The organism is Mesorhizobium sp. ORS 3428 (genome assembly GCF_001854785.1).
Lineage (GTDB): Bacteria > Pseudomonadota > Alphaproteobacteria > Rhizobiales > Rhizobiaceae > Mesorhizobium.
Genome location: NZ_MDFL01000181.1, coordinates 57,672 through 245,981, shown reverse-complemented (window position 1 = coordinate 245,981; position 188,310 = coordinate 57,672). Strand labels below are relative to the sequence as shown.

At 63.9% G+C, this 188,310-nt stretch carries 165 protein-coding genes, 1 tRNA gene, 2 pseudogenes and 1 riboswitch (1 of these 169 cut by a window edge); of the genes and pseudogenes, 78 read left to right on the top strand and 90 right to left on the bottom strand.

The features are described from left to right. Nucleotides 1-287: 287 nt before the first annotated feature. Complete coding sequence (locus ORS3428_RS33610; protein ID WP_172833751.1) at nucleotides 288-662, top strand: hypothetical protein; 375 nt, start codon at nucleotides 288-290, stop codon at nucleotides 660-662. 777 nt (nucleotides 663-1,439) lie between these two features. On the opposite strand, the pseudogene ORS3428_RS32005 reads toward ORS3428_RS33610, so the two are convergent. The 3 genes and pseudogenes from ORS3428_RS32005 to ORS3428_RS30395 form a co-directional block, all read right to left on the bottom strand. Further along, nucleotides 1,440-1,784, bottom strand: a pseudogene (locus tag ORS3428_RS32005) (Zn-dependent hydrolase); the annotation flags it as partial. Further along, the gene (locus ORS3428_RS30400; RefSeq protein WP_071101943.1) at nucleotides 1,781-2,437 is read right to left on the bottom strand and encodes a TenA family protein; all 657 of its coding nucleotides are present in this window, start codon (nucleotides 2,435-2,437) and stop codon (nucleotides 1,781-1,783) included. The pseudogene ORS3428_RS32005 and the gene ORS3428_RS30400, both read right to left, overlap by 4 nt. A gap of 3 nt (nucleotides 2,438-2,440) precedes the next feature. Further along, the gene (locus ORS3428_RS30395; protein WP_071101973.1) at nucleotides 2,441-3,283 is read right to left on the bottom strand and encodes a BtpA/SgcQ family protein; all 843 of its coding nucleotides are present in this window, start codon (nucleotides 3,281-3,283) and stop codon (nucleotides 2,441-2,443) included. Between the two features lie 25 nt (nucleotides 3,284-3,308). Here ORS3428_RS30395 and ORS3428_RS30390 point away from each other — a divergent pair, with 25 nt between their 5' ends. After that, entirely contained in the window at nucleotides 3,309-4,208 is a 900-nt protein-coding gene (locus tag ORS3428_RS30390; RefSeq protein WP_071101942.1) for a ribokinase, read from the top strand. Nucleotides 4,209-4,210: 2 nt separating this feature from the next. Here the strand turns inward: ORS3428_RS30390 and ORS3428_RS30385 are convergent, their stop codons facing one another. From ORS3428_RS30385 to ORS3428_RS30340, 10 genes are all read right to left on the bottom strand, one after another. After that, nucleotides 4,211-4,984 carry a glutamine amidotransferase gene (locus ORS3428_RS30385; RefSeq protein WP_071101941.1) on the bottom strand — a complete coding sequence of 258 codons (774 nt, stop codon included), beginning with the start codon at nucleotides 4,982-4,984 and terminating at the stop codon, nucleotides 4,211-4,213. Between the two features lie 44 nt (nucleotides 4,985-5,028). Continuing rightward, the gene (locus tag ORS3428_RS30380; RefSeq protein WP_071101940.1) at nucleotides 5,029-6,099 is read right to left on the bottom strand and encodes a phosphotriesterase family protein; all 1,071 of its coding nucleotides are present in this window, start codon (nucleotides 6,097-6,099) and stop codon (nucleotides 5,029-5,031) included. Further along, nucleotides 6,096-7,109: an ABC transporter permease gene (locus ORS3428_RS30375; protein ID WP_071101939.1), complete on the bottom strand. Its 1,014-nt coding sequence runs from the start codon at nucleotides 7,107-7,109 to the stop codon at nucleotides 6,096-6,098. The genes ORS3428_RS30380 and ORS3428_RS30375 overlap by 4 nt, the downstream gene beginning before the upstream one ends. Then, nucleotides 7,106-7,918 carry an ATP-binding cassette domain-containing protein gene (locus ORS3428_RS30370; RefSeq protein ID WP_071101938.1) on the bottom strand — a complete coding sequence of 271 codons (813 nt, stop codon included), beginning with the start codon at nucleotides 7,916-7,918 and terminating at the stop codon, nucleotides 7,106-7,108. The genes ORS3428_RS30375 and ORS3428_RS30370 overlap by 4 nt, the downstream gene beginning before the upstream one ends. Beyond that, on the bottom strand, nucleotides 7,915-8,874 hold the full coding sequence (locus ORS3428_RS30365) for a substrate-binding domain-containing protein (protein WP_071101937.1): 960 nt from the start codon (nucleotides 8,872-8,874) through the stop codon (nucleotides 7,915-7,917). Before ORS3428_RS30365 ends, ORS3428_RS30370 begins: the two co-directional genes overlap by 4 nt. Nucleotides 8,875-8,912: 38 nt before the next feature. Next, nucleotides 8,913-9,935 (bottom strand): LacI family DNA-binding transcriptional regulator, encoded by a 1,023-nt coding sequence (locus tag ORS3428_RS30360; RefSeq protein WP_108723220.1) that lies wholly within the window; start codon nucleotides 9,933-9,935, stop codon nucleotides 8,913-8,915. Nucleotides 9,936-10,684: 749 nt separating this feature from the next. Beyond that, a complete protein-coding gene (locus ORS3428_RS30355) occupies nucleotides 10,685-10,888 on the bottom strand; it encodes a hypothetical protein (RefSeq protein WP_071101935.1) in 204 nt (67 codons plus the stop codon). A 1,204-nt stretch (nucleotides 10,889-12,092) separates the two neighbouring features. Then, entirely contained in the window at nucleotides 12,093-14,150 is a 2,058-nt protein-coding gene (locus ORS3428_RS30350) for an ABC transporter permease (RefSeq protein ID WP_172833750.1), read from the bottom strand. 41 nt (nucleotides 14,151-14,191) lie between these two features. After that, complete coding sequence (locus ORS3428_RS30345) at nucleotides 14,192-15,253, bottom strand: quaternary amine ABC transporter ATP-binding protein (RefSeq protein WP_071101933.1); 1,062 nt, start codon at nucleotides 15,251-15,253, stop codon at nucleotides 14,192-14,194. An 88-nt stretch (nucleotides 15,254-15,341) separates the two neighbouring features. Further along, entirely contained in the window at nucleotides 15,342-16,274 is a 933-nt protein-coding gene (locus tag ORS3428_RS30340) for an ABC transporter substrate-binding protein (protein WP_083355356.1), read from the bottom strand. 11 nt (nucleotides 16,275-16,285) lie between these two features. On the opposite strand from ORS3428_RS30340, the gene ORS3428_RS30335 reads away from it, so the two are divergent. The 7 genes from ORS3428_RS30335 (at nucleotide 16,286) to ORS3428_RS30305 (ending at nucleotide 23,498) form a co-directional block, all read left to right on the top strand. Further along, a complete protein-coding gene (locus tag ORS3428_RS30335; protein ID WP_244508147.1) occupies nucleotides 16,286-17,491 on the top strand; it encodes a GlxA family transcriptional regulator in 1,206 nt (401 codons plus the stop codon). A 93-nt stretch (nucleotides 17,492-17,584) separates the two neighbouring features. After that, on the top strand, nucleotides 17,585-18,724 hold the full coding sequence (locus tag ORS3428_RS30330) for an aromatic ring-hydroxylating oxygenase subunit alpha (RefSeq protein WP_071101970.1): 1,140 nt from the start codon (nucleotides 17,585-17,587) through the stop codon (nucleotides 18,722-18,724). A 73-nt stretch (nucleotides 18,725-18,797) separates the two neighbouring features. After that, a complete protein-coding gene (locus tag ORS3428_RS30325; RefSeq protein WP_071101932.1) occupies nucleotides 18,798-19,598 on the top strand; it encodes an SDR family NAD(P)-dependent oxidoreductase in 801 nt (266 codons plus the stop codon). A 2-nt stretch (nucleotides 19,599-19,600) separates the two neighbouring features. Beyond that, nucleotides 19,601-20,530 (top strand): 3-keto-5-aminohexanoate cleavage protein, encoded by a 930-nt coding sequence (locus ORS3428_RS30320; RefSeq protein ID WP_071101931.1) that lies wholly within the window; start codon nucleotides 19,601-19,603, stop codon nucleotides 20,528-20,530. A 13-nt stretch (nucleotides 20,531-20,543) separates the two neighbouring features. Continuing rightward, nucleotides 20,544-21,314 (top strand): SDR family NAD(P)-dependent oxidoreductase, encoded by a 771-nt coding sequence (locus ORS3428_RS30315; protein WP_244508146.1) that lies wholly within the window; start codon nucleotides 20,544-20,546, stop codon nucleotides 21,312-21,314. After that, a complete protein-coding gene (locus tag ORS3428_RS30310) occupies nucleotides 21,315-22,250 on the top strand; it encodes a 3-hydroxyacyl-CoA dehydrogenase NAD-binding domain-containing protein (protein WP_071101930.1) in 936 nt (311 codons plus the stop codon). Nucleotides 22,251-22,265: 15 nt separating this feature from the next. After that, nucleotides 22,266-23,498, top strand: a complete 1,233-nt coding sequence (locus tag ORS3428_RS30305; protein ID WP_071101929.1) for an NAD(P)/FAD-dependent oxidoreductase — start codon at nucleotides 22,266-22,268, stop codon at nucleotides 23,496-23,498. Between the two features lie 155 nt (nucleotides 23,499-23,653). Here the strand turns inward: ORS3428_RS30305 and ORS3428_RS30300 are convergent, their stop codons facing one another. The 6 genes from ORS3428_RS30300 to ORS3428_RS30275 form a co-directional block, all read right to left on the bottom strand. Then, entirely contained in the window at nucleotides 23,654-24,586 is a 933-nt protein-coding gene (locus tag ORS3428_RS30300; protein WP_083355355.1) for an ABC transporter substrate-binding protein, read from the bottom strand. 86 nt (nucleotides 24,587-24,672) lie between these two features. After that, the gene (locus ORS3428_RS30295; protein ID WP_071101928.1) at nucleotides 24,673-25,500 is read right to left on the bottom strand and encodes an SDR family NAD(P)-dependent oxidoreductase; all 828 of its coding nucleotides are present in this window, start codon (nucleotides 25,498-25,500) and stop codon (nucleotides 24,673-24,675) included. A gap of 18 nt (nucleotides 25,501-25,518) precedes the next feature. Beyond that, on the bottom strand, nucleotides 25,519-26,289 hold the full coding sequence (locus tag ORS3428_RS30290) for a glucose 1-dehydrogenase (protein ID WP_071101927.1): 771 nt from the start codon (nucleotides 26,287-26,289) through the stop codon (nucleotides 25,519-25,521). Between the two features lie 6 nt (nucleotides 26,290-26,295). Further along, entirely contained in the window at nucleotides 26,296-26,802 is a 507-nt protein-coding gene (locus ORS3428_RS30285) for an acetone carboxylase subunit gamma (RefSeq protein ID WP_071101926.1), read from the bottom strand. Between the two features lie 5 nt (nucleotides 26,803-26,807). Beyond that, entirely contained in the window at nucleotides 26,808-29,003 is a 2,196-nt protein-coding gene (locus ORS3428_RS30280; protein WP_071101967.1) for a hydantoinase B/oxoprolinase family protein, read from the bottom strand. Nucleotides 29,004-29,016: 13 nt separating this feature from the next. Then, nucleotides 29,017-31,158: a hydantoinase/oxoprolinase family protein gene (locus tag ORS3428_RS30275; RefSeq protein ID WP_071101925.1), complete on the bottom strand. Its 2,142-nt coding sequence runs from the start codon at nucleotides 31,156-31,158 to the stop codon at nucleotides 29,017-29,019. A gap of 110 nt (nucleotides 31,159-31,268) precedes the next feature. Here ORS3428_RS30275 and ORS3428_RS30270 point away from each other — a divergent pair, with 110 nt between their 5' ends. From ORS3428_RS30270 to ORS3428_RS30260, 3 genes are all read left to right on the top strand, one after another. Beyond that, complete coding sequence (locus ORS3428_RS30270; protein WP_071101924.1) at nucleotides 31,269-32,051, top strand: helix-turn-helix domain-containing protein; 783 nt, start codon at nucleotides 31,269-31,271, stop codon at nucleotides 32,049-32,051. Between the two features lie 270 nt (nucleotides 32,052-32,321). Further along, nucleotides 32,322-32,795: a hypothetical protein gene (locus tag ORS3428_RS30265; RefSeq protein WP_071101923.1), complete on the top strand. Its 474-nt coding sequence runs from the start codon at nucleotides 32,322-32,324 to the stop codon at nucleotides 32,793-32,795. A 233-nt stretch (nucleotides 32,796-33,028) separates the two neighbouring features. After that, on the top strand, nucleotides 33,029-34,927 hold the full coding sequence (locus ORS3428_RS30260; protein ID WP_244508145.1) for a sigma-54-dependent Fis family transcriptional regulator: 1,899 nt from the start codon (nucleotides 33,029-33,031) through the stop codon (nucleotides 34,925-34,927). Between the two features lie 81 nt (nucleotides 34,928-35,008). Here ORS3428_RS30260 and ORS3428_RS30255 read toward each other — a convergent pair whose 3' ends face one another. The 8 genes from ORS3428_RS30255 to ORS3428_RS30220 form a co-directional block, all read right to left on the bottom strand. After that, nucleotides 35,009-35,695 (bottom strand): aquaporin, encoded by a 687-nt coding sequence (locus ORS3428_RS30255; RefSeq protein WP_071101921.1) that lies wholly within the window; start codon nucleotides 35,693-35,695, stop codon nucleotides 35,009-35,011. A 111-nt stretch (nucleotides 35,696-35,806) separates the two neighbouring features. Next, entirely contained in the window at nucleotides 35,807-37,438 is a 1,632-nt protein-coding gene (locus ORS3428_RS30250) for a molecular chaperone GroEL (RefSeq protein WP_071101966.1), read from the bottom strand. Between the two features lie 58 nt (nucleotides 37,439-37,496). Further along, nucleotides 37,497-38,309, bottom strand: coding sequence for an iron-sulfur cluster assembly protein (locus ORS3428_RS30245; protein WP_071101920.1), 813 nt, complete (start codon nucleotides 38,307-38,309; stop codon nucleotides 37,497-37,499). Nucleotides 38,310-38,314: 5 nt separating this feature from the next. Beyond that, complete coding sequence (locus ORS3428_RS30240; protein WP_071101919.1) at nucleotides 38,315-39,337, bottom strand: amidohydrolase family protein; 1,023 nt, start codon at nucleotides 39,335-39,337, stop codon at nucleotides 38,315-38,317. A 72-nt stretch (nucleotides 39,338-39,409) separates the two neighbouring features. Then, on the bottom strand, nucleotides 39,410-39,778 hold the full coding sequence (locus ORS3428_RS30235; RefSeq protein WP_071101918.1) for an MmoB/DmpM family protein: 369 nt from the start codon (nucleotides 39,776-39,778) through the stop codon (nucleotides 39,410-39,412). Nucleotides 39,779-39,799: 21 nt separating this feature from the next. Continuing rightward, the gene (locus tag ORS3428_RS30230) at nucleotides 39,800-40,858 is read right to left on the bottom strand and encodes an aromatic/alkene monooxygenase hydroxylase subunit beta (protein ID WP_071101917.1); all 1,059 of its coding nucleotides are present in this window, start codon (nucleotides 40,856-40,858) and stop codon (nucleotides 39,800-39,802) included. A gap of 46 nt (nucleotides 40,859-40,904) precedes the next feature. After that, on the bottom strand, nucleotides 40,905-41,972 hold the full coding sequence (locus ORS3428_RS30225) for an NADH:ubiquinone reductase (Na(+)-transporting) subunit F (protein ID WP_071101916.1): 1,068 nt from the start codon (nucleotides 41,970-41,972) through the stop codon (nucleotides 40,905-40,907). 103 nt (nucleotides 41,973-42,075) lie between these two features. Then, nucleotides 42,076-43,749, bottom strand: a complete 1,674-nt coding sequence (locus ORS3428_RS30220; protein ID WP_201788350.1) for an aromatic/alkene/methane monooxygenase hydroxylase/oxygenase subunit alpha — start codon at nucleotides 43,747-43,749, stop codon at nucleotides 42,076-42,078. Nucleotides 43,750-44,306: 557 nt separating this feature from the next. Between ORS3428_RS30220 and ORS3428_RS30215 the strand changes: the two genes are divergently transcribed. After that, on the top strand, nucleotides 44,307-44,774 hold the full coding sequence (locus tag ORS3428_RS30215) for a hypothetical protein (protein ID WP_071101914.1): 468 nt from the start codon (nucleotides 44,307-44,309) through the stop codon (nucleotides 44,772-44,774). 8 nt (nucleotides 44,775-44,782) lie between these two features. Here the strand turns inward: ORS3428_RS30215 and ORS3428_RS30210 are convergent, their stop codons facing one another. Beyond that, entirely contained in the window at nucleotides 44,783-45,046 is a 264-nt protein-coding gene (locus ORS3428_RS30210) for a hypothetical protein (protein ID WP_071101913.1), read from the bottom strand. A gap of 44 nt (nucleotides 45,047-45,090) precedes the next feature. On the opposite strand from ORS3428_RS30210, the gene ORS3428_RS30205 reads away from it, so the two are divergent. From ORS3428_RS30205 to ORS3428_RS30195, 3 genes are read left to right on the top strand one after another with little or no spacing between them, the layout of a single operon-like run. Then, entirely contained in the window at nucleotides 45,091-45,405 is a 315-nt protein-coding gene (locus ORS3428_RS30205; RefSeq protein WP_071101912.1) for a hypothetical protein, read from the top strand. A 14-nt stretch (nucleotides 45,406-45,419) separates the two neighbouring features. Continuing rightward, nucleotides 45,420-46,550, top strand: coding sequence for a WD40 repeat domain-containing protein (locus tag ORS3428_RS30200; protein ID WP_071101911.1), 1,131 nt, complete (start codon nucleotides 45,420-45,422; stop codon nucleotides 46,548-46,550). After that, complete coding sequence (locus tag ORS3428_RS30195) at nucleotides 46,547-46,771, top strand: hypothetical protein (protein WP_244508144.1); 225 nt, start codon at nucleotides 46,547-46,549, stop codon at nucleotides 46,769-46,771. Before ORS3428_RS30200 ends, ORS3428_RS30195 begins: the two co-directional genes overlap by 4 nt. 47 nt (nucleotides 46,772-46,818) lie before the next feature. Here ORS3428_RS30195 and ORS3428_RS30190 read toward each other — a convergent pair whose 3' ends face one another. Both ORS3428_RS30190 and ORS3428_RS30185 read right to left on the bottom strand, forming a co-directional pair. Then, nucleotides 46,819-47,112 carry a ribbon-helix-helix domain-containing protein gene (locus ORS3428_RS30190; protein ID WP_071101910.1) on the bottom strand — a complete coding sequence of 98 codons (294 nt, stop codon included), beginning with the start codon at nucleotides 47,110-47,112 and terminating at the stop codon, nucleotides 46,819-46,821. Nucleotides 47,113-47,337: 225 nt separating this feature from the next. Then, nucleotides 47,338-48,390, bottom strand: a complete 1,053-nt coding sequence (locus ORS3428_RS30185) for an NAD(P)-dependent alcohol dehydrogenase (RefSeq protein WP_071101964.1) — start codon at nucleotides 48,388-48,390, stop codon at nucleotides 47,338-47,340. 226 nt (nucleotides 48,391-48,616) lie between these two features. On the opposite strand from ORS3428_RS30185, the gene ORS3428_RS30180 reads away from it, so the two are divergent. After that, nucleotides 48,617-50,473, top strand: a complete 1,857-nt coding sequence (locus tag ORS3428_RS30180; protein WP_071101909.1) for a sigma-54-dependent Fis family transcriptional regulator — start codon at nucleotides 48,617-48,619, stop codon at nucleotides 50,471-50,473. A gap of 278 nt (nucleotides 50,474-50,751) precedes the next feature. Then, a complete protein-coding gene (locus ORS3428_RS33435; protein ID WP_157896001.1) occupies nucleotides 50,752-50,889 on the top strand; it encodes a hypothetical protein in 138 nt (45 codons plus the stop codon). A 140-nt stretch (nucleotides 50,890-51,029) separates the two neighbouring features. Here ORS3428_RS33435 and ORS3428_RS30175 read toward each other — a convergent pair whose 3' ends face one another. Then, a complete protein-coding gene (locus tag ORS3428_RS30175) occupies nucleotides 51,030-52,406 on the bottom strand; it encodes an aspartate aminotransferase family protein (protein ID WP_071101908.1) in 1,377 nt (458 codons plus the stop codon). Nucleotides 52,407-52,684: 278 nt separating this feature from the next. Here ORS3428_RS30175 and ORS3428_RS30170 point away from each other — a divergent pair. Together ORS3428_RS30170 and ORS3428_RS30165 are read left to right on the top strand one after the other, a co-directional pair. After that, nucleotides 52,685-53,805, top strand: a pseudogene (locus ORS3428_RS30170) (NAD(P)/FAD-dependent oxidoreductase). A 271-nt stretch (nucleotides 53,806-54,076) separates the two neighbouring features. Next, complete coding sequence (locus ORS3428_RS30165; RefSeq protein WP_071101907.1) at nucleotides 54,077-54,517, top strand: hypothetical protein; 441 nt, start codon at nucleotides 54,077-54,079, stop codon at nucleotides 54,515-54,517. A gap of 49 nt (nucleotides 54,518-54,566) precedes the next feature. Here the strand turns inward: ORS3428_RS30165 and ORS3428_RS30160 are convergent, their stop codons facing one another. Both ORS3428_RS30160 and ORS3428_RS30155 read right to left on the bottom strand, forming a co-directional pair. Beyond that, nucleotides 54,567-55,709, bottom strand: a complete 1,143-nt coding sequence (locus tag ORS3428_RS30160; RefSeq protein WP_071101906.1) for an NAD(P)/FAD-dependent oxidoreductase — start codon at nucleotides 55,707-55,709, stop codon at nucleotides 54,567-54,569. 134 nt (nucleotides 55,710-55,843) lie between these two features. Continuing rightward, nucleotides 55,844-56,509 (bottom strand): peroxiredoxin, encoded by a 666-nt coding sequence (locus tag ORS3428_RS30155; RefSeq protein ID WP_071101963.1) that lies wholly within the window; start codon nucleotides 56,507-56,509, stop codon nucleotides 55,844-55,846. 133 nt (nucleotides 56,510-56,642) lie between these two features. Between ORS3428_RS30155 and ORS3428_RS30150 the strand changes: the two genes are divergently transcribed. The 3 genes from ORS3428_RS30150 to ORS3428_RS30140 all read left to right on the top strand — a co-directional run bounded on the left by ORS3428_RS30150 (nucleotide 56,643) and on the right by ORS3428_RS30140 (nucleotide 59,767). Continuing rightward, complete coding sequence (locus ORS3428_RS30150) at nucleotides 56,643-58,346, top strand: BTAD domain-containing putative transcriptional regulator (RefSeq protein ID WP_071101905.1); 1,704 nt, start codon at nucleotides 56,643-56,645, stop codon at nucleotides 58,344-58,346. Between the two features lie 89 nt (nucleotides 58,347-58,435). Next, nucleotides 58,436-58,921 (top strand): hypothetical protein, encoded by a 486-nt coding sequence (locus ORS3428_RS30145; protein ID WP_244508143.1) that lies wholly within the window; start codon nucleotides 58,436-58,438, stop codon nucleotides 58,919-58,921. 81 nt (nucleotides 58,922-59,002) lie between these two features. Further along, on the top strand, nucleotides 59,003-59,767 hold the full coding sequence (locus ORS3428_RS30140) for a pseudouridine synthase (protein ID WP_071101904.1): 765 nt from the start codon (nucleotides 59,003-59,005) through the stop codon (nucleotides 59,765-59,767). A 9-nt stretch (nucleotides 59,768-59,776) separates the two neighbouring features. Here ORS3428_RS30140 and ORS3428_RS30135 read toward each other — a convergent pair whose 3' ends face one another. Then, nucleotides 59,777-60,358: a histidine phosphatase family protein gene (locus ORS3428_RS30135; protein WP_071101903.1), complete on the bottom strand. Its 582-nt coding sequence runs from the start codon at nucleotides 60,356-60,358 to the stop codon at nucleotides 59,777-59,779. A gap of 177 nt (nucleotides 60,359-60,535) precedes the next feature. Continuing rightward, complete coding sequence (locus ORS3428_RS30130) at nucleotides 60,536-61,867, bottom strand: dicarboxylate/amino acid:cation symporter (protein WP_071101961.1); 1,332 nt, start codon at nucleotides 61,865-61,867, stop codon at nucleotides 60,536-60,538. Between the two features lie 235 nt (nucleotides 61,868-62,102). On the opposite strand from ORS3428_RS30130, the gene ORS3428_RS30125 reads away from it, so the two are divergent. The 3 genes from ORS3428_RS30125 (at nucleotide 62,103) to ORS3428_RS30115 (ending at nucleotide 65,819) form a co-directional block, all read left to right on the top strand. After that, nucleotides 62,103-63,968: a sensor histidine kinase gene (locus ORS3428_RS30125; RefSeq protein ID WP_108723226.1), complete on the top strand. Its 1,866-nt coding sequence runs from the start codon at nucleotides 62,103-62,105 to the stop codon at nucleotides 63,966-63,968. Continuing rightward, on the top strand, nucleotides 63,965-65,314 hold the full coding sequence (locus ORS3428_RS30120; RefSeq protein WP_071101901.1) for a sigma-54-dependent transcriptional regulator: 1,350 nt from the start codon (nucleotides 63,965-63,967) through the stop codon (nucleotides 65,312-65,314). Before ORS3428_RS30125 ends, ORS3428_RS30120 begins: the two co-directional genes overlap by 4 nt. Nucleotides 65,315-65,471: 157 nt before the next feature. Continuing rightward, nucleotides 65,472-65,819 carry a hypothetical protein gene (locus ORS3428_RS30115; protein WP_071101900.1) on the top strand — a complete coding sequence of 116 codons (348 nt, stop codon included), beginning with the start codon at nucleotides 65,472-65,474 and terminating at the stop codon, nucleotides 65,817-65,819. An 8-nt stretch (nucleotides 65,820-65,827) separates the two neighbouring features. On the opposite strand, the gene ggt is transcribed toward ORS3428_RS30115, so the two are convergent. Beyond that, entirely contained in the window at nucleotides 65,828-67,564 is a 1,737-nt protein-coding gene (gene ggt, locus ORS3428_RS30110; RefSeq protein WP_071101899.1) for a gamma-glutamyltransferase, read from the bottom strand. Between the two features lie 403 nt (nucleotides 67,565-67,967). Here ggt and ORS3428_RS30105 point away from each other — a divergent pair, with 403 nt between their 5' ends. Further along, nucleotides 67,968-68,696, top strand: a complete 729-nt coding sequence (locus ORS3428_RS30105) for a hydrolase (protein WP_071101898.1) — start codon at nucleotides 67,968-67,970, stop codon at nucleotides 68,694-68,696. Nucleotides 68,697-68,854: 158 nt separating this feature from the next. Here ORS3428_RS30105 and rhaI read toward each other — a convergent pair whose 3' ends face one another. Both rhaI and ORS3428_RS30095 read right to left on the bottom strand, forming a co-directional pair. Continuing rightward, nucleotides 68,855-70,147: an L-rhamnose catabolism isomerase gene (gene rhaI, locus ORS3428_RS30100; protein WP_071101897.1), complete on the bottom strand. Its 1,293-nt coding sequence runs from the start codon at nucleotides 70,145-70,147 to the stop codon at nucleotides 68,855-68,857. A 163-nt stretch (nucleotides 70,148-70,310) separates the two neighbouring features. Beyond that, nucleotides 70,311-72,413 (bottom strand): bifunctional rhamnulose-1-phosphate aldolase/short-chain dehydrogenase, encoded by a 2,103-nt coding sequence (locus ORS3428_RS30095; protein ID WP_071101896.1) that lies wholly within the window; start codon nucleotides 72,411-72,413, stop codon nucleotides 70,311-70,313. A gap of 188 nt (nucleotides 72,414-72,601) precedes the next feature. On the opposite strand from ORS3428_RS30095, the gene ORS3428_RS30090 reads away from it, so the two are divergent. From ORS3428_RS30090 to ORS3428_RS30060, 7 genes are all read left to right on the top strand, one after another. Continuing rightward, entirely contained in the window at nucleotides 72,602-73,411 is an 810-nt protein-coding gene (locus ORS3428_RS30090) for a DeoR/GlpR family DNA-binding transcription regulator (protein ID WP_071101960.1), read from the top strand. 55 nt (nucleotides 73,412-73,466) lie between these two features. Continuing rightward, nucleotides 73,467-74,462 (top strand): rhamnose ABC transporter substrate-binding protein, encoded by a 996-nt coding sequence (gene rhaS, locus ORS3428_RS30085; protein ID WP_071101895.1) that lies wholly within the window; start codon nucleotides 73,467-73,469, stop codon nucleotides 74,460-74,462. Between the two features lie 84 nt (nucleotides 74,463-74,546). Next, complete coding sequence (locus ORS3428_RS30080; protein WP_071101894.1) at nucleotides 74,547-76,106, top strand: sugar ABC transporter ATP-binding protein; 1,560 nt, start codon at nucleotides 74,547-74,549, stop codon at nucleotides 76,104-76,106. Continuing rightward, nucleotides 76,103-77,080, top strand: coding sequence for an ABC transporter permease (locus tag ORS3428_RS30075; protein WP_071101893.1), 978 nt, complete (start codon nucleotides 76,103-76,105; stop codon nucleotides 77,078-77,080). Before ORS3428_RS30080 ends, ORS3428_RS30075 begins: the two co-directional genes overlap by 4 nt. A 214-nt stretch (nucleotides 77,081-77,294) precedes the next feature. Then, nucleotides 77,295-78,296: an ABC transporter permease gene (locus tag ORS3428_RS30070; protein WP_071101892.1), complete on the top strand. Its 1,002-nt coding sequence runs from the start codon at nucleotides 77,295-77,297 to the stop codon at nucleotides 78,294-78,296. After that, nucleotides 78,296-78,610 carry an L-rhamnose mutarotase gene (rhaM, locus tag ORS3428_RS30065; protein ID WP_172833748.1) on the top strand — a complete coding sequence of 105 codons (315 nt, stop codon included), beginning with the start codon at nucleotides 78,296-78,298 and terminating at the stop codon, nucleotides 78,608-78,610. Before ORS3428_RS30070 ends, rhaM begins: the two co-directional genes overlap by 1 nt. Then, entirely contained in the window at nucleotides 78,607-79,971 is a 1,365-nt protein-coding gene (locus ORS3428_RS30060) for an FGGY-family carbohydrate kinase (protein ID WP_071101890.1), read from the top strand. The genes rhaM and ORS3428_RS30060 overlap by 4 nt, the downstream gene beginning before the upstream one ends. Nucleotides 79,972-80,239: 268 nt before the next feature. Here the strand turns inward: ORS3428_RS30060 and ORS3428_RS30055 are convergent, their stop codons facing one another. Next, entirely contained in the window at nucleotides 80,240-81,496 is a 1,257-nt protein-coding gene (locus tag ORS3428_RS30055; protein ID WP_071101889.1) for a D-amino acid dehydrogenase, read from the bottom strand. A 293-nt stretch (nucleotides 81,497-81,789) separates the two neighbouring features. Further along, the gene (galE, locus tag ORS3428_RS30050) at nucleotides 81,790-82,785 is read right to left on the bottom strand and encodes a UDP-glucose 4-epimerase GalE (RefSeq protein ID WP_071101888.1); all 996 of its coding nucleotides are present in this window, start codon (nucleotides 82,783-82,785) and stop codon (nucleotides 81,790-81,792) included. A gap of 280 nt (nucleotides 82,786-83,065) precedes the next feature. On the opposite strand from galE, the gene hemA reads away from it, so the two are divergent. Beyond that, nucleotides 83,066-84,343, top strand: a complete 1,278-nt coding sequence (hemA, locus tag ORS3428_RS30045; RefSeq protein ID WP_071101887.1) for a 5-aminolevulinate synthase — start codon at nucleotides 83,066-83,068, stop codon at nucleotides 84,341-84,343. A gap of 147 nt (nucleotides 84,344-84,490) precedes the next feature. On the opposite strand, the gene ORS3428_RS30040 is transcribed toward hemA, so the two are convergent. Together ORS3428_RS30040 and mscL are read right to left on the bottom strand one after the other, a co-directional pair. Further along, complete coding sequence (locus tag ORS3428_RS30040; protein WP_071101959.1) at nucleotides 84,491-85,657, bottom strand: pyridoxal phosphate-dependent aminotransferase; 1,167 nt, start codon at nucleotides 85,655-85,657, stop codon at nucleotides 84,491-84,493. 104 nt (nucleotides 85,658-85,761) lie between these two features. Beyond that, nucleotides 85,762-86,184 (bottom strand): large conductance mechanosensitive channel protein MscL, encoded by a 423-nt coding sequence (gene mscL / locus ORS3428_RS30035; protein WP_071101886.1) that lies wholly within the window; start codon nucleotides 86,182-86,184, stop codon nucleotides 85,762-85,764. Between the two features lie 242 nt (nucleotides 86,185-86,426). Between mscL and ORS3428_RS30030 the strand changes: the two genes are divergently transcribed. Further along, nucleotides 86,427-89,912 carry a PAS domain-containing hybrid sensor histidine kinase/response regulator gene (locus tag ORS3428_RS30030; RefSeq protein ID WP_071101958.1) on the top strand — a complete coding sequence of 1,162 codons (3,486 nt, stop codon included), beginning with the start codon at nucleotides 86,427-86,429 and terminating at the stop codon, nucleotides 89,910-89,912. Here ORS3428_RS30030 and ORS3428_RS30025 read toward each other — a convergent pair whose 3' ends face one another. Further along, on the bottom strand, nucleotides 89,913-90,572 hold the full coding sequence (locus tag ORS3428_RS30025) for a response regulator transcription factor (RefSeq protein WP_071101885.1): 660 nt from the start codon (nucleotides 90,570-90,572) through the stop codon (nucleotides 89,913-89,915). Nucleotides 90,573-90,905: 333 nt separating this feature from the next. Then, nucleotides 90,906-91,343, bottom strand: coding sequence for a hypothetical protein (locus ORS3428_RS30020; RefSeq protein WP_071101884.1), 438 nt, complete (start codon nucleotides 91,341-91,343; stop codon nucleotides 90,906-90,908). Between the two features lie 114 nt (nucleotides 91,344-91,457). Between ORS3428_RS30020 and ORS3428_RS30015 the strand changes: the two genes are divergently transcribed. After that, nucleotides 91,458-91,808, top strand: coding sequence for a DUF952 domain-containing protein (locus ORS3428_RS30015; RefSeq protein WP_071101883.1), 351 nt, complete (start codon nucleotides 91,458-91,460; stop codon nucleotides 91,806-91,808). After that, nucleotides 91,805-92,920, top strand: coding sequence for a quinone-dependent dihydroorotate dehydrogenase (locus ORS3428_RS30010; protein ID WP_071101882.1), 1,116 nt, complete (start codon nucleotides 91,805-91,807; stop codon nucleotides 92,918-92,920). Before ORS3428_RS30015 ends, ORS3428_RS30010 begins: the two co-directional genes overlap by 4 nt. A gap of 20 nt (nucleotides 92,921-92,940) precedes the next feature. Here the strand turns inward: ORS3428_RS30010 and ORS3428_RS34540 are convergent, their stop codons facing one another. Beyond that, nucleotides 92,941-93,465: an STM3941 family protein gene (locus tag ORS3428_RS34540; protein ID WP_443136892.1), complete on the bottom strand. Its 525-nt coding sequence runs from the start codon at nucleotides 93,463-93,465 to the stop codon at nucleotides 92,941-92,943. Between the two features lie 72 nt (nucleotides 93,466-93,537). Beyond that, nucleotides 93,538-94,875: an MATE family efflux transporter gene (locus ORS3428_RS30005; RefSeq protein ID WP_071101957.1), complete on the bottom strand. Its 1,338-nt coding sequence runs from the start codon at nucleotides 94,873-94,875 to the stop codon at nucleotides 93,538-93,540. Nucleotides 94,876-95,027: 152 nt separating this feature from the next. Here ORS3428_RS30005 and ORS3428_RS30000 point away from each other — a divergent pair, with 152 nt between their 5' ends. Then, on the top strand, nucleotides 95,028-95,930 hold the full coding sequence (locus tag ORS3428_RS30000; protein ID WP_071101881.1) for a histone deacetylase family protein: 903 nt from the start codon (nucleotides 95,028-95,030) through the stop codon (nucleotides 95,928-95,930). 59 nt (nucleotides 95,931-95,989) lie between these two features. Here the strand turns inward: ORS3428_RS30000 and ORS3428_RS29995 are convergent, their stop codons facing one another. After that, nucleotides 95,990-96,259, bottom strand: coding sequence for a DUF6460 domain-containing protein (locus ORS3428_RS29995; RefSeq protein ID WP_443136889.1), 270 nt, complete (start codon nucleotides 96,257-96,259; stop codon nucleotides 95,990-95,992). Nucleotides 96,260-96,396: 137 nt separating this feature from the next. Between ORS3428_RS29995 and ORS3428_RS29990 the strand changes: the two genes are divergently transcribed. Next, a tRNA-Gly gene (locus ORS3428_RS29990) sits at nucleotides 96,397-96,470 on the top strand. 91 nt (nucleotides 96,471-96,561) lie between these two features. Here ORS3428_RS29990 and ORS3428_RS29985 read toward each other — a convergent pair. Then, complete coding sequence (locus tag ORS3428_RS29985; RefSeq protein ID WP_071101880.1) at nucleotides 96,562-96,906, bottom strand: hypothetical protein; 345 nt, start codon at nucleotides 96,904-96,906, stop codon at nucleotides 96,562-96,564. Nucleotides 96,907-97,140: 234 nt separating this feature from the next. Beyond that, entirely contained in the window at nucleotides 97,141-98,130 is a 990-nt protein-coding gene (locus ORS3428_RS29980) for a LysR family transcriptional regulator (protein ID WP_071101879.1), read from the bottom strand. 296 nt (nucleotides 98,131-98,426) lie between these two features. Between ORS3428_RS29980 and chvE the strand changes: the two genes are divergently transcribed. The 5 genes from chvE (at nucleotide 98,427) to ORS3428_RS29955 (ending at nucleotide 104,106) form a co-directional block, all read left to right on the top strand. Then, complete coding sequence (chvE, locus tag ORS3428_RS29975; RefSeq protein ID WP_071101878.1) at nucleotides 98,427-99,494, top strand: multiple monosaccharide ABC transporter substrate-binding protein; 1,068 nt, start codon at nucleotides 98,427-98,429, stop codon at nucleotides 99,492-99,494. Between the two features lie 114 nt (nucleotides 99,495-99,608). Then, nucleotides 99,609-101,141, top strand: coding sequence for a multiple monosaccharide ABC transporter ATP-binding protein (gene mmsA / locus ORS3428_RS29970; protein WP_071101877.1), 1,533 nt, complete (start codon nucleotides 99,609-99,611; stop codon nucleotides 101,139-101,141). Continuing rightward, nucleotides 101,138-102,430: a multiple monosaccharide ABC transporter permease gene (mmsB, locus tag ORS3428_RS29965; RefSeq protein ID WP_071101876.1), complete on the top strand. Its 1,293-nt coding sequence runs from the start codon at nucleotides 101,138-101,140 to the stop codon at nucleotides 102,428-102,430. The genes mmsA and mmsB overlap by 4 nt, the downstream gene beginning before the upstream one ends. A 204-nt stretch (nucleotides 102,431-102,634) precedes the next feature. Continuing rightward, nucleotides 102,635-103,624 carry an AraD1 family protein gene (gene araD1, locus ORS3428_RS29960; protein WP_071101875.1) on the top strand — a complete coding sequence of 330 codons (990 nt, stop codon included), beginning with the start codon at nucleotides 102,635-102,637 and terminating at the stop codon, nucleotides 103,622-103,624. A gap of 44 nt (nucleotides 103,625-103,668) precedes the next feature. After that, the gene (locus ORS3428_RS29955; RefSeq protein ID WP_131802972.1) at nucleotides 103,669-104,106 is read left to right on the top strand and encodes a hypothetical protein; all 438 of its coding nucleotides are present in this window, start codon (nucleotides 103,669-103,671) and stop codon (nucleotides 104,104-104,106) included. A gap of 32 nt (nucleotides 104,107-104,138) precedes the next feature. On the opposite strand, the gene ORS3428_RS29950 is transcribed toward ORS3428_RS29955, so the two are convergent. Then, a complete protein-coding gene (locus ORS3428_RS29950; RefSeq protein ID WP_071101873.1) occupies nucleotides 104,139-105,233 on the bottom strand; it encodes a 2'-deoxycytidine 5'-triphosphate deaminase in 1,095 nt (364 codons plus the stop codon). A 143-nt stretch (nucleotides 105,234-105,376) separates the two neighbouring features. Continuing rightward, nucleotides 105,377-105,454: riboswitch (SAM riboswitch) on the top strand. Between the two features lie 74 nt (nucleotides 105,455-105,528). On the opposite strand from ORS3428_RS29950, the gene ORS3428_RS29945 reads away from it, so the two are divergent. Next, complete coding sequence (locus ORS3428_RS29945) at nucleotides 105,529-106,716, top strand: O-succinylhomoserine sulfhydrylase (RefSeq protein ID WP_071101872.1); 1,188 nt, start codon at nucleotides 105,529-105,531, stop codon at nucleotides 106,714-106,716. 102 nt (nucleotides 106,717-106,818) lie between these two features. Here ORS3428_RS29945 and ORS3428_RS29940 read toward each other — a convergent pair whose 3' ends face one another. Then, entirely contained in the window at nucleotides 106,819-107,964 is a 1,146-nt protein-coding gene (locus ORS3428_RS29940; protein ID WP_071101871.1) for a ceramide glucosyltransferase, read from the bottom strand. Nucleotides 107,965-108,181: 217 nt separating this feature from the next. Between ORS3428_RS29940 and apaG the strand changes: the two genes are divergently transcribed. Further along, on the top strand, nucleotides 108,182-108,574 hold the full coding sequence (gene apaG / locus ORS3428_RS29935) for a Co2+/Mg2+ efflux protein ApaG (RefSeq protein WP_071101870.1): 393 nt from the start codon (nucleotides 108,182-108,184) through the stop codon (nucleotides 108,572-108,574). Nucleotides 108,575-108,761: 187 nt separating this feature from the next. On the opposite strand, the gene ORS3428_RS29930 is transcribed toward apaG, so the two are convergent. From ORS3428_RS29930 to ORS3428_RS29920, 3 genes are all read right to left on the bottom strand, one after another. Beyond that, nucleotides 108,762-109,769: an Hsp33 family molecular chaperone gene (locus ORS3428_RS29930; protein WP_071101869.1), complete on the bottom strand. Its 1,008-nt coding sequence runs from the start codon at nucleotides 109,767-109,769 to the stop codon at nucleotides 108,762-108,764. 147 nt (nucleotides 109,770-109,916) lie between these two features. Further along, nucleotides 109,917-110,828: an ornithine carbamoyltransferase gene (argF, locus tag ORS3428_RS29925; RefSeq protein WP_071101868.1), complete on the bottom strand. Its 912-nt coding sequence runs from the start codon at nucleotides 110,826-110,828 to the stop codon at nucleotides 109,917-109,919. Nucleotides 110,829-110,844: 16 nt separating this feature from the next. Then, nucleotides 110,845-112,044, bottom strand: a complete 1,200-nt coding sequence (locus tag ORS3428_RS29920) for an aspartate aminotransferase family protein (protein ID WP_071101867.1) — start codon at nucleotides 112,042-112,044, stop codon at nucleotides 110,845-110,847. Between the two features lie 356 nt (nucleotides 112,045-112,400). Between ORS3428_RS29920 and ORS3428_RS29915 the strand changes: the two genes are divergently transcribed. Next, complete coding sequence (locus ORS3428_RS29915; RefSeq protein WP_071101866.1) at nucleotides 112,401-112,919, top strand: GcrA family cell cycle regulator; 519 nt, start codon at nucleotides 112,401-112,403, stop codon at nucleotides 112,917-112,919. Nucleotides 112,920-113,044: 125 nt separating this feature from the next. Here the strand turns inward: ORS3428_RS29915 and ORS3428_RS29910 are convergent, their stop codons facing one another. The 3 genes from ORS3428_RS29910 to ORS3428_RS29900 form a co-directional block, all read right to left on the bottom strand. Beyond that, nucleotides 113,045-114,055, bottom strand: a complete 1,011-nt coding sequence (locus ORS3428_RS29910) for a magnesium and cobalt transport protein CorA (RefSeq protein WP_071101865.1) — start codon at nucleotides 114,053-114,055, stop codon at nucleotides 113,045-113,047. An 88-nt stretch (nucleotides 114,056-114,143) separates the two neighbouring features. Beyond that, nucleotides 114,144-114,869 carry a phosphate signaling complex protein PhoU gene (phoU, locus tag ORS3428_RS29905; RefSeq protein ID WP_071101864.1) on the bottom strand — a complete coding sequence of 242 codons (726 nt, stop codon included), beginning with the start codon at nucleotides 114,867-114,869 and terminating at the stop codon, nucleotides 114,144-114,146. 108 nt (nucleotides 114,870-114,977) lie between these two features. Further along, entirely contained in the window at nucleotides 114,978-116,243 is a 1,266-nt protein-coding gene (locus ORS3428_RS29900; RefSeq protein WP_071101863.1) for an ATP-binding protein, read from the bottom strand. 191 nt (nucleotides 116,244-116,434) lie between these two features. Between ORS3428_RS29900 and ppk2 the strand changes: the two genes are divergently transcribed. Then, entirely contained in the window at nucleotides 116,435-117,340 is a 906-nt protein-coding gene (gene ppk2 / locus ORS3428_RS29895; RefSeq protein WP_071101862.1) for a polyphosphate kinase 2, read from the top strand. A gap of 102 nt (nucleotides 117,341-117,442) precedes the next feature. Here ppk2 and ORS3428_RS29890 read toward each other — a convergent pair whose 3' ends face one another. The 3 genes from ORS3428_RS29890 to ORS3428_RS29880 all read right to left on the bottom strand — a co-directional run bounded on the left by ORS3428_RS29890 (nucleotide 117,443) and on the right by ORS3428_RS29880 (nucleotide 119,844). Beyond that, nucleotides 117,443-118,189, bottom strand: a complete 747-nt coding sequence (locus ORS3428_RS29890) for an enoyl-CoA hydratase-related protein (RefSeq protein WP_108723224.1) — start codon at nucleotides 118,187-118,189, stop codon at nucleotides 117,443-117,445. Between the two features lie 11 nt (nucleotides 118,190-118,200). Further along, nucleotides 118,201-118,839 (bottom strand): acyl-homoserine-lactone synthase, encoded by a 639-nt coding sequence (locus tag ORS3428_RS29885; RefSeq protein ID WP_071101860.1) that lies wholly within the window; start codon nucleotides 118,837-118,839, stop codon nucleotides 118,201-118,203. Between the two features lie 273 nt (nucleotides 118,840-119,112). Next, nucleotides 119,113-119,844: a LuxR family transcriptional regulator gene (locus ORS3428_RS29880; protein ID WP_071101859.1), complete on the bottom strand. Its 732-nt coding sequence runs from the start codon at nucleotides 119,842-119,844 to the stop codon at nucleotides 119,113-119,115. Between the two features lie 248 nt (nucleotides 119,845-120,092). Here ORS3428_RS29880 and ORS3428_RS29875 point away from each other — a divergent pair, with 248 nt between their 5' ends. Continuing rightward, entirely contained in the window at nucleotides 120,093-120,944 is an 852-nt protein-coding gene (locus tag ORS3428_RS29875) for a transporter substrate-binding domain-containing protein (RefSeq protein ID WP_071101858.1), read from the top strand. 57 nt (nucleotides 120,945-121,001) lie between these two features. Here ORS3428_RS29875 and ORS3428_RS29870 read toward each other — a convergent pair whose 3' ends face one another. Continuing rightward, nucleotides 121,002-121,415 (bottom strand): tellurite resistance TerB family protein, encoded by a 414-nt coding sequence (locus ORS3428_RS29870; RefSeq protein ID WP_071101857.1) that lies wholly within the window; start codon nucleotides 121,413-121,415, stop codon nucleotides 121,002-121,004. 225 nt (nucleotides 121,416-121,640) lie between these two features. On the opposite strand from ORS3428_RS29870, the gene ORS3428_RS29865 reads away from it, so the two are divergent. Further along, nucleotides 121,641-123,290 carry a lysine--tRNA ligase gene (locus ORS3428_RS29865; protein ID WP_071101856.1) on the top strand — a complete coding sequence of 550 codons (1,650 nt, stop codon included), beginning with the start codon at nucleotides 121,641-121,643 and terminating at the stop codon, nucleotides 123,288-123,290. Here the strand turns inward: ORS3428_RS29865 and ORS3428_RS29860 are convergent. The 8 genes from ORS3428_RS29860 to ORS3428_RS29825 all read right to left on the bottom strand — a co-directional run bounded on the left by ORS3428_RS29860 (nucleotide 123,253) and on the right by ORS3428_RS29825 (nucleotide 133,271). After that, nucleotides 123,253-124,128 (bottom strand): thermonuclease family protein, encoded by an 876-nt coding sequence (locus ORS3428_RS29860; protein WP_443136891.1) that lies wholly within the window; start codon nucleotides 124,126-124,128, stop codon nucleotides 123,253-123,255. The two genes, ORS3428_RS29865 and ORS3428_RS29860, sit on opposite strands and share 38 nt — an antisense overlap. A 13-nt stretch (nucleotides 124,129-124,141) precedes the next feature. Further along, the gene (locus ORS3428_RS29855) at nucleotides 124,142-124,783 is read right to left on the bottom strand and encodes a S24 family peptidase (protein ID WP_071101854.1); all 642 of its coding nucleotides are present in this window, start codon (nucleotides 124,781-124,783) and stop codon (nucleotides 124,142-124,144) included. 119 nt (nucleotides 124,784-124,902) lie between these two features. Next, complete coding sequence (locus ORS3428_RS29850; protein ID WP_071101853.1) at nucleotides 124,903-125,817, bottom strand: sterol desaturase family protein; 915 nt, start codon at nucleotides 125,815-125,817, stop codon at nucleotides 124,903-124,905. 199 nt (nucleotides 125,818-126,016) lie between these two features. Next, a complete protein-coding gene (locus ORS3428_RS29845) occupies nucleotides 126,017-128,236 on the bottom strand; it encodes a 3-hydroxyacyl-CoA dehydrogenase NAD-binding domain-containing protein (RefSeq protein WP_071101852.1) in 2,220 nt (739 codons plus the stop codon). A 14-nt stretch (nucleotides 128,237-128,250) separates the two neighbouring features. Then, nucleotides 128,251-129,459, bottom strand: coding sequence for an acetyl-CoA C-acetyltransferase (locus ORS3428_RS29840; RefSeq protein ID WP_071101851.1), 1,209 nt, complete (start codon nucleotides 129,457-129,459; stop codon nucleotides 128,251-128,253). 33 nt (nucleotides 129,460-129,492) lie between these two features. Then, nucleotides 129,493-130,662 (bottom strand): acyl-CoA dehydrogenase family protein, encoded by a 1,170-nt coding sequence (locus ORS3428_RS29835; RefSeq protein ID WP_108723214.1) that lies wholly within the window; start codon nucleotides 130,660-130,662, stop codon nucleotides 129,493-129,495. 119 nt (nucleotides 130,663-130,781) lie between these two features. Further along, entirely contained in the window at nucleotides 130,782-132,578 is a 1,797-nt protein-coding gene (locus ORS3428_RS29830) for an acyl-CoA dehydrogenase (RefSeq protein ID WP_071101850.1), read from the bottom strand. A gap of 231 nt (nucleotides 132,579-132,809) precedes the next feature. Then, nucleotides 132,810-133,271 carry a MerR family transcriptional regulator gene (locus ORS3428_RS29825; protein WP_108723222.1) on the bottom strand — a complete coding sequence of 154 codons (462 nt, stop codon included), beginning with the start codon at nucleotides 133,269-133,271 and terminating at the stop codon, nucleotides 132,810-132,812. A gap of 457 nt (nucleotides 133,272-133,728) precedes the next feature. Here ORS3428_RS29825 and ORS3428_RS29820 point away from each other — a divergent pair, with 457 nt between their 5' ends. The 4 genes from ORS3428_RS29820 to ORS3428_RS29805 all read left to right on the top strand — a co-directional run bounded on the left by ORS3428_RS29820 (nucleotide 133,729) and on the right by ORS3428_RS29805 (nucleotide 141,177). Then, entirely contained in the window at nucleotides 133,729-137,832 is a 4,104-nt protein-coding gene (locus ORS3428_RS29820; protein WP_071101849.1) for a peptidoglycan-binding protein, read from the top strand. 203 nt (nucleotides 137,833-138,035) lie between these two features. Continuing rightward, nucleotides 138,036-138,959, top strand: coding sequence for a sulfite exporter TauE/SafE family protein (locus ORS3428_RS29815; RefSeq protein ID WP_071101848.1), 924 nt, complete (start codon nucleotides 138,036-138,038; stop codon nucleotides 138,957-138,959). Further along, nucleotides 138,959-139,756 carry a TIGR02186 family protein gene (locus ORS3428_RS29810; RefSeq protein WP_071101847.1) on the top strand — a complete coding sequence of 266 codons (798 nt, stop codon included), beginning with the start codon at nucleotides 138,959-138,961 and terminating at the stop codon, nucleotides 139,754-139,756. Before ORS3428_RS29815 ends, ORS3428_RS29810 begins: the two co-directional genes overlap by 1 nt. Before the next feature lie 164 nt (nucleotides 139,757-139,920). Further along, nucleotides 139,921-141,177 carry an Hsp70 family protein gene (locus tag ORS3428_RS29805; RefSeq protein WP_071101846.1) on the top strand — a complete coding sequence of 419 codons (1,257 nt, stop codon included), beginning with the start codon at nucleotides 139,921-139,923 and terminating at the stop codon, nucleotides 141,175-141,177. A gap of 332 nt (nucleotides 141,178-141,509) precedes the next feature. On the opposite strand, the gene ORS3428_RS29800 is transcribed toward ORS3428_RS29805, so the two are convergent. Beyond that, nucleotides 141,510-142,397: a LysR substrate-binding domain-containing protein gene (locus ORS3428_RS29800; protein ID WP_071101845.1), complete on the bottom strand. Its 888-nt coding sequence runs from the start codon at nucleotides 142,395-142,397 to the stop codon at nucleotides 141,510-141,512. A gap of 272 nt (nucleotides 142,398-142,669) precedes the next feature. Here ORS3428_RS29800 and ORS3428_RS29795 point away from each other — a divergent pair, with 272 nt between their 5' ends. The 3 genes from ORS3428_RS29795 to ORS3428_RS29785 are packed head-to-tail and all read left to right on the top strand — an operon-like array spanning nucleotide 142,670 to nucleotide 147,271. Then, complete coding sequence (locus tag ORS3428_RS29795; RefSeq protein WP_071101844.1) at nucleotides 142,670-145,600, top strand: molybdopterin oxidoreductase family protein; 2,931 nt, start codon at nucleotides 142,670-142,672, stop codon at nucleotides 145,598-145,600. Then, nucleotides 145,597-146,331, top strand: coding sequence for a 4Fe-4S dicluster domain-containing protein (locus ORS3428_RS29790; RefSeq protein WP_071101843.1), 735 nt, complete (start codon nucleotides 145,597-145,599; stop codon nucleotides 146,329-146,331). Before ORS3428_RS29795 ends, ORS3428_RS29790 begins: the two co-directional genes overlap by 4 nt. 4 nt (nucleotides 146,332-146,335) lie before the next feature. Next, on the top strand, nucleotides 146,336-147,271 hold the full coding sequence (locus ORS3428_RS29785; RefSeq protein ID WP_071101842.1) for a dimethyl sulfoxide reductase anchor subunit family protein: 936 nt from the start codon (nucleotides 146,336-146,338) through the stop codon (nucleotides 147,269-147,271). A gap of 7 nt (nucleotides 147,272-147,278) precedes the next feature. On the opposite strand, the gene pdeM is transcribed toward ORS3428_RS29785, so the two are convergent. The 5 genes from pdeM to ORS3428_RS29760 all read right to left on the bottom strand — a co-directional run bounded on the left by pdeM (nucleotide 147,279) and on the right by ORS3428_RS29760 (nucleotide 153,543). Continuing rightward, nucleotides 147,279-147,995, bottom strand: coding sequence for a ligase-associated DNA damage response endonuclease PdeM (gene pdeM / locus ORS3428_RS29780; RefSeq protein ID WP_071101841.1), 717 nt, complete (start codon nucleotides 147,993-147,995; stop codon nucleotides 147,279-147,281). 22 nt (nucleotides 147,996-148,017) lie between these two features. Then, on the bottom strand, nucleotides 148,018-150,552 hold the full coding sequence (locus ORS3428_RS29775; RefSeq protein WP_071101840.1) for a ligase-associated DNA damage response DEXH box helicase: 2,535 nt from the start codon (nucleotides 150,550-150,552) through the stop codon (nucleotides 148,018-148,020). A gap of 199 nt (nucleotides 150,553-150,751) precedes the next feature. Beyond that, the gene (locus ORS3428_RS29770; protein WP_071101839.1) at nucleotides 150,752-151,612 is read right to left on the bottom strand and encodes a C40 family peptidase; all 861 of its coding nucleotides are present in this window, start codon (nucleotides 151,610-151,612) and stop codon (nucleotides 150,752-150,754) included. Between the two features lie 88 nt (nucleotides 151,613-151,700). Continuing rightward, entirely contained in the window at nucleotides 151,701-152,051 is a 351-nt protein-coding gene (locus ORS3428_RS29765; protein WP_071101838.1) for a MarR family winged helix-turn-helix transcriptional regulator, read from the bottom strand. 127 nt (nucleotides 152,052-152,178) lie between these two features. Then, entirely contained in the window at nucleotides 152,179-153,543 is a 1,365-nt protein-coding gene (locus tag ORS3428_RS29760) for a leucyl aminopeptidase family protein (protein ID WP_071101837.1), read from the bottom strand. Between the two features lie 122 nt (nucleotides 153,544-153,665). Here ORS3428_RS29760 and ORS3428_RS29755 point away from each other — a divergent pair, with 122 nt between their 5' ends. Further along, the gene (locus ORS3428_RS29755) at nucleotides 153,666-154,493 is read left to right on the top strand and encodes a tetratricopeptide repeat protein (RefSeq protein ID WP_071101836.1); all 828 of its coding nucleotides are present in this window, start codon (nucleotides 153,666-153,668) and stop codon (nucleotides 154,491-154,493) included. 80 nt (nucleotides 154,494-154,573) lie between these two features. On the opposite strand, the gene ORS3428_RS29750 is transcribed toward ORS3428_RS29755, so the two are convergent. The 9 genes from ORS3428_RS29750 to ORS3428_RS29710 form a co-directional block, all read right to left on the bottom strand. After that, nucleotides 154,574-155,587 carry a type II secretion system F family protein gene (locus ORS3428_RS29750; RefSeq protein WP_071101835.1) on the bottom strand — a complete coding sequence of 338 codons (1,014 nt, stop codon included), beginning with the start codon at nucleotides 155,585-155,587 and terminating at the stop codon, nucleotides 154,574-154,576. A 13-nt stretch (nucleotides 155,588-155,600) separates the two neighbouring features. Further along, a complete protein-coding gene (locus tag ORS3428_RS29745) occupies nucleotides 155,601-156,614 on the bottom strand; it encodes a type II secretion system F family protein (RefSeq protein ID WP_071101834.1) in 1,014 nt (337 codons plus the stop codon). Between the two features lie 131 nt (nucleotides 156,615-156,745). Then, nucleotides 156,746-158,245, bottom strand: a complete 1,500-nt coding sequence (locus ORS3428_RS29740; protein WP_071101833.1) for a CpaF family protein — start codon at nucleotides 158,243-158,245, stop codon at nucleotides 156,746-156,748. A 30-nt stretch (nucleotides 158,246-158,275) separates the two neighbouring features. Next, nucleotides 158,276-159,559, bottom strand: coding sequence for an AAA family ATPase (locus ORS3428_RS29735; protein WP_443136890.1), 1,284 nt, complete (start codon nucleotides 159,557-159,559; stop codon nucleotides 158,276-158,278). A 23-nt stretch (nucleotides 159,560-159,582) separates the two neighbouring features. Further along, nucleotides 159,583-160,320 (bottom strand): CpaD family pilus assembly protein, encoded by a 738-nt coding sequence (locus tag ORS3428_RS29730; RefSeq protein WP_071101832.1) that lies wholly within the window; start codon nucleotides 160,318-160,320, stop codon nucleotides 159,583-159,585. A 14-nt stretch (nucleotides 160,321-160,334) separates the two neighbouring features. Further along, nucleotides 160,335-161,864: a type II and III secretion system protein family protein gene (locus ORS3428_RS29725; RefSeq protein WP_071101831.1), complete on the bottom strand. Its 1,530-nt coding sequence runs from the start codon at nucleotides 161,862-161,864 to the stop codon at nucleotides 160,335-160,337. After that, on the bottom strand, nucleotides 161,861-162,673 hold the full coding sequence (cpaB, locus tag ORS3428_RS29720; RefSeq protein ID WP_071101830.1) for a Flp pilus assembly protein CpaB: 813 nt from the start codon (nucleotides 162,671-162,673) through the stop codon (nucleotides 161,861-161,863). Before cpaB ends, ORS3428_RS29725 begins: the two co-directional genes overlap by 4 nt. 302 nt (nucleotides 162,674-162,975) lie before the next feature. Next, entirely contained in the window at nucleotides 162,976-163,494 is a 519-nt protein-coding gene (locus ORS3428_RS29715) for an A24 family peptidase (RefSeq protein ID WP_071101829.1), read from the bottom strand. Nucleotides 163,495-163,651: 157 nt separating this feature from the next. Beyond that, entirely contained in the window at nucleotides 163,652-163,828 is a 177-nt protein-coding gene (locus tag ORS3428_RS29710) for a Flp family type IVb pilin (protein WP_071101828.1), read from the bottom strand. 357 nt (nucleotides 163,829-164,185) lie between these two features. On the opposite strand from ORS3428_RS29710, the gene ORS3428_RS29705 reads away from it, so the two are divergent. From ORS3428_RS29705 to ORS3428_RS29695, 3 genes are all read left to right on the top strand, one after another. Next, entirely contained in the window at nucleotides 164,186-164,608 is a 423-nt protein-coding gene (locus ORS3428_RS29705; protein WP_071101827.1) for a pilus assembly protein N-terminal domain-containing protein, read from the top strand. A 138-nt stretch (nucleotides 164,609-164,746) separates the two neighbouring features. Beyond that, nucleotides 164,747-165,337, top strand: coding sequence for a TadE/TadG family type IV pilus assembly protein (locus ORS3428_RS29700; RefSeq protein ID WP_071101826.1), 591 nt, complete (start codon nucleotides 164,747-164,749; stop codon nucleotides 165,335-165,337). A 146-nt stretch (nucleotides 165,338-165,483) separates the two neighbouring features. Beyond that, entirely contained in the window at nucleotides 165,484-166,104 is a 621-nt protein-coding gene (locus ORS3428_RS29695; RefSeq protein ID WP_071101825.1) for a TadE/TadG family type IV pilus assembly protein, read from the top strand. A gap of 3 nt (nucleotides 166,105-166,107) precedes the next feature. Here ORS3428_RS29695 and ORS3428_RS29690 read toward each other — a convergent pair whose 3' ends face one another. Next, nucleotides 166,108-166,980, bottom strand: a complete 873-nt coding sequence (locus ORS3428_RS29690) for a phosphate/phosphite/phosphonate ABC transporter substrate-binding protein (protein ID WP_071101824.1) — start codon at nucleotides 166,978-166,980, stop codon at nucleotides 166,108-166,110. 198 nt (nucleotides 166,981-167,178) lie between these two features. Between ORS3428_RS29690 and ORS3428_RS29685 the strand changes: the two genes are divergently transcribed. From ORS3428_RS29685 to ORS3428_RS29635, 11 genes are all read left to right on the top strand, one after another. Next, nucleotides 167,179-168,426, top strand: coding sequence for a phosphopentomutase (locus ORS3428_RS29685; protein ID WP_071101823.1), 1,248 nt, complete (start codon nucleotides 167,179-167,181; stop codon nucleotides 168,424-168,426). Next, nucleotides 168,410-169,300 carry a bifunctional DNA-formamidopyrimidine glycosylase/DNA-(apurinic or apyrimidinic site) lyase gene (gene mutM, locus ORS3428_RS29680; protein WP_071101822.1) on the top strand — a complete coding sequence of 297 codons (891 nt, stop codon included), beginning with the start codon at nucleotides 168,410-168,412 and terminating at the stop codon, nucleotides 169,298-169,300. The genes ORS3428_RS29685 and mutM overlap by 17 nt, the downstream gene beginning before the upstream one ends. 41 nt (nucleotides 169,301-169,341) lie before the next feature. After that, nucleotides 169,342-170,115, top strand: coding sequence for an enoyl-CoA hydratase (locus ORS3428_RS29675; RefSeq protein ID WP_071101821.1), 774 nt, complete (start codon nucleotides 169,342-169,344; stop codon nucleotides 170,113-170,115). A gap of 151 nt (nucleotides 170,116-170,266) precedes the next feature. Continuing rightward, nucleotides 170,267-170,533, top strand: a complete 267-nt coding sequence (gene rpsT / locus ORS3428_RS29670; protein WP_071101820.1) for a 30S ribosomal protein S20 — start codon at nucleotides 170,267-170,269, stop codon at nucleotides 170,531-170,533. 910 nt (nucleotides 170,534-171,443) lie between these two features. Next, nucleotides 171,444-172,916 (top strand): chromosomal replication initiator protein DnaA, encoded by a 1,473-nt coding sequence (dnaA, locus tag ORS3428_RS29665; RefSeq protein WP_244508140.1) that lies wholly within the window; start codon nucleotides 171,444-171,446, stop codon nucleotides 172,914-172,916. A gap of 176 nt (nucleotides 172,917-173,092) precedes the next feature. Then, nucleotides 173,093-174,211, top strand: a complete 1,119-nt coding sequence (gene dnaN, locus ORS3428_RS29660) for a DNA polymerase III subunit beta (RefSeq protein ID WP_071101818.1) — start codon at nucleotides 173,093-173,095, stop codon at nucleotides 174,209-174,211. An 87-nt stretch (nucleotides 174,212-174,298) separates the two neighbouring features. Further along, nucleotides 174,299-175,459, top strand: coding sequence for a DNA replication/repair protein RecF (recF, locus tag ORS3428_RS29655; RefSeq protein ID WP_071101817.1), 1,161 nt, complete (start codon nucleotides 174,299-174,301; stop codon nucleotides 175,457-175,459). Nucleotides 175,460-175,596: 137 nt separating this feature from the next. Continuing rightward, a complete protein-coding gene (locus tag ORS3428_RS29650; protein ID WP_071101816.1) occupies nucleotides 175,597-176,352 on the top strand; it encodes a molybdopterin-synthase adenylyltransferase MoeB in 756 nt (251 codons plus the stop codon). A 3-nt stretch (nucleotides 176,353-176,355) separates the two neighbouring features. Continuing rightward, a complete protein-coding gene (locus tag ORS3428_RS29645; protein ID WP_071101815.1) occupies nucleotides 176,356-176,844 on the top strand; it encodes a GNAT family N-acetyltransferase in 489 nt (162 codons plus the stop codon). Beyond that, nucleotides 176,841-178,094, top strand: a complete 1,254-nt coding sequence (locus ORS3428_RS29640; RefSeq protein ID WP_083355354.1) for an aconitase X — start codon at nucleotides 176,841-176,843, stop codon at nucleotides 178,092-178,094. Before ORS3428_RS29645 ends, ORS3428_RS29640 begins: the two co-directional genes overlap by 4 nt. Continuing rightward, nucleotides 178,091-178,501 (top strand): aconitase X swivel domain-containing protein, encoded by a 411-nt coding sequence (locus ORS3428_RS29635; RefSeq protein WP_071101813.1) that lies wholly within the window; start codon nucleotides 178,091-178,093, stop codon nucleotides 178,499-178,501. Before ORS3428_RS29640 ends, ORS3428_RS29635 begins: the two co-directional genes overlap by 4 nt. A gap of 15 nt (nucleotides 178,502-178,516) precedes the next feature. Here the strand turns inward: ORS3428_RS29635 and ORS3428_RS29630 are convergent, their stop codons facing one another. After that, the gene (locus tag ORS3428_RS29630; RefSeq protein WP_071101812.1) at nucleotides 178,517-179,518 is read right to left on the bottom strand and encodes a 2-hydroxyacid dehydrogenase; all 1,002 of its coding nucleotides are present in this window, start codon (nucleotides 179,516-179,518) and stop codon (nucleotides 178,517-178,519) included. Between the two features lie 168 nt (nucleotides 179,519-179,686). On the opposite strand from ORS3428_RS29630, the gene ORS3428_RS29625 reads away from it, so the two are divergent. Next, on the top strand, nucleotides 179,687-180,244 hold the full coding sequence (locus tag ORS3428_RS29625) for an SH3 domain-containing protein (RefSeq protein ID WP_071101952.1): 558 nt from the start codon (nucleotides 179,687-179,689) through the stop codon (nucleotides 180,242-180,244). A 186-nt stretch (nucleotides 180,245-180,430) separates the two neighbouring features. Here the strand turns inward: ORS3428_RS29625 and ORS3428_RS29620 are convergent, their stop codons facing one another. Continuing rightward, entirely contained in the window at nucleotides 180,431-180,790 is a 360-nt protein-coding gene (locus tag ORS3428_RS29620; protein WP_071101811.1) for a DUF4260 domain-containing protein, read from the bottom strand. A 10-nt stretch (nucleotides 180,791-180,800) separates the two neighbouring features. After that, entirely contained in the window at nucleotides 180,801-181,232 is a 432-nt protein-coding gene (gene irrA, locus ORS3428_RS29615) for an iron response transcriptional regulator IrrA (RefSeq protein WP_071101810.1), read from the bottom strand. Nucleotides 181,233-181,477: 245 nt separating this feature from the next. On the opposite strand from irrA, the gene fabA reads away from it, so the two are divergent. The 4 genes from fabA (at nucleotide 181,478) to ORS3428_RS29595 (ending at nucleotide 185,820) form a co-directional block, all read left to right on the top strand. Further along, nucleotides 181,478-181,993, top strand: a complete 516-nt coding sequence (gene fabA, locus ORS3428_RS29610; RefSeq protein WP_071101809.1) for a 3-hydroxyacyl-[acyl-carrier-protein] dehydratase FabA — start codon at nucleotides 181,478-181,480, stop codon at nucleotides 181,991-181,993. A 126-nt stretch (nucleotides 181,994-182,119) separates the two neighbouring features. Beyond that, on the top strand, nucleotides 182,120-183,340 hold the full coding sequence (gene fabB, locus ORS3428_RS29605) for a beta-ketoacyl-ACP synthase I (RefSeq protein ID WP_071101808.1): 1,221 nt from the start codon (nucleotides 182,120-182,122) through the stop codon (nucleotides 183,338-183,340). Between the two features lie 12 nt (nucleotides 183,341-183,352). Continuing rightward, nucleotides 183,353-184,165, top strand: a complete 813-nt coding sequence (gene fabI, locus ORS3428_RS29600) for an enoyl-ACP reductase FabI (protein ID WP_071101807.1) — start codon at nucleotides 183,353-183,355, stop codon at nucleotides 184,163-184,165. Between the two features lie 101 nt (nucleotides 184,166-184,266). Continuing rightward, entirely contained in the window at nucleotides 184,267-185,820 is a 1,554-nt protein-coding gene (locus ORS3428_RS29595; RefSeq protein WP_071101806.1) for a putative bifunctional diguanylate cyclase/phosphodiesterase, read from the top strand. Between the two features lie 63 nt (nucleotides 185,821-185,883). Here ORS3428_RS29595 and ORS3428_RS29590 read toward each other — a convergent pair whose 3' ends face one another. Both ORS3428_RS29590 and pnp read right to left on the bottom strand, forming a co-directional pair. Beyond that, nucleotides 185,884-186,891 carry a class I SAM-dependent methyltransferase gene (locus ORS3428_RS29590; protein ID WP_071101805.1) on the bottom strand — a complete coding sequence of 336 codons (1,008 nt, stop codon included), beginning with the start codon at nucleotides 186,889-186,891 and terminating at the stop codon, nucleotides 185,884-185,886. Between the two features lie 171 nt (nucleotides 186,892-187,062). Then, a protein-coding gene (gene pnp, locus ORS3428_RS29585) for a polyribonucleotide nucleotidyltransferase (RefSeq protein WP_071101804.1) crosses the window boundary here: on the bottom strand, nucleotides 187,063-188,310 show its 3' portion. Its footprint extends 903 nt past the window's final position; 1,248 of the gene's 2,151 nt are visible here — the last part of the coding sequence; its start codon lies beyond the right edge, outside the window; the stop codon is at nucleotides 187,063-187,065.

The following is a 188,310-nucleotide window of genomic DNA, read 5'->3' as shown; positions in this document are numbered from 1 at the left end:
GGGCGTCGTCCTCGGATAAGATGCTCGACCGTTTCCGCATCTCGGCCGGCCAATGCTTCAGCTCTTCCAGAACCATCGGTGCCTTAGTCAACGAATAGGAGATGCTGGCGCCAGAGGAGAAATGAAATTGTCGCCCAAAAAACTGTTCGTCCATCGGTTTGAGAGCCACAACTGAGCTTTAGTGGTAATGCCCGCCGGCGTCGGTTGGCGAGCTTTTGAATCTCAGGCTAACCTATGATAACGGATGGTTAGTAGGGACGAGTTGACTGCAAGAAGAGGGGGAACGTTTGAGCCGCATTTTGGTAGCGGTGATCGCAGGAGTCTGCTTCACAATATCGACTGCTTCAGCCGAGCAGGGAGAGCAGCAAAACATCAATTACCTGGCACGTATGGCAGATGGCAAATTGCATCGGGCTGCAACAATTTCAGGTAACATCTACGGCGTATTGAAAAAGTGCCCGGCGCTGAGACCAAGCGAAAGTGGAAAAGCCATGATGGCTGTCTCAATCCTTTTGTACCACGGGCTAGATAAACACTTGGCGCCTGATCGGGCCAAGTTCGAGAGGGCTATTCGCGTGTTTGAAGGCGCTTACCGCAAGGCTGCTCTGAGTAAGGTTGATTGCCGGTCCGAGAAGGCCAAGGATCCAGACAGCTACCGGTAGATATCTGCCTTGGGCCAAATCATATCGCGGCCGGACGCTTTTCCGAAATGTTCGGTTTGATACAGCGTCTGATTAGGTGAGTGGGGAAAATGAAAGTCGGTCGCACTATTCGAGCGCTTGCTCCGACAATAGCACTCATCCTTAGTTCGCCTGTGTCACCGAACGCTGGCGCTAAATCCGCTGCGTACGAAGGCGGGTACATAATGGCGGCGTTTTTTTCATGTCCCGTTAGGGCCGTGTATTCCTCGATGAATAACTTTTTCAAGTACCAAGGCACCAAAGAGTATAACCGTGGCTACGCCGCCTTTATGGCCGCGTTAAAAGGCCCTCGACCCAGTAAACTCTGCTTCGATGCAGCGCGCGCGAGCGGTTTCTTCACCGTCCGCTAATACAGAATAATGCCGGGCTATCTGGTGCCTATCCACATGGGGGACCAATTCGGCTACTGGCAAGTCTGCGCTCGGCAACGCATAAGTTAGTCTCAGTCGTCCTACCAGATAACCGCTTTCCTATCGGATCGCAGCGGCAGCCGGTCCAGTCGGCTCGGCGTGGACTGCACGATCCGGGCCTTCAACTTCGCCGTTTCGCCGCCCTGACAATGTCAACGCGATCGGCAACCCGTTCGCAGAGACCGAGATCGTGGCGGATGGCTTCAGGTCTGCGGGCTGGCGCAAATACTGTGTCAGCAGCGTCAAGCACAGGACGCCACCGTCCACCCCAGACATTATAGGCGTGACGGAATTCACTTACCCCCCGGCAAGTATGAAAATGTTGCCTTTCGACGCTTGCATCTTCCAACGCCTCCAGCACCTCGAAGGCAGCGAGCGTGCCGAGCGCGCCGTCGAAGCGGCCGCCAGTCAGCTGGCTGTCGAGATGGCTGCCGATCAGGAAGGGCGGCCTTGAATTGTCCTTGCCTTCGCGCCGAATGAACAGATTGGCGATGGCGTCCTGACCAATGCCGAAACCTCGTGCCCGACCAAGCTCCGCCAGAAGGCCTCGGGCGCGCCGATCTTCCGGCGAAAGTGCCTGCCGGTTGCCGCCTCCCTTGGGCGTGGCGCCGATCCGGACGAAAGCGTCGAGGGGGCCGAGGAAGCGCTCTGCGTCTATCCGAGGCTCGCTCATGCTCCATCTCTGTGGGCGGCGTCGTGAAAGGCGATTTCGAGCGCCTGCACGCGACCGAAGACGCGGCTGAGCCGCGCGCGATCGGCCTCGTCGAGCCCGGCATCCGCTGCGTCCAACTGCTGCCTCAGCCATTCAGCCTGCCTCVCGAAGGTGTCGTCGGCGTGCATGGCTACCCATTCGTTGAGCAGCGGATCGGCGATGGCTGCAGCCGCGACGCRCTTCGACCACGTCCAGTACATCCATTCCGCCRCAAACATAGCAACGATGATGTCGGGGAATCCCCCCTTCTCCGCAATGTCCAGCATGCCGGCACAGAACGCCTCGACACGCGGCTCGGCCAGATTGAAGGCGGCAGGATCGATGGCGCGGGCCGTCAATGTCCGTTCGAAATAGCTGATCTGCTGGTTGGCCAGCTCGTCCAGCACACCGATCAGCCAGCGCTTCTGTTCGATGCTGCCGGCCTTGGCGGTGGCAAGCGCGAAGATGGAGATGGCCGTGTCCACGAAGGCGCCCTCATAGACAAGGTAGCGGTCGAACACGTCGTCCGGCAGATGGCCCGCCTCGATGTCGGTCGTGAAGCGATGGCGAACCATGGCTTCGAAGATGGCCGCGTTTTCGCGCAGGATGCGCTCCGACAGCGACTCGACAGCCATCCGTCAAGCTCCCAAAGCAGGCTCGGCAGCGGCGCGGAAGGCGCGCACGCGCTCGATGTCGACCGGGTTCCACCACACGCCGCCCGCCTTCAGCGATGAGGCRACGATGACGCCGCTGGTGCGCTTGAGGATCTCCACGACATTAGTCTTGTCGACGCCGGAGCCGACCAGCAGCGGCAGATGCGTGGCGGCGGCGATCTCCTCGATCTCCTCGATGGTCGCGGCGTTGCCGGTGCGCTGGCCGGTGGCGATGACGCCGTCGGCATCGAAGAAGGCGAGGTCTCGCGTCAGCTCGACGATGGAGCGATCGGCGACGATGGCATGGCTGCCGTGCTTGACGTGGCTGTCGGCAAAGACCTTGATGTGCTCGGCCCTTAGAGCCGAACGATAACGCATGGCCTCCGCCGCGCGGCCCTCAATGAAGCCCTCGTTGGCGACATAGGCGTTCGCCCACTGGTTGACGCGGATGAACTTCGCRCCGCCGGCCAGGGCGATGGCGAAGGCCGGCATCGGCGCATTGGCCAGCACATTGACGCCGAGCGGTACGCCGAGGGCGCGCGCGATGCGGTTTGTGACCACCGACATGAAGGCTGCCGTCTCATAGCCGATGTCCTCGGGCTTGGAAAATGGCACGTCGCCATGATTCTCGATGATCAGGCCATGCATCCCACCCTCGATGAGGGCTTCGGCGTCGCGCATGCAGGCATCGTAGATGGAGTTCATGTCGGCGCCGCGATAACGGGGGGCGCCGGGGAAGGCAGGGCAATGGATCATGCCGATCAGCGCCTTGTCGCGCCCGAATATTTCCCTTATGGCGCTGGCGGGATTGTCYGAGATTTGCTGCATCTTAGAGTCCTTCGGAAGAGTGTTCATGCACGCTTATGTCATAGGCAATGTGGCGGTGGACGAGATCATCCGGGTCGACCAGTGGCCCTTGGCCGGTGCCTCGATCTTCGGCAGCCACAGCTCCAGCGACCTCGGCGGCAAGGGCGCAAACCAAGCGGTGGTCATGGCCCGCTGCGGCCTTGGCACCACTCTCATCGCACCTGTGGGAGTGGACTTCCGTGCCCAGAGCATCGCCGAACGGCTCGCCGCCGAGCCGGTCGAACGCCTGCTCCCGCGACAGGAGGGCCGAAGCAGTGACTTCTCCATCATATTCACGACACCCGACGGGGAGAACGCCATCGTCACCACGACGGACGCTGCCGAGAACCTTCGGCCCGAGGACGCGCTGCCTGCCATCCGCGAGGCACGACCGGGCGACCTCGCAGTCTTCCAGGGCAATCTTAGCGGAGCGACCACCGAGGCGCTGCTCAGCGAAGGGCGCCGGCGCGGCATGGTCACGGCCTTCAATCCGTCGCCGCTCAGACCGTCCTTCCAAGATTTGTGGGCGCTGGTGGACATCGCCTTCCTCAATGCCGGCGAGGCTCTGGCGCTGACCGGCGCCTCGGGCGAAGCGGCCGCCGCCGTGCTGCATGCGCGAGGCGTTCGCGACGTGGTGCTGACGCTCGGCGCGGAGGGCGCCCTCCTCAGCGGCGGCGGTGCTCTGTTGCGGGTGGCAGCGGCACCAACCAAGGTCGTGGACACCACCRGAGCGGGCGACACGTTCATGGGCTCGGCTCTGGCCTCCGCGTTCCTGCGCGGCACCCGCCTTGACGAACTGGCGCTCATCCATGCGGCGCGCGCGAGCGCGCTCACGGTGTCGCGGAAAGGCACGTTGGGCGCCTTTCCGAGCATCGAGGAGATGAGCGCGATCCTGGCGCAACTGTGAGGTCAGCGCTCGGCCGTCAGCCAGCCGAGGATGTTCTTCCACAGCCTGCCGTAGCCCTCCCAGGCACAGAAGGCCGGCGACAGCCAGTGCGGACCGATGTCGGACGTCCAGGCCGCCGTACGGCCCTTGCCATGGCTGCCAACCACAAGTAGCGGGAAGCCACCCTGGTCCTGCGGCAGACGCGCGACCAGTTCGACGTTGACACCCGGGCGAAGTTCAACCTCGTTGACGCCAAGCAGGGGCGGCCAAGCCTGGCTGGTCAGCCCCGCCATCACCGGATGATCCTTGGCGACAATTTCCGCCACCGTGCCTTCGGGTATCTCGACGCGGTCGTCATAGGGCAGGCAGGTGACGGGCAGCGTGTCCTCCACCGGCGTGCGGCGCCAGCGGGCCTTTCCGTCGATGCCCTGGAAAGAGAAGTAGCCGCCGACCATAAGCAGGCCACCGCCCTTTTCCACCMAGGCCTTGAGCAGTTTCAGCCGGTTCGGCACGGTGCGCGAATGCAGCCACACCTCCGGCGGCAGAAGCAGTGAGTTCGCCCCGATGTCGGACAGGATGATGGTGTCGTAGACCTCGAGTCCCGCCATGTCGAAGGGCAGCTTCTCCACCGCTTCATGGGCCGGCATGTAGGTCAGTTCATACTCTGAGCCMTCGAGGGCCTTCACCAGCGGCTCGGCGCCGAGATGGAAGGTCACGGAACCGAACTGATCGAAACCCTTGTAGTGGGTGGCCGAACTTACCCAGCTTTCGCCGACGAGGAGAACCTTCTTTGTCATGTCGTCTTTCGCTTTCTGTCTTTGAGAAATTGGGCCTTCCAACATCAGGCCGTCGCGTCGAAGACCGAGCGCGGATTGTCATGCATGAGCCGCTTGAGCGCGGCCTCCGCCACGCCGTGTCGCCTCAGGCGCGGCAGGAAGTGCTTCGGCACGTAGGCATAGCCGTTGCCGCCATAATGGGTGAGCATCATCTTGAGGAACACGTCATGCGAAACGAGGACGCGGTCCAGATAGCCGGCATCGGTCAAGCGCACGATGCCGCGCGCCGCCTCGTCGTCGCTAGGGCACTGAACCTGCTGGTCGGCATAGAAGAAGTCCATGCCGACCATATCATATTCGATGAAGGCGCCGCGCGCGGCCAATGATGATTGATAGGCGAAATCGTCGTGCGACGGGTTCATGTGGCATAGCACCGTGTGGCGCAGGTCCRCTCCCTCCCCCTCAACGATGTCGAGCACCTTGTGGCCAAAGCGGAACCAGCCGGGCAGATGCACCATCAGCGGCAGCCCGGTCAGCCGCTGGGCGCGGGCGGCCCCACGCAGGGACTTCTCTTCGCTCTTTGTGAAGTCGGCGGAGACACCGATCTCGCCGATAAGCCCGATCCTGACGTCGGTGCCCTCAACGCCGTCCACCGCCTCGCGTACGATCTCGGCGGCGATGTCGTCCGCCGACATCGACGCTACCTTGGCCGGATGGGAGGATGCGAGATAGTAGCCGGCGCCCATGACGATGTTGAGCCCGCTCGCCGCCGAGATTCGGCGCAAGGCCCGCGGATCGCGGCCAATGCCCTGGCAAGTGGGTTCGACCAGCGTGYGCCCGCCGACGGAGGCGAACTGCTTCAGTTCCGTCACCGCCAGCGCCTCGTCGTCCARCGTGATGTTGTGGCGGTTGACGAAGGGGTCCTGCCGAAGCTCCGAAAGGATCTCCATGCACACGAAGCCACCAGCCAGATATTGCCGCTCGGGCTCCTTCGGCCTATGCCACCAGCACAGACAATCGTTCAGCACGTGCTCGTGCATGAGCGTCAGGCCGAGATCGGAGGCGGCGACCGGCCCGGCCACCGTCATCACCTTGCCTGAGCGGACATGTGCCTCGGAGAGCGGGGTCRCCGTCATTTCGCGTTGCCTCCCGCTTTCCCCGGCAGACGGAACTTGGCATTGAAGATGCGGGTGTTCAGCCAGATGGCGATCAGGATGATGGCGCCGGTGACGATCTGGGTGAAGAAGGGCGAGATGTGCATTAGGATGAGGCCGTTGCCTATCACGGCGATCGTTAGTGTGCCGAGCAGGGTACCGAGGATGGTGCCGCGCCCGCCCATCAGCGAAGTGCCGCCGAGGACAACAGCTGCGATCACTTGCAGTTCGAACCCGACAGCCGCGTTGGATGAGCCCGAGCCAAGACGAGCGGCGATGAGAAGGCCAGCGACGGCACAGGAAATGCCCGAGATCATGTAGACCGAGGCGATGACCCAGCGCGCTGGCATGCCGACGCGACGCGCGGCCTCCATATTGGAGCCGACGGCCACCACCTGCCGGCCATAGCGGGTCGAGCGGATCGTGACATAGCCGACAATGGCGACGACCACGGCGATGAGCGCCGGAATGGGGATACTGACGATTTCGCCGCGGCCCAGCATGAGGAAGCCCGGAGCGTTCTCAATCGGGATCGAATAGCCCTGGGTGAGGTAAAGTGYCAGTCCGCGCAGGATGGAAAGGCCGGCGAGCGTGACGATGAAGGCTGGCACGTCCTGATAGGYTACGAACCAGCCTTGGCCTAGCCCCGTCAGCACGCCGAGGGCCAGCATGGCCAGAACGGTGGCAGGCCATGGCAGGCCTGCAGCCATCAGGATGGCAGCCAGCGCATTGACCAATGCCACCTGCGAGCCGACTGACAGGTCAATGCCGGCTGTGATGATGACGAACGTCATCGCCACGGCGACGATCAGGATGGGGGCTGCCTGTCGCAAGATGTTCAGAATGTTGCCGATGGTGAAGAAGGTGTTCGTGCCAACGGTAAAGAAGGCGATGYACGCGAAGAAAAAGATCGCGATGGAGAGTATCTGAGCGTTTTCAGCCAGGAAGTCTGCCCATGGCGAGCCCTTCGCCCTTTCGGTGTAGAGGGTCATTGCTGTGCGCCTTCTCCGACGATGAGCTTGACGATGTCTTCGAGGTCGGTTTCCCCGATGCGGCGCTCGGCCACCTTGGTGCCTTCATACATGACGGCGATGCGGTCGCAGACGCGAAACAGGTCCTGAAGGCGATGGGTGATGAGGATGACCGAAACGCCGCGCGCCTTGACGCGATTGATCAGCGTCAGCACTGCTTCGACTTCCGCCACCGCGAGCGCCGAGGTGGGCTCGTCCATGATTAGCACCTTCGGATTGAACGCAGCAGCGCGGGCGATGGCGATGGCCTGCCGCTGGCCGCCAGACAGCTTCTCGACCTTGGCGGTGAGGCGGGGAATGCGGATCTCAAGAGCCTCCAGCATGTGGCGTGCACCTTCGAGCATGGCCTGGTGGTCGAGGAATGGCCCCTTGGTGCGCTCTCGCCCAAGGAAGAGATTGCCAATCACGTCGATATGATCGCACAGGGAAAGGTCCTGAAACACCATCTCGATGTTTCGGGCACGCGCGTCTGCCGGGCCGGAGAGTACCACCGGCCGACCTTCGATCGTGATGGTGCCGCCATCGGGAATGTAGGTGCCGGATATGATCTTGGTCAGCGTCGACTTGCCCGCGGCGTTGTCGCCGACGAGACCGAGACATTCACCCGGATAGATGTCGAGATCGACGCCGCGGAGCGCCTGGTGCGAGCCGAAGGTCTTGACGATGCCGCGCAGTGAAACGCGTGGCGTCGCGCCGTCGGCGTGCCCGCCGGCAGGCCGGGGGGAAGTCCCCCCGGCGGCGGCAGACATTACGGCCTGGTTTTCGGTCATTTGAAGACGGCCCGGTATGGCTCGACATTGTCCTTGGTGACGATGGTCACTGGCACTGCGACGTTCTTGTCCACACTGCCGCCCTTGGTGATGGTGTCGAGCGCTTTTACGGCGGCCTCTCCCATCCCGGCAGGATCCTGCTGCACGACGGCCGTGACGTAGCCCTTGTCGATGCCCGAGATCGCCTGCGCGGTCAGGTCCCAGCCGAAGATCTTGATCTGATCCTGCTTGCCCTGGCTCTCCACGGCAGCGATGGCTCCCAGCAGCGCCGGTTCGCCGGTGGCGTAGATGRCATTCATGTCGGGATTGCCGGTGATCAGATTTTCGGCGGCGGCAAGCGCGGTGTCTTGCACGTTCTGGCCGTCGACCACAGCTATCGTTTCGATGCCGTCCTTGCCCTTGATGGCATCCTGGAAGCCTTTCTGGCGCACATTCTGGATGTATGAGTTGAGGGCGCCGACGATGYCGATCTTGGCCTTGCCGCCCATATTGGCCTTAACATAGTCGAGGAAATGCGCACCCATGTCGGCACCGGCCTTGGCGTTGTCGACACCGATCTGCGCTTTCTGCGGACCCTTAGGCAGGATAGCGTCGATCGCCACCACCGGGATCTTGGCGTCCGCCGCCTGATTGACCGCCGCCATGATGCCGTTGACGTCGATGGCCACGACGATCAGCCCGTTTACCTTCTGTTGAATGTAGGTCTCGATGGCGCTGTTCTGGGCGGCAGCGTCGTTGTTGGCGTTGAAGATTACGAGCTTGGCGCCGGCGGCGTCCGCAGCCTTCTGTGCGCCTTGGTTGATCTGGTTAAAGAACAGGGCCTGCTGGTTGATCTGCACCAGAGCGTAGGTCTTCTGGTCTTGCGCGACGGCGGGCGAAACCGCGCCGGCAAAAATGCCAAGTGCGGTGAAGCCGAGGGCCGCGGCGAAGGTTCTGCGTGTTGTAGTCCAAGTCATTTCGTTTCTCCTCTGTGAAGTTTTCTTCCATTGCCGGCTTAACGTTTCGCGGGCGGGGCAACGGAATCCCGCACCACGATCTCGACTGGCATCAGTTCCTGCGGCGCCGGCGACGCGAGATCCTGCCAGTTCGTTTCGAGAAGCAACGCCAGCGACCGTCTGCCGATGTCCCGAACGGGCTGGCGCACGGCCGTAACTGACGGCGCGAACAGGTGGAAGGGCGYGACATCGTCGAACCCAACGATGGAGACCTGACCGGGAACCGAGACGCCCTCCGCCCGAAAGACCTCGATCATGCCGATGGTGATCTCGTCCGATGAGGCGARGATCGCGGTGCTCGGCATGCCCTCGGTGATGAAGCGGCGGGCGGCCTCACGTCCGAACTCGATCGTATAGTTCCCGCGATAGCTCGCCGGCACGATGTCCTCGCCCCAATGCTCGCGGAGCGCACGCCGCAGGCCGTCGAAGCGACGGCGGCCGCTGATCATCTCCTGCTGGCTGCCGACGAACAGCACTTCGCGATGCCCGTGCGCGGCGAGGTGGTGGCCGGCGAGGTACCCGCCCTGTTCGTTGTCGCAGAACAGTTTCGGCACATCCGCACCCGGCACGTCCTCGTCGGCGATGACGACCTTTCCGACCCTGTTGATGTGAGTAGCGAGCTGGCCGTCGTCGGCATGGTTGGTGACGAAGATCAGCCCGTCCACATGTTTGCGCTCGATCAGCTCCAGATAAGCCACCTCGCGGCCGGTACGATTGAGCGTGGCGAAGAGCGAGACTGCGAGGTTGCGGCTGTCGRCTTCCGCCTCGACCGCTGCAACCAAGGTGGCGAAGAACGGATTGGCGATGTCGGGAACGACCAGGYCGATCGTGTCCGAGCGGCCGCGGCTGAGGCGACGCGCATGCGGGTTGGGCCGATAGTTGAGGTCACGGATTGCGTCCTCGATGCGCTTGCGTGTCTCTTCGGGAAGAGAGAGCGAGCCGTTGAGCAGGCGCGAGACGGTCGCCACGGAAACGCCGGCCGCTCCGGCGACGTCCTTCAGGCTGGCGGCTTTGTCGCTCATGCCGTTCCCCATGCTGGCATCTTGTAAAGCGCTTTACTAAAGCGCTTTACTGTCCGTTAAGAGGCAAGCTTTGTCAAGCCTCGCGATTGATCCTTGAATAGCGGCCCCGGGCGCGTCCTACCCTAGGCCAATATCGGCAGCAGAATCGTCACGCACGTCTTGTCGCCCAATGCCGCCAGGGSGCAATGTTGGTGACCGCGAAGGTCTATATGCAACCCGAGCGACCAGGTCTGGTGCGTTCTCGACCAGACCCGTTTGTTTGAGATAGCGAAGCAGCGAACTCTTTATGCCCGACAAAGAAAGCTCCTTTGGATAAGGCGACGTCTCGTCCTGGCGACGTCGCGGAAAGCAGCCTAGCCGCAGCGTCACCTCGGCATTTGCTCCAGCGCTGCCATTATTGTCGGATCCCCTTCACGTTTCGTCTCAACTATCCTGCAAGATCATTAGATCCCCGACTGCCAGCAGGCGCGTGCCGTTGACGCAGAGCGAGTGGACCGTTCGACGATTATTCCTAACAGAGCGGCGCTAATTTCGTGCCCAACCTCCCCTTACGCATAACGGCGGCTAAGCCACCATCATCGGCTCGCTGGGAGTTCGGACAAAATAAGGTCATGGGACGATCCACCGGCTGATGACTCCGCGAAACCACGCGCCGGCCGTGGTCAGTCGGCGGAATTCATCCCGAGGATGGTGGCGGTGTTGGCGTCAGACTGAGGAGGATTAGCACCTAAGGGCCGATGTGCCCCTGGTTACCAGCCCAAGTGGACTATCTGCGAGAGATCGGCGATGTCGCCGTAGATCATCGAGCCTTTGACGAGAAAACACTTGCCACCCAGGACCTCGAACAGCGGGCTTGACGCCATRCAAACCGGCGGGACCTTACGGCCCTTGGCTTCGGCATAGCCGATGCTGATTGCGAGGATGGCGACGGTAATGAGTGTAGTCTTGCTCATGCCTAACCTCTGAAGCCAACTGGCTCTTGGGCCGCAAACCGGGTTACCGCCCGTTAAGTAGCATCGGTCCATGATGGGCTTCATCATCGATTGGATGACGACGGCTCATCTGTTTGCGGTAGGTGGAAAAACGGGTTCAAGGATCGGAGCCATCGGAATAGCCTGAGACACTCAGCTTTGGCGAAGTGCGGCGCCCACCACACTATCCGTCTAGGTTCGCACATGCTCTCGATCCAAGACCTCAACCGGCTAGCGCTTGCCGGCAGCAATGTCCGTTCGTCGTGACCGAGCTTGATCGCCTGTCGAGCGATATCGCGGTTATTGCCGACCTAATGGCCCAGCGTACCGATCATCGTCGCAAGGACTCGGTGCCGACACCGAGCATTCATGCTGCACGCCACACCCCATTGGCTGAGACACGATCATTGGCAGCCTAGAAGCAGTGTGTCGAAAGCTGGGTAATTTCACGAAATGCTAACGATGCAACTGCGACCGGTCGCCTGCCCCGGGTCGAGGCGGCAAGCAGTTTGCCCAAATTGTGTTACCTATTATAGCTTGCCTACAAAGGGCAGCGGCACGAGCCGGCGGGGGATAATAGCTGCGCTAAATGGGCGAGGCGTCCGGCGCGCGGCGGCCAATAGTCGATGATGTCACAGACCTAGCTTAGAAGATTCCCTCGGCAGACGAACGCAGTATAGCACCGTGTTGGCGGCACCCTTCCTCCGACTCGCCCCCCCGCTCGATGGAACTCGATCGAGAGGATTGTCAACGGGAAGCTCAGCAGCACCAGTAGCCTTCTGCGGTAACTTTCAAGTGCAATGCGATTGAGCATCCGGGGAACCGAACCAATCCACAGAAATATTTTGTTCGTATTTTGGTTGGCTAGAATTGCCACTGGGCATTGGTCAACTATCTCTAAACAAAGGTAGATTTCRCCGACTTGGATTCCGCCTCTGGCGCCATCTTTCTGTCAAGCCAACAAGATCATAAGCTAAGCCAAATCAGAGTGTCGCTCGACCGACCGAGTTACAGACGTGTGCGACAACGCTCTGTCGGCTGGTCCGCTCTATGGCTCGCAAAGATTCTCGCGACCGACAGTTCGTCCAGTGCGCTCCCGCTGACTTGCACGACCTGATGGTAGGCAGGAAGCCGGCGATCAGGAACGGCAGGCAGGCGCCGCTTATCGGCTCCACCGTGGCGGCTTTCAAGGTCCTATTGATGAAGCCAACCGAGTTCTGGTGCCCGCCTGGATCAGCCGATCGGCCAGGATGGCGAGGAAGGCGATCGACAGGCCGGCGATCAGGCCCATGCCGGCATCGGCCTTGCCCAGCGCGACATAGACCTGCTGGCCGAGGTCGCGGGTGCCGACCAATGCCGCGATCGCCAGCATCGACAGCGCCGCCATGATCGTCTGGTTGAGGCCGAGCATCACCACGGGCAACGCCAAAGGCAGCTTGGCCTGAAGCAGCGTCTGCAAGGGCGTCGCGCCCATCTGCTCGACCGCCTCGACCACATCGGCGCGTACATGCCTCAGCCCGTGCTCGACATAGCGGATCGGCGGCACGATGGCATAGAGCATGATGGCGATCAGCGCCGTGAACTCGCCGACCTTGAAGAACATCAGCGCCGGAATGAGGAAGACGAACTGCGGCATCGTCTGCAGCGCGTCVCAGATCGGCTTCAGGACGCGCGAGACGCGGTCGCTGTGTGCCGCCCATACCCCCAAGGCACCGCCGATCAACAGGCAAAGCAACACCGCCAGCGTGCAGAGATAAAGCGATTGCACCAGCGCCGCCCAGAGCCCGTTGACGAGGATCAGCGCGAAGCCGGCGAGCGCGAAGAGACCGAGCCGCAGACCCGCAACCTGACYGGCAAGCAGCGCGACGGCGAGGATGAAGATCGGCCAGGGCAGGTCGAGGAAGCCGGTGTAAAGGAGGAAACCGGCGGCAAGCACTGCCAGGGCCGGCCACCAGCCGAAGCCGCGCATCACCAGCCCGACCACCACCAGAACCAGGCCGAAATAGGCAGCAACCAGCGGCGGCGAGAATGCAAAGCCCCAGATGGCCGGTGTCGCGGCCCCGGAAATGCCGACGCGCATCGGCAGAAGCAGGCCATAGAGAACCGCGTTGCGGATGCCGTCGAAGAACCAGGCATAGTCGCGCACGAGTCCGAGCAGCCACTGGTTGACGGTGCCCATCTCCATGCGCAGCGCGGTGTCCGGCAGGAGCGTTGCATTCGGGACGGCAAAGCGGATGACCACGGCCAGTCCGAGCGCCAGCAGCAGCGATATCGCCAGCCGGCGCGGCGTCATCCATCGCATGGTGCGTGTCGGTCCGGTCTCGGGCTCGCGAGCAAAGCCGATGGTGAGGCGGTCGATGAGTATGGCAAGCAGCGCGATCACCAGGCCTGAAAGGATGCTCTGGCCGAACTCGGCCTTGCGCATCGAGGACAGGACCTCCCAGCCGATGTCCTCGAAGCCGCCGATGATGGCGGCGACGATGACCATCGACAGCGCCGCCATGGTGGTCTGGTTGAAGCCGACGAGAAGCTGCGGCAATGCCGTCGGCACCTCGACCTGCCAGAATTGCTGGCGGCGGGTRCAGCCGCTCATCAAGCCGGCCTCGCTGATCGCCGCCGGCACCCGTTCGAGGCCGAGCATGGTGTTGCGCACCATCGGCGGCGTCGCGTAGATCGCGCTGGCGATCAACCCGACCACCGGCCCGAAGCCGAACAGAAGCAAGAGCGGGATGAGATAGGCAAAGGCCGGCACCGTCTGCATGAGATCAAGCGCGCCGAGCAGCGCCGGGCGGAACCGCGGGCGGGCATGGCCGAGGACGCCAAGCAYGAAACCGAGCACGGTCGAGATCGGCACCGCCAGCAGCACGAGCGCCAGCGTGTTCATGCTCTGCGGCCAGTAGCCGGCAAGCAGGATGTAGGCCAGTGCAAGCAAAGCAAAGATCGCCAGCCGGCCGCCGCTCGACTTCATGGCAAGCGCCGCGACGCCAAGCATCACCGCCGGCCAGGGCAACCAGGCAAGCGCCAGCCGCGCGCCTCGCATCGGCGCGTCGAGCATCGCGGACAGCGCGCGGAACGCCGGTTGCATGAGGGCGACCACGGCGTTGGCCACGGCGTTGACATAGGCGGCGAGCGGCAGCGTCCACTGCTTCGGGAAATTCACCAGCCAGGGGAATTCCGTCTTCAGCAGCAGGCAAAGCGCCGTCAGCACGGCGAGGCCGAACCAGGGCAGGAGGGCCGGCTCCACTGCGAACCTCGATGAGGACCGTAATGTCGCGGCCGGCGCTGTCATGACCGTGTGCCTCTCGCCCGCTCGCGCTCCAGCACGGCAAGCACCGCGCCGGCGTCGAGCAGCATCGGCGGTCTGTCGCCGGCGCCGGGCACGGTGAAGGCGGTGATGCCGGAGGCGAGCTTCGGGATCAGCGCTTCGAGGCTGGTGTCGGCGGCGATGCTTTGCTCGGGCAGCGCCGCGCCGTTGGCGGGAGCGGCTAAATCGCCTGCCGTGATGACGCGCAGCAGCGGCATGTCCTCGGTGAACTGCGCGACATAGTCGTCGGCCGGATTGAGCACGATGTCGGCCGGGCGGCCGACCTGGACAATCTTGCCGGCGCGCATGATCGCCAGCCGGTCGGCCAAGCGGAAGGCCTCGGCAATGTCGTGGGTGATGAAGATGATGGTCTTCTTCAGCATGCGCTGGAGGCGCAGGAACTCGTCCTGCATCTGCCGGCGGATCAGGGGATCGAGCGCCGAAAACGGCTCGTCGAGGAACCAGAGTTCCGGGCCGACGGCAAGCGAGCGGGCAATGCCGACACGCTGCTGCTGGCCGCCGGAAAGCTGGTGCGGGAAGGAGGCCTCCCGGCCTTCGAGCCCGACGAGCGTGATCATCTCTCGCGCGCGGGCTTCGCGCTCCTTCGCCGGCCTGCCCTGGATCTTCAGCGGGAAGGCGACGTTGTCCAAAACGCTCAAGTGCGGCAGCAGGCCGAAATTCTGGAACACCATTCCCATCGCATGGCGGCGCAATTCGATGAGTTCCTTGCCGCTGGCCTGAAGCAGGTTCTTGCCATCGAGCAGGATTTCGCCGGCGCTCGGCTCGACCAGCCGCGACAGGCAGCGCACCAGCGTCGACTTGCCGGAGCCGGAGAGGCCCATGATGACGAAGATCTCGCCGGTCGCCACCTCGAAGCTGGCATCGACGACCGCGGGCAGATGTGCTTCCGCGCGCAGCCGCTCGGCAAGCTTATCGGGATCGATCACATAGCCGCGCGAGTCGAAATAGTAGCCCGGKTGTCGGCCATAGACCTTCCAGACATTGYGGCAGGCAAGCTTTATCGGACGTGCAGCGGCGTTCATCGGAATGCACCCATGCACCGCCAGCTCCCGCGCCTCGCGGGAGCCGGGCTTCCACTACCATCAGCCCTTGCCAGGCACATCGCCGATTTCATCCCTTGGCGGCGTCGAGCCAAGGTTTCCACACCGTCTCGTTCTTGTCGATCCATTCCTTGACGACGGCATCGAGGTCCTTGCCCTGCTTGTCGACGGCCAGCATCATCTTCTGCTGCTCGGTCGCGTCCATCTTGAAGGCCTTGAGGAAGGCATAGGCCGCCGGCCATTTGGCGCCGAAGCCCGACCAGACGATCTTGTCGACATCGGGCGGGGTGATGCAGTGCTCGTTGGTCTGCTCCTTGCAGGGCGGCATCTTGATCCAGCCGACCTCATTTTCGGCCAGCGCGTAATGCGGGCCCCAGAACATCATGATGAGCGGCGTCTTGGCCGCTTCCGAGGCTTCGAGCTCGGCGACCAGCGCGCCCTCCGAGCCCGCCGGCACGGCGGTGTAGGGCATGTTGTTGTCGGCAAGGATGGTTGCCGCGCGCGAACCCCAGTCGGCCGGATAGTCGAGGAAGCGGCCGTTGGGCGCGGTCTCGGGCGTCGACAATGCCTGGACGCACTCCGGCTTGCTGAGCGCCGTCCAGTCCGGCAGGCCGGGGCAGACCTTCTCCATGAATTTGGGATAGATCCAGCCTTCCTGGGTCTTCAAATCGAGCTTGCCGATGTCCTCGATCTGCTTGGCCGCCAGCACCTTCGGATAGATGTCGCCGACATTGTTGAGCCAGATCTCGACCGAGGCGCTGAGCGAGCCGTCGGCCAATCCTGAGAATTGCGGGAAGTTGCCGGCGGTGACGTATTCGACCTTGTAGCCGAGCTTCTGCAAAAGCTGGCCGGCGATGTGCGTGGAGACATGCGCGCCGGTCCATTCGAGCATGGCGAGCTTGATCGGCTCATCCTTGGCGCCGAGATCGGCACTTTGCCCGGCCGTCGTCGCGGCAAGCATCAGCGCGAGGCCGAGGCCGGCCCCTTTCAGTTTCTTTTTCATGTCGGTTCCCCTTGTTCTGGTTGATGGTTCCTTCTCTCATGCCGACCTCCTCCCATGAAGGCCGCGATCCATCCCCCGAGCAGACATTTGTCCGGTCTGCTGTGATCGAAGTGTTGCACAATGCGGACCGGCGACTTAACAAATCCGGACGTCAACTTTCGATCTTTGGACAAGTGGYCCCGAACAGCCAACCGATCAGAATCCTCATCGTGGTCACACCAAACTTCAATTTGGCGGCGACAACGACGTTCATCGACCCGTTTCGGGCGACGAACTATCTCGAAGGGCTGACCCGCTTTCGGTGGGTGGTCGCCTCCGCCCAAGGAGGCGCCTGCGCGGCCAGCAACGGGATGACGGTGCAAACGGAAAAACTGGCCTCCGTCGAAGAAGAGAACTTCGAAATCGTCCTGGTTTCCGCGAGTTGGACCCCTGAGACGTCAAGCACCCCGCACCTTCAGGCACTGCTCAGAAGATGGGCGCGCAGCGGCTCGATCATCGGCGGGCTCGACACAGGCGCGTTCATCCTGGCCGATGCCGGCCTGCTCAGCGGGCGACGCGCCACCGTGYATTACGAGCATATCGACGCGCTGAAGGAGCTGCACTCCGATATCGACGTTTCGGAGGACATCTTCGTCCATGACGGAAAGCGTTTCACCTGCAGCGGCGGCATCGCCTCGGCGGATGTCGCGCTGCATCTCATCCGGGCGAGCGTGGGAGACGCGCTGGCCAATGCCGCGGCCCGGTACATCTTTCATCCGACATTGAGGCCGGCGGGAAGCTCGCAGAACCCAGGCAACGCGGAACCGCTTGGGCGCAYGGCGCCCAAGACCGTCCGTCACGTCATCTCCATCATGGAGCAGCATCTCGAGCAGACGCTCACCATTCCTGAGCTTTGCCGCAAGGTGGATATTTCGCAAAGACAGCTCGACAGGCTTTTCAAACAATATGTCGGCAAGCCGCCGGCACTTTATTATCGTGACATCCGCCTGGATCGCGCGCGCGGCCTGGTGACCCAGACCGACATGCTGATGTCGGAAATAGCGATCGCCTCGGGCTTTTCGAGCCAGGTCCATTTCAGCCGGGCCTATCGCGAGCGTTTTGGCCTTTCGCCCCGCTCCGATCGCGTCGAGGGCCGCATCCCCTTCGAGTTCAGGGCTTGGCCGATGCACCGGAAAGCGCAAGACGACAGCGGCGGCAACACTGGCGAAAAGCGATAAACCAGCGGCGAACCGCGCACAGATTCTCGGCTTCGGCAGCAGCAAGCTTTGGYACCGTGCCCTGCCACGGTGCGCGAAACGAAAGGTGCTCCGATGACGCTGCTTCCTTCGAAAGACGAGTTCGCCGCCATCAAGGAGGGATACTCGCCGAACCCCTCGCGGTCCCTTTCGCTGAAAAGCGACGCCTACACCGATCCGCGTTGGTACCAGGTCGATCTCACGGCCATCATTGCCAAGACCTGGCAGTGGGTTTGCCACGTCGAAAAAGTCCGCAAGCCGGGCGATTACATCGCGGTGGAGATCGCGGGACGTCCGGTTGCCGTTGTCCGGGACCGCGAGGGCGTTTTGCACGCCTTCTACAATGTATGCAAGCACCGGGCCCACGCTCTCCTTTCAGGCGAAGGGAATTCGAACAAGATCATGTGCCCCTACCATGCGTGGACTTATCGGCTGGATGGCCAGCTGGTGCGCGCGCCCCACACTGAAACGCTKGAGAATTTCCAGACGAAAGACATCTGCCTCGATCGGGTCCAGGTCGAGGAGTTTTGCGGCTTCGTCTATGTCAACCTCGACCCCTCGGCGCCTTCGCTTGCCTCTCAGACAGGCGACCTCGCGACGGAGATCAAGCATTGGGCGCCCGACATCGATCAGCTGACCTTCGCGCATCGGCTGACCTACGACATCAAGTCGAACTGGAAGAACGTCGWCGACAACTTCCTCGAATGCTACCATTGCCCGACGGCRCACAAGGATTTTTGCACGCTTGTCGATATGAGCACCTACAAGGTGACGACCCAYGGCATCTATTCCAGCCACATGGCCGATGCCGGGAAATCCGCCAATTCGGCCTATGACGTATCCAACGCCACTGTCCGCACCCATGCCGTGTGGTGGCTGTGGCCGAATACTTGCCTGATGCGCTACCCGGGGCGGTCCTCCATGATCGTCCTCAACATCATACCGGCAGGGCCGGATCGGACCTTCGAGACCTACGACTTTTTCCTCGAAACCAAAGAGCCGGACGATACGGAACTGCAGACCATCAAATATCTCGACGAGGTCCTGCAGGCCGAGGACATCAGCATCGTCGAAAGCGTTCAAARGGGCATGAACACGCCGGCCTTCACTCAGGGGCGCATCGTCAACGATCCCGACGGCTCCGGCCAGTCGGAGCACGCCGTGCATCACTTCCACGGCCTCGTCCTCGATGCCTATGCGCGATGCGCGACGTGATTGGCGGGTCCCTTGATTGCATTGCGGCAGCTAGCCGGCGCTGTCGGTCGGACGACGCTTCAAAGGATTCCCCATGAGCGGAAAACTTAAGGACAAGGTGGCGCTGGTAACCGGTGGACGCGGCGGGATCGGGCGCGCCATCTGCGAGAGATTTCTTGCCGAAGGGGCAACGGTCTTCGCGGCCGATCTGAGCGATGCGGGCAGCGTGGGTTCCTCGCCGCAGGTCTCCGCGGCGTTCGTAGAACTGGACGTAACCTCGGAAGACCAGGTGAGGGCCGCGATGGTCAAGGTCGAGACCACGGCCGGCAAGCTGGACGTGCTGGTGAATGCGGCTGCAATCGAGATCGAAAAGACCATCGAGCACACCACGCTCGAGGAATGGAACCGTTGTTTCGCCGTCAACGTCACCGGCATGTTCCTGACCTGCAAATACGCCCTGCCGCTGATGCGCAAGGCCGCCGGCGGCGGCAACACCGCCTCGATCATCAACTTCGGCAGCTATGACGGCTTCATCGCCGATCCGGGCCTGGCCGCCTATTGCGCAAGCAAAGGCGCGGTGCATGCCTTGACGCGCGCCATGGCCTGCGACCATGGGCCCGAAGGCATCCGCGTCAACGCGATCTGCCCCGGCTATGTCGACACGCCGATGCTGCAGTCTTTCTTTGCCGGGGCAGGATCGGGTGGTGGCGGCGGCACCATCGACACGCTCCGCGACGCGGTGCGCAACGTCCACCCGATCCGCAACTACGGCACGCCCGCCGACGTCGCCAACCTGGTCAACTGGCTGGCCAGCGACGAAGCGCGCTACGCGAGCGGCCAGCTCTGGATTCTCGACGGCGGCCTTTCGGCCCAGGTTCAGCAGATGAGGCTTTGACCATGAGCAAACCCGTCATCATCACATGCGCGCCGACCGGCGGCATCCATACGCCGACAATGTCGGAACATCTGCCGATCACGCCGACCGAGATCGCCAAGGCCAGCATCGACGCCGCCGAAGCGGGCGCGGCGATCATCCATCTCCACGCCCGCAATCCCGAGACCGGCAAGCCTGACCCGCGACCGGAGCTGTTCCAGGACTTCCTGCCGCGCATCAAGCAATCCTGCAACGCGGTGCTGAACATCACCACCGGCGGCGGGCTCGGCATGACGCGGGAGGAGCGGCTTCGGGCGGCCAGCGCCGTCAGCCCCGAAATGGCTTCCATGAACWTGGGATCGATGAACTTCGGCATTTTCCCGATGCTCGACAAATATTCGAACTGGAAGCACGACTGGGAGCCGGAGTTCCTGGCGATGACCCGGGATTTCATTTTCCGCAACACTTTCGCCGACATCGAGTACTCGCTGCGGGAGCTCGGCGAGGCGCACGGAACGCGCTTCGAGTTCGAATGCTACGACCTGGGCCATCTCTATAATCTTGCCTGGGTCGTCGACCAGGGTTGGGTCAAGCCACCCTTCTTCGTCCAGATGGTGTTCGGCATCCTTGGCGGCGTCGGCGCAGACCTCGACAATCTGGTGCATATGCACACGATCGCCGAGAAGCTGTTCGGCGACGACCATGAATGGTCCGTGCTTGCAGCCGGCAGGCATYAGATCCCGTTCGCGACCCAGGCGGCGCTGCTCGGCGGCAATCTCAGGGTCGGCATGGAGGACAGTCTCTATATCGGCCCGGGACAGAAAGCCACGTCGAGCGCCGAGCAGGTCAGGAAGATCCGCACGATCGTCGAAAATCTCGGTCGCACCATTGCCACCCCGGACGAAGTGCGCAGGCGTCWGAACCTAAAGGGCGCCGGCAATGTTGCGTTTTGAGTGAGTGGATAGCGTGGTTTCCCAGGCGCACAATCTGCGGGGAAGAACGGCGATCGTCACCGGCGGCGGCCGCGGCATCGGACGCGCGATCGTCGACAGGCTCGTCGCCGATGGAGCCCGTGTCTTGACCTGCGGTCGAGGCAGCCGGCCGCACGATCTTCCCGCCGGGGTCGCCTGGGTTCAGGCCGACGTCAGCATTTCCGCAGACGCCAAATCAATCGTGAAGTCGGCCAGCGAAGCTTTCGGCGCGCCGACGATCCTCGTCAACAATGCGGGGATACAACTCACCAAAACGGTCGTTGAGACGACTGACGAAGACTGGGATCTCCTCGTCGGAACGAACTGCAAGGGCATGTTCAACATGTGCCGCGCGGTACTACCGATCATGGCGGAGCACGGCGGCAGCATCGTCAATATCGGCTCGATATCCGGCAACGTCTCCGATCCGAAAATGGCGATCTACAATGCATCGAAAGCTTTCGTGCACGGGCTGACGCGCTCGATCGCGGTCGACCATGGGCCGAAGGTTCGCTGCAACGCCATCTGCCCGGGCTGGATCATGACCGAAATGGCGTCGGACGGCTTCGACCTCGACCATGATCCCCCGCGCGCAAAAGCCGACGCCATCGCCAGGCACCCGATCGGCCGCCTCGGCGAGCCGAACGATATCRCCAATGCCGTCGCCTGGCTGGTCTCCGACCAAGCCGCCTTCGCGACGGGCCAATGTTTCGTTCTCGACGGCGGGCTCACCGCCGCCTCTCCCCTGCAACCAGGATTATTCTAGATGACGAACGTCAATCACACGGCGGTGCTCGGCGCGGGCGTTATCGGCGCGAGCTGGACGGCRCTGTTCCTCGCGTCCGGCTACAGCGTTTCGGTGTTCGATGTTTCCGATAAGGCCGAAGCGCAGGTGCGCAGCTATATCGAGCAGGCATGGTCGGTTCTGCAGGAGCTTGGCCTCGCCGAGAACGGCAATCCCGATCGCATGAGCTTCCATAAATCAGCGGCCGAAGCGGTCGACGGCGCAGAGTTCGTTCAGGAAAGCGTTCCGGAGCGCCTCAACATCAAGCACGAGCTCTTCGCCGCGATCGAGCCCGCACTGACGCCAGAGGCGATCGTGRCATCGTCGGCATCCGGACTAACGCTGAGTGAAATGCAGGGAGGATGGAAGGACCCGTCCCGATTCGTGCTCGGACACCCGTTCAATCCCCCTCACCTCATTCCGCTTGTCGAAGTCATGGGAAATGAGCGCACGGCAGACGGCGTGGTAGGGCTAGCCGAGCGCTTCTACGCCAGCGCCGGGAAGGTCACCATTCGCGTCAATCGCGAGGTGCCCGGCCACGTCGCCAACCGRCTCCAGGCGGCGGTGTGGCGCGAGGCGATCCATCTCGTGAAGACAGGCGTCGCAAGCRTCGAAGATGTTGACAAGGCGATGTGGGCCGGGCCGGGTCTCCGCTGGGCCGCGATGGGCCCGACGATGYTGTTCCACCTCGGCGCGGGTGAAGGCGGTCTCGCGGCGTTTTGCCAACGCTATACGGACAGCTTCAATCGTTGGTGGGACGATCTGGGCGTCCTCCATCTCGACCCGGAAACCTCGGGGAAGCTGGTTGAAGGCGTGAACGAGGAAGCACAAGGCAGGCCGGTGTCGGATCTGTCGGGCCAGCGCGACGCCTTGATCACCGCCACGCTGAAAGCGATTACACCGCTTCGGGCGCGCTAAGGTCACCAACCAGCAATGCAGAACGGTCAGGTGGAAAACGCTCCTGTCGTCATAGTCGGCGCCGGCCAGGCAGGATTCTCTGTCGCAGCCAAATTGCGCGACCTCGGGCACACTGCGCGGATCACCCTGGTTGGGGCAGAGCCGCACCCGCCCTATCAGCGTCCGCCGCTTTCCAAAGGCTACCTTCTGGGCGAGCTCACGGAGGAGCGTTTGTATCTGAGGCCTCCGGCATTTTATGAGCAAAAGGCCATCGAGCTTCGACTTGGAACAGAGGTCGAGACAATCGACCGAGACGGGCGCGAAGTAACGCTGAGCGACGGATCCACCCTGCCCTACGCGCACCTTGTCCTTGCAACCGGATCACGTCCCCGGCTCTTGCCTCCGGATCAAGGCGGCAACCTGGAGGGTGTTTATTATTTGCGGTCGATCGCCGACATCCGAAAGCTGGCGGACGAGTTCGTTGCAGGCCGGCGCGTTGTCATCATCGGCGGAGGATATATCGGGCTCGAAGCCGCGGCCGTCTCGGCGAAGCTGGGACTGAGCGTGACGCTGGTGGAGAGCGCTCCACGGATCCTGCAGCGTGTTGCGTCRGCCCACACTGCATCATTTTTCCGGGAGCTCCACCGTGGCCATGGAGTCGAGATTCTCGAAGGCGCCGGCTTGGCGCAATTGACGGGACGCAATGGCCGGGTGACCCATGCCGTTTTGACAGACGGCCGGAGTTTGCCGGCCGATTTCGTGATCGTCGGCATCGGCATCAAACCGAATGTCGAACTCGCCGAAATTGCGGGCCTCGATGTCGAGAACGGCATCAAGGTCGATTCCAGATGCCGGACGGTGGATCGCGCCATCCTTGCGGCCGGCGACTGCGCGTCGTTTCCCTGGAAGGGCAGGCACATTCGCCTCGAAAGCGTCGGCAACGCCGTCGATCAGGGCGAGGCGGCGGCACGGACGATCATGGGCCAGCCGCAGGAATACCATGCAGAGCCCTGGTTCTGGTCGGATCAGTTTGACTGCAAGCTGCAGATCGCTGGGTTGAGCGGCGATTACGATTGTGCCGTCACCCGACTGGTGTCCGACACCGCCCTTTCCGTGTGGTACTACAAGCAGGAGAAACTGCTGGCAGTTGATGCGATCAATCAACCCGCAGCCTATATGGTGGCCAAGCGCCTGATTGCCCAAGGAAAGTCACCGGACAAGGCAAAGGTCGGCGATGCCGGTTTCGAGCTCAAATCGCTGCTTGCATGATTTGCGGCAGCGACGTTTGCCGGCTCAATTTCTGCCGCACTAAACGGATTCCGGCGACGCGCTTTAGGTCTTTGTTTTGATGCGTGTCGCCCAAATCCGCTGCGCTCTTTTGGGCGACACGCAATGTAACGGCTCGAACTCGGCTTGCCGGTCGCCTATCCCTTGGCGGCTTCGAGCCAAGGTTTCCACACCGTCTCGTTCTTGTCGATCCATTCCTTGACGACGGCATCGAGGTCCTTGCCCTGCTTGTCGACGGCCAGCATCATCTTCTGCTGCTCGGTCGCGTCCATCTTGAAGGCCTTGAGGAAGGCATAGGCCGCCGGCCATTTGGCGCCGAAGCCCGACCAGACGATCTTGTCGACGTCGGGCGGGGTGATGCAGTGCTCGTTGGTCTGCTCCTTGCAGGGCGGCATCTTGATCCAGCCGACCTCATTTTCGGCCAGCGCGTAATGCGGGCCCCAGAACATCATGATGAGCGGCGTCTTGGCCGCTTCCGAAGCTTCGAGCTCGGCAACCAGCGCGCCCTCAGAGCCCGCCGGCACGGCGGTGTAGGGCATGTTGTTGTCGGCAAGGATGGTCGCCGCGCGCGAGCCCCAGTCGGCCGGATAGTCGAGGAAGCGGCCGTTGGGCGCGGTCTCGGGCGTCGACAATGCCTGGACGCATTCGGGCTTGCTGAGCGCCGTCCAGTCCGGCAGGCCGGGGCAGACCTTCTCCATGAATTTGGGGTAGATCCAGCCTTCCTGGGTCTTCAAATCGAGCTTGCCAATGTCCTCGATCTGCTTGGCCGCCAGCACCTTCGGATAGATGTCGCCGACATTGTTGAGCCAGATCTCGACCGAGGCGCTGAGCGAGCCGTCGGCCAATCCTGAAAATTGCGGGAAGTTGCCGGCGGTGACGTATTCGACCTTGTAGCCGAGCTTCTGCAAAAGCTGGCCGGCGATGTGCGTGGAGACATGCGCGCCGGTCCACTCGAGCATGGCGAGCTTGATCGGCTCGTCCTTGGCGCCGAGATCGGCACTTTGCCCGGYCGTCGTTGCGGCAAGCATCAGCGCGAGACCGAGGCCGGCCCCTTTCAGTTTCTTGTTCATGTCAGTTCCCCTGTCTGGTTGATGGTCCTTCTCTTTTTAAGCCGGCCTCCTCCCATGAAGGCCGCGATCCATCCCCCTGACCGACGCTACCACATTGCGCCGCCAGTGATCTGGATATTTTCCATGGTGATCCCCCTGGCGAGATCGGAGCAGAGGAAGACCGCGAGCGCGGCGATCTCCTCCGGCTGCATCATGCGCCCCTGAGGATTGCCTTTCCTGAATTCGTCCATCGCCTCCTCGACGCTGCGGCCCTTGCCCTCGCGCGCCACGACCTGCGCGACGTTGCGGCGCATCAGCTCCGTCTCGACCCAGGTCGGGCTGATCATCACACAAGTAACGCCGTGCGGCGCGCCTTCCAGAGCCACGCAGCGGGTCAGGCCGAGCAGGCCGGCCTTGGAGGCGCAATAGGCCGGATTGTCCTTCCAGCCGACCGAGGCAGCCGTCGAGCCGATATTGACGATGCGGCCCCAGCCGCGCTCGATCATGCCGGGCAGCACGGCGCRCGTCGTACGGAATGCACCGGTGAGATTGGTGTCGACGATCTTGTCCCACAGTTCGTCGGAATGGCCGCAGACGGGCTGCTCGGCGGTCGTGCCGGCGGCATTGACCAGGATGTCGGCGGGGCCGGTCGCAGCTTGGGCCTCGGTCACGAACCGATCGGTAAGAACGCTGTCGCGCACGTCGAGATGCGCGGCATGCACCTTGGTGCCGTGCGCGGCGAGGGCTGAGCGGACGCGCTCGACCTCTTCCGCGCCGGGATAGTAGGCGGCATCCGCCCTGCCCGCTTGCGGCGGCGCCACATAGGAGCCGACGGCGACATTGGCGCCGGCCTTGGCCAATGCGGTTGCAATGGCGAAGCCCATGCCGGAGAAGCCGCCGGTGACGATCGCGCTACGGCCGGTGAGATTGGTCATCGCGACAGGTCTCCACATTCACACGGCAAGATAACCTCCATCGACCACCATTTCGGAGCCGGTGACGAATTTGGATTCGTCCGAGGCGAGATAGAGAACCATGTAGGCGATGTCGCTGGGCTCGCCGAGGAAGCCGATCGGATGGCGCGACAGCGCCTTTGCCTTCTCCCGGTCGAGCGTGCCGAGATCGCGCAGATAGTTCTCCGTCTGCGGCGTCCAGATATAACCGGGATGGATGGAGTTGCAGCGGATGCCGTAGCGCTGTTCGGCGCAGTGCACGGCGACCGCCTTGGTCAGGGTGCGCACGCCGCCCTTGGAGGCGCAATAGGCGGCAAGCTCGGCCTCGCCGATGATGCCGTCGATGGAGGAAAGGTTAATGATCGATCCGCCGCCGGATTTCTTCATCAATTTGATGCCTTCCTGGCAGCCAAGGAAGACGCCGTCGAGGTTGACGGCCATGGTGCGCTGCCATTCGGCGAGCGTCGTGTCCTCGATGTTTTTGGYGATGGCGATGCCGGCATTGTTGACCAGCACGTCRAGACGCCCGAAACGCTTCTCGATCGCCGCCGCGACGGCGAGCCAATCCTCGGGCTTCGAGACGTCKTGGCGAAGGGCCAGCGCCTCGCCGCCCGCCCTGACGATCTCTTCCGCCGTTTTGCCGGCGAGCCTCTCGTCGATGTCGCTTACGACCAGCTTGGCGCCTTCCGAAGCCAGAAGAAGCGACGACGCCCGCCCGAGGCCGAGCCCGGCCCCGGTGACCAAAGCTACCTTGCCTGCGACGCGGCCCATCCGGCATCAGCCTCCCTTGCTTGACGGCTCCAGCGGCTTGCCCAACCAATCACGGTAAAAGCCTTCGAGGTCCGGTTCAAAGTCGTGCACGATCGGRTAACCGGGAGCCGCTGCCTCGACCTCGTGTAGGGTGYCGCATTGCGGGCAGATGAACTCGCGGATCTCCATCCATTCCGGATCCGGCAGGTCGCTGTTGGGATAGATCTCGCGGAGCAACTCCTCGCTGTYGCGCACGATGAGCGCGGCCTTCAGCTTCCAGTTCTTGCGGTAGTCGCCGAAGGAATGGCCGCATTCGCATTTCGTCACCCGCTCGTCACCGCTCTGGCAGATGAAGAGATGGTCGCCGACCGGCAGCAGGATCGGATCGCTGAAGCTGACGCGGTCCTGCAGCACCGAGACATATTTGAAGAAGCGGTCATCATCCTTGTAGGCGCTCATGATGCGGCGCGTCTGCAGCCAGGGCAGCGTGCCGGCAAACAGATCGGCGATGACTTCCTTGCTGTATGAGGTCATGGTTCCTACTCCACGCCGAAGGTCGATCTGGCGTCGACGTTCCAGAAGGCTGAAARGTCTTTTGCGAAGCGCGGCGAAAGCTTGATGGCGCTGGCGTACATCTTCTTCACCTCGGGCGCGAAATCAGCGGCCTTCACCCGCTCGCGTTCCTTGGCCATCCATTCCGAGACAGGCTTCGCCCGCGCCAGACGCCGCTCCCGCATCTCGGCGCGRTGGCGCTTGGTGGCCTCGATGTTGGCAACCGGGAAGCCGTCCTCGTCCTCGTCGAGCACGATGCCAAAGATGCCTTCGGCGGCCTCTTTGGTGAGGAACCCGTTCTCGACGTCCCAGGCGGTCTTGACCGGGTCGCGCTCCAGCACGTCGCCGTAACCGCCGCCACCATTGTAGGAGTGGGTGAAGACGTCGCCCGTCTTGTGCGGCGCGGTGATGTAGGGCCCTTCCAGCGTCACGTGCTCACCTTCCAGCCGGATCTCCAGCTCCGAGCGATACGGATTGGTGCCGGTGTGATGCGCCAGCGGCGCGCCTTTCTCGGCAAGCTCGAAGATGTTGGTGTCGCGGACCGCGCGGTGCTTCTGGCATGTCGGTGCCGGGTAGCCGCCGCACAGCCCGCCATTGTCGAAGACGCGCGAGGAGTGCTCGGAGGTGACCAGTCTCAGATGATCCGTCTTGTTGACCAGCCAGGTCGAAAGAAAGGCGCAGCCGCCGCGATATTTGCCGGCGCCGCCGGAATTGGGAACGATCGAGCGGCCGATATAGAGCATCGGCATGTTCTGCTCCCAGATCTCGATATTGCCCATGTCGGATTCCGGGTTCCAGCCGACATAGGCTGTGTCGAGCCCGTCCTTGATGGCCAGCGCGCCGGAGCCGGCGGCGGCGCATTCGAAATGCGCCATGCCGAAGGGCGTGCCGTATTGGCTCTCGCCGCCCATCTCGATCATCGGGCTGTTGACTTGGCCGACAAAGGCCTCCTCGACGAAGCCACGGGCGATGAAGGAACGCGAGAGCAGCCGTTGGAAGACGCCATAGGCGGGAAGTAGCAGCGCCCAGGAAGTGGCGGTCGCCACCATCTCGTTGTCGGGGTTGGTCCATGTGCCCTTGGGCAGCTTGAGCTCGGTCGCCATCCAGGCGCCGTCATTGACCAGGCCCTCGAAGTTCATGTGCTGGGTCAACGTCACGAACATGCCGCCATCCATGCCGGCCGGTGTGCAGTTCATCGAATGGTAGCCCCAGGGCTGGGTGCCTTCGAAATCYATGACGATCTTGCCGTCGGTGGTGATCTCCATCTCGATCGRCATGTTGTAGAGCCAGTCGGGATCGCCGAGCGGCTGGTAGCCGGGCTTGCCGGCTGTGACGTGGCCGTAGAAGGTGTGACCGCGATAGATGCCKGGCACGGTGAGCTGGCGGGTGCGCGCAAGCTGGGCGCGGCGGCCCTCCTCGATGAACTCCTTCGACACCTGCATCCAGTAGTCGAGGCCGATCTCGTCGATCAGCGCCTTGACGCTCTCGCGCATGTCGATGYAGGAGGCGACCTTGGCCTTCTCGTCCAGCACCCAGTAGATCGGCATTCTGAGATTGCGCTCRCAGCGGATGACATAATCACGCCTGAGCTCGTCGTTCTCGCCAACCTTCTCGGCGCAGACGAACAGGCCCTCGGTGAAACGCTCCTGCGCCAGCGCCACGTCGCCGCCGGGGGTGATGCCGCCGGCCTCCAGCTCATGGCAGACCGCGCCGGCCCAGCCGACGAGCTTGCCCGAATGGAAGATCGGCATCACGTCCATCACATCCGGGACCTGGACGGTGYCGATGAACGCGTCGTTGTTGGCGAAGATGTCGCCGTCGCGGATGCCGGGATTTTCCTCGTAGCCGTTGCGGATCATCCATTTGATGAAGCGGCTCATCGTATGCACATGCACCATGATGYCGTTGGAGAGCGCGATCGCGTCGCCCTCCGGCGTGTAGATGGYAACGACCATCTCACCGACCTCACGCACGCCGGGCGAAGCCGAGATGCGGCGGGCCATTTCCCGGGCGGACACGCAGTAGGCGCGCAGCTTGGTGTRCAGCGTCTCGAACTTCAGCGGATCCTGGTGGCGCAGCTCGAGCTCGGTAATGCCGTCATAGCAGYCGGTCTCATCCATCAGCCGTTCGGATTCGATCAGCCGCTCGCGGATGCGGAGCGCGGAGGCGGGTTTGTCCAGCATGGCGTTCGCCCTCTCAAGCATGGGAGTAGTGGAGCAGCGTCCATTCGTCGACGAAGACGCGGTCCTGCGGATGGACGACGAGGGTCGTCGCGGGATGTTCGATAATGGCCGGGCCGATCACTTCGTGGCCGGGTTGCAGAAGGTCCATCTCGTAGAGATTGGCCTTGTGCCAGCGGCCGCCGATATAGGCCTCGCGGACGCCCTTGTGAGCGGAAGCGGGATCGGACTTGCCGAGCGGCCGCTTGACCAGCATCGGCTTGACCTTGTCGGCGGTGGCGATCAGCCCGAGTTCGGTGATCGAGAAGCCGACCTCGCCGTAACGCGAGACGCGGTGATTGACCTTGGCGTAGACCGCCTCGAATTCGGCGATGACCTTTCGCATCTCGTCGGCGGAACGAACCGCCGACAGCGGCGCCATCACCTCGACGTCCTCGAGCTGGCCGGTGTAGCGCATCATCAGGAACGGCACGGTCTTGATCTTGGGGAGCGCATGGCCGTCGGCGACCATCTCGTCGACCGCGGCCCTGGTCAGGTCGTTCCAGACGGTGGTGACTTTGTCGCCGAATGCCCGCAGTTCGTCATCGCTTGCCCGCGCAGCGATATCGATCTGCGTCGACACCGAGTGCCGGCGCATGAAATCGGCGGTCGTGCAGCCGAAGGCCGAGAAGGCGGCGGCGAACTGGAAGGTGATGATGTCCTTGAAGCCGATGCCCCTGGAGCAACCGGCGAGGTGCAGTGGCCCGGAGCCGCCGTAGGACAGAAGCGTGAATTCCGACGGGTGGATTCCTTGTCCGGAGATGACGCGGCGCAGCGCGTTGTTGGCGTCGGCCTCCAGCATGTCGATCATGCCTTCGGCCGCCTCTTCGACGTCGACGCCGAGCACGCGGGCGCATTTTTCCTCGAAGGCTTTCCGCGCCTTGTCGACCTGCAGCACGACCTTGCCGCCAAGGAAGTAATGCGGGTTCAGCCTGCCGAGGATGGCATCGCAATCGGCGATGGTGGGTTCGGTGCCGCCCTTGGCGAAGCAGATCGGCCCGGGATCGGAGCCGGCGCTTTCCGGCCCGAGGGAGACCTTTTTCGTCAGCGGGTCGACTTTGAGGATCATGCCGGCGCCGGCGCCGATCGTGTCGAGATGCAGCGTCGGGACGTTCAGCTTGAAGCGGTCCATCAGCGGTTCGTTCTCGATCCGCGTCTGGCCGCGCGTGATGACGCCCATGTCGAAGGAGGTGCCGCCCATATCCGAGCAGATGAGCGAGTCGTTGCCGATCAGCTTGCCGACATAGGCCRCGCCCAGGATGCCGCCGATCGGCCCCGAGATCATCGTCTCGTGCAGGCGCGGATGATTGATCGAGGTGAGGCCACCGAAGGAGAGCAGCGTCTGCACGCCATATCTGAAGCCGTATTTCTTCGAGACCTCCTCGATGCCTTTGAGCTGCTTGCGACCGCGCGAGGTGGCATAGGCTTCGATCAGCACCGAGTTCAGCCGCGACTGCTCGCGGATGACCGGGCGCACCTCATGGCTGGTGTAGACCAGGATGTCGGCGACGGCGGCGGCGATCTCCTCGCGGCAGATCTCGGCGATGCGTTTCTCATGCGCCGGATTGACGTGGGAGAAGACGGTCATGATGCAGATCGCCTCGACCTTGTCGGCGATCAGCTTCTTGGCTGCGGCATGCACCTCATGCTCGTAGAGCGGCAGGACGATGTCGCCGAACTGGTCGATGCGCTCGGTGACGCCATGGGTGCGGCGGCGCGGCACCAGCGGGTCGGGGTGGTGATGCGTGACGRCATGCAGGCGGTCGGCATAGGAGTAATCCGCCCAGGCCTGCAGGCCGCGGCCCATCAGGATCATGTCCTCGAGGCCCTTGGTGGTGATCAGCCCGAGCTTGCGGCCGGTGCGCGACAACAGCGTGTTGAGCATGCCGGTGCCGGAATAGAGCACCACATTGACGCCCGAGAACAGGTCCTGAAGCGAAATACCCCAGGCCTCGGCCGCATCCTCGGCCGAAGCGAGGAAGCCCTCCGCCTCGTTCTTCGGCGTGGTCGCCGACTTGCCGATCTTGAAGTGGCCGTCCTGATCGACAAGGATCGTGTCGGTCATGGTGCCGCCGGCGTCGATGCCGATGACGATGGGGTTGGTGGTGATCTGGTCCACGGGTCGCCTTCCCTTGCCGAGAGTGGCCACAGGCTAGATTTGACGGGCAGCGGTGCGCCATATGCCTAAAGACACAATGACGGCAGGGCGCGGTTCGCCGAGAAAAGGGCATGCGCATGGGCAATATCTGGGGGCCGCTGGCCAAGGCGATCATCGCCACCGGCACGGACAGGCATGTCGATTGCCTGATCGACCTGATCGGCGCGGACATCGCGCATGACCTGGTGACGGTGACGCGCTATTCGGCGACCAGGACGCCGGAATTCGTCAAGCACCGGCGCTTCTCCGACGAGATGGTGAGACGCTATCTCGACAACTACTACGTCTTCGATCCCTTCTATGCCTCGTGGCGAAGCGAACGCCGCCTCGGCATCATGCCTTTGAAGAGTCTGGCCGACGAAGAGGCCCGGCGCGGGCAATACATAGCCGGCTTCCTGGCGCAGTCGGAGATCTGCGACGAGGTCGGGATCATGCTGGCCGACGGCGGYGACTGGTGCCTCGGGATCTTTCTCGACCGCTCGACCGTGTCGTTCAAGGACAGCGAGATCGCGCTGCTCAGCGAGCGGCTGCCGGTGTTCGAAGCCTTGCATGCGCTCGACATCAAGGCGCGCGGCAGCGATTTTTCGCGCACCTCAGCGCCCACGGGTCCAGGCGCGTCGCCGCAGCAGAAGCCGAGCATTCCCGCAGACCTCTGGCCCGAGCTTTCAATTCGCGAGCGTGAACTGGTGCAGCTAATCCTGGCCGGACACCCGACAGCCAACATCGCCGGACGGCTCGGCATCACCGTCGGCACAGTAAAAAACCATCGCCGCCGCATCTACGAGAAGCTCGACATCACCACCGAGCGTGAGCTGTTCCTGCAATTTTTCCAGCATCGCAGTCCGGCAACATAGCTTGCGTCAATCACGAGCTATGAGCCGCTGAGCCGCAATGAGGATACGCTCCAGGGCGGCGTCGCCGACGATGCGCTCGCTCTAGGGCATCTCCGCAGAAGCAGGCCGCGAGCGGTTCGGCGCCAGCCGTAGATGCGGCATAGGGCTACCACCAGTACCGGTGTCAGGTGTCGTATGTTAGTTTACTGGCACGAAAGGTGGTTCTGCGATACGGTTTAAAAAAGGGGTAGTTGCAGACGGCTTTTTGACCAGGTGACTCTGGGAGGAGTAATGGTCGAAATCATATCGAAGCGCGACGGCTCGCGGCGCGAGGACGCCGCGATGAAGCGTTTGATCGAGCAGAACCGCGCGACCATCACGCGCCTCGCCGACCATCTCAGCGGCGGAAGCTATTCGGCTGGCAAGGCGGCAAAGCCGAAGCCGGAGGCAAAGGGCCTCATCATCCATGCCGGCGGGAGCGCAAGGCCCGTCGCCGATGYTGCCCCCAAGATCCGCGTCAGCCTCAACGGTCGGGTTATCGCGGTGGACGAAAACTCCGGCCGGCAATTGCATCATATTGGCGACCTCAGGCGTCGAGACGGGAACGATGTGTTTGTCCTCGCAACCAAGGCCAACCAGTATTTCTCGCCGGTGGACGAGGACATCGCGGCGGCGTTGGCCGATCTCGACGGCGGCCGGATCGGACCGGATTATGGCGAAGAGCAGCTGGCCGCGGACATCGGCAACAGGCTTGGCATGAACTGAGGTGGGCGAGAGCGTGCGATGGTTAGATGAAGCGTAGCACCGGCCAGGACGAAAACTTGCTCATCACGCACCCCTCCCCTCGCCCGGGGCGTGCAGAAGCGCTTGTTTTGCCCAGCTATGATGAGCGGGCGACCATGCGTGCTTGGGAGACGTTGCTCGCCGGCGATGGCGACCGAGCCGGCAACCGTTTTCCGGTTCGTTCCCTAATCCACGACTCCTGGAGCCGCTGCGCCGTGAGCGGCATCAACGCCCAGCAGAGCGAAGCGCCGCTCGAAAACGGCAAGGACCACATAGAGCTGCTGTCTCGCGCCAACGGCGAGTTGCTCGCCGCCGCGCGGCGGTCCTTCTTCACCATCGGCCGTCTTCTCGACGGAACCGGCGCCATGCTCGTGCTGACCGACGGCGACGGCGTGCTGATCGACGCCATCGGCGACAAGCGCACGATCCATGACGGCATGGACATCCATCTCGCCATCGGCGGGAAATGGACGGAAGACGTCGTGGGCACCAACGGGATCGGCACCGCGCTGTGGGCTGGCGAGCCGGTCTTCGTGCACGCGGCGGAGCATTTTTGCGCAGGCATCAAATCTTGGACATGCGCCGGCGCGCCCATTCGCGATCCGATCGACGGAAACATCATCGGCGTGGTCGACCTTTCGGGCCATCCTGACATCTTCCGTCCGCACAACACGGTGCTCGTCGCGGCCGCCGCGCGCGAGATCGAGAAGGCGCTCGCCGAACAGCAGATGGAGGACCGCACGCGCCTGCTGGAGGCCTTCATCACTTCGGCCCCCAACTACCGCCGGCGCGACGGATTGATGATCGTCGACCGCCGCGGCCGCCCGATCTACTGCAACAACCTGCCTGAGGAAGCCGCTCGGGAGCTGCTGGTCGAGCCGACCGCGCAGAACCCGAACCCCAGGTTCCTGATCAAGCTGCCCGAACTCGGCTCAGGCATCGAACTGGGCGATACCCTGCCAGCATCGCTGCGGTCCTGCCATATCAGCGCGCTCGAGTTCGACGACGGTCTGCGCGGCGCGGCGCTCGTCTTCCCTGCGCAGGGGTCGACCACGATCATCTCGGACAGCCGCAGAACGCAGATCAAGCAGCTCGAAGCCGCATCGGCGCTGATCATCGGCGAGAGCGAGCCCCTGCTTGGYGCCGTCGACATCGCCTGCAGGGTCGCGGAATCGAAGGAGGTCACCTCGGTTCTGCTCGAAGGCGAGACCGGCGTCGGCAAAGAGTTGTTCGCAAGGCTCATTCATGTCGGCAGCCGCAGCTCGCCGAACAGCCCGTTCATCGCCGTGAACTGCGGCGCGATCACCAAGGAGCTGTTCGGCAGCGAATTGTTCGGCCATGTGGCGGGCGCCTTCACGGGTGCGAGCCGCGACGGAAAGCCCGGCGTGTTCGAGCTCGCCAGTGGCGGCGTGCTCAGCCTCGACGAGATCGGCGAAATGCCGCTCGAGATCCAGCCCTTCCTGCTCAGGGTGCTGGAAGAGCGCGTGGTCCATCGCATCGGCGACAGCCGTGCCCGGCCCGTCGACGTGCGCCTGGTTGCCTCGACCAATCGCGATCTGAAGCGCGAGGTGGAAGCCGGTCGATTCCGCCGCGATCTCTACTATCGCATCTCGACCGTTTCCATCCGCGTGCCGCCCTTGCGGGACCGCGGCAGCGACGTGCTGCTGCTTGCCGAGCACTTCAACCAAAAGATCTCGGCCCGGATGGGCTCCGCGCCCCTTGAATTCTCCACGGCGGTCATGGATGCGTTCGTGACCTACCAATGGCCCGGCAATGCGCGTGAGCTGAAGAATCTGGTGGAGCGGCTGCACGTGCTGTCCCGCGGCGCCGTCGTTGGCATCGGCGATCTGCCTGAGGAAATGCTGGGGGGCGGAACGGCAAAGGCCGAAATTCAACTGGCCGCGCCGGCGACGGCCGGCGTGCCCGGTGCGCCGCCTTGCGCCATCGACAGAGAGCCGGTGCGCAGCATCGAGGATGCCGAGCGCCAAGTCATCAAGGACGCGCTGGCGGCCGAGGGCGGCAATCTGAGCCGCGCGGCACTGCGCCTAGGGGTGTCGCGTCCGACGCTCTATCGCAAGCTCGATCAGTTCGGCATCCGGCGCGGCTTCATCTGAACTCACACCCTACACTGAAAATCAAAGGCCCCACGGCACAAAACCATGGGGCCAGAGTCATTTCTTGTCGGGCGCCTAGACTTAGGCCGGCTGCGCCGCGCCTTCCACGTCGATCGCCCGGTTGCGCTGCAGGAGGCCGGCCGCGGCCGCTCCAAGGCAGGGCGCCAGGATATAGAGCCACAGCTGGGAGAGAGCGGCACTGCCGGCGACTAGCGCCGGGCCGAGGGAACGGGCCGGATTGACCGACGATCCCGAAACCGCGATTCCGGCGAGGTGGATCGCCACCAGCGTCAACCCGATCGCAAGGCCGGCGAGCGGGCCGGTGCCGCCGGAGGCTGTGCTGTTGAGGATGACGGTCACGAACAGGAAGGTCRCCACCAGTTCGAACACGAAGGCCGAAGTCGCCGAATAGGTYGACCACCCGTTCTGCGCAAAGCCGTTCGCCGCGACATCGTAGCCGCCGGCCTTGCCGACGGCGATGAGGTAGAGCACCCCGGCCGAGACGATCGCGCCGGCGCATTGGGCGACGACGTAGCCGATAAAATCACCGGAACCGAGCCGGCCGGAGACGAGAAAGCCGAGGCTGACGGCAGGGTTGAGATGGGCGCCGGAAACCGGACCGACGGCGTAGGCCATCGCCACGACCGAGAGGCCGAAGGCAAAGGCGACGCCCACCAGCCCGACCTCCGAGCGCATGAAGAGAACGGTCGCGCAGCCGAAAAAGACCAGCGCGAAGGTACCGATGAATTCGCAGATGTATTTGTTCATGTCTGTCTCCGATGGTTGACGGTGAACCGGCGCGTCAGGCGGCGGGACAATCGCTCAAAAAAAAGGGGGTGAAGACCGAGGTGCGATGCGCCGCGGCCGGTCAATTCCGGGTCACTGACGCCCGAGCTTCTCCGCCCCACCGCCAAGCGCCGGCCCTTCGGTGGGATCCTCGTCTTCGGCCAGATCGCCGACCAGCGTTTCGGTGGTGAGGATGAGCTTGGCRACAGAGGCGGCGTTGCTGAGAGCCGTGCAGGTGACGCGCACCGGGTCGATGATGCCGGCCTCGTACATGTTCTGGAATTCGCCCTTGTCGGCATTGTAGCCGTAGCCGCCGTTGACGCCCGAGATCTTGGCGACCACGGCATCCGCGTCGCCTCCGGCATTGGTGACGATGCGCCACAACGGACGCGAGAGCACGGATTTGACCAGCCGCACGCCTTCGGCGACATCGCCCTCGGCCTTTGCCAGCACCGCGTCGAGCACCGGGGCTATCTGCGCAAGCGCTACCCCGCCACCGGCGACCACGCCCTCCTCCCAGGCTGCACGGACAGCCGAAAGCGAATCCTCGATGAGCTGGATCGTGCGCTTCTGTTCGACCGGCGTGACGCCGCCGGCATAGAGGACCGCCGTGCCGCCGGACAGTTTGGCCAGCCGTTCRCGCAGCTTGTCCTGCTCGACATTCGGCGGCGCGACCTCGTACTGGCGCTGCACCTGGGCGCGACGCGCGGCGATTGCCTCGGGCCTGCCGCCGCCGCGGATGATGGTGGTGTGGGTGGCGCTGGTGCGCACGCGCTCGGCCGAGCCGAGATCCTCCTCCTGGATCTCCTCGAGCCGCCCGCCAAGGTCGCGCGCGATCACGCGGCCACCGGTGAGGATCGCCAGGTCCTCCATCATGGCCTTGCGCCAATGGCCGTATTCCGGCGGATGCACCACGAGGTACTTGCCGGGTCCGTTCTTGCCGAGCAGCGTGACCACGACGTCCGGCGACATCTCCTCCGCAATGATCAGCAGCGGCCTGTTCTGCCTCTCGGCGATGGCCCTTGCGGCATCGAGCGCCTTCGGCTCCTTGATCTTGAGGTCGCTCATCAGGATCAAGGGCCGCTCCAGGACCACTTCCATCTTCTCCTGGTCGGTGACCATGTGGTGTGAGAGATAGCCGCGATCGAAGGACATGCCCTCGACCACGTCCAGCGTCGTGTCCCTGGTGACGCTGAAGTCGGTGGTGATGACGCCGTCGGYGCCGACCCGCTCATAGGCTTCGGCGACCAGCGAACCGAGCCTGGGGTCGGTCGCGGCGATGTTGGCGACGGCCGCCAGGTTGCCGTTGGACCGGGCTGGCTTTGCCGACGCCTTCAGCGCCTCGACCACCCTTGYCACCGCAAGGTCGATGCCCCTCACCAGATCAACGGCCTTGGCGCCGCGCTCGTTGGCTTGCACGCCGTTCTGGACCAGGGCGTTGGCAAGCACGATCGCCGTGGTCGTGCCGTCGCCGGCGACTTCGTTGGTCTRCATGGAGACTTCACGCACGACCTGCGCGCCCATGTTCTCGAACCTGTCGTGCAACTCGATCGAGGCGGCGATCGATACGCCGTCGCGCGTGACGATCGGAGTGCCGATCGGGCGGTCGATCATGGYGTTCATGCCCCGCGGCCCGAGCGTCGGCTCGACGGCAGCGGCAAGTTGGTGGACGCCCCGGGCAAGTRCTCGGCGGGCATGTGAGTTGTGGATCAATAATTTGGGCATGGCTCYTCCTTCCGCCATGGGGCGGCGCTTGTATGCGGCCTCCATTCGGAGGCTGTTTTCAGGTATGTGCCGGGCGGCTCGCGCAATCCCGGGGCGGCACGCGATCCAGGATGAAGTCGACCAGCGTCGGTTCGCCGTCCACCACGTCCAGTTCCTTGTACCGTGTGGTCTTCAGTCCACGGCACAGCGCGCCGTTGAACTCCATGTTGATGCGCACGCTTCTGAGTTCGGCGAGATAGGCGCCGAGCGCCACAGGCGGGATTGGCGACCCCTCCCAGGTGACGAAGACGGGCTCCGTCGGACGCCGCCCGGGCCACCGCAGCAGCAAGGCTTCGCGGTATCGCGGCTTMTGTTTGGCAGTCTCCTCGCCTTCGAGCCTTGCAATGTCGTAGGCAAGCAAGTCCATGCCGAGGATCTCGCGATCGGTCAGGCCATGCCGCCGCAATCCAAGAAGCATTGCCTCCTGGCGCCTCAGATAGGCCTTGCGGGCAAAGGTCTCGCGCAGGCCGGCAATGTCTTCGTCGCCGGCCAGTTCGCCAAAGATCTGGCCGAAGGTCTTCCCGGCTTCGACGCCGCTGTTGACCTCCTCGGCGAACATGTGGTCGTGCAGCCGGATCCGGTAGGCGGGCGACCACGACAGTGCTTCGAGCGCCTGGCGCATGCCGTCCAGCATCAGGAAGGCGAAGTTCGGCGAGCACCAGTAGGTCGGCAAGCGGAAGTCGACCGCCACTGATCCGTCGTCCAGGACCTCTGCCCGCTCGACGAAGCCCATCTCGGTCACCGGCTCGTCGAGTTCGGGATCGTTGACGCCTTCCAGGCTCCGCCAGAGCTCGCTCTGGCGGTCCCCTGGCAGGTCGGCCTRCACGCTCATCGCCGTCACTCCGCCGCGATCTGCAGCGGCGAGTTCCCGAGCGCCGCCTTCTTGGCCTGGACGTCGATGTTGTAGAGCCGTGCCGCGTTGAGGCCGAGGATCTTTTCCTTGATCTCGTCGGTCAGCTGAACGCCCCGCTCGGCCRCAATGTCCTCGGGAATCTGGTAGGCCCAGAACTTCTCGACGAGCCAGCGCGGCGTCCAGATGCCGTAGTCCGATCCGAACAGGAGCTTGTCCGGACCAAGCCAGTAGAGCAGTTCGGCGATCACCTCGCCGAAATAGCGCGGCCGGTTGTGGATGAAGGGGAGGGCAACGGCCAGTCCGCCATAAACGTTGGTTTCCTGCACGGCGACCCAGCAGAAGTCGTCGAGCCTGGGYAGGCCGCAGTGCTCGATGATCCAATTGAGGTTCTGGAAATCCGTGGCGRCATGGTCGACGTCATGGACGTCGAAGGAATCCTTGGCCAGCGGGATGATCGTCGGTCCCTTGTGGACATGGATGTTCTTGATGCCAAGCTTCTCGCAGAGCTCGAAACACCGGTAGGCCTCCGGATCGTTCAGCCGCCAGCCCTTGGAGGCCCCGTTCCATTCGGCCGTGTACATCTTCACGCCCTGAATGTCGTAGGTCTCCTTCATGTAGTGGATGTATTCGAGCGCCTTCTCGCCGTCGCGCGGATCGAAGGAGCCATTGACGATGAAGCGCTCGGGATAGCGTTTCGCCACTTCGGCGTTGCGCTCGATCGTATTGAAGCCGTTCTTGTAGAAATCCTTCAGGTAGGTCGACTGGATGATCGCCACGTCGTCCGGACCGTTGATGAAAAGGTCGCGATAGAGATCGTCGGCGCTGTATTTTTCAAACTTCTCCTTGGGCYAGTATTCCTCTTTCGGGCTGAGGAACGTGTGGTAGCCGTAGAAGCAGTCGATGAACTGCTTGCCGWGGATGTTGCGCTGGTTCTCGGGGCTGYCGTCCCAGAAATGGGTATGGCCGTCGACCACGAAGATTTCCTTGCCTGCCGGTGTGATGAACATGTTTCTGCTCCGCAAGTCGGATTGGTTGGTCGGCGCGCCGCAAGAGCGCGGCGCGCCCGTCTCGGGACGTGCTCAGATGAACTCAAAGACCTCGTCCATGTTGCCGAAGAGGATCACGGTGTTGTCGTCGACGCGGACCATGCGGCCGTAGTGGGTCGACGTGTTCACCTCGAAGATTTCGGCGGTCATCTCGCGGCCGAGATATTCGCTGATCTCGTCCATCTTGAAGATCAGCTTGCCGTGGCCGTCGATGCGGATGAGCGCCGGCTGATAGGTGATGGTGACGCCAGGCTTCTTGCTCATGAACTCGGCGATGGCGCGCGCCTCGACGGAGTCGTTCATGGTGACGCCRCACTGGTCCGAGATCGTCTGCTCGAAGGTGATGTCCTTCATCGACTTGAAGATGTTGTCGTGCGAGGCATCGCGGGCTGCTGTTGACATGTTGGTGTCTCCTGTTTGCGGTTAGCCGTTGAGGCCGAGTTCGCCGAGGATCCTGGCGATGCGCTCCTGGGACTGGGCCCGCACGTCATCRAAGGAAATCGGCTTGGAGTGTGGCGCCGACCAGATCGGCTGCAGGCCCTGCGCGGCCTTGTCGGCAAGCGCGCGATGCTTCTTCAGCCAGCCTTTGAAGAGCTTCTGGTTCGCCGCCGCGTGCTTCTCGTCATGCGCCAGCAGGTAGATGAGGTCGATCGTGTTCGCGAGGTTGCGTTCGTAGTCGGCCTCGGCCGCCGAGATCACCGCCGGCGTGATGAAGTCGTGATTGGCGGCCGCGACCTGCATCAGGAAGCCCGACCGGAACAGCTCGCCCACGAGCGGCTCGAAGACGATGTTGATGGCGAAATACTGCTCCAGATAGTCAGCGGTCCCCATGATCGTCTCGATCGCCTCACGGGTGCCCTGCCAGACGCCGTCCTCGAGCCAGGCCTTCTTGCCGAGCTCGTCGTTCCAGCTGGGGATGTCCATGCCGATCTCGGCGAGGTAGAGGGTTATGTCCTGCGCCAGCCGAAGCTTGTAGGAAGAGTTGGTCAGCGTGGCGTTGTTGATCATCTGGGTGTAGCCGTAGCGCTGCGCCTGCATCAGCGAGGTGCCAAGGCCGAATTCGGCGTGTTTCCAGGCGCCGAGATGCGTCTGGAGGATCTTGACCCAGACCTTGTCGAAGGCCTTCGGAGCAGCCGATTTGCGGCCGTTGGCAATGACGCTCTGCACCATCGTCTCGATCCTCGACTGGCGCTGGTAATGCGTGCGCTCCCACTCCTGGTCGGGCGCGCGGAAGGCATGCCAGTTCGAGCTCTGGGCGGCGGTATTGTCCTTCACGTAGGCGCCCTTGCCGTTGGCGAAGGAAATGATCCAGTCCTGGATCAGGTAGCGCTCCGGATCGGGCTGGACGTCGACGGTGACGTCCTCGTAGTGCGTCGCGCGTTGCCCTCTCGGGTCGAAGTAGCGGTACTTCCGGCTATCGGAGTYGGCGAAGATCGCGGCGCCCGCGGCTCCCGACCCTACTGAACTCGATATGGCTGGCATTTCTCTCTCCCTTGTTGCAGTTGCTGGTGAATCCGCCGCGGCGGTCTCAATGTCCCGGCGTGCCGGCGCCGGAAGACGTGGTGGTGAAGCGATCGAAGAAGATGCGCTCCGCCTCGAAGCCGTTCATGAACAGGACAGGCTGGAGCGCGTCGATCATGGGCKGCGGGCCGCAGGCGTAGACATCGCCCTGCCCGTCGATGGCGAGCTCCTTGAGCTTGGCGTCGACGCGCTCATGCACGAAGCCGCGTTCGCCCTGCCATGAGGCATCGCCGTTGACGTGCGACAGCACCGGAATGAAGCTGAGCTCGGGGTGCTGCCGTTCGATTTCCGCGATGCGGTCCAGGTAGAACAGGTCCTCCTGGGTGCGCGCGCCGTAGAAGAAATAGACCGGCCGTTTTTCGCCGCTGTTTAGGTGGTCGTTGAGGATCGACCAGACCGGCGACATGCCCGAGCCCGCGCCTACGAGGACGATAGGACCTTGGCGGTCCTCGCGTCGGAAGCAGGTTCCATAGGGTCCGACGACGGTAACCTCGGCTCCGGCTCGGATTCCTCCGGAGTCGAGTTCTCCGGAGAACTTTCCTTCGGGATATTTCTTGATGATGAAGGAGAGCTTTTGGGCTTCGTCCGGCGTATTTGCCATGGAGAACGAGCGCGTAATCGTCTCCCCTTTTTCCGTGGTGACCGTGATGTCGACATATTGCCCGGCCCAAAACTTGATCGGGGAGTTGAGCTCGATTTGGATGCCGCGAATGTCGTGCGTCAGCTTCTCGACATTGACGATCCGACCCTTGAAGGTCTTCACCGCGATCGACTTCGACAGCACCTCCTCGTCGTAGTTGAGGAGCTCGACCTCCATGTCGGAATAGGCGATCGACCGGCACAGAAGGATGTGCCCGGTTTCCTTTTCCATGTCGTTGAGCGCGAAGGTCGAATATTTCAGCATGTCGACCTCRCCCTCGCGCAGCACGCATTTGCAGGYCGAGCACTGGCCTTCCTTGCAGCCGTGCGGCAGCGCGATTCCCTGACGGAATGCCGCGTTCAGCACCGTCTCGCCGTTCTCGACCTCGAACTCGACCCCGACCGGCTCAAGACGCACTGTGTGAGCGCCGCTCATCGTTTCTCCTCCCAAAGCTCCGCCATTGCCCGCCCAGTGGGACGGGATCGGCCGTGTCCGCTTGGGATGGAGGCCCCAGCGGGCCTCCATCCGGCAATTGCGATTAGTTGCAGGGGTTGATGGTGAAGCCGGCGCGGTATTCGGCGAGGTGCTTCTCGCGGTCCGCGGGGCTCATCTCGCGCAGCAGCGTCAGCGGCGACTGGAGCGTGTGGCCGCGCACGTCGTCGAGCGTCCACATCTCCTTGTCGTCGAAGCGTAGGTGCGGCTGCGGCACCAGTGTCTTGCCGTCGGACCGGACGAAGTTCAGGTCCTTGATGGCGTCAGCCAGATCCCAGCCGTGGTAGAGCGTCTCCCACTCGCGCTTGCCGCTGAAGCGGCCCATCGCCGGCGTCGGACGGCCCTGGTACTCGTCGRCGAACGCCTCGACCACGGTCCAGCGATCGAGCTCGTGGGCGAAGGTGTAGAGCTTGCCGTCAATCTCGTCGGTGACGATGTCCTCGCGGATGAGGCAGGGCACAAGGCAGGACCAGCAGCGATGCGGGTAGACGTAGCCGACGGCCTCGTTGAACAGCAGCACCTTCTCGCCCTTGTGGCTGAGCTTGTCGTACCACTTCCAGAATTCGCCGAACTGGGCGTACCAGCCCGGATACTTGTGCTCGAACCATTCGAAGTCGGCGTCACGCTGCGCCTCGATGCGCCAGAAGTTCACCGGCCAGCCGACGGCGAAGAACTGCGCCACCTTGTGCACGTAGAACTTTTCGGTGAGGCGCTTCCAGGCGGTCTGGACGTCGTCGTGGTGAATCTTGATGCCGTACTTCTCCAACGGCAGCATGTAGGTCCGGTAGTAATCTTCGAAGATCCACCGGTGCCACATTTCCGCGTAGGACTCCTTGGACTTGTCGCGGTTGGTGGTRCCGTATTCGATGAAGGTGYYGATGGCGGCATCGACGATCRCGTGGTTCTGCCAAAAGGCGTAGCGCAGGTCGCGCTCGAGCAGCAGATGGTTTTCCGGCTCCTTCAGCGCGGCCATCAGCAGCGAGTGGCCGTTGCCGATGTGGCGGCTTTCGTCGGACTGCACCGACAGGAACACGGTCGGAAGCGCRTAGTCGCCGTTGCGGGCGGCTTCCGACGGCATGGCGACGAAGAGCGTGTTGGTGAAGGCAGTTTCGGCGACCACCGTCAGGTACATGCAGGCGGCCGTCATCGTGTCGCCGGTGATGAAGCCCTCACCGAACTGGCGGCCGATCGTCGTGGCGTAGCACTTGCCGAACGCCTCCTCGGTGATGTCGAACCCGGCCGGGTCGATGTAGTTCTCCATGTACCATTTCTTGAGGTTCATCTGGATGGTCGAGTGACGGAACTCGTCGACCATCTGCATTGTGAAGCCGGTGCGCAGGTCCTCGCCAGGGGCAAGGCGCGCCACCATCGCCATGGAACGCGCCGCCGAGATTTCCGGGAACGGGATGATCGCCAGGAACAGCTTCATCCACTCCACCCAGCGCGGCTCGACGTTGCGGAACATGTCGCCGCGCAGCGCCGCGTCGAGAGCGCCGTAGACGCGGTTGTCCTTCTCTTCCTGCATCGGGAAATAGGAGCGCAGCACCTGCTTCATCGGATCGCGCGGCGCCTTGGTGATCTTGTAGTCCGTCGGGAAGGTCATCGCCTCCTGGACGTAGGTCGGGTTCCAACCGAGGTCGGAAATCTTCTTGGTCGCCTCGCCCACGGAAATGCCGCGTTGCGAGGTGATTTTGTTGAGCGTCAAAGACGTCATAGCCATAAGCCTCCACCAGATTAGAGTCCCGGACCCCATGGCCCGGGCGGTCGCGGCACACACCGCCGCCAGTTGCAGATCGAGCGGTCAGGCGATGAGCGCGGTGAGGCGCCCGGCCAACCGTTCAAGTGGATCACGGCAAAGGTGTGCGATGAGACCTCCGGAATGCCTTGGCGCCACGCGCCGCCGCGACCCACACATGCGGTTTTCCGGTCTCCTCCTCCGCTCCTTCGTTCTTGTGRCACCGCGCCTCAGACGCGATGGGCTTCTTATGCAAACCTATCAAGCAAGGGGCGTGCCAATTTGAGGAAAGACCGAAGCATCTGATCACTCGCCGGCAAATCAACCTGTGTGCGCGCCTCAGATGTCGAGGGCGGACAGCCCGGGAACATACAACTGTAAAGAAACGTTACATTCGCAATTTACATTTGTAATATTTGGAAACTAATTCGCTTTTGCAAAATATTACTTAGCAATAGCAGCATAATCATTTATCGACAACTTGCAAAGCCGATCCTATCTTTTGATCGTACGCAAGCCGAAGCGCAGTCCACGGAACGACCATGCCCGGAAAGGAAGACCGCCCTCTACCGAGGYGCAAAGGAGAGGAGGACGTCACCTCCGATCTGGTTCGCCTGATGCCGCGAGATCTGGTGTTCACCATGCGCTTCCTCGGCGAGAGCCAGAACCTGCTGCAGCGGCACTTCCAGACCTTCATGGAAGCGGAGATGGCCRCCGCCGGCATGACGCAGGAAACGCACCCGATGATCCACGCCTTCATCGAGCGGCATGCACTGCTGATGCGCGATTTCGTCTTCTCGGGCGTTGCGCTCACCCGTCAGTTTCGCATCGAGGAGATCGAGCGCCTGATCGGCGACAGCACCTCCCTGCTGCGCGTCGACATCTGGGATCAGCTCAAGGGCCACATCGCGATGGCCGAGCGGCAGTTTCGCAGCCAGGTTCCGGGCCTGCCGCAGCTCCTGTCGAGCTGGGCGGCACCGGCGCCGGAGACACCGCGGGACGATCGTTGAGGACGCCGTCAATGCCGCGAAGCAGAGCCGCCCCATGCTCCGAGGATCGCCGACGGGTCTTCCCGCAACGCCTTGTGCGCGTCGGCCATGAGCGCGACCAGCACGTCTTTCGGCAGGGAATTCAAGGCGGCTTGCGCCGCGCGGACTGCCGTCGCTTCCGTCTCCCGCGCGGCCTCGGCGATCGCCAAGCAGCATGGATGCTGTTGGCCCAGCCGCTTTGCGGCGGCGGCGTGCAACGCTTCGAAGAACGTCCTGCCGGTGGTCTCGAACATCTCAGTTCTCCCTCGACGCCCTGGTTGCAGCAAGGAGGATCGCGATGACGGACGCATCACATGCGCGCACGGAACTGCTGGAGAGGCGCCTGTCGCTCGTAACGGCCTTGTCGGCGCTGAACGCGGAGGCCCTCAAATGGACCCAGTTCCTGGGAGCGATCGAAATGGACATCCTGCGCATGGAACTCGAGCTCGGCCGAGACGGTGCCTCCGAGCAACTGGTGCGAGACTTGCATGGCGCGGAAAGGAGCGCCGACGGGATCCGCAATGCGCTGTCGGACTGCGAGGAGCGCATCGCCGCCGTCGAACAGCAGGTGGACGAGGTCGACCGCCTGCTGGCCGAGGCCGGACGTGAATGAAGGGAGCAGGGAGCATGAACCAGCAGAATGTACGCAACCTGACATTGTTCGATCTTCTCGGCAGAAGCTGGGCGCTGCCATCCGCCGTCGAGGCCCTGCGGTTCAGTGCCGACAGCTCGGTGGCGGCCTTCGCCTGCGCGGACGGCACGATTGCTATCGCCTCGCTCTCCGACCCCGAGCCGCCGGAGTCGCGCGTCAGGGTGAGCGCCGATYTCGGCCAGACGACGATCCGGCCCCGCGAGAAGCCCCCGGCACCGCTCATCGTCACTGAGYGCCTCCGCGACGGCGCGCCCTTGATTGCAGCGTCCGGACAATCGGGTTTCCTCGCCGGAGCGTCGGACGGCAGGATCGTGCGCGTGACCRTGACCGGAGAGGTCAGCAACACGGACATCCGACTGGACGGCGCGGTCGTGGCCCTCGATYATGCCCGGGGGCAAGGCCTGACGGCAGTCAGCGACGGTGCGGACGTCCTTCTTGCGACCGTTTCGGGCGGCACCATCCGCTCGTTGCCGCGACACGGCGGCGGCACAGTCGCCGCGCTCGGCTTTTCTCCCTCCGGCCGGCAGCTTGCCGTGTGCCGCGGCAAAGAGATTTCGATCTGGACACTCGTGGGCGAACCCGCCCTGGCTCGAACGATCCGCCTCCCCCAGCCCCCTGCAGCGGTGCAGTGGAGTGCCGACAGCGAATGGATTGCCTGCCCCCTGGCATCCGGCGGCTTCGGCGTCGCCCGTCTGGCCGATGGGAGGGCGGGCACTGTCAGCGATTTCCCTGCCATGGTGCGCACCGTGTCCTGGAGCGAACGCGCCGATGCGCTGGTTGCCTCCGGCGCGTTCCGGATCGCCGCCTGGTCGATGAAGGTTCCGCCGCTCGACGGCGAGACCAGGGGCGCGCTCGTCACAGGACGTCCAGGACTGGTCATCGTCGAGGCGGTGGCAGGCCATCCGACCCGACCGCTTGCAGCCGCCGGCTTCGCCAACGGTCAGATCGTCGTCGCCCAGATCGGCGAACGCGACGAGCTTTTGGTCAAGCCCTCCGGCGGAACGGTCAGGGCCCTGGCTTGGTCGGCCGATGRCCGTCACCTGGCGGCGGGCACGGCGGACGGAGGCGCCAGCCTCATCACATTTCCCGCTCAGATGTTCAAATGACCGGCGGCAACGATAAGGAGGAAACGATGCAGACACAGCAGACACAGTTGACCCCGGAAGAACTGAGCAAGGACGCATTCTTTCAGCAACTTGCCAGGCTGTCGGAAGAGATGGTGGCCAAGCACGGCAAGGACTTCTCCATGGGCGCGCTCGTGCTCGCGGCCCGCTGGATCGCGGAAAACCGCATCGGCGGCGAAACGCGCGCAGGGAAGCCATCGTGACTGCGCCATGCCGCGGCGCCGCCGCGGCCGGCACACCCGTAGAGGCGTCACGCCGGCGGATGCCGGCGGATAGTCATCTCAGCGCGCTCGCCCTGGTAGATGAGGCAGACCGTGCGCAGGAGCGACGCGAAGTTCGCGACCCCGCCATGCAGGTCCACCGCCTCGTCGTAAAGCGAGGCGACGAGGCGCGATACCGACATGCCCTCGCCAGCCGCAACGGCGTCCAGTATTTCCCAGAACGCCGTTTCCAGCCTGATGCTGGTCGACTGTCCCGAGATGCGCAGCGACCGGCTGGTCTGCCTGAAGCGACGCGGATCCTGCCTGGCCAGGAGCTTGCACATGTCTCCTCCCGGTGTCCTTCTCCGAGCGGCGCGCATCTGGTTGCACGTCGCCCAGACGTTCTTTGCGCGGCTCCAGCTTTCATTGATGCCAGTGGACGGCATGACAGCCTCCTGATGCGCGGAAGCGGCACGAGGCAAGCACCGGCTGCCCCGCGACATGGCTCGGCCTTTCGGGCCTGGCCGGACGGCGATCGCACGACCAGTCCCGGGTCCGCATTCCCCTTGTCAGGGAATGAGCACCGCACGGCCGTGGATCTTGCCGTGGTGAAGGTCGTGGAGCGCCTTATTYGCGTCGGCGAGCCGGTATTCGACCGTCGTCAGGTCGACCAGGCCGCGATCGGCGAGCGCCATGAGTTCGACAAGCTCGGCCCAGGTGCCGACCAGATTGCCGATGATGTTCTTCTCGGTGATGACCATGTCAACGGTCGGAACCTTGATGTCCTCGCCGTAGCCGACGACATAGTAGCTGCCCATCGGTCGCGTCATGGCCAAGCCCCTGGCGGTCGTTCCCTTCTCGCCGACGAAGTCGATGACGGCCTCCGCACCCTGCCCGTCCGTCAGCGCCAGCACGGCCTCGACCTCGTTACCGTCCGCCTTGACCAGCTTGTCTGCGCCGATGCGCCCGGCGAGCGCCAGCGAGTCGTCCGACTTGTCCACGACGATCACGTCCGCCGCGCACATCGCCTTGAGGCACTGGATGCCGATGTGCCCCAGCCCGCCTGCTCCGATCACCACGCAGCTTTCGCCGGGCAGCAGGTGGCGGCTCGCCTTCTTGGCCGCGCGATAGGCCGTCAGGCCGGCATCCGCATAAGGCGCGACATCCTTCGGCGCGAGCGTCTTCGGCAGCGGCACGATGTTGCGCTCGGACGTGCAAAGATACTGGGCGTAGCCGCCGTTGCAGTCGAGCCCCGGAAACTTTCCCGGACCATGCATGTCGAAACCGCGGCGRCACGCGAGGCAGGTGCCGCCCGAGATTTTCGGATGGACGATGACCGGGTCCCCGACCTTGATGCCTTCGACTTCCTTGCCGATCGCCTCGACCCAACCGGCGTTCTCGTGGCCCATGATCAGCGGCAGCAGCGCGTCTCCGGTCGGATCCATGTGTGGGCGCCACACGCCCTCGATGATGTGCAGATCCGTCCGGCACACGCCGGCGCCACCGATGCGCACGATCACGTCCGTGGACTTGGTGATTTTCGGGTCCGGGACCTCCTGCTGGGAGACCCATTCGCTCCCGGTCAGGCTGTCGTCATATCTGGTGAGAACCTGGGCTTTCATGATTGTTTCCTCCGTGGGCCCCAGCGTTATGCAGGCCCTCGGCCACCAGAGCAGCAACCCTCGTGCCAGATTACAAATGGCAATGAAATCAGTTGGTTGGAATTCCGAATCCGGAGTGCGCCTGTCCACCGGCTGAACGGTTCCAGGCGCACGCCGTTCAGTTTCCCGCCAAGCCCAACTCGATGTCGCGGCGCGTCCTACGTGGGCGCGGCGCAGTGGAGGAATCATGCTGCCGCTGTCCGGAATTGACCGCGCTCGCCAGGCCCTCGAACGGGGAGACCGGCTGCCGGGCGGGACGCTGCCGGCAGCCATAGCCGAGAGCTGGCAGCGCTGCCGCGATCTCGGGCTCGACCCCCGCTCGGTCCCGAACGCAGAGGTGATCGCCTTTGCCGAGGTGACCCGCAAGCGCGAGCAGGTAGCGGCACTGCGGCGCCTGGCGCTTGCCGAGATGAAGCTGCTCCATTCCCAGATCGCCGGGTCGAACTTCATCATCGCGCTCGGCGATGCGGAAGGCGTGGTGCTGGACACGATCAGCGACCAGCATTTCGCCGAGAGCGCGGCGGGCCGATCCATCATTCCCGGAAGCCTGTGGAGCGAGGCCCGGCACGGAACCAATGCGCTCGGCCTGGCCGCCGCGGGCAAGCAGGCATCCGCCGTCTACGGGCGCGAGYACTACTTCGCCTGCCATGGCCATTTGAGCTGCATGGCAGCACCCATCCTCGATTCCAACGGGCGCATCCTCGGCCTTCTCGACGCATCCTGCTCCAATGAAGCCCGCCAGCAGCATACGCACGCATTGGTGCGCATGGCGGCAGCCCAGATCGAGAACGGCCTGATCTTCCAGGAACGCTCGCAATGCTTCATCCTGGCGTTTCACCCCCGCGCCGAATATTTGGACACGCTTTCGGCCGGCCTGGTGGCGGTTTCGCCCGACGGCGAGGTCGTTTCGCTCAACAGGCCTGGCACCTCGTTGCTTGCCGGTCTCCCGGCGGCGGCCGGCAGCCATTTTGACCAGTTGTTCGAGACGGGCTTCGAGGCGACCATCAGCGGCCTGCTGAACGGCGGCGTGACCTCCATCCGCGACCGGGCCGGCAGCGGCGTCTTCATGGTGTGTCGGCAGATAGCCCCGCGCGGCGCCAGACCACCGGTGCGCCGGTCCGGGGCTAACACTGCAACTCGAGACGACCACGCACCCGCTTTCGTGTGCGAGGACCGCGCCCTGAAGCGCGCCGTGGCCGAGATCGCCCGGGCTGCCGCATTGYGCATGCCGATCCATATCACCGGCGAGACGGGAACCGGTAAGGAATTGATGGCGCGGCACGTCCACTCGGTGAGTGGCAGGAAAGGCGAGTTCGTCGCCGTGAATTGCGGCGCGGTGCCGGAACAGCTTTTCATCGCGGAGATCTTCGGACATGAGCGCGGCGCCTATACCAACGCCCGGAACGAGGGCGCGCCCGGCCTCGCGCGTCTCGCCGACAGGGGCACGTTGTTYCTTGACGAGGTCGCCGACATCCCGCTGCCTGCCCAGACCGCTTTGCTGCGCTTCCTCGATTCGATGGAAGTCCGAGCGGTCGGCGGGCAGCACACACACAGGGTGGATGTRCAGATCGTGTCGGCCACGAACCGCGATCTTGGCGAAATGGTTGCGGCGCGAAGCTTCCGCGCCGACCTGCTCTACCGCCTCAACGCCTTCACGCTGCATCTGCCGCCGTTGGCGGCACGTTCCGATTTCGCGCTGATCGTGCAGCACCTGATGCGCAAGCTCGCGCCGGACGCGGCAATCACGGATGCGGCGATCGCGGTGCTGTCGCGCCGCAAGTGGCCCGGCAACATCCGAGAGCTCCAGGCGGYGCTGCAACGCGCGCTTGTCCGCAGCGTAGACTTCGTGGACGAAGGATCGTTCGAAGATTTCTCATACCCTGACGATCAGGACTGTTGCGCCGCCTGCCGCGGACACCCGCTCGATGAGAGCAGGTGCCGCGAAATTCGCCGCACCTATCGCGATGCGTTCGAAAATATTTCGGAAACCGCCCGCCGGCTCGGCCTTTCGCGGACGACCGTCTACAAGCATCTCGACCTGTGACCGGCGATTCCGGTGYTCGATCCCGGCCGSATGGTGCAGCGGCGGCGGTCAGCGGGGGCGCCGGCGCGGTCGCGGTCGTCGAGCATCTCCGACGTTTGCACCCCAAACTCCCACAGTATCAGATGCCCCGTTTTCCCTCGCGAAGGAAAACCCCAAGCGGATAGGCGCCGCGCGCGGGCTTAACATGCTTGGCAACGCGCTCGTATTATATTAGCACTTGCTTGTATTCTAGGCGCCGCAGGAGGATAATAGCGCTCGGAACTTTGAGGGAGGTTCCGATGCGTACAACCTTGTTTGTGGTCGCGCTGATTGCTGGTTTCATCTTGTGGGACCACTTTGCGAACGACAGCACCTTTACCGCCAATATCGAGCGCAGCTTCAGACAGGCGGCTGYGGATATGCCGGGTGGAGGATGAAGCGTTCGACGAAGCTTTGCGGGCTATGCCCTCGGAAACGCCGCCGTCGGCGCTGTGAAGCCTGCATCGAACCCGCAGGCGGTTCGCCGGTCCGAGAAATTTCGTCCTGTTTGGTCCGACGGCGCGCAGGTCGGTATGGTTCAGACCTGCGCCCGGACCTGCGGCAGCGCGGCGTCGAGCGATCGCTCAAAGGCATCGACGAGCGCGTCGATTTGGGCCTCGGTGATGATCAGCGGCGGGCAGAAGGCGATAGCGTCGCCCATGTTGCGCGAGATCACGCCGTTCTGCTGCAGCAGGCCGTTGACCAGGGCGCCGAGCGCAGCAGGCTTGCCCCAGGGCGCCTTGCCGGCCTTGTCGGCGACCAGTTCGACGGCGGCGATCAGGCCGACGCCGCGCACCTCGCCGACCAGCGGATGCGAGGCCAGCTTGAGCAGCCGGGCCTGCAAATGCGCACCGACCTTGCGCGCATTGTCGATGAGGTCGCGTTCCTCGATCAGCTTGATGTTCTCCAGCGCGACGGCCGCAGCGACCGGATGGCCGCCACCAGTGAAGCCATGGCCGAAAGTGCCGATGCGGTCGCTTTCGTCGGCAATCGGCTCGAACACATGATCGTTGATCAGCAGCGCCGAGATCGGCAGGTAGGACGACGAGATCTGCTTCGACAGCACCATGATGTCGGGCTTGATACCGAAGGTTTGCGAGCCGAACATCTCGCCGGTGCGGCCGAAGCCGCAGATCACCTCGTCGGCTACCAGCAGGATGCCGTATTTCGACAGCACTGCCTGGATCTTTTCCCAGTAGCCGGCTGGCGGCACGATGACGCCGCCGGCGCCCATGATCGGCTCGCCGACGAAGGCTGCGATGGTCTCCGGCCCCTCGGCGAGAATCAGCTTCTCGAGGTCGTCGGCGAGACGACTGGAGAACTGCTCCTCGCTTTCGCCGGGCGCGCCATYGCGCCAATGATGCGGGGTCGAGGTGTGCAGGATGTTGGCGATCGGCAGGTCGAAGGAGAGATGATTGTTAGGCAGGCCGGTGAGGCTCGCCGAAGCGATGGTGACGCCGTGGTAGCCGCGCTTGCGGCTGATGATCTTCTTGCGCGCCGGCTGGCCGAGCGCGTTCGACCGGTACCAGATCATCTTGATCGCCGTATCGTTGGCCTCGGAACCGGAATTGGTGAAATAGGCCTTGCTCWTCGGCACCGGCGCCATCTGCACCAGCTTCTCCGCCAGGTCGATCAGCGGCGAATGCGCCTTTGAGCCGAAGTCGTGATAGAAGGGCAGCTTCGACATCTGCCGCGTGGCCGCCTCGACCAGCCGCTTTTCCGAGAAGCMGACGGCGGCGCTCCACAGGCCCGCCATCGCCTCGATGTAGCGGTTGCCGGCGATATCCTCGACATAGACGCCGTCGCCCTTCTCGATCACCAGCGGACCCGTTTCCTGATGCTTGCGGGCATTGGTGTAGGCATGCAGGTGGTAGCGGATATCGCGGGCTTCAGGGGAATTCGGTCTGTTGTCCATGATGGCTCCTGTCTGCGGGCGCGCAAGCGAAGATTGCACCGTCTCGCTTGTTGAGAATCTTGGGCTRCGCCTTGCGTTCGGCCGTTTGATGCCTGATCGCGAAACCTGCTTGCAAGAGCCGCCGTGTCACGATCGATAGCGCCATGCGATCTGAACCTCTGCCGAGACCAAACCCAACACCCAGGCCGCGGCACATAAACGCCGACACTGATGAACACGGGCGATATGATCCTCGAAGAAACTGTGGCGCGCCGCTGGCGTAACCGAAYGGACAGGGCATGGAACAGGTCGATTGCGTAATTGCCGGCGCCGGCGTCATCGGTCTCGCGGTCGCGCGCAGCATGGCGGCCCAGGGCCTCGACACGCTCATCCTCGAAGCGGYGGACGCCATCGGCACTGAAACGAGTTCGCGCAATTCGGAAGTCATCCATGCCGGCATCTATTATCCCGAGGGCTCGCTCAAGGCGCAGCTCTGCGTTGCCGGGCGCGACATGCTTTACCGCTACTGCGCCGAGCGCTCGATCCCGCACCGCCGCTCGGGCAAGCTGATCGTCGCGACCGACGAAGCTCAGGAGCCGGTGCTCGCCACGATCCGCGCCAATGCCGCCGCCTGCGGCGTCGAAGATTTGCGCTTCCTCTCTACCGCCGAAGCGCAGGCGCTGGAACCGGCGCTGCATTGCACGAAGGCGCTGCTTTCGCCTTCCACCGGGATCATCGACAGCCATGCCTTGATGCTGACCTTGCTCGGCGATGCCGAGCAAAGCGGCGCGATGCTGTCGCTCAACACGCGCATCGTTTCAGGCCGTATCGAGGCCGGCAAAATCGTGCTCCAGACGACCGACACGGCAAGCGGCGAAGCTTTCGAGATCGCCACATCGCGGCTGGTCAACGCTGCCGGCCTCGGCGCGGTGGCATTGGCCGGCTCGCTCGACGGTTACGCCCGCCAGTTCCTGCCCACGCTCCGCTACGCAAAAGGCAATTACTTCTCGGTAGCAGGCCGCGCGCCCTTTTCGCGGCTCGTCTACCCCGTGCCTGAGCCGGGCGGGCTCGGCGTCCATCTGACGCTTGACCTTGGCGGAACTGCTCGTTTCGGGCCCGACGTCGAATGGACCGAAACGCTCGACTCCGCGTCGATCCGGCGCGCGGCGAACGCTTCTACGCTGCGATCCGCAAATATTGGCCGGAGCTGGCCGACGGCAGCCTGCAGCCGGCCTATAGCGGTATCCGGCCGAAACTCTCCGGCCCGGGCCAAGCCAACAGCGACTTCGTCATTCAGGATGCCTCAACCCACGGCATTGCTGGGCTCGTCAATCTGTTCGGCATCGAAAGCCCTGGGCTGACCTCCAGCCTGGCGATCGCCGAGCATGTAACGCGCATCCTTGCGCCGTGGGCCAAGTAAAGGACGCCGCAGCACGGCAAGCTTCGACATGGATGCGCGAGCTGATCGGCGCGCGCTGCTGGACGAGCGATCATCCGGCTGCGCGGCGGCTAGCCGAACTGGCCGGACCGCCGCCGGCATTTCGATCTCAAGCCGCATGCCGATGGGTCTGGCGACGGCGATCACGGGATTGTGAATTGCGTTTGCTCGCATCGGGCCGCTGGCGGATTTGCTTTGCTTGGTGATCCCCGATCGATAGGGCAAACTGCCTACTGGGCTGTCAGGAGGCGAAATGAGAGCACGCGCAGCGACGGTCGGAGACCTCGAGGATGTTTTCCGCGACCTGTCCAAGCGAATGTCGGACGAATACCTGGCGGCTGGCAAGGACAGCAAGACCGCCTACGACAATCTGATGATGAACCTGAAGGAAGGCCGCGCGCACGCGCTCGTCCAGGGCGACAAGGCGGTCGCCATCATCGCCTGGYATGAGCACAGCGACGCGGCCGACACGCTGTTTGCCRCACGGGAGGACTTCTTCAGCGCGGCGACCGTCCGCTTCTGCAAGCGCCACATCCGCCATATCCAGGYGCTCGCCGGCAACCTTCCGGTCCACTCGCGCAGCTGGCTGCATGGACCGGACGTCGCAAGATGGTTCCGGGTGATCGGCTATGTCGACCGGGGCCGGGAGAACGGTGCCACCCTGTTCGAGCTGCCGCCGGCTCGCGGCGCCTAAGGGCCATGCACGGTCCAAAGCCCTAGCCAGAACGCTTCTCAATCGCCGCTCACAGCCCGAACCAGCGCGAACGCCGGCTGGACCCGAATATCTCCTTGTCGGCGCGAAGCGCCAGCGAAGGCTCATAGTAGTTGCCAGTCGGCGCAGGGCCTGAAAAGAAATCGACCTCGACCTTGCCGATGCGGCCGCCGCCAAATTCGATGTAACAGGTGCCGAAGCCGTCATAGAGCGTGCCGCTGCCGGTCTGGCGCAGCTTTGCGATAAGCGCGGTGGCCACCGCCCGTGCTGCACCCTCGGCGAACACACCGGCCTTGGGCGTGCCGGTGTTGGCGCCGTCACCGACGGCGTAGACGTTCTCGTACTTCGTTTCGAGCGTGCGCGGGTTGACCGGGATCCAGCCATTCTCCGACATGCCGCTTTCCAGCACCACCGGCGGCACGCGGTGCTTGGGAACGCCTAGGAAAAGATCGAAGGGCATTTCCCTGCCATCGTCGAGCACGGCCACATTACGCGCGTTGTCGACGGAAGCGACGCGACGGCTCGGGATGAACTTGATGTCGCGCTCGGCGAAGGCCGCAAGCAGCGCCCGCGAGGTGTCGGGCGACGGCGGTACAGGACTGCCGAGCGGGAGCACCAGCGATATCTCGCAGGCCTCGCGCACGCCTTGCCTCACCAGATAGTCATGCAGCATCAGTACGCATTCGCTGGGCGCAGGCGGGCATTTGTAGGGCGCGCCGCAGACGCCGACCATCGCCCTGYCCTTCTTGAAGGCCGGCAGCACCTCGCGCAGTCGGTCCRCGCCCGCAACGGTATAGAACTCATTGGTTCCCGACAGCCCGGGCGTGGCGTCGAAATCATATTCGGCGCCAAGCGCCACGATCAGATAATCGGCATCGAATACACCGCCATCGGTGGTGACCCGGCGCTTCTCCGGATCGATCGCGGTGATGGTGCGCTTCAGCAGGCGCACGCCTGGCTTAGCGTAGCGGTTGTAGGGCAGGCGCACAGTCTCCAGAGCCTTCAGGCCGAACATCACGTCGAGTTTGGAAAAGCCGAAGACGAAGGYTTCGCTTCCGTCGATAAGCGTGACGTCGATGCTGTCGCCCATCGCCTCGGAAAGCAGCGTCGTCARTTCCAGGCCGCCGAAGCCTGCTCCCAAAACGACGATGCGCGGTTTTTCTGCAGTGCTCATCTCGGTTCCCCACGTCTTTGCGCCATGCCGAGGCGCCGATTGAATTTGCTCGTTTGCCTTTAACTGGCGGCGAGGACGCGTCTCTCCCGACCTCGCCGCCGATGCCCGCCACTCAAACCTCGACGCCTGGCCTGTCAGGTCAGGACAGGCTGCGGCACGACGCGGATATAGGGTTTCGGTTCCTTCCAGCCCTGCGGATAGAGCTGCTTTGCTTCATCGTTCGACACCGAACCCGCGATGATCACGTCGTCGCCGGGCTTCCAGTTGACCGGTGTCGCCAAGCGATGTTTCGCCGTCAGTTGCAGGGAGTCCACCACACGCAGCACCTCGTCGAAGTTGCGGCCCGTCGTCATCGGGTAGGATATGACAAGCTTGATCTTCTTGTCCGGGCCGATGACGTAGACATTGCGCACTGTCTGGTTGTCGGCGGCGRTGCGGCCGTCGGCGCTGTTACCGGCCGAAGCCGGCAGCATGTCGTAGAGTTGCGAGWTGGCGAGCGTCGGGTCGCCGATCATCGGGAAGTTCGGCGCCATGCCTTGAGTCTCGGCGATGTCCTTGGCCCAGTCGGCATGCTTCTCGACCGGGTCGACGGACAGGCCGATGACTTTCACACCGCGCTTGTCGAACTCGGGCTTGAGATGCGCCATGTAGCCGAGCTCGGTGGTGCATACGGGCGTGTAGTCCTTGGGATGCGAGAACAGGATGCCCCAGTCCTTGCCCAACCATTCGTGGAAGGAGATCGGGCCTGCCGTGGTGTCGGCAGTGAAGTCGGGGGCGATGTCTGCGATACGGAGTGACATGGTCATTTCCTTTTCCGGTTGGAATTCGATTGCGGGCGCACATTAGGAAATCTATGTTCCGCCAGCGTTCCCCGACGGCCACTGGCTGGTGACGGCTTCGGCGCCGGCGCCCCGTCTTCCGGATGGTGCTTCAATGCGCGTTTCGATCCATCTGCTCGGCCRCTTCAGCGTCAGCGTCGATGACCGGCCGATCCCTCCGGCCGAGTGGCGGCGCGACCGTGCTGCGGCACTGGTCAAGCTCCTGGCGCTGAACTCCGCGCATCGCATTCATCGCGAGCAGGTGATGGAGATTTTCTGGCCCGACGCCGATCCCGAGGCGGCCGGCGCCAGCCTGCGCAAAGCCGTCTATTTCGCGCGGCGCGCGCTCGGCGTCCACGAACTTATCGAGATCAGCAACGACATGGTCGCGCTTGCGCCCAATGCCGAGCTCGAGGTCGACGTTGAAAGCTTCGAAGCGGCCGCAAAGACGGCGCTGCGGGGCGGCGAAAAGGCTGCGTTCGAACGTGCTGCCGACCTCTATGGCGGCAGGCTTTTGCCGGACGATCTTTTCGTCGAATGGCTGGACGCCCCTCGCGCGCAATTGCAGCAGCGCTACAGTGACGTGCTGCGAGCGGGCGGGCTGTGGCAGCTGTTGATCACGCTCGACCCGGCCGACGAGCAGGCGCAATGCGCGTTGATGCAGGAGGYGCTCGATGCGGGCAACCGCGTCGACGCGAWCCGCCAGTTCAATCAGCTTCGCGACAACCTGCATGCCGAGCTCGGCGTCGGGCCAAGTRCCGCGACCATCGCTCTGTACGAGAAGGCGCTGGCGCTCTCAGGCGCCGACACCGTCAGCTCGACCGAGCGCATCCGCACCTCGCTCGCCTGGGGCCTGGTGCACCTGCAGAGCGGCGAATTCGACAAGGCGGGCGAGATCGCGCGTCAGACGCGTGACCTGGCCCTTGGGGCGGACCTGCCGCGCGAAGTCGGCGAGGCGAGCGCGCTGCTGGGGCTCGCCTCGATGATGCAGGCGCAATGGCCGCAATTGTTCCGGTCCGAATTCATCGAATGGGTCCGCGCCAAGCCGACCTTCGTGCAACATGTCTTCGACGGCCACCTCTGCCTGTCCGAGTTCTGTCTCTGCAGCGCGAAAGGCCATGCGGAGGTCGCCGGACTCGCCCGGGAACTGCTCACTGTCGCCGAAGAARCAGGATCGAGCGCCGGGCGCGGGCTCGCCTGCCTGCTTCTTGGAGAGGCGGCGCTGTTTTCGGGTGACCTCGATGAGGCCGAGCAATTCCTCACCGAAGCCGAGGGGCTGCTCCTGGAGGCGGATGCGGTGGCCGGTCGCGTGTTGGCAATCGAGCGGCTGGCCGAAATTGCGCTGGAGCGCGGCCAGAAATGGCGGGCCAGCCGGCTGATCAAACGCGGCCTCGCCGACGCCGAACGCTCGTGGCTCTCGCCTCACCTCATCATGCGCATGCAGGCACTGGCCGTGCGGGCGGCATCGACGCCGAAGATGGTGGCGGAAGAGATCCTCGCCGGCGACCGGCTGTTGACACCAGGCGCCTGCCAGCCCTGCTCGATGGGACTGCGCACGGCCTCGGCAATCGCGCTTGCCGAGGCGGGCGACTTGGAGCAGGTCGACCGCCGCCTGAGCGACGCGGAACGCATCGCCGGCATGTGGCAAGGCGGCCCTTGGGCGGCCGCCCTCTGGGAAGCGCGCGGCGTGCAGCGGCGGGCACAGAACAAAGAGGGGCGCGCGCTCGCCGCCTTCGAAGAGGYGGCAAGCCGCTACGAGGGACTCGGCCGGCCACGCGACCAGGCCCGATGCCTGGCGCGGATGGGAAGCCACTGCTGATCTTGCGCCAGAGGCCGATTGGCGGGATGGTATGGAAGGCAGCCGGGGGACGCTGGCACGCCGGATATGCATGGCTGCTGGAAATCGAGATGTTGCGCGCTTGCCTGGCACTTGTCGCTATCCTTGCACTGGCGCGACCGTCGGAGGCAGGCGAGCAAACGCYACATCTGCTCGACCACGCCGAGTTGGCCGCGGCGTATCTGCGTGAATCCGACCTTGTGACCGCCTATGCGACCGGAATGGCGCGCTACCGTCTTCAGCTTATGGCGCGCACCGGTACAGCCAATCTCGCCGTACCTCTCGAACCGGCGGCCTTGCGGCCGGAATTTCGCCAGCGGACATGGCGCTCGGCCGACGGCAGCCTTCTGCAGGGCTTCGCCGGCAAGGGCGGCTTCCGGCTGACTGCCGGGAACTGCCTTGCGCGCATCTGCCTTGCGAGCGAATGCAGCGAAGCCGRCTGGCCTATCTATGCCTGYAGSGACGGCCGCAAGCGCAAGATGTCGGTGAAGGACTTCGTGACGGCAACCTTCGACGGCATCTCTTACCGGCGGTTGAGCGCGGCGCCGGAACAGTGACCTCGCAGCGCTCAGGCCGCGATGCCCGCTCCTGCGGAGGCCGGCTTGCACGTTCCTCGCCAAGCATGGCATCTGCGCGGAATGACACGCAAGCTCATCCCGGCGCGACCAGGTGCCAAGCAACGCGCTCCCGTCCCCAAGGTCRGCCTTGCCCGAGCGCTGTCAAAACTCGGCCTCTGCTCGCGCAGGCAGGCCGAACTGCTCATCGCAGAGGGGCGCGTGCGGGTGACCGGCAAGGTGGCGCTCGACCCTTCGCTGCGCGTCGATCTCGACCGCGACCGCATCACCGTCGACGGCGCGCGCGTCGTCGCCGAGCGCAAGGTCTATCTGATGCTCAACAAGCTGCGCGGGCTGGTCACGACGCGAGACGATCCCGAAGGCCGCGGCACGGTCTATGACTGCCTTGTCGATCTCGACCTGCCTTTCGTTTCGCCGGTCGGTCGCCTCGACAAGGCGAGCGAAGGCCTGCTCCTGATGACCAACGACACCCGCTGGGCAAACAGCCTGCTCGATCCCGCCTCACATGTTACCAAGACCTATCATGTGCAGATCGGCTCCGCCCCCGATCAGGCGATGCTCGAGCGATTGCGCGAGGGCRTTGTCGTCGACGGCGAATTGCTGACGGCAAGCTCGATCGAGCTGCTGCGCAGCGGCGGACGCACGGCCTGGCTGGAGGTTATGCTCGACGAGGGCCGCAACCGCCAGATCCGCCGGCTGCTCGGCGCCTTCGACATCGAGGTGCTCAGGCTGGTGCGGGTGGCGATCGGCGCGCTGCAGCTCGGCGATCTCGCCAAGGGCAAGGCGCGTCACCTGACAGCCGAGGAATTGGCGATGTTTGCTGGGTGAGACCCGCAGCTATTTCTGATTCCACCTGCGAACGACCGACTCCGTCAAATCGTGCTCGTAGCCGAGGACGCTGAGGCTCGCGGTATCAAGCACGAAATGCGCGCCGCCCTGCGGCGGCAGGCCGACCCAGCGCGCGACAAGCACGCGCAGGAAATGCGAGCTTGAAAAGATCAGCACATTGCCGCCGACGGCGCGGGCGTCGGCGATGACGGCGTCGGCCCGGGTGCCGACATCAGCGGCTGTCTCGCCGTTCGGGCAGCCGTCACGAAACAATTGCCAGCCGGGGCGGGCGGCAAGGATCTCCTTTGTCGTCACGCCTTCATAGGCGCCATAGTCCCATTCCTGCAAGTCGGCCTTCTTCACCGCGCGCTCGCCGAAGCCGGCGAGCCGGCAGGTGTCGAAGGCGCGCTGCGACGGGCTCGACCACACCGCCTCGAAGGTCAGGCCCGTTAGGCGGTCGGCGACGCCGCGCGCGGCCTCTTCGCCCTTCGCGGTCAAAGGGATGTCGGTGCGGCCGGTGTGCCTGCCCGACGTGCTCCATTCCGTCTCGCCGTGACGGACCAGGTAGATTTCGGGAAACGCACTGCTCATTCGCCGGCCTCACGGTTTGAGTGGTTGCATCGGCCGGAGCCGGCCGTCGTCACCCTAAGAGGCGTTCCGCAAAAAGAACAGGCCGCAGCTTAAGCCGCGGCCTGTCCAGGCTCGGGAGGATGCCTGAGCGTTCTGCCTGGCGCAATTGCGGGCGGAAACCCTTTTCCTGGGATTGCCTTAGGCGGGCTGCAATCCCGACAGCGACAGATCCGCCTCTTCCGGCAACTGGCCTGCCATGGCGGCGGCGAATTGCTTCTGGTCGAGCTCGCCTTCCCAGCGCGCCACGACGATGGTCGCCACCGCATTGCCGACGAAATTGGTGAGCGCCCGGCATTCCGACATGAAGCGGTCGRCGCCGAGGATCAGCGCCATGCCGGCGACTGGGACGGAAGGCACGACCGAGAGCGTGGCGGCCAAGGTGATGAAGCCGGCGCCGGTGATGCCGGCGGCACCTTTGGAGCTCAGCATGGCGACGAGCAGCAGCAGGATCTGGTCGCCGAAGGTGAGCGGCGTGTCGGTCGCCTGGGCGATGAACAGCGCGGCCAGCGTCATATAGATGTTGGTGCCGTCGAGGTTGAAGGAATAGCCGGTCGGGATGACCAGGCCGACCACCGAGCGGTTGCAGCCGGCGCGCTCCATCTTGGCCATCAGGCCCGGAAGGGCAGCCTCGGACGACGAGGTGCCGAGCACCAGGAGCAGTTCTTCCTTGATGTAGCGGATCAGCGCCAGGATGGAGAAGCCGTTGTACCATGCGACGGCGCCCAGCACGACCAGCACGAACAGCAGCGACGTCAGGTAGAAAGTGCCGATCAGCATGGCGAGATTGGCGATCGTGCCGATACCGTATTTGCCGACGGTGAAGGCCATGGCGCCGAAGGCGCCGATGGGCGCCGCCTTCATCAGGATGGCGACGAGGCRGAAGATCGGCGCGCTCAGCGCCTGCAGGAAATCGACCACCGGGCGGCCACGCTCGCCGACAAGCGCCAGCGCCACGCCGAACAGCACCGAGAAGAACAGCACCTGCAGGATATCGCCCTGGGCAAAGGCGCCGGTGATGGTGTCGGGGATGATGTTCATCAGGAAGCCGACGATGGTCGTGTCATGCGCCTTCTCGGTGAAGGTCGAAACCTTCGAGGCGTCGAGCGTCGCCGGGTTGATGTGCATGCCGACGCCCGGCTGGACGACGTTCGACACGACGAGACCGACGATGAGCGCCAGCGTGGAGAAGACGAGGAAATAGATCATCGCCTTGCCGGCGACGCGGCCGACCTTGTGCAGATCGGAGACGCCGGCGATGCCGGTTGCCACGGTGAGGAAGATCACCGGCGCGATCACCATCTTGACCAGCTTGATGAAGGCATCGCCCAGCGGTTTCAGCGAGGCGCCGATGTCGGGATAGAAATGGCCGAGCAGGATGCCGGCGGCGATCGCCGCCAGAACCTGCACGTAGAGATGCCGGTAAAAGGGAATCTTGCCGCGCGGCTCCGCGGCAGCGATAGCTGTCTGCATCATGTCCTCCGTTCGGCCCCGATCGAGAAGCTCGACCTCCCCGGGGCAGTTGACTTGCACAGCCTCGCGGCTGCTGCAGATGCATCTGCAACGAGCGTGCCAGATTGCCCTTAGAAGGGTTCGGTGTTGATTTCGCTGGCTTTTTCGACTTTCCTGCTTGTTGTGCGGTCCGCCTTCGTGCGGCAATCCGCATAGGACGAATTGCGCTTTGTGCGAAATCATGCACAAATGCACCATGCTGCAACGCCCCGCCGCTGYCCTCTCCCCAACGCCCGAACTGCTCGCGAAACGGGCGCGGCGTGCCTGGCTGCTGTTTGCGGCGGTGGCACTGGTCATCGTTTTCGCAGCGCTCTATGGCGCCGGACTCTACGGGCGCTCGACCGAGATCGAGACACTTGCCGCGCAAGGGCGCACTGATGCCAATCTCAAGGTCGCGCTGCTGCGCGCGGTGCTGGAAAATCCGCGCGCGCTGCCGCTGCTCTTGTCCGAGGACCAGCAGGTGCATGACGCGCTCATCGAGCGCAGTCCCGGGTCGATCGATGTCTTGAACCGCAAGCTCGAAGGGCTGGTCTCCGGCACCAAGGCCTCTGTGCTCTACGTCACCGGCACCGACGGCTTGGCGATCGCTTCGAGCAACTGGCGCGAGCCGGTGAGCTTCGTCGGCAACGACTATGGTTTCCGCGCCTATTTCTCCGGCGCCATGCAGTCCGGCACTGCGGAATATTTCGCCCTCGGCAATACCAGCAAACGTCCGGGGCTCTACATTTCGCGCCGCGTCGGTACTGCGCAGGCACCACTGGGCGTGGTCGTGGTCAAGATGGAGTTCGACCAGCTCGAGGCCGATTGGCGCGAGGCGAGCCGCCCGGCCTATGTGAGCGACGAGCATGGCGTGGTGCTGGTGACCAGCGTGCCCTCCTGGCGCTTCATGACGACGGCACCGCTCGCTCAGCCGGTGCTGGCCGATATCCGCGCCAGCCAGCAGTTCGGCGACGCGCCGCTGGTGCCGTTGCCGATCACGAGGCCGCAGGCGCTCAGCGCCGACGTTGCGCTGGTCCATGCGATCACACCGGGCGGCAGCGATGCGGAATATCTGCGGCTGTCTACGGCTGTGCCCTCGACGCCGTGGCGGCTCGACTATCTCGTTCCTGCGGAAGCGCCGATTGCCTCGGCGCAGCGTGAAATGCGGCTCCTGGCGCTCGGCGTTGTCGTGCCGCTGATTGCGTTCGCCGCCTATCTCTTGTGGCGCCGGCAGTCCGGCCAGATGCGGATCGCCGCCGAGCAGGCGGCGCGCGCCGAGCTCGAGCGCCGCGTCGTCGAGCGCACGCAGGATCTCAGCCTGGCGCGCGACCGGCTGCAGGCCGAGATCGCCGATCACCGCAGCACCGAAGCCAGGCTGCAGGTCATGCAGCAGGAGCTGGTGCAGGCCAACCGCCTTGCGACCCTCGGCCAGGTCGCCGCCGGCGTCGCGCATGAGATCAACCAGCCGGTGGCGACGATCCGCGCCTACGCCGACAACGCCCGCGTTTTCCTCGAGCGCAAGCAGACGGCGCCGGCGGAGGAGAATCTCGGCGCGATTGCCGCGCTCACCGAGCGCATCGGAACCATCACCGAAGAATTGAAAGCCTTCGCCCGCAAAGGCCGAACCGCGGCCGAGCCGGTCGAATTGCGAAGCGTCATCGAGGGTGCTGTGGTGCTGCTCAGGAGCCGTTTCGCCGGCAGGCTTGAGGCGCTGGCAATCACGCTGCCGCCGCCGGCGCTCAAGGTGATGGGCAATCGGCTGCGGCTCGAGCAGGTGCTGATCAACCTGTTCCAGAACGCGCTGGAAGCACTGGAAGGCCGCGATGATGCGCGGGTCGAAGTGTCCGTCAAGGAAACCGCCGATTGGTTCGCGCTGATCGTTTCCGACAATGGGCCGGGAATCCCGCCGGCGATCCTGAAGTCGCTGTTCACGCCGTTCAACACCTCGAAGGAAAAGGGGCTCGGCCTCGGCCTCGTCATTTCGAAGGATATCGTCGCCGACTATGGCGGACGCATCGAGGTGACAAGCAGCGACCGAGGCGCCCGCTTCACCATCCATCTTGCGAAAGCTGACCCGACATGACGAACGGCAATTCGGTCATCCTGATCGATGACGACAGCGACCTGCTCAAGGCGACAAAACAGACGCTGGAGCTCGCCGGTTTTGCCGTGTCTGCCTTTTCCTCGGCAAGCGAGGCWCTTGCCGGCCTCGATGCCGACTTTACCGGCGTCGTGGTGTCGGATATCCGCATGCCCGAAATGGATGGCCTGCAGCTCTTTGATCGCGTGGTCGACCTCGATCCGGATATCCCCGTCATCCTGATCACCGGTCACGGCGACATCGCGATGGCGGTGAAGGCGATCAAGGACGGCGCCTATGATTTCATCACCAAGCCCTTCGCGGCTGATCGGCTGGCGCAAAGTGTATGGCGCGCGGCGGAGAAGCGGCGGCTGGTCATGGAGAACCGCGCCTTGCGCGCGGCGGCCGAGCTGGCGCAGGAGGGCCTGCCGCTGATCGGCCAGACGCCGGCGATGGAGCGGCTGCGGCGCATGCTGCGGCAGATCGCCGACACCGACGTCGACGTGCTGGTTACCGGCGAGACCGGATCCGRCAAGGAGGTCGTTGCGAACCTGCTGCACCGCTGGAGCCGTCGCGCCAAGGGCAATTTCGTCGCGCTGAATTGCGGGACCCTGCCGGAGACCGTGATCGAGAGCGAATTGTTCGGCCATGAGGCCGGCGCCTTCACCGGCGCACAGAAGAAGCGCATCGGACGCATCGAGCATTCGAGCGGCGGCACGCTCTTCCTCGACGAGATCGAAAGCATGCCGCMTTCGACGCAGGTGCAGATGCTTCGCGTGCTGGAGATGCGCGAGGTGACGCCGCTCGGCACCAACGAAATTCGGCCGGTCGACCTGCGCGTCGTCGCTGCCGCCAAGGTCGACCTCAGCGACCCTGCCCAGCGCGGCAATTTCCGCGAGGACCTCTACTACCGGCTCAATGTGGTGACGCTCTCTATTCCGCCGCTGCGCGAACGCCGGGACGACGTGCCACTGCTGTTCGGCTACTTTGCCGAGCGTGCGGCAGCCCGTTTCCACCGCCCGGTGCCCACCGCCCCGGCGGCGGTCCAGCGTCATCTGAGAGAACATGACTGGCCGGGCAATGTGCGCGAGCTCGCCCATTTCGCAGAGCGCTTCGTGCTCGGGCTGGAGGAGATCGATGAGGGCCGTTCGCCCCTGCCGGCCGATTCGGACGCCGCCATGCCGTTGCCGGAGCGGCTGGAGCGCTACGAGGCCGAAATCATCCGCGAGACACTTGGTCGCAACGACGGCGACGTCCGGCGCACGATCGAGGCGCTCGGCATTCCGCGCAAGACCTTCTACGACAAGCTGCAGCGGCATGGCATCGTGCGCAGCGATTTTTCCAGATAGATCAAGCCGGTGGAACCGYGCCGCAGCCTTGGCCGTTGAGGCTCGCCGGTAGACCGTGGCCCGTCGGCACCAGCCGGGGGTGAACCTATTGCTGCGATGGCGTTGCCGGTTGCGCTCGGCAAGCGTTGATGGTTTGTTGCCGCTCAGCGGAGAACGAATGATGYGCGAATCCCTCGATCAAGACGAATACGGCTCGGCCAGCCCCTTCGATCCGGACGATCTGCCCAATCTGAATGCGATAGGGCCGGCGATGGGCCGCGGCAGCGATTTCGAGAAATATGCCGTCGCCGTCATCATCGTGTTCGGCGCGTTGATTATCGGCGGCCTGATGGCTGCATCCATGAATTGGGGCCATCGCAACGGCTTCCTGTTCGCGCTTGGTGGCGCCACGGCCGCCTGGATTTCGGGCAATGCGCTGCTGCTCGACCGTCCGCGCATCTATGCGCTGTTCGTCGGCATAGCCGCCGTGATGCTGATCGCATCCACCATCACGCTGGTCACCTGACCCCAGGATCAGTATCCAAGCGCTTCCCCGGACGCCGCCCGGCTGTCGATGGCGCCGTTGTAGCGCGCGCCGCCGCCTTTTTCGATCTCCGCCAGGCTCTTGCCGCCGACCAGGATGCCGGCCGCCTGGCCCCAGGTCTGGTCGCCGAGATCGAGGTGGTACCCCATGCCGGCCAATAACCTCTCAGTGTCGGGCGAAAGCCCGAATGGCTCGACATAGACGCTATCCGGTAGCCATTGATGGTGGATACGCGGCGCGTCGATCGCCTCCTGGATGTTCATGCCATGGTCGATGACGTTGACGATCGCCTCCAGCGTGATGGTGATGATGCGAGAGCCGCCCGGGCTCCCGATGACCATGAACGGCTTGCCGTCCTTGGTCACGATCGTCGGGCTCATCGAGGATAAAGGCGTCTTCTTCGGCTGGATGGCGTTGGCCTCGCCCTGGACCAGCCCGTAGAGGTTCGGCACGCTGGGTTTCTGTGTGAAATCGTCCATCTCGTTGTTGAGCAGGATGCCGGTGCCGTCGGCGACGACACCGGCGCCGAAGGAGCCGTTCAGCGTGTAGGTGACCGCCACCGCATTGCCGTCATTGTCGATGATCGAATAGTGGGTCGTTTGCGTGCTCTCGCCGAAACCCTTCGGCATCAGATCCTTCGAGACGCCGGCGCGGAACGGATCGATCTTGCCGCGGATATCCTTGGCGTACCCCTTGTCGAGCAGCTTCGAAACCGGATTGTCGACGAAATCGGGATCGCCCAGCGCCGAGTTGCGGTCGACATAGGCATGGCGCATCGCCTCGACCATGACATGCACCGTCTCGGCCGAGCCGGCGCCGAGATAGGAAAGCGGGTATCCTTCAAGGATGTTCAGGATCTCGCAGATGATGAGGCCACCGGAGCTTGGCGGCGGCGACGAGATGATCTCGTAGCCGCGATAGGAACAGGTCACAGGTTTCAGCTCGCGCACCGCGTAATGCTCGAAATCGGCCTTGGCGAGGATGCCGCCCTTGGCGCCGCTCGCCTTGACGATGGCATCGGCAATGCCGCCTTTGTAGAAGGCGTCAGGCCCTTTCTCGGATATCGCCGATAGCGAGGCGGCGAGGTCCGGCTGAACCAGCCGCTCGCCGGCGGCATAAGGCTTGCCGCCGGGCTTCAGGAAGATGGCGGCCGCGGCCGGATCCTTCGCCAGCCGCGCTGCACCGCCCGCAAACGAGGCGGCATCGCCCTGGCTGAGGACGAAGCCGTCCTTGGCGTAGGCAATGGCCGGCGCCATCAGGTCCTGCCTCGAGAGCGTGCCGTATTTCTCACGCGCCGCCTCGAAACCGGCCACCGATCCCGGCACGCCGACTGCAAGATAGCCGTCGAGAYTGGCGCCCTTCACCGGATTGCCGTTCTTGTCGAGATACATGGTCTTGGTCGCCGCGAGCGGCGCGCGCTCGCGGAAATCGATGAAGGTCGAACGGCCGTCCTTGAGACGGATGGTCATGAATCCGCCGCCGCCGATATTGCCGGCGGTCGGATAGACGACGGCGAGCGCATAGCCGACGGCAACCGCCGCATCGACAGCGTTGCCGCCCTTCTTCAGCACCTCGACGCCGACTTCGGTAGCGAGATGCTGGGCGGTCACCACCATGCCGTGCTCGCCATTGGCGGGAGCAGGCGAGGCGGCGAAGACCGCCGATGGCGTGAAGGCAAAAGTGAGCGAAAGGCTGAGCGCAATCAGCGTCCGGCGGGTGAGATGCATGGCGGGTTCTCCGGGGGGACTAGGCACGTCTAGAAAACCTGCTTGGAGCGATCGAGTCTATGGCTTGTTAACACTATCGCTCTGCTGTCGCGGCGACGCAGCATTGAGCGGCAGGCCTGCGCTTTCATCCTGCCTTGCGGCAGCGGTGTCGATCGCGGGGAACCCTTCGGCAGCCATGGCGTTTGGGCCACGACAAGTTTCGTCGACGACCGCCACCATCGGACACGCGTCCCTGGCGGCGGGTTCCGGCGCAACATCAAAAGCGCCAGGGCAGTATGCTTGCCGCGGCCATTTGTACAGGAACTATGGGCGTCACGCGTGGACCGGTTTGGCTTGCGCGACCGACCAGCGCGCTGCAAGCAATCCTCCAGTGCGCGTATTCCTCTAAGCGTAGGAGATTCCAATGTCGAACGCACGGTCCGTCTCAAACACAAGACATGAGAAGAAAGGCGGCGCCGCTCGCTCGCTGCTTGCCGCTCAGGACTGCGCGCTGCTGCTGATCGACTTTCAGCCGACCTCGTTCTTCACGGTTCAATCGATCGACCGGCAGCTTCTGATCAGCAATGTGCTTGGTTTGGCAAAGACGGCAAAGCTCTTCGGCATCCCCACGATACTGACAACCGTCGCTGCCGCAAATTTCAGCGGGCCACAACTGCCGGAGCTTGAGCAGCTGTTTCCCAAGGTCGAGCCGATCGACCGGACCGGAAACAATCCCTGGGAGGATGATCGTGTGGTGTCGGCCGTTGCGACGACCGGGTGCCGAAAGCTCGTCATGGCAGGTCTCTGGACTGAGAATTGCGTGGTTCTGCCTGCCCTCTCCGCACGTGAGGATGGATACGAAGTGTATGTCGTCGCTGATGCCTGCGGCGGCGTAAGCACGATCGCACACGACATGGCGATCCAACGGATGATCCAGGCCGGTGTCGTGCCAATCACATGGCAGGCCATGATGCTTGAGTTGCAGCGCGACTGGGCGCGCCAAGAGACGGCTGGCCAGGTCCAGGAGATCGCAAAGCAGCACGGGGGTGCTCAGGGCCAGGCGGCGCTATACGTTCAGACTATGGTCGAAAATGCTGCCCGCGAAACCAGCCACGACGTGCGGGAAAAAGCGCGAGCCGGATCGCGGCGCTAGAGGGTCCGGCCAGGCGAAATCGCCTGGCTTAGCCGAAATGCTGCCGAACGACAGAGCGGGATGCCCGGAATGTGGATGCATCCACTTGCCATTGATTCACGCCGGAAACCCGCCGCCATGGCGGTTTTGGTTTGGCGATCTGCATGCGAGCCCGGATATCAAACAATCCCACCACCGCCGCCGGCGACCGCCGGCCGCTCGGCCGCGACCTTCGCCCGGTAGCCGGCCTCGCGATAGGCGGCGACGGGGTCGATGGCACCGCCGGTCCTGAACCGTGCCATGGCAAGGATCGGCTCGACATCGGTGCGGTAGGCCGCCTTCAGCGTCTGCGTCGCCATCAGCGCGTCGTTGGTCTCCTGGAAACCTTCGAGCGCCTTGCGGTCGACGAGCAGCGCCTGGGCATAGGCGCGCTGCACCTCGACCGCCGACAGCATCAGGCTTTCGATCGGATCGGTGACGTTGTGGCTCTGGTCGAGCATGTGGGCGGGGTTGAAGCCCTTGGCGCCCGTGAGCTCGGCGTCGACCAGCTCGTTGAAAACGAGGAACAGCYGGTAGGGATCGATCGAGCCGGTATCGAGGTCGTCGTCGCCATATTTGGAATCATTGAAGTGGAAGCCGCCGAGCTTGCCGAACTGGATCAGCCGCGAGACGATCATCTCRATGTTGACGTTGGGTGCGTGATGGCCGAGGTCGACCAGGCAGAAGGCCTTGTCGCCGAGCTCCTTGGCGATGATGTAGTTGGTGCCCCAGTCCTGCACCACCGTCGAATAGAAGGCCGGCTCGTACATCTTGTGCTCGGTGAACAGCCGCCAGTCGTCCGGCAGGCCGGCATAGATTTCGCGCATCGCATCGAGATAGCGCTCGAAGGCTTTTGCGAAATTGACCTGGCCGGGGAAGTTCGAGCCGTCGCCGATCCACACCGTCAGCGCCTTGGAGCCGAGCGCCTTGCCGATCTCGATGCATTCGAGATTGTGCTCGACCGCCTGCCGGCGCGTGCCGGCATCAGCATGCGACAGCGAGCCGAACTTATAGGAGAGCTTTTGGTCTGCGGCGTAGGAGAAAGTGTTGGAGTTCATGGCGTCGAAGCCGAGGCCGAAGCGGGACGCCGCCTGCTTCAGCCGGTTCGGATCGGCCTTGTCCCACGGGATGTGCAGCGAGACCGTCGGGGTCGCCTGGGTCAGTTGGCTGATGACGGCGCAGTCGTCGATCTTGTCGAAGATGTCGCGCGGCTCGCCGGGGCCGGGAAAGCGGGCAAAGCGCGTGCCGCCGGTGCCGACGCCCCAGGACGGGATCGCCACGCCGAATTTTTCGACCTTCTCGCGGATGGCGTCGATGGCGATGCCGCGCCGGTCGAGGCGTTCGCCGAGCGAGGCGTAGTCGCGCTCGAGATCGGATTTGCGGGCAGCGTTGTGGCTGGAGACGAGGTCGGCTGAGATGATCTGTTCGGACATTGTATCCTCCCCAATATTCGTCGGCGCCGCCCCTCATCCGCCTGCCGGCACCTTCTCCCCGTGAAGGACGGGGAGAAGGGAAGCGCTCCGGCGCTGGCGACCCCCTCTCCCCGTTCTTCACGGGGAGAGGGTAAGGGTGAGGGGCAGCGCCGCCGTCGATAGTTTACYGCGTAAAGCTCTGCGCGTTGCCGGCGTCGACGTTGACGATGTTGCCGGTCGACTTGGCCGACATGTCGGAGGCGAAGAAGTAGATCGCCTCGGCAATGTCCTCCGGGAAGACCGAGCGCTTTAGCATCGAGCGCGAACGGTAATGCTCCTCGAGGTCGTCTGTCGACATCTTGTAGGCTGCGGCGCGCTGCTCCTTCCATTCGCCGCTCCAGATCTTGGAGCCGCGCAGCACGGCATCCGGATTGACGACGTTGACCCTGATCTGCGCCTCCGCGCCCTCCAGCGCGAGGCAGCGCGCGAGATGGATCTCGGCCGCCTTGGCCGTGCAGTAGGCGGCGGCGTTGGGCGAAGCAGCGAGCCCGTTCTTGGAGGCGACGAAGACGACGTTGCCGCCGATCTTCTGGGCACGGAACAGGCGGAAGGCCTCGCGCGAGACGAGGAAATAGCCGGTGGACAGGATGTCCATGTTCTTGTTCCACAGTGCCAGCGTCGTGTCCTCGATAGGCGCCGAGGAGGCCAAGCCGGCATTGGAGATCAGGATGTCGATGCCGCCGAACTCGACCGAAGTTTCGGCGAAGCCTGAGGCGACCTGATCCTCGGACGTCACGTCGATCCGCACCGGACGGACGAAGTCCTTGCCGTAGGCCTTCGAAAGCTCCTCGTTGGTGCTGGCGAGCGCGGCCTCGTCGATATCGGCGAGCACCACGCAGGCGCCTTCGCGCAGCAGGCGGTGGGCGGTTGCGCGGCCGATGCCGCCGGCGCCGCCGGTGACCAGCGCGATCTGCCCGGCCAGCGCCTTCGGYCTCGGCAGGCGCTGGAGCTTGGCTTCCTCGAGTTGCCAATATTCGATGTCGAAGGCCTCCTGCGCCGGCAGGCCGACATAGGACGACACCGTCGAGGCGCCGCGCATCACGTTGATGGCGTTGACATAGAATTCGCCGGAGATGCGGGCGGTGGCCTTGTCGCCGGCGAAGGTGAACATGCCGACGCCCGGCATCAGATAGACAACGGGATTGGGATCGCGAATRGCCGGCGAGTCCGGATGCTTGCAATCGTCGTAGTAGGCCTGGTAGCCGACGCGGTATTCGGCGATGTCGTCGGCGAGGCGCGCAATGACGGCGTCGACATCCGGCTTTGCCGGATCGAACTCGATCACCAGCGGGCGGATCTTGGTGCGCAGGAAATGGTCAGGGCAGGAGGTGCCGAGCGCCGCCAGAGGGCGCAGGTCCCTGGAATTGACGAATTCGAGCACGGCCAGCTGGTCGTCGAAATGGCCGAGCTTGTGGCTCTTTTCGGATATGAGCCCGCGAATCCTCGGCATCAATTTGGCGGCGATGGCGCGGCGCGCCGGCGCGTCGAGCGACTTCACCACCTCGCCGCCGAAGATCGCCTTGCCCTCGGACTTGCGCTCGAACCAGTCGATTGCCTGGTTGATCACCGAGATCGTCGTCTCGTAGCATTCCTTCGGCGTGTCGCCCCAGGTGAACAGGCCGTGGCTTTCAAGCACGACACCCTTGGCCTCCGGATTCTCGAGGCAGAATTTCTCCAGCCACAGTCCGAGCTCGAAGCCCGGCCGCTTCCAGGGCAGCCAGCCGATGGCGTCGCCGAAGACCTCCTTGGTGATCGCTTTGGAGTCCTTCGCCGCGGCGATGGCGATGATGGCATCGGGATRCATGTGGTCGACGCAAGCCTTCGGCACGAAGGCATGCAGCGGCGTGTCGATCGAGGCCGCGCGCGGATTGAGGTTGAAGGTGCAGTGGGGCAGATAGCCCACCATCTCGTCCTCGTGCTCGACACCACGATAGAGGCCCTTCAGCGCGCGCAGCTTGTCCATATAGAGCGTGGCGAAGCCGTCGAGCTTGATCGAAGCGCTGTCGCCGCCAGAACCCTTGACCCACAGAACCTCGACATCCTCGCCGGTCAGCGGGTCCTTCTGCCAGACCTTGGACGAAGTATTGCCGCCGCCATAATTGGTCACGCGCTTGTCGGAACCGAGCGTGTTCGAGCGATAGACCAGCAGCTCGGGGCCGCTCATCCCTTCAGCTTTTGCATCGTCCCACAGATTGGCGAGGCGCGAGCCGGAGCGCTTGTCGAGCATAAGTATCCTCCCTTGGAGCGCTAACGGCGCGCTCCTCTGTTCTCGCCCGGAATGTCTACGCAAGCGGCCCACTTGTCAATCACAAACGATCAATATCGATCATATTGCATTGCACAATGAAATTATGTGATCGGAAATGATTGACACTGCGCGTTTTCTAGTGCCTGATGGCGCTGCAGGGAGGAACCATGCACGAAAAAGAACGCCACAGGATCATTCTGTCCGCCGTCCAGGAAAAGCCTGTGGTGACGGTGCAGGAAATGGTCGACCTCACGGACTCCTCCGAGGCGACGATCCGGCGCGACATAGCGGCGCTGCATGTGCAAAAGCGCCTGCGCCGCGTGCGCGGCGGCRCCGAGGCGATCTCCCCGCCGCAGGTCATCGGCCTTGCCGGCCGGCCCTTCTCGGTCAACGAGACGCTCAATGCTGCGCAGAAGCGGGCGATCGCTCGCGAGGCGGTGAACCTCTGCAAGGACGGCGAGCCGATCATCATCAATGGCGGCACCACCACCTTCCAGATGGTGCATTTCCTGACCGGGCGCCGGATGCCGATCTTCACCAATTCCTTCCCGATCGCCGAGCACCTGCTCAAGCACTCGAAGAACACGGTGATGCTGTCGGGTGGCACGATCTATCGCGAGCAGAACATCATCCTGTCGCCCTTCGACAATGACGTGACGCGCAATTTCTATGCACGGCGCATGTTCATGGGCGCGCAAGGCCTTGGGCCGCTGGGGCTGATGGAAGGCGATCCGCTGTTGATCCAGGCCGAACAGAAACTGATCGACCAGGCCGACGAGCTGGTGGTGCTGGTCGATTCCTCAAAATTCCGCATGCGTTCCAGCCTGATCCTGTGCGGGCTGTCGCGCATTGCCACCGTGATCACCGACGACRGCATCGAGGACCGCGAAGCCAAGATGCTCGAAACAGCGGGCGTGGCGCTGATCGTCGCCCGCAAACAGTCCAGCGACAAGGAAGAATCTTCACTGCAGGCCTGAGACGAACTCGCGCCCGCAGCGGCGATGGAATGCAACGCTCAAGGGAGGAAATTCGATGAGCTTTTTGAAGAAACTGCTGGTTACGGCGGCCTTTTCCGCCGCCATGTTCGTGAATGCCGCCTATGCCGAGAACGTCAAGATCGCGCTGGTGGTGAAGTCGCTCGGCAACGRCTTCTTCGACGCCGCCAACAAGGGTGCGGAGGAAGCGGCCAAGGAACTGGGCGATGTCGACGTCATCTACACCGGCCCGACCAAGGCAACCGCAGAGGCGCAGATCGAGGTGATCAACTCGCTCATCGCGCAGAAGGTCAACGCGATCGCCGTTTCGGCCAATGACGCCGACGCGCTGGTGCCGGTGCTAAAGAAGGCGATGGATCGCGGCATCACCGTGATCTCATGGGACTCCGGCGTCGCCAAGGAAGGCCGCCAGCTCCACCTCAATCCGTCCGACACCAACCTGATCGGCGAGACCATCATCAAGCTCGCCGCCGACTACCTGCCGCAAGGCGGCGAGGTCGCCATCCTGTCGGCCTCCTCGACGGCGACCAACCAGAACTCCTGGATCGAGGCGGCCAAGAAGGTGCTGCCGGAGAAGTTCCCGAAGATCAAGCTGGTTGYCACCGTCTACGGTGACGACGACTCTGCCAAGAGCACCGACGAAGCCAAGGGTCTGCTGAAGTCCTATCYGAACCTCAAGGCGATCATCGCGCCGACCACGGTGGGTGTTGTCGCGGCTGCGCAGGTGGTGACCGACGAAGGCCTGATCGGCAAGGTCAACGTCACCGGCCTGGCGCTGCCGTCGGAATTCAAGAAGTTCATCGACAACGGCGCCAGCCAGGCGGTCGCGCTGTGGAACCCGATCGACCTCGGCTACTCGGCGATCTACCTGGCTCACGACCTGGYGGTGAAGAAGGAAGAGGCCAAGCCCGGCGCGACGCTGTCGATCGGCCGCGTCGGCAAGGTCACGCTCGACGACACCAACTCGGCTGCGATGGCTCCGCCCTTCCAGTTCGACAAGACTAACATCGAGAAGTTCTCCAAGATCTATTGATCCTGGTCGACTCCACGCTCGTGCGGCGGGACACTTGTTCCGCCGCATATACAAACGGACCTTCTCTCAGGGCCTGACACGGATATGGACACGACAGCCCAGCGCAAAATAGAGACGGAGCGGCCCGAGCCTTCTGGCCTGTCGCAAAGCGCCGCTCCTCGCCTGACGCTCACAGGCATCTCCAAGAGTTTCCCGGGCGTGCGCGCTCTGCACAATGTTAGCCTGTCGCTCTATCCGGGACAGGTGACGGCTCTGATCGGCGAGAACGGCGCCGGCAAGTCGACCTTGGTCAAGATCATGACCGGCATCTACCAGCCCGATACCGGYGAAATCAGCATCGACGGCCAGGTCACGACGCTGCCCAGCGCGCATGCCGCCTTCGGCCACGGCATCACCGCCATCCATCAGGAAACCGTGCTGTTCGACGACCTGTCGGTTGCCGAAAACATCTTTCTCGGCCACGCGCCACGCACCCGCTTCGGCACCATCGACTGGCGCACCATGCGCCGRCATGCGCSCGAGGTGCTGGAGACGATGYGCGCCGGCCATATCGACGCCGACACGCGGCTGAGGGACCTCGGCATCGCCAACAAGCACCTCGTTGCCGTTGCTCGCGCGATGTCGATCGACGCGCGCATCGTCATCATGGACGAGCCGACGGCGGCGCTGTCGATGAAGGAGATCGAGGAGCTTTTCCTCTTGATCGAATTCCTGAAGAGCGAAGGCAAGGCGGTGCTCTTCATCAGCCACAAGTTCGACGAGATCTACCGCATCGCCGACCGCTACACCGTCTTCCGCGACGGCGAGATGGTGGGCGAAGGCCTGCTGAAGGACACCAGCCAGAACGAGATCGTGCGCATGATGGTCGGCCGCAACGTCGACCACATCTTTCCGCARCGCGAGCCGAAAATCGGGGCGCCGGTGCTTTCCGTCTCAGGCCTATCGCATCCGACCGAGTTCGACGACATCGGCTTCGAATTGCGCAAGGGCGAGATTCTCGGCTTCTACGGCCTGGTCGGTGCCGGCCGCAGCGAGGTGATGCAGGCGATCGCCGGTATCACCYGCACCAGCCGGGGCAAGATTTCGCTGGACGGCAAGGCGATCACGCCCAAATCGGCGGCGGATTCGATCGAGGCCGGTATCGTCTACGTGYCGGAAGAGCGCGGCAAGCAAGGCGTGGTGATCGGCCTGCCGATCTTCCAGAACGTCTCGCTGCCTTCGCTTGCGCGCACGTCGAAATCCGGCGTGCTCAAACTTGCGGAAGAGTTTTCACTCRCCCGCTCCTACACCGAACGGCTCGATCTGCGCGCCTCATCGCTCAGCCAGGATGTCGGCACGCTCTCCGGCGGCAATCAGCAGAAGGTGGTCATCGCCAAATGGCTGGCGACGATGCCGAAGGTCATCATCCTCGATGAGCCGACCAAGGGCATCGATATCGGTTCCAAGGCCGCCGTGCACGGCTTCATGGCGGAGCTGGTCGCGCAAGGGCTCTCGGTGATCATGGTGTCGTCGGAGCTRCCGGAAATCCTCGGCATGTCCGACCGCGTCGTGGTCATGCGCGAAGGCCGCATCGCTTCCGTCTACGACAACAAGGAGCTGGATGCCGAGACGCTGGTCAGGGCAGCAGCGGGGATCGCGGCATGAAGAACTTCCGCAAATACCGAGAGATCTGGCTGCTTGCCGGCATCGCCGTGCTGATCGGGCTGATCTCGACGCGCTTCCCGGGTTTTRCCGATCCGGCCAATCTTCGCCAGGTGTTCAATGACACATCGATCCTGATGATCCTGGCTCTTGGCCAGATGGTGGTGATCCTGACGCGCTCGATCGATCTGTCGATGGCCTCCAACCTCTGCTTCACCGGCATGGTGGTGGCGATGCTCAACGCCGCCCATCCGGCGATCCCGGTCCCGGTGCTGATCGTGATCGCCTTAGCCGTCGGGCTAGTGCTCGGCGCCATCAACGGCTTCCTGGTGTGRCGGCTGAACATCCCTTCGATCGTGGTGACGCTCGGCACCCTCACCATCTATCGCGGTGCCACCTTCGTCGTTTCCGGCGGCGCCTGGGTCAATGCCGACCAGATGAGTCCAGCCTTCATCAACTTCCAGCGCGCTGCCTTCCTCGGCCTGCCGGTGCTGTCGTGGATCGCGCTCCTGGTCATCGCGCTGTTCTTCCTGGCGATGACGCGCACGGCGATCGGCCGCTCGATCTACRCCATCGGCGTCAACCCGACTGCTTCGGTCTATGCCGGCATCGATGTCGGCCGCACCAAGTTCATCGTCTTTTGCATTTCCGGCATGATCGGCGGGCTCGCCGGATACTTGTGGATCTCGCGCTACGTGATCGCGTCGGTCGAGGTCGCCAACGGCTATGAGCTCAACATCATCGCCGCCTGCGTCATCGGCGGCATCTCGATCGCCGGCGGCATCGGCTCGGTCGGCGGCGCGGTGCTAGGCGCACTATTCCTCGGCATCATCTCCAACGCGCTGCCGGTCATCAACATCTCGCCCTTCTGGCAGATGGCGATCTCGGGCAGCGCGATCATCCTGGCGGTGGTGCTCAACGCGCGCGGCGAGCGCCGGCAAGGCCGCATCATCCTGAGAAAGGCGGAAGCGGCATGAGCCAGCACCTCACGAAAATGATCCGCTTGTCACCTGCTGCAACAAGCATGCCTGCAACATTGGCGCCGCCCCTCATCCGCCTGCCGGCACCTTCTCCCCGTATAGCGACGGGGAGGAGGGAGATGGCCGCAACGTTGGCGCCCCCATCTCGGCGTCCTTCACGGGGAGAGGGTAAGGGTGAGGGGCAGCGCCAAATTTTGGAAGGGGTCGCTCCATGACCGACACCCCTCACCCGCGCCACATTCCCGACCGGCTCGACAAGCCGCTGTCTACCGCGATCTTCTCGTGGGAGGCGCTGCTCGTCGTTATCGCGGTTCTCATCTTCGCGGTGAACAGCTTCGCCTCGCCCTACTTCCTCGATCCGTGGTCGCTGTCGGACCTGACCTTCAACTTCACCGAAAAAGGCCTGATCGCGCTGGCGATGGCGCTCTTGATCATCTCCGGCGAGATCGACCTGTCGGTCGCAGCGATCGTAGCGCTCGCCTCGACAATGATGGGAATGGCCGTGCAGGCTGGCGCGGGCACGCCGGTGCTGGCGCTGATCGGCATCGTTATCGGGCTCGGCTGCGGCGCGTTCAACGGGCTCTTGGTCACGAGGCTCGGCCTGCCTTCGATTGTCGTCACCATCGGCACGATGAGCCTGTTCCGCGGCATCGCCTTCATCATCCTCGGCGACCAGGCCTACAAGGGCTATCCGGAGAGCTTCGCCTTCTTCGGTCAAGGCTATGTCTGGTGGGTGGTGTCGTTCGAGCTGGCGCTTTTCCTCGTCGCGGCGGTGATCTACTGGTTCGTGCTCCACCGCACGAGCTTCGGCCGGCGGGTATTCRCCATCGGCAACAATCCGGTCGCCTGCCAGTTCTCGGGCGTGCGGGTCGACCGCATCAAGTTCATCCTGTTTTGCCTCACCGGGCTGATGTCGGGCATCGCCTCGGTGCTGATCACCTCGCGGCTCGGCTCGACCCGGCCGTCGATTGCGCAAGGCTACGAGCTCGAGGCGATCACCATGGTGGTGCTGGGCGGGGTCTCGATCCTCGGCGGCGCGGGTAGCATCTTGGGCGTCGTGCTTGCCGCCTTCATCATGGGGCTGGTGACATTCGGCCTCGGCCTGCTCAACGTGCCGGGTATCGTGATGTCGATCTTCATCGGCCTGCTGCTGATCATCGTCATAGCGCTGCCTATCGTTTGGCGGCGGCTGCGTGAAGGGCGCTTCGCCTGATGGAAAAATACGCCTTCAAGATGAAGCTCAATCCCGGCATGAAGGCCGAGTACAAGCGCCGTCATGACGAGATCTGGCCCTCGCTGGTCGTGCTGCTGAGAGAGGCCGGGGTTTCCGACTATTCGATCCACCTCGACGAGGAAACCAATATCCTGTTCGGGGTGCTGTGGCGGCGTGATGATCACCGCATGGATGATCTCCCCAAGCACCCGGTGATGCAGCGCTGGTGGGCGCATATGRCCGACGTCATGGAGACCAAAGCCGACAACGAGCCGGTGGCGGTGCCGCTGGAAACAATGTTCCACATGGCATGATTGGCTGCGTCGCTGTTATCGATATCGGCAAGACCAATGCCAAGGTTGCACTGGTCGACCTCGAGCGCATGGCCGAGGCGGGCCTGCGCCGCACGGCCAACGCCGTCGCCACGGACGGCCCCTACCCGCACCACGATGTYGAGCGGCTGTGGGGCTTCATCCYCGAAAGCCTCGTAGACCTCCACCGCGAACAGCGCATCGACGCGATCTCGATCACCACCCAYGGCGCGACGGCGGCGCTGATCGACGGCGAAGGCAGGCTTGCGCTGCCRGTGATCGACTATGAGTTCACTGGTGTTGACGAGCTGGCGCAGGACTATGACGCCATCCGGCCGCCCTTTGCCGAAACAGGCACGCCGCGCCTGCCGGCCGGCCTCAACATCGGYGCGCAACTGTTCTGGCAGCAGAGGCGATTTCCGGCGGAATTTACCGGTGCGGCCGCGATCCTGATGTATCCGCAATACTGGGCCATGCGGCTCACCGGCGTCGCCCTCAACGAGGTGACCTCGCTCGGCTGTCACACCGATCTTTGGAACCCGTGGCGGGCCGACTATTCATCGCTCGTCGACCAGATGGGTTGGCGCCGCCTGATGGCGCCGGTGCGGCCTGCCAGGGAACGGCTGGGGCCGATCCTGCCGGCGATCGCGCAACAGACAGGGCTCGACCCCGCGACCCCGGTCTTCTGCGGCCTGCACGACTCCAACGCGTCGCTGTTGCCGCATCTCTTGTCCGATCCGCCGCCTCTTTCCGTCATTTCGACCGGCACCTGGGTGGTGTCGATGGCCGTCGGCGGCAGCAAGGTCGAGCTCGACCCTGCGCGCGACTCGCTGGTCAATGTCAATGCGCTCGGCGATCCGGTGCCGTCGGCACGCTTCATGGGCGGGCGAGAGTTTTCGCTGCTGACTGAGGGCCAGCCCCAGGATTGGAGCGAAGAGGATGTTGYCGCGGTGCTTGCACGGAGGGTGTTCCTCCTGCCCTCCACTCAACAGGGCTCCGGCCCCTTCCCGAGTCGCGCCGCGCAGTGGGTCAATGCTGAGGGTTTTGGCTCGGGGCAGCGCTTCGCCGCCATCTCGTTCTATCTGGCGCTGATGACAGCGACCTGCCTCGATCTCATTGGCGGCGACGGTCCAACGACGGTTGAAGGTCCTTTCGCGCAAAACCAGCTTTTCATCCGCATGCTGGCGGCGGCGACAGGGCGGCCGGTCATTGCGTCGGAGACGTCGACCGGGACCAGCATCGGCGCGGCATTGCTGGCATCGGACGGCGTTACCGCCATGAGCAAGGGCGAGCGGACCGAGCCGCCGGCCGACCCGGCCTGGCGCGATTATGGAAGAGCGTGGCAGCAAGCCGTCGAGACGTAGTCAACGCGTGGTGTTTGCCACAGCCTGACAGGTCGGCGCCGCCCCTCATCCGCCTGCCGGCACCTTCTCCCCGTATAGTGACGGGGAGAAGGGGGCTGGCCTCAGCCTTGGTGTTCTATCCTGCGATGCTGGCGATTGGCGAAATCGACGAGGACGGAGTCTTTCTCCCCGTCACTATACGGGGAGAAATGCCCGGCAGGGCAATGAGGGGCAGCGCCAGCGCCGACAATTGGGTGCCCACGATGCGGTCGAGGCCGATAGTGCCTTGTCACCCCGCCGTTCCATAAAGCAACCCCTGCGGATCGATCTCCGGCTTGCGGCCGGCGACGAGGTCGGACAGGAATTTTCCAGAGCCGCAGGCCATGGTCCAGCCGAGATGGCCGTGGCCGGTGTCGAGATAGAGGTTGCGGTATTTCGCCTGGCCGAAGATAGGCACTGAATTCGGCATCATGGGCCTGAGGCCTGCCCACAGCAGCGCCTTCTTCTCGTCGAAGGCGCCTGGGAAAAGGTCCTTGCCGGTTTCGAGGATGGTTCTGAAATCGCCCGGCTTGAAGCTGCGGTCGAAGCCGGTGAATTCCGCCGTCGAGGACATACGCAGGCGGTTGCCCAACCTCGAATAGCCGATCAGCCGGTCCTCGTCGGCGCCGCCCATGGTCGGCCCCTTGCTCTCGTCCTCGAGGGGGACGGTCACGGTATAGCCTTTGACCGGGTAGACAGGCAGGTCGATGCCATAGCGACGTCCGAACAGGCCGCTTTCCGGCCCCATGGAGATGACGACGRCATCGCCCGTGACCGGACCGGCGGAGGTCACGACGGCGCGCACCCGGTCGCCCTCGATGTCGAGGCCCTGGATCGTCGTGYCGAACAGGAATTTGACGCCGAGCTTCTCGGCCGCATAGGCGGCGAGCTTGTCGACGAACTGCTTGGAATCGCCGGTCTGGTCGATCGGCGAATAGATGCCACCGGCGATCTTATCCTTCACGCCGGCGAGCCCGGGTTCCAGTTCGGCCAGCCGGTCGCGGCCGACGATCTCGATCGGCAGGCCGTGGTCGCCGAGATAGCGATAATTGTCGGTGCCGGTGTCAAAACTCTTCTGCGAGCGGAAGAAGTAGAGGATGCCCTTCTTGCGCTCGTCGTACTGGATGCCGGTCGCTTCCGAGAGAGCATTGATGCAGTCGCGCGAATAGAGCGCGAGCCTGAGCTTGACGTCGGTGTTGGCGCGAAGGCGCTTGACCGTGCATTCGCGCAGGAAGCGCAGGCTCCAGGCATAAAAGTAGGGGTCGAGACRCAGCCTCACCTTGATGCCGAGATCGTGGTTCCAAAGTGCGCGCAGGAAGGTCTTCAGCGCCGCCGGGGAGGCCCAGGCGGTGGCGTCGCCCGGCGAGACTAGGCCGGCATTCGACTGGCTGGTGCCGCGCGCCGCCGCCTCATGGCGCTCGATGACCGTCACCTCGTGGCCGTCGCTTGCCAGATAGTAGGCCGCCGCCGTGCCAACGACGCCGGCCCCGAGCACCAAAACCTTCATGCCACCCCTCAAGGATCATAGTGGCGGCACGCCTGTGCGCACCGCTGCGTTTCAGTAGCGCTTCTCAAAGCGTGAGACGAGCCTTTGTAGGGCGTGGCTTATGGTTTGTGCTGGCGAGGGCCAATTGCCGATGTTGGCGCCGCCGCTGGCCCCGATCCTGCAACGCCGGCGATTGGCGAAACCATCGATGAAGGCGTCTTTCTCCCCGTCACAATACGGGGAGAAATGCCCAGGCAGGGCAATGAGGGGCAGCGCAGACGTCCGAAAAGTACTAATCCAGCATGGAAGCGATGTCAGCTCCGCGCCGAGTTCTTGCCGGTGAGAATGCGTTCCCAGGCCAGCGCGTCGGCGACAATCTGGTCGAGATCGTCGCGCTGCGGCGTCCAGCCGAATTCCTTGCGGGCAAGGTCGGAATTCGCGACCACGGCGGCGRCATCGCCGGGACGACGGTCGCCCAWCCTGACCTCGAAATCACGGCCGAAGGCGCGGCGCACGCTCTCGATGACTTCGAGAACCGAATAGCCGTGGCTATAGCCGCAATTGGCGACGAGGCTCGTGCCGCCCTCGCRCAGCCGCTGCAGCGCCAGCCGGTGYGCCGCCGCGAGATCGCTGACATGGATGTAATCGCGGATGCAGGTGCCGTCCGGCGTCGGATAATCATTGCCGAAGACCTGCATGAACGGACGCTTGCCGAGCGCGGTCTCACAGGCGACCTTGATCAGATGCGTAGCGCCAGGCGTAGACTGGCCGGTGCGGCCCTTGGGATCGGCGCCGGCGACATTGAAATAGCGAAGCGCCGTGTAGCGGATATCGTGCGCGATGGCCGCATCGCGCAGCATCCATTCGCYCATCAGCTTGGAGAGGCCGTARGGTGWTTCCGGCGCCAGCCGCGCATCCTCGYGCACCGGCTCCAACCCGGCGCCGCCATAGACGGCAGCGGTGGAAGAGAAGATGAAATGCGGCACGCCCTCGCGCACGGCGGTTTCGATCAGCGTGCGCGTCTTGCAGGTGTTGTTCTCGTAATAACCGAGCGGATCGGCGACCGATTCCGGCACCACGATCGAGCCGGCGAAATGGATGATGGCGTCGACCTTGTTCTCGCGGATGATGCGCGCGACCAGCTCGCGGTCGGCGACGTCGCCGACGACCAGCCTCGCCTCGGGCGCAACCGCCCATTCGAAGCCGGTGGAAAGCCTGTCGAGCACGACGACGCCCTCGCCGRCATCCAAAAGCTCCCAGACCATGTGGCTGCCGATATAGCCGGCACCGCCTGTCACCAAAACCGTCATCGCTTACCTCGCTGATCAAGATTTATCGGAAACYGTCTCAACAGCCGCCGTGCTGGAAACCCCGCCGTAAGCCCATTAGCCTGCCTTTTAGTGTTAAGTCCGTAACAGTTCCTCCCGCCCGAGGCATCGTACCGAAACAAAATTGGTTCACACAGCGCAGGAATAGGCCATGATCGGCCGTCGTTAGGAACAGGCCCGGGGCGTGGCATTTTGACCGGTTGGGCGCGGTGGACGCGCAACAGGCCAGTGACTATGATCCGGCGCAAATTGGGAAGCCGACATGAATTACCAGCGGTTCTTCGAAGACGCGATCGATCAGCTCCATGCGGAGCGGCGCTACCGCGTTTTCGCCGACCTCGAGCGCATCGTGGGCAAGTTCCCGCGCGCCATCTGGCGATCCAACGGCCGCGCCCAGGAAATCACCGTCTGGTGCTCCAACGACTATCTCGGCATGGGCCAGAGYGCGGATGTCATCGCCGCCTTCCAGAACRCCGCGGGCAAGATGGGATCGGGCGCCGGCGGCACCCGCAATATCTCCGGCACCAGCAACCCGCTGGTCGAGCTCGAGCATGAGCTGGCCGACCTGCACGACAAGGAAGCGGCGCTCGTCTTCACCTCCGGCTTCGTCTCCAACGAGGCCTCGATCTCGACCATTGCAAGGCTTCTGCCCAACTGCCTGRTCATATCGGACGAGTTGAACCACGCCTCGATGATCGAGGGCGTGCGCCGCTCCGGTGCCGAGAAGAAGATCTTCCGCCACAACGACGTCGCGCATCTCGAAAGCCTGTTGCAGGCGGCCGGCCGCGAGCGCGCCAAGTTGATTGTCTTCGAAAGCGTCTATTCGATGGACGGCGACATCGCGCCGATCAAGCAGATCGTCGAGCTCGCCGAGCGCTACAACGCCATGACCTATATCGACGAGGTCCATGCCGTGGGCATGTACGGGCCGCGCGGCGGCGGCATCACCGAGCGCGAAGGTCTGGCCGACCGCATCGACGTCATCGAAGGCACGCTTGCCAAGGCCTTCGGCACGCTCGGCGGCTACATCAGCGGCACGAGCGCCGTCATCGACGCGGTGCGCTCCTATGCGCCGGGCTTCATCTTCACCACCGCGCTGCCGCCGGCGATCGCGGCGGCCGCCACCACCTCGATCAGGCATCTGAAACGCTCGCAGGTCGAGCGCGACGCGCAGCAGCGCCAGGCGGCGCGAACCAAGCAGGTGCTTGCCGCGGCCGGGCTGCCTGTGATGGAATCGGCCACCCATATCGTACCGGTGCTGGTCGGCGACCCCGAGCTCTGCAAGATGGCGAGCGACCGCCTGCTCGGCGTCCACGGCATCTACATCCAGCCGATCAACTATCCGACGGTGCCGCGCGGCACCGAGAGGCTGCGCATCACGCCGACGCCGTTCCATTCGGACGCGCTGATCGCCGAACTGCAGGACGCGCTGGTCGAGACCTGGGATGCGCTCGGCATCCCCTACGGCGCCRCCGGCCGCCCCGCCGTCGCCGAGAGCGACCGGATCGTCCCGCTGCTGGTGCCGAAGTCAGGCGGCTGAAGCCGTTTGAACCTCTACTCCGACGACCATCTGCCGCAGCTTTCTCCGCTTTCGGTGTTCACGGACCTGAATGTCCGCTGCGCTCCGGTTCTCGAAAGCCACGCCAGCTGACTCRTCGGAGCGGGTTTCAATCCGGCTTCAGGCGGTTCAGATCGTCTTCATCCATTTCGCCAGGCGATGCGCCGCTTCCTCGAGCTGATCGAGGCGGCGATGGAAGCATAGCCTGAGGAAGGCCTCGCCGCCGGGGCCGAAGGCGGTGCCCGGCGCCAGGCCGACATTGGCACGGTCGACGATCTCGAATGCCGCTGTGCGGGAATCGGTGATGCCGTCGACCGTGAAGAACAGATAGAACGCGCCCTGCGGCACGGCGAACCGCGCCCTACCGGTCTCGCCGAGGATGCCGCAGACGAGGTCGCGTGCCGCCCGCGCGCGCTCGACCTGCTCGGCGATGAAGCCGTCGCCCTCATCGAGGGCCGCGACCGCGCCGCGCTGCATGAACTGGGCGACGCCCGAGGTCGAGTACTGGATAAGGTTCTCGAACACCTGCTGCAGGGACGGATGCGTCTTGATCCAGCCGACGCGCCAGCCGGTCATCGCCCAGTTCTTGGAGAAGCTGTTGACGAACAGGATGCGGTCCTCATCGGCCATGATGTCGATGAAGGACGGCGCCCGGCCGTGGCCGTAATGGAAAAGCGAATAGATCTCGTCGGCGATGATCCAGATGTTGCGGGCGCGGGCGAGATCGAGGATCGCCTGAAGCGTTTCCCTGTCGGCGGTCCAGCCGGTCGGGTTGGACGGCGTGTTGATGAACAGCGCCTTCGTCCGCGGCGTGATAGCGGACGCGACCTTGTCGACATCGCAGGACCAGCCGTTGCCGGACCGGTCGAGCACCACCGRCACGGGCGTGGCGCCGGCGACACCGGCAGCGGCGGGGAAATTCGGCCAGGCCGGCGAGAGGTAGATCACCTCGTCGCCCTTGCCGGCGAGGGCGTCGATGGCGAGCTGGATGGCATGCATGCCGGAGCCGGTGACGATGAATTCCTGCTCGGCGAAGTGCCGGCCGAAATGCCTGCCATAGTAGCGGGCGAGCGCCTGCCTGAGCTCCGGAATGCCCTTCTGCCAGGTGTAGAAGGTCTCGCCATTGGCGAGCCCGCGGGCGGCGGCATCGCTGATGAAGGCGGGTGTCGGCAAATCCCCCTCGCCGGCCCAGAGCGGGATCAGGCCTTCGCGCAAGCGGCCGTGGTTGACGACGGCGACAATGCCGCTTTCGGGTGCGGCGCGGGCTTCAGTGCGCAAGGTCTCGATGACTTTCATGGCTGATCCATATTTGTCCTTGGATGCGCTCATACCAGATCGCGAAACGGAAAACCCCGGCCGCACGCGGCCGGGGTTTTGGTCCAGCGCGTTCGTTTGGCGCGTTACTTCCTGGCGAGCAGGTCGCGGATTTCGGTCAGCAGCTGCACGTCAGCCGGCGGAGCGGCGGGCGCGGCCGCCGGCTTTTCGCCCTCCAGCCGCTTGCGCAGATTGTTCACGGCCTTGACCATCAGGAAGATGATGAAGGCCAGGATCAGGAAGTTCAGCACGACCGTGATGAAGCTGCCATAGGCGAAAACGGCGCCCTCTTTCTTGGCATCGGCCAGCGTCGCCGAATGGACGTTGGACGAAAGCGCCAAGAAATAGTTGTTGAAGTCCAGCCCGCCGAAGATCGCGCCGACGATCGGCATGATGATGTCGTTGACCAGCGAATCGACGATCTTGCCGAAGGCAGCGCCAATGATGACGCCGACGGCCAAGTCCATCACATTGCCTTTGGAAATGAATTCCTGGAATTCTTTCAGCATTCGACCCTCCTTGCCATGACAGGTCGCACTGCCGCCTCCCTGCCCGCCGGCGCCGACCCGCAATCACAATAACAAAACCCTCCGGTTGCAAAACCGGAAAAAAGGCGAAGCCACCGCTTGGTGTTTGCGCGGCATTGCCAGGCACATCTGCGCCGAAAGCCGTGGTGGACTTGGGCTCCAAGCTGTGGTTGCGTCTAGCACTCAGCCGGATGGGAGAACCGGCCAGGGAGGAAATGCGAGCCGTGCAAGGCTGGTTCGTCGTCATCATCGCGATCGCCTATGTGACGCTGCTTTTCGCCATCGCCAGCGTCGGCGACCGGCGCTCCGTGGCGGCACGGCTCGGCCGGGCCCGGCCTTTCATCTACGCGCTTAGCCTCGCCATCTATTGCACCTCCTGGACCTTCTTCGGCTCGGTCGGCCTTTCCTCCGAGCGCGGCCTCGAATTCCTCGGCATCTACACCGGGCCGGTGCTGGTGTTCGTGTTCGGCTTCCCGCTGCTCAACCGCATCGTGCGATTGGCCAAGAGCGAGAAGATCACCTCGATCGCCGACTTCCTCGGCGCCCGCTACGGCAAGAGTTTTACCGTGGCGGCGATCGCGACATTGATCGCGACGATCGGCGCCGTGCCCTACATAGCGCTACAGCTCAAGGCCATCTCAGGCTCGGTCAGCCTGATGATCGAGCACTATACCGGCTCGCCGCCGTCCTTCGACCCGTTCGTCAGCGACATCTCGCTGGTGGTCGCGATGCTGCTTGCGCTGTTTGCGGTGCTGTTCGGCACCCGCCATGCCGACGCCACCGAGCACCAGGACGGGCTGGTTCTGGCAGTAGCGGTCGAGACCGTGGTCAAGCTCGCCGCTTTCCTCGCCATCGGCCTGATGGTGACCTTCCTGATCTTCGGCRGACCGGGCGACATGATGACAGCGCTCGCAGGCAACGACCATGTGCGCAACGCCATGGGCTACAGCACATCTTTGGCCACCTGGCTAGTGCTGACAACGCTAAGCGGCTTCGCCATCCTGCTGCTGCCGCGCCAGTTCTATGTCACCATCGTCGAAAACCGCAGCGAGGCCGAGCTACGCACCGCGACCTGGGTGTTCCCGCTCTACCTTGTGGCGATCAACCTCTTCGTACTGCCGATCGCCTTTGCCGGCCTGTCGCTGGTCGGCACAAGGACCAGCAGCGACCTCTACGTGCTGTCGCTGCCGCTGTTCAGCGGCCATGACGTGTTGGCGATGGCAGCCTTCATCGGCGGCCTATCGGCGGCGACCGCCATGGTCATCGTCGAAAGCGTGGCGCTGTCGATCATGATCTCCAACGACCTCGTCATCCCGCTGTTCGTGCGCCGGCTGCTCAAGACTACCTCTTCGCAAAACGAAGACTGGTCGACGCTGATCCTGAACGTCAGGCGGGCGTCAATCTTCATTATGCTGTTCATCGCATTCCTCTATTACCGCGAGAGCACCAACAGCGCGCGGCTGTCCTCGATCGGCCTGATGTCGTTTGCCGCGATCGCGCAATTCGCACCGGCGTTGATCGGCGGGCTGATCTGGCGCCGCGCCAATGGCCGGGGCGCCGCGCTCGGCATGGTCGCCGGCATCCTGGTGTGGGGCTACACGCTGCTGCTGCCTTCGCTCGCCGGTCCCGGCTCCGATATCGTCGCCCATGGCCTGTTCGGCTTCGAGGCGCTCCGGCCGCAGGCGCTGTTCGGCACCGTCGGCGAGCCGCTGAACCACGGCGTGCTGTGGAGCCTGTCGGTCAACGCATTGTTCTTCGTGCTGGGATCGCTCTCGCGCGCCTCCGTGCCGCTGGAGCGCATACAGGCGGCGATCTTCGTGCCGCGCGAGGCGGGTCCGATGCCTAGCCTGCGGCGGTTCAGAACTGCCGTCACCGTCAACGACCTCAAGGACACGATCTCCCGCTATCTCGGTGTCGAGCGCACCGAGCGTTCCTTCCAGTCCTTCGAGAAGAACGCGAACGTCTCCCTGCATGGCAAGGAACAGGCCAGCATGGACGTCATCCGCTTCTCGGAACAGCTGCTGGCAAGCGCCGTCGGCTCGTCCTCGGCGCGGCTAATCCTGTCGCTGCTCTTCCGCCGCAACGATCGCGACTCCAAGGATGCCTTCCGGCTCCTCGACGACGCCACCGAGGCGCTGCAGCACAATCGCGACCTGCTGCAGATCGCGCTCGACCAGATGGAGCAAGGCATCACCGTCTTCGATCGCGATTTCCGGCTGATCTGCTGGAACCGGCAGTACCGGTCGCTGTTCGACCTGCCGGACGAGATGGGCCAGGTCGGCGTGTCGCTCGACCAGAYCCTGCGCCACCTCGCCGAGCGCGGCGACATCCCTGCGGACCAGCGGATGACGATGCTTAACCGGCTGACGAGCTTCGTCAGCCCCTGGCAGATGGAGCTGAAGACCAGCGGCCGCATCCTGGAGCTACGCTCYAACCCGATGCCCGACGGCGGCATCGTCGCCACCTATGCCGACATTTCAGGCCGCGTCGAGCAGGACCTTGCGCTGAAGCGTGCCAATGAATCGCTGGAGCAGCGGGTCAGGAGCCGCACCRCCGAGCTCACCCGCGTCAACGAGGAGCTTGCGCAGGCGCAGATGCTGGCCGAGGAGGCCAACCTCAGCAAGACGCGCTTCCTTGCCGCCGCCGGCCATGACATCCTGCAGCCGCTCAACGCCGCCCGGCTGTATTGCTCCTCGCTGATCGAGAAGGCCGGCAAGGGGCCAGCCGGCAAGGCGGCGATCAACATCGAATCCTCGCTGGAATCGGTCGAGACCATCCTCGGCGCCGTGCTCGACATCTCGCGGCTCGATGCCGGCGCGTTGAAGCCCGAGGACACCGCCTTCAGCCTCGGCGGGCTGCTCAGCCAGATCGGCAACGATTTTCGGCCGCTCGCCGCCGAAAAGAAGCTCGCCCTCACGATCATGCCGTCGTCGCTCGGCGTCATGACGGATCRCAACCTGTTGCGGCGGTTGATCCAGAACCTCGTTTCCAACGCCATCAAATACACGCGCGAAGGCCGCATCCTGGTGGGTGTCAGACGGCGCGGTGAGCTGGGCGAAATCCAGGTCATCGATACCGGCATCGGCATTGCCGGCGACAAACTGAACACCGTCTTCCACGAATTCACCCGGCTGGACGAAGGCGCGCGCGAGGCCGAAGGCCTTGGCCTCGGCCTCTCGATCGTCGACCGTATTGCGCGGGTGCTCAGGCTCGAGATCCGCATCTTCTCCAATCCCGGCAAGGGCACGCGTTTTTCCGTCATCCTGCCGGTGGCGGCGATCGCCACACCCCGGCGCGAGGTAGAGAAGGCGCCCGCGCGCTCCGCCTCGTCGCTCGCCGGGCTCAACGTGCTCTGCATCGACAATGACGCGCGCATCCTCGACGGCATGCGGCTGCTGCTCGAAGGCTGGGGCTGCAGCGTCGAGACCGCTTCGGGATCGGGAGATCTCATACGGCCCGGYACGGTGAGGCCGGATGTCGTGCTTGCCGACTATCATCTCGACGGCGGCACCGGGCTCGACGCGATCGGCAGGCTGCGCGCCGCCTACGGCCAGGACCTGCCTTGCGTCTTGGTCACGGCCGACCGCTCCAGTGAGGTGCGCACARCCGCAGGCGAGCTCGACATTCCGGTGGTCAACAAGCCGCTGAAGCCGGCCGTGCTGCGCTCGATGATGGCGCGCGTCAGGCCGCTGGCGCCGGCGGCGGAGTGATCAGCCTACCGGCTGCAGCGGGTCATTGCCGATCTTGGAAAGCTGGATGACGGCCTGGGTACGGCTGTCGACACCGAGCTTCTGCAATATGGCCGAGACATGCGCTTTGATGGTGGCCTCGGAAACGCCGAGCTCATAGGCGATCTGCTTGTTAAGCAGGCCTTCCGCCAGCATGCCGAGCACGCGCGTCTGCTGCGGCGTCAGCGCCTGCAGCCGCTTGATCAGGTCCGAGATCTCCGGATCACGCTCGACGCCGAGCTCAATGCCGGCCGGGGCTGCGATGTCGCCGGCAAGCACTGCCTGCACGGCGCTGCGTATCTCCTCCATGCTCGCCGATTTGGAGATGAAACCGGAGGCGCCGAGTTCGAGCGCGCGGCGGATGGTGACGGGATCGTCATGCGCCGACACCACCACCAGCGGCACCGAGGGATGGATGCCGCGCAGCGAGATGAGGCCCGACAGGCCGCTGGCGCCCGGCATCGAGAGATCGAGCAGCACCATGTCGATGTCTTCATTGGCCACGACCAGAGCCTTCGCGCTCTCGAAATCGCCGGCCTCGTGAATGGCGGCCACATCGCCAATGCCGGCAAGCGCCTCCTTCAGCGCACCGCGAAAAAGCGGATGGTCGTCGGCAATGACGAAAGTGAAGCCCGGCGGCAAATATTCCTCCCGGATCCCATCGCTGATTATGTGCTTCTTGCGGGATCGGAAATGATTATGCGGCGGCGCGGCCGGTTTTCAAGCAGCAAAGGCCTCGCCTGCGTTTTTCCCCAGAGCGGTTCAGTTTTTGGCCGAAACAGAGCCCCGCTCCGGATCCGTGTTTACGCGATTTCAGCCGGAAAGGGGCTGCACACTTTCCTGGAATTACTGCCCTTGTTTTGCGCAATTCCGGACGGAAAACCGCTCGCACTTTTCCTGGAATTGCTACTCCTTGTTTTACGCAATTCCGGACGGAAAACCGCTCGCACTTTTCCTGGAATTGCTCTGAGCGGTTCAGGTCTTTTGCGGGTCGGGCTTCGCGCCGCCGTCGCCGTTTTCCCTGTCCATGTCCTTGACGATGTCCATGAAGCGGCGGAAGAAGCGCTCCATGTAGTTCATCGTCTTGTTGAAATCCTCCTCACTCGGCAGATTGGATTCAAGCCGGGCGGAGGGCGTGTTCTCGAGCTTGGCGACGCGCTCGTCGAGCGCCTTGACCGAGCTCTGTAGCCGGTCGATCTCGTCCTGGAAGGCGGCGCGCTCGTCGGCGGCCATCTTGCAGACGAGCTGGCCGGAGCGTTCCTCGCAGAGCGACATCGCGCCGGTCCGGGTGTCCATGCGGACATAGCCGTTGGCGGACTTTTCGAGCCGATAGTGGTCGGCCTCCTCGGAATAGGCCGATGCGGCGACCAGCGAGCACAGCGCCGCCGGGATCACGATGTGCTGCAGACGCATGTTGTTTATCCTCCATGAGCCGTTGAGCGAATAATATCACAAGTTTGCGCCTGAAATGGGGACGAGCTGAGTTGGAGCCTTCCCCCTGTCTCGGGTTCGGACTATAGCGCGGCAATGTCTCAGATTGTCTACAAGATCGCGCCCGAGGCGCTGTGGCGCCAAGCCGAGCGGAGCGGCCGCTTCATTGGAGCGCCGATCGACATCGCCGACGGCTTCATCCATTTCTCCACCGCAACCCAGGTGCGGGAGACGGCGGCCAAGCATTTCGCCCGCCAGGCGGACCTGCTTTTGATCGCGATCGACGAGGCAAAACTGGGCGACGCCTTGAAATACGAGGTGTCGCGGGGCGGCGCGCTGTTCCCGCATCTCTACGCTGCGCTCGACCTCGATGYCGTTCTCTGGGTCAAGCTGCTGCCGCTCGGCGCGGATGGCCGGCATCAGTTTCCGGCACTGGAGGGCGAATGAACGTGCTCGACCGGATCGGCCAAAAACTGCTTTTCTCATTCGATCCGGAAACCGCGCATGGGCTTTCCATAGCCGCGCTGAGATGCGGCCTGCCGGTCGCCTCGCTTCCGCCGCGCGACGCGCGGCCGCCGACGCATGACGCGCGGCTGAAGGTCAGCGTTTGCGGCCTCGACTTCCCGAACCCGCTCGGCATGGCGGCGGGCTACGACAAGAATGCCGAAGTGCCGGACGCACTGCTCCGGCTCGGCTTCGGCTTCGCCGAGGTCGGCACCATTACGCCGCTGCCGCAGCCGGGCAACCCGAAGCCGCGCATCTTCCGGCTGACGGCGGACGAGGCGGTGATCAACCGACTGGGGTTCAACAATGAAGGCCACGCGGYCGCCGAGAAGCGGCTTGCGGCGCGCAAGGGGCGCCCAGGCATCGTCGGCGTCAACATCGGCGCCAACAAGGACAGCGCCGACCGCATCAGTGACTACGAGCGCGGCGTTGCCCGCTTCGCCCCTTATGCCAGCTACCTCACGGTCAACATCTCCTCGCCCAACACGCCTGGCCTGCRCAACATGCAGGCGCGCGAGCAACTCGGCGAGTTRCTGTCGCGCGTGATGGCCGCGCGTGCTGCGGCYTCGGCGCAGCCCCCCATCTTCCTCAAGATCGCGCCGGACCTCGTCGAAGCCGAGCTTGAAGACATCGCCGCGGAGGTCGCCGAGAAGAAGATCGACGGCATCATTGTCTCCAACACGACGTTGTCGCGGACCGGATTGCGGAGCACTTCTGTCGCCGGCGAGGCCGGCGGGCTTTCGGGCAAGCCGCTGTTCGAGCGCTCGACGGCGGTGCTGGCCCGGATGCGCAAGCTGCTTGGCCCAGACATCACCATTATCGGCGTGGGCGGCGTCGATTCAACCGAGACGGCGTTGGAAAAGATCCGCGCCGGCGCCGACCTCGTCCAGCTCTATACCGGCATGATCTATGCCGGCCCGGCGCTGCCGGGACGCATCGTCGCCGGCATGGCGCGCTTTCTTGAGCGAGAAAGGCTGAAGTCCATCCGCGAGTTGCRCGACAGCAGTCTTGAGCATTGGGCCGCTCAATCACTCTCGGCGGCAGAGCCGAACTAGACAGGGTCCTCTGCTGCGCGTTAGGCCCTCCGGGCGAGTTCAGCCTCTAGACCCAAGGCCTGTAGCCGGTAGATGTTGAGGACATCGACCATATTCTCAATGGATAGCGACCAACCCCCGGGCAGCCTCCGCTCAGCTCGTCTCAGAGACGAACCRGTCGCACCTCCAGATACCAGGCTGTAGCCGATCGATTTCGTGCGTCGCTGTCTGCGGACATGAAAGCCTTGAACTTCTCGCCAAGCAATCTTCCTAGGCGACCGAATAAGACCGCCACTCAACACAAAGCCATTGCCGTCAAGAATCAGAACATGCGGATGGGTTAGCAGCCGGACGTAAATMAGAGAGCACAATCCAAAAAAGATAATACCAAGCCATCCGCCAGCGATTTGTTTAAATCCTGCCAGTGACTCAGGATGAGCCGGAGGGTTCCGGACCATGAGAATCCCTACGCAAACGAAAGCAGCACATCCAAGAAGGCATAGAAACACTTTCACTCGCGAGCCCTTTATGATCCTGGGCTCGAGCGGTTCGAATACATCTCCCATTGCCACCCCMGGCACTTTATCCGTCCCAATGACTGTAAGAGTATTCAAGGCTACTCCTTCCGCCGGGGCAATTCAAAACGCCGTGCGCACCCTGAGCCGCAGCATCGCGAGCAGAGTCAATCCGCGCACCAGAAGGAAGACGTGCAGTGCGGCCCATAGGCCGTTATTGCCGAAGGCCGGCGCCAGCGTGATCAACGCGCCAGTGAAGGCGAGGAAGGACAGGAGCATCATGTTGCRCATGTCGCGCGACCAGGTGGCGCCGATGAAGACGCCGTCCATCTGAAAGGCGAGCACGCCGCTCAACGCCGTGAAGGCTGCCCAGGGAAGATAGGTGTCGGCGACCGCGCGCACCTCCGGCGCGGTGGTCACCAGCGCCACCAGGTTGGCGCCGCCGGTCAGCAACACAAGGGTCGCAACGGCGGCGAGGCCGAAACCCCAGATCAGGGTCAGCCGCACGGCCTGCCGGAATGGGGTGGCCGCATGCGCGCCGATGGCGCGGCCGGCCAATTGCTCGGCGGCGGTGGCGAAGCCATCGAGGAAATAGCCGGCGACGAGGAAGAAGTTCATCAGCACGGCGTTTGCGGCGAGCGTGACAGTGCCGAACTGCGCGCCCTGCCGGGTGAACAGCGCGAAGGCGGCGAGCAGCGAGAAGGAGCGAATCATGATGTCGCGGTTAAGCGACAGCATGCGCCGGTAGGCCGGCAGGTCGAGGATGCGCTGGCGCGACGGCCGCTCCAGCTTGCGAAACCGCCTGAGCACGATGGCAAGACCGAGCAGCATCGCCAGGAACTCGCCGGTGACGGTCGCCCAGGCAACGCCGGCGACGCCCCAGCCGAGCTCGAGGCCGAGCAGGAAGCAGAGCAGGATGTTGATGCCGTTGAGCACTGCCTGCAGCATCAGCCCCAGCCCGCCCTCTCCGCGCCCCAGCACGTAGCCCAATATGGCGTAGTTGGTGAGCGAGAAGGGCGCGGCGAGCAGCCTGATGCGGATATAGACCGACATCGCCGCGCTGACGCGCGGCTCGGCGGCCATGAACCACTGGCCGGCCACGGCAAAAATCGGCGCGAGCGCTGCAAGCGCCACGCCGGCGACGACCGCAATCAGCACGGCGCGCCAGAGCACGGCCTGCTCCTCCAGCGCATCGCCGCGCCCGAAGGCCTGGGCGACGAGGCCGGTGGTGCCGGAGCGCAGGAAATTGAAGGTGGTGAAAACGACGTCGAACACCAGCGCTCCCGCCGCGAGGCCGCCGAGAAGCGCCGCATCGCCGAACTGTCCGACGACCGCCGTGTCGACGATGCCGAGCAGCGGCGTCGTCAGATAGGCAAGCGTCATCGGCACCGCGATCGCCAGTACCGAACGGTTGGTGACGGCGAAGTATCTGGCGTTGATCTCGGTCGCGCTCTTGTCCAAGGCCCGGTGCCTTAATGATTGCGGCTTGATCGGACCGCCGATGTGCCCCAGTTTGCCGCTGTCGCGCAATCGCCAAGCAATGGCGGCCAACCGAATTCTCGGACTGGTTCAGAAAGACTGGTGCAGAAAGACCGGCCGAGGCCGCCCTCATCATGYCCTTGCAGATCGTCCATCACCCCGACTACGACGCCGGCTTCGCGGTCAACCACCGCTTTCCGATGAGCAAATATCCGCTCTTGATGGAGGCTTTGCGGCGCCGTGGGCTGGCTGTGCCGGAAGCCCTTTCGATGCCGGAGCCGGCGCCGGCAGCTTGGCTGAAGCTCGCGCATGCGGCCGACTATGTCGAACAGGTGCTTGCCTGCGAGGTGACTGAAAAGATCGAGCGCGAGATCGGCTTCCCGGTCGGGYAGCGCGTGTCACTCAGGGCACAGCTCGCCAGCGCCGGCACGGTGCTCGCGGCAAGGCTGGCACTCAGGCATGGCATTGCCTGCAACGCGGCCGGCGGCAGCCATCATGCCAGGCGCGCGCAAGGCGCYGGCTTTTGCACTTYCAACGACGTTGCTCTCGCTTCGCTGGWGCTGCTTGCCGAAGGTGCCGCCCGGCACATCCTGATCGTCGATCTCGACGTGCATCAGGGCGACGGCACGGCCGACATTCTGAAGGACGAGCCGCGCGCCTTCACCTTTTCCATGCATGGCGAGCGCAACTACCCGGCGCGCAAGATCGCCTCCGACCTCGATATCGCCCTGCCCGACGGCACCGGCGATGGGGCCTATCTCGATCGGCTCGCCGCCGTCCTGCCGGAACTGTCGGAAAGGAGGCGCTGGGATATCGTCTTCTACAACGCCGGGGTCGACGTCCATGCCGCGGACAAGCTTGGCAGGCTGGCGCTGTCGGATGATGGCCTGCGCGTCCGCGACGGGATGGTGATCAGCCATTTTCACGCTCGCGGCATTCCGCTGTGCGGCGTCATCGGTGGCGGCTATTCGGCCGACGTGCCGGCGCTGGCCGAGCGCCATGCCATCCTGTTCGAGGCGGCAGCCCGCTACGCCTGAGTATCTATCTCAGCATGATCTTTTCCGAAAACGAGCAACCRCTTTTCGGGGTCGTGCTTTTACTTCCTGTAGCTGGCGATCCTGAGCAGTATGAAGGCCGGCACGACGATCGCTGCACCAAGCAGGATATAGCCCAGGAAGCGGTCGATCGCGTGGAAGCCGAGATTCCACAAGTCGATGAAGAACTGGCGGATGCCATAGAACACGTCCATCGGCGTCCAGCCGAAGGCGTGCATGACGAGGCCGACGAGGAAGGAAACCACTAGCAGCTTCACGAGCACCCTGAGTGGCGTATCGCCGAGAAAGCGTGTCAGTGCGGACAAGATCATTCTCCCGTTCGAWCGCCCCGATTCGGGACCGCGACTTCAGAAATACGCATTCGATGGAAACGCATCAAGCAGCACGACCGACGATGCAACTTTGCCGGATTGCTTGAGGCCCGGCCGTCATGGTAACGAGGGCGCGCGCGGGTATGATGTAATGGTAGCCTGTCAGCTTCCCAAGCTGATCGCGCGGGTTCGATTCCCGCTACCCGCTCCAGTTTGCCAGCTATGGTGTGCGACTGGTTCCGTCCGCGGTCGGCTGGATCAGGCTTTAGTGCTGCGATCCCGCGCCGCGGCGACTTACTATCCTAGAGCCAGAAGCGGACCCAGACGCGACGCCGCCAGCAACGGACGTGGCGCCGGCCATAGCGCCAGTAGCGGCGGCAGAACCTTCTCCAAACGCGCCGGCGGCGCCAGTACCGACGGCGGTAATACCGCGGACGGTAGTAGCGGCGGCGGTAGTAGTACTGAATCGGCTGCAGATCGGCCTGGTCGTCCTCCTCGTAAATGGCCGGATCCGGCTTGTCCAACTCATCGAGAATTCCGTTGCCCTTGGGGATACCGGCAACGGCCTTGCTCRGTCCGGCCAGTCTTGCAAGCGTCGCCGCGCCCGCAACGCCCAGCATTCCAGTCAGAAATAGCCGACGTTCCATCGAAACCTCCCGAGCTGATGAGCCAGSCATGCCGCTCCCTCCGCCGCAGGCTGCCGATCTGATTGAACGCTCAGGCGGGGTTCTCGTTCCACGAGAACCTTTCATGTCTTGGTTGAAACGGTTCTGTTCACCGACGGCAGGGAGATCCGCGCGCAATAGCGAATCCAGATATGGCGCATCGGGCAAGTTGACCCGACAAGCGAACCCCAGCGCCCCGTCGACAAAACGGGAAATCTAGCCCACTTCCCGCAAGATGAAGTCGTGCAGCATCTTAGCCGCCGGCGACAGCACGCGGTTCTTGACCGTGATCAGACTGTAAGGCCGCACCTCGATGTCGAACTCCGTCTGCACGACGTCGATCGCTCCCGCCAGCCCGTCGGGGCTCTGGATGAACTTGGCGACCTGGACCGAAACGGGGGCGATGGCGYCCGACTGCGCCACCATCACCAGCGTCAGCAGCAGCGAAGAGGTGTTGAGGATGCGGTCGGGAAGCGGGATGTCGCGGTTCAGGAAATTGCTTTCCATTGCCTGACGCAGCGGCGAGCCGCCGGACTGGAAGACCCAGTCATAGGCCGCTGTCTCTTCCAGCTTCACCACCTTGCCGCTGGCCAGYGGATGCCCCCGGCGCACGATCAGGCAGGCCTTCTCGACGCCGATGACGCGCGATTCGAAGAGCCGCGGATTGAGATCGTCGGGGATRCGGGCGATGATGAAGTCGTGGCGGGAGGCAATCAGTTCGCGGGCGARCACGTTCGACGTTTCGACCTGCATGGTGATCTCGATGCGCGGGTAGATGCGCCGGATCTCGCGAATCGCCGGCACCGCCAATTCGATGGCCGGCGCCGTCACCGCGCCGAGGAATACCGAGCCGCCCTTGCCGGCCTTGAGTTCCGAAATCTCGCGGTCGGCCTCGCGCATCTCGAGCAGGATCGAGCGGGCGCGCCTGGCAAGCGCCAAGCCGTAGGGAGTGAGGKTCACACCGCGCGGCAGCCGCTCGCACAACTTCACGTCGAGCACCGCTTCCATCTCGGCGATCATGCGCGAGGCGGCCGGCTGCGAGATGTTCATGACCTGGGCGGCGGCGCTCACCCGTCCGTGATCGTCGAGGGCAGTGATCATGCGCATATGGCGCAGGCTCAAGCCGCTGCGCAGGAGCGTTTGCCCATCTCCCGGAAGCTTCTCGTAACCGCTTGAAATCGCATCAGGATCGCGCAATGCCGCCATGGTGTCCCCCACCGCTCCGCCTGTTTTTCACTGCATGATTGCATATACCAGTTTCGGTATAGCAACCACCAAAGATCGCATTTGACAGTTATGTCAAAGGGACACACCCTTCGCGCGTTCCGRGGCGCAGAGATCGGCGACGAGCAAAATCGTATCGATTGAAACAGCGTCGCGGGGCCCATTGGGAGGATAYCGGAGATCGATAAAGCCGACAGAGGCGCAACCGCGCTCCTGTTCGACTGCGCGGCCCGCGAAGCCCCGAGGTGTCGCGTCGTCCATCAACCAGGGAGAGTAATGTGAAGATCATCAAGACGCTGGCCGCCGTCGCGGCCCTTGGCATCGCTGCCATGACCTATTCGGCACACGCGGCCGACAAGGGTCTRGTCGGCGTGCTGATGCCGACCAAGACCTCGCAGCGCTGGATCAATGACGGCGACGCCGTCAAGTCCCAGCTCGAGGCGCTCGGCTACACGGTCGACCTGCAATACGCGCAGGACGACATCCCGAACCAGCTCAGCCAGCTGGAGAACGAGATCACCAAGGGCCCGAAGGCGCTGATCATCGCTTCGATCGACGGCACCACGATGGCCGACGCGCTGCAGAAGGCCGCTGACGCCGGCGTCGTCGTCGTCGCCTACGACCGCCTGATCAAGAAGACCCCGAATGTCGACTACTACACCACCTTCGACAATTTCGGCGTCGGCGTGATCCAGGCCAACTCGCTGCTCAAGGGCCTCGGCTATCCGGAGAAGAAGGGTCCGTTCAACATCGAGCTGTTCGGCGGCTCGCCGGACGATAACAACGCCTTCTTCTTCTACAACGGCGCCATGTCAGTGCTGCAGCCGCTGATCGACAACAAGACGCTGGTCGTGAAGTCCGGCCAGATGGGCATGGACAAGGTCGGCACGCTGCGCTGGCTGGCCGCCACCGCCCAGGCCCGCATGGATAACCTGCTCTCGGCGAACTACTCGGACGGCAGCCGCGTCGATGGCGTGCTGTCGCCCTATGACGGCCTCTCGCGCGGCATCATCGCTTCGCTGCGCGCCGTCGGCTACGGCACTTCCGGCCAGCCGTGGCCGGTGGTCACCGGCCAGGACGCCGAAACCGCTTCGGTCAAGGCGATCATCGCCGGCGAGCAGTACTCGACCGTGTTCAAGGACACTCGCGAACTGGCCAAGGCCACCGTGCAGCTGGTCGACAAGGTGCTCTCCGGCGGCAAGCCCGACGGCCTCGACACCAAGACCTACAACAACGACGTGAAGGTCGTTCCCTCGATCCTGCTCACGCCGCATGAGGTCGACAAGTCGAACTACCAGGCGCAGGTCGTCGACTCCGGCTACATCAAGGCCGACGAGCTGAAGTAATTCAGCAAGCAAAGCGAGGGGTCCTGCGCAGCGCAGGACCCCTTTTCGTTCAAGAGCGGCCCCGGTATTGTCCAACCGGCCTCTTTTGCCGACTTCTAGGGAGCTCAATTCCTGATGACCTCGACGATTTTGGAGATGYGCGACATCACCAAGACGTTCCCGGGCGTGAAGGCCCTGTCGAACGTCAATCTCAGCGTCGAGGAAGGAGAGATTCACGCCATCGTCGGCGAGAACGGCGCCGGCAAATCGACGCTCATGWAGGTGCTGTCGGGCGTCTATCCGACCGGAACCTATGAAGGCAGCATCAAGTTCCGCGGCCAGGAATGCCACTTCAAGGRCATCCACGACAGCGAACATATCGGCATCGTCATCATCCACCAGGAACTTGCCCTGGTGYCGATGCTCTCGATCGCCGAAAACATCTTCCTCGGCAACGAGCATGCCACCTATGGCGTCATCGACTGGAACGCCAATGAAAAACGCACCAGCGCCTTGCTCGAAAAGGTCGGCCTCAAGGAAGACCCCAAGACCCTGATCACCAATATCGGCGTCGRCAAGCAGCAGCTGGTCGAGATCGCCAAGGCGCTCAGCAAGGAAGTGAAGCTCCTGATCCTCGACGAGCCGACCGCCTCGCTCAGCGAAAAGGACAGCCAGGCGCTGCTCGACCTTCTGCTCGAATTCAAGCGGCAGGGCATGACCTCGATCCTGATCTCGCATAAGCTCAACGAGGTGAACCGGGTCGCCGACAAGGTCACCGTCATYCGCGACGGGCGCACCATCGAGACCCTTCCCAGGAAGGAGATCAGCGAGGACCGCATCATCACCTCGATGGTCGGCCGCCCGCTCGACGACCGCTATCCGCCGCGCGAGCCGCAGATCGGCGAGGTCATCTTCGAGGTGAAGAACTGGTCGGTGTACCACCCGATCCATGCCGAGCGGCAGGTGATCAAGGGCATCAACCTCAATGTACGCAAGGGCGAGGTGGTCGGCATCGCCGGGCTGATGGGCGCCGGCCGCACGGAATTCGCCATGAGCCTGTTCGGCCGCTCCTACGGCCGGCACATCACCGGGGAAGTTTCGCTCCGTGGCAAGCCGATGGACCTTTCGTCGGTGAACAAGGCGGTGGGAAGCGGCATTGCCTATGTCACCGAAGACCGCAAGACCTACGGGCTCAACCTCATCGACCACATCAAGCACAATGTGACGCTGGCCAACCTGCCCGGCGTTTCGAGCCGCGGCGTCATCGATGACATGCACGAAATGAGCGTGGCCAACGACTATCGCAAGAAGACCAATATCCGCGCCTCCAGCGTCTACCAGCTGACCGGCAACCTCTCGGGCGGCAACCAGCAGAAGGTGGTGCTGTCGAAGTGGCTGTTCGCCGATCCGGAAGTGCTGATCCTCGACGAGCCGACGCGCGGCATCGACGTCGGCGCCAAATACGAAATCTATACGATCATCGCCCGCCTCGYCRCYGAAGGTAAGGCAATCATCGTCATCTCGTCGGAAATGCCTGAGCTGCTCGGCATCACCGACCGCATCTACGTCATGAACGAAGGGCGCATAGTCGGCGAGATGCCGRCAAGCGAGGCCAGCCAGGAAAAAATCATGCGCGCCATCGTCCGGGGAGAAGGAAAAGCATCATGAGCACCGAAAGCGCTCCCGCACCGCAAAGCAGTGTCGCCGAGGACGTTCAGCCGGGACGGCGCATCGCCGTGTCGGCGCTGACGACGAACCTGCGCGAGTACGGCCTGATCCTGGCGCTGATTGCGATCATGGTGTTCTTCCAGTTCACCACGTCGGGAACGCTGTTCAAGCCGGTCAATCTCAGCAATCTCGTGCAGCAGAACTCGTTCATCATCGTGATGGCGCTGGGCATGCTGCTGGTCATCGTCTCCGGCCATATCGATCTCAGCGTGGGCTCCGTCGCCGGCTTCATCGGCGCGCTCGCAGCGATGATGATGGTGATCTGGCCACTCGGACCGCTCAGCAATCCGCTGGTGGTTTCGATCGTCTGCCTGATCGTGGGCRCGCTTATCGGGGCGGCGCAAGGCTACTGGATCGCCTATCACCGGATACCAAGCTTCATCGTGACACTGGCGGGCATGCTGGTCTTCCGCGGCATCTGTCAGGCGCTGCTCGGCGGCGGCTCCTCGGTCGGTCCTCTTCCGGATGCCTTCAAGGCGCTGAGCTCCGGCTTCATCCCGGACGTGATCGGTCCGCTGACCTTGATCCCACCCACGGTCAACGCCGCCGGCAAGACCATCGTCGGCAGCGGCCTGACGCTGCACATGACGACAGTCGTGCTTGGCGTGGTCGCCGTGCTTGCCTACGCCTATTTCGGGCTGAGAGCCCGGCGCAAGCGCGAGAAGCATGGCTATGAGGCCGAGCCTTTCCCGCTGTTCGTCATCAAGACGCTGGTCGGCAGCGCGCTGGCGCTGTTCCTGGTCTTCCAGTTCGCCACCTATAAGGGCCTGCCGGTCGTGCTTCTGGTCATGGGCGTGCTGATCTCGCTGTTCGTCTTCGTCACCAAGCGCATGACCATCGGCCGCCGAATCTATGCCATGGGCGGCAACGCCAAGGCGGCACAGCTTTCGGGCATCAACACCGAAAGGCTGACGCTGCTGGTCTTCATCAACATGGGCGTGCTGTCGGCGCTCGGCGRCCTGATCATCGCGGCGCGCCTCGGCCAAGCCGTGCCGGCCGCCGGTCTCGGCAGCGAGCTCGACGTGATCGCGGCCGTCTTCATCGGCGGCGCCTCGGCGATGGGCGGCGTCGGACAGGTGATCGGCGCCGTGGTCGGCGGTTTCATCATGGGCGTGATGAACAACGGCATGTCGATCATGGGCGTCAATGTCGACTGGCAGCAGGTGGTCAAGGGCCTGGTGCTGCTCGGCGCCGTGATCTTCGACGTCTACAACAAGAACAAGGCCTGACAGGGCCAGCGAGAAAAGCAGGAGGCATACGGGTAGAGATCGCGAGGCCGTCGGCTGCCCGCTGGCGCCCAGAAGTCCTTGAAGGACCAGGCTCGCGAGCGCAATCCGGAGCAAGAGTTTCAACCGTGGCGCGGATCGGTTCCGGGCCGAGCGGTCAGGGTTTGCCCATCGGCAGCCGGGCCAAGGCAAAAGAGAGGGTTCATCATGCTGATTTCCCAGATCCTCGACGACGCCGAGACGATCCGCGTCGTTGCCCGCAGCGGCGGCAAGACCCGGATCATCAACGGCGCGCGCAGCGTCTATTCGCTGGCGATGGAGGCGGCCCGCACCGGCACCGGCCTCGAAGCGCTAATCGAGCRCAAGGGTTACGGCGAGACGGTCGATCTCGACGCCGCCTACAAGAAGGGGCGCGTGRCGTCGCCGATCAACCATCCCGATCCCGCGCATCTACACCTCACCGRCACCGGGCTGACGCATCTCGGCTCCGCCGCGACGCGCGATTCCATGCACAAGAAGCTCAGTGACGGCGAAGAGCAGCTTACCGATTCCATGAAGATGTTCCGCATGGGGCTGGAAGGCGGCAAGCCGGCGAAGGGCCAGATCGGCGTGCAGCCGGAATGGTTCTACAAGGGCAACGGCACCATGGCGGTAGCACCTGGYGCGGCRCTGATGTCRCCGGCCTTCGCGCAGGACGCAGGCGAGGAGCCGGAGATCGCCGGCATCTACGTCATCGGCGATGATGGCGCGCCGTTCCGCGTCGGCTTCACGCYGTCCAACGAATTCTCGGACCACGTGACCGAGCGGGTGAACTATTTGTTCCTTGCGCACTCCAAGCTGCGCAATGCCTCGTTCGGGCCGGAGATCCTGATCGGTGATCTTCCCGCGGACATCAGAGGTTCATCACGCATCTATCGCGACGGCAAGGTGCTGTGGGAAAAGCCGTTCCTGTCGGGCGAGGCGAACATGTCACACACCATCGCCAATCTCGAGCATCATCACTTCAAATATTCGGCCTTCCGCCAGCCGGGCGACGTGCACGTGCACATGTTCGGCACCGCGACGCTGTCCTTCGCCGACGGCGTCAGGACGCAAGYGGGCGACGTGTTCGAGATCGAAGCCAAGGATTTCGGCCTACCGCTGCGCAACCCGCTGGAGATCGAAAAGCCGGTGAAGGTGGCCGTCAAGGCACTGTGAGTAACGGGAAGGCACACACTCAGCGGGCTCAGACAATGAGCTGCATGCGGTCCTTTGTTGTGTCTGTGGGACTTGCGCTCTCGCTCGGCCTCTCGGCGTCGGCGGTCCATGCCGCGACGCAATGCAGTGCCAAATCCTTTCGGGATGCCCGCGAGCTGATAGCAAACCGGCTTCTGGCAGCAGGATATTCAGGCGAACAGRCTGCCTTTCTGATGACCGGAGCCGACCGGCTGACGTCGGAGCTTCGCRCAGACAAGCTGAGCGACCGAGCCAAATCCTGTGGTATCGACTCCACCCGAGCGCACGTCCTTCTTTGCGTGGGCAAATTATTGTTCCCCTTGAAGGAATCAAAGACCTCGCTCGATGCCGAAAAGCCGGTTGCTTCTTGGGGCAAGAAGCGATTGGCAGGACGCGAACTGCTGTTCATCGGCTACTTCAACGCATGTCTCGGCATCGCGAAGCAGCGCATATTTGGTGGCTGACGAGCCTCTATCCCGGATCGCCGACGGAAAAATTAGCGCGCTGCTCTGAAATGTTTGGAAAGCTTGAGGCCCTGGGCCTGATAGTTCGACCCTAGCTCGGTGCCGTAAAGCGCCTGCGGCCGCTTCAGCATATGCTCGTAGACTAGGCGGCCGACGATCTGGCCATGGTCGAGGATGAACGGCACCTCGTGGCTGCGCACTTCGAGCACCGCGCGGCTGCCGGTGCCACCGGCGGCGGAATGGCCGAAGCCGGGGTCGAAGAAACCGGCATAGTGGACGCGAAACTCGCCGACCAGCGGATCGAAAGGCGTCATTTCCGCTGCATAGAGCGGCGGCACGTGCACCGCTTCACGCGAGACCAGAATGTAGAACTCGTCCGGATCGAGGACGAGCTCGCCGGCGCCGCTCTTGTAGAGCGGCTCCCAGAAGCCGACGACGTCCTGGGCGGCGCGCTTGTCGACATCGACGAGGCCGGTATGGTGCTTGCCGCGATAGCCGACAAGTCCGTCCTTGTCGCCGTCGAGATCGATGGAGAGCGCGATGCCGCCGCCGGAAATGTTGGGCGGCTCCGTGGCGACCAGCATCTCGGCGCGGTGGAGGTCGCGCAATTCGTTCTCCGACAGCACCGCATTGCCGATGCGGAAGCGGATCTGCGACAGGCGCGAGCCGGCGCGCACAACGATCGGGAAGGTGCGCGGGCTGACCTCGAGATAGAGCGGGCCATGATAGCCGGCGGCGATCTTGTCGAACTCATGGCCGCGGTCGGTCATGACGCGCGTGAAAATGTCCAGCCGCCCGGTCGAGCTCTTCGGATTGGCCGACGCCGACACCTCCGCCGGCAGCGCCAGGCTTTCGAGCAGCGGCACGATGTAGACGCAGCCTGTCTCCAGCACCGCGCCCTCGGCGAGGTTGATCTCGTGCAGCTTCAGCCGATCGAGCTTGTCGGCCACCAGATGATCAGGGCCCGGCAGGAACGAGGCGCGCACGCGAAAGGCTTTGTCGCCCAGCCTCAGATCGAGGCTTGCCGGCTGGATCTGGTTGGTGTCGAGCGGACGCGGCGATTTCAGCGCGTTCGCCGCAAACAGCGCCGCAATGTCGTGATCCGGAAGAATGCCTGTCTGCCGCAAGGTCTGGCTCCGCTCGAAGGCCGGTCAAGCGCGTGGTTCTGGCAAGCTGCTGCCGCAAAGGCGCAACGGTTCGCGGTACCTGCCTGGTACAAACCTCTTAATCAAGCCGGCAATTGACGCAAGCGCGGCGTAGGTCTAAAGGGGCGTTATCCCGTGGTGATTTGGCCGGTCGGCTTGCAGCCACGTTAAACAAGTCGCTAAAGGACCGTCGGGCTGCAAGGCCGTATGGACCGGTTGCGACATCGCGGCCGGTTTTTTTGTGTTTGGACTGTTCTTGGCGAGTGGAATTAGGGCGATGAGCAAGACGCGCGATTGGAAACCTCAGACGGCACTCGTGCATGGCGGGACGCTGCGTTCCGGCTTCGGCGAAACCGCCGAGGCGATGTATCTCACCCAGGGCTATGTCTATGAGACGGCCCAGGCGGCCGAAGCCCGCTTCAAGGGCGAGGAGCCGGGCTTCATCTATTCGCGCTACGCCAACCCGACGGTCGACATGTTCGAAAAGCGCATGTGCGCGCTGGAAGGGGCGGAGGATGCGCGCGCCACCGCCTCCGGCATGGCGGCGGTCAGCGCGGCGCTGCTCTGCAGCGTCAAGGCGGGCGACCATATCGTGGCGGCGCGGGCACTGTTCGGCTCCTGCCGCTGGGTGGTCGAGACGCTGGCGCCCAGATACGGCATCGAAGCAACGCTGATCGACGGCACCGACATCGCCAATTGGGAAAAGGCGGTGAGGCCGAACACCAAGCTGTTCTTCCTGGAAAGCCCGACCAACCCGACGCTGGAAGTGGTCGACATCGCCGCCGTCGCCGCGCTCGCCAATTCGATCGGCGCGCGCGTGGTTGTGGACAATGTCTTTGCCACGCCGCTGCAGCAGAAGCCCTTGCTGCTCGGCGCCCATGTCGTCGTCTATTCGGCGACCAAGCACATCGACGGACAGGGGCGCTGCCTCGGCGGCGTCATCCTGTCGGACAAGAAGTGGATCGACGAGAACCTGCACGACTATTTCCGCCACACCGGCCCGAGCCTGTCGCCCTTCAATGCCTGGACGCTGCTCAAGGGCCTGGAGACGCTGCCGCTGCGCGTCAAGCAGCAGACGGAAAGCGCCGGCAAGATCGCCGACTTCCTGGCTCGCCGGCCGGAGATCGCCCGCGTCATCTATCCGGGCCGCGCCGACCATCCGCAAGCCGATATCGTCAAGAAGCAGATGTCGGGCGGCTCGACACTGATCYGCCTCGACGTCAAGGGCGGCAAGGATGCGGCCTTCGCGTTCCAGAACGCGCTCGACATCGTGCTGATCTCCAACAATCTGGGCGACGCCAAGAGCCTGATCACCCACCCCGCGACGACGACGCACAAGAACCTGAGCGACGAGGCCCGCGCCGAACTCGGCATCGGGCCTGGCACGCTCAGGCTCTCCGTCGGTCTGGAGGACACCGACGATCTGCTCACCGACATCGAACAGGCGCTGAAGGCGGCTAAGTAGCAAGCTGCAAGCCGCACCGGAGATCGCCCGCGCCCAAAGCGACCGTTTTTGAGCAATTCCGGACGGAAAACCGTTGCACGCTTTTCCTGGAATTGCTCAAGCTCAGGCGATCTCCTCCAGTTCGGTTATTGCCTTGGTGCGGATGGTCATGGCGTTGCCGCGCCATTCGACCGCGCCGCCGAGCCAGCCGCGCGCCCAGATGGCAGGAAGCATGAAGTCGCGCACGATCATCGCGGTGATACTGCGCGGTGACAGGTACCAGCCCTTGGACCAGGCGAGCAGGCATTCCGGCACATAGGCGATCGCCAGCACGCAAAGCGCCGTGGTGGGAAGGCTGACGCCGGCGCTTGCAGCCGCGATCAGCGCGAAGATCAGCGGCACGACAACGCCGGTCAGGATTTCGGGCGCAAAGAACAGCGGGAAGGTGACGCGGCGCAGCCGCGCCCAGCGCGCCTGGCGCGACCAGATCTCGGCGAGCGTGCGCTGGCCGAGCGGCTGCTCGAAGGGCGAGGCGACGAGATTGACGTGCAGCCCCAGGCTGTTGACCAGCTTGGTCGCTGCCGCATCCTCCGCGATCTCGGCGGCGAGCGCCTGGATGCCGCCGTTTGCGTCGAGCATCGGCTTGTTCCAGAGCATGCTCTTGCCCTGGGCGAAGCCAAGACCCAGCGCCTCGCCGGTGTACTGCCAGCGCGCCTGCAGCGTGTTGAGGAAGGCGCATTCGACCTCGGCCCAGAAGCCGTCCGGCCGCGAGCCGATCGGAGTCGAGCAGACGAGGCCCGTGTTCGGCCGCCAGGCGGCCATCAGATGCTGGATATAGTCCTTGGGCATCAACACGTTGGAATCGGCGAGGATCACCCAATCATGCCGCGCCGCCTGCCAGCCCTTGACGCAGTTGTTGAGCTTGGGATTGGCGCTGATCCTGTCCTCACCGAACAAGAGCCGCGCCGGAACGTTTGGAAAGCGCGCGATCGCGGCACCGATCAACTTGACCACGGGGTCTTCGGCCTGGGYGACGCAGAAGATGAGCTCATAATGCGGCCAGTCGAGCGAGAATGAACGGTTGAGCGTCTCCTCGGTGAAAGGCTCCACGCCGCGCGACGGCACGACGATGGAGACCGGCGGCTGCTTGCTGGAGGGCGCGGGAATGACGCGCCTGGGCTTCAATCGCGACGAGGCGAGCAGGATACTGGCGAAATTGGAAAGGAGGAGGGCTGATGAGGTAAAGGCGGCTGCGAAAGTCAGTTCCATCGAGATCTGGTCACTCCGGAAAGGCCGCCTGCGGCCGTTTCATCAGTCGACAGAGCGCCCGAGTCGCCCGGCACGGTTTCCGCACACCAAACATTGTCATGTGTCACTTAAATGACATTGTTTTTCGGCACGTGCGCTAGAAGCTGGCGGGATGGCGCGTCGCCTAATAACCGCGAAGCGCAACAAACGTTCCCTGCGCCGGCAAACGGAGTGGCTCATGTATCGCGCAGTGACGCGCAACATCGAAGTGCAGGTCAGGCCGTTCTATCTGGAGGATCGCTCCGATCCGTCCGAGAACCGCTATGTGTGGGGCTATCAGGTGACGATCGACAATCGGTCGGACGAATTCGTGCAGCTTCTGTCGCGCTACTGGCACATCACCGACGGACGCGGACGGGTCGAGGAAGTGCGCGGCGCGGGCGTCGTCGGCGACCAGCCGGAGCTCAATCCCGGCGACAGCTACCAGTATACTTCGGGGTGCCCGCTCTCGACGCCGTCCGGCATCATGGTCGGCCACTACACGATGCGCAACGCGCGCGGAGAGACCTTCGACGTCGCCATCCCCGCCTTCTCGCTCGACATGCCGGGGACAAAMCGGACGGTGAATTAGATGTCGGCGACTGGCGTCTTTCTCCCCGCTCTATGGGGAGAAATGCCCGGCAGGGCAATGAGGGGCGGCGCAAGGCCTTTGAGATTCTTTCGGACAGAGGAAGGGGCGCTTGTATAGCCAACGCAGGCGCTGCCCCTCATCCGCCCTTCGGGCACCTTCTCCCCGTGAAACGGGGGGAAGGAAACAGCTACTCCGCCGCGAATTCCGCCGGGTCGAATTCGTATTGCGTCGAGCAGAACTCGCAGGCGACGTGGATGCCGCCGTCCTCGGTGCTTTGCTCAATCTCCTCGGCCGAAAACCCTTCGAGGATGCCGCGGATCTTCTCGCGCGAGCAGGAGCACTGGTCGGCGACGGGCACGCCGCGGAAGACGCGCACGCCGTGTTCGTGGAACAGCCGGTAGAGCAGACGCTCGGCGCCCACGGTCGGGTCGATCAGCTCGGTCGGCTCGATGGTGCCGAGCAGCGCCAGCAATTCCTGCCAGGAATTGTCGGCAGGCTCGTGCGTCACCTCTCTGGGGTCGCCGTCGCCGCCCGAAATGTCGGGCACGCGCATGCGCTCCGACGCCTGCGGCAGAAACTGCGCAAGGATACCGCCGGCGCGCCATTGCTCGCGCGCGCCGCCGGGGGCCGCCGTCACCAGCTTTGCGACCGACATCCTTAGGTCGGTCGGAATCTGCTCCGACTGGCGGAAATAGGTGCGCGCGGCTTCTTCCAGCGACGTGCCCTCGAGCTGCACGATGCCCTGGTAACGCTGGGTGTGCGCGCCCTGGTCGATGGTGAGCGCCAGAACGCCGGTGCCGAGCAGCTTTTCCTGCGATGTCTCGCCTGAGGCAATCAGCGCCTGCAGCCGGTCGGCATCGAAACGCGCATAGGCGCGCAGCGCTTGCGGCGTGGTGAAATCCGCCACCAGCATGTCGACCGGCCCGTCGGTGCGGGTCTGCAGGATGAACTTGCCCTCGAACTTCAGCGACGTGCCGAGCAGGACGGTGAGCACGCAGGCCTCCGCCAGGAGGCGCGCGACCGGCTCGGGATAGTCGTGGCGGCTGAGGATGGCGTCGAGCATCGGCCCGAGCTGCACCGTGCGGCCGCGCACATCGAGGGGCGCGACCTCGTAAGGCACGACATGGTCGTCGCCGGCGAAGCCGAATTCACCGAGTTTGGGTTGATGCTCAGCCAATGGACGGGATTCCAACATGACAAAACTCCGGGGCGCAGCCGTGCCGCAGGTCAGGCGGCACGCGTCGAAGCGCGCTCGATTTACGTGATGGCCCGCAAATAGGCATCACGCATCCCCGGATCAAGTTGGCCCAGATCAAGCCGGCGCGGATCAAGTCGGCCCCGATCAAGCGCCCAGACACCAGGCCAGCACAGCCTTCTGGGCGTGCAGCCGGTTCTCGGCCTCGTCGAACACCACGGAATGCGGTCCGTCGATCACCTCGTCGGTGACCTCCTCGCCGCGATGCGCCGGCAGGCAGTGCATGAAGAGCGCGTCGGGTTTTGCCCTGGCCATCAGCGCCRCGTTGACCTGGTAGGGCAGGAAGACGTTATGGCCGCGCGCGCGGTGCTCCTGGCCCATCGAGACCCAGCTGTCGGTGACGACGCAGTCCGCCTGGTCTACGGCCTCTTCGGCCGAKCGGGCAAACCGGACCTTGCCGCCATTGGCCTTCGCCCAGTCGACATATTTCTCGAAGGGCTCGCTGCCCTCGGGGACCGCGACATTGAGATTGAAGYGGAAGCGGGCGGAGGCTTCGAGCAGCGAATGCAGCACATTGTTACCGTCGCCGGTCCAGGCGAAGGTCCTGCCGGCCACCGGACCGCGATGCTCCTCGTAGGTCATGATGTCGRCCATCAGCTGACAGGGATGGGTGTCGTCGGTCAATCCATTGATCACCGGAACGGCCGCGTTCTCGGTGAGCTCCAGCAGCCGGTCATGCGAGGTGGTGCGGATCATGATGGCGTCGACATAGCGCGACAGGACTTTCGCGGTGTCGGCGATGGTTTCGGAACGGCCGAGCTGCATTTCGGTGCCGGTCAGCATTATGGTCTCACCGCCGAGCTGGCGCATGCCGACGTCGAAGGAAACGCGCGTGCGCGTCGAAGGCTTGTCGAAGATCATCGCCAGCACCTTCCCTTCGAGCGGCTTCGAGCGCTCGCCGGCCTTGAGCCTGGTCTTTCGCGCCACCGCGTCGTCCAGCATGATGCGCAAGTCGCCTGCGGAAACGGCGGACAGATCGGTGAAGTGACGAACGCTCATCGGCAAGGTTCCAGGACTACTTCGCGGCTTCAGCGGCAATGGCGTCGCTCAGGCCCTTGGCGCCGGCGCGGATGCGCTCCAGCGCCTCGCCGATCTCGGCGTCGGTAACGGTGAGCGGCGGCAGGAGGCGGATGACATTGTCGCCGGCCGGCACGGCGAGCAGGTGCTGGTCGCGCAGCGCCATGTTCACCTTGGCGTTGGGCATGGCGCATTTCAGCCCAAGCATCAGGCCGGTTCCCCTGATACCTTCGACGACCTCGGGATGGTCGTCGGCGACCCCGGCAAGGCCCTGCTTCAAGAGCAGCGCCTTGCGCTGGACGTCCTCGAGGAAGCCGTCGGCCAGCACCACGTCGAGCACGGCGTTGCCGACCGCCATCGCCAGCGGATTGCCGCCGAAGGTGGTGCCGTGCACGCCCGCCGTCATCCCGGTCGCGGCCCCGTCGGTGGYGAGGCAGGCGCCCATCGGAAAGCCGCCGCCGATGCCCTTGGCGATCGCCATCAGGTCCGGCGTGACGCCCGCCCATTCATGCGCGAACAGCTTGCCGGTGCGGCCGATGCCGCACTGGACCTCGTCGAAGATCAGAAGCAGGCCGTGCTGGTCGCAGAGCTGACGCAGGCGCTTCAGCGACTGCGTCGGCACCGGACGTATGCCGCCCTCGCCCTGCACCGGCTCGATCAGGATTGCCGCGGTCTCCGGCGTGATCGCCTTCTCGGCGGCGTCGATGTCGTCGAACGCGACCTGGTCGAAGCCCTGGACCTTGGGGCCGAAGCCTTCGAGATATTTGGGCTGGCCGCCGGCGGCGATCGTCGCCAGCGTGCGGCCGTGGAAGGCACCCTCGAAGGTGATGATGCGGAAACGCTCCGGATGGCCCTTGACGAAATGATAGCGCCGCGCCGTCTTGATGGCGCATTCCAGCGCTTCGGCACCGGAATTGGTGAAGAACACCTTGTCGGCAAAGGTCGCCTCGACCAGCCGCTCGCCCAGCCGGCGCTGCTCCGGAATCTCGTAGAGGTTGGAGACATGCCAAAGCTTGYCGGCCTGCTCGGTGAGCGCCGCGACCAGATGCGGATGGCTGTGGCCCAGCGAATTCACGGCAATGCCCCCGGCGAAATCGAGATATCGCTCGCCCTTATCGGTGACCAGCCAGGTCCCCTCCCCGTGATCGAAAGCCAGGGGTGCGCGAGCAAACGTCTCGTAAAGCGCCGAACCGCTCATTATATGCGCCTCCGGAACCGGAAATCAAAAAAGCCGCCAATGCGGCGGCCTTTGCGGCTTATCATGTTTTTCGGCCATGAAGTCAACGAAAACGTCGCGCAGAAGCGCGCGCCAAGGCTCCGACAGCACACCGGCGCATGAGCGGTCAGGCAAGTTGGGGAAAACCGAAAAAACCGAATCGTGTTGCCCTGGGGACTCTTGTCACCGAGTCAGCGCTTAAGGTAATTGTAGTTGAGAAATAACTAGATTTCGTGCGGCGGATCTAATCACCCGGTACATGTGGTGTTGTTTGCCCGGCAGGAGCCGGGGCGGGAAAGGATTCTGACTGCCGTACACTTCAGCAGGAGCGCGGTCTCATGAACTGGACTGACGAGCGGGTCGAACTTCTCAGAAAATTGTGGTCGGAGGGCCTCAGCGCCAGCCAGATCGCCGCACAGCTCGGCGGGGTGAGCCGCAACGCCGTCATCGGCAAGGTGCATCGCCTGAAACTCTCGGGCCGCGGCCGCGCGACCGCAGCGCCCGCTCGCCAGAAGAAGGCGACGCAAGGGGCCTCGATGCAGAAATCTGTGGCTCGCGCGGCAAGTGCCGCACGTCATGTGACGGCCTCCATCGGCGCCACCGCGCTGCAGGTGCAGTTCGACGCGGAGCCGGTGGCGCGCCACTATATCCGCCCGGTCGAGAACGTGGTTGTGCCGATCTCGCGCAACCTGCAGCTCGTCGAGCTGACCGAGCGCACCTGCAAGTGGCCGAACGGCGATCCGCTGTCGGAAGACTTCAGCTTCTGCGGCAACGACGCCGCCGAAACCGGGCCATACTGCAAATATCACGCCCGCGTCGCGTTCCAGCCGGCAGCGGAGCGGCGGCGGATCCGCTGAGCGAATAGCGAATAGCGAATAGCGAATAGCGAATAGCGAATAGCGAATAGAACAGCGTCGGAATTCGAGTCCGGCACAAGCGTCCTTTGTCCCTATTGGCTACCGCCTATTCGCTATTCGCTTTTTCACAGCCATCCGTTCTTCCGGAACCGCCAGTAGAGCAACGAGCAGATCAGCGCGATCACCATCAGCACGGTCGGATAGCCATATTCCATCTTCAGTTCCGGCATGTCGGTGAAGTTCATGCCGTAGATGCCGGCGAAGGYCGTCGGCACCGCCAGGATGGCGGCCCATGAGGCGAGCTTCTTGGAAATTGCCGTTTCCTGGCTCTGTCCGACCAGAAGGCTGGCCTCGAAGGCGAAGGCCAGGACCTCACGCAGGCTGTCGACCTTTTCCTGCACGGTGCGGATATGGTCCGTCACGTCGCGGAACAGCGGATGCATGGCGACATGGATCTGCGGCAGTTCGGCGCTGGTGAGCCGCCGGCAGACCTCGACCAGCGGCAGCGCCGCGTTGCGCAGCCTGAGCAGATCGCGACGCAGCATGTAGAGCCGCTCGATGTCGCTACCGCTCATCGGCTTCAGCAACACCTTGTCCTCGATCGCCTCGACCTCGTCCTCGATCTGCTCGAGCACCGGCATGTAATTGTCGACGATGAAATCGAGAATGGCATAGAGGACGAAATCCTCGCCCTTGGCGAGCGAGGACGGGCAGCTTTCCCAGTGCTGGCGCACCGCGGCATAGGAGGTCGACGGGCCATGCCTGACACTGACGATATAGCCGCTGCCGACGAAGAGGTGCGTCTCGCCGAAGGTGACGCGGCCATCGATCAGCTGGGCGGTGCGGGCAACAATGAACAAGGCGTCGCCATATTGCTCGATCTTCGGCCGCTGATGCGGATGCTCGGCATCCTCGATCGCCAGATCATGCAGGTGAAACTGCGCCTGCACCCTGAGCAACAGGTTGCGGTCAGGCTCCAGCAGGCCGATCCAGACGACATGACCGGGCTTTGCCGCCCATAGACCAGCCTCTTCGATCGGAATGTCGGCGATGCGCTTGCCGGCGGAATAGACGCTGGAGGCAATGATGCCGGATGTCGGCTGCGGGGCCGGGGACAGGTTTCGAACTTGCTCCATCGCAAACCTCCCGAGACAGCGACTGACAAAATCGTTGCATCTGAAGGAGCTTAGCCGAAATTGGAGAACCGTTCGAGAGGCCGCCTGTTCACTTGGCCGGCATCGTCCCCGGGAGCACCACCTGGTCGGTCTTGTCGCCCTTCGGCCGTTCGGCCGGCATCTGGTCGCCGGTGACGATGTAGTAGATCGTTTCGGCGATGTTGGTGGCGTGGTCGCCGATCCGCTCGATGTTCTTGGCGCAGAACAAGAGATGCGTGCAGGGCGTGATGTTGCGCGGATCCTCCATCATGTAGGTCAGGAGCTCGCGGAACAGCGAGGTGTACATGGCGTCGATCTGGTCGTCGCGGTCGCGCACGAAACCGATCTTCTCGACCGAGCGCGATGCATAGACGTCGAGCACCTCCTTGAGCTGCGTCAGCGCCAGATTGGCCAGCGCCTCGAGCCCGCGGAACAGGCTGTTGGGCTGGCGGCCGTCGATGACCGCGGCGACACGCTTGGCGACGTTCTTGCCGAGGTCGCCAACCCGCTCGATGTCGGCCGAGATGCGGATGGCGCCGACGATCTCGCGCAGATCCGTCGCCATCGGCTGGCGCCTTGCGATGATGACGATCGCCTTGTCGTCGATCTCGCGCTGTCCTTCGTCGAGGACGGCATCGTCCTGGATGACCTTCTGGGCGAGGCCCGGATCGGCGTTGACGAGGGCAGCGACGGCCTGCTCGACCATACGCTCGGCATGCCCGCCCATCGCGGCGATGCGCTTGGACAGGAATTTCAGCTCTTCGTCAAAGGCACTGATCATGTGAACGGATTGCATGGATATGCCTTCCTGGTTTCTGCCGGCTGATGCGTTTCCTCAATCTGTCGCTGATACGCGAACCGGATGACAGAAAGAAGAAATTGCCAGTTGGCAACCATTAGAACTTCAGCGAGCCGGCAAATGAACCGTGAACGCCGCGCCCTTGCCGACTTCCGACTTGATCGACAGCCTGGCATTATGACGGGTCAATATATGCTTGACGATCGAAAGGCCAAGGCCGGTGCCTTTCTGGGTCCGGCTGTTTTCCACATCCACGCGATAGAAGCGCTCCGTGATGCGGGGAATGTGCTCCTCGGCAATGCCGGGACCATAGTCTCTAATGGTGACGTCGATGCCTGGTTCCTGGCCATCCTCGGCGCGGACTACGGAGACGGTGACGYGACCGCCCGACTGGCCGTATTTGCAGGCATTCTCCAGCAGATTCTCGAAAACCTGGAAGAGCTCGTCGCGGTCGCCGGGTACGGAAAGCGGGTCATCGATGAAATCCCGTTCGATGACGACGCCGTTCTCGCTGGCCAGAGGCGCGAGCGAGTCGATGACGCTGTCGATGGTCTGGCGAAGATCGACCTCGGTTCCCGGGCCCAGATAGGGTTTCATCTCCAGCCGCGACAGCGACAAGAGATCGTCGATCAGCCGCGCCATGCGGCCCGTCTGGTTCTGCATGATCTRCAGGAAATGGTCCCGCGCTGCCGGATCACTGCGCGCCGGGCCGCGCAACGTCTCGATGAAGCCGGCGATCGAGGCGAGCGGCGTGCGCAGTTCATGGCTGGCATTGGCGATGAAGTCGGCGCGCATCCGGTCGATGCGCCGCGCCTCGCTCTGATCCTTGAACACCAGCACATAGAGATCGGTGGAATGGCCGACCGAGGACGCGCTCACCCTATATGTCCGCTCGACCGGAAGCTTCTCCGTGTAGTCGACGACATCGGACGCCACAGTTCCCGAGACGATGCCGTCAAGCAGGGCCTGCATTTCCGGCGCGCGGAATTTGAGCGACAACGACATGCCGGGCGCCAGCCCGCCGAAGGCGGCGAAGGCGGCCGCATTGGCGTGGACGATGACGGCTGCCCGGTCGAAGATGATCAACGGATCGGCAACGGCGGCGGCAAGATATTCGCCAGAGAGCCGCTGCAGCCCGCTGGCCTCAATCGCCGCAGCGTCATCGGCGGATTGTCGTTCGACATCGGCGGGGAGCATCGCCGCCGCGAACAGCGCCGCCAGGGTCAGCAGCGGCACATAGATGGAAACGCCATCGARGGTATAGACGGCGAGGATCGCGACAACGGCCGCGGCCAGCAGCCAGCGGCTGCGGTGCAGCCGGGCAACGGCGGCCCGCGTGGCGTTTTTTTTCTCTGGGCCGGTGTCGACCATGCGCTGCCCCRTATCCCTCCACAGGCGAAACCTCGCCCGACCGGACCGGCGCATGACCCAGAAAATCGGGATCGATTTTCTGGAATGTTCATGCGCAAAATCAACATGCTACGACGCCCCGGCGCCCGGACGGACGCGACGCCGTACAGGCTCCCATAGCATGAGTCCGCAAGCTGGAAAGGTTCGTCTCGATGAAAAAAGCCAAGGAAGCAGCCGAAGCGGCGCCTGCCGCAGGGCCGATCAGGATCAAGATCGGCGGCAAGGAACGCGAGTTCGACATCGACAACCCGGTGCTTCCGGACTGGATCGAGGACCACAAGCTAAGCGCCGGCGGCTATCCTTACGACAAGAAGATGAWGAGCGAAGAGTACGACACGGAGCTCGAGCGCCTACAGATCGAGCTSGTCAAGGCGCAGGCCTGGCTGCAGGCGACCGGCAAGCGGGTGATGGCGCTGTTCGAGGGGCGCGACGCGGCCGRCAAGGGCGGCACGATCTTCGTGCTGCGGCAGTATTTGAACCCACGCACGGCGCGCAACGTGGCGCTGACTAAGCCGACGCCGACGGAGCTTGGGCAATGGTATTATCAGCGCTATGTCGATCATTTCCCGACTTCCGGCGAGTTTGTCACCTTCGACCGCTCCTGGTACAACCGCGCCGGCGTCGAGCCGGTCATGGGATTCTGCACGCCGGAGCAGCACGAGAAATTCCTCGACGAGACGCCGCATTTCGAGCGCATGATCTCAAATGAGGRAATCCACTTCTTCAAATTCTGGCTGAATATCGGCCGCGAGACGCAGCTCGAACGGTTCCATGACCGCCGCTGGTCACCGCTGAAGAACTGGAAGTTCTCGCCGATCGACATCGCCGGCATCAACAAATGGGACGACTACACCAAGGCGCGCGACCTGATGGTCGAGCGCACCCACAAGGAGTTCGCGCCCTGGATCATCGTGCGCGCCAACGACAAGCGCCGCGCGCGGCTCGCCGTTATGCGGCGGATCCTGTTGTCGCTGCCTTACCACGGGCGCGATCACGCCGCCATCGGCAAGGAAGACAAGAAAATCATCGGAGAAGGGCCGTCATTCCTGGAGAAATAGCGTTAGCCCTGGAGAAATAGCTTTGGCGCCCGCCGATCGGTGGCCAACCATTACAGCGCCGCGCACCACCGGGTGCGCGGCGCTGAGACTTTCATACGGAGATCAGGCGGCCAGGCGGGCGATGCGCTGCAGCCGCTTCAGCGTGGCGTCGTCCTGGAGCGCCTGCTGGAACAGCGATATCTCATGGTCGATGCGGTCGCACAGAACGTCCGTATCGCCCTTGAGCAGACCGCGCGTCTGCAGCAGCGCGGCGACCGGCTTCTTAGCGAGCTGCCTCGCCCTCGCCAGGGCCATCTCCTCCGCGCTGCCTTCCACGATCTCGCCCACCAGTCCAAGCGCCTTGGCGTCGTCGACGCCCAGCGTGTCGCCGAGGCAGAAGAAGCGGAAGGCGCCAGCATAGCCGAGCTTCTGGGGTGCAAGGATGCTGGTCGCCGCGTCCGGCACGAGGCCGAAATCGACGAACGGCACCCTGAAGGTACTGCCCCTCGAAGCAATCACCATGTCGCAGTGGAACAGGATGGTGCAGCCGACGCCGACCGCATCCCCGTCCACGCAGGCAAGGACCGGCTTGGGGAAGGTCGCAAGCATGCGGAACATGTCGGTGACGGCGGCGATCAGCTGCTGGTGCTTGGTGGAGTCGAGGAACTCCGAGAAGTCGCCGCCGAGGCAGAAGCAGCCGGCAAGGCCGCGCAGCACGATCACGCGGACGTCGTCATTGACGGCGGCCTCGTGGAAGGTCCTGGCAAGGCTCGCATAAGCGTGCCTGTCCAGCACCGGCCGGCCGTCATGCGAGGACACCGTGACGACAAGCGTATGGCCACGCAATTCAGGTTCGGGATGGAAGCTCATGACCACCTCCATCACGAAGCCTGCCTCAGGCCGAGCTGGCCGGGGTAGCCCCTGGTGAGCACCGGCAGGAAGTGGTTGCGGCGCTGGCGCACCACCTCCAGCGTATGCGCGCTGAAGGTGAGCAGCGTCGCCACGACCTGCTGGTTGCCGTAGGTGCGCTGGTAGCCGAGCGGCGTCGCCAGGAAGTGCAGCTGCAGCGCGCGCAGCACCCACATCGGTTCGAATTCGATGATGACCTGGTTGACGTTGCGCTTGAGGCCCCATTCGACGAAGCCGGCGATCAGTTCGGTGCCGACCGTCGAGACGCCGCGTTTTCCGTCGCGAAAGCCCGGCGCCACCGCATAGCGGGTAAGCTCCCAGACATGCGGTCCCGACGGGGGCGTCCCCTCATAGAGATCCGACAGGACGTCGGTCAGAAGGTGCCCGCGCGTCGTCGGCAGCATGCGCTGGTAGCCGGCCAGCTCGCCATTGCGGATGACGAGGTGATGCTCGGCCTCCTCATGGTCGAACTGGTCGATCTCGAGGCCGTCCGGGCGATCGAGATCGGTCCACCCCATCTCTTCGACGAAGATCTTGTAGCGCAGGCGATGGACCGCTTCCCAAAGGTCGGGACGTTCCATCAATTCCTGGGTTGTAAGGGAAAAAAGCATTAGCCGTCTCCTGGGCTTAGAGGAAAATACGGCCGGGCTTTCCCGAAAATATTACGCGATCGCGTAGGCAAGAATTTCTAGGCCGGCACGGCCGACCTGGCTAATATAGCCGCGCCTAATCGCCACCGCGACGGCTTGCGCCCGGTTGGCGACGCCCAGTTTGCTTTGGCGTTAAGAAAGCATTAGCCCTCTCCCGAAGGGAGATACGGCCGGTCTTTCGCTAAAATGTTACGCTTTGACGCAGGCAAGAAATTCCAGGCCAGCATCTCCAGCCTAGCTAATATAGCCGCGTCTAATCGCCTCCGCGACAGCCTGCACCCGATTGGCGGCGCCCAGTTTGCTTTTGGCGTTAAGAAGGTGCTTCTCGGAGGTGTGTTCCGAGATACCGAGAATTTGTGAGATTTCCCACTCGGACTTGCCGACGGCCGCCCATTGCAGGCATTCGCGCTCGCGCGGCGTCAATTCGACGTGATCGATGACCTTGCCGGCCATAGTGTGGATCTGCATGGCGCGGCCGATGGCGTAGGTGGACACCAGCGAGACCATCCCGAATTCGGCCTCGGACAGATCGACCGACTCGCCGCCGAGCGAGACCATGACGATCTGGCCCTCCAGGGTGACCAGCGGGAAGGCGAGGCCGTCGCGCAGCTTGAACTCGCGGGCATCGCCCATGACCTCGTCGCTGCTCTTGTCGATGACGATAGCCTTCGAGGCCTCCCGCCACTGGAACGGGGCCTGCAATTGCTTCATGTGACTGACGACCGGATCGTGGTCGACATAGTTGCGCTCCACGTAGCGCTCCAGCCACTCGCCCGGCCAGTCRCAAAGCAGCACATGGTCCTTCTGCTGGCCGCGCGGCGTGCCGGGCTGYGGCACGGTTCCAGCCATCAGTGCCGTCAGCCCGAAATTCGAGGTGACGCCGAGCAGCCGCTCGCACACCGCTGCCGCGGTGTTGGCGTGCTGCAACTGGTCTATGTATTCCAGAGTTCTATCGAACATGCTCATCGCAACATCTACCCCATGTTGCTTCTTTGCTTTCATGACCGTAGGTAGATGCCCGAACCGCGCTTAGGCATCAACCCCCGGATTGCAAGCAACCTTCGTGGCGCTGGTGACCTCCCGTTGCCGCCGCGCATTGCCACCTGAAGACGTGCTCGACCATACGCCTAAATCGGTTGTTTGAAATCAAAAACCGTTGTGCCTCCACTGTTTTCGTACGAAAAGCCGAGGACAAGACTGGGCGGAGCCTTATCGTGACATTCCGGTGGATAATTCTGGCCCTGATATCGGCGCTGATCGGGACGCTGCCGCTTGCCGGCGCGACTCAGGCCGCGGAGCCGCAGGTGCCGGTGCTGTGGGACGCCAAGGAGCGGCTGCCCAAGCCCGACCTTTCCGCGCTGCCGAGATTGCGGTTCCTCACCACCACCGATTTTCCGCCCTTCAACTTCCTCGACGGCTCAGGCCGGCTGTCAGGCTTTCACATCGACCTGGCGCGGGCAATCTGCGCGGAACTCGGCATCGTCGAGAAATGCCAGATCCAGGCGCTGCCCTGGAGCGAGCTCGACGACGCGCTGCAGAAAGGCGAAGGCGAGGCGATCATCGCCGGCATCGCGGCGACGCCGGAAAGCCGCGAGAAATACGCCTTCTCGCGTTCCTATCTGCAGTTCCCAGCCCGTTTCATCATGCCAAAGGACAAGGCCTTTACTGAGCCGATCCTCGACAAGCTGCGCAGCAAGCGCGTCGGTGTCATCGCCGGCTCGGCGCATGAGAAGATGCTGCGCGATTATTTCAGCACCGTTCAGGTCGTGCCCTTCGACAAGCCCGAGGGCCTTTACGCCGACCTCAAGACCGGCAAGATCGATGYCGCCTTCGGCGACGGCATGCGCTTCGCCTTCTGGCTGGGCGGATCCGATGCGGCCGGCTGCTGCCGCTTCGCCGGCGGCCCCTATCTGGCACCGGAATATCTGGGCTCCGGCATGGCGATCGCGACCCGGATCGGCGATCCGGCGCTGGCGGCCGCCTTCGACTACGCGCTGCAGGAAATCTCGATCAAGGGCACCTTCGCCGAATTCTATCTGCGGTATTTTCCGGTAAGTTTTTTCTGACCGGATAATCTACGCATTCCAGACGGAGAACGGCTGCCCACTTTCCCTGCAATTGCTCTACGTCAGCGTGCGCAGGCGCGCCTTGGCGGCGCGTGCAATCGCGGCGACGGTCAGCGTATCCAGATCGAGCTTGAGGCGGATGAGCTGCAGGACCCGCACTTCCTCCAGACGCATTTCCAGATCGATGGCCGCGACCTCGAAAGCGGCCGCATAGGCGGTGTCGCGCAGCCGCTCAGGCAGCGCGGCCGCTACGCGCGCAAGAACGCCTTCCAGCCCGTCCTTTTCATGCAGCGCCTTCTGGCACTCCTGAGCCACTGCAACCAGCCTGTCCTGGTTGAAATCGATGAATACCGGCCAGGAGCGGACCACGTCACCGATCCGCCCCAGTTCGACATCCGTCATGTCGCGGTCGGAGGCCGAGGTGATGACCATCAGGTAAATCAGGGCTTCGTGCGGCGTCAGCGAAGGCATTCAAAACTCCCTAAACGAGCATGGCGGCTTGCCAAACCGCTGCATATTTTTGGCGACATACATCGGAATTGGCGCCCCAACGTAAGAACGCCATTGTGGCGCCGCAAGGAAAAGCGCCGCAAATCGTTGACGCTCCGGCCAGTCGCGCCTAGAGACCGGTTGAAAAATCTTCCCGTGCCGCCGAGCCGCCAGGTGCCTTGGCCGGCACATGACCTGGAAAGTGACATGACGGGATCAAACATCATCGATCTCAATCCCGAGATGCTCGCGACCGCCGCCGAAAGCAAGGCGTGGCCGTTCGAGGAAGCCAAGAAGATCATCGCGCGCTACAAGGACAGGGACTTCCCCGAGACCGTCCTGTTCGAGACCGGCTACGGCCCCTCCGGCCTGCCGCATATCGGCACCTTCGGCGAGGTGGCGCGCACCACGATGGTGCGGCACGCCTTCCGAGTGCTGACCGAGGACAAGGTCAAGACCAAGGTCATCTGCTTCTCCGATGACATGGACGGCATGCGCAAGATCCCCGACAACGTGCCGGATCGCGCTGCACTCGAGCCCTATCTGCACAAGCCGCTTACGTCGGTGCMCAATCCCTTCGGCGGCGACTATGCGAGCTTCGCCGACCACAACAACGCGATGCTCTGCCGCTTCCTCGACACGTTCGGCTTCGACTACGAGTTCGCCAGCGCCACCCAATACTACAAATCCGGCCGCTTCGACGAAGTGCTGCTGCGCGCCGCAGAACGCTATGACGAGATCATGGCGGTGATGCTGCCGACGCTCGGCGAGGAACGCCAGGCGACCTACAGTCCGTTCCTGCCGATCTCGCCGAGGAGCGGCCGCGTGCTCTACGTGCCGATGAAGCATGTCGACGCCAAGGCCGGCACAATCACCTTCGATGACGAAGGCACCGAGACCACGCTGCCGGTCACYRGCGGCCATGTGAAGCTGYAGTGGAAGCCGGATTTCGGCATGCGCTGGGCAGCGCTCGGCATCGATTTCGAGATGTTCGGCAAGGACCACCAGACCAATGCGGCGATCTACGATCGCATCTGCAACATCCTTGGCGGCCGCGCGCCGGAGCATTTCGTCTACGAGCTGTTCCTCGACGAGAACGGCCAGAAGATATCGAAGTCGAAGGGCAACGGGCTCACCATCGACGAGTGGCTGACCTATGCGCCGACCGAGAGCCTCGGCCTCTACATGTACCAGCGGCCGCGGCAGGCCAAGAAGCTCTATTTCGACGTCATCCCGAAGGCCGTCGACGAGTACTACGCCTTCCTCTCCGCCTATCCGCGCCAGGAATGGAAGGAACGGCTCRGCAATCCGGTCTGGCACATGCATGACGGCAACCCGCCGGCCATTGACCTGCCCGTGCCCTTCGCGCTGCTGCTCAACCTAGTCAGCGCCTCCAACGCGCATGACAAKGCGGTGCTGTGGGGCTTCATCTCGCGCCACGCGCCGGGCGTGACACCGACGACGCATCCGGAACTCGACCGGCTGACCGGTTATGCAATCCGTTACTTCGACGACTTCGTGAAGCCAACGAAGGTCTATCGCGCGCCGGATGCGGTGGAGCGCGAAGCGCTGGCGAAGCTCTCGGAAGCGCTCGGCGCCCTGCCGCAGGGCGCCGACGGCGAGGCGATCCAGAACGCGGCGCTCAACGTCGCGCGGCGGATCGAGCGCTACCAGGACCATTCCAAGCAGAGCCCGGAAGGCGGACCCGGCGTGTCGGTCGCCTTCTTCCAGATGATCTACCAGGTGCTGATCGGACAGGAGCGCGGGCCGCGCTTCGGCTCCTTCGCCGCGCTCTACGGCATCACCGAGACGCGCGCGCTCATTGCACGGGCGCTGGCTGGTCAGTTGGCTGCGTGAGGGGCTGATCCTCGGCCGGCAGGATCGAATCCGGCGCGACCGGCGCCGGCCCCGAAGCGGCCGGCAGGGCCGGCAAGCCGCCAAGATCGGGCGCCGCGCCGAAAATGCCCTTCTTCGCCGCACGGGCCTTGTTCTCCGCCTCGACATAGGGCCCGCCCTGCGCGGCGCGGGCCCAGCCGTTTTCCACCAGCCACTGGCCGACATCCTTTTTGCCGACCCAGCACTCGGCCGTGACGGTGTCGGGCCCAGCCTGCGAGGGCACGGCGCAGAGCACRGTGCGACCGCGCAGGAAGGCGCGGAATGCTGTCCTCGCGCGAACGCCGCAGTCCCAGGACTTACCCTCGCCGGTGCAGGTCTCGTCCTCCTTGACGGCGTCGATGCCTGAGACGGCGACAGTGTATCCCTTGGCCTTGATCAGGCCGGCGGCGGTGGCGAGGGGCTGGAACAGCTTGGTGCCGTCGCGGCCATCCGGCATCTTCGATTTGGGCGGCTTGGGCGGACCGGCCAGCGCCAGGTCGCTGAGCGGCGCGCGCGGCTCAACCCGCTCGAGTTCCTCGGTAGRCATCTCGGGCGGCGCAATGACCTCGGGGTCGATCGCGCGCGAATGCGGCACCGGCTTCGGCGGCTGCGGAGCGGCTGGTGCCGGAATGGCCGAGGTCGCCGGTTCCTTGGGCGGCGCATCGGTGCCCTGCCCCAGGATCGCATCGGCGGCCGGATCGATCTGGTCGACGGTGACGACGCTTTCGTTGCCGCCCTTCAGCGAGCGGCCGCCGGCAACGACCAGTGCCGCCATGGCCGGAACCGCCAGGACCGCGAGGGCTAGGTGGAGGGCCCGCACCACCAGCCTGGACCTACTGGCTTGCCCAGACGATCCGCGCCACCCATTCGACCTCGCGCATCGCGATTTCGCGGTCCGGGTGCTCGGGATTGAGCGAGACCAGCAGCATCGACGTCGCGGTCTGGCGGTCGAGCACCTTGGCCATGACCTCACCTCCCGTGGTCTTGACGACGACGCGGTCGCCTTTGCGGGTCGGCGCGCCCGGCTCGACGATCAGCACGTCGCCATTGCGGTAGAGCGGCAGCATGGAATCGCCCTGGACCTTGAGCGCGTAGGAGGTTTCCGCCGCCTGCGTCGGGAGCTCCACCAGATCCCAGCCCTGCCCCAACGGATAGCCGGCATCGTCGAAGAAGCCGCCGGCGCCGGCCTGGGCGAAGCCGAGCAGCGGCACGGCCATGCGCGGCGGCGGCGCGGGGGAGCCGCTGCGACCTTCGACCAGACCGGTGAACTCTTCCAGCGAGGCGCCCGTGGCCTCGATGATCTTGGCCAGCGACTCGGTCGACGGCCAGCGCGGCCGGCCATCGGAGGATTGGCGCTTCGACTTGTTGAAGGCGGTCGAATCGAGACCGGCGCGTCTGGCGAGGCCCGAGGCCGAGAGCGAATAGCGCTCTGCAAGAGCATCGATTGCGGCCCAGACGCGATCGTGTGAGAGCAAGTCCGCTCTCCTTCGAAAACAGGAAAAAATGCCTCTGTCTGTCTAGCGCGCGACCATGTAATTGTCCACCGGTGCAAACCGCAGATTGAAGAGAAAGTCGTCCGCTCCCGCAGGATTGATCAGGCTCGATTCTGACGGCCGGGACTCGGCAGGCTGGTGTCGCGCGTCAGCCCGCCGATCGAGCTACGCAGCACTTTCAGCAGCCGCCTGCCCAGCTTTGCCCATTCCAGCAGCGRCCACAATGTCAGCCGCACGACGTCGTTCGGCGGTATCCCGTTCGCCCCCATGGCAACACGGCACGGCCCCGGTACACGATAGGTGCCGAACATCCAGTCGAAGAACGGGAACACATTGGCGAGGTTTTTGCCGTACGCCGCCGGCTCGTCGGCGTGGTGCCAGCGATGGAAGCGTGGCGAGGCGATGAGCATGCGCAGCGGGCCATGGCCCCAGTCGACATCGACATGGACATAGACATTGTGAAGCACGAGGATCGTTGCGCCAATGCCCATGGCGTCGGCGGGCAGGCCAAGCCACGTCAGCAGGATCGTGTAGGAACCCCACATTACCAGCATTTCGAGCGCGTGGATGCGGTAGGTCGTCAACCCGTTGACCACCGGATCGGAATGGTGGATCGCATGCACCGGCCAGAGCCATTTCATGTGCATAACGCGATGGTTCCAGTAGTTGGCGAAGTCGTGCGCCAAAATGGCGAGGACGGCGAGCATCCAGACCGGCAGACCAGCCCAGACCGTGCTCGGCACACTCGGTATGCCGAGCAGGTCGTAAAGTGCCTTGAACTGCTCCGACAACAGCCAGACCGCGGGGACAAGCACGAGGTTGATGTGGAAAATGGCTAGCGTCGCCGCGACGCTTTCGACGGCACGACGCGACCAGGAAAGGCGCCAACCCTTGCGGGCGATATCGAATGCCAGGACGAGGAGCAGGAACGAAAAGACGCATTGCTTGCCAGGATCACTCACCTGGCCGCGCCAGACCTCGAAAAGCTCGGTGATGAAATGGACGATGTTGCCCACGCCCCTGTCCCCATGCCATGCCGGAGAGTGGGCGCGACCCGATCGCGAGCCCGGTCCGGCACCTTTGCCTTAGCCGGATTTGCTTAAGGTCGGCTGAAGGTGGGCTTGCGCATTCGATCTTGTCGTCCGGGCGGCACGCCGTTGCGGCCACGGCGAGACGCCGTGGCCGTCATGCACGCCCACATGCATGGCCGGTGYGTCAGGCGGCCTGCTTCACCTCGCCCTTCTGGTAGGGGTCGAAGCGCTGGTAGAAGGTCTCGCCCTTCTCCGCCATGTCTATCAGCAGCTTGGGCGCCTTGAATTCGGCGCCGTATTTCTTCTGCAGGCCCTTGGCGATCTTGACGAAACGCTTGACGCCGATGCCGTCGATATAAGACAGCGCGCCGCCGGTGAAGGGAGCGAAGCCGAAGGCCAGGATCGAGCCGACATCGGCTTCGCGCGGATCGGTGACGATGCCCTCTTCCATCACGCGCACCGCTTCCAGGGCGATGGTGACCAGCAGGCGCTGCTTCAGCTCCTCATAGTCGACCTTCTGCGGCTTGAGCTGCGGATAGAGATCTTTCAGGCCCGGCCACAGCTTCTTCTTCGCCGGTTTGGCGGGATAGTCGTAGAAGCCCTTGCCGTTCTTGCGGCCGAAGCGACCATGCGTGTCGACCATGGTGTTGATCAGCGCCATCTGCTCCGGGTCGACAGCCTTCTCGCCGAGATCTTTGATGGTCTGCTTCATGATCTTCTGGGCGAGGTCAATCGCCGTCTCGTCAGTCAGCGCCAGCGGTCCGACCGGCATGCCGGCCGCCTTGGCGGCGTTCTCGATCATCGGCGCCGGAACGCCTTCGATAAGCATCTTGTAGGCTTCCGACATGTAGCGCAGCACACAGCGGTTGACGTAGAAGCCGCGCGTGTCGTTGACCACGATCGGCGTCTTCTTGATGGCGCGCACGAAATCGATCGCGATGGCAAGCGCCTTGTCGCCGGTCTTCTTGCCGAGGATGATCTCGACCAGCATCATCTTGTCGACCGGCGAGAAGAAATGGATGYCGATGAAGTTCTTCGGCCGCGCCGAATTCTTCGCCAGCGAGGTGATCGGGATGGTCGAGGTGTTGGAGGCGAAGACCGAAGACGATTTCAGCACCGCTTCCGCCTTCTCGGTGGCGAGCTTCTTCACCGCCGAATCCTCGAAAACCGCCTCGACGACGAGGTCGCAGCCGGCAAGGTCGGCATAGTCGGCCGTCGGCGTGATCAGCGACAGCAGCTTGTCCTTCTCCTCGGGCTTGGCGCGGCCCTTCTTCACCTGGTCCGCCATCAGGCTGTCGGAGTGCGCTTTGCCCTTCTCGGCCGACTCCATGTCGCGGTCGAGCAGCACGACCGGAATGCCGGCCTTGGCCGTGACATAGGCGATGYCGGCGCCCATGAAGCCGGCGCCGAGAATGCCGATCTTCTTGAACTTGGTGTCCGGAATGCCGGACGGCCGGCGCGCGCCCTTGTTCAGTTCCTGCAGCGACACGAAGAGCGAGCGGATCATCGCCGCCGCTTCCCTGCTCTGCATGATCTCGGTGAAATAGCGCTGCTCGATCTTGAGCCCGGTGTCGAAGGGCACAAGCAGGCCTTCGTAGACGCATTTCRGGATCGCCGCCGCCGCCGGATAGTTGCCGTAGGTCTCGCGGCGCAGGATGGCGATGGCGGGCGGCCAGAGATTGGCACCGGCCGCCGAATAGACCGGGCCGCCGGGCAGCTTGAAGCCCTTCTCGTCCCAGGGCGCCACCGGCTTCAGGCCGTTTTTGATCATCGCCTTGGCGGTCTCGATGAGCTTCTGAGGCGGGGCGATCTCGTGGATCAGGCCCATCGACTTCGCCTTCTGCGGCGTGAGGTTCTGGYCGGAAGTAAGCATCTGCAGCGCCTGCTGCTGGTCGGTCAGCCGCGGCACGCGCTGGGTGCCGCCGGCGCCCGGGAAGATGCCTATCTTCACTTCGGGAAGCGCCATCCTCACTTTGTCGGAATCGGCTGCGACGCGACCGTGGCAGGCGAGCGACATTTCGAAGGCGCCGCCCATGCAGGTGCCGTTGATCGCCGACACCCAGGGCTTGCCGCAGGTCTCCAGCTTGCGGAACAGGCCGGTCATATAGCCGGCATTGTCGAACAGCGCCTTGGTCGCCTTCTCGAGATCCTTCTCCTTTTCCGCAGCGAAGGTGGTGAGCATCTTCTGCAGCATGGTGATGTCGGCGCCGCCGGAGAACGTATCCTTGCCGGAGGTGATCACCGCGCCCTTGATGGCGGCATCGCCCGTCACATGGTCGACGATGGAATTGAGCTCGAGCATCGCCTCTTCGGTGAAGACGTTCATCGAGCGGCCCGGCATGTCCCAAGTGATCAGCGCTATGCCGTCAGCGTCCACGTCGAGGGTGAAATTGGTGTAGCTCATCTTTTCCTCTCCCGTCAGACGCGTTCGATGATGGTGGCTGTGCCCATGCCGGCGCCGATGCACAGCGTGACGAGCGCGGTGTTGAGGTCGCGGCGCTCCAGCTCGTCCAGCACCGTGCCGAAGATCATGGCGCCGGTGGCGCCGAGCGGGTGGCCCATGGCGATCGCGCCGCCATTGACGTTGATCTGGTCATGCGGGATCTCGAAGGCCTGCATGTAGCGCAGCACCACCGAGGCGAAGGCCTCGTTGAGCTCGAACAGGTCGATATCCGACAGCTTCATCTTGGCGCGCTTCAGGAGCTTCTCGGTGACGTCGACCGGCCCGGTCAGCATCAGTACCGGCTCGGAGCCGATATTGGCGAAGGAGCGGATGCGGGCGCGCGGCTTCAGCCCCATCGCCTTGCCGGCCTTCTTGGAGCCCAGCAGGACGGCGGCCGCGCCATCGACGATGCCGGACGAGTTGCCGGCATGGTGGACATGGTTCACCTCCTCGACTTCCGGATGCTTCTGCACGGCGACGGCATCGAAGCCGCCCATCTCGCCGGGCATGACGAAGGACGGATTGAGCGCGGCTAGCGACTGCATGTCGGTCGAGGGCCGCATGTGCTCGTCACGATCGAGGATGGTAAGTCCGTTCTGGTCCTTGACCGGGATCACCGAGTTCTTGAAACGGCCCTCCTCCCAGGCCTTGGCGGCGCGCTTCTGGCTTTCGACCGCATAGGCGTCGACGTCATCGCGGCTGAAGCCGTACTTGGTGGCGATCAGGTCGGCCGAGATGCCCTGCGGAACGAACCAGCCGGGCAGGCCGACGGACGGGTCCATGAACCAGGCGCCGCCGGACATGCCCATGCCGACGCGGGACATAGATTCGACGCCGCCGGCAATCACGATCTCGTCCGCGCCTTGCGCGATCTTGGCGGCGCCGAAATTGATGGCATCGAGGCCCGAAGCGCAGAAGCGCGAGATCTGCATGCCGGGCGCCTTGGTGTCGTAGCCGGCCTCGAAGGCGGCGGCGCGCGGAATGACCGAGCCCGCCTCGCCGACCGGATCGACGCAGCCGAAGATGATGTCGTCGACATTGCCGGTGTCGAGCTCGTTGCGGTCGCGCAGCGCCTCAAGCGTCTTGGCAGCGAGCCGCACCGCCGGCACCTCGTGCAGCGAGCCATCCTTCTTGCCCCTGCCGCGCGGCGTGCGCACGGCGTCATAGACGTAAGCTTCGGCCATTTTCGTGCTCCTTGGGTTTGCCGCCCGCCGCGCTCACAGAGAGCGCCCGATCAGCAATTTCATGATCTCGTTGGTGCCGCCGTAGATGCGCTGGACGYGGGCGTCGCGGAACATGCGGGCGATCGGATATTCGTTCATGTAGCCATAGCCGCCATGCAGTTGAAGGCATTCGTCGACGACTTTGCCCTGCAGGTCGGAGAGCCAATATTTGGCCATCGAGGCGATCACGGGATCGAGGCCGCCATCGATGTGGCGCGCAACGCAGTCATTGTAGAAAACGCGGCCGATCGTCGCCTCGGTCTTCAGCTCGGCCAGCTTGAACTGGGTGTTCTGGAAATCGATGATCGCCTTGCCGAAGGCCTTGYGTTCCTTGACATAGTCGATGGTAAGCGCCAGCGCCCGCTCGATCATCGCGATCGCCCCGGTGCCGATCTGCAGCCGCTCCTGCGGCAATTGCTGCATCAGCTGGACGAAGCCCTTGCCCTCCTCGTGGCCGAGCAGGTTGGAGGTCGGCACGCGCGCGTCGTTGAAGAACAGCTCGGAGGTGTCGTTGGCCTTGAGCCCGATCTTGTCGAGGTTGCGGCCGCGCTCGAAACCTTCGACCTCGTCGGTCTCGACGACGATCAGCGATGTGCCCTTGGCGCCCTTGTCCGGGTCGGTCTTGGTGACGACGATGATCAGGTTGGCAAGCTGGCCGTTGGTGATGAAGGTCTTGGAGCCGTTGATCTTGTAGTGGTTGCCGTCCTTCTCGGCGCGGGTCTTGACGCCTTGCAGGTCKGAGCCGGCGCCCGGCTCGGTCATGGCTATGGCRCCGATCAGCTCGCCGGTCGCCAGCTTCGGAAGCCATTTCGCTTTCTGCTCCTCGGAGCCGTAATGCAGGATGTAAGGCGCGACGATGGAGTTGTGCAGGCCGATGCCGAAGCCATCGACGCCGACATGGCCGATCGCTTCGATGATGGCGCTCTCATGCGCGAAGGTACCGCCGGAGCCGCCGTATTTTTCCGGCATCGAGGCACAGAGCAGCCCGGCGGCACCCGCCTTCAGCCAGCTCTCGCGGTCGAAAATCTCGTTCTTCTCGAACTCGTCATAGCGCGGCGCGATCTCTTCCGCCATGAAACGGGTCGCCATGTCGTAGAGCATGCCGACCTCGTCCGCCGCCCAAGCGGGTTTTGGAAGGCCAAGGATGTCGGCTGGATTTGTCATGCTATTCCTCCATTGCGCCGGCATCCGTCAGAATTGGCGTCGAGCTCGTCGCGGGCGACCCACCCGGCCAGACGTCGTCTGGCCACCTCCCCTCAAGCGGGAGGGGGCGGCCGACAACCCTAGAACGCTTCCGCGGGCAGCGCCATCAGCGTATCCGCGCCACTGGAAATGCGGGCGAGACGCGTCGCCGTTTCCGGCATGATCCGCTCCATGAAGAAGCGCGCCGTCACCAGCTTGTTGTCGTAGAAGGACGTAGCGCCGCTGACGCCCTCCGCCAGCCTGGCGCCGGCGRCCTTCGCCATCCGGCCCCACATGTAGCCCAGCGCCACGAGGCCGAACAGATGCATGTAGTCAGTCGAGGCAGCGCCCGCATTGTCGGGCTTTGCCATGGCGTTCTGTACCAGCCACATGGTGGCCGCCTGCAGGTCGTTGAGGCCCTTCTTCAGCGCCTTGGTGAAGGGAGCCATCTTCTCATCCGCGCGGTTCTCCTCGCAGAACCCGCCGACCTCCTTGAAGAAGGCCTGCACGGCGCGGCCGCCATTTTGCGCCAGCTTGCGTCCGACGAGATCGAGCGCCTGGATGCCGTTGGCGYCCTCATAGATCATGGCGATGCGGGCATCGCGCACGAACTGGCTCATGCCGTGCTCTTCGATGTAGCCGTGGCCGCCGAACACCTGTTGCGCCATGACCRCATGATCGAAGCCCTTGTCGGTAAGCACGCCCTTGAGCACAGGCGTCAAGAGGCCGGTGTAGTCGTCGGCCGCCTGACGGTCCTTGTCGTCACCGGAGCGGTGCGCGATATCCGAGTTGAGCGCCGTCCACAGCGCAAGCGCGCGACCCGCCTCGTTGAACGCCTTCATGGTCATCAGCGAGCGCCGGATATCGGGATGGACGATGATCGGGTCGGYCTTCTTGTCCGACGCCTTGGCGCCGGAGAGCGAACGGCCCTGGAGGCGGTCCTTGGCGTAGGAGGCCGCATTCTGGTAGGCGATCTCGGAGACCGAAAGCCCTTGCAAGCCGACACCGAGGCGCGCCTCGTTCATCATCGTGAACATCGCCTTCAGGCCGCCGTTCAAGTCGCCGAGCAGCGAGCCTTCGGCCCCGTCATAGTTCATGACGCAGGTCGAATTGCCGTGGATGCCCATCTTCTCCTCGATCGAGCCGCAGGAGAGCGCGTTGCGCTCGCCGATGTTGCCCGAGGCGTCGAGCTTGAACTTCGGCACGATGAACAGCGAGATGCCCTTCACGCCTTCCGGCGCGCCCTCGACGCGGGCAAGCACCAGATGGACGATGTTATCCGACATGTCGTGCTCGCCGGCGGAGATGAAGATCTTCTGGCCAGAAATCTTGTAGGTGCCGTCGCCATTAGGCACCGCCTTGGTGCGCARCAGGCCGAGATCGGTGCCGCAATGCGGCTCGGTGAGGTTCATCGTGCCGGTCCAGGCACCGCCGATCAACCTGGGCAGCAAGGTGGCCTTCTGCTCGTCCGTGCCGTGAGTGACGATGGCCGCGATCGCGCCTTGGGTGAGACCGGGATACATCATCAGCGCCATGTTGGCGGAGACCATGTATTCGGAGACCGCGGTGTGGATCGCATAGGGGAGCCCCTGGCCGYCGAACTCGGCTGGTGCCGCGAGCCCCATCCAGCCGCCCTCGCGATACTGGTTGAAAGCATCCCTGAAGCCCTTGGGCGTTGTCACCGACCCGTCGTCATGGCGCACGCAGYCTTCCATGTCACCGATCCGGTTCAGCGGATGCATGACGTTCTCGGCAAGCTTCGCGCCTTCGGCGAGGATCRCCTCGACCACGTCGGGCGTGGCGTCGGAAAAGCCTGGGAGATTGGAATAGCGCCGATAGCCCAGCACGTCGTTGAGCACGAAGACCGTGTCCTGGACCGGCGCCCTATAGACCGTCATGCCTTCCTCCACCCTCGCGGTCCTGGCCCGGCAGCAAGTTCCCGATCCTGGACCGGAAGCCGAGCCAATATCGACGCCCGGATAGCAAAGATTGACGTTTGCGTAAACGTCAATCTTGTCGCAGGCGGGAAAATTTTGGTGAGCAAGCGCGTGTTCGCGAAAAAGGAAAGAGCCGCTGCGGCATAGCCACGCGGCTCTCGTCAAGGCTTTTACTAGACTAGTGAAGCGTGCTCAGCYGGCGGCGCTTGCCTGCGGCGCGGTCCGCTCGCTGAGCATCCGGCGAACGATCGTCATCGAATTGCTCAGTTCGTTGATCGCGTCCTCGATCAGCAGCCGCTGCTTCTGCAGGCGGGCAAGCTGCTTCTCCGACTTGTCGAGCGCCAGCCGCAGCTGCTTGGTGTTGGACCCGGTCGGATCGTAAAGGTCCATCATCTGCTTGACGTCGCGCAGCGAGAACCCGACCTTGCGGCCGAGCAGGATCAGCTTCAACCGGGCCTTGTCGCGGCGCGTGTAAAGACGGGTCGAGCCGTCGCGCTTCGGATTGAGCAGGCCCTTGTCCTCATAGAAACGCAGCGTGCGCAAGGTCACGCCGTATTTCTTGGCCATTTCGCCGATGCGAACGAATTCCTCACCGGTCTCGGCCGGTATGTCATTGCTGTTGGCCGCGGCTTCGCCGGGCGAAACAAGTTTCATGGTCACTGGCTTTCCCCTGATGGCGTCGCGGTCGCGGACCAAGCGTCGCCTGACTGGAAGCGGGGGCGTGCTTCCAATCGTGGTTTCAACAAATCAATCGCAAGAGGCACGGCTTCGCACCTTTTACGTTTACGTCAATTCTATATCGATAGCCGCCGTATGACGCAAGGGCGTTTCCGGAACGGACCTTTATGCCGCACTCGGATGCCGGCAGGTGGCTCACGATTTATGAGCGACTTCTTAAGCTTGGTTAACGCCTTGTTTACCACGTTGGGTGAAATGTGCGCATGTCGGTCACCCGTGTTTATCCTGTAGCGAATTTTTCACGGTCTTTCGAAGCGTGGGTGAAAACCCGGGAAGCCCGTCTTCCTCCGCAGCAGAGCCGCGCGGCCGCCTCGTTCCCGGCAGGACTTTGGGAAACCGGCCCCGGCCGGTCATTCTGAACACGGGCGCATCGATGAACAGCAAGCGGTCCTATCTCGATTCACTCAACGCCGGCAGGCAGCGCCGGGCGCACACCTCACTGGAGGAACTGAACCGCTCGCTCGAAACGCTCGAGCAGCGGCTGGAACGGAGCCGTAGCGACACCTTCGAGCACCTCGACCCGCGTCGGCCAGCCGCCGAGCCACGCTACGGCGCCGCGCAACCTTTTGGCCAGCCGCGCTGGTACGAGGACCCCTACTCCACGCAAAGAGAACAAGGTCGAGAAGAGCAAATCGGGACGTCGCAAAACCAGGCGCCCACCGCTTCCGCCTCCGGCCCCAACTACCAGGCCATTGCCCGCGACATCGATCGGGTTCGCGGACAGGAAGACGGCGTGGCGATGGTGACCAAGATCGCMGTCGAATTGCGCGGCCTGCGCGAGGAGCTGCGCCACCAGATGACGGCCGGCCTGCAGCGCGAGTTCGATGCGCTGCGCCAGGATATCGACCGCGCCATGCAGGCAGCCAACCGRCACGGCACGCCGTTGGACGGCTTGCCGGACAAGAGCAGCGCCGAGCTCGGCCTCGAGTTCGAACGGCTCTCCGGCGCCATCAACTCGCTTGCCGAAAAGAGCGACGACCGCAGCGTCAACCTGCTGCGGCTGGAACTGGAGCAGGTCAAGTCGGCGCTCGACACGCTGGCGCGCGAGGAGAGCGTGCGGGCGATCGACCAAAGCGTGCGGGCCGTCGACCGCCGCTGGGATGATTTCGACCGCCGCTGGAGCGCCTTCGAGGATCGCGTCGATGCCGACCAGCGCCAGCGCGCCGAAGGCCCCAACCTTTCCGCGCTCACCGACCGGCTGGAACAGATCAGCAGCGCGGTCAACAACCTGCCGCAGTCTCTGTCGCTCGCCTCGCTTGAGGAAAAGGTGCGCACCCTTGCCGGCGCGGTCGACCGTTTCGCCAGCCAGCAGACGATGCGCGGCGGCGAGACGCTTGCSATGATCGACGAGCGGCTGGACGAGATATCGCGCGCCATCGTCGCCTCGACGGTCGCCGCGCAGGCCAACGCCTTCGATCCGGAAGCCTTCGGGCGGATCGAGAAGCGGATCGCCTCGCTGGCGCAGCAGATCGAGGAGGTCGCGCAGTCGCGGCCTGGCGCCGAGGTCATCGACCATCTCAACCTTCTGTCGAACCGCGTGGACGAGCTCGCCGAGCGCGCCGACCTGCCGGAACAGGCGATGGAGCGTCTCGGCAAGCAGATCGCTTTGATCACCGACAAGATCGACCGCGCGCCGGCGATGCCCGACACCGACCATATCTTCCAGGGCCTGGAGCAGCGCTTCGACGCGCTGTCCAGCCTGCTCGAGCGCCGCCAGGGCGATGCGATCGAGCAGGGCAACATGCTGTTCCGCGACCTCGAGCGGCGGCTGGACGAAGTCGCCGACAAGCTCGACCAGCGCATGCAGCAGGATGATAGCGCCGGCATCATGGAGGCGATCGACGCCCGCTTCACGGCACTTGCCAAGCGCATCGAGGAGCGCGCGCCCGATCCCGCAAACGAAATGGCGATTCGCGGCCTGGAAAGCCGGCTTGAAGACATTTCCAGCCGGCTGGAATCGTCGGCAGCGCAAGTCGCCGGCATCGATCCGGCGCTGATCCGCAGCCTGGAGGCGCAGGTGACCGCCCTTTCGGAGCATCTGTCGAAGCCGAGCGCGCCGCTGCCCGAATTCGAGGATATCAGCCCCCGCCTCGACGAGATCGAAAAGTCGCTGGCCGGTACGCGCGATTCCATCCTGAGCGTCGCGCGCGAAGCGGCCGAGAACGCCGTCCGGTCGCTGGCCGAGTCGGGTTCCAGCACGGCGGCCTCCAACGCGGCCGCAGTAAGCGGCCTCGCGCAGGACCTGAAGACGCTGGAAGCGCTCACCCGCCGTTCCGACGAACGCAACTCGCGAACCTTCGAGGCGATCCACGACACGCTGCTCAAGATCGTCGACCGGCTCGGCTCCCTGGAAGCCGAGCCGAACGAAGCGGTCAGTGAACTCGTCGACCCGCCAGCGAGCGGCAAGCGGGCCGCCCGCGCCGGCAAGATCGCGGTGCAGGACGCGCCTTCGATGGATATCGACCAGCCGCTGCCTCTGGCCGGAGACATCGCCGATCTAGACGCGCGCGCTGCCTCCACACTGCGCAACGAGCCGGTTGCACGGAGCGAACCGGTTACGCGTAGCGAACCTGTTACGCGTGGCGAACCGGTGACGCGCAGCGAACCTGGCCCGCGCACGCCCGCCGAAGCCGCGTCAGCCGCAGCAATCGCCGCCCTCGGATCGGATGCGATCGGCGAGAAGAACGAGAAGACCGGCCGCAAGAAGTCGATGTTCAGCGGGCTGGCGCGCGCCTTCAAAGGCAAGAAGGATGCGGACACGCCGCCGCTTGCCGGCTCGGCGCCCGCGGGCGACGTTCCGACCGTCGACATCGACGAACCGCTTGATCCCAAGGCCGCCAACCGGCCGCTGGAGCCGGGCTCCGGCGCGCCGGACCTCAATGCCATCATGAAGCGTGTGCGCGACGAGCGCAGCACGCAGCCGGCCAAGCGCAGCGAAACCGACGCCGCCAAGTCCGATTTCATCGCGGCCGCCCGCCGCGCGGCCCAGGCCGCCGCCGCGGAAGCCGACGCGCTGAAGCGGCAGTCGACGATGACCGGTCCGGTGAAGGCGCTCAGAATCGGCGATCTGCTCAAGGCGCGGCGCAAGCCTATCCTGATGGCGGCCGCCGCGATCATGATGGCGCTGGCCGGCCTGCAGCTCGGCAAGGCTTTCTTCTCCGAACCGGCGCCGGTCGCCAGCAACGACGTCGCGCCGGTCGTCTCCACCCAGAAGGTCGAGACCGCTTCGCTCAGCCCTGCCTCCGTCGATGCGGACACCGCGAAGCTGGAGAGCGCGCCGGGCCGCGTCGTCAGGCAGGYCGAGCCCGCCAAGGACGAACCGGCGCCGCAGGCCGCCGCTCAGCCGTCCGGTCCCGAGATGCCAGGCGCAACAGCGCCGGCCGAAGCGATCCCCCAGGCCTCGAACACACCGTCCGAACCGGTCAGCCCGGCGGCGAACACACCGGCCATGGACACCGACGCGGATGCGCAGCCCCTGGCCACCGCTCCGACGACTAGCGCTCCGGTGACCGACGCTCCGGCAGCGGGCACTTCTTCGGCCAGCACGCCGGCGGCCACCGCCGCAGAGACAACGGGCACGGTCCCGCCGGCCGACAGCCAGTCCGCAACGTCAGCCGCCAGGATCGACATCCCGAGCGAAATCGGCCCCGTCGCCCTGCGCGATGCGGCCGCCAATGGCGACGCGAAAGCGCTGTTCGAGGTCGGCTCGCGCTACGCGGAATCGCGCGGCGTCAAGGAAGACATGGCGGCAGCGGCCAAATGGTACGAAAAGTCGGCCGAGCTCGGCTTCGCGCCGGCCGAATACCGCATCGGCAATTTTTATGAGAAGGGCATCGGCGTCGCGCGCGACATCAAGAAGGCCAAGACCTACTACCAGCTCGCGGCCGAACAGGGCAACGCCAGCGCCATGCACAATCTGGCGGTGCTGTTCGCCATGGCGGCGGACGGCGTGACCGACAATGAATCGGCGGCACACTGGTTCCAGGAGGCCGCCGACCTCGGCGTCAAGGACAGCCAGTTCAATCTCGGCATCCTTTCGGCCAAGGGCGTCGGCATGAAGCAGAACCTGGAGGAATCCTACAAGTGGTTCGCTCTTGTCGCCAAGACCGGCGACAAGGACGCCGCCGCCAAGCGCGACGAGATCGCCAATGCGCTGCGGCCCGAGCAGCTCGAGCGCGCTCGCGCCGCCACGGAATTGTGGCGGGCAAAGCCGCTCAACGCGGCCGCCAACTCGGCCGACATTCCGGAATCCTGGCAGGACAGCGCGCCGCAGACCACCGCCGGCATCGACATGAAGAAGGCGGTGAAGAACATCCAGCTCATCCTCAACAAGAACGGCTATGATGCCGGCGGCGCCGACGGCGTGATGGGCGACAAGACCAAGAACGCCATCATGGCTTTCCAGACCGACAACAAGATGAAACCGACCGGCGAGATCGACGGACCGCTCGTCAAGGCGCTGCTTGCACACAAATAGCGGCCGTCGCGTCGCTTCCGCGACGGCCTGCCACAGATTTGCCTGTTAACTGATTGAGATGGTTTTTATTTCGGCGCGGTGGCGGGGTTTGACCCCGCCGCCGCGTCGGCGCAAGAAACGGCGCAAGAAAAAATTGGCTTTTCGGTGCGAGACTGCCGCGACGGCTGCATTCACCGACAGGGCGAACTGATCGAGACAGACGGGTGGGCATCTATCTTCCGATCGCGGAAATTTCCGTCAACGTCTTCGTGCTGCTGGCGATGGGCGCGGCGGTGGGTTTCCTGTCGGGCATGTTCGGAGTGGGCGGCGGCTTCCTCATCACGCCGCTCTTGATCTTCTACAACATCCCGCCGGCGATCGCGGTCGCCACCGGGGCCAACCAGGTCATCGCTTCCTCCTTCTCCGGGGCGCTTTCGCACATGAAGCGCGGCACGCTCGACTTCAAGCTTGGCGGCGTGCTTCTGGCCGGCGGCATCGTCGGCTCGACCGCCGGCGTCTATGTCTTTGCCGTGCTGCGTCGGCTCGGCCAGTTGGATCTCTTCATCTCGCTGCTCTACGTCGCGCTGCTCGGCACCGTCGGCGGGCTGATGCTGGTCGAAAGCGTCAACGCGCTGCGCGCTACGCGCAGCGGCGCCGCACCCGTGCTGAAGAAATCCGGCCAGCACAACTGGATCCACCGGCTGCCGTTCAAGATGCGCTTTCGCGCCTCAAAACTGTTCGTCAGCGTCATCCCGGTGCTCGGCCTTGGCGCGGCCATCGGCTTCCTGTCGTCGATCATGGGCGTCGGCGGCGGCTTCATCATGGTGCCGGCGCTGATCTACCTGCTCAAGGTGCCGACCAATGTCGTTATTGGCACCTCGCTGTTCCAGATCATCTTCACGTCGGCCTACACCACGCTCGTGCATGCCACGACCAATCAGACGGTCGACGTGATCCTCGCTTTCCTACTGATGGCCGGCGGCGTTGCCGGCGCGCAATATGGCGCCAAGGCCGGCCAGAGGCTGCGCGGCGAGCAGTTGCGGGCGCTTCTGGCGCTGCTGGTGCTGGCCGTCRCCATCCGCCTGGCCATCGACCTGTTCGCAACGCCACCCAACCCCTATTCGCTCTCCGTCGCGGGCCTGAGCTGATGACGGAGTTGAGAGGGTTCGCAGCCATCGTTTCGCTTTCGCTGCTCATTGCGCTGTCACCGGCAATGGCGCAGACGCCGCCACCGCCGGCCGASGGAATTCAGATCGGCCTGTCGACCGACGCCATCTCGATCACCGCCGGCTTCTCGGGTGYCGATCTCACCATTTTCGGATCGCTTGAAAATCCCGATCCGCTGGTCTCGCGGCAAGGGCGCTACGATGTGGTGGTCGTGCTCGAAGGGCCGCCGCGGCCGGTCGTCGTCCGGCGCAAGGACAGGGTGCTCGGCGTCTGGATCAATCTGGAATCGGAAACATTCGAGAACGTGCCGGTGTCCTATTCCGTCGCGACGACGCGTCCGTTGCAGGACATTGCCGAGCCGAACAAGTACAAGCAGCTCTCGCTGGGTTCACAGAACCTCTACATGAAGCCTGCCGACGAAACGGACAGCCCAGCGACCATCGAGGAATTCACGGCGGCATTGCGCGAGCGCAAGACGGCAACCGGCCTCTACAGCGAGAACGTCGGCGGCGTGCAGTTCCTGTCGCAGAGCCTGTTCCGCGCGACCGTGCGCTTGGCGCCCAACGTTCCGGTCGGCACGCACAAGGCGCGCGCCTTCCTGTTCAAGAGCGGCATGTTCGTGAAGGAAAGCTCCGCCCAGCTCGAAATCCGCAAGTCCGGCTTCGAGCAGTCGATATTCCGCGTCGCGCACGACTATTCCTTCCTCTACGGCGTCTTCGCCGTATCGCTCGCCATGCTCACCGGCTGGCTCGGGCGGATCGTCTTCCGCAAGGATTAAGGTCAAAAGGGTTTTCCTGTCCGCAATCTTGCGGTAGAGCGCCGCCTCCCGTCCGACGGGCAACCAACACACAACCAATAGGCAGGACTATTCGGCCATCCGGGCGACGGCGCGTCTGCCGACGGCCTCGGTTCCTTGCCGCGAACCAATGACAGGAGGTTGCGATGCAATCGGCATTCGGCGGCATCGATTTCGGCACGTCCAATTCCACGGTAGGCGTGATCCGCAACGGCCGGGCGCGACTGGTCGCGCTGGAGGGCGAACAGCCCACCTTGCCAAGCGCCGTCTTCTTCAATTTCGAGGACGGCCATACCTATTTCGGCCGCCGCGCGATCVCCGACTACACCGACAGCGTCGAGGGCCGCCTGATGCGTTCGCTGAAAAGCGTGCTCGGCAGCTCGCTCGCCAATGAGAAGACGCGCATCAAGGCGCGCCTGATCGGCTTCACGGACATCATCGGGTTCTTCATCAGCCATTTGAAGCGGCAATTGGAAGAGGATGCCGGCGGCCCGGTCGAGCGCGCGGTGCTCGGCCGCCCGGTGCAATTCGTCGACGACGATGCGGAAGCCGACGCGAGAGCGCAAAGCGAGCTCGAACATGYGGCGCGCGCGCAAGGCTTCAAGCACATCGCGTTCCAGTTCGAGCCGATCGCGGCGGCGCTCGACTATGAACAGAACGTTGCCCGGGAAGAGCTGGCGCTGATCGTCGACATGGGCGGCGGCACCTCCGACTTCTCGGTCGTGCGCGTCTCGCCGGAGCGCGCCCGCTCGGACGACCGCAAGGGCGACATATTGGCCAATCGCGGCATCCATATCGGCGGCACCGACTTCGACCGGCTGCTCAGCATCGCCCATGTCATGCCGGAGCTCGGCTATCTGACGCCAACGAAAGACGGCAAACGCAATCTGCCGGCGAGCTATTTCATCGACCTCGCGACCTGGCAGCGCATCAACCTCGTCTACACCGCCAAGGCGATGTCAGACCTGAAGCAGATCCGCTTCGAGGCCGAGCGCGCCGACCTGGTCGACCGCTTCATCCACATCGTGGAGCATCGATACGGACACGCGCTGGCCGGCCTGGTCGAACGGGCCAAGATCGCGCTCACCGACCGGACTTCGGCCGAGGTGAAGGTGTCGCTGCCTGGCGCGGCTTTCGCGGCAGAGATCACACGCGCCAGCCTCGAGGAGACGATCAGCGGGGACATCGAACGGGTGACCACAACGGTCAAGCAGACGATAGCCGACGCCGGCGTTTCCGCCTCCGCCATCACCGCCGTGTTCCTCACCGGAGGTTCGACGGCGATCCCGCTGGCAAAGCGGCGGATCCTTTCGCTGGTGCCGCAGGCCGCCGTCATCCAAGGCGACATGTTCGGCTCGGTCGGGCTTGGTCTTGCGCTCGACGCGCGGCGGAAATTCGCCTGAGCGCCGGTATCGCGAGGGATGGTGCGCGCATTAGCGGATCGCACACTTTCGGGACTAGCCGACGCATTCACCGCGTCGTCATCCTGGGGCGGAGCAAGGAGCGAAGCGACGCGGCGCAGACCCCAGGATCCATGCCATGACTTTGAAATCTTGCAACGGTGCAGAATTCTGCTCCGCTGCATTCTTCGGCTGAGGTCACGGCATGGATCCTTGGGTCTGCGCTCCGCTTCGCGTAGCTACGCCCAAGGATGACGACGTTGGGCAGGCTTCGACCAATCTCGAAGCGTTGCGACGATGACCATCCGGGGAACGCGGTCCAGATCTGGCGCGTTTTAGYTGACCCTCCCGCTGAGATGCGCCTTCAGCGCCATCTGCGCCAGGCTTGCCTGCCGGTCGCGGTGGGTGATCATGGCGAAGTGGCGCTTCGGCAGATCGACCGGCACGGACCTGAGACTCCCCTCCGCCAAGGAGCGCGCCACGACGAGTTCGGAAATGATAGTGGCGCCGGCGCCAGCCTCCACCGCCTGACGCACCGCCTCGTTGCTGGGCAGGACGAGAAAGATCTGYAGTTCCGCCGGCGGGACGCCTTCGCTCCTGGCAAAATCCTCCAAAGCCTCGCGCGTGCCCGACCCGCCTTCCCTGATGATCCAGCGCAGCGCCCTGATGTCGAGATTTCCTGCCGGTGTCAYCGGAAGCTCGGGGTGTGAGCCTGCCACGACCAGCATGGGGCGATCCTCGTYGACGGTAGCGCGCCGCAAGATGTCGGACTCGGTGCGCCCCTCGACCAGACCGAAATCGGCGCGGCCGTCCAGCACATTGGTCTCCACCTGCCTGGTGTTGCCGATGGTGACGCTGAGGCGCACCGCCGGATAGGCTTCGTGGAATGCAGCCAGACGCCGCGGCAGCCAATAGCTGGCGATGGTCTGGCTCGCCGATATCGACAGGCTGCCGGTGACGGTCTGAGAAACATGCTCCAGTACATTGTGGGCGGCGGCGRCACGTTCCAGGACCGCTTTCGCTTCGGGCAGGAAGCGGTGGCCGGTCTGCGCAAGCTCGATATTGCGGCCGACCCGATTGAACAGGCGCACGCCATGCTGGCTTTCGAGCGCGCGGATGGCGGCCGAGGCCGCGGATTGCGAGATGCCGAGCAACTCGGCCGCCTTGGTCATGTGGCCATGCTCGGCGACGGCGACGAATATGCGCAGCTGATCGAGGGTCATGGCTAACTAAGAAGCAAAACCGATCGGAATTACAAGAGCCGGTTGTTAGACAGATCAATTGCTTTGTTCTAAGTTTTTACCGAAAGTTGGAAAAAATTGGCTGCTCCACCGCCAAGGTTGGAAATGATCGGGCGCTTCAAATCAATTTTCGCGCATTGGAGCCGCCGAGTGAAGCGGCGGCTGGCCGGCGAGCGCTACCATCCCGAGCTCCATTACATGCGCGGGCCGGGCCCGAAGACGAGAGCCAAGATGGCGAGCGRCAAGAACGGATCATGAGCCCAGATTCGCCGCGCGGCGCCAATTCCGCACCCTCGCAGCGGCCGCTGGCCGACAGCCAAGCGCCCAACGAGGGCGACGGCGTCGAGACCTCGCCAGTCGTTTCCGACCGCATCGCCAAGACCACCTGTTACATGTGTGCCTGCCGCTGCGGCATCGACGTCCACATCAAGGACGGCAAGGTGCGCTACATTAACGGCAACAAAGACCATCCGGTGAACCGCGGYGTGATCTGCGGCAAGGGCAGCGCCGGCATCATGCAGCATTACAGTCCGGCGCGACTGAGGAAGCCGCTGTTGCGCACGGGTCCGCGCGGCTCCGGAGAGTTCCGCGAGATCGAATGGGACGAAGCGCTMACCATCGCCACCGAACGGCTGTCGGCGGTCCGGCGTGCCGATCCGAAGAAACTCGCCTTCTTCACCGGGCGTGACCARTCGCAGTCGCTGACCGGCTGGTGGGCGARCCAATTCGGCACGCCGAACTTCGCCGCCCATGGCGGCTTCTGCTCGGTCAACATGGCGGCCGGCGGGCTCTACACGATCGGCGGCTCCTTCTGGGAGTTCGGCGAGCCCGACTGGGACAACACAAAATACTTCATGCTGTTCGGCGTGGCCGAGGACCATGATTCCAACCCCATCAAGATCGGGCTCGGCAAGCTCAAGGCGCGCGGTGCCAAGATTGTTTCGATCAACCCGTGCCGCACCGGCTACAACGCCATCGCCGACAACTGGATCGGCATCCGTCCGGGCACGGACGGGCTGTTCGTGCTCGCACTCGTCCATGAACTGCTCAAGGCCGGCCGCGTCGATCTCGACTATCTGCTGCGCTACACCAACGCGGCTGTGCTCGTAATCCAGGAACCGGGTGCGGCCGATGACGGCTTGTTTGTTCGCGACGATATCGACAATGAGCTCGCCTGGGACAGGGTAGCGAAGCAACCCGTGAAGGCCAACGACCCCGAAGCGAAGCCGGTGCTGACAGGCACTTACACGGTGAACGGCCGTCGTTGCGTTCCGGTATTCCAGCTTATCGCCGACCGCTACCTGGACGACAGCTATTCATCCGATGCGGTGGCAAGCCGCTGCGGCGTCGGGGCCGACACGATCCGCCGCATTGCCGCGGAGCTGGCGCATGTCGCCTTCGAGCAGGCGATCGAACTGCCGGTCGCCTGGACCGACTGGGCGGGCCGCCGCCACGAGACCATCAGGGGGCGGCCGGTTTCGATGCATGCCATGCGCGGCATTTCGGCCCACACCAACGGTTTTCATACCTGCCGCGCCATCCATCTGCTGCAGGTGCTGTTGGGAACGGTGGACGTGCCCGGAGGCTTCCGCTTCAAGCCGCCCTATCCGCGCTGCGCACCGCCGGGCCTGAAGCCTGCCGGCAAGAATGTCCGGCCGATGACGCCGCTGGAGGGCATGCCCCTCGGCTTTGTCTGCGGCCCCGGCGATCTGCTTGTCGATGAAGCCGGCCGACCGACCCGCATCGACAAGGCCTATTCCTGGGAGGCGCCTTTGGYCGCGCATGGCCTGATGCACAGCGTCATCCGCAATGCCTGGGCGGGCGATCCTTATCCGATCGACACGCTGATGATGTACATGTCGAACATGGCCTGGAACTCGTCCATGAACACGGTTGAGACCATCGCCATGCTGACCGCCCGGGATTCGTCGGGCGACTACAAGATCCCCTTCATCATCTATTCCGACGCCTATTATTCGGAGACGGTGCCTTACGCCGACCTGGTGCTGCCCGACACCACCTATCTCGAGCGGCATGACTGCATAAGCCTGCTCGACCGGCCGATCAGCCATGCCGACGGACCGGCCGACGCCATCCGCCATCCCGTGGTGCAGCCGGATCGCGATGTGCGGCCATTCCAGTCGGTGCTGATCGAGCTCGGCGCGCGGCTCGGCCTGCCAGGCTTCGTCAACGAAGACGGCTCGGCAAAATATCGCGACTATGCCKATTACATCGTCAACCACGAGCGCACCCCGGGCATCGGCCCGCTCGCCGGCTGGCGTGGCAGGAACGGCGGCTCGATCGGCAAGGGCGAGGCCAATCCGGACCAGCTGCAGCGCTACATCGACAATGGCGGCTTCTGGCGRCACGCCTTTGCTGACGACCAGCGCTACTACAAGATGGGCAACCGCGCCTATCTCGACTTCGCGGTCGAGATGGGCTTCATCGCGAAAGCCGAACGAACCGTCTTCCAACTCTATTCAGAGCCCATGCAGCGCTTTCGGCTCGCCGCACGCGGCCATGGCAAGCTGCAGCCGCCGGAGGCMGAGCGCGGCCGCATCGAGACCTATATGGACCCGCTGCCGTTCTGGTACGCGCCCTTCGATGACGAGACCGTCGACCTGCAAGAATATCCGCTGCACGCGCTGACGCAGCGGCCGATGCACATGTACCATTCCTGGGGCTCGCAGAATGCRTGGCTCAGGCAGATCACCAGCCAGAACCGCCTGTTCGTGCATCGGCAGACGGCCGCCAAGCTCGGCCTTGCCGACGACGACTGGGTGTGGATCGAGAGCATCAACGGCCGTGTGAAGGGGCAGATCAAGCTGATCGACGSCGTGAATCCCGACACGGTCTGGACCTGGAACGCGATCGRCAAAAGGCGCGGCAGTTGGGGACYGAAGGATGATGCGGCGGAATCCAGTCGCGGCTTCCTGCTCAACCACATCATAGGCGACCGGACCGCGGCCGACGCCAACGGCAAACGCTACTCGAACTCCGATCCCGTCACCGGGCAGGCTGCGTGGTTCGACGTCCGCGTGCGCATCGTCAAATGYGCGCGGCAAGAGGCAGGCTTCACCGAGCCGCAGTTCGAACGTTTTGYCCAGCCGCCGAATTTCGAGCCCTCGCCGGATGCGCTTCATTTCGGCGCCGAATTCCGYATCAAGAGGGAAGCCGCCGAATGACCTGCCTTCCCGCCCGGACCGAGAAGAAACTCGGCTTGGTCATCGATCTCGATACCTGCGTCGGCTGCCAGGCCTGCGTCACCACCTGCAAGGAGTGGAACACCGGCGGCCATATGGCACCGCTGACCGACTTCGATCCCTATGGCGGGCATGCCGACGGCGTCTGGTTCAATCGGGTGCACGCATACGAGCACACGACCGAGATGGGCGGCCGCACGGTGAACTTCCCGCGCTCCTGCCTGCATTGCGARCAGCCTGCCTGCGTCACCGTCTGCCCGACCGGAGCTTCCTACAAACGCGCTTCCGACGGCATCGTGCTGGTCGACGAGGATAAATGCATCGGCTGCAAGCTGTGCAGCTGGGCCTGCCCCTATGGCGCGCGCGAGTTCGACACCGATGTCGGCGTGATGAAGAAATGCACGCTCTGTGTCGACCGCATCTACAACGACAATCTGGCAGCGGAGGACCGTGTGCCTGCCTGCGTCGCCGCCTGCCCGACCAGCGCCCGGCATTTCGGCGATCTCGGCGATCCGGACTCGCCGATCTCACAATTGGTGGCGGAGCGCGGCGGCGTCGCGCTGATGCCGGAGCTCGGCTATAAGCCGACCAACAAATACCTGCCGCCGCGTGCCGGCAGCGGGCGGGCCGCGAAGGTGGACGCGCCGGCGCTGGAGCCGATCCGGGCCGAGGGCGGCTTGCTTGGCTGGATCGACCGCATGCTGTCGAACTAGCTCCATGCATCCCGCCTTTTCCGTTCTCTTCTTCACCACAGCCACCGGCGCCGGCTACGGCCTTCTGGCGCTGCTCGGCGTGCTTGGCGGGCTGGGATATATCCGCGCCGATTTCTGGCTTGGCCTCGTCGGCATGACATTGGCGCTCGGCCTGATCGCCGCCGGCCTGTTGTCCTCGACCGGCCATCTCGGCCGGCCCGAGCGGGCCTGGCGCGCCTTCTCGCAATGGCGCAGTTCCTGGCTGTCGCGCGAAGGGGTGGCGTCGGTCGCGACCTTCATTCCGGCCGGGCTGTTTGGCATCGGCTGGGTGCTTCTCGGCAAGAGCGGCGGCTGGGTCGCTGTCGCCGGCCTGCTGGCGGCGGCCGGCGCGGTCACGACAGTCAGCACGACAGGCATGATCTATGCCTCGCTGAAGCCGATCGCCCAATGGCACAGCCGCTATACTTTGCCGGCTTATCTTATCTTCGCAGGCATGACAGGCAGCGTGCTGCTCAACGCCCTGCTGCAGGGTTTCGCCGCAGGTTCGACGGCGGTGCTGACCGGCGCGCTRCTTGCCACGCTTGCCGGCTGGGCCTGGAAGYTCGCGACCTGGCGCTACAATGACCGGCTGAAGCTCACGACCACGGCCAACACGGCRACCGGGCTGGCCGACGGCATCGTGCGCTCGATCGAATGGCCGCACACGGAAGAAAACTACCTGCTCAAGGAAATGGGTTTTCGGATCGCACGCAAGCACAGCGCGAAGCTGCGGCGAATCACGCAGGTGGTGGCCTTCTTTGTGCCGGCTGTCCTRCTGGCGATCGCCTTTGCCTCACCGTGGCCTTTCAAGGCCATTGCGTCGGCGCTCGCAGCGATCTCCCAACTCGCCGGTATGCTGGTCGAGCGCTGGCTGTTCTTCGCCGAGGCCAAGCACACGGTCACGCTCTATTACGGTCGATAAGGTAGTCTCAGCCCGGACGCAGCATCGAGCCGGAAATGGCGAAGATGCGCTCGGCGCCGAGCATATAGGCCATCAGCGTTTCCAGGCGGAACAGGCCGGCATAGGCGCGGTCGAGCACATTGAGCGAGCCGGTATACGCCCCGAAGGCCGKCATGATCATGCGGCCGCCATCGCCGGCGAAGCAGCGCCGCCTGACCGAGCGGCCGCGCTGCACGATGCGCGCGCAAGGGTGGAGATGGCCGGCGATCTCGCCTTCGACCCGCAGCTTCGAGGGCTCGTGACGAAAGAGCAGCGAGCCGATGGCGAGTTCCTTCACCGTCTCGCCCGGCAGGTCGGCGGGCGCCTCGGGATCGTGGTTGCCGGCGACCCAGAACCAGTCGCGGCCGGCCATCATCGCCTCCAGCCGTTCGCGGAAGCTCACATGCATGCGCCCGGCGCCTCCGCCGTCGTGGAAGGAGTCACCAAGGCTGACGACGATCTGCGGCTGATAGTCGGCGATCACAGCCTGCAGCCGCAGCAAGGTGGCGCCTGTGTCATAGGGCGGGATCAGCGCGCCGCGCCTGGCGAAGGACGAGCCTTTTTCCAGATGCAGGTCGGAGACCGCCAGCAGCCGCAGATCGGGGAAGTAGAGCACGCCGCGCCGGTCGCAGACCGCGCGCTCGCCGGCGATGCCGATAAGGTCGGCCTCGGCGATCAGCGTTGCGCGCGACAGCGAAAAATTCATCCCCTCTCCGTTCTCGGTACCGCTATCCGCGACCCATCGCCTCTTCGACCAAGTCGGCGGCTTCCATCAGCAGCGTATCGTTGGCGCCGCCATTGACCGATTCCTTGCCGATCTCCAGCATCACCGGCACCGCCAGCGGCGAGATCTGGTCGAGATGCTTATGCATGATTCGACCGCGCACGCGCGAGAGCATCTCGCCAAGTCTGCTGACATCGAGCAGTCCGGCCGAGGCATCCGTGCGTGTAGCCTGCAGCAGGATGTGGTCCGGTTCATGGCTGCGGAGCACGTCGTAGATCAGGTCGGCCGAGACCGTCACCTGACGGCCGCTCTTTTCCTGGCCGGGGTAGCGCTTCTCGATCAACCCGGCGATGACCGCGCAGGTGCGGAACGTGCGCTTCAACATCCAGCTGTCGTTCAGCCAGGCTTCGAGATCGTCGCCCAGCATGTCCTCGTCGAAGAGCTGGCCGAGCGACGGCTTTCTCGCCTTGAACAAGGCCGCCATGTCGTCCAGCGCCCAGACGGCGAGCGAATAATCGGTGGCGACGAAGCCGAGCGGCCTGGCATGGGCGCGCTCCAGCCTGCGGGTCAGAAGCATGCCCAGCGTCTGGTGCGCCAGCCGGCCTTCGAAGGGATAGGCGACCATGTAATGCCGGTTGCCGCGCGGAAAGGTCTCGACCAGMAGGTCGCCGCGGTTCGGCAGGACCGACTTCTCCTTCTGCAGGCGCAGCCAGTCAGCCACCTGTTCGGGCAAAGCCTGCCAGCGGYCGCTGTCGGCCAGCATGCCGCGCACCTGCTCGGCGAGGTAGGTGGACAGAGGGAATTTGCCGCCGGCATAGGACGGCACGATGATGTTGGCGCCGGCGCCGTTGGAGACAACGCATTCGTTCTCACGGATGCCTTCGAAGCGCAGCACCTTGCCGGCGAACAGGAAGTTGTCGCCCGGCCGCAGCGTTTCGGCGAAATACTCCTCGATCTTTCCGAGCACCGGCCCGCCGCGGCCGGCCATGCCCCGCCCCTGCCGGACGTAGCGGACGTTGAGCTCCGGCATCTCGACGATGGTGCCGACGTTCAGCCGGTATTGCTGCGCGACGCTCGGATGCGAGATACGCCACCGTCCCTCCTTGGTCTGGCGGATGCGGGCATAGCGCTCGTAGTTCTTCAGCGCGTAGCCGCCGGTGGCGACGAAGTCGATGACGCGGTCGAAAGTCTCGCGCTCAAGGGCTGCATAGGGAGCAGCACTGCGCACCTCTTCGAACAGGAGGTCGGAGTCGAACGGGCCGCCGCAGGCAACGCCCAGCACATGCTGCGACAGCACGTCGAGTGCGCCCTTGACCAAGGGAGGCGTGTCCTGCGCGCCCAGATAATTGGCGTCGAGCGCCGCGCGGCATTCGAGCACTTCGAAGCGGTTTGCCGGGATCAGGATCGCCTTCGACGGCTCGTCCATGCGGTGGTTGGCGCGGCCGATGCGCTGCGCCAGGCGGCTGGCCCCCTTCGGCGCGCCGACATGCACGACCAGATCGACATCGCCCCAGTCGATGCCGAGGTCGAGCGTGGAAGTGGCGACGATGGCGCGCAGCGCATTGTCGGCCATCGCCTTCTCGACGCGGCGGCGCTGGCCGACATCGAGCGAGCCGTGGTGCAGCGCGATCGGAAGCGAGTCCTCGTTCGCCCGCCACAGCTCCTGGAACAGCATCTCGGCCTGGCTGCGCGTGTTGACGAAGAGAAGCGTGGTGCGGTGCTTTCTAATCGCCTCGTAGATCTCGGGGATCGCGTAGCGGGCCGAATGGCCGGACCACGGCACGCGCTCGCGCGAGTCGAGGATGGAGATTTCGGGCTTTGCGCCGCCGGCGACCGTGATCAGCCCGGCCATCTCTGGGTTCTTTGAATTTTTGGGCGGATTTTGCGCGACCAGCCAGCGCCTCAGTTCATCCGGCTCGGCCACGGTTGCTGACAGACCTATGGTCTGCAGCCCTGGGACAAAGGCGCGCAGCCGCGCCAGGCCGAGCGCCAAAAGATGCCCGCGCTTCGAAGTGACGAGCGAATGCAGTTCGTCGAGCACGACATAGCGCAGGTCCTCGAASAAGCGCTTCGCGTCATTCGAGGCGATCAGCAAAGCGAGCTGTTCGGGAGTGGTAAGGAGAATGTCGGGCGGCACCAGCTTCTGGCGCTGGCGCTTGTGTGAGGGCGTGTCGCCCGTGCGCGTCTCGATGGTGAGGGGCAGCCCGATTTCCGCGACCGGCTTACCGAGATTGCGCTCGATGTCGACGGCGAGCGCCTTGAGCGGCGAGATGTAGAGCGTGTGGATGCCGCGATGCGCCTCGCCGGGCTTCCGGCGCGGCCGCTTGGCGAGTTCGGTGAGCGAGGGCAGGAAGCCGGCCAGCGTCTTGCCGGCGCCGGTCGGCGCGATCAGCAGCACCGATTGTCCGGCTTGYGCCTTCGCCAGCAGCTCAAGCTGATGGACGCGCGGCGACCATCCTTTTGCGGCGAACCATTTGACGAATGGCTCGGGCAGGAGAACGGCGGCATTCTGTTCGGCAAGGCGCGGCTGCTCTGTCACGCGCCAGAGGTAGCGCGAAGGCGAGCAATCGCCAAGAAAATTCGGAACAAAAGGGGATCAAGACAGCATTTCCTCGCCCCGTTTACGGGGAGAGGATGCCGGCAGGCAGGTGAGGGGCAGCGCCAACGGCAGGAGGTTGGCGCCGCCCCTCATCCGACCTTCGGGCACCTTCTCCCCGTAGAACGGGGAGAAGGAAAGATCACGGCCTCCTGAACCCGGTCGGGCCGCCGTAGAGGTAGCCGATGYGCTGGACAGCCTCCTTCAGCCCCTCGCGCGAGACCAGCATGGTGTGGCCATTGGCGTGGATCATGTCCTTCGCGTCGGTCATGATCGCGACATGGCCCTTCCAGAAGACGAGGTCGCCGCGCTGCAGTCCGGAAAAGTCCGAACCCGGCTCGAGCGGGGTGCCGATCGACGCCGCCTGCATGTCGGAATCGCRCAGCACGTTCTTGCCGGTCATCCGCATCGCCAATTGCACGAGGCCGGAACAATCGATGCCGAAGCCGGAGACGCCGCCCCATAGATAGGGCGTGCCGAGGAAGCTCTCCGCCACCGCGACATAGWCATCCGCGACTTCGGCGAGCGGCCGCAGATGGCGGGCGATCAGCGCCTGGCCCGATGGCAGCAGCGCATAATGGGTACCGCGCGTTTCGGCGGAGCCGGTTACCGCGACCGTCGAGCCCATCGACAACTGCCCGCTCACCGGAAAGCGCAGGTCCGGCCCAGGATAGAGGAAGGTGCGCGGCACGCAAACCATGTGGGTCGGCGCCTGCTYACGCGGGCCCAGAACATTGTCGGCGACATAGCCGACATAGCCGTCGCGCTCGGCCTGCACCCAGGCCCAGCCTTCCGCATCCTCGAAGACCAGCACGTCGTCGCCGAACAGCGCCTGCGTGTTGATGCCGGCATCGGGGCGCGGCGCCTTGCGCAGATCGGCAACGGAGGCCGTGATCCGCGCCGGGCGGCCGGCTACGAAGCGGTCGGCGGCGACCTCTCCTTTGAGCCTGGCATCGGCAAGGTCGGAACGAAAGGCGTGGAGGCGGGCATCCCTGGCAGTCAAGTCGGCAATCCAGTCAAATCGAGAATCTAATTCTTTGTTGGAGCATTACCTTATCCGAAAACCGGTTCCCACATTTCGGGATCATGCTCTAGATGGGCAGTTCCTGCGCCCTGGCGACGATAACATCGCCGAAGCGCTCGACAAAGAGCGCGCCTTCTACCGTGCGCCTGACCAGCACATTGCGCTTGTCGAGCTCGTCGCGGTGGCGCGAGACCAACTTCAGCGCGCCCATCGTGTCGAGCGCRCGGGTGATGACAGGCTTGGTGACGTTGAGCCTGGCGGCCAGCCCGCGCACCGTATGTGGCGGCGGGTCGAGGTAGATGGTGAGCAGGATCGCCGTCTGGCGCATGGTGAGATCAGGCGCGCCTTCGCGCACCTGCGACAGCAATACCTGCTGCCACAGTCGCAAGGCCTGGCTCGGGCGCATCGCGATCGACATGCCGCAAGCATGAACGCAAATTGTTTCGCTTCCGTTTCAGTCCAGAGCGTTTTGCCGGCTTTTCGCCGAGTATTTATTTCTACGCAGTTCCGGACGGAAAACCGCTGCGCACTTTTCCTGGAATTGCTTAGCCGAAGCGCTGCGAGATGACCTGCTCCAGCGCCCGAATGCCCTGCGCCTCGCCGCCGGTAAGTCCGTGCGGGCGGTCGCTCGGGTTCCAGGCGAAGATGTCGAGATGCGCCCAGCTGGGCGTCTTTTCGACGAAGCGCTTGAGGAAGAGAGCCGCGGTGATCGATCCGGCAAAGCCGTCCGTCGTGACATTGTTGATGTCGGCGATCTTGGAGGAGAGCTTTGCATCATAGGGACGCCACAAGGGCATGCGCCACAGCGGATCCTCGACGGCGAGCGAAGCCGCCGCGAGGTCGGCCGCGAGAGCCTCGTCGCCGGTATAGAAGGGCGGCAGGTCGGGCCCAAGCGCCACGCGGGCGGCGCCGGTCAGCGTCGCCATGTCGATCAGCAAGGCCGGCTTCTCCTCGTCGGCAAGCGCCAGCGCGTCGGCCAGGACCAGCCTGCCTTCCGCATCGGTGTTGCCGATCTCGACGGTGATGCCCTTGCGGCTCCGCAGCACGTCGCCCGGCCGGAAGGCGTTGCCGGAGATCGAATTTTCCACCGCCGGGATCAGCACCCGCAGCCGAACCTTCAATCTCGCCGCCATGATCATGGAGGCGAGACCGAGCACATTGGCGCCGCCACCCATGTCCTTCTTCATCAAGAGCATGCCCGACGAGGGCTTGATGTCGAGTCCGCCGGTGTCGAAGCAGACGCCCTTGCCGACCAGCGTCACCTTCGGCGCGTCGCTCGGCCCCCATGTCATGTCGATCAGGCGCGGCGCGCCGGTCGAGGCGCGGCCGACGGCATGGATCATCGGGAAATTCCGTTCCAGGAGGTCGTCGCCCGTGATGACGGACACGTCGGCGCCATGAGTGGCGGCCAATGTCCGCACGGCCTCCTCCAGGTCACCCGGCCCCATGTCGCTGGTCGGCGTGTTGACGAGATCGCGCGCCAGAAAAACGCCCTCGGCGATGCGGCGGACATGTGCGCCATCAACCCCCGGCGGCAGCGCGAAGCGCAATGCCTTGCCGGGCTTCTTGCCGTAGCGGGTAAAGACGTAGCCGCCGAGGATGAGCGACAGCGCCGCAAGATCAGGCGCGGGCAAATCCTGGGCAAAGTACCAGTCGCCTTCGGGCAGCATCCGTGCCAGCGCGCCGACGGCAAGCTGGCTCTCGCCGTCCCCGGTGCCGAACAATGCGCCGGCGATAGCGCCGCCTTCGCCCGGCAGGATCAGCGTGCGGCCCGCCTCGCCGGAAAAGCCGTTCGCTCTTGCCCAGGCGACGGCGGAAGGCGGAAGACCCGTGCCGTCGAGGCCATCCTTTCCCACCAGATAAACTGGCAAGGCGGCTTCCGGCTTCTGGTCAACGAGTTCGACGGGCATTCGATGATCTCCGGGCGGGCACGGCGAGTCGGCTTCTTAACGGTCCGTTAGGGTTAACAGAATATTTCTGCGGGAGGGAAGACGGCCAGCCAACGGCCGCACAGGAATGGAGACCGGGGCCGATGCCGATCAAAGCGCCGAACGTCAAAAGCAAGCGTCTGGTCACAACGGCATTGATGGTGGCGCTGGCTGCCGGCGTGACGGGCTGCGGCAGCACCAGCAAGTTCACGACAGGCTCCATTTCCCGCGCCGACAACAGGCCGCTGGAAACCATGTCGGTTAGCGAATTGCACAGCGCCACGACCAGGCTTGGGGAATCCTATGCCAGGAATCCGAACGACAAGCGCATCGCCATGAATTTTGCAGCGGCGCTGCAGATGGACGGCRACCCCGACCAGTCGCTGGCCGTGATGCGCAAGCTCGCGATCGCCTATCCCAAGGACCGTGACGTGCTCGCCGCCTATGGCAAGGCGCTCGCCGCCAACGGCCAGTTCGAACCTGCGCTCGACGCGGTGCGCCGCGCGCAGACGCCCGAATATCCGGACTGGAGGCTGGTCTCGGCGGAAGCCGCCATTCTCGACCAGATGGGCCAGCGCGACGAAGCGCGGCAAGATTACCGCAAAGCGCTCGATCTCAAGCCGAACGAACCTTCGATCCTCTCCAATCTCGGCATGTCCTATGTGCTGGAGGGGGATCTGCGCACCGCAGAAACCTATATGCGCTCGGCCGCGCAGCAGCCGAACGCCGACAGCCGCGTGCGGCAGAACCTGGCGCTGGTCGTCGGCCTGCAGGGCCGTTTCGACGAAGCCGAGAAGATTGCCGCTCAGGAGCTTTCGCAGGAACAGGCGCAGGCCAACATCGCCTATCTGCGCCAGATGCTTGCCCAGCAGAACGCCTGGAGCCAGCTCAAGGATCAGGATAAGGGCAAGGCGAAGGTCGCGACGAACTGATCGCACGCGACGCTGCATCCACTGATCGAACATAAGGGCCGCGCAGCATCCGCCGCGCGGCCTTTATGATTCAAAGGGGCTTATTCGCTGGAGCTGTGCTGGTCGCCGAAGATGCCGCGCTGGCTGACCTGGATGCCGGCCGGCCCCAGAATGATGGCGAACAGAACCGGAAGGAAGAACAGGATCATCGGCACGGTGAGCTTCGGCGGCAGCGCGGCGGCCTTCTTCTCGGCGGCGTTCATGCGCATGTCGCGGCTTTCCGAGGCCAGCACGCGCAGCGCATGCGCGACCGGCGTGCCGTAGCGCTCGGCCTGAACCAGGGCCTGAGATACCGCCTTCACCGCTTCCAGGCCCGTACGGCTTGCCAGGTTCTCATAGGCCACCTTGCGGTCCTGCAGGTAGGAGAGCTCGRCATTGGTCAGCACGAATTCCTCAGCGAGYGCGACCGATTGCGTGCCGATCTCGTCGGCCACCCTGCGAAGCGCCGCTTCCACCGACATGCCGGATTCGACGCAGATCAGCATCAGGTCGAGCGCGTCCGGCCATGCCAGCTGGATCGACTGTTTGCGCTTGGTCGCACGGTTGTTGACATAAAGGATCGGCGCATAGAAGCCGCCATACGCGACGACAACGCAGACAAACAGCTTGATGAAAGCCGGCTGCTGCGGCAGGCCGCCGAGAACGAAAACGTAGATGGCAGCGAGCGCAAATCCCACGAAAGGCAGGACGAGGCGAAAGAACAGGAAGCGGGTCAGCGGATTCTGCCCGCGAAAGCCCGCGACCTTGAGCTTTTGCAGCGTGCCTTCGTCGGCAAGCGCGCGCCTCAGATCAAGCCGGTCGACGATGTTGCGCATGCCGATCGACTGCTCCTCGCGCAGGCCCCTGCTGCGACGGTCGGACTCGTTGGCAAGACGCGCACGCTGCTTGGCACGCAATTCGTCACGTTCAAGCGCGACCGTTTTCATGCGCGCCTTGAGCTGATTGCCGCCGAGCGCCGGCATGAGCGTGAAGATGGTCGCAAAAACCGCGATACCAACCAGAAGCGCGATCAGGAAGGAAGGGTCGGTGAGCGTCTTGACGACCTGGTCTGTCATTGGATCCGGGTCCCTACACTTCGAAATTCATCATCTTGCGCATCACAACAATGCCGATGGACATCCAGACACCGGAGCAGCCGAGGATCAGGTTGCCGACGCTCGTGGTGAAGAGCGGCATGATGTAGTTCGGGCTAGTAAGATAGACGAGGAAGGCGWCGACGAATGGCAAGGCGCCAATGATGACGGCGGATGCCTTCGCTTCCATCGACAGCRCCTGCACCTTGGCCTTCATCTTCTTGCGGTCGCGCAGCACGCGCGAAAGGTTGCCAAGCGCCTCGGAGAGATTGCCGCCGGCCTGCGACTGGATCTGGATGACGATGCCGAAGAAGCCCGCCTCGGAGCACGGCATGGTCTCGGACATGCGGAGCGTGGCGTCGGGGATCGACATGCCCATCTGCTGGGAATCGACGATGCGGCGGAACTCGGACCGGACGGGCTCGGGCGATTCGTTGGCGATCAGGCGGATCGCATCGTTCAACGGCAGGCCGGACTTGACCGCGCGCACGATGATGTCGAGGGCATTGGGGAATTCCTCGAGGAAGGCTTTCACCCGGCGCGTACGTTGAAACGACACGAACCAGCGTGGCAGGCCGAGGGCYCCGGCCAGGAGCGCGCCGGGCAGGACCATCAGGGGTGCGCCGGCGAGATATGCGAGGATCGTAATCACGACGCCGCAGACCACCGAATAGATGTAGAAGCGCTCGATCGAAACCGTCATGCCGGCCTGGCGAATTTGTACGTTGAGCGGCGGCTTCTTGACGTTGCGGTCGTTGGTTTTCTGCTTTTCGTCGAGCTGCTTGAGCGAATCCTGGAGGGATTTGCGCCGCCTGATCGCTTCCGCGGCCCTGTCGCGGGAAGCCTTCACCAGCGACCGGTYGGTCTCGGCCGTCTTGATGGTCTCGAGCCGCTTTCCGGCCTGTCTTTCGTTGTCGATGCGCCTGAACAGGAAAGCATAGGCCATCGCGCCGGCGCTGAGGCCGGCAAGCACGACGAAAGCCAGAACCGTGGTGTCAATTCCGAACATCGAGCGGGGCCCCTACACCTCCAGATGCACTAGAGCGGTTCAGCTTTTTATGGAATCGCTGACCCGCTCTAAGTATTTGTTTCTACGCAATTCCGGACGGAAAACCGCTACGCACTTTTCCTGGAATTGCTCTAGTCAGCGCGTTTCTCCATGGCCTCGAGCGCGTTGRCGAGACGCTGCTCCTCGCCGTAGTAGCGGGCACGATCCCAAAAATGCGGCCGGCCGATTCCGGTGGAGACGTGCTCTCCGATCAGACGGCCGTTCGCGTCTTCGCCCTTGATGTTGTAGAGGACGATATCCTGGGTGATGATGACGTCGCCTTCCATGCCGATCACCTCGGTAATGTGGGTGATGCGCCGCGAGCCGTCGCGCAGGCGAGCCGCCTGGATGATCACGTCGACCGAGCCGACGACGATCTCGCGCACTGTCTTCTGCGGCAGCGTGTAGCCGCCCATGGCGATCATCGATTCGATACGGTTCAGGCATTCGCGCGGACTGTTGGAGTGGATGGTGCCCATCGAACCGTCATGGCCGGTGTTCATCGCCTGCAGAAGATCGAACACTTCCGGCCCGCGCACCTCGCCGACGATGATCCGCTCCGGCCGCATGCGCAGGCAGTTCTTGACGAGGTCGCGCATGGTCACCTCGCCCTCGCCCTCAAGATTGGGCGGCCTGGTTTCGAGACGGACCACGTGCGGCTGCTGGAGCTGCAGCTCGGCCGAGTCCTCGCAGGTGATGACGCGTTCCTCGCGATCGATGTAGTTGGTCAGGCAGTTGAGCAGCGTCGTCTTGCCCGAGCCGGTACCGCCCGAGATGACGACATTGCAGCGGACGCGGCCGATGATCTTGAGGATCTCCGCGCCTTGCGGCGAGATGGCGCCGAACTTGACCAACTGGTCGAGCGTCAGCTTGTCCTTCTTGAACTTGCGGATGGTGAGCGCCGTGCCGTCGAGCGAGAGCGGCGGCGCGATCACGTTGACGCGCGAGCCGTCGGGCAGGCGCGCGTCGCAGATCGGGCTCGATTCATCGACGCGGCGGCCGACCTGGCTGACGATGCGCTGGCAGATGTTGAGCAGCTGCTGATTGTCGCGAAAGCGGACGCTGGTCTGTTCGACCTTGCCGTTGACCTCGATGTAGACGTTCTTGGAGCCGTTGACCATGATGTCGGCGATGTCGTCGCGCGCGAGCAGCGGCTCCAGCGGCCCATAGCCCAGAACGTCGTTGCAGATGTCCTCGAGCAGTTCCTCCTGCTCGGCGATCGACATCGCGAAGTTCTTGATCGCGATAATGTCGTTGACGATGTCGCGGATTTCCTCGCGCGCGCTCTCGGGATCGAGCTTGGCAAGCTGCGACAGGTCGATCGTGTCGATCAGCGCGGAAAACACCTGGCTCTTGGTGTCGTAATAGGTCTCGCTGCGCTCGCGCTGGACCTTCCTTGGCGGTTCGGGCGCCATCGGCGGCGCCTCGACCGCACGACGGGGCGGCGGCGCGGCGGGAATACCGGGCGTCGGCGCGGCCGGCCGCTCAGGCGCTACCGTCCCGGTGGGGCCGGGCGAAACCGGAGCGGGTGCTGGCGGACGGAATTCGGGAGTTGCCCGGTTGCCGTCGTCGATGCCTCTTCTACCAAACATAATCGACTATCCGATGCCGCTCGATAAGCGTCACTTCTTGCTGCGCGAAAGCTTGCCCAGGATGGAGCCCAGGCCCGCCTTCTTCTTTGCCTTGATTTCGCTGCGCCCGGTCAGCACATGCGCGATTTCGTTGATGGTGGCCACGACCGGGCTCTTGGCGTCCATCTCGCCGARCATGCGGCCGTTGTTGGCCGCATTGMCGAACAGCAGCGGTTCGAAATTGATCACCGCCATGGGCGTGATGCCGAGCGGTTCGGAAAAGTCCGAAGCCCCGATCTCCGGCCGTTTCGGCACCCCTGCCTGGTTGATGACAAGCTTCGGCGGCGGATCGTTGGGACGCAGGCGCTTCAGCATGTCCACCATATTCTTGGTGTTACGCAGGTTGGCGAGCTCCGGCGTGGCGGTGATGACGACCTCATCGGCCTTGATCAGCGTGCTCTTGGTCCATCCGCTCCAGACGTGAGGGACGTCGAGCACAAGCAGGGGCGCGCTGCGCTGCGCCGTTTCGATGACCTGCGAGAACGCGTCCGGATCGAAATCATAGACGCGCTCGAGCGTGGAGGGCGCGGCCAGCAGCGAGAGATGCTCGGCGCATTGCGCAAGCAGGCGGTCGAGATAGACCTCGTCGACGCGCTCGGGTGAAAACACGGCCTCGGCGATGCCTTGCGCCGGGTCCTGGTCGAAGTTGATATTGGCCGTGCCGAAGGCGAGATCGAGGTCGGCGACGACCACTTCGGACTTGAACAATGACGACATCGCCCAGGCGACATTGTGCGCGATCGTCGAGGAGCCGACGCCGCCCTTGGCGCCTATGAAGGCGATGGAGCGACCAATCGGATCGGACTCGGGATCGACAAAGATCGACGAGACAACACTGACGATATCGGTCATCGAGACCGGCGCGATGACATATTCGGAGATGCCGGAGCGGATGAGCTCCCGGTAGAGGCCGACATCGTTGTAGTGGCCGATGACCACCACCTTCGAGGACGGATCGCAATATTCCGCGAGCTGCGTGAGCTGCTCGAGCAGCTGTTTCGGCTCGCTGCGCGATTCAAGCAGGATCAGATTGGGCGTCGGCGCCGACTGGTAGAATTCGATCGCTGTGGCGATGCCGCCCATATGGACCTTGAGATGAGCCTTGGCCATGCGGCGATCCTCGCCGRCGCGCTCGATGGGGTTGGCGACGCCCTCGGTCTCGCAGAAGGCCTGGATCGATATGCGCGGCACCGGGCGCACCGCCTGCATGGCAGCGATGTCCTGCTGCGAGAGATCGCCTGGATCCCCGGACGTGTCGTAGGCAAGATTGCTMATCGTCGTCTCTTTCCTTGCACGCCTCAGTAAGTCACTTCGGAATTGCCGAGGAATTCGTTCGAAATGCCTCTCGCGCGATAAAGGTCRATCACCGCGCCGCGATTTTCGGCGTCGATATCGGCCTGCTTGCGCGGCCCCAGCAGATCGTTGGGATTGGCCATCTGCGCTGCGAGGTTGTTCTGATAGGAGCAGCCGAAATCCGCGTAATGCCTGTTTTCCGAGGTCTGCAGCAGATCCTCCGGCCAGCGCCCGCATCTGTCGCTCTGGGCTCTCACGGCGACAAAGGCGACTCGGACCGGGGCCGAGGCTTCCGGCACCGCCGACTGATAGGAGGTCATCACGATCCGATCGCGCCTGACGCCGGCGGCAACGGCCAGCCGGGCGAAATCGCGCCCCGCCACCAGCGCCGCCACTTCGTTGGCGGCGCCTCTCGGGATCGCGATGGTAAGCGATGGGGCGGCACTCTTGTCGTAACCGTCGAGGAAGCCGAGCAGCGTGTCGCGCTGGGCACCGGTCATGCCGCGATCGCCCGCGCCGACCGGAAGGTCGATCTTCTGGTTCTTCTCGGCAATGACGATCGGATGATTAGTGCGGTAATCGTCCGGAATCGCTCCCACCGTTATGCTATCGCGATGGAAGTTGGCGCAGCCGGTGAGTGACGCCGCAAGGGCGACCGCCAGGATCGGGGCGGAACGGCGGATGCGTCCACGGCCCGATCCCGTCGCTGCGATCGTCATGACCTTCAATGCTGACTTGGACATGTCCGCTTTCCCGCTCACTTGTAAATGAAGCCGACGACGCCGTGGTAACGGCCGGGCGGCCTGTCTGTCTGCATGGTGCCGTAGACGCGGTTGACACGGCCGAGGAACATGCCGGCGCCGTCGCTCGGCGGATTGAAATTGTCATCGGGCTTGGAAAGCTCGTTACGCGCCACCGGCCGCGCCAGATAGGGCGTGATGATGACGACGAGCTCGCTTTCGTTGYGCACGAAGTCGCGGCTGCGGAACAGCGCGCCGAGCACGGGAATCTTGGTCAGTCCGGGCAGTCCGTTGACGRCCTGCCTGACGTCGTCGCGCACGAGGCCTGCGATCATCATCGAACCGCCGGAAGGCAGTTCCACCGTCGTATCGGCCAGGCGCTTGCGCAGCGACAAAGCGTTCATGCCGGGGCTCCTCCCGCCATCGGAAAGCGACACCGATCCCTCGGTTGTCGGCTCGGAGACGGCGGTCCGGACCTTCAGGCTGATGCGGCCGGGTGACAGCACCACCGGCTGGAACTCCAATCCGATGCCGTATTCGATCTTCTCGATTGAATAGGTCTTCAGACCCGTCTGGTTATCGGTGGAGACGTTGGCGGAAACGCTGTTCACCATATTGTATTCGCCGCCGACCTTGAAGGTCGCCTTCTCGCCGGACACAGCGGTGAGCGTAGGCTCCGCCAGCGTCTTCATGACGCCGGCCGATTCCATGGCGTTGATGTAGGCCTGGATCGAGGACGTCTGGACATTGAAGCCCGAATTGGACAGTTGCTTGCCTAGGCCGGTGAAATTGTCACTGATCGCGCCCCAGGAAATGCCGTTGCTGCCGCCGGTGCCGATCATGTTGACGCCAAGCTGCTTCATCACCGAGCGGCTGACTTCAGCGACAGTCACCTTCAGCGTCACCTGATCGTCGCCGATGATCTGCAACAGATTGACGATCTTGGAGACCCGGCGCTCCTGGTCGGGATTGTTGATGTCGACGCCGCCATTGGCCGAGCCGCCGGCAGCGGTCTGCGAATATTGGCCGGTCGTGGCTTCACCGCCCGAGACGAAGATGGTCGCCAGGTCGACGGCGCGCTTGGCATCGAGCGGCGTGTCCACCGTGCCGGTAAGGATCACGTTGTCGTTCAGCAGTTCGACCTTGATCTGCGAGGTCGGAAGGAAGCGCTTGAGATAGTCCTCCAGGCCCGCAACGTCGCGTTCGACCGCCAGGTCGAGGCTGGCGATCTGTTCGCCGTTGGGGCCGAAGACGAAGATGTTGGTCTCGCCGACCGCCTTGCCGAACAGGTAGATGCGGCGCGCCGTGCGCGTAACCGCGTCGGCAACCGCGGGATTGGCGACGAGGATGTCGTATGCGTCGTTCGGGAGGTCGATGACCACCGATTTGTTGAGACCGAGCTTGACGCGCTGCGTGGCAACCGAGGCCGTGACGCCCGCAGCCCTGTTCGCGGCCTTGGCCTCGACGACGCCGGGTGCATTGGTGCCGAGCAGGAACAGGCCGATTGCCGCTGCCGCCATGACGGGCAGTTTACCGTTTAGCCTCATTTCCTTGCTCCCACTTCGGAAACTTCGCCCGACTTGATCAACCGGACCGTGCCGCGCCGCCCGTTGCCGTTCACCAGATAGTCGGCCTCGCCCAAGTTCTTCTCGTTGGTGTCGGTGATCGGACGCAGCGCCAGTGTCAGGCGATCCGCCATCTGTTGCGCAACCGTGATGATCTCCGCTTGCTGCGGCGTCAGCTCCAGCGTCGCGGTCTGGCCGACCCTGGTCTTCTTGCCCTCCTCGTCCTCCTGGATGGTCTGGTCGATAGCCAGGACGCGGATGTTCTTGAGGATGGTCTCGGTACTGAAGCCGCTGCCGCCATTGCCGGTGTCCGAACGCCGGGTCATGATGACGTCGACAAAATCATTGGGCAGGATGAAGCCACCGGCCGACGTATCGGCCGATATCGCTGTCGCGACGGCGCGCATGCCGGACGGCAAGATCGACGACATGAAGCTCTGCCCTTCGCCGACCAGCTTGGAGCGCCRCAGCGGCTCGCCGGTATACATGGCCACGCGGRCAACCGAGCCCTTCAGCTTTTCGACCGCATCGGGCTCGGCGGCGCGGGTGATGAAATTGGCGTTGACGCCGCTGGACGGCCACTGCTCCCAGCTGATGTTGTTGCCGAGCTGGCTGCCCATTGCGACATCGCCTGAAAGCACCAGCACATCCTGGAGCGCAATCGCCGGCTGCTTGGGCGCGTCGGCAATGACCTGAGGCGGCGGCGCGACGACCATGTTCTTTGCGACATAACCTGCGCCACCCGCCGCGGCCACCGCCACGCTCAGAATGATCAATCGGGATGCTGGCATTCGTCCGAACCCTTCGCCTCAAGGCAAAACCACCTCGCCAGGCCGGACTTTGCAGTTGCAATCGTCAAAACAAGGTTAATGCAATGCTTACGATCGTGATTAATTTAAGGTTTACTCAAATTCGACGGAACCGCTTGCCGTTAACGAATAAGGCGGCAAGGCCGCCTTGAGGGAATCCGATTTCGTCGAAGAAACGAGCCAACGCATGTCACCAAAAAGTGCGCAGCGGTCTTTGGGAAAACGACATGCACACATGCAGAACTTAAACGCGTCGCCTTGAATTCGTTTCCGCACGACGCGCTTTAGGCGGTGAGCCTGTCCAGCGCCCAGACCATCAGCGGAGAATCCGGAAAGGTGATGAGCCCTCCGAGCCCAAGCGCGACGCCATAAGGAATGCCTACCTGCTCGTCGGCGAAATGGCGCAGGAAACGGTTGTGGCCGGTATAGGCCGCAAGCGGGGACTTGCGGTAGGCCAGAATGGCAATCGTCAGCAGCCCGCCGATCAATGTCGAGGTGACCAGGTAACCGACGAGGTTGATGTTGAGCCCCATCCATACGGCGGTTGCCGCCAGAAGCTTGGCATCGCCGCCGCCCATGCCGCCGAGCGCGAACAAGCCGAAAGTCACCGCCAGCACCAAGGCGCCGGCCGCGAAATGCCAGCCATAGGTTGCCCAGTCCATTCCGGTCAATGGAGCCACCAGAGCGAACGCCRCCAGGAGCAGCACCGGCACGCGGTTGRCAATCGTCATCGACAAAGTGTCCGAGATCGCCGCGAACAGCATGCAGAAAGGAAAGACGACGAAGATGACAGCTTCAAGCATGGATGCGCTATCCGTGGCAGATTTCCGGCGGCATCCTGAGCGGGCTGTATTAAGGATTGGTGAGGCCCGACACTCAAAAACCGCCGAACGCTGATAAATAAAGAGGGCCGCCATCGGCGGCCCTTCTTTTCCTCTAACAAGAGGATACCTTCGGATATTACTTGTTGGTGCCGTTGACCACAGAGGCAATACTCGAGAATTTGGCGTTCAGGGCGTTGCCCAGCGAGCTGGCGCCGACCATGATGGCGAGTGMGATGAGAGCGGCGATCAGACCGTATTYGATGGCAGTCGCGCCGGATTCGTCCTTCACAAAGCGTGCGATGAGATTAGACATTCGAGAGCTCCTACTCCACGTGTTACAGCACTTCCGTCAACTTCTCTTCGCGGTTGATCGGATGCTGCAAATCTAGGGAGAAGCTCTTTCAATCGGCTTAATAAATACCCTTACCGATTCCTTTCCGGACACGAACCCATTGCGTGGTTAACCGTGGCCTAAACATCGAAAAAGGTAACAGCGGATTGGGAAAGGGGCAGATATCSGCCGTATTCGCAATATTGCTAAAACAGCTCATATTGCCGGTGCAGATCCCCGGGACGGACCAATCCTCATGACAACCACCCGACGTTTAACCGTTGGTTCACCAATCTCGTTCATGTTCCGTTGAACAGTCTGCCGCCCCGGAGCGCATCAATGACCTCGTCGAGATCGCTATTTCCAGTTGCCGCGCTGCTGGCAGTTGCCGCTTTGGTCGTGCCCGCCAGGGCCGGCGCAGGCATCGAGGTCACCATGAACCAGGCAAAGATCGTGAAGTTGTCGCGCGCGGCAGATACGATCGTAGTCGGCAATCCGGCAATCGCCGACGCCTCTGTGCAGGACGCCTCGACGGTTGTTCTCACCGGCAAGGGCTTCGGCGTCACCAATCTGGTCGTGCTCGACTCGGACGGCAGCCCGATCATCGACGAACAGGTGACGGTCGTCCGGCAGGCCGCGTCATCGGTGCGCATCTACAGGCGCTCGGAAGTCCAGACCATGTCCTGCACGCCCTATTGCGAAAGCTCTTACAAGAGCGAAGCCGAGAAAGCTTCCGAAACCGAAATGAACGCCGCCCGCTGAGGCTGACGCCGACAGGCAATCGCGACGTTAATGGCGGGTTAAAGACCGCCCGGCGAATTTAACGCTCATCCAAACCGGRCCTCAATCGGTTTTCACTATGTTGCCGCCGACACTGCAAGGGATGGGCGGGAACGGGACATGAGCGGGGATCCGGCACCCGGGAAAAGCAAGGACAGCGGGGGGCGGGCAAAGCCCCGCCTCGGCTTCTTCAGCGACAAGCGCGGCAGCACCGCGATGGAATTCGCGCTGCTGGCCATTCCATTCGCCCTGCTCGTCTTCGCCATCCTCGAGAGCTGCATCTCATTTGCCGGCCAAGAGGTGATGGCCAACATCACCGATGACGTCGCGCGGCAGTTGCGCACCGGACAGTTGCGCAAGGCAAATGTCACCGAAGCCTCGATCAAGCAGCTGATCTGCAGCAGGCTGGAGATCATGGTCGCCAAGACTTGCCCTGGACTGCTGGTGGACCTTCGGGAATATCCCACCTTCGCGGACGCGGCCGCGGCTGGCTTCAAGATCGTGAATGGCGACATCRTGCTGACGCAAGGCACGAATTCGATGAGTTTCACGGTTTCTCCCGGGCTGGCGGAATCCAAGAACATGCTCAGGGTCTTCTACAAGTGGCCGGTCATGACGGATTTCCTGGCCAAACAGATGGCCAATCTGAAGGACGGCAAGACGCTGCACTTCGCGTCCGTGACCTGGCAGAACGAACCATTCGACAACTAAAGCGGGAAGCAGTTCAGTGAAGGTCGGCGCCCCGCTCTATTTGTTTGTCTCGGCCGCATTTCCGCGACGCCAAGTGATTCCGCTTGGCTGYGAAATGCTCTTGGGACTACTCGCCGGCTGAGGCTGCGGCGGCGTGGAGGTAAGATATGTATCGTGCGGGGGCACACCGGGGAATTTCGACCATCGCGGCCAGGGCGGCGCGGTTTTGCCGCGATCGCCGTGGCGTCGCTGCGATCGAGTTCGCGTTCATCGTGCCGGTGCTGCTCATCATGTATTTCATCACGATGGAAGCCTCGCAGGCGATCGAGACCAGCAAGAAGGTCAGCCGCATYGGCAGCATGGTGGCGGATCTCGTCACRCAGCAGACGTCGGTCACGAAAGCGGATCTCGATGCGATCATGAAGATCGGCACCTCGACGCTGCAGCCCTACAACCGTTCGTCGCCGACGATCATCATCACCGGGATACAGATCACCGACGAGGCGGCGCCGAGGGTGCTGGTGGCGTGGTCACGCAAGCTTGTGGGCAGCACCAATAGCGCCGACGCGGCGAAGGGCAGCATCACCACGGTTCCTGCGACGCTGAATATCCGCAACACCTTCCTTGTCCGGGTGGAAAGCGATCTTGCCTACAAGCCAATCATCACCTGGTCGGCCGACAATTCAAAGGCGCTTGGCCTGACCTCGGCCTTCAACAGCATTTCGATGGGCGAAACCTATTATTTGAGGCCCCGCCGTGGTCCGGTGGTCCCCTGCAGCGACTGCTGAGTGCTATTCCTGGCCGCCTGCTTCCCGCCGCACGATGGCCAAGGCCGTTGCGTAGTCCTTCGAGACGGCGAGTTCGAAGCCGCCGGAATGCGCCGATTCCAGAAGATCGTAGACGTCCGGCGTCAGCGACTTGAGGTTGGTCAGGAAAACGGTCAGCCGGCGCTTCGCTTCGGCATCGAGATCGCTGCGCACCGCATGCGGGCCATATCGCAGCAGGCCCGAGGTCCACAGCACCCGAAGCGATGCCTTCGGGATGCCGGCGGYCTCGAGCCGCGCAATCGTGCCGCCCGTGTCGGTGGGTCGGCCGTCGGCGCCGACAGGTTCCCAGCCGAACAGCCCGTCGGCCTTGCCGTCGTTGAGCATCGTCTCGGCGGCGGTGGCCGAGGGGACGCGCGCCAGGAATGTTGAGTCTTCGGCAATCTTCACGCCTTCGCCGGTGAGCACGGTCAGCGGCAGCAGCGAACCGCCGACATTGTCGGCGGGCGCGATCGCGATCCGATGCGAGACCATGGCAGCGAGATCCGGCACCTTGCCGTCGCGCGTCACCAGAATGGAGCGAATGCCGACGGCCCCATCGGCATCGACCGGGGCCACCAGCGGCTCGACGCAGCCGCAGCGTTCGGAGGCAGCGGCATAGGCGAGCGCCGAATAGACCGCATACTGGACGCAGCCGCTCGCCTGCGCCTCGATCAGCGCCGCATAGTCGCGKGCGACCACAAATTCCACCTTCATGCCGAGCGCGCTCGCATAGGCATCCGTCAGGCGGGCAAGGCCAGGAACAGTGTTACCACCTTCGGGCTCGGCGACGATGCCTATGCGAAACGTGCCGATGTCGTCGCGCCAGTCGGCACGCGCCGATGAAGCCGCGCAGAGCATGGCCAGAGYTGCCCCGCACGCCTTTGAAACCCGGCTTGTCGCGGATCCTTCGCCCATGCCCATCCTTGCCGCACTCCCGCCGGCGCTGCGCCTCGATCGCCGGACTAAGGCGCCAAGCCGTCGCGGCCTGGTTTCCGATTTGCCAACGCGCCCAGGGGACCTTATGTCTGGCTGCTCAGACTGGCAACGATGGCACCTATGGCGCGGGCTTTCCTGTTCGTTCTCGATTCCTTCGGCATCGGCGGAGCGGCCGATGCCGAACGCTACGGCGATGCCGGCGCCGACACGTTCGGGCATATCGCGCAAGCCTGCGCCGAGGGCCGCGCGGACCGTGAAGGCTTGCGCAGGGGACCGCTCGCTGTGCCCAACATGGCCTCGCTCGGGCTTGCCCGCGCGGCACAGACGGCGACCGGATCGATGTTCGACCTCGGCACACCGCTGCTTGCCTCGTCCTTCCACGGCGCTGCCCAGGAGGTCTCGAGCGGCAAGGACACGCCGTCCGGCCATTGGGAGATTGCCRGCCTGCCCGTGCGTTTCGACTGGGGCTATTTTCCTGATACCGTGCCGGCCTTCCCGGGCGAACTCACCGACGCGATCGTCCGCCAAGGCAACGTTCCGGGCATCCTCGGCGATTGCCATGCGCCCGGAACCGAGATCATCGAGCGCTTCGGCGAGGAACATATCCGCACCGGCAAGCCGATCTGCTACACCTCGGTCGATTCCGTGCTGCAGATCGCCGCGCATGAGACGCATTTCGGCCTGGACAGGTTGTACGAGCTCTGCCTGACGGTGCGCCGGCTGGTCGATCCRCTCAGGATCGGGCGGGTGATCGCACGGCCTTTCGTGGGCGAGACGCCGGCCACCTTCCAGCGCACCCACAACCGCCGCGACTATGCCGTGCCGCCGCCGGAGCCAACCCTGCTCGACCGGCTGACCGAGCGCGGCAGCAAGGTCATCGCCGTCGGCAAGATCGGCGACATCTTCGCCCATCGCGGCATTTCCGAGGTGCGCAAGGCGGGCGGCAACATGGCGATGTTCGACAAGGCGCTCGCCGCCATGGACGACGCCGGCGAAGGCGACCTGGTCTTTGCCAATTTCGTCGATTTCGACACCGAGTTCGGCCATCGGCGCGACTTTGCCGGCTATGCCGCAGCGCTCGAGGCATTCGACCGCCGGCTGCCGGAGGCGCTGTCGCGCATCAGGCCAGGCGACCTGCTCATCCTCACCGCCGACCACGGCAATGACCCGACCTGGCGCGGCACCGACCACACACGCGAACGCGTTCCGGTGATCGGCATCGGACCGGGGCTCAAGGGCGGCGACATCGGGCTCAGGCCGACCTTCGCCGATATCGGTGAATCCGTCGCGGACCATCTCGGCCTGGCGCCCGGCCGCCACGGGACCTCCTTCCTCGCAATGATTGGCGGCCATGCCCGAACTGCCTGAAGTCGAAACGGTCCGGCGCGGGCTGCAACCGATCCTGGAGGGGGYGCGGCTCGTCAAGGTTGAGGCACGCAGGCCTGACCTTCGCTTTCCCTTTCCCGAGCGTTTTTCGGAGCGACTTACCGGCAGGACCGTGACGGCGCTCGGCCGGCGCGCCAAATACCTGACGATGCATCTCGATGAAGGGCCGGTGCTGATCTGTCATCTCGGCATGTCAGGATCGTTCCGGATCGAAACCGCCGAGAGCAGCGAGATACCCTGCACATTCCATCATGAGCGCTCGAAGAGCGCCGCGCATGACCATGTCGTATTCGAAGTCGCTTCCCCGAAGGGCGCGCGCTCGCGCGTCAYCTTCAACGACCCGCGCCGTTTCGGCTTCATGCTGTTTGCCGAAGGGGCGCCGGACACGCATCCGATGCTGGCGGGGCTCGGCATCGAGCCGACCGGCAATGCGCTTGACGGCCCCCTGCTCGCCTCGCTGCTCAAGGACCGCAGGTCGCCGCTCAAGGCAGCCCTGCTCGATCAGCGGCTGATCGCCGGGCTCGGTAATATTTATGTGTCGGAGGCGCTTTGGCGCGCCGGCCTGTCGCCGCTGCGCGAAGCAGGCACGCTCGCGGGTTCCGGCAAGAAGGCAAAAGAGCAGTGCAAACGCCTCGCCGAGGCAATCCGCTCGGTCATCGCCGACGCGATCGCCGCCGGCGGATCCTCGCTGCGCGACTATGTCCAGACGGACGGGTCACTCGGCTATTTTCAGCATTCCTTCGCGGTTTACGACCGCGAGGGCGAGCCCTGCCCGAAACCAGGCTGCAGCGGCCATATCGAGCGTATCGTGCAAAGCGGCCGCTCGACCTTCTATTGCCGGACCTGTCAGCGGTGAGCTAGACCGGTCTCCTCAATCGAAGCGAGGAGAGAGACGCCATGACCTATGAAACCATTCTCGTCGAGACGCGTGGCAAGGTCGGGCTGATCACGCTGAACCGACCGAAAGCGCTCAACGCGCTGAACTCGCAGCTGCTGGCGGAGATCGTGGCTGCGGTGAAGGAATTCCGCGCCGACTCGAATATCGGCGCAATGGTTCTCACAGGCTCCGAAAAAGCCTTCGCGGCCGGCGCCGACATCAAGGAAATGCAGGCGATCTCGTTCGTGGACGCCTACACGCAGGACTTCTTCGTCGGCTGGGAAGAGTTTACCCGCGCCCGCAAGCCGATCATTGCGGCGGTCGCCGGCTACGCGCTCGGCGGCGGCTGCGAACTCGCCATGATGTGCGATTTCATCATCGCCGCCGACAACGCCAAGTTCGGCCAGCCCGAGATCACGCTCGGCGTCATGCCGGGCATGGGCGGGTCGCAGCGGCTGACCCGCTTCGTCGGCAAGTCGAAGGCGATGGACATGTGCCTGACGGGCCGGATGATGGATGCCGCCGAGGCCGAGCGCTGCGGGCTGGTGTCGCGGGTCGTGCCGGCCGGCGAACTGGTGGAGGAGGCGCTGAAGGCGGCGACGAAGATCGCCGAGTTTTCGCTGCCGTCGGTCATGATGACCAAGGAGGCCGTCAACCGCGCCTATGAGACAACGCTTGCCGAAGGATTGCGCTTCGAGCGACGCCTGTTCCACTCGCTGTTTGCGCTCGACGACCAGAAGGAAGGCATGGCCGCCTTTGTCGAGAAGCGGAAGCCGAACTTCACCAACCGTTGAAACGCTGCCAAAAAGACCGCGCAGCGGCGTTGACGCGCCGGAAAAGCTGAACTATAAGCCGCACCAACCGAGGCGGCCCTGTGGCTGCCCGTTTGTTTTTTTGCGCCCTGCGGCACCCCGCTGGCGCTCACCAGATCAGAAGAGAGGCATCATGGCCAACACGTCTTCGGCCAAAAAGGCAACGCGCAAGATCGCCCGCCGCACGGCGATCAACAAGAACCGCCGGTCGCGCGTCCGCACCTATGTCCGCAAGGTCGAAGAGGCGCTCGCCGCCGGCGACAAGGCCGCGGCGCTGGAAGCCTTCAAGGCTGCGGAGCCGGAATTGATGCGCGCCGCCACCAAGGGTGTCATCCATAAGAACACGGCGTCCCGCAAGGTTTCGCGCCTGGCCCAGCGGGTCAAGGTGCTGTCGGCCTGACCGATTTCCCGTTTAGAACTACTATGTTTGAACCCGGCCCGCAGGCCGGGTTTTTCGTTTGCCGGCAAGTACTTAAAAAGAACGCCCGCATAACGATTCCGGCTCGGATTTCAAAGTTGCGAATGTTTGCCGGCATATACATGATCGCTGATGTCAAGGCCGGCCGGATGCGGCCATCGCCATAATTTGGCTCTGTCACAAATTCCTTATATTTTTCAGATATTTACAGACGGTCATCCACAGCTTGTTCAACTCAGCGAGGAGCGGTGGGGGACAAGTAGCTGTCAAGCGAATTATTTCCAGAAAATTTCCGAAGGTGTGGCCTTTTTCACATCCGCCGGAGAAGGGTTTGAATCACAATGGCTTTATCAAAACACTCCCCGGCGGCACCTGCTTCGAACACGCCTTCGGTAACCAGATTCGTTAAAAATCGGTTAGACGTGGCCTTGCCCTATCCACAGCGATTTCGATAATGTCCATCCATCGAAGGGACGGGCACTCGCTCCCTGRCCAGCCTGAATCGGCCAGCAAAAATGGCGGAATTCATGACGTGGAGCAATTCCGCGTGCGGCTTGGTCTGTCTCTTCGATACGGGTAGGGGACTGGCGTAATTGTACATGGCAGGTTGACGTCAAGCCGGCGTTTCRCCGGATGGAGTTGTATTGCCCTGACGTGTCCACGCCGGCTMGCAAGAGCGGGCATTTGTCCCTTGCGCAACGTTGCGAAGACATCGCCGGCGGCGGCGATGGAGGCGCAGCAATAAAACGACGCCGGACTCAGGGTGCTGGAGGCGCACCCCCGGTGGAAAAAGGGTACGAGAAGACAAGGAAGCTTGAACATGCAGAGCGGCATCGAGCGGGAGATATCGGGCGAACTCCCTTTCCCTACAACTTTCGTCGGAGGGGACGACATGGCGGCATCCAGCGACGCTGAACAGAAGTTCGAGCGCGTCAAGGCCCAACTGAAGGCACGCCTGGGAGCCGAGGTCTATTCGAGCTGGTTTGGCCRCATGAAGGTTGCCGAAGCCTCGCGCGGCATTGTCCGTATCTCTGTGCCCACGGCCTTCCTGCGGTCGTGGATCAACGGCCACTATCTCGACCTTATCGCCGAACTGTGGAGGCATGAGGATCCGGACGTACTCAAGATCGAGATCGTCGTGCGGACCGCGACGCGGCAAGGCCGCAACAATGTCGAGCCGGAGGTCGCGCCGGCGCGCAAGATGACCAAGCAAACGCAGACCGTGCTGGCGGCCGGCACAGCGAGCGCTGGCCGGGTGGAGCGTGCACCGGCGCCCCGCCAGGGCGCCCCGGTGGAGACCGAGTTTCGCCATAATGTGCTGGGGTCGCCGCTCGACCCGCGCTACACCTTCGCTTCTTTCATCGAGGGGCCCTCGAACCGGGTGGCCTTCGCTGCGGCCAAGGCCGTGGCGGAATCGCAGTCGAGCGCGGTGCGCTTCAACCCGCTCTTCCTTCACGCGACCGTGGGACTGGGCAAGACGCATCTTTTGCAGGCGATCGCCGCAGAATCGCTGCGGCACAACCCAAAATCGCGCGTCGTCTATCTGACGGCGGAATATTTCATGTGGCGCTTCGCCACAGCGATCCGCGACAACAATGCGCTCACCCTCAAGGAGCAGTTGCGCGACATCGATCTTCTGATCATCGACGACATGCAGTTCCTGCAGGGCAAGTCGATCYAGCATGAGTTCTGCCATCTGATCAACATGCTGCTCGACAGCRCCAAGCAGGTCGTGGTCGCGGCCGACCGGCCGCCGTCGGAGCTGGAATCGCTGGAGCCGCGCGTGCGCTCGCGCCTCAATGGCGGCGTGGCGCTCGAAATGTCGGCGCCGGACTTCGCCATGCGCCTCGGCATGCTGAAGCTGCGCCTTGCCACCGCCAAGATCGACGATGGCTCGCTCGACATCTCAGACGACATCCTAGAGCATGTCGCCCGCACGGTGACGGGCAGCGGGCGCGAGCTCGAAGGCGCCTTCAACCAGCTTCTGTTCCGCCAGTCCTTCGAGCCGCAGATCACCATCGACCRCATCGATGAGATCCTCGGCCACATCTACCGCTCGGGCGAGCCGAAGCGGGTGCGCATCGAGGACATCCAGCGCATCGTGGCGCGCCACTACAACGTGTCGAAGACGGAGCTRCTCTCCAACCGGCGCACGCGCACCATCGTCAAGCCGCGGCAGGTGGCGATGTATCTGTCGAAGGTGATGACGCCGCGCTCGCTGCCGGAGATCGGACGGYGTTTCGGCGGCCGCGACCACACGACGGTTCTGCACGCCGTGCGCAAGATCGAAGACCTTTCCGGTGCCGACAACACGCTGGCGCAGGAGCTCGAACTGCTCAGAAGGCTGATCAACGAGCAGGCCTGAGCTCTTCGCCGGCTTTATCCCCAGAAAGCCCGCGCAACCGGCCGGAACCGGTGGCGCGGGCTTGCGTTTGCAGGCTTTTTACTGTCAGCTTACACAGATTCTGAGCTTTTCTCGGAGCTTTCGCGGGACGCCGGCCCAGGTGACCCGCTCATTCATTGAAGCGAGCCTGTTTCGTCATGCGTGTTATCCTGGAACGGTCCAATCTCCTGAAGTCCCTCAACCACGTCCATCGCGTGGTGGAGCGGCGCAACACCATACCGATCCTGTCGAATGTGYTGCTTAGCGCCGAGGGTGCCAGCCTCGAGATGAAAGCGACCGACCTCGACCTGGAAGTGACGGAAGCCACCCCCGCCAAGGTCGAGCGCGGYGGCGCGACGACGGTTCCGGCGCATCTGCTCTACGACATCGTTCGCAAACTCGCCGACGGCGCCGAGGTGATGCTGAAGACCGACGAGGACGGCAACGCTATGACGGTCACGTCCGGCCGTTCGAGCTTTCGCCTRCAGTGCCTGCCGCAGTCCGATTTCCCGGAGCTTTCGGCCGGCTCCTTCTCGCATATCTTCCGGCTCGACTCGACGGCGCTCAAGGGCCTGATCGAGAAAACGCAGTTCGCGATTTCGACCGAAGAGACGCGCTACTACCTCAACGGCATCTTCCTGCACACGCACGAGGCAGGCGGCAAACTGAAGCTGCGCTCGGTCGCGACCGACGGGCACCGCCTGGCGCGCGCCGAGATCGACGCGCCAGCAGGCTCGGAAGGCATGCCCGGCATCATCATCCCGCGCAAAACGGTGAGCGAACTGCAGAAGCTGGTCGACGACCCGGATGTGGCGGTGACGACGGAGCTGTCGGACACCAAGATCCGCTTCACCATCGGCAGCGTCATCCTCACTTCGAAGCTGATCGACGGTACCTTCCCCGACTATCAGCGCGTCATCCCGACCGGCAACGACAAGAAGCTGATCATCGACCGCCAGAGCTTCGCCGCCGCCGTCGACCGGGTCTCGACCATTTCGTCCGAGCGCGGCCGCGCAGTCAAACTGTCGATCAACGATGGCCAGCTTACGCTCGCCGTCAACAATCCGGATTCGGGCAGCGCCACGGAGGAGCTGGCGGCCGACTACTCGTCGGATCCGATCGAGATCGGCTTCAACGCCAAATATCTGCTCGATGTCGCGGCCCAGCTCACCGGCTCTGAGGCGAAGTTCATGCTGGCGGATGCCGGCTCGCCGACACTGATCCACGACATGGCCGACGAGACCGCGCTCTATGTGCTGATGCCGATGCGGGTGTAGGTCCTATCTCTTTGTTCGACGCAATTCCGGACGGAAAACCGTGTCACACTTTTCCTGGAATTGCTCTAACGGGCCTGACATATCGCCGTGACCGAGGATACCAAACAGCTTCGGCAGCAAAGCTATATAAGTAAGTTAACGCTTACCAATTTCCGCAACTATGCGGGGCTTTCGCTCGAACTCGACTCCGGTGCCGTGGTGCTGTCCGGCGACAATGGCGCCGGCAAGACCAATCTGCTCGAAGCCATCTCGCTGCTGACGCCCGGACGCGGGCTGCGCCGCGCGCCCTATGCCGACGTTGCGCGCGAAGGCGGCGATGGCGGCTTTGCCCTGCATGCCTGCATCGAAGGGCCGGAAGGCCAGGTCGAAATCGGCACCGGCGTTTCCGGCGGCGACGGCGCGGGAGAAGGCGGAAGGCGCGTTCGCATCAACGGCGCGCCGGCGAGGTCGGCCGAGGCTATGCTGGAATGGCTGCGGGTCGTCTGGCTAACGCCGGCGATGGACGGCCTGTTTCCGGGGCCGGCCGCCGACCGGCGCCGGTTCCTCGACCGGCTGGTGCTGGCAATCGACCCCAGCCACGGCCAGCGGGCGCTGGATTATGAAAAGGCGATGCGTGGCCGTAACCGTTTGCTTACGGAGGGCTCGCGCGACGGCGGCTGGTTCGATGCGATCGAGACGCAGATGGCGGAGACCGGGGTGGCGATCGCGGCGGCGCGGGCGGAACTGGTGCGGCTGCTTGCCGCCATGATCGACAGGCTGCCAGGCGACAGCCCGTTTCCGCAGGCCGACATCAGCCTCGCCGGCGAGTTGGAGAGCGAGATCGCTTTCGCGCCGGCAGTCGATGTCGAGGAGCGGTTCCGCGCTGTGCTTGCCAATGGCCGCGAGCGCGACCGCGCCGCCGGGCGGACGCTCGACGGTCCGCATCGCTCGGACCTCCTGGTGCGGCACAGGCCGAAGTCGATGCCGGCCGAGCTCTGCTCGACCGGCGAGCAGAAGGCGCTTCTGGTCGGCATCGTGCTGTCGCATGCCAGGCTGACCGGCGAGATGTCCGGCCTGACGCCGATCCTGCTGCTCGACGAAATCGCGGCGCATCTCGACGGTGGCCGGCGGGCGGCGCTGTTCTCCATTCTCGAGGAGCTGAACTGCCAGGCCTTCATGACCGGCACCGATGCGGCGCTGTTTTCCAGCCTCGCCGGGCGCGCGCAATTCCTGACCGTCGATCACGGCAGTGTCGGACCGACGGGTTAGCTCTTGAAGGACCCAACGGGGTTTCCGGCGCTCGTTGCCGCGGGACAAGGCTTGGCATGGCCCGTACTTGTCCTGCGGGACAAGGCTTCGCCTTGCCCGTACATGACAAGGCATTGCACCGGCTATAAGGTCACGCCATGACCAATGCCGCCCTCACCGACGAAGAGCTCGAACGCTATGCGCGCCACATCGTGCTGCCCGAAATCGGCGGCGCCGGCCAGCAGAAGCTGAAGCGGGCGCGGGTGCTGGTGATCGGCGCCGGCGGGCTGGGGGCGCCCGTGCTTGAATATCTCGCGGCGGCCGGCGTCGGCACGCTCGGCATTATCGACGACGATGATGTCGCACTCTCCAACCTGCAGCGGCAGGTGATCCATGGCACCGACACGATCGGCATGGCGAAGACCGACAGCGCCTCGGCGGCGATCATGCGCATCAACCCCAACGTCACGGTGGAGATGCATCGTCTCAGGCTGACGGCGGAAAACGCCCCTGCCCTCGTCGCCGGCTATGATGTCGTCGTCGACGGCTCCGACAATTTCGAGACACGCTACGCGCTGGCCGATGCGTGCGCCCAGGAAAAGAAGCCTCTGGTCACCGCCGCTGTCGGCCGCTTCGACGGCTCGGTGACGGTGCTGAAGCCGTACGAGACCGGCGCCGACGGCAGGCGCAATCCAAGCTACCGCGACCTTTTCCCGGAAGCGCCGCCCGAAGGGTTGGTGCCGTCCTGCGCCGTTGCCGGCATCGTCGGCGCATTGACGGGCGTCATCGGCACGCTGGAGGCGATGGAGGCGATCAAGCTGATTGYAGGCATCGGCGAGCCGCTGGTCGGCCGGCTGCTGCTTTACGACGGCCTCACCGCCCGCTTCGACACCGTCCGCTACAAGGCGGTCTGAACCATGGACCAGCCGGCAACAACCCTCGTCAGCGAGCTTCCGCCGGACTTCGCGCAGTGGGACGAATTGCTGGCGCTGATCCTGCGCGCCTTCGCCTATATGGATGGAGTCATCGACCCGCCGTCCTCGGCGCATCTGCTGACACCGGAAAGCCTGAGGCACAAGGCGGGGCAGGAGACTGGGTTCCTGGCGGTGGAGAGCGGCCGCATGGTGGGCTGCGTCTTCGCGCTGGAGAGACTAAGCGATTTCTATGTCGGAAAGCTTGCCGTCGAGCCCGGCCTGCAGGGGCGAGGCATAGGCGCACGGCTGATGCAGGCGGTGGAGGACCTTGCCCGCCGGCGCGGCAAGCAGGTCATCGAGCTGCAGACGCGCATCGAGCTGACGGCAAACCACACGGCCTTCGCCCGGCTCGRCTTTCGCGAGACCGGACGCACGGCGCATAAGGGCTATGACCGGCCGACCTCGATCACGATGCGCAAGGTGYTGACTTGACCCTTGTACTCAGCCGCGAAGAACAGGAAATCGCCGCCGGCAGGGACGGTGCAGCCATGGCGATGCRCATCGTCGCCGAAAGCGCGCGCCTGCTCGGCGCGCCGCGGCTGATCCCGATCGCCTCGGCGCATATCGACGGCGCGCTCTACCATGGCGATTCCGGCACGCTGTTCGCCGAGCGGCTGGTCGAAGGCGGCGCCAGGGTCGCGGTGCGCTCGACGCTCAATGTCGGGGCGCTCGACCTGATGGGCTGCTCGCGCATCCGGCTGGAAGAGCCGCAGCGCAGCATGGCTCGACGGATGATGGAAGCCTACCGCAAGCTCGGCTGCGAGCAGAGCTGGACCTGCGCGCCCTACCAGGCCGGGCACAGGCCGGCGCAGGGTAGCGATGTCGCCTGGGGCGAGTCCAATGCCGTGGTGTTCTGCAACTCTGTGCTGGGCGCACGCACCAACCGCTATGGCGATTTCCTCGACATTGCCTGCGCCATCACCGGCCGGGCGCCGGACTATGGCCTGCACCGCCCGGAGAACAGGCGGGCGCGGCTGGTGTTCGACGTCTCGGCCCTCTCGCCCTCTTTCCTTGCTTCCGAGATCGCCTGGCCGGTGCTGGGCAGCCTCTACGGGCGCGAGGTCGGCAATGCGATCGGCGTGGTCATTGGTGTGGCCGGTCACCCGGGCGAAGACGCGCTGAAGGCCTTCGGCGCTGCGGCCGCGTCTTCCGGCGCGGTCGGACTGTTCCATATTGCCGGCGTCACGCCCGAGGCTCCGGACGTCGAATCCATACTGGCCAGGCCGGAACTGGAGGCGGTGATCCGCGTCTCGCCTGAGATGGTGGCGAAGGCGCGCGCCGGCTTGTCGACCGCGGCGGCGGCCAGGACAATCGACGCGGTTGCGATCGGTAGCCCGCATCTATCGCATGCCGAGTTCGACATGCTTGAGCGGCTGATTGCCGGAAGACGGCTGGCCGTGCCGATCTATGCCTGCACCGGCCGGCATGTGATTGGCCTGATYGAACAGGACGGGCGGCGAAAGCGGCTCGAAGCAAGCGGCGTCGTGATCGTCGCCGACACCTGCGTTGTAGTGACGCCGATCATGCCGGAGCTGGCGGGCGGCGTGCTGATGACCAATTCGGGCAAGTTCGCGCATTACGCTCCCGGCAACACCGGCTATGCGGTGCTTTACGCCTCGCTCGCCGACTGCGTCGAGAGCGCGATAGCCGGCAAGCCACGATTCACGGACATCGCCGCATGAGCGCCGCCGAAATCCTGCTGCCTGGCAAGGCTGGCGAAGGCGAAGCGCTGGTGTTGACGGCGCCGATCAGCTTCTGGGGTGGCGTCGATCCGAAGACCGGGCGCATCGCCGATGTCCGCCATCCGCAGCATGGCGAGTTGATTTCCGGGCGCGTGCTGTTCCTGCCGGGGACGATCGGCTCGTCATCGGCCTCGGCCGTGCTGATGGAGCTGGTCCACAACGGCCGCGCACCGGCGGCACTGGTGCTGCACGAGCCTGATGCCATTCTTCTGCTCGGCCTGATCGTCGCCCGGGAAATGGGCTGGGAAACGCCGATGGCGGTAAGGCTCGGGCGCGGCGTGTTCGACACCTATCGCGGAACCACGGTGAAAGTCGCGGAAGACGGCGCCGTCACCGTCRCCGCCTGACAAGGCGCGACGCTTTCAGGTCCGGAGCGGCAGGACGCGGTCCGGCGGGCGGTGGCCGTCGAAGAAGGCTCGGATGTTGATGATCACCTTCTCGCCCATGTCGATGCGGCCTTCGAGCGTGGCCGAGCCCATATGCGGCAAGAGTACCACCTTGCCCTTGTGGGCGAGCCTCAACAGCTTGCTGTTCAGCGCCGGCTCGTGCTCGTAGACGTCGAGGCCGGCTCCGGCGATCTTGCCATCATGGATGAGCTTGATCAGCGACTCCTCGTCGATGATGTCGCCGCGCGCGGTGTTGACGATATAGGCCGAGGGCTGCATCAGCGCCAGCCGCCGTGCGGACAAGAGATGGAAGGTCGCCGGGGTCGACGGGCAGTTGACCGAGATGATGTCCATGCGGGCAAGCATCTGGTCGAGGCTTTCCCAGTAGGTCGCCTCCAGTTCGTCCTCGATCACCGGCAGCACGCGATGCCGGTTGTGGTAATGGATCGACAGGCCGAAGGCCTTGGCACGCCTGGCGACCGCCGTGCCGATGCGGCCCATGCCGACGATGCCGAGCCGCTTGCCCCAGATGCGGCGGCCGAGCATCCAGGTCGGCGACCAGCCGGCCCATTTCTTCTCGCCGGTAAGCACATTGGCGCCTTCGGCCAAGCGCCGCGGCACTGCGAGCATCAGCGCCATGGTCATGTCGGCGGTGTCTTCGGTGAGCACGTTCGGCGTGTTGGTGACGGTGATGCCTTTCTTGGCCGCCGCCGCGACATCGATCTTGTCGACGCCGTTGCCGAAATTGGCGATCAGCTTCAGGTTCTCGCCGGCCTGAGCGATCAGCGCCTCGTCGATATGGTCGGTGATGGTCGGGACCAGCACGTCGGCCTCCTTGACGGYCGCAACCAGTTCCGGCTGGGTCATCGGCCGGTCCTCTACATTGAGYCGCGCGTCGAACAGCTCGCGCATGCGGGTTTCGACCGGATCGGGCAGCTTGCGCGTGATGACGACGAGGGGCCGTTTTTTGCCTGCCATTGTATTCCCGAAGCTTCCTCGAAACCGATCTCGTTGAGACCTCTTTAACCAAGACAGGCGAAACTTGAAGCCAGTCGCGGTATCAGCCACTCCTGTAACAAGCGGTGCCGCCGAAGACAAAGAAAAAGGGGCGCTCATCCCGACGGACCGGCGCCGAAAGGAATGAAAGTGTCTGGTTTCGCGTCGCTTCGCCTGGCTTTCAGCGCAGCCGTCCTCGGCGCCTTGCTTTGTGTTCCGCAGGCATCCGCGCAGAGCGCGGCCGCGCCGGCGCAAACGATAACGCTCGGCCCGAGCGGCCTGCCGCTGCCGCGTTTCGTCAGCCTTAAACCAGCACGCGTCAACTCGCGTGTCGGCCCCGGCGCCAACTATTCCGTCAACTGGATGTATCTGAAGGCCGGGCTGCCGATGGAGGTGATCCAGGAATTCGACACATGGCGCCGCGTGCGCGACGCGGACGGTTCGGAGGGCTGGATCAACCAGTCGCTGCTGTCGGGCCGCCGCACCGCGATCGTCGCGCCCTGGCAGCGCGGCAAGGGCGGGCGAATCAATTTGCTCAACGAGCCAGACAAGGATGCCGGTGTCGTCGCCATCATCGAGCCAGGGGTGATAGGCTCGATCAAGAAATGCGACGGCCAATGGTGCGAAATGACCTTCGAGGGCCATACCGGCTGGATGGCCCAGTCGCAGGTCTGGGGCGCCTATCCGGGCGAAAAGTTCAAGAATTGATCTTTCCCGTCTGGATCATGGTCATTTCCGAGAACCGGTGCCCGCTTTTCGCTGACGCGGTCCTTCGGTTCGGGATCATGGTCTAAGGCGCGTCGCGATCTTTCAGATTCGCTCAATGCGCTTTAGATTTTTGATTTTACGCATGTCTTTGTCCCGAAACCGGTTCCCACTTTCGGGAGACACGCTTTAGCGTCCGATGCGACCGAGATGCGTGTCCTGGAAACCGGTGGATAGTTTCAGGCCGTAGCCCAGGGCGCGGTCGATCGCGATGTGCGCGATCCAGATCAGCGCCACCGCTGTCGCGATCGGCGCTACGAACAGGACGCCCGCAAGCGCCAGCACGATCGGGACTATCAGGTTGTGCAGCGCATTGTAGGCGACGGCGCCGACACGCGCACCGGCGAGATAGCCGAGCATCGACAGGTCCGGCGCCAGGATGAGCAGCGCAAACAGCCACCAAGACACACCAGTTATTTTGTAGAAAAGAACAGCCGCCGCGGCAGCCGCGACCCATTCAAGCCGGATCGCCAGATCGACAGGCCGCATCGCCGGCGGATCAGTCGCGGCGCTTGGGGCGCAGCCTCACCACGATGTCGACATTGGCGATCTCCATGCCTTCCGGGGGCTCCGGCAGGTTGGAGACGCTCACCGGGCCGCTGGCGATATCGAAGATCCGGTTCTCRCCTTCGACGTAAAAATGGTGATGGTCGGAGGTGTTGGTATCGAAATAGGTTTTCGACCCTTCGACAGCGAGGATGCGCAGCAGGCCGGCTTGGGTGAACTGGTGCAGCGCATTGTAGACGGTCGCCAGAGAGACCGGCACGCCGGCGGCGATCGCCTCTTCGTGCAGTTCCTCGGCAGAGAGGTGACGGTCGCCCTTGGCGAAAAGCAGATCGGCAAGCGCAATGCGCTGACGCGTCGGCCTCAGGCCGGCTTCGCGAACCCGCTTGTCCACAGCGACATTTTCCTTCCGGCAGCCCGAATCCATCTATCCCGTCGAAGCTTGCGGCTCAGCCCCCTAAACAGGTCCAGAATGGCAAAAAGACGTCAATGCCTGAAACTGGACATCTCCCGACATATATTCTGTCGACCAAATGCGATCAATAGCGCGCATTGACCCGGGCAGGCGCACGGGTTAAGCRCAAACGCCGGTTTCCGGCCGCAAACAGAGTGTGTTAGGAAACCAACGACATGGGCGCCCTGCCGCCCGGAACGAGAACGGGGACGGAGTTAATGGCGGGTCAAAAGTCCAGCTACGATTACGAGGAACTGCTTGCCTGCGCCCGCGGCGAGCTGTTCGGCCCTGGAAACGCGCAGCTGCCCTATCCGCCGATGCTGATGTTCGACCGTATCACCGAAATCAGCGAGACAGGCGGCGCCTTCGACAAGGGTTTCATCCGCGCCGAATTCGACATCAAGCCGGATCTGTGGTTTTTCGCCTGCCATTTCATCGGCAACCCGATCATGCCGGGCTGCCTGGGCCTCGACGCCATGTGGCAATTGAYCGGCTTCTATCTCGGCTGGCTCGGCGAGCCCGGCAAGGGCATGGCGCTGTCGACCGGCGAGGTGAAGTTCAAGGGCATGGTGACGCCGTCGGTCAAGAAGGTGGAATACGGCGTCGACTTCAAGCGCGTTATGCGCGGCCGCCTTGTGCTCGGCATTGCCGATGGCTGGCTCAAGGCGGACGGCGAACCCATATACGCTGCGACGGATCTGAAGGTCGGCCTGTCCAAGCAGTCGGCCGCCTGATCGTTTTGGCCACGGGCCTTTGCGTATCCGATAGATGCGCGAAGACGCCGCGGCAGTTTATTTTGCGTATGATCGAAGGCTAAAACCGACTAGGTTTTTCGCCAAATACGCCGGAAGGAGTTGCGAATGAGACGGGTCGTAGTGACAGGCCTCGGTATTGTGTCGTCTATCGGCAACAATGCCAACGAGGTGCAGTCCTCGCTTTACGATGCCAAGTCCGGCATCAGCTTTTCCAATTCCTTTGCCGAGCACGGCTTCCGCTGCAAGGTGTGGGGCGCRCCGACGCTCGACCCGTCGGCGATGATCGACCGCCGCGCCATGCGCTTCCTGTCGCAGGGTGCTGCCTGGAACCACGTCRCCATGGATCAGGCGATCGCCGATGCCGGACTCGGCGAGAGCGACATCACCAATGAGCGGACCGGCATCGTCATGGGCTCCGGCGGACCGTCGACCAGGACCATCGTGGAAGCCGCCGAAACCACGCTCAAGAACGGCAGCCCGAAGCGCATCGGCCCGTTCGCGGTGCCGAAGGCGATGTCGTCGACCGCTTCGGCCACCTTGGCCACCTGGTTCAAGATCCACGGCGTCAACTACTCGATCTCRTCGGCCTGCTCGACCTCGGCACATTGCATCGGCAATGCCTATGAGCTGATCCAGTGGGGCAAGCAGGACATGATGTTTGCCGGCGGCCATGAGGATCTCGACTGGACGATGTCGGACCTGTTCGATGCCATGGGCGCGATGTCGTCGAAATTCAACGACAAGGCGTCGAGCGCCTCCCGCGCGTATGACGTCAACCGCGACGGCTTCGTCATCGCCGGCGGCGCGGGCGTGCTGGTGCTGGAAGAGCTGGAGCACGCCAAGGCGCGCGGCGCCAAGATCTATGCCGAGGTCGTCGGCTACGGCGCGACGTCCGACGGCTACGACATGGTTGCTCCTTCGGGAGAAGGCGCGGTGCGCTGCATGCGGCAGGCGCTTTCCACCGTCTCTACGCCCGTCGACTACATCAACACCCACGGCACCTCGACGCCTGTTGGCGACGCCAAGGAAATGGGCGCCATACGCGAGGTGTTCGGCGACAAGATGCCCTTCATCACCTCGACGAAGTCGCTTACCGGCCATTCGCTGGGTGCCGCCGGTGTCCAGGAATCGATCTATTCGATCCTGATGATGCAGGGCGGCTTCATCGGCGAGAGCGCCCATATCGAGGAGCTCGATCCGGAATTCGAGGGCATGCCGATCGTGCGCAAGCGCATCGACAACGCCAAGATCGACACCGTTCTGTCCAATTCCTTCGGTTTCGGTGGCACCAACGCAACGCTGATTTTCCAGCGCTATTCCGCATAAGGATTGCCGGGCATGGAAGGGTTGATGAAGGGCAAGCGCGGGCTTGTCATGGGGGTTGCCAACGATCATTCGATCGCCTGGGGCATCGCCAAAAAACTGTCCGAACACGGAGCGGAGCTGGCCTTCACCTACCAGGGCGACGCCTTCGGGCGACGGGTCAAGCCACTTGCTGAGAAGCTCGGCGCTTCGCTGGTCGTGCCTTGCGACGTCGAGGACAGCGCCTCTGTCACCGCCACTTTTAAGGCGCTCGGCGAGGCCTGGGGCGGGCTGGATTTCGTCGTCCATGCCATCGGCTTTTCCGACAAGAACGAGCTCAAGGGCCTCTACGCCGACACCAGCCGCGACAACTTCGTCCGCACCATGGTGATCTCCTGCTATTCCTTCACCGAGGTCGCCCGCAATGCCGCCGCGCTGATGACGAACGGCGGCTCGATGGTCACGCTGACCTATGCCGGGTCAGTGCGGGTCATGCCGAATTACAATGTCATGGGCGTCGCCAAAGCCGGGCTCGAGGCGAGCGTGCGCTATCTCGCCAATGACTACGGCCCGCGCGRCATCCGGGTGAACGGCATCTCCGCGGGGCCGGTCAGGACGCTCGCCGGCTCCGGCGTTTCCGACGCGCGCCACATGTTCTCCTATCAGCAGCGCAATTCGCCGCTGCGGCGCACGGTGACCATCGACGAGGTCGGCGGCTCGGCGCTCTACCTGCTCTCCGACCTGTCTTCGGGCGTCACCGGCGAAATCCACTATGTCGATTCCGGCTACCATATCGTCTCCATGCCGACGCTCGAGGAACTGAAGCAGAACGACGGCGGCCGCGAATAGTTCGCTATTGAAAAAAGTACCTTCCAGTAAAATTGCATGCATTGGCGGAAACTCATTTTAAGGAGATATCCGCTAAAGGTCCTGCAGTTCAGGGACCTTGCATGTCTGTAGTCAGCAACCCGAAGCGAACACCGCTGTTCCGGCTGATCACCATCGCCAGCTCGGGCTTGGGCAGCTTCATCCTGGGGCTCTGGGGGCTGCAGTTCGGCTTCGGCGACGRCATGGCCGGCATGCCGGCCGAAACCATGGGCGGTATCATCGCGGCGCTATGCGCCCTTTCCGCCGCCGGCGCCGCGCTCTCCTTCTTCGCGGGCGTCGATGAATCGGTCGACTACGTCTTCAAGGAAACGCATTTCGACAAGCTGACCGGCATGCTGTCGCGCCAGGCCATTGTCGRCAAGGTCGCCGCGGCTGCGTCGGAAACGATCAAGACCGGCGAACCGGTCTACCTGATCAACATCGACATCGACCGCTTCAAGCAGATCAACGACGCCATCGGCTACAGCCTTGGCGACGAGCTGATCTGCGCCTTCGCCAAGAGGCTCAAGGAGAGCGTGCCGGAGGATGCGGTGATCGGGCGCATCGGGGCCGGCGAATTTGCGGTGCTCTTGACGGACCGCGAGATCCGGGGATCGCTCGAACGGTTCATCGAAACGCTCTTCAGCCAGATGACGGAGCCCTATCAGCTCCAGACGCACCTGCAGTCCATCAGCATGTCGGTGGGCATCGTGGCAATGCCGAAGGATGGGGTCGATCCGGTGCTCGTTATGCGCCGCTCGAACCTGGCGCTACAGAATGCGCGCGCAAGGGGCGTCGGGAGCTGGTCGGTTTTCGACGCCGATATGGGGCGGGTGGYGGAGCACCGGCAATGGATCGAATCCGAGCTGAAAACCGCCTTCGACCGCGGCGACTTCAGTCTGCATTACCAGCCGCAATTCGACCTGCCCAGCGGCCGCGTCATCGGCTACGAGGCGCTGATACGGTGGAAGCATCCGGATCGCGGCATGATCTCGCCGATGGAATTCATTCCGATCGCCGAGGAAACCGGCATGATCAACCCGATCGGCGAATGGGTGCTGCGCAAGGCCTGCAGCGATGCCCAATACCTGCCGCAGGAGTGCTTCGTCGCGGTCAACATCTCTCCGGTCCAGTTCATGACCAAGGATTTCGTCGGCATTGTGCGCGAAACCATGGCGGCGACCGGCATCAAGCCGTCGCGGCTGGAACTCGAAGTCACCGAAACGGCGATGATGCAGGACCGCGACCGCGCGGCCGTCATCCTGCGCCAGCTGGCCGAGATGGGCATCTCGGTGGCCGTCGACGATTTCGGCACGGGCTATTCCAACCTGAGCTATCTGATCGATTTCTCGTTCGGCAAGCTGAAGATCGACCGTTCCTTCGTCAGCCGCATGGACACCGATTCCAGTTCCGGCGCGGTCGTCTCGACCATTGTCGGGCTGTCACGGGCGCTCGGCGTCGGCATCATCGCCGAAGGCGTCGAGACCGAGAGCCAGGCGACGCTGCTGAGAGCGGCCGGCTGCGAGGTGGTGCAGGGTTATCTGTACGGCAGGCCGGCGCCGCTCAAGATCGAGCTTGGCCAGGTGAGTCCGGCTCACGCCGCGCGCGAGCCGGCACGCCTTGTCAGTCTGCAGTAGGCCATTCCAAGCAGCTCGCAACTTCGGACGGAAAACCGCTCAACACTTTTCCTAAATTGCTTTTTAGCGCCGCGCCGAAAGCAGCTTGAACATGCCGTCGCGGGCAATCTCGGCATGGCTGGAAAAGGCGGACGCCAGCACCTGTTCGTAAGGCAGCTGGCGGTTGGCGACCATGAATAGGCGCCCTCCCGGCTTCAGCGCCTTTGACGCGGCATGGATCATGCCGGCGCCGATGCCGGGCTCTGCCGCCCGACCGCTGTGAAAGGGCGGGTTCATGACGATGGTGTCGTAGCGCCGCTCGACGCTTTCCGTGAGCAGATCGGTCCATAAGAAGCGCGGCTGGACGGCAGCGCGGACATTCAGCCTGGCCGCTTCCAGGGCTTCGAAATCGGCTTCGTAGAGGTCGAGGCCGGAGAGGCCTGTCGAGCGTTCCGCCACTTTTGCCGCCAGATAGCCCCAGCCGGCGCAGAAATCGGCGATAGTGCCGCCGAGATCGTTGGGCAAGTGGGCGGCGAGCAGCTTCGAGCCGGCATCGATCCGATCAAAGGAAAACATGCCGGGCGCGGTGCGGAAACGCTCCTCCACGACGAGCTCAGGGTTGGCAGCGCGGAGCGCCTCCGCCGCGCCCGTGCCGGACTGGCGAAACCAGAAGGCGACGCCGTGATGTTTGGGCAGATGGCCATCGAGCGGCGCCAGCGCATTGATGCGTTTGCGCAAGCTGTCGATGCCGTCGTCCTTACCGCCGGCGACGACGATCGGCCCGCCCGGCACCACGTGGCCGATGGCGTCGGCAATGCGCAGCTCGTTCTGGCCGCGATGGCGGCCGGCAAGCACGAGCGCAGCGTCGAAGGCCGAGCCTTCCACCCTCGGCGTGACCGTGTGCCCGGCGGCCTGCAGGGCGYGAAAATGCGGCCGAAAGCCTTGCACGAGATGCAGTGCCGCATCGAAGCCGCCTGGCAAGCGGAAGCCGGGTTCAGCCGCCAGGAACAGCACACGGGCGTCCTTCCGCGGCAGCGCGAGCGCCTCGGCTTCGAAGGGATAAAACAGCGTCTTCAGCGGCTCCGCGGCCATCCAGATACCCTTGATACAAAACGGGCGCGACCTTTCGGCGCGCCCGTCTCAGCTATCCCGAGCCTGTTCCATCCCGATGAAATGGGGACGGAGCTCTATCTCCTTGTTTGAGCATGATCTTTTTCCGAAAACCGGATTCCACTTTTCGGGATCATGCTCCAGTCGGACCGATCAGGCGGCGTCTTCCTCGCCTTCCGGCTTCTTCTTCTCCTGAACGATTTCCTTGCCGGTCGCCTGGTCGACGACCTTCATCGACAGGCGAACCTTGCCGCGCTCGTCGAAGCCCATCAGCTTGACCCAAACCTTGTCGCCTTCCTTGACGACGTCGGAGGTCTTGGCGACGCGCTCATTGGCGAGCTGCGAGATGTGGACGAGACCGTCGCGCGGGCCGAAGAAGTTGACGAAGGCGCCGAAGTCGGCCGYCTTCACGACGGTGCCTTCATAGATCTCGCCGACTTCAGGCTCGGCGACGATGGTGTGGATCCACTTGCGCGCCGCCTCGATCTCCTTGGCGTTGGACGAGGCGATCTTGACCGTGCCGTCGTCCTCGATGTTGATCTTGGCGCCGGTCTTCTCGACGATCTCGCGGATCACCTTGCCGCCGGAGCCGATGACGTCGCGGATCTTGTCGGTCGGGATGTGCATGACCTCGATGCGCGGGGCGAACTCGCCGAGCTCGGCGCGCGAAGACGAGATCGCATGCGCCATCTCGCCGAGGATGTGCAGGCGGCCTTCCTTGGCCTGGCCGAGCGCGATCCCCATGATCTCCTCGGTGATGCCGTCGATCTTGATGTCCATCTGCAGCGAGGTGACGCCGTTGGCGGTGCCGGCGACCTTGAAGTCCATGTCGCCGAGGTGATCCTCGTCACCGAGGATGTCGGAGAGCACAGCGAAGCGCTCGCCTTCCTTGATCAGGCCCATGGCGATGCCGGCCACGGGCTTGGCGATCGGCACGCCGGCATCCATCAGCGCCAGCGAGGTGCCGCACACCGTCGCCATCGAGGACKAGCCGTTGGACTCGGTGATCTCCGAGACGACGCGCAGCGTGTAGGGGAACTGGTCCGCCGAAGGCAGCATCGGGTGGATGGCGCGCCAGGCAAGCTTGCCATGGCCGATCTCGCGGCGGCCCGGCGAACCCAGGCGGCCGGTCTCGCCGACCGAGAAGGGCGGGAAGTTGTAGTGGAGAAGGAACTTCTCCTTGTACATGCCGGTGAGCGAATCGACGAACTGCTCGTCCTCGCCGGTGCCGAGAGTTGCCACGACCAGCGCCTGGGTCTCGCCGCGGGTGAACAGCGCCGAACCGTGGGTGCGCGGCAGGACGCCGACTTCGGCGACGATCTTGCGCACGGTCTTCAGGTCACGGCCGTCGATGCGCGAGCCGGTGTCGAGGATGTTCCAGCGCACGACCTTGGCCTGGAG

Coding starts and splice junctions, on each gene's coding strand:
- ORS3428_RS30370 (WP_071101938.1), bottom strand. CDS start 7,918: ATGACCGAAAACCAGGCCGTAATGTCTGCCGCCGCCGGGGGGACTTCC.
- ORS3428_RS30340 (WP_083355356.1), bottom strand. CDS start 16,274: ATGAAAAAGAAACTGAAAGGGGCCGGCCTCGGCCTCGCGCTGATGCTT.
- ORS3428_RS30325 (WP_071101932.1), top strand. CDS start 18,798: ATGAGCGGAAAACTTAAGGACAAGGTGGCGCTGGTAACCGGTGGACGC.
- ORS3428_RS30210 (WP_071101913.1), bottom strand. CDS start 45,046: ATGTTCGAGACCACCGGCAGGACGTTCTTCGAAGCGTTGCACGCCGCC.
- ORS3428_RS30205 (WP_071101912.1), top strand. CDS start 45,091: ATGACGGACGCATCACATGCGCGCACGGAACTGCTGGAGAGGCGCCTG.
- ORS3428_RS30195 (WP_244508144.1), top strand. CDS start 46,547: ATGACCGGCGGCAACGATAAGGAGGAAACGATGCAGACACAGCAGACA.
- ORS3428_RS30190 (WP_071101910.1), bottom strand. CDS start 47,112: ATGTGCAAGCTCCTGGCCAGGCAGGATCCGCGTCGCTTCAGGCAGACC.
- ORS3428_RS30135 (WP_071101903.1), bottom strand. CDS start 60,358: ATGAGCAGTGCGTTTCCCGAAATCTACCTGGTCCGTCACGGCGAGACG.
- ORS3428_RS30105 (WP_071101898.1), top strand. CDS start 67,968: ATGTCGAACGCACGGTCCGTCTCAAACACAAGACATGAGAAGAAAGGC.
- mscL (WP_071101886.1), bottom strand. CDS start 86,184: ATGCTGAAAGAATTCCAGGAATTCATTTCCAAAGGCAATGTGATGGAC.
- ORS3428_RS30020 (WP_071101884.1), bottom strand. CDS start 91,343: ATGCGTCTGCAGCACATCGTGATCCCGGCGGCGCTGTGCTCGCTGGTC.
- ORS3428_RS29995 (WP_443136889.1), bottom strand. CDS start 96,259: ATGATCTTGTCCGCACTGACACGCTTTCTCGGCGATACGCCACTCAGG.
- ORS3428_RS29930 (WP_071101869.1), bottom strand. CDS start 109,769: ATGTTGGAATCCCGTCCATTGGCTGAGCATCAACCCAAACTCGGTGAA.
- ORS3428_RS29915 (WP_071101866.1), top strand. CDS start 112,401: ATGAACTGGACTGACGAGCGGGTCGAACTTCTCAGAAAATTGTGGTCG.
- phoU (WP_071101864.1), bottom strand. CDS start 114,869: ATGCAATCCGTTCACATGATCAGTGCCTTTGACGAAGAGCTGAAATTC.
- ORS3428_RS29890 (WP_108723224.1), bottom strand. CDS start 118,189: ATGAGCTTCCATCCCGAACCTGAATTGCGTGGCCATACGCTTGTCGTC.
- ORS3428_RS29885 (WP_071101860.1), bottom strand. CDS start 118,839: ATGCTTTTTTCCCTTACAACCCAGGAATTGATGGAACGTCCCGACCTT.
- ORS3428_RS29870 (WP_071101857.1), bottom strand. CDS start 121,415: ATGCCTTCGCTGACGCCGCACGAAGCCCTGATTTACCTGATGGTCATC.
- ORS3428_RS29840 (WP_071101851.1), bottom strand. CDS start 129,459: ATGGCCGAAGCTTACGTCTATGACGCCGTGCGCACGCCGCGCGGCAGG.
- ORS3428_RS29760 (WP_071101837.1), bottom strand. CDS start 153,543: ATGCCCGTCGAACTCGTTGACCAGAAGCCGGAAGCCGCCTTGCCAGTT.
- ORS3428_RS29705 (WP_071101827.1), top strand. CDS start 164,186: ATGACCTCGTCGAGATCGCTATTTCCAGTTGCCGCGCTGCTGGCAGTT.
- ORS3428_RS29675 (WP_071101821.1), top strand. CDS start 169,342: ATGACCTATGAAACCATTCTCGTCGAGACGCGTGGCAAGGTCGGGCTG.
- rpsT (WP_071101820.1), top strand. CDS start 170,267: ATGGCCAACACGTCTTCGGCCAAAAAGGCAACGCGCAAGATCGCCCGC.
- ORS3428_RS29620 (WP_071101811.1), bottom strand. CDS start 180,790: ATGCGGCCTGTCGATCTGGCGATCCGGCTTGAATGGGTCGCGGCTGCC.